This window comes from Acinetobacter marinus, assembly GCF_900096915.1.
GTDB classification, from domain to species: domain Bacteria; phylum Pseudomonadota; class Gammaproteobacteria; order Pseudomonadales; family Moraxellaceae; genus Acinetobacter; species Acinetobacter marinus.
Window position 1 is genome coordinate 57,672 of record NZ_FMYK01000002.1, and the last position, 230,686, is coordinate 288,357.

Genomic DNA, 230,686 nt, shown 5'->3' on the forward strand with positions numbered 1-230,686 from the left:
CCCAAAAACACGTGAAAATACCCGAGCCATTCCATCATGGCTATGGCTGGTGGTTTTGGTTTTAGCAGGGATTTGTGTTGCCATTTTCTTGTCATTGTGGAGTCCGTGGAAGCCCGTTGAGCGCAAAACGGTGACGCAAGGACCGATGTCCGTCAATGGACAGGAAACCAATAAAGACTACCGTTTTTACGATATGTTGCCACAGCAACAAGTCACGCCGATTCCTGATCAAGCCGTACCTGAACATCAAGTGGAACAGCCTGTGGTAGTGGTTGAAGCACCTGCACGACCAACGACGGAAACCTCAGAAGAAGTTGTGAGTGATCCTTTTGATGAAAATTATCCAACGGCGCAGATAAGCGTCAGTCCACGGTTTATTCTACAAGTGCGCAGCTATGAAGATCCTGACAGTGCCGATGCTCGGCGTGCGGAAATCGTACTCAATGGTTTATCCGCCGAAGTGATCATGACTAATGAAGGGGAGAAGGTCTGGTATCGTGTGATTTCTGGGCCGTATCATTCTAAAGAGTCTGCACATATCGCACAGCAAACTTTGCAACATGCAGGGATTGACTCCATCATTGTGCAGCAGTCAACGAAAGCAACGCACTAATTACAGTCGCTAATTAATGTCACAAAAAAAGTCACTGACTTCGAATAATTAATTTTTAATTGCTTTGATCATGCACTGATACTACAGCGTATTTCGGTGCATTTTTATGTCAGCGATCATACGGTTAAATTGTATTAGCAAAAAAAGAACCCTGCCGAAACAGGGTTTGCGAAAACGTGAAATTGTAAAAAATATATTATTATCAAATGACTAGATTTAACAATGGTCAATTAAAATGATTTGGTTAAGGTAAATACCGCACCAGCATCAACCCCACGTTTTGCAACATCGCTCATGTCATCGGTATCAATGTCTGTGCCGACTGCTGCCAATTCAGCAGTTAAACCATCAAACATCGGAATCGCATAGTTCACACCGACTTTCCAATCGAGATAGTCATCACTGCCTTTACCATCAAAATCGTAATCAGATGTAGTGGTATAACCTAGACCTGCAACACCGCCAAAGCCTGCACCAAATGGGATAGAGTAGGTTGCATTGAAGTACCATTGATCGCCTTTAGCTAAGTCACCTAAGTAATCATTCGCATAATTAATACTGGTCAATAAGCTGTCATCGGCAGTAATGAGAGAACCGAACGTCAATTTTGCATAAAATTCAGCCCAGTTGAGGTCAGAAGCACTTGGATAATTGTAGTATGAAACACCCACATCAAGGACTGGTTTTGATGCAAAAGAACTGAGTTCAGTTGAATAGCCTAAATATGGGTCAAGTTCTAAGTGTGGGTCAGCAGTACCAAAATTAACATTAGAACCCCACACACCCGCATACAGACCAGAAGTGTGCGCAAAGTTAAATCCTGCTTGCAAAGCGGCATCATTCTGATTTTGGGTAATACCACGGAAGCGATAATCAGATGTTAATGCAGCGCTACCAGAAAGCGTTACTGAACTTTCAGAAGCTAAAGTGACGCCACTTGCACAAGTGAGTAATGATGTAGCCAAAAGAGTAGAAAGTTTAAAATTCATGGTGGTTTCCCCGCAAAGAAAAGTGATTCATCCAAATCAAATTGATTTAAAATGACCTAATAAGTAATTAGCAAATAACGTGCCAATATGTGAAAATTTTTCATTGATATTGTTCGATAAAGTCAGCGTGTTTATTTCGATTATTAGAGTGTGCTTGAAGTTAAAATAGGAAACGCCTGCAATCACAGATCAGATTGCAGGCGTTGATGTGCTTTAGGAATATCGCATCTTAAAGCATGGCTAATTTAGAAGGTTTTGGTCAAGGTAAATACCGCACCAGTTTCCACACCACGCTTAGTTACATTGCTCATGTCATCAGTGTCGATGTCTGTACCGACAGCTGCTAATTCGGCAGTTAAACCATCAAACATCGGAATCGCATAGTTTACACCAACTTTCCAATCGAGATAATCATCACTGCCTTTGCTGTCAAATTCGTAGTCAGATGTCGTGGTATAACCGAGGCTGGCAACACCACCAAAGCCTGCGCCAAATGGAATCGAATAGGTTGCGTTGAAGTACCATTGATCACCTTCAGCACCATCACCTAGGAAGTCATTGGCATAGTTGATATTAGTCATCAAGCTATCATCAGCGGTAATCAGTGAGCCGAAGGTTAAGCGAGCATAAAATTCTGCCCAATTTAGCTCTGATGCACTTGGATAGTTGTAATACCACACACCCACATCAAGCACTGGCTTTGATGCAAAAGCACTGAGTTCAGTCGAATAGCCTAAGTATGGATCAAGCTCCAAATGTGGGTCATCTGTACCGAAGTTAACATTAGAACCCCACACGCCAGCATACACACCTGAAGTATGTGCAAAGTTAAACCCTGCTTGTAAAGCGGCATCGCTTTGCGTTTGTGTAAGACCACGATAGCGATAATCTGAAGTTAATGCAGCACTACCAGAAAGTGTCACTGCGCTTTCTGCTGCAAGTGCTATACCACTCGTGCAAGTGATCAATGAGGCAGCCAAAAGTGTAGAAAGTTTAAAGTTCATGTAGGTATTCCCCTGAGCAATATAATGAATTCAAATCGTACTGATTTGATTTATAAACTTGCATAGACTTAGCAAGCATTGTGCCAATTTGTTAACTTATTGTTTTGTCGCGTGTGAAAAGCGTAAAAAGTGCGATTGGTCACAGAAAATAAACTGAAAGAATGGGAGAAATTCCCAGAGTGTAAAAAAATGGTGCAAAATATCAATTTTGCACCATTTATAATCAAACTGTATCAAATTGTATAAATCAATGTTCAAGGATTTCCAGTTGCATCACTTCAACAAAAAAGCCAATCACGAGGATTGGCTCTGTTCTGCATAAAAAAATGGTTTCAGCGCAGTATTTGGATTGAAGAAAGGCTTATTTTTCCATATTGCTCAAAATTGATGTTCTTACATCATCTAGTGTCGCATTGATGGTGAGCATCACAGCATCGGCACATTGTTTGATCGCAGTGTCAGGATCTTTTAGACCATTACCAGTCACTGTGCAAACGATCACCGAACCTTCAGCGATTTTACCTGCTTTGATATCACGGATTGCACCGCCGATTGAAGCCGCCGATGCAGGCTCTACAAACACACCTTCATACATTGATAGCATGCGCTGTGCATCTAAGATTTCTGCATCAGTCAATTCATCAAACCAACCATTTGAGTCACGAGCTACAGCTTTGGCATGATTCCAACTTTGTGGATTACCAATACGGATCGCCGTTGCGACAGTTTCAGGTTGTTCCACTGGCGCACCACGTAAGAACGGCGCAGCACCTGCGGCTTGATAGCCAACCATGGTTGGACGACCTTCAGGTTTTGGTCCTGTGAATTGATCAGTTGCTGCATCATAGACCACTTGTTCAAATTGATCAGCAGACTGATTGGCAACCGCTTCGGTGTAGCCCATCCAATGCGCAGTGATGTTCCCTGCGTTACCGACAGGCAAGCAGTGATAATCAGGCGCACGACCAAGCTCATCCACGATTTCATAGGCAATGGTCTTTTGACCTTGCAGACGATATGGATTGATCGAGTTCACGATGGTGACAGGTGCTTGATCTGCAACTTCTTTCACCAAGCGCATGCCATCGTCAAAGTTGCCACGGATTTGCATGGTGATCGCACCGTACATCATTGACTGTGCCATTTTACCCATGGCAATTTTGCCTTCAGGAATCAACACATAGGCTTTGATTCCAGCACGTGCCGCATATGCAGCAGCAGCAGCAGAAGTATTACCAGTCGATGCACAGATAATCGCTTTTGAACCTTCTTCAACGGCTTTGGTCACCGCCATGGTCATGCCACGGTCTTTAAATGAACCTGTTGGATTCAGACCTTCGTATTTGACATAAATCTCGACATTCTTGCCAATCAAACGTGGGATATTCTCAAGTTTGATCAAAGGCGTGTTGCCTTCACCGAGGGAGATAGCACGAGTAGTAGCAGATACAGGCAAACGATCACGATAGCGATCAACGAGACCAGTATAACGATTGGCATTCGACATGATGGTGTTCCGATGAGTTGTTTTGAGTCATTGAGGCGGTTTTAAACGATCTCGCCTCGACTCGGTATGTAATAAACGAATAAATTAACTTTCTAAAGATTCTAAACGAATTCGAACGATTTCGCCATGAATCGCAGGCAGTGCTTGGATTTGCGCAAGCGCATCATCCATCACCGACTCTTTGATTGGGTCGGTCAAAATCACGATCGGAATCAAATCTTTTAAGCGGGTTTGTTGCATGATGGCATCAATGCTAATCCCTGCACGGCTTAAAATCGTGGTGATGTCAGCAAGTACGCCAGTTTCATCTTCGGCATTGACACGGATGTAATGTCCAGTAGTCATGTCCTCACGACTAAGAATCGGTAAATCGGTCAAATCTTCAAAGGCAAAATGTGGAATCGTGCCTGCGCCATCTTCGGTATAGCTAATGTCACGTACAATATCGATAATATCAGCCACCACCGCAGACGCTGTAGGCCCCGCACCCGCACCTGCACCATAATACAGCGTCGGTCCAACGGCATTAGATTGCACCAGAACTGCATTTTTCACGCCATTGACATTGGCAAGTAGTTGCTCTTCAGGAATTAAGGTTGGATGTACACGTAATTCAATGCCTGTTTCGGCACGACGTGCAATACCTAAATGCTTGATACGATAGCCGAATTCTTCTGCATATTTGACATCTTGTGCAGTGATTTTGCTGATGCCTTCGGTATAGACTTTGCTAAATTGCAGTGGCATACCAAATGCAATCGAAGCGAGCATCGCCAATTTGTGCGCAGCATCAATGCCTTCCACATCAAAGGTCGGGTCAGCTTCGGCATAACCTAATTCTTGTGCTTCTTTGAGGACATCCGCAAATGGACGACCTTTTTCACGCATTTCGGTCAGGATAAAGTTGCCTGTACCATTGATAATGCCTGCGAGCCAATCAATACGGTTGGCTGCCAAACCTTCACGGATCACTTTGATGATCGGAATACCGCCTGCAACCGCTGCTTCATAGGCGATTTGTACGTTGTTGTCATCTGCTGCTTTAAACAGCTCATTACCGTGTTCAGCAAGCAATGCTTTGTTGGCAGTGACGATATGCTTGCCGTGTTTGATCGCTTCTAACAGCACTTCTTTGGCAGGGTGAATACCGCCCATGACTTCGATCACCACATCGACATCATCTTGACGTGCGATATTGAGCAAATCTTCACTTTGCTTGATGCTTGTATCGAGATTTAAATCTGGGCGAGGACGACGTGTACCGACATGGGTGATTTGAATCTCTCGACCTGTACGGCGTTTAATTTCTGCGGCATTGATTTGTAATAATTCAAGAACGCCACCACCGACGGTACCCAAACCAAGTATAGCCAGACGAACTGGTTTCACGTCAAACTCCAATATTAGATGATAAAAATTATTTCGATCATAGCGAAAAAGCGACCTAGACTCTAGCGCTAGATCGCTCATCTTGCATTATTTTTTCGAGGTGGTTTCTTCTAAGCGTTGCAGCAGTGCATCAGGCTCAATATAACCCGCCAAATAGCGTCCATCTTCGCTGTAGATCGCAGGTGTACCGTTGACGCCGATCTTTGAACCAAGCTGATATTGTGCCATCACAGGGTTGGTACATTCAGCAGCGACCACAGGCAAGCCAGCGACCGCTGAACTAAATGCTGCTTTACGATCTTCACTACACCAAATGCTTTGCATGGTCGGGAAGAATTGCTCGCCACGAGGCCAAGCGATATAACGCACTTCGATACCTTTGCTGTTGATTTCGTCCATGTGCTCGTGCAGTTTGTGGCAGTACGGACAGCTAGAATCGGTAAAGACATAGACCACATGCTTGGTTTTGCCTTTGGCTGGATAGACGATTAGGTCTTCTTTTTTCAGTTTGGCAAATTCAGCTTTGTTATCACCTGCTTGCAAATCTTCACTGACATTATGAATTGCACTTTCACCAAGTCGAATCATGTCACCTTGAAAGATATATTTGCCATCGCTACTTGCTAATACCGCAGGGAAGCCGTCCAAAGTCACCCAAAACCAGTTTGGAATCTCGGTGGCTTTGACATTGATAATTTTGGCTTTTAAACCTGCTTTGTCAAAGTTGGCTTGCAGTGTTTTGATAAAGCGTTGCTGTGCATTACGCTCAGTCAGTGTCGATGCTTCACCAGATACAGGTGTGGTTGCGGTGATTTCATTGTTATTGCTTGAGTTCGCATCATTTTTTGAACATGCAGATACACCGAGTATGCTGCCCATCAATACTGCGCTCAGCGCAAATTTCAACAATTGCATAAATTGCCTATGTCTAAAGTCAATTTGGAATGACCGCATAATATAGCAAAAAGCAGGAACACTGCCTAGCAAATATACGATGTGCAAGTTAGAGTGGTTTCAATAGAGCACTAAAAGTAATTAAAGAAACAAACATAACTAGGTTTAAAGGAAGTACACAGTAATAATTTTTAAAAGCATAACATTTTAGACAAGGTCTTGCCGTGTATGCGCATAAGTCTGGATTAACCTTCGGTTCGACCTACTTTTCTTTCGGGAAAAGTAGGCAAAACCATTTGTCAGTCGCAAACTCGGTCATGTATTAAAATTTATCCAACGCTTTGAAAAACGTCATTTTGCTAATGTTGTCCTGACCTCGAGCAATGCGACTGACGTTCCCACGAATCAGATAATTTCTACTCATCTTATGTAAAACTCAGGTTGAATTAACCACGTGGATGATGTTGTTGATGCAGTTGTTGCATGCGCATTTGTGCCACGTGGGTATAAATCTGTGTGGTGGATAAATTGGCATGTCCAAGGAGCATCTGTACCACACGCAAATCTGCACCGTGATTGAGTAAATGTGTGGCGAAGGCATGACGCAACACGTGTGGTGAGATATCTTGCTGAATGTCGGCTTGTAAGGCATAGCGTTTGATTGCATACCAAAAGTTTTGCCGAGACATCACACCGCCATGCTGTGTAAGGAAAAGCGCATCAGTCGATTGTTTGTAGAGTTCTGGTCGTGCGCCGTGTAGATATTTTTTAATCCAATCAATGGCAATTTCGCCAAGTGGCACCAGTCGCTCTTTGTTGCCTTTGCCTTTGATACGGACAAAGCCCTGCTCTAGATTGAGCATTTGAGTTTGCAAGCCAATCAATTCACTGACACGGAGTCCGCAGGCATACAATACTTCTAACATGGCGCGATCACGAAGCCCGAGTGCGGTTGCTGTATCAGGTGCGTCAATCAGTCGTTCGACATCGATATTGGAGAGATTTTTCGGCAGAGGTCGACCTTGGCGGGGAGTTTTCTGCTGTGCTAAAGGGTCGTCTTGGCGGATGCCTGTTTCTCTTAAAAATTTAAAAAACTGGCGTAATGCTGACATGGCACGTGCAATCGAACGAGGGCTTTTGCCCTGCTCGGTAAGTTGCAGTAGCACGGTTTGGACATGGCTTTCTTGCCAGTCTGGAATCACCACGTCACTACATTTTGCACAAAGAATTAAGTCGGACAAATATGCATTACGAGTATGTACACTGCTACTGTGGCTAATCAAATAGTCACGAAAACCTTGCAAGTAACTGAATTCTTGAGGGATGCTGACAGGTGTCGGGGTGCGGACTTTTTTGGCATTCAACATAGGTAAATTTCAAAAGGAAAATATCAGCTGCAAACAAAAATCTGCATTAAGCAAAAAAATTGGGCTGAGACAACTCATTGAGATGAGATCTTGAGATAAGGCATAACGATGAAAAGACATGATGTGAAAAGACAGGTTAAGAGATCCTATCAGGAAGCGCAATATGTTTAAATCACCGCCACGATTACAGTCACTGCCACCACAATCATTACATTCACCGTAAGCGCATATTACGGGGGCGAATTCCCGAATAATTGCCTAAAAATTGAATAGCATCAAAGTGGTGCAAAAAGTTCGGCATGTCGATCAAATTAGAATGGAAAAAATTCTCATTTATATTTATAATGGCGCATTCAATTTAAATCTTCTTGAAAGGCTGCGACGGTGCGTTTATCTCAACTCAAATCCAATCAAATTGCCACCATTACTCAGGTGCATCATCATTTAGAGGCACCATCGAGCGACAGCAAAGATGCCATTGCCACACGTCTGTTGACGTTGGGCTTTGTCGCAGGTGAAAAAGTGGAAGTGTTGACCCGAGGGATTTTTGGCGGAGAGCCATTGTTGATCAAAATTGGCTTTACCCGATTTGCGCTACGCAATAATGAAGCAGAACGTATCGAAGTCGAATTGGTCTAAGGAACACCAGCATGAGCGAACAAACCATGAATGACATGCTACGTGTTGCCTTGGTCGGCAATCCAAACTGTGGCAAAACCTCACTGTTTAACCAACTGACAGGCACACGGCAAAAAGTCGCCAACTACGCAGGCGTCACCGTTGAGCGTAAAGAGGGGCATTTCAGCCTGCCTTCTGGGCGGGGCGTGCGGGTGCTTGATTTGCCAGGGGCTTATACGCTCGATTCCGCCAGTCCTGATGAAGCGATTACCCGAGATGTCTGTCAGGGCGTGCTGAAAAGTGAAGCCCATCAAGATGCGTTATTGTGTGTGATTGATGCGACTAATTTAAAATTACATTTTCATCTTTTACTTGAAATCGTGGCACTGAAACGTCCGATGCTGATCGTACTCAATATGATGGATGAAGCACGTCGCCGTGGCATGCAAGTCAATGCACAAGCCTTGTCAGATACGCTTGGTGTCACCGTGGTCGAGACTGTTGCGGTGCGTGCGGGTGGCGTGCAAAACCTGTTAAATTCTTTGGATAAGCAAGAATTTAAAGTCCCAAGCTACGAGGTACAATCGAGTATTCCTGTATCGATTAATGAGCTCATCGCAGTGACCGTGACCTCGGCAGTGCAAGAAGATAGCCGTACCACATTCTTAGACAAATTATTTTTACATCCTGTGCTTGGTTTGCTCAGTCTGGCGGTATTGATGTTTGTGGTGTTTCAAGCGGTATTTGCGTGGGCAGCACCATTTATGGATGCGATTGAAACTTTTTTTGGCTGGTTGGGTGAAGTCATTGGTGCAAATATTTCTCAGCCATTATTACAGAGTTTGGTGGTTGACGGCATCATCGGCGGTGCAGGTGGCGTGGTGGTGTTCTTGCCACAGATTTTGATTTTATTCTTCTTTATTTTGATCTTAGAAGAATCGGGCTATTTGCCACGTGCCGCATTTCTATTAGATAAATTGATGTTTAAAGCAGGGCTGAGTGGTCGTGCGTTTATTCCGTTGTTGTCGAGTTTTGCTTGTGCGATTCCTGGGATTATGGCGACACGAACCATTAGTGATCCACGAGATCGGTTTACCACGATTTTGGTGGCACCGCTGATGACCTGTTCAGCACGTTTGCCTGTTTATGCTTTGTTAATTGCTGCCTTTATTCCACAGCAGATGGTGGCAGGGATTTTTAACTTACAAGGTCTGGTGCTGTTTGCGCTGTATATGGCGGGTATCGTCAGTGCCTTGATCGTCAGTTATATCGTCAAATTATTCCGTCGTGATCGTTCTGAGCATGCGCTGATTATGGAACTGCCAAGCTATCGTATTCCAGATTGGAAAAATATCCTGATCGGTGTCTATGAGCGTGGCATGTTCTTCTTAAAGCGTGTCGGTGGCATTATCTTTGCGCTGTCGATATTGCTGTGGTTCTTATGTACATTTCCGCAACCGCCTGCCGATGCGACCATGCCTGCGATTGATTATAGTTTTGCGGGGATGCTTGGACATTGGATGCAACCGTTCTTTGCGCCGATTGGTTTTAATTGGCAGATTTGTATTGCCTTGATTCCTGCGATGGCGGCACGTGAGGTTGCAGTGGCGGCACTGGGCACAGTGTACGCATTGTCGGGCAGTGAAGATGCACAGGCGGAGAGTTTGGCACAGTTGATTAGTGCGGATGGCTCAGGTTGGTCGTTGGCAACGGGATTGGCGTTGCTAGCGTGGTTCGTCTATGCACCACATTGTCTAGCGACCTTAGCAACGGTACGTCGTGAAACAGGCTCATGGCGCAATGTGGCGGTCATGACGGTGTATTTATTCGGCTTGGCATATTTGATGTCGTTCTTTGTTTATCAAATCGCCGTGCGTGTTTTTAATTTTGGTTAATTGGAAGTGAAAACTTTCACAGTACGATTTACCTAAATCCTGTTTGGAAAAAGGCAAGGGAGAAAAATCATGATTGAGATGCTGATTATTACGCTACTGGTGTTATGGAGTGTGTTGGTCGTATTTAAAAAAGTTTTTCCAAGTACGGCAAAAAATACATTTTCTACATTGTCCAATATGTGTCAAAAACAAGGTTGGTCTACCTTGGCAAAATGGCTTGCACCCAAAGCGCCCGTTGGCTGTGGTGGCGGGTGTGGTTGTGATACCGAGAACGATCCAAGTGATGGGAAATCAGCCCAAAAAATTGAAATCCAAACGGTAAAATGGAAGTAGTTTTTGCAAATCAGTGAAAAAAGCACAGATTAGTTTTGCACATTTCCTAATCTTGTTTACAATCTAGGCAGTATACTTTTTTCACATATTGCGAATCTTTGCGCTGAATTTCACCGACGATATGAAAAATTTGACATGAAAAAACTGCCACTGATCTTGATCATGATGAGTTTGTTCATATTCCAAAGTGCTTGGAATGTGGCGGCAGCGTTTTGTCAGCATGAAAGTGTCGATTTGTCACAAGTTCATAAAACGCATTTTGGGCATCATCAAGTCTTAGAGAAATGTCTAAGTCATACAGATCAAAGCCATTCGCATGATGAAGTCAAGTCGAGCAATGATACGCAAAACAAGTTCAGTGAAAATCAGCTCAATGAAAATCAGCTGAACCTTTCCCAAGATCATCACGATCACTTGCCGTCGATGAATCATATTTTGATGCAAGATGCTCAGCCAGACATTGTGCAATCCACTACTTTTCACGTCGATCGTGAACCGCATTTTTTCTGGAATAATCTATATCAATCGCCTGATCTCGGGGCGATCACGCCACCACCGCTGTCTTCCCCGCTATAGGTGGGGTAGCCAAAACATTCCCACCACGATGTTTTTAACCAAGTTAAAAGCAGTTTCGTTTAAAAATAGTGGGAATCCCAGTGAAAAATTTAACTATTCAAAATCAGGCGTATGCGCCAAAATTCGATGCTTTGCGAGCCGATGCTTTCAAGGCATTGTGCTTAGCGATGGGTGTTGCTTTTACATCCAACACATTTGCAGACACATCAAGTGGAAAAATAGCGAGTCATACGGCAAATCAAACAGCGTATCAAGCCGTTCAAACGTCAATTTCCAATCAAAATGCACAGACTCATAGTCTGAGTCAGGCAATAGATCAAACACTACAATATCAGTTGCAAACAGGGTTATGGCAAACACAGCAACAGATTGGTCAAGCCAATCTTGCACAGAGCCAACTGTGGCAAAATCCAAGTTTAAGCATTGAACAAACGGGTTTTGCTAATGATCAAGAACGTGAACTGAGTATTGGTATTGCACAGCCTTTAGATATATTTGGCGTGCGTCAGGCAAGACGTGATCTTGCCAAACTGTCCAATGCGCAAATCGAACTGAATGAAAAGATCTATCGTGCCAAACTGGAATTGATCGTCAGTCATCTTTGGTCAGAAACGGTGATTGCCGAATTAGAACATCAGCTGATCGAGCAACAACTTGCAACGAGTCAGCACATCTTAGATGCCACACAAAAACGCTACCAAGCAGGTGCAATTGCACAAGTCGATGTCGATCGCATCAAAATGAATGTGCTGTCTGATGCACGTCTAGCGGTGCAAGTCACACAGCAGTTGCAGGCAGCCAAGCAGAATTTATCCACACTTTGGGGGGAGCGATCTTTAACTCAAAATACCATGAATGCTTCTGCATTAGCCGTGGAAAATATCTTCCCAAAATGGTCGAAAGATCAAGTCTTAGCACAGTCGAAAAACAATTGGCTGATGCAAAATCTGCAACTACAAAGCAAGCAAAGCTATGCCGAGCTTGCAATGCTCAAGTCAGCGGCTCGTCCTCAGCCGACTTTGCTATTGGGTATGACCCAAAACAAATCGCCTGAGCAAGAGAGCAATACTCGACTCAACGTCGGCGTGGAAATTCCGCTGAATATATTTAATCGTAATCAGTATAAGTCAGCGATGGTGCAGGCAAAACAATCTAGCCTTGCACAGCAACAGCGTTATCAGCTTGAGCAAGCCGAATTGAAATTACAGACTTTGCTTGATCAACTTGATGGGCTTTCTAAACAATTTCAGCAGGTCGATCAAGTACAAGTGCCTTTGGCAGAGCAAGTGCAACAGAAAGTCATGCTTGGATTTCGAGCAGGAAAATTCTCCGTGACTGATGTACAGCAAGCCACGCAACAACTGCAACAAACACGCTTGCAAAAGATCGAACTACTGCGTCAAGCATGGCAGCGCTATATTGAACTACAAAGTATCAGCCAAGGTTTTGCGCTAGAAGAAATCACACAAGCGGATGCGATGTACACGATGAATCAAACCTTTTGGCAAGCGATTCAAAATAATGAAGGCATTGGGGCGGGAGAATAACAATGGATATTCAAATGAAAAATTTAAACATGACAGCAAAAACATCGCAGTTTGGCAAAGCCTCTCAAGCGCTACTCATTGTATTGGTGATCGGCTTAACCGTGGCTGCGATTAGCGCATTCTTGTTATTTTCAAAACCTGACACCGCCTCAGAAGACAGTCACGGTCAAGGTGCAGAAGAGGCGCATGCGGAAGAAGGGCATTCTGAGGGTGAAAATTCAGAAGACAGCCATGCAGAAGATAGCCATTCAGACGAGAATCATGCTGAGGAATCAGCTACAGAAGCAGGACATACTGAAGGTGCAATTGAGCTCACGACCGAACAACTGAAACAGCAAGGCGTAAGCATTGCAAAAACAAGTCTAGGTATGGTGAGTCAAACCACAGCAGTGCCTGCAATGCTCGTTGCCAATACCGATCAGCAAGCACATGTTTCTTCGATGTTTTCAGGGCGTGTCGAGTCGGTATCTGCCAATCTTGGACAACGTGTGAGCAAAGGTCAGCGTTTAGCCACGATTGTGTCGCCTGATTTGGTTGGGCAACAGTCCAATGTACAACTGGCACAAAGCAATCTACAACTCGCTCAACAAGAGTACAACCGTGAAAAACAACTGTGGTCGCAAGGTGTATCTGCAAAGCAAGACTATCAACGTGCCGAAAATGCCTATCGTAAAGCGCAGATCGAGTTAAAAGTCGCACAAAGTCAAATACAGGCGTTGGGTGGTGCAAAAAGCTCGAATGGTCGCTATACCTTGACTGCACCAATGTCAGGGGTGATCTCGAATAAAGACATTATGGTTGGTGAGTATGTACAACTTGCAGATCAACTCTACGTGATTGATGAGCTGAGTCAGCTTTGGCTTGAGTTTGTTTTACCATCACAGCAGAATATTCAACTTGCGCCAAATCAGCAGATTGAATTTACTGCATTACAAAATGGTCAGACGTATCAAGCTCGGATTCAAACACTTGCCAGTCAAGCCGATCAAGCGACAGGTCGCTTACAAGTTCGTGCGGTGGTGTTGTCCAAAGATATGGCACTGCGTCCAAATCTGAAAGTCAGTGTGAATCTGCCGACGTCATCGAGCAAACAAGTGCTACGTGTACAGAAGCAAGCGGTGCAACAGATTGATGGTAAAAATGTGGTGTTTGTAGCGACACAGCATGGGGATAATGTGGAATTTTATCCACAAGAGATAGACTTAGGGAGCTTATCTACAGTACAGCAGTCAAGCGATCAACAATGGGTTGAAGTCCGTAAAGGATTAACAGCAAATCAAAGCTATGCCAGTCAAGGTAGCTTCTTGCTGAAATCTGAATTGGAAAAAGGAGAGGCGGCACATGGACACTAATCCTAATTCCGAAAATAAAACTGCCAATGACGATCATTTACCTGTAGACGGTTGGTTTGATCGGCTGATTCAATTTTCCATCAATAATGCCATTTGGGTAATGCTCTTTATCGTAGTGTGGATCGTGGTCGGGGTATGGAGTTATCAAAAACTCCCGATCGATGCTGTACCTGACATTACCAATACCCAAGTGCAGGTTAATAGCCAAGCCAATGGCTTTACGGCATTGGAGATGGAGCAACGGGTCACCTATCCGATCGAAACCGCAATGGCAGGTATGCCAAAGCTCGAATATACACGCTCAATCTCACGTTATGGCTTGTCGCAAGTCACCATTGTCTTTGAAGACGGTACGGATATTTATTGGGCAAGACAGCAGATCAACCAACGGCTACAAGAGGCGCAAGGCGATTTGCCTGAGCAAGTCGAAACCAAAATGTCACCGATCTCCACAGGATTGGGTGAGATTTATCAATGGGTACTGCTTGCAGAGCCGAATGCGAAAAAAGAGGATGGCACACCTTACACGGCGATGGATTTACGAGAGTTGCAAGATTGGGTGGTACGTCCACAGCTACAACGTGTTGAAGGTGTGGCGGAGATCAACAGCATCGGTGGTTTTAACAAGACCTACGTAGTGTCACCTGATTTTAATACCATGCAACAACTGCAAATCAGTCTTGCCGATTTGCAAACTGCGTTGTCAGACAATAATGAAAATCGTGGTGCAGGTTTTATTGAAGAAAATGGTCAGCAAATCACCGTGCGTGTACCGGGTGTATTGGGCTCGGTCGAGGATATTGCCAATGTGGTGGTGAGTGAGCGTTCGGGTGTGCCGATTCGAGTAGCTGATATTGCTTCGGTGTCGATCGGTCATGATCTGCGTACAGGTGCTGCAACCTACAACGGTGAAGAAACCGTGTTGGGTGTGGCAATGATGATGATGGGCGAAAATAGCCGTAGCGTCGCCATTGATCTCGATCAAAAAGTCAAGGAAATTCAGCAGTCTTTACCCAAAGGCGTGAAGATCGAAACGGTCTATAACCGTACCACACTGGTGGAAAAAGCCATTGCAACGGTGCAGAAAAACCTTGTCGAAGGGGCGATCTTAGTCATCGTCATTTTGCTTATTTTCCTTGGGAATTTCCGTGCAGCATTAATTACCGCCTGCGTGATTCCACTGTCGATGCTATTTACCTTAACAGGCATGGCAGAGCAAAAAGTCAGTGCCAACTTAATGAGTTTGGGGGCACTGGATTTCGGGATTATCGTCGATGGTGCGGTGGTGATCGTGGAAAACTGTATCCGACGACTTGCTGAACAGCAAAAGCATCTCGGCAGAATTCTGACACGGCAAGAGCGCTTTAAAGAAGTCTTCCTCGCTGCCAAGCAAGCTCGCCGTCCATTGATCTTTGGTCAAACCATTATCATGGTGGTGTATTTGCCGATCTTCGCCTTGACTGGTGTCGAAGCCAAACTGTTCCACCCAATGGCATTTACCGTAGTGCTTGCCTTATTGGGTGCGATGATTCTTTCCGTGACTTTTGTCCCTGCAGCGGTGGCGTTATTCGTCAAAGGTGAAGTGAAGGAAAAAGAAAGTCGTTGGATGGCGTGGTTGAAACAGCGTTATCTCGCTGTTTTGGATTGGGCGTATCAGTTTAAATATTTTGTCGTGGCAACGGTGAGCTGTGTACTGGTTTTTACCGCAGTGCTATTTAGCCAAATGGGTAGTGAGTTTGCACCGCAGTTGCAAGAGGGCGACTTTGCAGTACAACAATTGCGTGCGCCAAGTACAGGATTAGATCAGTCCTTGATCATGCAGGAAAATACTGAAAAGTTGCTCCTGAAAGAATTTCCTGAAATCAAAGCGGTGTTCTCTCGTACAGGGACGGCAGAAGTTGCCACCGATGTCATGCCACCGAATATTTCCGATGGTTTTATTATCCTTAAGCCAAAGTCTGAATGGGAAAATTCGAAACAAAGCCTCGATGATTTACGCAATCGCATGCAGGCTTTCCTTGCCACTTTGCCGGGAAATAATAGTGAATTTTCACAACCAATCGAGCTGCGTTTTAATGAGTTAATCTCAGGTGTGCGTAGTGATATCGGGGTCAAATTGTTTGGCGATGATATGGAAGTGCTTGGTGCAGAGGCAGAGAAAATCGCTGATAAAATCAAGCAAATCTCAGGTGCATCAGCGGTCAATGTTGAGCAAACATCGGGTTTACCACTACTCAATGTGGCAGTGAATCGTGATCTCGCAGGGCAATATGGACTGTCCAGTCGTGATATTCAAGACATCGTATCGGCAAGTATTGGCGGTGAAAATGTCGGGCAAATGCTGCAAGGCGATCGCCGTTTTGACCTCGTGGTGCGTCTTGATGATGCACAGCGTACTGTGGCGCAATTGGCGCAACTACCGATTGCATTGCCAAATGGTGGTTTGATCCAACTGCAAGATGTGGCAGAAGTTGAAAACATCATGGGTATCAATCAAGTCAGCCGTGAAAATGGTAAGCGTCGCATCGTGGTGACTGCCAATGTCGAAGGGCGTGATCTCGGTTCCTTCGTGGCGGAGATTCAAAGCACCTTATCCAAACAAGAACTTCCTGCGGGTTATTGGCTTGAATATGGCGGTCAATTTGAAAATCTCGCTTCGGCAAAAGCTCGCATGCAGATCGTGATTCCACTGGCATTGATCATGATCTTTGTCCTGCTCATGGCGGTATTCTCCAATGTCAAACAAAGTCTATTGGTCTTCATGGGTGTGCCTTTTGCCTTGACTGGTGGTGTGGTGGCGCTGTGGCTTCGTGATATTCCACTGTCCATGTCGGCAGGTGTTGGCTTTATCGCCTTGTCAGGTGTGGCGGTGCTCAACGGCTTGGTGATGCTGAGCTTTATGCGGGAGCTACGAGAGCAAGGCATGTCGATCGTTGAGGCGACGTGGCAAGGGGCAATCCTGCGCTTACGTCCTGTGTTGATGACGGCGTGTGTGGCATCGTTTGGTTTTATTCCGATGGCGATTGCCACAGGGACAGGTGCGGAAGTACAGCGACCATTGGCAACGGTGGTGATCGGTGGGATTATTTCTTCGACCTTGCTGACTTTGGTGGTGTTGCCTGTGTTCTATCGGTGGATGAATAGCAAGGTGGAACAGTCGGTGACCGCAAAAACCTAAACGGCTTCTCACACAATTTAAATAAAATAAACCTCACAGATTCAGATTGGGTCTGTGGGCATTAAAAAAGCCCAATATTTGGGCTTTAGATTGTTGGTCGCTAGTTGCGAACCTAGCTTGTGGTTCTTTGATGACACTTTTCGGATTTCATCTGCAAGACGTATCAAAGTGTTGCTTCGTCTTGCTGTCATTCAGCACTTCTAAACAAATGTGTTGTACTCAACTCGCTGACACTTACCAGTTTGAACTCACTGTGCTTACTATGCTTTCGCATAACCTCATGATGATCCGTATCGCCTACGGTATGACCAACCCAATCAGCATAACACAGCCGAAAGCGAATTTCATCGAATAAAGAGGCGCTGAGTTTTAATCCACCGTTTGCAATGTTTTAATAATTTGACAGTTGGCAATACTGCTTTCATTTTGGCAGGACTGTCGTAGGGTTTTGAGCTGTTTTTCAAAAGATTGTAAGGTTTTGATTTTGGCTTTCACCTCTATCAAGTGTTGATCAATGATGTCGTTTACTTGATGACAGTTTTGCTCGGGATGCTCCAAAAGCGCATGTAAAGTTTGGATTTCTTGAATGGAAATATCCAAAGCCCGACAATGCTTGATAAACATGACTTTTTCCAAAGTGCGCGCATCATAATAGCGGTAATTATTGTCGGCACGTAAGGTCGGCTGAATCAGATTTTTCTTTTCATAAAAGCGAATGCTATCCGTTGATAAGCCTGTTTTTTCCGCCAATTCTTTGATTTGTAACAGCATCACCAAATCTCCTAAACTTTTACATCACATGTCAGAACCTCTTGACCTTGGAGTTACTCTAAGCTTTTTAATAGAGATATTCAATGAATGGTGCGTATGACAATGGCATGTAATTGTTCTCCTGTACAACAGAAAACACTCAGTCCAAAGTTTAAAAAAGCGCTGTGGATTGCGCTGATCATCAACCTTGCCATGTTTTTGATTGAGGTGTTTGGCGGGATGTATGCCAATTCTTCAGCATTGTGGGCGGATGCGTTGGATTTCGCTGGTGATAGTATGAATTATGCGATTTCGCTGGCGGTGATCGGGATGAGTTTGTATTGGCGGGCGACTGTGGCACTGCTCAAGGGCTGGACGATGTTGCTATTCGGAATTTTTGTCCTCGTTAAAGCAGGCTACGCCTATAGTCAAGGCATTGTTCCTGAAGCGATTACCATGGGGACGATTGGCGTGGCTGCATTGGTTGCCAATGTGGTTGTGGCGCTGATTTTATACGCCTTTCGAGAGGGTGATTCGAATATGCAATCGGTGTGGCTATGTAGCCGTAATGATGCGATTGGAAATATCGCAGTGATCTTTGCAGCCTTTGGGGTATTTGGTACAGGCAGCATGTATCCCGATTTGATTGTTGCGCTGATCATGGCAGGGCTCGGCATTAGCTCAGGATATACCGTAATTACAAATGCCAGTGCAGAACGCCGTCAGTCAAAACTGCTCAACAGTTGCGAAAAGGCTTAATTCCAATAGTTATTTTGAAAAAAACGATTAAAATAATACTGTGATCAATCGGTGATGGGATGAACTTGTCACCTCTCGCCACTGCGTAGAGTCATCGATTAGATTAATTTAACCGAGTATTGAGCTGACACAAATAGCGCAAGCAGTGTAAATAATTGTAGGTAAAGCTGGCGGAAACAATTCTTTTTATTGTATTTTATGGCTAACGGTAAATACCCTTTTATCGCCATATGACTTTTGGGTCGTTCTGCATCAAAAGCACACCCTTTGGATGGAACCAGATTTTTTTATGAACATTCTTATCGTTGATGATCATCCGTTATTTCGACATGCTTTGATCCAAGCAGTACGATACAGCCTGCCACAAGCCGTCATCAGTGAAACCGCTTCGGTTGCCGAGCTTTACCAACGCTTAGAAACTGGCACTGAACCAGATTTGGTGTTACTCGATTTACATTTGCCAGGGGCATCAGGGTTTTCGGCATTGGTGCACGTGCGTTCGCAGTTTCCAACCATTCCGATTATCGTCGTATCGGCACATGAAGAAGCCAATATTATCCAGCGTTCGATTGCGCATGGGGCGATGGGCTATATTCCAAAATCTGCACCGCCAGCACATATCGGTGAAGCGATCAAAGCCGTTTTAGAAGGTGATCTTTGGTTGCCACCAAATTTATCACAACATGGTAATGATCCACGTGCTGCCAGTGAAACAGAGCTTGCAGACAAGATTCAATCACTGACCCCACAGCAGTTCCGTGTGTTGATGATGGTGGCAGAAGGGTTGCTGAATAAACAAATCGCTTATGAGCTGGATGTGTCTGAGGCGACCATTAAGGCGCATGTCACGGCGATCTTCCGCAAGCTCGGCGTACAAAACCGCACCCAAGCGGTATTGGCAATCAGCGCGCTGAATATCGAAGAACCACGCTTTTAATTCAATGACTTAACATCAAAGATTGAACGATTTATTTTCATTGCTGTACAAAAAACGCTGAGCAAATTACTCAGCGTTTTATTTTTAGTGTGGTGTTTGCAGATTCAGACGAAAAGAATCAAACCCAAACAATTTAAACCCAAACAAATTAAACGAGGTAGTCTTGTTTTGCACGTTGATCTGCGCAGTTCAGCGGGTTCATTGCACATTCAAGTTCTTCGATTTGCGCTTCGGTGACTAGCCCTTTTTCAATGAAGAATTGTGCCACTTGCTCGTCTTGCATACTCAGGAACACAGGGTCATAGACACCAAGCTGACTAAACAACAATGCAGTGTCTAAGCAGTTGAAGCGATCCAAATAGACGCTGTCTTCATAAATCAAGAATAAGTGTTCATTTTTAGATTCACTATCCACCCGTAGCGCCTTGGCAAGGGTATCAGGTTTGGTTTTGATCCATAGCAGGTCTGACAATTCATCGAATTGCACCAGATCGATGCTGAGTTGACCAGTTTTGACCAGACCGAGCCAGACTTTGAACACCAGTACCGCACCGCCACGAAGGAGCATGCTCCAGATTTGATGGCGGGTATCGTGGTCTAGATCGTCGGCTGCATGGCTTAAGATCTCAACAAAGCGTTGTTCTTGCTGTGCCAGTTGGTCGAATAATCCCAAACCTTGTGGATGAAAGGCTGCTGGGGCAAATACATCAAAGTTGAGGCGTTTAAACACCGTCAGCGCCAATGGAATTGCACTTTGATAGATGGTATCGAGTGCAGTGATTTGCGCAGGGGTGAGTTTTTGCTGTGCAGACAGGCTTTGCCAGTCGATATTTGGTAACAGTGCATTTTCAGCATATTGGCGTTGTAGGCTTTGCATCGCTTCTGGATGCGGATTGGAGTTGATGTGCATTATGTTGTTCCTTCTCTAGCGGGATAATCTTGTTGTAATGATTGTTGTATTTGCAAAAAGTCAATAATATTAGACTAAAGTATAGTTTGGTCATAAATTTTAAAATTAAGTGTTTTAAATCAATAAATTAATTTAATTGTAAGAAAGTGTACAATTGTTCACTTAAGTAAAGTAGCATTTTCGCCATATCTAAGCCGAAAAAATTGCGCAGAATGCCAAATTGTTGATCGCATCGACAAAAGTGCTGAACGAAAATGTCAACGCGCAGCACCTTGATGACGAAATTAGCCACGATGCAGTTTGATACTGGATAAGAATGCCCGAAGCGCTGCGGGTTTTAGTGGCTTTTTCAGTAACACAATGTTCATCGCTTTTAATGTTTCAGGCAGATCGGGATCACTGTCTGCGGTGATCAGTGCAGTTGGAATGTGCTGTTGTTGGTGGCGCTGAATAAAGTCCAAACCATATTGATCATCGTTGAGATGTTGGTCGACCAGCCAGACATGGATATCTTCCGATTCAATCAATTGCAGTGCTTGCGCTGGATCAAGTGCGGTGTAGACTTGGTAGCCCCATTTTTGCAATAGGTTTTGCATGCCTTGCAAAATGGTCGGGTCATTGTCTAGACAGAGGATATTTAAGGATTTTTGTGGTGCACTGAGTTGAGTTTGTGCGGTATTTTGCGTCACAGGTGTCGCCACCGTCGGCACTTCAAGAACAAAGCTCGAGCCTTTACCCACTTGCGATAAGACTTGAACGGAATAATGCAATTGGCTGGTCATGCGTTCGACAATTGCCAATCCCAAGCCCAGTCCTTGTTCGCCCCATGGTGAGTTGTGTCCGCCTCGTTCAAATTCTTTAAACAGATTTTGCTGTTGCGCCTCTGAAATGCCAGGCCCCGTATCCCAGACACCGATACGAATATAATCGGCTTGGCTGGCACTGCGTAGCACACCGACCACCACACGACCCGAAGCGGTATAGCGTAAGGCGTTGCTGACGAAGTTCTGCAAAATACGGCGAATCCACTGCGGATCGGTATCGATCCAAAAATGGGTATTGTGGATGTGTAGTTCGATCTGGCGTTGTTCTGCGATAGCGGTAAATTGAAGGCGTAAATCACTGAGCAAATCTTGTAAGTTATACGCACGGCGATTGGGTTTGATCGACCCGCCTTCGAGTTTGGCAATATCAAGCAGTGCCGAGAGCATGCTTTCTGCACCAAACAAGGCACGATCGAGTTGTTCTAAGGTTTTTTGATCATCCGTGTGAAAGGCGCTTTGCTCTAATGCGGCACTAAAAAGTCGTGCGGCATGCATCGGTTGTAATAAATCGTGACTGGCGGCGGCGAGGAAGCGGTTTTTCGATTTGATCGCCAGATCGGCTTGGGCGAGGGCAAGATGTTGTTCATCCAATGCATGTTCTAACTGCGAGGTGCGCTCACTGACCCGTGCTTCGAGTACCGCTTCATTTTCACGGAATGCGGTAATATCGGCATAGGTGGTGACAAAACCACCGCCTTCGATCGGATTGCCTCGCATTTGGATGACTCGACCATCTGCACGAATCCGTTCGAACTCATGCGCACTGCCTTGTTTCATCCAGTTAATGCGTTTATTGACATGATCCTCGACAGGACCTGGTCCACATTCGCCCCGTTCGGCATTGTATCGAATCAAATCTGCAACTGGACAGCCAACATAGACCAAATCTTTGGGATAATCAAAAAGGGTCAGATATTGGCTATTCCACGCCACCAAGCACATATTGGCATCAACCACGCTCACCCCTTGAGTCATGTGATCGATCATGGTCATGGTCAGATTTTGATTGAAACGTTGCCACTGTGATGCCTGATCGAGAATATTTGCCACTTGTCCAAGTGCCAAGCCATTATCGACCAATGCAGTGGTTAGCAGGGTACGAGCTGATGCAGTACCAATTGCACTGGCGAGAAACTGCTCGCTAAACCGCCACCACATGCCATTGGCGAGTTGTTGCGGATCGAGATAGACCATTTGCTGGCGGGCGAATTGCTCAAATGCTTGCTTGCTACTACGTTCGCCAGCGATGCGTGAACATAGTGCAATCAGATCGGCAATTCTCAGTCGTGAGACCTGATCGGTCGGTAAATATTTCAGACTCGGTGTGGATTCGATCGGGGTACTTTGTGTCGGCAAAGGCTTGGTATCGTAGAAGAAAAAACTTTCTGCTTGAATTTGCTCCGCCACACTTGGGCGAAAGCGCCGTGAAAATCGGTAATAGCACAAAATATTGGTGCCAAGTGACCAAATCACGCCGTGGGTGAGTGCAGACAGTGAGCTAAAACCAAACAGTGCTTCAGGGCGCAACCATGTCCATTGAAATGGACCATAATCGAGAATCTGTTGTCCCCACGGCAAATATTCTGCAGGCAGACTGCGTAAAATGGTGGGCAGGAGTAAAGTATATAACCAAACCGCAAAACCAACGATCAAGCCAATATAGACCCCTTGCTTACTGCCACTACGCCAATACAAACCGCCAATGAGTGCGGGTGCAAACTGCGCCACGGCACTAAAGGCAAGCAAACCAAACACAGACAATTGATTGATATCAGAGAAAAAATGATAAAAGAAAAAGCCGAGTAACATCACCACCAAGATCGAAATACGGCGCACCAATTTTAGCATTTGTGGCATGCGTGGATCATTGCGGGAGATTAGGTTAAACCGCCACAGCACAGGCATGATCAAGTCATTGCTGAGCATGATGGAGAGTGCGACAGAAGACACCAAAAGCATACCCGTTGACGCAGAAAATCCACCTAAAAATGCCAATAAAGTCAGCCAATCATTGCCATAGCTCATCGGCAACATCAATACTGCTGCATCGGCTACGGGGAGCACTTCTGAGGGCGCATGAATCGCCCAGCTTGCGAGCGGAATAATTGCCAATAAGGTTAAAACCAGATAAGCACCAAACCAACGCCGTGCACCATTAATATGGCGTTCGTCTTTCAGCTCGACCACCGCCACGTGAAACTGTCGGGGCAAGCAAATCATCGCCAAAGCAGCCAGTAAAGTTTGAATCCAGAAGGTGTCAGGCACGCCGACTTGTTGTACGAGATTCACCGTTTCACGCACATCAGCGCTGACTTGATGAAAATTGGCTTTAGATTCAAACAGGAAAAATAAAGCAACCACAAGTAGCGCAAACAATTTCACAAAAGATTCAAAGGCTACGGCAAGCATCAAACCGCCATGTTGCTCGGTGTTGGCGATGCGCCGTGTACCAAAGAGCATGGCGAGAATGGCAAGTAAACCCGTCAGCATCAGCACGCTATTGGTCACCGCAAACGGGCTATTGTGCTCGGCTAAAATAATGTTGGTGCTCAAGGCGATCGCACGCAGTTGCAATGCCAAATACGGCAAAATCGCCAGCACAGCGAGGAAGGTTACCAAGGTCGCCAGCGAGCCCATCTTACCGTAGCGGGCAGCAATAAAATCGGCAATCGACGATACGGTATGATACTGACGGACTCGCCCCAAACGTCGCCAGATGTCATAACCAAAAATCAGAAATAATAAAGGACCCAGATAAATCGGCAGATAAATAATGCCGTCTCGAGCCGCTGCCCCAGCTGCTCCATAAAATGTCCAAGAGGAACAATAGACGCCGAGTGTTAGACTAAAGAGAATCATTCTGCCACGGGCACTTAATCGGCTGGCATGACGCTCACCATAAAATGCACATGCAAATAAAATTGCAACATAAACTATTAATATACCTAGAATTAATCCTGCATTCATCCGCACTACGCCACATTGTCTTCCACGCTATGATACCTGATTATCCGTGCGTGAAGTGAAGCTAGTGCCTTGAATTCACGACCAAAGTCTAAGTGAACATGAGAAATCCAGTTGTTACCTTGAAAAACATCAAAAAATGGATGGCAATCGCCGTAAAGGAACAATGACCATTGATCGGTCATAAAATTTTGGAGAAGTGAGATATGGATGATGCTCATGTACAGGAAATTTTAAGGAACCCCAAGTTCCAAGAATTGGTGCAAAAACAGCGCAAGCTGAGTACGGCACTGACGATTTTAATGTTATTTATTTATTTCGGATTTATTTTGCTGGTTGCCTATAACCCAGAGTTTTTGCACAGCTCGTTTAGTGGTGTGATCACTTGGGGTATTCCGCTGGGTATCGGCGTGATCGTGGCGTCATTTGTACTGTGTTGGGTGTATTCGGTGGTCTGTAACAAAGCCTTTGACCGATTAAATACGGAAGCGATTCGTGAGGTGAATGAGATTCTCAGCTCACAACATGCCAGTCGTAATGCAGGTCAGCAAGGAGCAGATCAATGATGGATAAAAAAACCGCTTTAAAAATGTTGCTCACCACGGCATCAGCGTCACTGATCAGCCATATGGCTTGGGCGGCACCGACGATTGGCGAGGCAGAGAAACAGCCAACCAACTGGATCGCCATCATCATGTTTGTGATCTTCGTTGGTATGACCTTGTTTATCACCAAGTGGGCAGCAGGGCGTACTCAATCGACCAAAGATTTCTATACTGCGGGCGGGGGCATTACAGGCTTCCAAAATGGTTTGGCGATTGCGGGTGACTTTATGTCGGCGGCATCGTTCCTCGGGATTTCGGCGATGGTGTTTAGCTCAGGCTACGATGGCTTGCTCTATTCTCTTGGCTTTATGGTGGGCTGGCCGATCGTTCTGTTCTTGATTGCTGAGCGTCTGCGTAATTTGGGTAAATATAACTTCTCCGATGTCGCATCATTTCGCTTAGAAGAACGTCCAGTACGTGCGATGGCGGCGGTCAACTCATTAGTTGTTGTCGCATTCTACTTGATCGCGCAAATGGTCGGTGCAGGGCAGTTGATCAAACTCCTATTCGGTCTGGACTATAACATTGCAGTGATCATCGTTGGTTTGCTGATGATGGCATACGTGATGTTCGGCGGTATGTTGGCGACCACATGGGTACAAATTATTAAAGCGGTATTGTTGTTGTCAGGTGCTTCGTTCATGGCATTTATGGTGATGAAGCATGTCGGCTTTAGTTTTGCCGAAATGTTTAACCAAGCGATCAACGTCTTTGGTGAAGTGCATGATAAGACCACTGAAGAAGCCACCAAAATTATGGGACCTGGCGGTTTGGTCAAAGGACCAATCGATGCGATCTCGCTTGGTTTGGCATTGATGTTTGGTACAGCTGGTTTGCCACATATTTTGATGCGTTTCTTTACCGTGAAAGATGCCAAAGAAGCACGTAAATCAGTGGTTGTGGCGACAGGATTCATTGGTTACTTCTACCTACTGACCTTTATCATTGGTTTTGGTGCGATTCTTTTGGTTGCCAACAATCCAGCCTATATCGATGCAGCAAAAACTGCAGCGACTGGTAGCTTGCAATTGATCGGTGGTAGTAACATGGCTGCGGTACATCTTGGTCATGCAGTCGGTGGTAATATTTTCTTGGGCTTCATCTCTGCGGTGGCATTTGCGACCATCTTGGCGGTGGTTGCAGGGTTGACCTTGGCGGGTGCGTCGGCGGTATCGCATGACTTGTATGCCAATGTCATCAAACGTGGTACAGCGACCGAACAACAAGAGCTGAAAGTATCGAAAATGGCGACTTTGGGCTTGGCAATCTTTGCCATGATCCTTGGGATTATGTTTGAAAAACAAAACGTGGCGTTCATGGTCGGTCTTGCCTTTGCGGTCGCGGCGTCTGCCAACTTCCCAGTGTTATTGTTGTCTATGTACTGGCGTGGACTGACCACTCGTGGTGCGGTAATTGGTGGTTGGGCTGGCTTGATCAGTGCCTTGATTTTAATTTTCCTCACCAAAGCAGTTTGGGTCGATACCTTGAAACTCGGCGAGCAAGCACCACTGGATATGAGTAATCCTGCGCTGTTCTCGATGTTGATTTCATTCTTTGCATGCTGGTTGTTCTCAATTACAGACAAATCTGCTCGTGCACAGCAAGAACAACATCGTTACGATGCACAGTTCGTACGTTCGATGACAGGAATTGGCGCATCAGGTGCTTCAGATCACTAAGTCTGAGCAGTTGATCTTGCAATAATTTCAATATTAAAAAAGCCGATACACAGCGATCGGCTTTTTTGTGCTTAAAATAAGTCAAAATGGCTGAGCATCATTGGATAGACAATCATGTCAAAACTCGAACAAAACCTTAAAAAAATTGCCAAAGATCCCTTAGCGATACGTGCGCTTCATTTTGAAGGTTATGATGATGAGATTCCAAAGCAAGTCGCACAGTGCATCAACCTTGAAAAACTCGATATTGCTTATTCCGATATTTCCAAGATTCCTCAGTTTGTCAGTGAGTTAGCAAAACTGAAATCATTCAATTTTTGTGGTTGTCGTGATTTAGACTGGATCAGCAATCTCGTCGAATATCCCGCTTTAACAAGTTTGGGCGCACATTGTAAAAGCATCGCACACGTCGAACAGATCGCTGAATTAACGCAATTAGAACATTTGACGATTACAGGAAATGTTCATCAGTTTTCACAGAATTTTAGTCAACTCAAAAATTTGCAGTCCTTAGAACTGTTTGCCTTGCCGATCAAGACATTACCTAAAGTATTGGCTGAATTGCCCAATTTAAAGATTTTATCTGTGAATACGGGCGATGTGAGTCTTGATTTTGATCAAGTGGTCGATGTGCTTAGGGATTGTGAAAAGCTCAGTGCGCTGAAATTGGTGACGCCAAAACTCACCTTGAACCAGCGTATTGCTGAACTGAGCCAATTGGAAAAACTGGATTTATCAGGCAATGGCTTAGAACACATGCCTGACGCAGTGTATCAATTGCACAATCTGACCGAACTGGATTTGGGCATGAATCAATTGCGTAGCATTCCCAAAGGCATCGGGCAATTGTCCAAATTGCAAGTGCTTAAGCTGAATTCCAACTGGCGCTATAAAGTACAGTTAAACAATCTTATGAATGAATTACACCAATTAAAGCACCTGAAAACCTTGCATCTTTGGTCATGTCAGAGCTTGAAGCAGTTACCCGAAAATATTTGTGCATGCACTGCATTGCAAGCGCTTGATGTGGATAATAATTTACTCAAGGATGTGCCAGAGTCCCTCTATCACATGCATTGGCTGAAAAAACTACGGCTCAGTACCAATCCGATTGCGCCTGCAACACAACAACGGTTGCAAGATTGGGCGACCTTACATGAGATTCGACTCAGTATTGGATAGTGTCATTTTCGCCAACGTGGAAAAATTCAACATTTGATTCGCATTGTTTAAAATCGGTTAAAAAAGCCATTCGCTCTGTAACTGATTTCTTGTAAAATAAATGAATCTCATTTTTATTTACGGTGGCGTTGATGGGCAAATATACAGTATTGAGCCTACAGATTCTCTTTCTCATGCAACTTGGCATGCAAGCCCATGCTGCGGATACGATTACAGCACAGGATGAGGATGCGCAAGTCAATGTGCTACCAACGATCACCGTGACTGCGGAGGATGATAGCAAAGCCTATGCCGCAACAACAGCCTCAGCTGTGTTACGTTCGGATGCACCTTTGTTTGAAACTGCGCAATCGATTAGCGTCATTAGTGAAAAGCAACTGCAAGAAAAGCAAGCCAAAACACTGTCTGAAGCCTTGCAAGGTGTTGCTGGTGTCACCTCTGGACAATATGGTCGCCGTGGCTGGGATGATTTTATTATTCGTGGGCAAGTGTCCAGTGCGCAAACTTACATGGACGGTTTACGCATTCAATCTTCTGACAATGCCTTGCGCTCTGAAGACATTACGGGATTGCAATCCATTGAAGTAGTCAAAGGGCCAACTTCGACAGGCTTTGGTTTTGCATTGCCAGGTGGCTTGGTCAACTTAACCACCAAGCGTCCAGAAGCCGAGACTTTTGTTCGGGGCAGTGCCAGTTATGGGAGTTATTCACTGCTCGATGGTACCTTTGATATTAACTATGCGCCGAATGACAGTGAAAAAGGGGCGTTCCGTTTGGTCGGGCATGTTTCTGATCAAGATGATCCAACGGATTATGTCTATTACAAAAATTATTATGTCGCACCGTCTTATAATTTTGATTTAGGTGACAAAGATGAGTTGTCGGTGATTGCCAGTTATCAGCACCGAGAGTTTATTCGTCAGCAGGGCATTCCATATAGCAATGGCGACTATAAAAATTACTCGCATAAATTATTCTTTGGCGTCCCAAATCTCAGCAATACGGTGGATGTGTTGCGGTTTGGCTCAAACTACACCCATTATTTTGATAATGGCTGGAAATTTAAACAGAATTTTGCCGTCACTCAAACTGATGCAGATAATAACCCTGTGCTTGCAGGAACGGCGACTGATTTGCCGACAATTAACCGACGCTTAGAACGTCAGCTCAAAGATGATCTGAATTTTGCACTGGATCATAATTTGTCTAAACATTTTGATTGGGGAAAAACGCAGTACGATCTCATGGTCGGTTTAGACGCAATGCATGAGCGCAGTGATTATGAGCGTCGTCGTAGAAATCTTTCTGCATTTGATGCAGACAATCCAGTGTACACTTCGGAAGATAAAGCGACAGCAACCATTGCCCATCAAATTACCGACACGCAGTATATGGGTGTCTATCTGCGTAACAACTTTAAAATTGATGAGCATTGGATTTTAGGCTTATCAGGTCGTCACGATTGGACACAGGTCGAAGTGGAAGACATCTATAACGACAGTCAGAGCAAAAACTCGGACAATGCCTTTACGGGCAATACCTCATTGATGTATCAGATCAATGATATGTTTGCACCTTATGTCAGTTATGCGACTTCATTTTTTCCTGTCAGCGATTTAGGTGAAGATGGTTCATTACTCGATCCTGAAGAAGGCGAGCAATATGAAATCGGGTTGAAATTCCAAGGCTTGGATAAGCGCTTACAAGGCTATGTGGCGTATTATGATTTGACCCGTAAAAATGTTACTGAATCTGACTCAGTTGGTGATTATTCAGTACAGATCGGTGAGCAAAAAACCAAAGGCTTTGAGACCGAGCTGTCGGCTGCTTTAACGGATCAATGGAATGTCACAGTGACCTATAGTTATATCCCAACGGCTGAAATCACTGAAAGTGAAACCACCAGCGATATTGGTAATCGCATTAACCACGTTCCGAAAAATGCAGCATCACTATCAACCCAGTACTATTTTGGGGCGGATCAGTTGGGCTGGAATATTGGTGCAGGGGTGAGCTATCAAGGCGAGCGTTCGGCACAGCGTGGTACTTACTATGTGCCATTGGCGAGCTATACCTTGTATGATGTCAATGCGGGTTATGCTGCCAAGCATTGGGGCGCAAGATTCAGTATCAAGAACTTATTTGATAAAGAGTATTTGGTCGGTACCACACCGAATGCACAATTGGTCAACTGGGGTGATCCACGTACTTTCCGCTTTAGTGTTGACTTTAAGTACTGATCGAATCAAGCCCAACAAAAAAACCGGGCATCAGTGCTCGGTTTTTTTATTGATCCCGCCGAGTATGATGAAACCAACTTGGCAGGATATACGATGAATTAAATATCAGATAAATCGATACCAATGCGTGAAGCTACTTCTTCATAGGCTTCAACCACACCACCTAAACCCTGGCGGAAACGGTCTTTATCGAGTTTCTTCTTGGTGTCTTTGTCCCATAGACGGCAACCATCTGGAGAGAATTCATCACCAAGTATGATACGATCGTGGAATACACCAAATTCAAGTTTGAAATCCACCAAGATCATGTTGCCTTGATCAAAGATTTGCGACAAAACATCATTGACTTGATAGGTCAGCTCTTTCATTTTTGCCAATTGATCAGCAGTTGCCCAGCCTAGTGCAATTGCTTGAGATTCGTTGACCATTGGATCGCCCAACGCATCATCTTTGAAGAACAATTCAAAAGTTGGCGGAGTCAATTGTTTGCCTTCTTCTACGCCAAGACGACGGCAGAGTGAGCCTGCAGCGTAGTTACGAATCACGCATTCTACAGGGATCATGTCGAGTTTTTTGACCAAAACTTCTGTTGGGCTCAGCAATTCTTCAAAATGCGTTTCAATGCCGGCATCAGCCAATTTTTGCATGATGAATGCGTTGAAACGGTTGTTGACTTTGCCCTTGCGGTCAAGCTGTTCGATCTTTTCACCATTGAATGCAGAAGCATCATCACGGAACACCAAAATCAGGTGATCAGGATTGTCGGTTTCGTAGACTGATTTTGCTTTTCCAGTATAGAGCAAGGCTTGTTTAGACATGGGTTAACCTTTTGTGGTGAGGCGTCGTGTGAGCGTGTGCAGATTTAAGCGGGCCAGTTTTGATAGATCAAAGCTAAAATTTCGCTGGCAACATCACGATCTGCAAAATTATGATCGGTATTATATACGCCTACGGTGTTACTTGCACCCGATGGTGTTAAACGAATTTCATAATTTTTATCTTGATAGCGAATTTGCATCACATTGCTATTTTCACTGGCTGTAGCATTTAAGTTTGCAGCACTGCTGGCGGCATTGACATATTGCCAAACTTCACTTGAGCCACCATCGACTTTAAGTAGTGGAATGCCGTTACCATCTTGAACCAGTTGTGGGCGAGACGGTGCAGCGCCTGTGCTGGTTGATGCTGTAGCATTCACTGCTTCGGGACGTGGTAGGTCAAAACGGTTGCCCTTGGCATTTTTAAAATCTTGTGCTTGCTCAAGTGCACGTGGGTCGATCTGCGGTGCAGGATAGAGCGCATGCTGTGGACGCATTTGTAGATTTTCAGGCACTTTCAGCGGTGCGACTGTTTTTGATTCTTTATAGTCCAAAGAACTGTTGTCCATCGCAAATCGTGAACAACCAAACAAACTCATCGATACCAGTCCAAGGACCACAACAACACGTAACTGCATAATTTTGCGCTCTATTTCATTCAATACAATTTAGTTGGTTTCAATCACATGCGTCGCTTGCAATGTTTCACGAATTGGCGTGCGATATTGTTCAGCCAACGGTGTTAACGGCAAGCGAATGCCTGTGCCGATTTTACCCATTTCATGCAGTGCCCATTTTACAGGGATTGGATTGGATTCACAGAACAAAATGTCATGTAATTGTGAGACTTGTGTATTGAGGCGATGTGCTTCTGCTTTGTTGTCATCCAGCGCCGCTAGACACATTTGACTCATAGCATGCGGTGCGACATTGGCAGTCACAGAAATGTTGCCTCTTGCACCTGCAAGGATCAATTCCCAAGCTGTTTCATCGTCACCTGAGTAGACCACCATGTCGACAGGGTCTAAATGATGAATCAATTGAATGCCACGTGGAATATCGCCTGTCGCATCTTTGATACCAACAATGTTGGCAACTTTAGCGAGACGAATCACCGTATCATTGTCCATGTCGACGCCAGTACGCCCTGGGACATTATATAGAATCTGAGGTAAATCAACGGCTTCAGCGATGGCTTTGTAATGTTGGAATAAGCCTTCTTGGGTTGGTTTGTTATAATAAGGCGTCACCAATAGCGCAGCATCAGCACCAACCTCTTTGGCGGCTTGGGTGAGTTCGATCGCTTCACTGGTCGAGTTGGCACCCGTACCTGCAATGATCGGGATGCGTTTATCGGCAATACGCACGATCTCAGCGATGACTTTGATGTGTTCTTCCATGCTCAAAGTGGATGCTTCACCTGTAGTGCCCACAGCGACAATACTGTGCGTACCTTGCGCAATGTGCCATTCTACAAGCTGCTTTAAGCCATCCCAGTCCACGCTGCCATCTTCGAACATTGGGGTGACGATTGCGACGATTGAACCATGAATGGTGGTTGCTAGCTGAGTCATTTGAAAACACGATCCTATGCTGACACCCGAATGGATGGACAATCAGTTCATCGATTGATCGCCGTGATCGGATGCGTTGTTTTTAAAAAATAATAATGTGATCAATCTGGTTGAGTTGCGCTTCTGCCGTTGTTTCTCGACAGAGATAAGCACCATGATGAATCATATCGACCCTTGATTATGAACTATGCGTAGTTGAAGAACAATAGTGATTTGTACGACATCACCCAGCGTATAAAAAACTTAAAAAGCAATTGTTGCAAAATTGACATGCTGTATAAATAAAATTGGAATTTCATAAAAAATTAAAACGCAATAGACTACAACCATCGCAATGAGATCGAGATAAAAAATGTTGAATCCAAATGTTGTCGTTAAAAATATCGTCCAAAACCAAACTGTTGCAAATATTGTGAGTCTGCTGGCACGGGTGCTGATCGCTTATATCTTTATCGTAGCAGGCTGGGGGAAAATCACAGGCTACGAAGCAACAGCGGGCTATATGCAATCAATGGGTGTACCTGCAGCATTATTGCCATTGACCATTTTGGTGGAATTTGGCGGTGGTTTGGCGATTTTATTTGGCTTGCAAACACGCTTGGCAGCGTTCGGTCTTGGGGTATTTAGTGTGATCACTGCGCTAATCTTTCATGGCGGTGCAGATGATGCCATCAACTTTATGAAAAATCTCACCATGGCGGGTGGCTTATTCTTTGTGATGCTATATGGCGCTGGAAAAATTAGTGTGGATCGCTTTTTGGAAGGACATGGCGTCTGAAGCTGAAATTGACTTTTAAATTGAAGAAGCTGTCTCAAAATCCAATTTTCAACCCCACCTAACCTCCCCTTAAAAAGGGGAGGGATTCTAACCATTTGATTTTATAGAGTGGTCTTCCCCTGTTAAGGGGGATGAGGAGTATACTCCGCAAGGGGGTTTTATAGTTTTGAGACAGCCTCTTTTGTGGATAGCTACGGTGCTTTTCAATCTAATTTACATTGAAAGCATGTTAGGGCTTAGAGCATAAACAAAATTTGCATTTCACCGACCAAGAAACCAAGCACTGCACCAACAATAATCAGTGACCATTCATCCTCTTTAAATGCAGGGCGAAGCATGCCTTCAAACTCTTCTGGGGTCAGGCGTTGCATACGGGTAATCAAGGTATTACGAATATCCATCGCATCTTCGGCATAAGATTCAATGTGTTTCATGGTATCTGGCAAACGTGCCATGATGCGCTCAGCCACTTGTGTCTTGATGTTTTGATATTTCTCACCGCCGATGGCATAGACCACCAATGGACGCATGATGCCTGCTTGCTGGTCAATTTCTTGTTTGACATGACGATTGACCAAATCAATCACTCGATCAGAATGCGTACCCGTAAACAGTTCTTCAATGATATGGCGTGAGGTGAGTAACTGCTTAGAAATCAAGGCTGCATAGTCGGCAGCCACTTCATTTTGACGTTTTAAGAATAACCCTTGCCATGTATAGCCCAAGATTTTTTTCGGCTTCAGTGGGCGGAACATCATCTGTAAAGCCATCCAGTCACTAAAGAATCCGACAAAACCGCCAAACATTGGCAACATCCACGGATATTGCCCACGTGTCACAATCCAGCAAGTCATTTGCACCAAACCAATGGCAAAACCAAAAACAAAACCGACATTGGTAAAAAATTTAAATTCTTCTTTACCGACTTTCTTGAAGATTTCATTGAGTAGGCGCTTGTCCTTCATTAGGTTGCCGATCACCATATTTTTAATATCAAAATAACGGCTGACATCATGCTGTACTTCACTCATGATGTGTTCGACGATCTCTGGCGCTTTGGCTTTGACTCGATTGATCAGTTTGGTACGGGCAAACTCTGGCATGCCTTCCCAAAGTCCAGGTTGATATTCCTGTGCCACTTGGCGGGTAATGTCCTCAGCCGCTTCCATCAGCGCAGGTTCGATTTCTTTGGCGATGCGCTTCGGATCAAGCCGAGCAAAAATTTCCTCGGGTTTGATCAGGCGGGTGGTCATTAGGTCGACCGCCGTAGTTGCCATTTTTTTGGCTTTACGAGGAACTACACCTTGCCAGCCGAAAAACGGCTTGATACCTTTGAATTCAAGGGGTGAAAACATCATGTGAATGGCGACAAACTTGGTAATATAACCAATGATGCCACTGATAAACGGGATGGAGATATACAGCCAAAAATGCTGTTGAAAGTCTGCCCACATCGATTGAAACATTTGTTCTTTTCCTTATGACACACGGCTAAGCGACAGAGTAGCGCATGTGATCGAGTTGTGTTACGCATTATCATGAGCAGAGCTCGGCTCAACATCGTGCATGATAAAGTGTGACGATTTTAACAGCAAAGTATAGGAATTGAACAAGTGACTTCAAAATAAAGTGTAGACGCTGAAGTCGAAAACATGGCGTAAACATGGGCAGGTCAGCGATAAAAACGGTATTGTAGGTGAGTGTGTAGAAATATAAAGTATGAAAAATATAGGGTATGAAGAAAAATAATGATTAGCGTGTTGATGATTTTCGGGTTCATATTGATTTTTGCTGCACCGATTTACTGTGCTTTCTTTGATCAGCGGATCCAAACCATGATTCGCAATGCCGAAACGCAAAAAATCGTGCCGTATTTGGCGATGATCCCTGGTGCGATTTTACTCGGTGTGGCTTTTTATATGAATAAGCAAAAGCCATCTGTAAGCACAGAAGCCTGTGGCATGGTTGAGCGCTATTATCGTTATGGCAAGTATTCAAGATCAGAACGGGTTGTGATTCGTGTTGAACCGAGCATGAAGCAACGTCACTTAAACTTTAAATCGCATGTGCCGAGATGGCAGCAAGGTCAGCGAGTCTGCTTTGAATATTATGATCGTTATCAAAATCCACATCTTGGACAATCAATCATTTTGCGTGCGTTACATTGAAAAAGCGTCTTAGAAAATAAAATGTAGGCGCCAAAGTCGACATGCTTACATAGATCGGCTTGAATGCGTCAATCGGGCTGTAGTTAGATGTGTTATGGAAAATAAGTCGGTAGCAACGTCAATATTAATGTCAATTTCAGCGTCAATATCAACGTGAATATAAATAAGGAACGCCAAGATGGAGGATTTATTTGGCAATGCGCCCCAGTCTAAGCAAGACGGAACACCTGAGTCGATTATCATTCGATGTGATCACAACAAAATCACCATGAATGAAACGGAGCTCAACTTTCCGATTCATTTAAATACCTTAATCTCGATCTTGGGCGCACCTGATTTGCGCAAGCATGATCTGCTGTGGCGAGTGGTTTGGGATGATGCTGGCATCTATGCGGAATATGGCACTTGGGATAATATTTTATCGATGAACTGCCTAATTTCCCATGCCCATCAACGACAATACACGCCTGAAATGCTTTTTTCTGGTGAGATTTGGGTGAATGGTGAACAGATTAATCCGAATATATTTCAACAACAACAGCTTACTCGACATATGCTGGCGGTAGTGACTTATAAGGACGAAAATGAGCCGTACAGTATTGTGATCGGCAAGAATTTTGACTATGAAGAAGCCATTCCCAAAGATAAATATGTGATTCAGCCATTGCATGAGCCGCGCATTGAATTTCAAGATTTTGGTTTTAAAGTGTCGATTATTCAAGAGTTGATGTATGTACAAAAGCGCCTTGAACCGCAGTTTGATTTGTTTGAGTTTGTGAAATGGTACGACAAACGGAAAATTGACCTTGAAGAAGAAGGCTATGATCCGATTGCTGAAGTGACGCAATACTTTCGAGATTTACCGATACCGCAACGCTTAGCACAGTATGTCACTGAAGTTTATCAAGATGGTGGCAATGATATTTACTTGCAACTGATTCGCTTTGCTGAGGGGTATGAAAGCGATTGGGATATCCTCTCGGTCGAGGATGCGAGACAATTTCCCAATCTAAAAAAAGCGGTATTGTGCTATTACCAAGACCCTGTGATCGACCAATTGAATGAGATGGGCATTGACGCAAGAATGCTTTAATTAAGAGTGCTTTAATCAAGTACACTTTAATCAAGCATGCATCGAACGATAGGATAATGCTTCACTAATGTGCATGGTGCTGATCTGCTCGGATTGCGCCAGATCGGCAATGGTGCGTGCCACACGTAAAATACGGTGATAGCCACGTGCAGACAGTTGCAAGCGTTGCTGTGCCATGGCAAGAATATTCTGACTTTGTGTGTCGAGCTGGACGTGTTGGTCGATTTGCTGTGGCGTGAGTCCCGCATTCAAATAACCCTGACGCTGCAATTGTTGCTGATTCGCTGCAAATACCCGCTCGCGCACCGAAGCTGAGCTTTCTCCAGCCTGCTGTTGTTGCAACTCTTGTGCAGACAGTGGCGGGACTTCGATGTGCAAATCAATACGGTCAAGCAAAGGCCCTGAAATCCGATTTTTATAGCGTTTGATTGCTTCACTCGAACATTGACAACGATTGTCTTGATGGAAGGCATAACCACACGGACAGGGATTCATCGCCGCAATCAGTTGAAAATTGGCAGGATAGCAAATCTGCCGAGACGCCCGAGAGATCACCACCTCTTTGGACTCCAAAGGCTGACGCAAAACTTCTAAGACCTTGCGGTCAAACTCAGGCAACTCGTCCAAAAATAACACGCCCAAATGCGATAAAGTGATCTCGCCAGGTTTTGGATTGGAGCCCCCACCAACCAGCGCCACCGCCGAAGCGGTATGATGCGGTGCACGAAAAGGGCGCACCCCAAAAGGTTGATGCAAATTGGAAATGGAATAAATACTGGCAACTTCAAGACTTTCGCTGTCGGTCAGTGGTGGCAAAATACTCGGTAAGCGTGACGCCAGCAAAGTTTTACCCGTGCCAGGTGGTCCTGTAAATAGGAGTGAATGTCCACCCGCAGCTGCGATTTCCAGCGCTCGGCGTGCTTTGAGCTGACCTTTGACATCGGCAAGATCAGGCAAATGATCCAAAAATGTGTGATTTGGCTGATAATGGTGCGCAGGCTGTTGCACCGTCCCTGTCAAAATATCACAGACGGTTTTCAAGTGATTGGTGGCATAGACGGTGAGGTCTTGGATACAACAGGCATCATCGGCATTTTGTTCAGGCAGTAAAAGCTGTCGTTTCGCAGTTTTACAGGCGCGGGCAATGCTTAAAATCCCCGTAATTGGACGCAGTTGCCCATCTAAAGCAAGCTCACCGAGTAACTCAAACTGGGCAATACGATCATCAGCGATCTGTCCAGACGCCACCAATATCCCAACAGCAATCGCCAAGTCCAAGCGTGAGCCATCTTTGGGTAAATCGGCAGGCGCAAGGTTGATGGTGAGGCGTTTATTGGGAAATTGAAAACCGCTATTAATAATGGCAGAACGCACCCGATCTTTACTTTCACGTACCGCAGCTTCAGGCAAGCCAACAATAGTCAATGCGGGCAAACCTTGACTGGCGTGGACTTCGACCTCGATCAGCGGGGCATTTAAACCCAAAACGCTACGAGAATACACTTTGGCAAAACTCATATTATTGTTCCATTATTGTGCGTTTTTATAAAGTTGTTGTGTTTTTGATCAATATTGGCGCAATCGTTACTTTTTGATTTGACTTTGTAAGCCTTCAAGTTGCTGTTGTAGTGCATCCATGCGCTGATTGGCTTGTTGTAGTGCAATTTTTTGTCGATCAAGCTCTTGTTTAGAGACCAAATCCATTTTTTCCACCATTTCTGCCAAGACTGCACGAATATTGTGCTCAAGGTCAGCTTTTGGTGTGGCGATGTGTTCTTTTAAGGCGTCTACAAAGCTGTCTAGGGTTGGTGTCATCTGCGCTTGCTCAACATTGAATACTTAAAATTCAAGATACAATAAATGTAACTGAGATGATAGCTGTAAGATGGATAATTCAAAGAATACTGTTAAACTGTCGGCAGAACATGGCTTTAAAGTTGTGCAAAGTGAAGAAATATTCCCCCAATCGTTTCTTTCGTTTTGGCACGAAAATTGTTATGTAAAAACCACTATTGGTATGAGTAAACCCAAAGGAAGATAGCATGAAGCTCGTAACAGCAATCGTTAAACCGTTTAAGCTTGATGATGTCCGTGAATCACTTTCAGAAATCGGTGTGCAAGGTATCACTGTGACTGAAGTTAAAGGTTTCGGTCGTCAAAAAGGGCACACAGAATTGTACCGTGGTGCTGAATATGTGGTCGACTTTTTGCCGAAAGTCAAAATCGAAATTGCCATCAAAGACGATATGGTCGACAGTGTGATCGAAGCCATCACTCGTGTTGCCAGCACTGGCAAGATCGGTGATGGGAAAATCTTTGTCTCGAACTTAGAGCAAGTGATCCGTATCCGTACTGGAGAAACTGGTCCAGACGCCGTTTAAAAACAATATGGCATGACATTTGCTAACTGTTAACCATCTAGTTAGTCAAGTCAGCACAACTTAAATTGAAGGTTGGGGGATCTAATGAATAAATTGCTACTGGCGTTTGGTCTATCGACTGCGCTACTCGGAACATCTCCTGTATGGGCCGAATCAGAATCAGCAACTGCACCGACGGAAGATACGGCACTGGTCGTGGAAACCACGGAAGCGCCTGAGATGGCGGTGGTTGCTGAAACTGAAACACCAGCTACGCCTGCTGAAGCAGCAGCACCTGCGGAAGAAGAGCCAACGCTCGACTCAGGCGATACAGCATGGATTTTGATATCAACTGCATTGGTATTATTAATGACCATCCCTGGATTGGCATTATTCTACGGCGGTATGGTGCGTAAGAAAAATGTACTCAACACAATGGCATACAGCTTTACCGCTGCAAGTGTGGTGAGTATCGTCTGGGTTGTTGTCGGTTACTCGATTGCCTTTACCGATGGTAATAGCTTTATGGGTGGCTTTGATAAGATCATGCTCGCTGGCATCACCAAAGATGCACTCAGTGGCACGATTCCAGAGATTCTGTTTGTCATCTTCCAAATGACTTTTGCCATCATTACCGTAGCCATTATCAGTGGTTCGATCGCAGAGCGTATGAAGTTTAGCGCTTGGCTTGCGTTCATTACTATCTGGGTGATCGTGGTCTACGCACCAATCACACACTGGGTATGGGCATCTACAGGCTGGTTGTTTGGTAAAGGCGCTTTAGACTTCGCTGGTGGTACAGTAGTCCACATCAATTCAGGTGTTGCAGGTCTCGTTGCAGCGTACTTGCTTGGCAAACGTATGGGCTACGGCAAAGAAGCAATGGCACCACATAACCTCACCTTGACTGTACTTGGTGCGAGCTTGGTTTGGGTGGGCTGGTTCGGTTTCAATGGTGGTTCTGCTTTGGGCGCCAATGGTTCTGCAAGCTATGCCATCGTGGTAACTCAAGTTGCAGCAGCAGCAGCAGCCATCTCTTGGTTAGCGGTTGAGCGCATGGTGCGTGGCAAAGGTTCAGTCCTTGGTGCAGCATCTGGTGCGGTGGCTGGTCTAGTGGTGATTACACCTGCGGCAGGTTTTGTGACTGTTGGTGGTGCATTGATCATGGGTATCATCGGTGGTATCGTCTGCTTCTGGGGTATCAGCGGACTAAAACGTATGTTGAAAGCGGATGACTCGTTGGATGCATTTGGTCTACATGGTGTCGGTGGTATTGTTGGTGCAATCCTAACAGGCGTGTTTGCAAGTGAATTCATCATGGGTGATAGTGCGCCGACCAATATGATGAGCCAACTTTGGGTACAAGTCGAAGGTGTCTTGGCAACGATCGTATATAGCGCAGTATTAACCTTCATCATCTTAAAAGTGATTGATCTAGTGATTGGTCTACGTGCAGAAGGTGACGATGAGCGTATGGGTCTTGATCTTAGCCAACACGGCGAACGTATCGAATAATCTGATCATGACAATGTAAAAAGATTGATCTAAGGCTCCGCTTCGGCGGAGTTTTTTATGAGCAAGATTTTGTTGTTTTTAGTCCGATGACTTGAATGTTGCACGATCACACAGCATATAATAATTCAAGTTTAAGCCACGATGTACATTGAGTGAACCCAAACGCCAAAGCCCATATTGAAAATCTACTCAGTAACATGACCACTTTGCCAGGTATTTATAAAATGCTTGGTAAAGATGGTGAGCTATTGTACGTGGGTAAAGCCAAAAATCTTAAAAACCGCATTTCCAGTTATTTTGTCAAAACCATTGAGCATCCCAAAACACAGGCATTGGTATCACGGATTTATGATATTGAAACTTTGGTGGTGCGCTCAGAAACTGAAGCCTTATTACTCGAACAAAATCTGATTAAACAACATCGTCCGCCGTATAACATCATGCTCCGTGACGATAAATCCTATATCTATATTTTTGTTTCAGCGGATAAACCGTATCCACGCATTGCCAGTGGGCGAGGTAAGGGCAAGCATCAAGTGGGCAAATTTTTTGGGCCTTATCCAAGTGCTTATAATGCACGGGATATGCTACTGAGTTTGCAGAAGTTATTTAATGTGCGGCAATGTGAAAATTCTTATTTTTCACAGCGCAAACGTCCCTGTCTACAATATCAAATCAAACGCTGTTCTGCGCCATGTGTCGGGCTGATTTCCCCTGAGGATTATGCGCAAGATGTACAAAATTCGATTCGCTTTCTCAAGGGTGATACCAAAGAGTTGAATACTGAGCTCATTGAAAAAATGGAGCAAGCCGCTGAAAAGCTCGAATTTGAAAAAGCCGTGTTTTACCGAGATCGTTTGGGATTATTGCGTGAAGTGCAGTCACAGCAAGCGATCTATAAGCTCAAAGGTGAGGCGGATATTTTAGCAATCGCCTATCAGGCGGGTGTGGTCTGTGTGCAGATTATGCACGTGCGTAATGGGCGAATGCTTGGCGGAAAAAGCTATTTTCCTGATATTCAGGGTGAAAATCAATCTGAAATACTCAGTGAATTTATAACCAATTTCTATTTTCAGGTGGCGGATGAAATTCCTAGCGAGTTGATTGTCAATGTTCAATTGCCAGATCAAAAACTGTTAGAAGATGCGCTCAAACAGCATTTTGATAAGAAAATTCAGATCAAACATCAAGTCCGAGAAATCCGTGCCGAGTGGCAACAGCTCGCTGAGATGAATGTACAACATGCGATTAAAGGCAAACTCGCCAATCATTTGGAACTGAATGAGCGTTTTCATCAGCTTGAGCAAGTGCTGGATCGACCGATTGATCGCATTGAATGCTTTGATATTAGTCATACCATGGGCGAGTCGCCGATTGCCTCATGTGTGGTGTTTGATCAGGGCGGTGCTCGTAAGCGAGATTATCGACAGTTTGCCATTCAAGACATTACAGGCGGTGATGATTATGCGGCGATGCGTCAGGCACTCACCCGTCGCTATAAGAAAAATATGTTGCCTGATTTGCTATTGATTGATGGTGGTAAAGGGCAGTTGCATATGGCGATGGAGGTGATGCAAGAATTAGGTTTAGATGCTTTTATGGTGGGTGTCTCCAAAGGCGAAGGGCGCAAACCGGGTTTGGAAACCTTACACTTTACCGATGGTACAAAAATCCAATTGGCAGAAGATCACAAAGCCTTGCATTTGATTCAACAGGTGCGTGATGAAGCGCATCGTTTTGCCATTACTAAACATCGTGCCAAACGAGATAAAAAACGGGCAGGCTCGGTACTCGAAGTGATTCCTGGTTTGGGCGAGAAACGTCGTCGTGATGTGCTGACACATTTTGGGGGGATACAAGGCGTGCTTCGTGCCACAGAAAAAGAGCTGATGGCAGTCAATGGCATCGGTAGTGCGATGGCTCGGACGATTTATAAAGTATTGCATGAATGATTTTGCAACTTAGATGAACAATATTGAAGCGCTGAGTCAGCGCATTCCGTTGACCAAAATGTTCAAGATATCTAGACAAATTGATCATTCACAAATGCGATGGGAATTGTCATTATCTATGCACTTTGTTGTATTTCTTCTTGGTAATTTATGAATTTTGATCAAGTATTACAGCTGATTTCCCAGACCGATACCTTTGATATGCCGACAGGCTGGGGACAGGGACGCACTGTCTTTGGTGGTTTTGTAGCAGCCTTATTGATGGCAAGAGCGCAAGTAGTACTAGGCGATGCTGAGCGTAAGCCACTCAGTGCCAGTTTTACCTTTGTCGGACCAGTACAATATCAAGTATCAAAAATTACCGTGGAAACTTTGCGTGTTGGCGGTTCGGTGACCACCTTAGAAGCCCGACTTTGGCAGAATGATCAAGTGCAAACTATCATGCTGGCGAGCTTTGGTAAAGCACGCCAGTCTGCGGTGAGTATTGATCGGTTACCCGCATCTCCTCATTTTCCTGAGCGCAGTACTTTGGCGAAAATGCCTTATGTCAAAGGGATGATTCCAGAATGTTTTCAGCATTATGATCTCTACTGGGCAGAGGGTAGTATGCCATTTCAAGCAGGCGAGTCGGCGGACTTTGGTGGTTGGTTCCGTTTTAAACCTGAAGTGAGTCAGATGGCAATGCAAGCACCGCATTTGATTGCTTTGGCAGATATATGGCCACCAGGTGTGACGGCGGTATGTGATACGCCATCACCAGCCAATTCATTGACGTGGCATCTGACTTTTATTGCTGATGACAAGCTAGAAAGCAATGTTTTAAAGAGCAATGCTTGGCTACAATATCGGGAACATACTGAATTTGCGCAGCATGGCTATGCCACAGAGCAAGCGCAAATTTGGGATGAAGCAGGAAATTTATTGTTGCTGAGTCGGCAAACGGTGACGGTATTCGCTTAACCTCATCTAAAATCAGTTGAAATCGGTTGGTTCAGCAAAAGCGAAGCACATTGCTCGACAGTGTTTGTGATTTGGTATAGAGTGCGTACTGCATTGTATCGATTTACATGCATTCATTTTTCTTGGGGAAGGCGTCGCAGGCGGTGTATATGACAGGTCGTATCCTGAATATTCCAAATATTTTAACTATTGCTCGAATCGTCCTTATTCCTGTTTTTTTGTTAATTGCCTATTGGCCCCCTGCGGTCGGTGTCAATGGTCATGAGGGCACATTGTTTCGGCATGGTTTATTGACAGGCATCTTTGTGCTGGCGGCGGTTACCGACTGGTTCGATGGCTATCTCGCTCGGGCGCTCAATCAAAGCTCGGCATTTGGTCGCTTTCTCGACCCTGTGGCAGATAAGCTGATGGTGGCGGCAGCCTTGATCGTATTGGTACAGTGGCAACCGACCATTATCATGGCATTTGCAGCGATCGTGATCATTTCTCGTGAAATCACTGTTTCGGCATTGCGAGAGTGGATGGCGGAGCTTGGCGCACGCACCAATGTGGCAGTGTCTACAGTCGGAAAATATAAAACCGCATTTCAGATGATCGCCATCACCGTATTTTTGCTCAACTGGCAACCGATTGAATGGATTGCTTATATCTTGTTGTATACTGCTGTGATTCTGACTTTGTGGTCGATGTTTATTTATCTTAAAGCGGCTTGGCCATATTTAAAACAGCCTTAAACCAGACGAAAAACTAAACTCAAAGCGCAACTCAAATTCCAACTTGAATTTCTGCTCATATTTTAATTCGAATCTTAAGGTGCTTCGGCATTTTGTCGCAGAAATGCTACAGCACCGCTACAAAATTAAGCTAAAATCATTGCACAATAAGTAAATTCGCCGAAAGAGGTTTGAATGTTTCCGATTTTTTATCTCAGTAAAACCGCATTAAATTATCATTACGATCAAAAAGATATTGTGATCCCGTGTCAGGCAATCGACAAATATAAAAAGAATCTGCAAGAAATTAAACAGCGCAAGGCATGGAAAAACACGGGTGCAGGTGCGCAGTTTATGGGGGCATTTCCACAGCAAGAAGACAATGAGGCGATGATTTTTGCCACTGATGTGCTGATTGCATCTGCAGAGCGCATCATTTATAGCGCTTGTCTGCAAGATGGTACGGCGATTTATGCCAAATCATTAACAGACTTTAACGAGCCCGAAGCACTGATTTTGCGCAAAAATGACTATCTCACCTTTGATATGGACATCGATCGGGTCAATCAACGACTGGTGCTGTCGGGTGCGGACTTGAGTGGTTATGTGCAACACCTGAGCATTTTGGCGATTGATGATAATCGCATTCAATACATTACCGAAGGCGAGTGCGTGGATGCGCATCCGTGTTTTGATCCGCAAAATTCTGATCTGATTTATTATGATTCGTGTGGTTTTGGTGCGGATGATCGGGGTTCGATGCGTCTAGGACCGAAAGAAATTTGCCGTCTAAACCTGAAAACTGGCGATCTGGAAACCATCCTTGCTTCGCCTGAGTTTGACTATTTCAAGCCACAAATTGATGCACAGGGTAATCTGTACGTGCTTCGTCGACCTTATCAATATCGCAAAGCCAGTACGTGGACGTTAAAAGATATTGCCTTGATTCCCGTGAAAATTTTTAAAGCAATTTTCAGTTGGTTGGACTTTTTTACCCAGCGTTATACAGGTGAATCTTTAAAAACCTCATCAGGTGCAAACCCTGCTAAGGCACAACAAAAATCTGAAGAAGATATTTTTATCGAAGGTAATTTGATCAAAGCACAGCAGACCACTGCTCAAAATGCGAAATCAGGTGAAAAATTCCCTGGGTTGATTCCAAATAATTGGCAACTGCTTAAAATCTCTGCGGATGGCACGCAAACGGTATTGAAAAAAAGCGTGATGAGTTATGTCATCAAAGATGATCACATTATTTATTCGAATGGTCGTTTTGTGGTGCAGATGAATCCTGATCAAAGCGAAGTTAAGCTAGTTGAAGGGCATTTGATTGATAAGATTGTGTGCTAATTATTTGAGCCTTAGTCACTTGAATTGGCATGAAGTTTTATCATTTATGGCGTAATGCCATGTGGTTCACGATACCAACTTTCTAATAATAATCCAGCCGCCAAACTGTCCGCCTGAACCCGTTTGGCTTGACCTTGCGCATGTAGATTTGCCAAATCTTGCCGTGCATCTCGTGTGGTGAGGCGTTCATCGACCATCCATGTGTCGATGTTGGTTTGATGGCGTAGACGACGAGCAAATTTTCGAGCTCGACGAGATAAATCTGATTCTGAATCATCCATATTGAGCGGTAAGCCAACCAAGAAGATATCAGGTTGCCATTGTTTGATGATGTGGAGTAGCTCATCCCAGTTTGGAATGCCGTCTTTCATCGGGAACAGTGCCAGTGGATTGCTGTTTTGAATCAGGCTTTGCCCCACAGCGATGCCCATTTTCTGCGTACCAAAGTCAAATGCCATAATGGTTTGTGCAGTTGCATTCATATCTAATATATCTGAATCAGGCATGACCAATCTCATCGGCGAGCCAACTTGGATTGACGCCAATTTTCTCGTAAGCCGCATTCCAACGCAGGTCATACGGCAGATTAAAAATCAAATCCATATCCGCAGGGCAGACCAACCAATCACCTCGAGCGATTTCCGCTTCAAGCTGTTGTTTGCCCCAACTGGCGTAGCCAAGCGCAACTTGATATTGATCCACGCCTTCATTATGCGCAATCGCATCGAGAATATCTTTACTGGTGGTGATGCAGACATTTTCTCCCACGGCAATGGAAGAATGCCATGTCGGCTGACCTGTATGCAGTACAAAACCAGCCTCTGGACGCACTGGACCACCGTGCAGTACCGCATGTGGATTGACATGATCGGCATCAATATCGAGGTCGTTGAGTAGTTCACGAATCGGTACCGAAGACGGGCGATTGAGGATAATGCCCTGTGCGCCGTCGGCATCATGACGTGCCAGATAAATCACACTGTGTGCAAAAAAATCATCTGCCAAATGTGGCGGTGCGACTAAACAGCGATGTTTTAGGTAATGTTTGGAATGTTGTTTTGGCACCCATCTAATCTCCTATTTCATGAAGTTAAAATAATTATCGAAATGAACAGTCTATCGTTCCAACATACTTGACGTGGCTTAGAAAACCAATGCTTTTTGGTTATCTAAGCCCGAAATCATGAAAAAAATTAGCATAATGAATAAAAAATAAACGACTACGACAATGTGAGACTACTTCGAGGAAAATTTAAGTTCTCGCAATTGTTTGGCATGTTGCAGTGTGGTGTCGTTGATCTCTACACCACCTGACATGCGTGCCAACTCATGAATGCGCTCAGCTTCATCTAAAACGAAAATGGTACTGCTAGCAGGGTCGGTTTGTTGCTTTTTCACCAGTAGATGCTGATCGGATTGCCCTGCGACTTGTGCTTGATGGGTAATACAGAGAATTTGTACGTGATCAGCAAGATTTGCCAACAGTCGTCCGACGATCTCCGCTGTCCCGCCACTAATCCCGACATCGATCTCATCAAATACCAAGACTTCGGCATCGGCTTTGCTGGCATTCATGACTTGCATCACTAAGGCGATACGAGACAGCTCACCACCCGATGCAACACGTGCTAGCGGTTGCGGTGGAATGCCTTTGTTGGCACTAAACAATAATTGAATCGCACTCAGACCTTCTGCATTTGGTGTGTCAAAGGGCTGAAAATCGAATTGGAACTGTGCTTCAGGCAGTGCCAAAGGCTTCACTTGCGCACTCAACTTTTCGGCAACATCACTGGCAACCGCTAAGCGTGCATGATTAAGTTGCTCTGCGTCATTTAAAAAACTGTGCTCAAGCTCGGCGACCTGTTCAGCCAATTTTTCAGGATTATCGAGGAAATTCAGTTGTTCGAGTTCAGCTTGCCAAATCGCTTGCTGTGCGATCAGTTCATCAGGTTGAATGCGATATTTACGTGCAAGGCGATGGAATTGTTCCAGTTGTTGATTCAGCGTTTCCATGCGTTCAGGATCGAAACTCTGCCGATCAACGAATTGACGTAGCGTTGCACTGGCATCTTCCAGCTCACTTTGGGCATTGACGATGCTGTTGTAGACCTGTTCAAGCTGTGGGCTGCGAGATTGTTGTGCTTCAGCACGGCGTAACACATTGCCCAGCTCTTGCAGTAAATTCTGTTCAGACTCATCCAAGGCAAACATGATCGAGGCACAGTCTTGCATCATGGTTTCATGATGACTTAAGCGATCATATTCTTGTTCAATGTCTTGATAGTTAATCTCGAGTAATGGCTCGACATCTTCAAGCTGTTGTTCGAGCAGTGCGATCTGTGTGGCACGGGTATGCTGTGCATCGAGTGCAGATTGATATTGTTTGGCGGCTTTTTGCCATGCCTGATGTGCCTGTTTGACTTGCGTCGCCTGTGCTTGCAATCCGCTATAACGATCCAGCCAGCGCTTTGGATACGGTGGATCGAGCAGTTGTTGCTGACTGTGTTGGCTGTAGAGAAGCACCAACAGACGACCTAAAGTTTTCAACTCTGTCAGGCTAGTTGGGCGACCATTAATCCATGCTTTGCTACGACCTGTCGCAAAAATCACTCGACGAATGACGATCTCGCCTGATTCATCATTTTCGATTTCAAGGTCTTCGAGCTCATGCTCTTTGAGCCAAGCCTGCTCAGGGCTGTTATTTTGATAGCTAAAAGTGGCAATGACTTCGGCTTTTTCTTTGCCATAACGCACTTGCGTGGCATCACTACGCTCACCCAAACACGCCGAAAGCGCATCCAGTAATAATGATTTGCCTGCGCCCGTCTCACCTGTTAAGACATTAAAACCTTGATCAATCTCAAGTTCCAGATGATCGGCGAGGGCAAAATCAATGAGCGTGATGTGGCTAAGCATAGGCGAATCATTTTCTAACGGTGGATGATTATTGTGATGGAGCAAACTGTTGCATAAAATGAGTTGCATCGGATCAGTTGTAATTGATCATGAGATGCAAGACAACGACTTTAATACTACTGTATTTTGCGGGCAAAGATACACTGAATTGTAGGGGAAAATGGAGAAATCTGTCTAAGTTAGTCGTGTGTTTGGGAATTGAATAAATAAAAAATGCTGATATATTGAGCAACATAAATTCAATAAAACTGAAAATAAAACACGTTTCAGTCAATAATTCGAGGAAAAACGATGCAACAAATGCAACCACAACACCAAGCAACAATGGACAAACCACTTAGTAGTGCAGGGCGATTTAGTCGACTTTCTTATCTGGCATGGACATTTTTAAGCGGGATCGTATTGAATGCGGTATTGGTTGCGATCGTGGTATTTTTCTATATTGCCTATGGTGTGAGCAGTGGTGGTAACTTTGAGACTGAGCCTTCTGCAGGGATGATGATAGGCTTTGGTATTGCATATATCATTATTTTAATTGCTTATTTGGTCTATACTTTTATTTTTGCGATCAGACGTTTGCACGATTGTGACCAGACGGGGTGGTTGTCGCTACTGTTGCTTGTGCCGTTGGTCAGCTTATTTTTTCTGTTATATATCTGCATCGCCAAAGGCACGGATGGGACAAACCGTTATGGTGTGCCTCGTCCGACCAAAGAGTGGGAGCGAGTAATGGGGATTATTTATTTGGTGCTGATTCCGTTGATGATGATTGTTGCTATTGGTGTACTATCGGCAATTGCCATTCCTGCTTATCAGGACTATATCGAACGCGCCAATCAATCCCAGCAACAACTGCTTGAAGAAGGGCGAAGTTATTATTAATTTCTTCATCTGACAGCATACCAACGAGTGTGCTACATACAATCTGCACATTAAAAAAGCATCATTAGATGCTTTTTTAATGGTTCGAATATGATCAGATTGCATGTATTTGTAGAATGCGTGGCGACGGTGAAATAGATCTTACAGCCATGTAATTCGCCCTGAATTATTTCCGAGATAAATCCACCGCAGCGGTAAACAAAATATCCGTCGATGAGTTGAGTGCGGTTTCAGTCGAGTCTTGTAAGACGCTGATCACCATCCCAATTGCCACCACTTGCATGGCAGTTTCTGATGAAATGCCAAATAGACCACATGCCACAGGAATCAATAGCAGTGAGCCACCCGCGACACCTGACGCACCACACGCCGTCACCACAGACACGACAGACAGCACGATCATCGTGGTCATATCGACCTGAATATCAAGTGTATTGACTGCCGCTAAGGTGAGGATGGTAATGGTCACCGCAGCGCCCGCCATATTGATGGTTGCGCCAAGCGGGATAGAGACGTTGGCTGTGGTTTCAGACACGCCAAGACGCTTTGCCAAATCCAAATTCACAGGAATATTCGCCGCCGAACTGCGAGTGAAAAATGCGGTAATGCCACTTTCTTCCAAGCATTTAAATACCAATGGATACGGATTCTTTTTCATCACGATCGCCACCAAAATCGGATTGATCACCAGTGCCACAAAAGCCATGGTCGCCACCAAAACGATGATGAGATGCGCATAATGCTCCAAAGTATCCAATCCCGCTTGGGCAAAAGTCGCTACCACCAAACCAAAAATCCCGAGCGGTGCAAAGCTAATCACGATGCGGATAATGTGATTGACCCCATCGGCAATGTCTGTGAGCACCTGACGGGTCGTGTCCGAGGCATGACGCAGTGCCATACCCAAGCCGACCGCCCATGCAAGAATACCGATGAAATTCGCCTCATGCAGTGCCGTCACAGGATTGCTAATAAAGTTGAGTAATAAGGTCTTAAGGACTTCGGCGATACTGCTTGGTGGTTGCAGCTGTGTTTCAGGATCGATGGTGAGGATGAGTGTACTTGGGAAAAGATTGCTGGCGATGACCGCAGTCGTCGCTGCGAGCAACATGCCGACCACATACATCAGCAAAATCGGCTTGAGATTGCTGGCGCCTTGACCGACTTTAAAGTTGGCAATCGATGCAAGGACTAAAATAAACACTAAAATCGGCGCAACCGACTTCAACGCCTTGATAAACAAATCACCCAAAATGCTGACATAGCCCGCAGCCTCAGGAATGAAATATGCGACTAATCCGCCTAAGACGATTGCAATGATAATACGTGACACTAGACTTAAGCGAGCTAGGGCTGAGAACATAACCGAGCCTTGAAAATACGTTGGTGAAATGAAAATAAAAAGCCAAGCCGAGCATTTTATAACAAAATGTGAATTATCTGCTAGTTTTAACCTGTCCGTGTGACTAAGATTCTGTAATTCAAAATATTATTTCTTTTGAAAATCGCTAGACCCGCTCTATTTGCGCTGATAAGTTGATATAAAGCAGAAATCAATTTGACAAGAAGTACACTAAGTCACTCAGAATGCTCACAATCATGCACAGGATCTTCGCTATGATGAAACGGTTTATATTTTTAGCGTTGTTATTCTCCTTGACTCAATCAATTGCTGTGGTAGAACTCGATATGGAAAATCAAAATCTGGCATTGTCTGAACTTGCCGAAATGTTTTATGACGATCAGGATGAACCGATTTATCAACAAGATTTTTTACAAGCCACACAGCTTGATTTCTCATTACACAGTTTGAAGCATGTGGATGATTATTTGCATACAGTACGCCCTGATTTTGCCAATTTAGATCAAGCGCAACAGTTTGGCATAGTGCTTCGAGCAGGGGCTTATGTCGGGGAAGTCATTCGCAGAAATGATCAAAAAACACAATGGTACTGGGTGGACTATGATACGGCGGTGGCGCTCAACCCTGAATTGTTTGCGAATTTCCCAAGATCCGTTGAATTGGCAGCAGTGCTCACCGATGGCAATCAGTTTACCTTTCCTTTGAATAAGGTCGTGAAATATATGCAAAATGGTGCAGAAGATAGCGTGGCTTTTTTTGCTGAAGCGACTGTGGCACAGCCTGCACAATAGTTATTTTCTTATTTCTTATATAGATACGGGCTTAGATGCTCTAATCTCATTCAAAAGCGCTTCAAAAGGCGCTATCGATTCACTTCAAGACGCATTTTAACGCCATTCAAAAAAATCACTCAAAAGCCATTCAAAATGTCATAGATCGAGTCATACACACGGTTTTGTGAATCGGCTCGGCATGACCTGCATTCTCGAGTCGAATTGTAGTATCATGATTCGATATCTCCGCTGATTCACTCATCAGCACTCATTGCAAGTTTCGCCAGAGTAAATGGTTCTGATAGTGTTTACTCAAGCATCATATTTTGGAAGTACTCATGCCTGATTATCGTTCGAAAACATCAACACATGGTCGTAATATGGCTGGTGCACGTGGCTTATGGCGTGCAACAGGAATGAAAGATGAAGACTTTGGCAAGCCGATTATTGCCGTGGTCAACTCATTTACTCAATTCGTTCCGGGTCACGTCCATCTCAAAGATTTAGGTCAGTTGGTGGCACGTGAGATCGAAGCGGCAGGCGGTGTAGCAAAAGAGTTTAATACTATTGCAGTCGATGACGGGATTGCGATGGGGCATGACGGCATGTTGTATTCACTGCCATCTCGTGATTTGATTGCGGATTCGGTGGAATATATGGCGAATGCGCATTGTGCCGATGCGCTGGTATGTATTTCCAACTGTGACAAGATCACCCCAGGAATGCTCATGGCGTCGATGCGTCTAAACATTCCCGTGGTATTTGTGTCGGGCGGTCCGATGGAAGCAGGTAAGGTCAAATTCCGTGGTGATGAAAAAGCCATTGACCTTGTGGATGCAATGGTGGTCGCAGCCGACGACAGCTATAGCGATGAAGAAGTCGAAGCATTTGAGCGTTCTGCGTGTCCAACTTGTGGTTCGTGTTCGGGAATGTTTACTGCCAACTCGATGAACTGTTTGACTGAAGCGCTGGGATTGTCACTTCCGGGTAATGGTTCGATCGTGGCAACCCATGCCAATCGTAAAAAATTATTCTTACGTGCAGGTCAGTTGATCGTTGAGCTCTGCCGTCGTCATTATGAACAAGATGATTACAGCATCTTACCTCGTTCGATTGCCACCAAAGCCGCTTTTGAAAATGCCATGACATTGGACATTGCTATGGGCGGTTCGACCAATACCGTATTGCACTTGCTCGCCGCAGCACATGAGGCGGAAGTGGACTTTACGATGGATGACATTGATGTGTTATCTCGCAAAGTCCCTGTACTGTCTAAAGTTGCCCCAGCGAAGTCAGACGTGCATATGGAAGACGTCCACCGTGCAGGCGGGATTATGTCGATTCTTGGCGAGCTTGATCGTGCAGGACTGCTTGATACATCGGTCAGCACCGTGCATGAAAAAACCATGAAAGATGCGCTGGATAAGTGGGATATTATCCGTCATGAAGACCCTGAAATTTATGAATTTTATCGTTCATCACCAGGGGGGATTCCAACGCAAGTAGCGTTCTCACAAGATCGTTATTATGCAACCTTGGACGGCGACCGTGAAAAAGGCGTAATTCGTAATGCAGAGCATGCCTTCTCTAAAGACGGTGGTTTGGCTGTACTGTACGGCAATATCGCACTGGATGGTTGTATCGTGAAAACCGCAGGTGTAGATGAGTCGATTTTGAAATTCAACGGGACTGCTCGTGTTTTTGAAAGTCAGGACTCAGCGGTTGATGCCATTCTTGGTGGGAAAATCGTTGCAGGTGATGTGGTCGTGATTCGCTACGAAGGTCCTCGTGGTGGACCGGGTATGCAAGAGATGTTGTACCCAACCAGTTATTTAAAGTCGAAAGGCTTGGGTAAAGACTGTGCACTGATCACTGATGGTCGTTTCTCGGGTGGTTCGTCAGGCTTATCGATTGGTCACGTTTCCCCAGAAGCCGCTGAAGGTGGTGCGATTGGTTTGGTGGAAGATGGTGATCAGATTCAGATCGATATTCCAAACCGTACCATTCACCTTGATATTGATGATGCCACAATGGCGCACCGTCGTCATATCCAAGAGGAAAAAGGTTGGCATCCAGTCGAAGAGCGCAAACGTAAAGTGTCTAAAGCATTGAAGATTTATGCGCAACATTCGACCAGTGCCGCAAAAGGTGCAGTTCGAGTGCTGTAATCAGCCCTACAAAACAAAATGCACATTGCTTCGGTGATGTGCATTTTTTACGTTTAAAATGCCGTGTGACGCTATTTTTTACTGTGAATGCATGTGATTTACGTGACTTCTTGCGCTGACACTGGCAAAATTTACGCCATATTCGATGTTCTAAACAATTTATACAAATTTTGGCTTGGGATACGTCCTAAAACAGTGAATAATTGCGGATTATCTTTTTGATTGTTTTTTAAAAACAATTATCCATGCCATAAAACCAATCGTTGTGTTCCATGTCCCATATTTCTGTGTTGTTAAATGAAACTGTTGACGCTCTATTAGGCGAAAAACAGTCTGGAATTTTTGTTGATGCGACCTTTGGTCGTGGGGGACATACACGTCTGTTGTTAAGTCGACTGGATGCGAACGCCAAAGTCTATGCCTTTGATAAAGACCCGCAAGCGTTGGCAGAAGCGCAGAAACTTGCCAACGAAGATGCCCGTTTTCAAATTATCCATGCCAGTTTTGCCGATCTAAAAGATGCTTTGGCTGAGCTGGGTGTAGATGCGGTGGACGGGATTATGGCTGATCTCGGTGTATCTTCACCACAGCTTGATCAGGCGGAACGTGGTTTTAGCTTTATGCACAGTGGACCACTCGATATGCGTATGGACAATTCGCAAGGTTTAACTGCCGCCGAGTGGCTCCTTGAAGTCGATGAAACCGAGCTTGCTAATATTATTTTTAAATATGGTGAGGAGCGTTATAGCCGACGCATTGCCAAAGCGATTAAAAATGCAGGGCAGATCGACACCACAGCGCAACTGGCTGAAATCGTCAAAGTCGCCCATCCAAAATGGGAAAAGCATAAGCACGCTGCGACCCGCACATTCCAAGCGATTCGGATTTTTATCAATCGTGAGCTGGATGATGTCGAGCAGTTTTTACCACAAGCCGTTGAATTATTAAAAGCAAATGGACGATTGGCGGTGATCAGTTTCCATTCTTTAGAAGATCGTTTAATCAAACAATTTATTCAAAAAGAATCAACTTTGCCTGAACAGGATTGGGGGGCGGTGCTGTCGCAAACAGCGCAAAAAGATACCCGCCGTTTAAAGAAAATTGCACGTATCTCACCAAGCCAAGCTGAAATTAAAGACAATCCCCGTTCACGCAGTGCATGGTTACGTGTCGCTGCACGTTTGGAGCAGGATTAATCATGGCAAAGTATAATTCATCGAAAGCCAAAGCTACTGAAACAAAAGCCACGGAAACCAAAACGGCTGAAGCCAATTCTGCTAAAACCAAAACCCCAGCAACTAAAACTTCAGACACAAAATCTCAGCCTGAATCATCGACCGCCCGAAAATTGCGCCAAAGTGGTTTAGCCAATGCCAGTTTTCTGCAAGAAAAGTCCACCGTGCAGAATATTGCAATCATTTTTGTGTTATTGGTGGCAGTGATGGGCAGTGCTTTTATGGTGGTGCATCAGGTGTTTAAATACCGCTATGATTATCGAGGCTATACCAAGCTGATGCAGGAAAAGGATAATCTCAATGCAGAGTGGGGGCGTTTGCTGATCGAGCAACAAACCTTTGGGGCGACAGCGCAAATCGGTAGTCGGGCAGTGACGCAATTACGCATGTTCTCGCCACCTGCTTCGCAAACCGTAGTCATTGCCAGCAATGATCTGGAGCGAGATAAGATTGCACTTGGTGCCGAAACAGGTGCTACTACACAACAGCAAGTGGTACAACAGCAAGTAGCACAGTAAATTGGGTGGGCGTTAAACGAGGCTCAATAAATACAAGCTGTTGTATTTCTTGGCGAATAGATCAAACATCACGGTAAGTAACAATCGTAGATATTGGGAAAGTAACAGACCATGGCGGTAAATTCACAAAAAGGCAGAACCAAACGTAAGGCGGTGGTTGCAAAACCCACGCTTGCTCAGGATATGTGGCGCTTTCGTCTGCTGTGGTTGGCTGTTTTTGTCGCTTTTGTGCTGTTGATTTGCCGTGCGTTCTGGGTGCAGATCATCGAAAGTAAGTTCTTGCAAGAACGTGCCGATGCCAAGATTTTATATACCGAAAAAGTCCAAGCCATGCGTGGCGTGATCAGCGATCGAAATGGCGTACCATTGGCAATTAGTACGCCAGTGATGACCTTGGTGATTGATCCAATGGATTATTATCAAGCGCAAGAATTGAATCAGAAAAATATTGCCGAAGGTAAAAAGCCGACCCACAAGAATTTTGACTTAGATGCGCTTGCCAAAGCGGCTGGTGTGGATGCCAGTAAGCTGAAAAGTGATGTCAAACGCCGTGAACGTACTCGTTATGTGGTGATCAAACGTCAAGTGCCACCTGCTAAAGCCCAAGCGATTTTGGATCAGAATTTCCAAGGCGTCTACACCGAGAAAACTTATAAACGCTACTATCCTCAGCCACAGCCCAATGCGCAAATTATTGGCGTGACCAATAGTAATGGTATGGGAATGGAAGGCTTGGAGATGCAACTGAATAAACGTCTTGCAGGGGTAGATGGTGAACAGCGTATTTTGCGGGATCGTCGTGGTAATCGCCTGAAAGTAGAAGAAGTCCTGACCCAAGGGCAAGCTGGCGAAAATATTCAGCTCAGTATCGACTCACGACTCCAGTACATCATGTATCGTGAGCTCACTGCTGCGGGTGTGGCGAACAATGCCCGCTCGGCAACGGCGATTGCAGTCGATGTGAAAACGGGTGAAATCTTGGCGATGAGCAGTTGGCCGTCGTATAACCCGAATAATCCAAAAAGTTTTGATAACAAAGATGCCATGCGTAACCGTGGAGCGATTGACTCTTTTGAACCAGGTTCGACCATGAAGCCGATGACCATCATGATGGCATTAGAAAGTGGTAAATATAAGCCTGAAACCGTGGTCAATACCTCACCGGGTTCAATGCGTGTTGGTAACCATACCATCCGAGATACCCATAACTATGGCGCACTGAATCTGGGTGGGATTATTATCAAATCGTCGAACGTCGGTGTATCTAAGATTGCCTTGTCTTTGCCGTATGAAATGTTACCGCTGTTTTATAAGCATGTTGGTTTTGGTTCACGTTCGGCTGTTGGCTTTCCGGGGGAAAGTGCGGGTTTAATCCTGCCAAGAAGCAAGTGGAATGTCTCTGAAGTCGCCACCATGTCCTATGGTTATGGCTTGAATGCCACGGTACTCCAGCTTGCTCAGGCGTATGCCATGATCGCTAATCATGGTCAAAAGGTACCCTTAACTTTATTCAAAGTCAAAGACACGCCAAAGGCAGAGCAAGTCGTCAAACCAGAAATTGCCGATACGGTATTGCATATGCTCGAAGCTGTGACTCAGCCGGGTGGTACGGCACGTCAAGCAGTGATTCCGGGCTATCGTGTGGGTGGTAAAACAGGGACGGCACATAAACTGCGTGCCGATCGTAAAGGCTATTCGCAAAGTGAATATCGTGCGCTATTTGCAGGGGTTGCGCCGATCAGTAATCCACGCATTGCCATGATCGTGGTGGTGGAGAATCCGCAAGGTAAATATTATGGTGGTTTGGTGGCAGCACCTGTGTTTGCCAAGATCATGCAAGAATCTTTGCGCTTGCTCAATGTCCCGCTCGATCGACCACTTGAAACTGCGGAAGCGTCCTAAGGAGCGGCAATTTATGAGCACATTACAATACATTTGGACAGGTGAAATCGCTTCTATTACAGCGAATGCGAGTTTGCCAAAATGGGCGAATGACACTTTTTCAGGTTTCCAATTAGACAGTCGTCAAGTGCAATCAGGTGATATTTTTATTGCCTTACAAGGCATCAATAATGACCTTGAAAAAACCCAGCACTATATCAATAGCGCACTAGAAAAAGGTGCAATCGGTGTACTGACCGAAGTTCAAATTCCTGCACATGAAAACGTGCTGTATCTGCCTCAATTACGTCAAATTCTCGGATTATTACAACAATACTTTTTACAGGCAAAAGCACCGCTTGATTTAGCACAAGTCGTTGCAGTTACAGGCACTAATGGTAAAACCACCGTTTCACGATTGATTGCAGAGTTATTGACGATGCTTGGTCAAGCCACCGCCGTGATGGGTACGACGGGTAATGGCATTTTACCGAACCTGCAAGCCTCGACGCATACCACGCTAGATGCGTTGCATCTACAGCAGTCTTTTTATGATTATAGCTTGCAAGGTGCTCGTTATTTGGCATTAGAGGCGAGCTCACACGGTTTAGAACAAGGGCGTTTGGCGGGTATGCCGATAGCCGTCGCTACCTTTACCAATTTGAGTCGTGACCATTTGGATTATCACAAAACTTTAGAAAATTATGCCGAAGCGAAAGCGATGCTGTTTGATTTTCCAAGTTTAAAGCATGCGGTGATTCATCAAGATGATGATTTTGCATCATTGATGGTCGAACACGCCAAAAATAATCCTGTTCAGCCTAAGATTGCCACCTATAGTATGCGTCATGATGATGCGGATTATCATCTCAGCAATGTGCAGTTTAGTTTAGATGGTGCGAGCTTCACTTTGCAGTGTGCAAGTGGCGAGTATCAGGTCAATAGCCCACTACTTGGACGTTTTAATGTGGAAAATGTCTTAGCAGCGATCATCTGTGTGGAAAAACTCGGCTATGCTTTGGCAGATATTATGCCGTTGGTGGCAAACTTAAAAGGCGCACCAGGTCGCATGCAAGTCATTGCCGATCAAGGGCGATTATTTATCGTCGATTATGCGCATACACCAGATGCTTTGGCACAAGTGCTACAAAGCCTCAAGGCGCATGTTGAGCATCAGCTTTGGGCGGTGTATGGCTGTGGCGGTGATCGTGATCGGGGCAAACGTCCAGAGATGACCCAAGCCGCGATAGATTGTGCTGATCAAGTGTTAATGACGACGGATAACCCACGTACAGAAGATCCATTACAAATTTTTGCTGATATGAAAGCCAACTTGTCTGAGCAAATGGTTAACGCTGAAAATTTCCATGAAATCCATGATCGCCGTGAAGCGATTAAGTTTGCAGTACGTCAAGCCAAACAAGGTGATATTGTGGTGATCGCAGGCAAAGGGCATGAAAATTATCAAGAAATTGATGGGGTGCGTCATTGGTTTGATGATGTGGTCGAAGTGGAATCGGCAATTCAGGCACAGCCTCATCAGCCACAAAGCTATCCCGCAGAATAATTATTGATCAAGAATTAAGGAATATCGCAGCACATGCACACCTCAACCACCAGCACCACTCGGCTTGATCCGTGGACTATTCAAGAATTACAACAGGCGACACAAGGCGTTTGGCATCAAGGCATTCAGCCAGCAGATAATATTCAGCGTATTGTCACCGATTCACGAGATGCGAAAGTTGGCGATGCCTTTTTAGCGCTGAAAGGTGAGCGTTTTGATGCACATGATTTCGTCGAAAAAGTGGCAATGCAAAACGCAAGCTGTGTGATTGTCGAACGTGCTATCGAAGTTGTGAATATTCCGCAGTTGATTGTTGCCGATACCCGTTTGGCTTTGGGACATTTGGGTGCATATCGCCGTCAGCAATGTCAGGATTTAAAAGTCGTGGCATTGACAGGCAGTAGCGGGAAAACCACTACCAAAGAAATGCTCGGCAGTATTTTCTCACGGCTCGGTGAAACTTTAGTCACCCGTGGCAATCTGAATAATGATCTCGGTGTGCCAATCATGTTGTTAGAGCTTCGTGCGGATCATCGCTATGCGGTGATGGAGCTTGGTGCCAGTCATATTGGTGAGATTGATTATACCAGTGGTTTAGTACAGCCAGATGCGGCAGGGATTTTGAATATTGGGACGGCGCATTTGGGTGAATTCGGCGGGCGTGATGCGATTTGCACAGCCAAATCAGAGATTTATGCCCATATCAAAAATAAGGGTACGGCGATTATTCCTGCCCAAGATGATTATGCAATGCAGATTCAAAATACTGTGAATGATGTGGTGAGTGATCGTGCACAGATTCGCTTTGGTCAAGGTGGCGATGTCTATGCCACGGAGATTGAGATTTTAGCGCAATCTTCGCGATTCACCTTAAATACGCCAAAGGGCAGTGTACAGATCGACTTGCCGTTCGCAGGGGCGCATAATGTGCAGAATGCCGAAGCAGCGACCAGCTTTGCGTTGGCGATGGGCGTGTCTTTAGAAGATATTGCGATTGGTTTACAACAGGCAACAGGTGCAAAAGGGCGACTCAACTTTATTGAAAAAGATCAGTTCTTATTGATTGATGACACCTATAATGCCAATCCAACCTCGATGCGTGCAGCAGCCCAAGTTTTGCTCCAGCAAAAAGGTGTCAAAGTCATGGTGATGGGTGATATTGGCGAGCTCGGTGAAGATGCAGAAATGGAGCATCAGAAGCTCGGACAAGATTTGGCACAGCTACAACTTGACTATCTCATCGCAGTGGGCGAGTATGCGCCAGCTTTTGCCAAAGGTGCAAATGTGTCACATTGCGATGCTTTTGCCACGCAAGATGAAGCGCAAGTACGCCTTGAACAAATTATTCAACAACATCAACCACAGCCAGTGAGTTTGCTTTTCAAAGGGTCACGTTATACCCATATGGAGCATTTATTGGGCGCATTGGTGGAGACATTATAAATGCTGTTATGGCTTTTTGAACTCTTGGCGAATTATCACGATTCTTTCCAAGTATTCCGTTATTTGACTTTACGTGCGCTACTGAGTGTTTTAACGGCATTGGGGATCGGTCTATTGCTTGGGCCCGTCATGATCCGTAAGTTGCGTGCATTGAAATACGGGCAGGCGGTGAGTAGCTTTGCCCCTGAAAACCATGCAGCAAAAATGGGCACGCCAACCATGGGCGGTGTGTTGATTTTGATGTCTATCGGCATTAGCACGCTACTTTGGGCGGATTTAAGCAATCCCTATGTGTGGATTGTGCTTGGGGTGATGGTGATCTTCGGTGCGGTCGGCTGGGCGGATGACTGGATTAAAATCCGTTATAAAGACAATGCTGGCTTACCTGCACGCAAGAAATTCTTTTGGACTTCTGTCGGCTCGTTGGGTGCAGGCATTGGCTTGTATTGTATTGCGCAGATGCAATCTGATCCTGTGATTACTTCGAATATGCTGGATTTGCTGGTGCCGTTCTTTAAAAATCTCAGCATTCCATTTTCTGTGATTCCATTTGGTATCGCCTTTATTATCTTTACCTATTTGGTGATCAATGGTGCATCCAATGCGGTAAATTTGACCGATGGTTTAGATGGCTTGGCGATCATGCCGATCGTGCTTGTTGCGGCTGGTTTAGGCGTATTTGCGTATTTGGCGGGTGATATACGCTTTGCCAATTATTTGCATATTCCTTATGTCAAATATACCTCCGAGCTGGTGGTCATCTGTGCGGCGATGATTGGCGCAGGACTGGCATTCTTGTGGTACAACGCTCATCCTGCACAAGTGTTTATGGGCGATGTTGGAGCGCTATCGCTTGGTGCGATGTTGGGTACGATTGCGGTGATGGTACGTCAAGAGATCGTTTTTGCGATCATGGGCGGTGTATTTGTTATGGAAGCGATTTCAGTGTTCTTGCAAATTGGTTCACTGCGGATGCGCAATAAACGGGTTTTTCTGATGGCGCCATTGCATCACCATTATGAAAAACAAGGCTGGAAAGAAACTCAAGTGGTGATTCGCTTTTGGATTATTACCATCATATTAGTTGTCTTGGGTTTGATGACGTTAAAATTACGTTAAACAATTTCTATTTAAATGAGCCAGCTACGCTGGCTTTTTTATTTAGATCAACCGTTATTGTGGAAAGTGAAATATGTCTGAGCTGTTGATGTGTCCAATCTGCCGAGAAGCGTTGCATCTCGATGGAAAAACGTGGCAATGCGTAAATCGGCATAGTTATGACCAAGCCAAGCAAGGCTATGTCAATCTGCATGTGGTACAGCACAAACACAGCAAAAATCCTGGCGATACGCCTGAGGCAGTGGCGGCACGCCGACGCTTTTTGAGTTCAGGTACATATCAACCGCTACAGCAAGCAGTCAGTGAATTATTACACTCCATTTCAGCAAAAACGCTGTTAGACATCGGTTGTGGCGAAGGCTATTACACTCAAGCGATGGGAGGCGTTGTGCCTCAAGTGGTGGCGGTTGATATTGCCAAAAGTGCAGTACAGACCGCTGCCAAACAAGCACAACAAAGTAATGAAAATAACAAAGCGCAAAATATCACTTGGGTAGTGGGAACAGGTGCAGTGCTTCCTGTACTTGATCAATCGATGGATGTCTGTAGCAGTCTGTTTAGTCCATTACCGAAAGCGGAAATGCTTCGGGTATTAAAGAAAAATGGTTATCTCATCATTGCCACACCTGCACCACAGCACTTATTTGCGATGCGTGACGCCTTGTTTGATGAAGTGAACGCACATGAGCCTGATAAATTCGTGACACAAATGTCACCTGAATTCTCACTGATTTCTAAGCAGATCATCACGACTGATCTCAACTTAGATCAACAGCAATTAACAGACCTCATCGCCATGACACCTTATGCGTGGAAAGCCAAGGCGGAGAAACGACAAGCCCTAGAAGCACAGCAAACATTCCAGCTCAGTGCGTCATTTTGTTTATTTTTACTACAAAAGTGCGTAGATTAAACGCTCAGGTTTTTATCGATATTCTTGGGAAAGTGCGGTAGTCATGCTTAAATTTTTGCAAAGTTTTAAAAGTTTACCGTCAGCTTGGCTACTCGCTGTGCAATTGCTGATGTTGTTTACCGCACCCTTAACCCACCAAATTTTCAATCACAATGCGTTTGCGTGGTTTTTAGGCACTTTGGCATTGCTCATGGTGGCGCAGATTATTCGAGTCACGGCGATGTATACCGTGGTCGGCATGCTCTGCGTGATTCCTGCATTGCTGTTGTCGCTAGTCGTGATGCTCGGTGCGGATTCCCCAAGTATCTTGATTACAGCGCATTTGTTTGAAGCGGCGGCTTATCTTTGTGCGGCTTATGGTCTGACTCGCTATATGTTCGATGATCGCTATCTGACTCGGGATGAGCTGTTTGCGGCGGCAAGTGTGTTTACGCTGTTGGTGTGGGCGTTTGCCTTTATGTACAGTGCCTGTCAGCTTTGGGATATGAATAGTTTTAATCTGGAAAATGGTCAAGCACGCTCTTGGGTGGACTTGATGTTTATTAGTTTTAGCGTACAAACGGGCACAGGTCTCAGCGACATCGTGCCACAAAGTGATCTGGCACGGGTGCTGGTATCGTTGCAGATGTTTGGCGCAGTGATGTATTTGGCGTTGATCGTTTCTCGATTGATTGCCTTACAATATATTCGTCATGTGCCTAAAAAATAAAAAACTTTATTTCGCATCCTGTTGCTGTGACAGGATCAATTCAATTTCTTCTTGTGCCGCCGCTTGAAGTTTGGTTTTGAGCTGTTGCAAAGTTTGCTCGATATAAAATTCCGCTTCAAGTTCTAAGCGAGTGCGTAAGTCTTGATGTTCAGTTATTTCTGGTACAGGCGCATGTTGTTCAGCCACTGCTGATGTCACGGCATGATTTTCACTGCGGTTAAATTGCTTAATCTTTTGCGTATCAAATTTTCGTTGATTGTCAAAGTTTGAGGTATGACTTTGTTGCTGAAGCTCTTGGGCAAGTTGTTGTAAATAGGCATCTTGATGCTGTGCTTGGCGTTGCTCTTGAGCTTCGAGTTCTGCCACTTGTTTGGCTTCGAGCGCACGCTTTTCGGCGAGCGCTTGTTCAAGTTCGGCTTGGCGCTGACGTTTGCGCTGTTCGGCAAGCCTTGCTTGTTCGGCTAAAATTTGTTGTTTGAGATCAGCATAGGCACGTTCGATAATTTTTTTATTTTTTTGCTGTAAAACAGCATCTTGATACTGCCATTTGGTGATATGCTCATTTGAGTTGAGTAGATCGCAGATGTGATTGAGCTCATCAGAAAATGTTTGGCGAACGGCTTCAGGTGTGGCGAGCCAACGTTGTGTAAAGTTTTCACCGACATTCAGTGCCACGATCGACTCCTCGATGTTTGATCATTTAAAAATAAAAAAGCGCTTAAATCTTATGTACCGCAGGCTCAACATCACTCGCCCGATAGGCTTTAAATACTTGGCGGGACAAGATTTTTTCATCTTCATTATGCCCGACTATTTCGATTAAATGTAGTGTGCCGTGCTTGATTTCTGTTAAATCCAAAGCCTGCCCTGTGAGATTGATGCAGACTTCACTGTGTCTAGGCGGTGGATCACAACTGATCAGAATCGGTGTGTTTGACCGCTGATGTGCTACATCGCTTGTACTTTTTGCATTATCAATTAGAAGATGTGGCACAAAACTGCTTGGCGCAAAAGTCCAAAGCTGATCGTCTAACTGCTGTGCTTGCGCAACATCACGACAATAAATCCAAATCGGATGCTTGGTATAAATTTGCTGACACAAACGACAGACCACCTCGGTCTGCGTTTGCGACGATTTTTCAACCAAGTAAAAACTAATTTTCATGCAATTCTTACAGTCTTAATTACTGACACGGTTGACAAGGAATTGCATCAATAGTGGGACAGGACGACCTGTTGCGCCTTTTTGTGCACCTGAAAGCCACGCTGTACCTGCAATGTCTAAGTGCGCCCAACGATAGTCACGGGTAAAGCGTTGCAAGAAGCACGCCGCAGTGATCGCACCACCATAAGGCCCGCCGATATTACCCATATCTGCAAAAGGCGAATCTAACAATTCTTGATAATCATCCATCACTGGTAAGCGCCATACACGGTCAAAGGACTGCTCACCCGCATCAATCAAGTCTTGAGAAAGCGCATTATCAGGACTAAATAGACCTGAAAGCACTTTACCCAATGCTACTACGCATGCGCCTGTAAGTGTTGCAATATCAATCACCAGTTCAGGCTCATAACGTGCGATATAGGTCAAAGTATCACACAGCACTAGGCGACCTTCGGCATCGGTATTCAGCACTTCGACGGTTTGACCGCTCATGGTGGTGACGATATCGCCTGGGCGAGTGGCATGACCTGATGGCATATTTTCCGCGCAAGCCAGTGCACCCACCACATGAATCGGTAATTTACTTTCACACAAAGCACGCATCACGCCGAGTACCGTTGCTGCACCGCACATATCGAATTTCATTTCATCCATGGTTGCCGCAGGTTTCAGTGAAATGCCGCCTGTATCAAAAGTCACACCTTTTCCGACCAGCACCACAGGTTTTTGTGCTTGTTGAGAATTGTATTCAAGTAAAACAACACGTCCTGAACGCTCCGAACCTTTACTCACGGCGAGAAAAGCATTCATGCCAAGATCAGCCATTTGCTGTTCATTCAGTACCTTCACGTTGAGCAAGTCTGGAAATTCACCTGCCAATTTTAACGCTTCATCTGCGAGATATTCTGGGAAGCAGACATTGCCAGGAGTGTTGCCAAGATGACGGGTGAAATGCTGACCTTTTTGAATGGCTTGCAGTAGCGTCAATTGTGCGCTATCGAGTGAAGTTTTTTCAGCAAAGAAGTTGATATTTTTTAAGGTGATTTCTGATTTTTTGGTTTTGAATTGATCATAGGCATAGTTGGCTTGGGTCAAAGCCAATGCAAATTGATAATGCAATGCTTCAGGCAAATTGCTCAGATCAATGGTGATGGTTTCAGCCAGTTTTTGTGTGGCTTTGACGATACTTTGTGCGAGCTTTTGCAGTTTAGAACCGTTTAATTGCGCAATATCACCCAGCCCAAGTACAAAGAGTTGTGGAAAAACATCACTTTGTGCATAAACAGGCTGTAGTTGGTTGAATTTGCCTTCAAATTGGCTGAGTGCTAACCACTGTTCAAGATTGCCGATTTCACTTGCTTTAAGTTGCGATGCAATATTTTCACCATCGCCTGCTTCTTGGATGAGACGAATAACAGGTTGTGCTGTGATTTCAGCGGCTTGTAGGTCGGTTATTAAATTCAGTTTCATAAAGTAATCATTATCCTAAGCAGTCATTGGCTTTGATGCATGTTGTGTAAGTGGTGCAACAATATCACCATAATATACCCCTTTATTGCAGGTCTGCAAAATAGCACTCGAGCAGACATTCAGGTAAACTAGCACAATTTATTTCATAATAAAGTTTTGGGAATTTGCCTTTGATTATTACCCGATATTTGGTCAAGCAAGTGGTGACAACGTCATCTGTGGTTGTGGCATTGCTGACTTTAGTGATGCTCGGTGGTCGCTTGATCAAGTACTTTGGTGTCGCTGCGCAAGGGCGGATGGATGCAGGGATTTTATTTAGCATCATCGGCTATCGTTTGCCTGAATTTTTGACTTTAATTTTACCCTTGGGTTTTTTTGTCGGTTTAATGTTGGTCTTTGGGCGCTTGTATGTCGACCATGAAATGGCAGTACTCAATGGTAGTGGTGTTAGCCGTGGACAGCTTGGGCGAAAATTATTGCCTTTAGCCATTGTGGTCATGGCAATCCACACTGCATTAATGCTGTGGATTGCGCCGTGGGGAAATCGTTCATTTGATCATCTGACCACCACGCAAGCGGTGCGCAGTGGCTTTGATATGGTGCGCCCAAAAGAGTTTATTTCGAGTGGTGTGTATACCATCTATGCGGGCGATTTGACTGAAGATCGGCGTAGTCTCAAAGACATTTTCTTCTATCAAAAAGCTGAAAAAGCGGGACAGCCTGATGTGATTATTCTCGCTAAAGAAGCACGTCGTGTCGCCGCAGAAAATGAAAAAGCCAGTATTGTTGATCTGTATCAAGGACGTCGTTATAGCTTTGTCCCAGGACAGCCAAAATATCTGCAAGCCGAATTCGAAAGCTATCGCTTGCGCCTTGAACCTGAAGATGATGGTGAGGTGTCAGCACAGCGTATCGAGTCGATGACCATGTCGCAAATTTGGAGCAAACGTCAGCAAAGTGATGTGATCATGAGCGAGTTGGGTTGGCGAATCTTTGCGCCATTCGTGATTTTATTGGCGTTGCTACTTGCAGTGCCTTTGTCTGAGGTCAGTCCACGACAAGGGCGTTATTATCGCTTATTTCCTGCGATTATGATTTTTGCCAGTTTGATTGTCGCCATGATGGCGATCAAAACCCGCATGACTAAGGGTGAGCTGGGGATTTGGGCGTATCCTGCGATTTTAATCATCTATACTGTGGTCGGTTTAATCTTTGCCAAGAAACACAAGCTCGCACCAAAAATTAAAAAGCATTTAAATCAAGGAGCAAGCTAATATGTTGTCACGTCGTATTCTTGCTCGGCATGTCATCAAGGCAACAGGTGTTGCCATGATTGGTGCAACGGCGATTTTATTGTTATTACAGATGCTCTTTGGCTATCTTGCAGAGCTTGGCGAACTCAACGAACACTATAATGCTTGGCAGGCGTTGCTGTATATTTTGTGGGATGCGCCGAGTAAACTGCTGGAACTATTGCCGATTGGTGCATTGATCGGTGCAGTGGTCGGCTTGGGCACGATGGCATCAAATAGTGAGCTGGTGGTAATGCGTGCCTCAGGTGTGAGTCTGTGGCGGATCGTCGGCTGGGTGATTCGTCCTGCATTATTATTGATCGTATTGTCTTTTGCGCTGAGTGAATGGGTGATCCCTTATACCCATGAGCAAGCCAAAGCGGTGCAAAAAGAAAACTATAGCGCGTCCTTGGGGGAGGTGCGTGGCTATTGGACACGAGAAGGACAGCGTTTTGTGCATATTGATTATGCCAATGCGGGTGGACATTTGCGTGATGTGCAAGTGATTGACTTCGATGATAATTATCGAATCGTTTCCACCATTAATGCTGACGAAGGGCAGTTTAAACAGAATCAAAACTGGACGCTTTCAGGCATTGAGCAAGTCGATATTTTTCCGATGGGTGAAGCACAGCAAACTACCCGTGCCGCAGAAAATTTGCCATTGGCGTTACAGCCGAAATATGTGCATATGGTCACGGTCAATCCTGAGGATTTGGCACCAAGCCAGTTGATTAGTTTTATGAGCTATATGCAAGAATATAGCCAAGTGCCGAAGAAATATGAGCTGGCTTTTTGGAAAAAACTAGCATCGCCTTTGGCATTGATTGCTTTGGTGGTGATTGCGTGCTCATTTATTTTTGGACCATTACGACAGCAATCGATGGGTTTTCGTCTGGTGATTTCGCTATTTGTTGGTTTGGGCTTTTATTATTTGCAGGATTTTTTGGGCTATGCCAGCCTGATCTATAGTCCATCGGCGGCGTGGTTTGTGCTTGTGCCAATTTTCTTAATTTTAGGCGCAGGTGCGGTGCTATTACATCGCATGCGTTAAATATTTGGTTTAGTATCGTTGAAGTTTAATCTAGATAATGTTATTTATATTTAATTATGAATTTAAATAATTAATTATTTTGGATTAAGCGCTGAGTCATGACTGTATTTTTAATTGTAATCAATGTGTTATTTATTGCCATTCTGGCATGTTTAATTAAACCAAGTTTTGCTGCGAAATATAACAATGGCAATCCGCCATCTCGCTGGATCTTTTTTATTCTTTTATTGATTGTCGTTGCTATTCGGAATGCTGTAGTGGGTCTTTAGTCTTTAAATATCAGTGATATGCTGACATTTAAAATGTGTGAAGTGCTGTGCAAGCTGTTTTAGCCGTGGTTAAGCTAAAGGTGAGATCAGGGTGATGCATAGATTTACCCCGTAATTTTGAGTAAAATTATCTCACTTTTGAATTAGAACCTGAGATGAAGCAATGACGGATGTAGCAACGCATAAAATTCCCCACGTATTGGTGATTATGGATGGCATTGGTCATCGTGAAGCGGTCGAAGATAATGCATTTTTGGCGGCGAAAACACCACACTTGACGGCAATGAAACAAAATCATCCGCATAGTCTCGTTTCTGGTTCTGGTGAAGATGTGGGCTTGCCTGATGGTCAGATGGGGAACTCCGAAGTCGGTCATATGAATCTTGGCGCAGGGCGTGTGCTCTATCAAGACTTTACCCGCATCACCAAAGATATTCGCACAGGGGATTTCTTTGAACATGAAGTGCTTGTTGATGCAGTGGAAAAAGCCAAAGCGACAGGCGGTGCTGTGCATATCATGGGCTTGCTCTCGCAAGGTGGCGTGCACTCGCATGAAGATCAAATCGAAGCCATGTGTGAGTTGGCACTCAAGCGTGGTGCAACCGTTTATCTACATGCTTTCCTTGATGGACGTGACACTCCACCCAAAAGTGCTGAGCCAAGTTTAAAACGCTTCGATGCTCTATTTGCGCAGTATCCAAATCAAGGGCGTATAGCTACCATGATCGGGCGCTATTTTGCCATGGATCGTGACAATCGTTGGGATCGAGTTGAGCAGGCTTATCGGCTGTTGACCGAAGGCGAAGCGATTCGTGTGGTAGATAGTGCGGTTGATGGCTTAAACCAAGCCTACGCTGCTGAAGAAACCGATGAGTTTGTCAAAGCAACCCGTGTTGGCGATCTCGCAACCATCAACGATGGTGATAGCATTGTCTTTATGAACTTCCGTGCTGACCGTGCCCGTGAACTGACCCGTGCTTTTGTGGAAAAAGGCTTTGCAGGTTTTGAACGCAAGACCGTGCCAAACTTAGCCAAATTCGTGATGCTGACTCGTTATCAAGCCACCATTGATGCACCTGTTGCCTACATGCCTGAAGAATTGAAAAATTCAATTGGTGAATATTTGTCAAACCTTGGCAAAACCCAACTGCGTATCGCTGAAACTGAAAAATATGCGCATGTGACCTTTTTCTTTAGCGGTGGTCGTGAAGACGAATATGAAGGCGAAACACGTATTCTCGTTCCATCGCCGAACGTCGCAACTTATGATCTACAGCCTGAAATGAGTGCTTATGAGGTCACGGATAAACTGGTTGATGCGATTAATTCTGGTACATACGATCTGTTGATTGTGAATTACGCCAATGGTGATATGGTTGGACATACGGGTGTATTCGATGCGGCGGTGAAGGCGGTTGAAGCGGTGGATACCAGCTTGGGTCGTGTTTATGATGCAGTGATGGCGAATAAAGGGCATATGATTGTCACTGCCGATCATGGTAATGTTGAGCAAATGCAGGATTATGACAGCGGACAAGTGCATACCCAACACACCACAGAGCATGTGCCATTTATCTATGTTGGACCGACTTCGGCGACCATCGCTGACAATGGTGTTTTGGCGGATGTTGCGCCGACCTTGTTACACTTGATGAATATTCCAGTACCCGCAGAAATGCAAGGACGTAATCTGATTACGACACGCTGACTAAGACACGCTGATTTCGACGCACAGATTCTCAACTGATTTGCCGATTCATTGGAAAAGGAAGCCATGATGTCAAAGACCTCGCCATTGATCTTCACTTCACTGATCACGACTTTGGGCATGTTGCCCATGACGTCTGTTTGGGCAAATCCGAATGCTGTATCACCTCCAATTGAGCAATCACAGACGGTGTTGGCACAAGCGAATGCGACTTCAACGGATAGCGTGGATGATTTTAATCCTCCAAACGATGCGGATACTGTGCCAAGTGATGCCAATATGGAGGATCAGCTCAGTCTTGATGATGAAGAGCTGGCAAATTCGCCTGATGATGCCAATGTCGAAGATATCCCGATAGATCAGATTCGGCAATTTGTTGAAACTTTCCAGCTGGTCAAAAAGAACTACGTGGATAATGTTTCCAATGATCAGCTCTTTGAGCAAGCCAGTCATGGTTTACTCGAGGGGCTCGATCCATATTCACGCTATCTGACCGATGAACAATACCAACAACTGATGCAGTTTACCGAAGGGCAAATTGCCAAAATTCCATTTCAACTGAGCTACGTTCCCGAACAACATCAATGGCAAATCGCAGGGATTGCCAATGGTTCGGATGCCTATGAACTGGGTTTGCGTAATGGCGAAGTGGTTGAAAAAATTAACAATAATGCCGTGCAATATCTTGATCAACGTACTGTCGATAACCTGTTGACAGGATCACTTGGTAGTGTCGTCAAGCTGAAGATCAAACGGGGCAATCGTTCGGTGATTGCCGATGTGGTGCGAGATCAAGCGTTAAATTATGATGTCGAACCTTATTTGACCGATGAGCGCATTTTGATTTTAAAAATCAAAGCCTTTCAGCAAGATACTGTGCCACAAGTACAGCGTTTACTAAGTACCTATCAGCAACGTGCGCCAATTCGAGGGGTGATCATCGATATTCGTGACAATCCAGGTGGTTTGCTCTCATCTGCAGTGGAGCTTGCGGATTTATTTTTGGAAAAGGGTTTAATTGTCAGCACCAAAGGGCGTATCGAAGCAGCACAGCAATTCCAAGCCTTAGCCAGTCAAGATCCGATCACTTACCCTGTGGCGATCCTGCAAAATCGGTTTTCAGCCTCTGCATCAGAGGTATTTTCTGCGGCTCTGAAAGAAAATCAGCGTGCGACAGTGTTTGGTGAAACCAGCTATGGCAAAGGCGCAGTACAAAAACTCTTTCCACTACAACAAGGTGCGGTGCAATTGACCGTTTCGCACTATTTCACGCCAAATGGTGAAATGATCGAAGGCAAAGGTATCGAAGCAGATCGTAAACTGAATATGAGCGATCAACAGACTGATCGGCAAATCCAAGAACAAGCCAGCAATCAGTTTGGGCGTATGATTCCATAACCGACATGCCCGTCGCTGAAAATCATAAACTAATTATCACTCACTTAGCGCTCTGATAATTACTGACTTCAATCAAATTCAGATCAGGGTCTCGAAAGTAGATTGAGCTGATTTTTCCTGTTGCGCCTGTGCGTTCAACGATACCTTCGAGGATATCGATATTTTTTTGTCTGAGCTCGTGTAGGACTTCATTTAAATCCGTTTCGGCGATAAAGCACAAATCTGCTGAGCCACACGTCGCTACGTGTGCTTTGGGCTCAAACTCCTTGCCTTTTTCGTGTAGGTTGATTTTTTGTTGACCAAAACGAAGCGCTTTTCGATTGTGTGCAAATTCAACCACTTCAAAGCCTAAGACTGTGCTGTAAAACTGAATGGTTCGCTCAATATCAGCAACAGTCAAAACCAGATGATCAATACGGTCAATTTTCATCATGACATACCTAACAATTCAATGGTGTAACGCCTTATTCTTCTTCGTCACTATCCAGTTCAAATTTTTTCAAACGGTAGCGTAATGATCGGAAGGTCATACCGAGTTTTTTTGCCGCCAAAGTGCGATTCCAATGCGTCGCATCAAGCGCTTGAATTAATAAACGTTTTTCAATCTCAGCTAAGTAATCTTCTAATCCCTCTTGCGGTAAACCCGCTTTGCCTAGTTTGGGTAGCTCAGGTTGCTTACTTGCGTTGGCGTGTTGGTTATTCGAAGTTGTTGATGCTTGCCCTAAATTTTGCTGTGTAATGCTTGGTTCGGCAATACTTGGTGCACCATTGCTGGCGTGTTGGCGTAGACCTTGGATATGCTCACTGCGAATGGTTTCGCTATCGCATAAAGTCACGGCACGCTCCATGACATTGCGTAACTCACGCACGTTGCCTTCATAATAACCCGTCAACAGATGCGATTTGGCGGTACTCGAGAGTTGCATTGGTTCGAGTTGCCAGTCTTGGCAAATTTGCTTTAAGAAATGTTCTGCGAGCAAAAGAATATCATCGCCACGATCTCGTAGCGGGGGAATCATCACTTCGATGACATGGATACGGAAAAATAAATCTTGACGGAATACGCCCGCCTGCACCATTTCTGCCAAGTTTTTGTGGGTGGCGCTCAAGATGCGAATATCGACGCTAATCTCTTGATCACTGCCCACAGGACGGATTTTTTTCTCTTGAATGGCACGCAGTAATTTGACTTGCATGGCGAGTGGCAGATCAGCGATTTCATCTAAAAACAAGGTGCCGTTATGCGCTGCTTGGAATAGACCAACCTTGTCTTGGTGTGCGCCTGTAAAGCTACCTTTTTTATGTCCAAAAAATTCACTTTCCATCAGCTCTTGTGGAATCGCACCGCAGTTTACAGGAATAAATGGACCTTCATTGCGATTGCTGAGTTGATGAATCAGCCGTGCCACCACTTCTTTCCCTGTGCCCGATTCACCCGAAATATAAACAGGTGCTTGTGAGCGAGAGAGCTTACGCAAAGTGCGTTTCAGCTCTTGCATGACCTCAGACTGCCCGAGCAACAACTGATCTTCAATTTGTAGATCTAAGGAAGAAATCGGATTGATATTACTTTCTAGCGCATGGGCAAGCAGTGCTTTGAGCTGGCTTTGTTGAATTGGTTTGCTGACAAAATCAAAAGCGCCTGCTTTCAATGCAGAAATAGCAATATCGATGCTACCGTAAGCACTGATTACGGCAACAGGTAAGCCCGTATAATTTTGCTGAATATGTTCAACCAGCTCGATGCCATTACCATCAGGTAAATTGAGATCAGTCAGGCACAGATTGAAGGATTGCCGAGTCAGTGCCAGCTTGGCTTGACGGACATTTTCAACACACACGCAATCGACCGCTAAGCGCTTCAAGGTCAGTTGCATTAAAGTGCGAATGTCTTCTTCATCATCGACGACCAAGGCAATCGGTTGTGCCATCGTAAATTTCCCCTAAAAATAAAAAAATTATTAATCTTCCATACGAGCACATTCTATACGAAAACATGCGCCTTGTGTCTGTGGCACATAATTCAAATGGGCATGATTGGCTTCACAAAAAGTTTTGGAAAGATAGAGTCCAAGCCCTGTGCCGTTGACCGACGTGCTATGAAAAGGCTCAAATAAATTTTGTAATTGGGCATTATTCACCCCCGCACCTTGGTCGATAATATCAATAAATGTGGCATCACCAACATGATAGGCTTTGATGTCAATACGGCTATTCGGCACATGCTGATGACCGTGACGCACCGCATTGCGAATCAAGTTAATCAATACTAAACGTAGTTGATGCGGATCGAAATGCAGTTGCGTTTTGTCTTCAATGGTCAGGCGCAGATGTTTTTGCACATCCATCAGGTCTTCACGAATAAACGAACGCAACCACGGATACAGCTCAATCTGCTCAGGCACTGTTTGATTTTGCCTTGACATATTCAGGGTATCTTCAATGGTGCGATTGATCCGTTTGCATTGCTTATCAATCATCGCTGTGAGGGATTTCAAATCCTCATCCAAGTCCTCTTCGAGTAACTCATTGGCTTGACTAATGGCAGAGAGCGGATTGCGAATTTCATGTGCGATACTGGCAGAAAGCTGCCCGAGCGATGCCAATTTTAAGCGTTGCACCTGTTGGTTGATCTTATCCATGCTTTCGATGGTAAATAAGGTGAGTTGTTGGGTCTGCTGATGTGTAACGATCGGACGATAATGAATATTGAGTAACTCACCATTTTCGGTCTTATAGGTAAAACTGCCTTTGAATGCACGAGATTTTTGTGCACGTAATTCATCAAAAAGCTCTTGATCGATATGCTTTAAATCTTTGGTGCGTAACAACATTTCGGTAGACAGTTGGAGCAATCGTTCCGCAGACAGGTTAATACTGATAATGATGCCTTGTTGATCGAGCACCATAAAGCCTGTGTCGAGCTGTTCGATGATGTTTTGATTAATTTGTTGCAGTTGGAAGATCGCAGAGCGTTGCGTTGTCGCCACGGACTCGGCAAAATTCAAACGGCTAATCCCAATCCGTGCAATGCCATAAGTACCAATAAAGACCAAAGTAATCAGACTTGAAGTACCGATGAAGGCGACATTATCTGGACCAAAAATACTATAAAAAAACTGCTGATACACCACCGCAATCACACTGAGCAGGGTAATGATCATGGCGAGATTGGCAGGCAATAACATCACCGCAGCCAGCACCAACATCATAAATAACAAGACAATGGCGATATTCGGTCCCGTACTGAGATATAAAATGCAACTGAGATGAATAAAATCAATGATTAAATAAATAAACAACTGGCGCTGTAAATGGATTGGCTTATAGCGAAAGGTCAGAAAATTCACCGCACAAATCAGCACATAAGTGATACTGAGTGCAAGATACGCCTGCGGATGGCGCCCGCCAATGAGCAAGTCATTTAAGCTGACTAATAAAATCGCCAGCAACCCTAAAGCGAGAAATAAACGATAACCCGTGTAAGGTGCACCAAGTCGCTTTAATGTTTCATCTTGATGTGAATTTTGTGTTGTGCTCATTGTTGGGAGATATGGTTGTTATTAAGGCTTTATTAAACCATAACGCATCGCCAAATGGGTGAGTTTTACGTCGCTGTCGACATTTAATTTTTCAAAGATACGATAGCGATAAGTGTTCACCGTTTTGACACTGACAAACAACTTATCTGCAATCTCTTGGGCGCTGACGCAGTTGACCACCATCATCGCCACTTGCATCTCTCGTTCAGACAATGCATCAAAAGGGGACTGCTGATGGTCTGAGAGATAAGAACTCGCCAACTGCTCGGCAATATCAGCACTAAAATATTTACCGCCTTGGGTGACTTTCTTGATGGCTCGCACCATCTCCGTCATCGGTGCGCCTTTGGTGATATAGCCTTTTGCGCCCGCTTTGAGCAACATCGATGGATAAGGCTCTTCAGATAAGCCACTGACAGCAAGCACATGGGTGTTGGGCACGGACTGTAACAAGCGACGTGTGGTTTCCACCCCGCCAATGCCAGGCATGTTGACATCTAACAGTACCACTTCGGGTTGGAGCTGTTTGCAGAGGAGAATCGCTTCTTCGCCAGATTCGGCTTGTCCGACCACATCGATCTCGGGATGATCTTCGAGCATACGACAAATACCTGTACGAACCAGCTCATGATCATCAACAACTAATACAGAGATCACATTTTTCTCCCTAAAACTTAACTTTTTTGTTACATAACGCAAAATTCACTTGCAATTACATCGTAATTTTAGCAATCCTATAACAGAACCCAACGAATTTGCTATCTGATGTTTGAACAATGATACATGATCAAGCATTAGGCAAGTCATTTTTTAGCGCAGGAAGCGAAGTTTTATAAAGGTTGTGTGTATGCGTAGAACTCACTCTAAAACTCGACAAGCGATGACTCGACTGACGCTGGCACTCGCCACGATGGTCTCATGTCATTATAGTTTTGCTGAAATTTATATGCAGCAAAACCCATCTAGCAATGCCAATATTGCTTGGTCTGACTCGCAGGCCAGTCAATTTTTAAGTAATGATGAACCCGCAGCGCAAGTAACGACGCAGGTGACACGCTCGCAACCACAAGTGAGAAAATCATCAACGATCGTGCTCAACAATAGCACGCTGGCAAACAAATATCCAACGTCAACAAGCAATTACAGCAACGCATCGTATAGTAGCTACAGCTCGTCGCAACCGAGTGTCAATGCCAAAGCGGCGTTGGTGATGGATGCACAAACGGGTGAAGTGCTGTACGGTAAGAATGCCAATACGGCACGTTCGATTGCCTCGATCACCAAGCTGATGACAGCAGTGGTGATCTCTGATGCACGTTTGGACATGTCTGAGAAAATCACACTACAACCGATCGACTTTGCGGGTGCAGCAGGTAAAAACTCAAGCTCAACGCTTCGTGCAGGCGATACGCTGAATCGTGCGGAGGCTTTACTTTTTGCCTTGATGAAATCTGAAAATCCAGCGGCTGCGGCGCTTGGACGCACCTATCCAGGTGGCAAGAGTGCTTTTGTGGCGGCGATGAATGCCAAAGCCCGTGAGCTTGGCATGCATTCTTCACATTTTTCTGAAGCGACGGGTCTTGATCCATCAAACCAAGCCTCTGCACGTGATCTTGGTATTTTGGTCAGTGCGGCGTCACAATATGGCTTGATTCGCCAGTTCTCAACCACGCCACATTATGACTTCAATCTTGGCTATCGTGTATTGAAATCGAACAACACCAACGCTTTGGTGCGTAACGGTACTTGGAATATTAATATTTCAAAAACTGGCTTTATCAATGAAGCGGGGCGCTGTGTAGTAATGCATACGACTGTCAACCAACGTCCAGCGATTGTGGTCTTGCTTGGTGCATCGAGTAGCTCGGCACGAACCAATGACGCCAATAAATTGTTGACTTGGGTCAGCCATTTACCAAAACGTATCTAACGATTACTGAGTTTGTAAGTTTTTAAAATCCCAAGTTGATGCTTGGGATTTTTAATTTGCATTGATTTAATTTTCTAAAGTAGTTATATCAGTTTCCGTCATTGGAAAAATGATATTTTCAGGGAAGTCTGGGAAAAATTCTTGAAAGTCCTCAGGACTGATCGCTTCATGATATTCAAAAAAATACCATCGATCACTGTCGGTTTTTCGAACCCAAATATCAGTTAAGTTTTTAAGTGTTGTTGTGACCTCATCAGATGTAAACGATATATCTAGAGTAATTAAGCATAATTCTTGGTCGTTTAGGATGAAATTGGCAAATGGCTGATGTACAGCATAGGTAGTCTCCATTTTATCATCGAAAGCACTTTTAAGATCTGCAGTGGCTTGATCAGATGGAATCCATGCGTCTAGATAATATGTCTGCTTGGGATGATTTTTTTGAAATAGCCGTGTGTAATCGTATTGGTTTAAGTGGTTTTGTAAGTCTTCAAATTGTTGATGATCAAAAATATCTTTTTTAACTGCATATATATTTTTGATTTTTGCCATGTCTTTGCTACAGCGCAATTGTTCATCGGCATGACTGAGCTGTATCGCCATCACCCATACCATTACGCAACAAAGACGTTTGATTCCTTGTTTCATATTAGCCATAAAAATGCTCTTTAAGATGCACGCTATATTCAGTGAGATATTGCTGCAATCGGGTTAAATCATTATTTGACTCAATAGCCTGCTGATTCAGGTGTTCGATTTTATGTTGGAGCAATGTCAAAATCTGCTGTTGTTCTTGTTCAGGCACTTGAGCTTTTTCACGTTGTTGCTTCTTGACCTCTAAATAATCCTCTGCCCAATGACGCAAAGGATCATTTTGCTTTATTTGCGCAAATAAGTTGGTAATCAACAGCTCAGGCATGATCTGCTGTGTGGCAAGCTCGGCGGACATCAGTCCACGAATCGAGTAAAACACTTTTTTATAGGTAAAATTATCGGCGCTTTGCATGACGTGCATACCACCTTTTGCCAAAGACAGATAGTGATGATAAAGCGCTTTGTAATCAATGCGTTCAAGCAAACCCGTTTGAAAGATCTGCCATTCTGGAAAGACATTGAAATAGACAATATGCGCTCGTACCCACTCCAGCACTGTGGGATTACTTTTTGCCAGTAGACCAAACATTTTGTTTAGGTCATAAGACACAAAATCAAAGTCACCATCCATGATTTCGATCAAGTCACGATGTTTGCGGTAGTCATAATATTGTGCTTTGGATGGTAGGTGAAAGCCTCGCACATCATAGTCGCTATCAGGACTTGCCATGCCCCACAGACGGCTACCACTTTCGATATAAAACAGTGGAATATCATCACGTTGTTGAAACAGGTTTTGAATTTCGAGTTCGATATTCATCGATGGATTTTGCTCCTAATATTTCTACGGATTTAACAGCTGTTTATTTTTCCGCTATTTATTTTGTTCGAGTAGCACTTGTTTGCTGACTTGCCATTGTCCTTTTTGATACTGCACGGTGTATTTAAATTTATTGGCGGGGAAATTGTTGCCTGAATCCTTACCCCCATATTTATCGTCGGCATAGTTCCACGAGATGATTTCAAAGGTGTCAGCAGAAAGTTGTTTCATCGACTCGAGGAAGCGGAAATTAATATCAGCCGACAGTGCAGAGCCAAAAGCACGGTCATTGATGACCATAAACGGTTTGTAGGATGACTGCTTTTCGACTGTAGAGACATGATATGACCACGTGCCACTGCCACCATCACAGCCCATGTCACCCCCCCAGAGCACAAAGTAGGTTACACTGCCTCGCTGTTGATCTCGCTCAACCTGATAAACATCGTCGATGTCGGTCAAGTGTTGTGGGTAATTATTCTTATCTAAAGTGGTGGTACATGCGCTAACTTCAACATGCTTTTTGATGAGTTGTAGGACTTGTGCTTTTTCAGCATTTTGACTTTTGGTGGCTTGACTTTTGGCAGCAGCAGGTTGGAGGAATACGAGATTTGCCAAGATGAGTGCTTGGCAGGTCATCAGTGTGCGTAAAGTTGTTTTCATGTGTTGTCCTTTTTTCAAAATTCTTTTGCTCTACTTTAGCATAGTCTGTTGTTGAATCAGTAAGCGTTATCAATCATCGACAATTCTTCATCAGTATCGCTAGTCGGCATAGCAACAAGGCACTTGCTTCCATTGTCCATTTGGCATTTTTTGATACAGAATCCCTTGTCCAAAATTGAGCTGTTGCTTTTGTGGATAGCGTGTTGGTCGTCCGTCGAGGTGATCCCATTGCGTCGATTTAACGAATTGTTGCTGTGTGGGATCGTAGCGGAAAAACAGCATCACATCATCCTCAACCCGCTCGCCTACATCTAAAATCAAATCAAAATAGCCGTCATAATCCAGATCGGCATAATTCACTGCATAATCATTTGCTTTAAAGCCAGTCAATGTTTGTTTTACTGCATCATGATTGCGCTTATCGATGACCTCAATCTTGGTAATCCATGCACGATGCCATTCAGGGTCTTCCACACCATAAAACTTAAAATTCAGCAGGGGACGATGATCAATGGGAATCGCTGGCTTGAAAGTCACTTTGCGTGTTGTATTTTCATAGTGATTGATCATGGTGGCGAGAAAACGATTTTGAGTAATATCCAAAGTGCCTTGGAGTTGATATTCAGGTGTCGCCTCATAGCTCAGCTCGGGATTAAAAGATTTTAGTTTAATTTCTAGCCCTTTTTGAAAACCCTCAAAAGACACACCACCACGCTTGGTCAGGTAAAACAACGTGCCATTGGGATTCCATTTGCCTGTATAGAGGTTTAAAAAATATAAACCATCCGTTGAAATCCAATCCCGTTCAGTGGTCAACTTTACTTCGGTTAAGGCTTTGACGGGTTGTTGATCTATGCTTGACGGTGCGTGATGCGCTGAGTCGGGTGGATTGGCATCTGACTGATTAGGATTGCTTTGATTTTCAAAGTCTGGTTTTTTATCTATTGGCATTGATTCATCAACACTTGTCACTGACGGTGTGGCAGCAGTATTTTCTATCAGGGCAGTTGATGGTTCTGTGGTTGATGATTGTGTTGACGGTTCAGCATGAATCAGGCGTTGGAGTTGTGTCTGAAGCTGGCTATGTAGCGGAGAAACGGCGGGTTGAGTGAATAAAAAGAACAACGCAGTACAGCCTATCGTAAAGATCAGGATGAATGTACTGATGATGACTTTTTTGCTCATGATGAAACTGCGCTTAGCTACAGATGTATTGATTAAACCTGAATGTGGTGATCATGTTCAATAAGATTTGTTTCAAACAGTGTGAAATAGAATATGATCTAAGGAAAGCGAAATGATGAACAACCAATAACGCCAGCTCACTGTGAATAATTCGCCGTGAATCACTCAGCGATGGAAAGCCCGATAATGGAAATCTAAACATGAAAAACAGAACCATGAAAATCAGAGCAATGCAAAGCAAATATAAAGTGCAGTGGATCATCTGGCTGATCCTTGTGGTCGTCGTGCTGATCGGAACAGTGTTGTTTAAAATCTCTGTGGTGGTCAACACAGTCCATCTCAAACTTAGCCCACAGCAAACGGCTGAGGTGCAGATTTTTCGGCTTTTTCCTGCGTCGCTGTATATGCAGTTGGCTTTCCAGCGGATACCAAGGGAACGCCCTGAATTGGGGAAATTTAGTACCCGAGCTGATTCGGATGCGCAAAGTGCACAATTATTCTTTGATCAGCCAGGAGCGCCTGTGAAGCTCCTTGTGCAGTCGCCAGAACAGCAGATGGTCTTTGAGGCGACACCTGTCAGTAGTCGTTCGCAAGATACCTTGCGACGTGATCTGTTGCCATATGTCGATGATGGCGATCCACATGCAATGACTTGGCGTAACCGTCAAAATTTTGCCTTGCCGTCTGGGCGAACCACACTCAAAGTGACGGTGATCGATGTTGGTGAGAAAATTCAAGGTGAAGACATTGTGCTTGAGATTGAGCCACCGCTGAGCATTAAATGGGTTCAGGAAAATTATGGTGTGCTGTGGTGGTTTATGTTTTGGCAGTTTTATGCGGGCATACTTTTGCTGTATGGTGCGGTGCTGTATTATTTTTCTAAGCCATTTGTTAAATCAACGGCGGAGTGAGTTTGATTGTAATAATTAGACCAAACGAAATGTTTGGCTTTTTTATGAATGAATTTTAAACAGTTTTGATCTCGGGATTTGACGCAAACATGAGCCACCCTTTTTTCATCCACTTTTCGACATGATCTTTGCCCAGTATTCGTAGTAAATTGTTTAGTAAAGCAAACTTTGCAGGTTTATTGAAAAAGTACACAATGATGCGCACATTGCGATCTATGTCATTATTTAAGCTGAACAGGTCAATTATGTAATCTTTATCAGAAACATCTAGGGAGTGCCCCCAAATGTAGAAAGTAAGATTTAGAGATCGTGTTTCTTGAGTTTGTCTTAATCTTATTCTTTCTCCTCTAGACCGAATTTCTGTAGCATAACCACTGCTAATGCTTTCTTTTAAAATGTTAATGTTGCGATCAGTTTCATTAATCCAGTTTCTATAATTATCTAAGAATAAATAGTCGGTATCTTTAAAAAGTTTTTGATGGTATTTGGTGAATCCATAAGCTTTCAAGCTTCTCAAACATTCATGTTCTAAATCAGAAATGCCTAAGACAATATTTTGGTTTTCCCCACAACTACCGTGTAAATATTCAGTTTCTGTAGAGTTGTGGATTCTTTGATACGTATTCGTATAATTAAAAGAATAAATTTTATCTGGATAAACCCACTGTTCATTGCTTATTTGTAGTTGAGTTTGAGGTTGTAGTTGATTGACTACAAGCAATAAATATTGGTCAAAAATATCAATAAACTCATCAAGCTGATTGTTCAAGTACCCTAAGAAGCATGTTGGATTAAATCCGAATTCTATTTTTGCTCCGTGACAGAAAATCGGATTAATATTATTTCTTTTTACAAGCTTTGAAGATCCATCTAAATGGATTGAGCGTCTAGAGTATTCTTCTAGTGCAAAGAAGTTAAAGAAACCGAGAGTTTTTAACTCCTTTTTTAGCAAATTTCCGTTTCTATCAAGGTTAAAGTATTCATGATACTTCGATGAATTTTCTAACTTCTCAATTTCAACTATGCAGTTGGCTAGTGAATTCAGTACTTCTTCAATTTTTTGCTCAAAATCAATCCATGTATTAATTTCCTCTACATGATTTTTAAAATATTGATACCAGTTATTGAGTTTTAAACGATATTGAAGTTTCACAACGTCTTGAGATGATAAGATGATTTGATCAGTAAGATAGAATTCTTTAGTTTTTGAAATAAAGTTAGCATCACGAGTTTTGGAATATAAGCTATCAAAGTCCATCTCATATTGTGAATTATCATGATCTTTTCTTTTTTCAAAAGTTTTATCAAGAAGAGTCATCCACTCATTTACACTGTGATCTGATAAATCGGGTGCTTTTTTTCCTGTATCAAAATCATCTATAGCTTTCATCACATCCATAAAGTGATCATATTTGGTCGGTAAGTAATGTGATAGATCGAAGCCGTTACCAACGATTAAGATATTCATTGTTATAAAATTCTCATAAAAAAGCGCATCACCAGATACGCTTTTAGCAATTTTTGGTATGGAGTTCAATCTTTGTAGATCGAAGTGTTTAGATTACAAATCAAACAATTTCCCTGGATTCATCACATTGTTTGGATCAAAGACTTGTTTTAAGGCTTTCATATAGCCGATTTCAGTGTCTGAGCGAGTGTAGTCGAGATATGGCTTTTTGGTCATGCCGACACCATGCTCCGCCGAGATTGAACCGTTATATTTCTTCACCGTTTCAAAGACATATTTATTTACCACCTGACATTTTGCAAAGAATTCATCTTTAGACAAATCCGCAGGCTTTAAGATGTTTAAGTGTAAATTGCCATCACCAATATGCCCAAACCAACAAATCTCAAAATCAGGATAATTCTCCGTCACGATTTGGTCGATCTCAGCAATAAATGCTGGCACGTGCGTAATCAACACGGAAATGTCATTTTTATATGGGGTAAATGGCGCAATCGACTCAGAAATGTCTTCACGTAGTCGCCATAAATTCTGCACTTGCTCAAGATTTTGACTCATCACACCATCAAGTACCCAACCTTGTTCCATGCAGTGCTCGAACAATTCCATCGCCTTATCCATGATCGGCTCAAACGGCGCTTCAAACTCAAGCAACACGTAAAACGGACAAGTGCTTTCAAATGGACGTTGTACATGACCATTGTCGAGGACTTTTTGCATCGCCAACTCACCGAAGAACTCGAATGCAGTTAGGTCAATTTTACTTTGGAATGCATGTAATACAGGCATCACCGCATCAAAATCTGGCACACCAAGCACCAACACTTGTAAGTCTTGCGGTTGACGTTCCAGTTTGATTTCTGCTTCGGTGACGATACCAAGCGTACCTTCACCACCGATAAATAAATGTTGTAACGCATAGCCTGTGGCATTTTTGATCATGCCTTTATTGAGATGCAGTATATCGCCCTTACCCGTGACCACAGTCAAACCGAGTACCCAGTTGCGAGTCATGCCATATTTGATGACTTTGATCCCGCCTGCATTGGTGCCGATATTGCCACCGATCTGACTTGAACCTGCCGAGGCAAAATCCACTGGATAATACATGCCTTGCGACTCGGCGTATTCTTGCAGTTGTTCAGTGATCATGCCTGCTTGGATGTGTACCATGCGATCGGCAGGGTAGAAGTTCAGCACCTTATTCATGCGATCAAGACTAATCACCATTTCGCCGTTTGATGCCACTGCACCCGCAGACAAGCCTGTACGCCCGCCAGATGGGGTGATGGCGATGTTGAATTGATTGGCGGTTTTGACCAATTCTGCCACTTCTTCTGTTGTTGCAGGGAAAACTACGACTGACGGGTTCGGATCAAAATGTTTGGTATGATCTTTGCCCCACGTCACCAGCGTGTCGCTATCGGTCTTAACACGTTGTTCACCAACGATATTTTGAATGGTGGTGAGAAAATCAGAAGGTAAATTGACAGAAGCATTCATAGTGCTAAACCCAAATATCGAGATGAAAAGACATGATAAAAAGCCAGTGGATATATGTTATCATACTGCGATTCTTTTTTTGGCCTTTGTAGCGGAGCCGTGATGAGCCAACTTTCACTTCCAAAAGATAAAATTCGTTTTCTATTGTTAGAAGGTGTGCATCAAAATGCCATCGATACTTTGAATGCAGCTGGGTACACCAATATTGATTACCGCAAAACTGCGCTAGAAGGTGATGAGCTCAAAGCAGCGATTCAAGATGCGCATTTCGTGGGCATTCGTTCCCGTACACAGTTGACTGAAGAAGTGTTTGAGTCGGCGAACAAGCTGATCGCTGTCGGTTGTTTCTGTATCGGTACCAATCAAGTTGACCTGAAAGCGGCAATGAGTCGTGGTATTCCAGTGTTTAACGCACCGTATTCAAATACTCGTTCTGTTGCAGAATTGGTCTTGGCGCAAACCATTCTTTTACTACGTCGTGTGCCTGAAAAGAACATGGTTTGTCATCGTGGTGGTTGGGACAAGTCTGCTGTAGGTTCATTTGAGACTCGTGGTAAGACTTTGGGTATCGTCGGCTATGGTTCGATCGGTTCACAGCTTTCTGTACTCGCAGAAAGTCTGGGTATGCACGTGATTTATTATGATGTGGTGACCAAACTACCACTTGGTAATGCACGTCAAGTCGGTTCGATGGGTGAACTCCTAGCCAATGCTGATGTTGTGTCGCTTCACGTGCCTGATGTGCCATCAACTCGCTTCTTCTTCACCAAAGAGCAATTTGCGCAGATGAAAGAAGGCGCCATCTTTATGAATGCGGCACGTGGTACTTGCGTAGTCATCGAAGATTTGGCAGATGCCTTGAAATCAGGTCATTTGGCAGGTGCGGCAGTGGATGTATTCCCGAAAGAGCCAAAAGCCAATGGTGAAGAATTCCAATCTCCACTACGTGGTCTAGACAATGTGATCTTGACGCCACACGTCGGTGGTTCAACCATGGAAGCGCAGGCGAACATCGGTCTTGAAGTGGGTGAGAAATTCGTTGCGTACTCTGATAAAGGTATGACCTTGTCTGCGGTGAACTTCCCTGAAATCGCTTTACCATTGACCGAAGGTCAGCATCGTCTATTGCACATTCACAAGAATGTCCCAGGTGTCTTGTCTAAAATCAACACACTGTTTGCTGAGCAAGGCATTAACATCTCAGGTCAATCACTGATGACTAAAGGGGATGTCGGTTACTTGGTGATGGATGTGGACGCATCTGCATCACAAGAAGCACTCGATACCTTGCACAATGTAGAAGGTACGATTCGAGTACGTGTTTTATTCTAAGTAAAGTTCAAGCATTTATCCTACAAAATCTAAACCATCCTTCGGGGTGGTTTTTTTGTGGGCTGAGCGTGGGAGGAAAAAGTTAATTCAACAATTGCAGTTGTTTAAGTTTTTTCCAGTCTGAGAGTGTCACTTGATCTTTGGCTATCCACAGATGAATCGGCTTTTCTTCATCATATATAAATTGAAATAATAATACTGCGCCAAAGGATTGAATGGATTGTAATTCAGCTTGGTGTTGTGTCGTAGTTTGCGCTGACTTTGATGTGCGTGTTGTACTTTGCTGCAGTGTCCATGTGTCTTGATCAAGGTGCGCCATCGCTGTGTAAGGTGTACGATTTCTGAAAGCATAGCTCAGCAACAGAGCCAAGCTCGACAACGAAAACGCCCAAAGACTAGGCATCATCTGTAGCGCAAGTATCGATAAGATCAGCCAAAGTAGCAGTGGTATCAGTAGTTTATAGACACTGGCTTGGAATGATACATAGAGATTTGATGCGTCCATCCTTAGACATCCTTCTTAACACGTCTTGATGTTACACAGGTTTGGTGGACATATCCCAACACGCTTACCTTAAGTGCTTCACATCAAAATGATTGCGCAAAAAATGCTGTTTAACTGTTGTGTACTAAGCCTTTCATTTTTGCAATCAAATCAAGCAACGCTTTATTCTCAGGCTCAGACACTGCCATAAACCAATCGAGTAGGTCAGGATCTTCTTGTTCGACCAATTCCTCAAAAAGCGCCTGTTCATCGGCAGCGACATTGAGGTATTGCGTTTTGACATAGGGGTCAAAATAAATATCTAACTCTTTTAAACCACGGCGGGCGCGGTAGATAACTTTACGCTGTTCTAAAGTAGGTTCGACTGACATAACACATCCTAATCGTGATGGATCAACGGTGATCATTTGCCTTGAAATTGTAAACCATTTTTGTCGATTCGGCGGATTTCGCTGTGAGAAAAACTCGGCTTTGATAAATGATTATTCAAAAAAATCAAAACAAAAAGATCATGTTGGCAAAATCTGCCACCACTTTAGCGGATTTGAGCATTGTGCGCATTGTTTGCAAGGGACGGATGTTTTTAACTGATCAGCAATGCAGTGTGTGGAAGTTTTCATGTTGCACAAAATGTTGGATTAAAAATTGAAAAGTACAAGGAGTTATTATGTCTGAAGCTGCGATTCGTCCAATTGCCAATATGCTACCCCGCAAGTTATTTCACGCAGATCACGATGCCTTTCGTGACACGGTCAGACGCTTTTATGCCAAAGAAGTGGTGCCCAATATCGAAAAATACGAAAACCAACAGCATGTTGATCGTGACCTGTGGAATAAGGCAGGCGAGCTCGGTTTGCTCTGTGCGACCATGCCTGAGCAGTACGGTGGCTCTGGGGTTGATCGCTTGTACAGTATGATTTTGATCGAAGAACAAGCCTATGCGATGGACTCCAGTACAGGTTTCTCACTGCACTCTGATATCGTTGCCAATTACATTAACAACTTTGGTAATGAAGAACAAAAAAGCCACTGGCTACCGAAAATGGCGACAGGAGAGATCGTTACGGCGATTGCCATGACCGAACCTGGCACGGGATCAGACTTACAAGCGGTACGCACCACAGCCGAACTCGATGGCGATGATTACATTATTAATGGTTCTAAAATCTTTATTACCAATGGTTATCTCTGTGACATGGCAATCGTGGTCTGCAAAACAGGTACAGAGGAAAAAGGTTCATCGAATTTATCCTTGATCATAGTGGAGGCGGATCGTGCAGGTTTTAGCAAAGGCAAACCCTTGAAAAAAGTGGGGATGAAAGGACAGGATACGTGCGAACTCTTTTTTGATAATGTCCGAGTGCCAAAGGAAAATTTGCTCGGTATGCAAGGCATGGGCTTTATGATGTTGATGAAAGAGCTGGCATGGGAGCGCATGTTGGTGGCGATAGGCTGTCAGGCAGGTGCAGAGGCAGCTTTGGCGCATACCATTCAATACACCAAGGAACGTAAGGCATTTGGCAAAGCAGTGGCGAGTTTTCAAAATACACGTTTTAAACTGGCGGAAATGCGTACCGAAATCGACTTTTGCCGTGCCTATTTAGATCGTTGTATGGAGCTACAGCTCGAAGAAAAATTAGGCATCGATGCTGCGGCAGCCGCAAAATATAAAATTTCCGAAATGTTTTCCAAAGTCGTGGATGAATGCGTGCAACTGCATGGTGGCTACGGCTATATGCTGGAGTATCCAATCGCTCGTGCCTATATCGACAACCGTGCCAATCGGATTTATGCAGGCACCAATGAGATCATGAAAGAGTTGATTTCTCGAACCTTATAAGCGCTGTAGCTCTACTCAGGTAAAAATGACTATAGATTTTTAGCTCAAAAAGTTTAAACTATGCGCATTCATATTTTCTATCCGAAGATGAATGACCGAAACGGATCCATTGTTTCAGTCGAAGCGTCCTGTATGATTGTGTTGTATCCCGTCATGATTTTACAGGGCACGCTGATGTTTAATAATAATTTCTCAAAGAATCAAAACGATCAATTAGGGTCTGTTGACATTTCAGCCATGCATTGCGTTATCAGCTAAAACAACAGAAACGAGGCATGAAATGAAGGGAATGGTCACTCCCTTGCCAAGTTTCATAACGAAGTTTATGGCAGTTTTAGCGATAACCTTTCAGGACAAGGATGCTTTTTGACGCTACGTCGTTAGGAATGAGTCCTTTAGAATGACTAAACTTCCTCACTCCTGCCTAGTATCGCCTAAAAAGCATCCGTAGTCGCAAGCATCTGTGAAATGTCAACAGACCCTAAAATCACTATTTCGAAAATTCACGCAAAGCCTTTGGCACTTGATACTGTTTCCCATCATATTTTAAGGTAAAACTTTTAGAGTCTTCTTTGGTCGGTAAGTCTTTACACTGTCCTTGTACGGCATGGGTCGCATAGTATTTGCTGGTCATATTGACTCGAATATTGGCATAGCCTTTGGTTTTTTGATTGAGCATGTGCAGTACCGCATTTTGTTCCTCCCATTGGTTTTTGCAGTGCATGTCGTTCTCACCACGATATAACTCAACGGGCAATTCGCTGAGTATTTTTTGTTTCTTTTCAAAATCATATAAATTTAAATGCACTGGCGCATAGGGGAAAACTTGCGAGCCGTTTCGATATTCGATGCGTAGTCCAAGGGCACGTTGTTTGGGATTGAGCCGATAGGCTGCGGTATCCAGCTGTATGCCTGTCAAGGCGACGGCATCGGAGACATAAGATGCTGGATCGTGATAGCTGGCGACGACGTTTTGCTTTTGGTCGTTAATTTTATAAAGGTGCATTAGATAGTGACCATCTGGCGCATCGATGCTTTGATCTTGTACAAACTGCGCCACAGCCAACACGGAAAAGCCAGCTTCCGCAGGCAGTGCACGGCACGCATAATGTCCATATTCTGCATATTTTCCTGTTTGTGTGAGTAGTTTGTGTAGCGTCGTTTCATTATCGCAAACGCTGGCATAGGCAAAAACAGGGCTGATCATCAAGGTGATGATCGCAAGGCATTGATAGGAATTTCTTTTCATTGGAATAAGCATAAGCACGTTCTCGTTGTATTAAAAAATATGCTACTGTATTTTCAGTTTATATGAAGCATAGATGATTAAAAAGCCCATGACGACAAAACAAATACTCTATGTCGAAGATGATGCCGCCATTGTCATGCCATTAAAATATGCGCTAGAGCGTGAAGGCTGGCAGGTGACTTGGGTCAGTCAAGGGCAGTTGGCATTGGCGGAAACGCAATCTCGCACTTTTGATTTTATTATTCTCGATGTGGGTTTACCTGATATAGATGGCTTCGAAGTGTGTAAACAACTGCGTCAATATTGCCATACACCTTTGCTATTTCTGACTGCTCGTGATGATGAGATTGATCGGATCGTTGGACTAGAGATCGGTGCAGACGATTATTGTCATAAACCGTTTAGTGCGAGGGAAATTATTTCTCGGATTAAGTCTGTTTGGCGGCGTATGCAACTGTCACAAAATGCTGTATCAGCAACTTCGCCCGAAAATGCTTCCTTAGAGATTGTTCAAGAACTAGAAGCCGTTTGGCAATGTTTGCCTGAGCGCTTACAAATTTTATATTTTGGTGAAGCCTTGCAACTAACCCGTTATGAATATGGGCTGTTGAAATTTTTGATTGATCATCCTACGCAAGTGTTTAGTCGCCAGCAACTGATGGATCACGTTTGGGAACATCCTGACCATAGTCTGGATCGGACGGTGGATACCCATATCAAAAGTCTACGTGCCAAGCTGAAAAAAGTCCGTAGCGAACTAGAACCGATTCAAACCCATCGAGGTTTTGGTTATAGCCTAGAATTAAAATAATGCATTCGATTGATGCTTTAAACTGATTGAGAACAAGTCGTATAGCGAATCCAAGCGCATTCCCGCATAATATCGGCTCCCTGCTGAGCTGTTGATGATTTTCTGATGATGTCTTTTTTATCTGCGCATACGATCTCCTTATTTTTATTGGCTTTTATTGGTCTTGGTGTGCTTAGCCATAACTCCTCGATCACTATTGCTTCGGCAGTTTTACTGATCGTGTTGCATACGCCGTTGGTGCAGTATGCACCGATGATGGAAAAGTATGGTTTGCATCTTGGCATTATCATTCTCACCATTGCGGTGTTGTCGCCGTTGGTCAGTGGCAAGATTCAAGCCGAAGACATGATGCAAGTCTTTACCCACTGGAAAACCATGGTTGCGGTGATCGTCGGTGTGTTGGTCGCTTGGCTTGGCGGGCGAGGGGTGACTTTGATGGTCGATCAGCCGACGGTGGTGACAGGGCTTTTGGTCGGGACGATTATTGGTGTGACTTTCTTTCGTGGTGTGCCTGTTGGGCCATTGATTGCGGCGGGAATTGTTTCAGTGCTATTGTGGACGAAATAATAATTCAGCGTTGCCTGTGATTTGACAAGACATTGGAGTAAAACATGAAAACCATTGGACTGATTGGCGGGATGAGCTGGGAGTCAACACAGCTCTATTATCAATTTATCAACCGCAAAGTGAAGCAACAGCTTGGTGGATTAAACTCTGCCAAAGTGATGATTAACAGTGTCAATTTTGCCGAAATTGCTGAATATCAACAGCAAAACCGTTGGCAAGATGCAGGCGAAGCATTGGCTGAAAATGCAAGACAACTGCAATGTGCCGATGCGGATATGGTGCTGATTTGTGCCAATACCATGCACAAAGTCTATGATCAAGTGCAGTCTGCGGTAGACATTCCTGTGCTACATATGGCGGACTGTGTTGCAAAAGCCATTTTACAAAAAAATCTCAATACCGTGGCTTTGCTCGGCACCAAATATACCATGCAACTGCCGTTTTATCGGGAGCGATTGGCGATGCACGGTATTCAAGCGATGACACCTGATGAGGCAACCCAAGATCAATTGCACCAGATCATTTATCAAGAGCTATGCCTCGGGATTGTGAATGCAGAATCTGCAAAAAAATTCCAAAGTATGATTGAAGATTTAACCTCACAAGGTGCACAAGGGATCATTTTGGGTTGTACCGAATTGGTCTTATTCATTGAGCAATTGGCGTTAAGCACAGCGATTTTTGATTCAGCGCAGATTCATGCGGAAGCAGCGGTGGATTTGGCGTTAGGAAATGCAAATTTCAGTGATTTTTCGTTTCCCAAAACGCCGACCACAACGACTTAGCACGAGAAAAATAGCATGTCGATCTTTGTGCGCATTTGGTTTTTCTTTAGTCTGATTTTGATCGTGGTGCTGTGGTTTATGCTCTACACCATCAATCAGCAGATCAAACCCAACGTGCGCCAAGTGGTTGAAGATACGCTTGCGGAAAATGCCAATATCGTGGCGCAACTGGTCGCCGAAGATGTGCATTCGGGCTATGTCAACACGCCTGAGTTTAATGTGAAAATTCAACATGCCTTATCTCGTGATTTACATGCGCAGATTTGGCAACACAGCAAAAATCAAATTCATCAGCAGATTTATATTACCGATGCGCAAGGCATTGTGCTGTACGACTCGACAGGTGCGGGCACGGGACAGGATTATTCGCAGTGGAATGATGTCTATCTGACGCTACGAGGACGTTACGGAGCACGCTCGACCCGTACCAATGTCGATGATGAACAAGGTAGCACCATGTATATTGCGGCACCGATTATTTATGACAGTCAGCTCATCGGTGTGGTGAGTCTAGGCAAGCCCAATTTTTCAGTACAGCCCTATATCAGCCGTGCGCAAAAGCATTTTTTAGAAAAAGCCATTTGGGTGGCGATCATTAGTCTGCTGTTTGCCAGTATCGTGGCATGGTGGCTGAGACGCAGTATTGATCGAGTGCGTCGTTATGCGCAGGCACTTGCGCCTGTCAATGAAGCACCGCATTTTTATTCCGCCAAAGAGCTGAATCAGGTGACGCAAGCCGTGACCGAAATGCGTGAGAAACTCGAAGATCGGGCTTATGTCGAGCATTATGTCAATACGCTAACTCATGAGCTGAAAAGTCCACTGACAGCGATTCAAGCCAGTGCTGAGATTTTACAAGACCCATTACCACTCGATGATCAGCAACATTTCGCCAAGAATATCGAAGCGCAAAGTAAACGCCTGCGGGATCTGATTGATCGCATGTTACTCCTTACTCGTTTGGAAAAATCGGCGAAGAAATTTGAACGAGAACGGCTGAATCTTTCTGTACTCATCGAAAGTTTAATTGAGGCACAGCGTAGTCGAATCCAGCAGAAAAATATTCAACTGATACAAAATATTCAGCCGAATTGTGAACTTCACAGCGATGCATTTTGGTTGAAACAAGCGGTCAATAATGTCTTGGATAATGCCCTAGATTTCACGCCAAATGCAGGCCTAGTGATCGTGCAACTTACTGAACAAGATCATCATTTCCAGATTGATCTGTTTAATCAAGGCGCATTGATTCCTGACTTTGCCATGACGCATATTTTTGAGCATTATTATTCTTTGCCTCGCCCTGATACCCAGCAACGCAGTTCAGGCATTGGCTTAACCATTGTTCAGCAAGTGTTGGATGGCTTGGGCGGAATGATTCAGATTAAAAATGTCGAATCCTTACAACAATATGCTGACTTGCCTTTTGCTAAGAATATGCTTTTAGCCACTACTGAAAATGATGCGCACATTGAAAATTTGCAAGGCGTTTTGGTGAAGATTCAACTGAAAAAATCGCACTTTTAAGGCATCTCTCGTATTTTTTGCGCTAATGTCGCAAGCGCTTCGCTCGGCATTTCTTGTGCATCATGTGAAGAAATATAACCTTGATATTGTTCAAAATAATGATCAATATTCGAGTTAATTTGTTGCCATTGATTGGCTCGTTCAGCCGTGCCGTGCATCGGAAACAATTTGGCATGCACATGATCTACGCCAAACCCCTCAAATACCAAAGCCGTTCTGCCCACATCATCAAAAAATTGATCTAAACGCTTAGCAACGGATTTGGAAAATTGCATCAATTTTGCAATCAATTGATCATATAAATCAAAGATATAACTTGGATAATGCTGTTTGGGAATCACCACAGTCACACCCAAAGTATTCGGGTAGATTGATAAAAATGCCATGAAATCTTCATTTTCAGCAATCACGTGGCTGTTGATTTGTTGATGGGCGATTTTACAAAATAAGCAGTTTTCCAAACTATTTACCTCAGCAATTTAAAGGTAAAATGAAAATTATAAATGAGATTTATTATCATATAAGCCGTGTAAATAAATCAATTAAAAGTCTTTGAATGAATGCACTAAATTCTCAATAGTGGATTTTCAAATGAGTCCATTCAATATCTTGCGACAAGGCTTGTGTCGAAAACTTCACCAAAATTTCACTTGTTCCACATCAAGCGCTCCCATAAAACACATTTCACATCAAGACAATAAATAAGTCGAATAAGTACAGTGGGATGTGTCATGAAACAACGTCAACTTTTTTTAAAACTTTTTATTTTGGGTGCTTTGCTCGGTTTATTTGCGCTTGGGCTGAGCTTTGTCAATTATATTGTCTATGAACGGGAGGGTTATCAAAATCAAGTGGTGCGGGAGATTGAGCGCAATCAAATCGACTCACAGCGCTTGGTCAGCCCATTTATTACCGTGCCGTATACGCAGATGGTGGCATGTGATTATCGAGAGAATCCAGCGCTGAAAGATAAGCTCTGTGCTGAGTCAGGTGAACAATTATTTTTCCCTGAGCAGATCGACTGGGATGCTAAGTTTGATGTCAGCGATGAGAAGTATCGGCGCACGATTTATGCTGCCACCAGTTATATGGCGACTTTAAAAAGTCAGGGGAAATTTCGTCATGTGAACGAGCAGGTGGTCACGGCAAATCAGCGCACTTTGGATTGGCAGTCGGCTCGATTTGTGTTGCCGATTAAAGATTTACGTGGGGTGCATCAAAAGCCGATTCTGACCATTGCTGGGGAAAAGCGCCAACTTGATTTTTCCGAATATCAGCAAACAGGTTCTGGCGGTGGCATTTCTTATCTGAGCGTGGCTTTACCGAATTTTAGTCTGAATGATTTTGATTTTACGTTGGATATGAGTCTAGAGGGTTTGCAGGTGTTTAGCCTTGTGCCCACCACCGAAAAAACCACATTTAATGCCACAGGGAATTGGGCAGATGCCAAATATTTCGGTGATAGTTTGCCAACGCAAAATAGCTCATTTGATCAGCAATTTAGTGCAAAATGGCAGAGCATTACGCTGGGCTATCAAAACCGCCAAGACTATATGCGCTGTTGGAATGCGATGAATTGCAGTAACAATGACTACTATGAAGACAAGACGGGCGAAATATTGTCTAAAGCATCAGGTTTTGCGGTGGAATTTATCGAGCCAGTGAATGTCTATAGTCAGACCGACCGTGCGATTAAATACGGTTGGATGATTACTTTAATCACCTTTGCCAGCTTCTTCTTGTTCGAAAGTCTGAAAGGTTTAGCGATTCACCCGATCCAATATCTGTTGGTCGGGATTGCACAGTCAGTATTTTTCCTGCTGTTACTTTCCTTTAGTGAGCAATATAGCTTTCTCAGTGCCTATTACATCGCCGCCATTGCCTGTATTGGCTTGATCGGTTGGTATCTGCGCTTTGTGATGGGTAAATGGCTTCATGCGATTTTGTTTAGTGTGCTGTTGGGCAGTCTGTATGTGGTGATGTATGTGCTCTTACAATCTGCGGAAAAAACCTTCTTTATGGGTTCGATCTTCGCCTTTGTACTGGTGGCTGCGGTGATGTTTATTACCCGAAATGTCGATTGGTATCAGATGAGCTTAAAAAATCCGAAGTCGAACGGTTAAGCGAAAGTTACTCAACCTAAATCATTAAACCAAAATCACTAATCGGAAAATTACTAAGCCGAAATTAAAAAGTGTGTGCTGTATGAGCAATTTGACATCCAGCACAGCTCAAAATTGAATCAAAGGACATCACCATGAATCATATCGTCAATCATTTCATGCAAAGCACTTCACACAGCATTAGTTTGCACAACAACACTACACAGCACACCATTTCAGATCAGATCAGATCAGATCACGCCACTTCCACAGCGTCAATGGTCACCGCTGGCATTACAGCAACAGCAGCTCATGCAAGTATTAGCGTATGGCACAAGCAAAGCATTTTGTTTAAATACCTTGCGTACCAAACAGATCGACTTTTTAAACTTAGGTGGTGTGGTGTACTGCGCCAGCTTGCAGTTAATTTTGCAGTTTCAAGCACGGCAATTGGTCGGATTTCAGATTTTAAAATTCGATGTAAATTCAAAACCTTCGGCGTAGATTTAAGGCAAATGATGGATTAATTCATCACTCGCCATATCGCCACCAAAGCCGCCAAAATATAGAAAATGATACCAATAAAAATCGGCGTAATCATGGCAAGGCTGAGTAGAAAAATAAAAATACTGCCAAAAATCCAATTACGTCGTTGTTGTTGCGCTACTTGTAGGCGGAGCGTTTGCAACTCACGGATTTGGCGATCATGCCACACCGCTTGATTTTTAAGCCCATTCACACTGTCGATCAACATACTCGGCAAATCCTGCGCACCAAGCAACAAATCGGGAATTTGCTGTCCAAGTTCTTTGAGATTCTTGGCAGGATTCATCTGTTGTTTGACCCATTCGGTCAGAATCGGTTTTGCCAACTTCCAAATGTCAAGCTGTGGATAGAGATCAGTACCCAAACCTTCGACATGTACCAAAGTTTTTAATAACAACATCAATTGCGGTGGAATTTCCAAACGGAAACGTCGTGCGATATCCATGATTTGCAACAGAATCCCCGCAAAATCAAGCTGATCCATCGGCTTGGATACCATCGGACCGACCGTGCGTCGCATCTCACGAGCTAAGCCATCTTGGTCGGTATCAGGCGGAATCCAACCAGCCTGATGCACGATCTGAATCAACTGCATAAAGTCGCTATTCATCACCGCAAGCAGCATCCGAGCAACGGTCATTTGATCGGCTTTGGACAGCTCACCCATGATGGCGCAGTCGAGTGCAATATAGCGTGGGCTCTGCGGATTTAAGGTTTCGACAAAGACATTGCCAGGGTGCATATCGGCATGGAAAAAGTTATCCCGAAACACTTGGGTGAAAAAGATGGTTAAGCCTTTTTCCGCCAAATCTGCACGATCCATACCGAGCCGATCAAAAGTTGCCGTGTCGGAAATTGGTACACCTGTGATGCGTTCAGCGACCATCACATCGGTGCTATCCATATACACTTCAGGCACATACATCATGCTCGAGCCTGTGAAGTAATGACGCATACGGCGAGTATTGTCCGCTTCAATGCTCAGATCAAGCTCATTCAAAATCACTGCACGATATTCTTGAATAATCTCACTGATGTGTAAAGCACGAGCGGCTTCAAGGCGTTGCTCAAGCCAGCCACCGAGCCACGTCAAAATCTCAAAATCACGTAAAATCTGCTTGCGAATCTCAGGGCGAGTGACTTTGACCACCACTTCACGTCCATCATGCAATGCTGCGGTATGCACTTGCGCAATCGATGCGGCAGCGAGTGGTTGCTCGTCGAAGCGTTGGAATAAGGTATTTAGATCGGCTTTAAAGGCATCGCTAATGCGAGCTTTGGCAACATCTACCGCAAAGGGTTTGACCTGATCTTGCAACAAGGTCAGTTGCGATAAAATCTCAGGCGCAATCAAGTCACGACGCGTCGAGAGCAATTGTCCCATCTTGATCGCAAGAGGTCCCATATCCTCTAAGGCTTGTTTTAATTTCAGCGGATTGCGCTTTTCACGAGAAGACCACGCCGCAGGATTGGCACGAATCAACTTGAGAATCGGGCGAGCTTTCGCAGGTAACTCATCGGCAGGAATCAGCGTATCCAAACGATAATGCGCTGCGATGCGCCAAAGTTCTAAAAGTCGAGTCAGATGTGGCACCATACCAAGCAAATCCTAATTGTATTGAACAGAAACATCGAAAAATCGGCTTTTCGTGCGTCCCTTATTGAGGTTGAATATTTGTGGAATCATCAATATCTTTTTGAAGATTCGTATTTTCTAAATCAGTTGAAAACCCTGCATTCAGTTCAGCCATTTTGGCTTCTAAGCGGTCTAATGATTGATTGAGCTGACGAGTTTCTCGCTGTAAATCATCCATCTGCCAACGTGGCGCAAATACGCCTGAATCTTCTCGAATACTGTCAGTAAACATAAACTCAGCGCTTTTCAATGTCTTGGCGAGATGCTTCGGCACATTCTGCACTTTACCAAGTTCATGCGCAGCCGTTGCACCGATCCACGGACTGAGGCGTGAAGCTAGATCAATATCAAGTTGCGCAATGATTTCTTTTAAAGCAAAGAGCAAATGATAATCGCCCTGCAACGGAATCGTACCGAGTTGGTCGCTATCGGTGCTAATCAATTTGATCAATTCCACCACATTTTTGACATGCAAGGTGGCTGTGGCTTCGGTAACTTTTTCCGCATGATCAAAAGGACGTTGCTCAAATATGCTCGGTTTAGAAAGATGGTTTTCTGCCTGTCCAAGTGCAGTCGGTTCAAGACGGATTTTACCTTGATCGAAAAATGTATCGACGCTGAGCTGTGGCTGATCGATCACCACACGTAAACATTGCCCATGCAATGCATCGAGCTTGAGTCGGGTAATGGCATCGCTATTGATGATGCCATTGATGAGTTTTTCACATGCACCGAGCGCAAGGATTGACCACATGTCTTTATGTTTTCCCTTTCAAATAGAACGGCTTGTTGATTTATATAGTCGAAGAAATTAATTTTTGATACAAGGCAACCGAGCGAAGGTGTACAGATAGTACTTCAAGCGAGGTTAACGCTGTAGCAGGATTTAAGTTCTCTGACTATAGTTTAAAGCCACGATGTACTGCCACTATACCACCAGTCAGATTGTGATAATCACACTGAGCAAAGCCTGCATTTTGCATCATTTGTTTTAAGGTGTGTTGATCGGGGTGCATACGAATTGATTCTGCCAGATAACGATAGCTTTCCGAATCATTCGCCACCAATTTCCCCATCACAGGCAAAGCGGTGAATGAATACAGATCATAGAGTTTTGATAATGGCTCAAAGATCGGTTTTGAAAATTCTAAAATCAATAAACGACCGCCTGGCTTGAGTACACGATACATCGCAGCCAGTGCCGCATCTTTATCGGTCACATTACGTAGACCAAAGCTGATGGTGACCAAATCAAAACTATTATCTGCAAACGGCTCTAAAGTTTCAGCATTGGCAAGCACGAAATCGACATTGGTACAGCCCGCATCGAGCAAACGATCACGACCGACATTGAGCATCGACTCATTAATATCTGAAAGCACCACATGACCAGTTTCACCGACTTCACGGCTAAATACTTTTGCCAAGTCACCTGTACCGCCTGCAATATCAAGCACCTGCTGACCACGGCGTACACCTGACATTTGAATGGCAAAACGCTTCCACAGACGATGGATGCCAAAAGACATCAAGTCATTCATCAAGTCATATTTACTGGCAACGGAGTGAAAAACTTCTGCGACTTTTTGTTCTTTTTCAGTGCTATCTACTGTTTTGTAGCCAAAGTGTGTGGTTGCACCGACATTGCCTGTGTTGGCACCACGTGGCAGATTATATTTTGGAATTGCTGATGAAGTGTCCGTCGATGTGCCCGCCGTTGCATTCGTGCCGTTAGACAATTGTTCGAGGCTTTGTTGTTGTCCTTGAGGCGTACCTTGTGGCAATGATTCGGTGAGAAATGGGCTGGTTTTTTGCTGATTATTTTTATCTTGGCTATCGCTGTTATGATTGTCGCTAGACATATCGCACTCCTCAGGCGTTTTTAATACGAACATATATAGATGCCGAAAAGATAACATACTCAACTTAAATCTGGTGTGTTAATGTGTGAATAATAATTGATAATTCTAAAGAAAGAGAGATGAAAGTATGGCGATTGACCGAATGGATTGGCATGCAGAAACTGTTGAAGAATTTGGCTTGCCTTATGAGCATGCTGGAACGCACATTGGGATTTTTTTGGCTTGGATTATTCATCATGATTTACATGGCGAGCTACATCGAGAAGAAAGTGCAAGCGCTATTGTAAAAGTACAACAACGTCAAATTACTGGGCGAATGTTTTTGAGTATGGAGTGCGATGAAAAATTTTGGGATGAAGATTTAAATGAAGGTGGGTTAGCCTTTACCCAGTTTTATTATGCAGGGGAAGATTATCTGTATTACAAAGTCTATGAGGATGTGTTGGCGAAAGCATTGCCAAGTATCTATCATGTTGAAGATACTTGGGAAAATTATGACTTAATTGCACCACATTTGACAGAAGCATTCCGACGCTGGAAAGAAACGAGCGTTTAAATAGCTCGATATGTGCTTTTAAAGCTGAAATGGAGTTGGATGCCCTGTATGAACTGCATCGATAATTTGTTTTTCTTTGGCGGTAAATGTGGCGATGAAATCTTGCGCAGAATGAAGCGGTGCCATCGCCTTAAAACCATCATCAATAAAATCATAAATGGTGTTGGCATCATGCCGATAAGCCACGCCTTTAGATAACTTAAATGCTGCTTTGACGATCGCCGAGCGCACATATTTATCCAGTTTTTCACCTAATGTTTCAAGCAGTTGCATCTGATGCAGTCGAGGTTCGGCTTGATCAACGGCAAGGTAAGCGCGGCGCATCATGTCATCATTTAGCGGTGTGTCGCTTGGATAATTGTCCAATACATATTTGGCGACTTGTTCATCGAGCTGAATCGCCAATACTGCAAGTTCCACCCCAGCATCACCTGTTTGCAGGGCAGACTTTGGCAGAATTTTTTCAACTTTGTGTGCATTACGAATAAAACGACCGATCTGATGGGCAAGTTCATTAAAATCATCTGCGCCATATAGGCGATTGAGAAAATAATGCGCCATCGGTTGATGTGCTGGAATGGCAAAAAAATCGGCATGGGTCTGTTGCATGCGGGCTTTTTGCCATGCTTGGACGTGTTGTAATTTGTTGGCAAGCCTTGCATCTTGGTGGCTTTGCAAATTCTCGTAATCATCGAGTTGTTGTTGTAAAAAGTCAAACTTAGACATGATTTCCCCAAAAAAATTAAATCAAATGAATGCACGGATGCAAATTACTGCGGTGGTGTTTGCGCATTCCGACAGATTTGTTGTGATGTCGGGTCATAATATACATTGAGATCGCTCGGCTGTGCATTGACCATATAATCTAAAAAACAATATTCTTGCTGTGCATAATGATGAAAAAATTGCTTGGCATGTGGATTGCTACGCATGACCTGAAAGCCATGATCTAAATACTGATACATCGGTGCAAAACCACGTTGTTTGAGTTTGGATTTGGCGAGTTTGAGTGAAGTGCGAAGCAGTAAAGACTGTGCATGACGTGCCAATTGTTGGCTGACACTTTGAAAGAGTTTGAGTTGGCGCAGTCGGTCGGGGCGTTGATTACATGCCAAGGCAATATGCAACAGATTTGCATCATTTAGCGGTTGTTCTTTTTGGATCAGCTGAATGGCAAGCTGTTGGTCGAGTTTGATGGTGAGCAGTGCCAATTGCATCGATTGCACCAGTGCATTGAGGATTTCATTGGGGAGCCAACGATCAAGTTTCACTTTTTGCGCAAGCATGAGCTCGAGTTGATCAGCAAGCTCGGTTAGTGCATCAAAGTTATACAATTCACTGTGAAAGAAGTCAGCCAGTTCGGTATAAGTGTTGCTTTGAAATAGGTTGCCATGTACTTGTTGCATGCGCTGTTTTTGCCATGTTGCAACTTGCCAAGTGAGCGTTTTTACCTCAGCAGAATGATGAATTCGAAGTTGCTTATATTGCTCAAGATAACGTGCAAGTTGTTCAGTTTTTAACATATTTTTTACATGACAGACAGCTGAAAAGAGTATAAAAGAAAGTATCGAGATGTGAATAGTACAATTGTAGCGCAAACCGCGCATCTGTTTTGTTGATGTGTTTTGCATGCTCAATTTTGGGAGAAAAGAGTCACGATGTCAAAATCAGAAAAAATAAATGCTGAACAAGCCAGCCAAGATGACCTTGCTAAAAATTCAGCACAGCTTGTGCCGTGTCTAAGCGCCGAGCAATTGGAAAAATTGCCGATACGTGATGAAGACGAACTCTCCGCAGATTTAATCGAAGCGCAATTTCAGCTTCGAGAAGGGCGAGGCAGTATCAAAGGCAAAAGTGTCTTGATTCTGATCAGCGGTATTGAGCTGGCAGGTAAAGGCGAAGCGGTGCAACAGCTCCGTGAATGGGTTGATCCACGTTATCTGTTGGTCAAAGCCGAAGTCCCGCATCCACTGACCAAGTCACAACCCTTTTGGCAGCCGTATGCTGGCTTTATCCCTGCCGAAGGGCAGATGAAGCTATTATTTGGTAATTGGTATAGTGATTTGTTGGCGACTGCAATGCATGTGTCTGAGCCGATTACTACCGAACAATTCAAAGACTATGTACAAAACATGCGTGAGTTTGAGCTCGATCTACAAGCCAACCACGTGCATGTGGTGAAGGTTTGGTTTGATCTGTCGTGGAAAGCGCTACAAAAGCGTTTGGATAAACTTGATCCAAGCGTACAAAAATGGCAACAACTGCACGGCTTAGATTGGCGCAGTCAAAAGCAATACGATACCTTGCAAAAGTTGCGTGCACATTTCACCGAGGATTGGATTTGTATTGATGGTGACGATGAGGAACGGCGTGATCAACAATTTGCTCAAGTGGTACTCTCCGCATTAAAACAGCCTTTGTCAGAAATTACACCCGATGCCATCACAGGACGTTGGAAAAAATCAACGATTCCCGACGATTTGACTCAATTTGATGATGACGAATTAGACAAAGATGACTATAAAAAGCAGCTAAAAAAACTCAGTAAGAAAGTTGCCAAAGCCATGCGCCAAGATGAGCGCAATGTGGTGATCGTGTTTGAAGGGATGGATGCCGCAGGCAAAGGCGGTGCGATCAAGCGCATCATCAAAAAACTCGATCCACGTGAATATGATATTTACACCATCGCAGCACCTGAAAAATACGAATTACGTCGTCCGTATCTGTGGCGCTTTTGGACGAAACTACCTAAAAACGGTGACATTACCATCTTTGATCGCTCATGGTATGGACGGGTCTTGGTTGAGCGACTCGAAGGCTTTGCTAAGCCCTTTGAATGGAAGCGTGCCTATGCGGAAATCAATCGTTTTGAACAGGACTTGATGGACAACCAAACCGTGTTGATTAAGTTTTGGCTGGCGATCGACAAAGACGAGCAGGAAAAACGCTTCAAAGCCCGTGAAGTAACGCCACACAAGCGCTTTAAAATCACCGATGAGGATTGGCGCAATCGGGAAAAATGGGATGACTATTTGCAAGCGGCAGCGGATATGTTTGAACACACTTCAACCGACTGCGCCCCGTGGCATATCGTGGCGACTAATGATAAAAATAGCGCTCGGATTGCAGTGCTTGAACATATCCTAGAGCGCTTAAAAGCTGCGAATTAGAGTTTCAAAATAGAGCGCCTCTCCTTCGAGGAGAGGCTGGGTGAGGCGCAATGGAAAACTCCTCTCCTTGTAGGAGAGGTGGGGTGAGGTCTTTTCGTCTGTAGTTTTACTGCGTACCAACAACTTTACTTTGGCTTTCTTTTTGCAACTTTTTCGCCGTTTGGTAGCAATCTTCGATATGCGTTTCAGCGATCTTTTTCATGATCATGTAGCCGAGCGTTCCTGCGACCAATGACCCACCAAGTGGAATAAACTTGGTCACTTGTTTGGTTACAAATTTTCCAAGTAGACCATTGATCGATTGCTTCACCGCTGTGCGTGCTACCACAAAGCTCGATAGCTCAAAGCCACGTTTGCGCAGTTCTTTCCAATTCACTGTTTTGGTTTTCGGGTCGTAGACACTGATTTGCTCAGGCGCCAGTCCAAATTTGGCATTGATTTCAGGCAACAGTGTGGTTAATACGCCCAAATCCACCACCAAGTCAAACAAAGGAATCGGCACCATCGCCGCACCTGCCGAAATATAAGCACGCTTATTAATCAGCTCTAAACTGTCTTGACGTGCTTTTTCGAGGTCAAGATTTGGGTCAATCGTATTTGGTGTGTTTTTGATTTTCACGAAGTCTTTCCTTGTGGCGTAGATTTAAAATGTAAGCGTTGAATTTTGCTGAAAATTACTTTGCCATGAAATTGCAAAAATGTGTAGTGCTTCTCTATTTTCAATATGTATCTGAAAGGATTATGAGAAAAAACGCTTCAACTTTATGGCGACAATACATGTCGTTTATTTGATGAATTTCAACCTGAAATGATGGTCAGTTGCCACAAATTTGGTTAGGATAAATACCATTCATTTTTCCAATAATTTTATAAATTTTAGAGCTAAATATGGGCATTGATATTCTGCAAAGTCAGCGACCTGAAGTGTTACTCCATGCTTTGATGCAGGATGCGTTTCAGCCGAAAAATTCTGCCCAAAGTCTTTTGCAAAGCACGCAAATCGTGGTGCCAAATCACGGCATTGGACAATGGCTCCAACAACAACTTGCCGAGCAACAAGGCATCAGCGCTAATATTGAGTTTAGTCAATTGCGTACTTTGCAATGGCAACTCTATCAAGCGGTACTTGGGCAAGAGCCGATTTTAAAAGCCCCGCAAATGCTCAATATGAAATGGCGGATTTATCTATTTCTCAATACATATTTTTCAAAAGACATTGCAGAGAAATCGATTACAGAAAACCATGCTTTATATGGATTATTTCAACGAGTTAGACAACATAGTGATGCCATCGAAAATGCTTTGCAACGCAGTTTAAAACAACAAAATCTACTGTATTGGATTGCCGATCAGACCTCACGTTTATTTGCCAATTACATCGTCTATCGTGGGCAGTGTGTACAGAACTGTGAACAGCTTTACGGCTTGAGTAAATCGGGTGCAGTGCAATGCCGTTGTCGACAAAATTGGCTACATCGTTGGGGTAATGATCAAGAAATCCTAGTACAGAAATGGCTACGCAATCCTGAAAAAGTTGCACAAAAAGACTCGGTAAAATCCCAACCCGAAGCAGTGAATTATCAAATCCAGCAAGCCCAGCAATTGGAGCAGTGGCAACGCTTTATTTGGCATGAGGAATTTGCGGCAGATTTCCAGCAGATCGAAAGCATTGATCAGGCATTTTGGCAGACCTTAACGGGTGAATTTGCCGAGCAAGCGATTCGCCGTTTACCACCACAGATTTATATTTTTACGCTATTGGAATTGCCACCGTCACAACTGAATTTTTTAAGACGATTGGCGCAGTATACGCAAATTAAAATTTATCATTATGCGCCGTCGCAAGAGTATTGGGCGGACAGCGTCGATCCGTACTGGAAAGCCAAGTATGAGCTGAAATATCCCGATGCTGCGGTGTATTATGAATCTCGTCATCCGCTACTGACGAGGCTCGGCAAGCAAGCCCGTGATATTGGCGCATTGCTGAGTCAGCTTGCAGGTGGTGAAGAGGGCGATTGGCAAGATCACTTTGTCGAGATTGAACCACAGCATTTACTCTCGAAAATTCAATCAGATATTTTGCATTTAAGTGAGCCTGTAGCGGACAGCTATGCTTTAGCGGATGATGATCGTTCGATTCAGATTCACGTCTGCCATTCGACCATGCGTCAGCTTGAAGTGCTGAAAGATCAACTCACACAATGGCTCAGTGCCGATACAGCGCAGAAGCGTCAGCCGAGTGATATTGTGGTACTTGTACCGAATCTATCTGAAATCGAAACGCAAATTCGCACGGTGTTTCATTCAACACATCATGCGAATTTATCAGTCAATTCAGCAATTAAAAATGATATTTTAACTGCTGCACCAATGCTTCCTGTGAAGATCGCAGGTGTACCGATTCAAGATGCCTTGCAATTGTGGCAATCGATTACTTTGCGCTTTAAGTTGTTGCATCAGCGGTTTAGCCTAGAATATTTTGCCGATTGGCTGAGTTTGCCTGCGACTTTACAACGCTTCGCCCTGACCTTTGAACAAGTACAACGCATGTTGGAACTGCTTGAATCGGCAGGATTTAAACGTGGTTTTGATCAGGCGCATCTTGCACAAAGTCTTGCGCCACATGATCAAGATTTTCGCTTTAGTTTCCGTTATGCGCTAGATCGACTGGCATTGGCGATTGCCATGCCTGAACATGCGCTGTTCGATGAGATTTTAAGTTTGGAATCCGTGCAAACCGCTGATTTCGAATTGATCGGTAAGTTGATTGAAATTCATCATGATTTAGATAGTCATCGTGATTGGCTCACACCGCAAGCGATTGATCAGCAACAGACTTTGGCGGAGTCAGTCGCATTATTAGATACTGATATTAGCGACTTTGAAGTCTGCACAGGTTGGCGCTATGTGCAAGATGCTTTGCATCAGTTTAAACGCATTATTGAGGTGACGGATTCGCAAGCGGTGCGGTTGCCTCTGTCTTTTGTGCTCGATGAAATTGAATCGACGCTATCGCACAAAGTTTCGCAAACTGAGCCAACTGGATATATTACTTTTGCGCAGATTGGACAGCTCCGTCCACTACCGTATCAACTCGTCGTTTGTCTGAATATGGATACAGGCACATTCCCGAATCGTGATGCACATATTCCTTTTGATTTAATGGAGCTTTTACAAGCTGAGCTTGGCGATCGTTCACGACTTGAGGATGATCAAGGTGCATTTTTAGATGCTTTGTTGCAGGCGCAAGATCAATTTTGGCTGTTTTATAATGGCTTCGATGTGCAAGATGCCGAGGTGCGTGATCCGTCCAGTATTGTACAAGAATTGGTACAACATCTTGACTTGATCGTGGCAAAATCATCAGATCAGCATCGTGAGCAAAAACCATGTATCGAAGAATCAGGCTTAGTGATTCCACGTCATTTATCTTCGATCTATAACGTGCATCCATTACAACCTTTTGATCCAAAAGGTTTTACCGATGTCAAAGTTCAGCGTTATCGTTCGCAGTGGTGGCAAGTGGCACAGCAGATACAACAGCCGTCGGATATGCAATTCTTTTGGTTAGATCAGTCACCTATAGAAACAAGTACAGCCCTGCAAATCATGGATGTCTCGCAGTGGATCAAAGACTTATCGCATCCCGCACAGCATTTCTTACGTCATGCAGGCATTGCCAATGTGGGTAGTGTTGATGCCTTTGAAAGTTTTGAGCCATTACAATTGGGCGGCTTGCAAAAATATTCGGTGAGAGATTATTTACAGCAATGCTTTTTAGAAAATAACACACTAGAAAGTGATGCCGTTTTAGCGACAGAATCCACCGATTTACTGTTATTACAAGACAAAATGCCGATTGGCAAAATGCAAAATGCCACGTGGCAACAGGCGCAGAGTGAACTCGATCAAGTGCTGGAGCGGCTCAGTGATTTTGGTGGGAAAGTCACACTGTTAACCACTAAAACCATGCCTTTGGGCGAACAGCTACAATTGAATATTCAAATCCCAAGTGACGAATCTGCCACGAATTGGGTTAGCCTCACTGCGTCAAGTTGTCATGGTGCGCGTGCGCTGTCGATTTGGTTGCAATATCTTTTATGGCGAGCTTATGCCGATCAAATTGAATCGTTAACTCGGATTGCGTTGTTTAAAAATATGACATTAATTTTCTCAGAACTAAGTCAAGAAAATGCGCAAAAATATCTACAAGATTGGCTTGAGGTCTGGACTCTGCAACAAAATCAAGCCTTTGCCTTGCCACCTGCGATCTTTGCCCAAGTCGGTGATAAGCAGTTGCAGTTTGAAATTGATGATCAAGGTGAGGAATATGTCGCCAACTTTAAAGAGATCGAAAAGCGTTGGTTAGGGCAACACTATTACCACGCAGATTTTGAAAATGCCTATAGTGATCAAGGCTCATCGTTGTCGCCTGATTGGGCATTGGTGATTGCACCTGATGAGGCGGCAAAACTGCTCAATCAACATAGCGAGAAGTATGCGGTGCGTTTATATCAACCGATGTTCAAGCATCTGCAAAAGCCGATCAAGGCCTAGGAGCGATCAAGCATGACTTCAAATATGAAAGCCACTGTGCACTATCAAGATCAACCGCTGAAGCAATTAACACTCAGTGGTTTGCATCTAATCGAAGCCTCGGCGGGGACAGGCAAAACGTGGACACTGTCTAGTTTGATGGTGCGTATCTTGGTGGAGAAATATTTGCCACGCCAAGTGATCGCTACCACCTTTACTCGTGCGGCGGCGGCGGAGTTAAAATCTCGGATTCGTAAACGCCTGCAAGAAATTTACCGCCTTGCCAAAGTCTGGCAATCATTTCACAGTGAGGAACAAATCTCACAGACGGAAATGTCGCTTAGTGACCCTTTGGCACAGATTATTTTCCAGCAGTTTCAACGTGAAAGTTCAAGCAAAAATAATCAGCAAGATGATGAAAATTCAACACATAATTTTGTCTATTTAGTTAATCGTTTAAAACTGGTGATTGATAGCTTAGATGAGTTATTTGTTGGTACGATTGATAGTTTTATTCAAAAGACATTGCGTGAATTTGCCTTTGATAGTGGTGAAGTACAAATACGGCAAATCGCTGAAAATGAAAAACAATATCCATATCAACTGGTGCATGACGAGCTACGTGCATGGCTACAACATCAGCCACAAGAATTGGTTGATGTATTATTGATGAGCCGTCACCTCGGCTCGGTAGATCATTATCTCAGCACCATTCAGAACACCTTGAATTTTAACCAAGCTAAGTTGCAAGAGGTGCAAGCACCGAAGATTGATTTGGCAGGTTTTCAGCCCTATGTCGCTGAGGTGATTGACCAGTGTAATGATGAGAATATGGCAGCGTTACGACCATATTTTGATTTAAAAGGTGACTATTATGCCTTTGTCAGTAAACAGTCTTTTCGTAATGATAAATTTAATTCTATATTCAAAGATGCATTACCTAAAGCCATTCAGCAACTCGATAAAAATCATCCATTAAGCTATTTTCAAGCCTCGGCACAAAGTGCTTTTCAACAGATTTATCAAATCTTTTTAGATTCCAAAGGACAAGTCCGAGAAACGATTTTTTCAAAAAAATGTCCTGAAGATGTCTTACAAAAATTTTATCAAAGTCCATTGATTCAAGCCTTATTTAGGTTGTGTGAACAGAGCCAAAAAATTCATCACGACCTCGCACAACTCGATTTATATCTGCATTATTACCTCACCGTGCAAGTCAAACAAAAACTGCCACATTTACTTTATCAGTCAGGTGAAACCACCTTTAGCCAACAGACTCGTAGCCTGAGCGATGCGCTGACAGGCGAACGTGGCAAAGTCTTGGCAGAGGCGATTCAACAACGCTATCCGATCATTTTGGTAGATGAATTTCAAGACACCAACCAAGAACAAGACAATATGTTGCAAGCAGTGTGGCGTGATGCGACACGTTATACGCAAGGCTGTTTTATTGCGGTCGGCGATCCGAAACAGGCGATTTATGGCTTCCGTGGTGGTGACGTTCTGACCTATCTCAACGCCTTTAATGATATTGCTTCGAAGCAGGGCAGTTTTTATCGCTTACAGCACAATTTTCGTTCTACACCTCGCTTGGTTGAAGCGGTCGATGCGCTATTTCAACGGCAAATGCAGTTTGGCGAAGAAATTGATTATTATCCTGCACAGGCAGGCAAAGATGGCGCAAGCTATTTGGTAGAACATGGCGAACAAGATCTAACGCCGTTACGCTTTGTCGAGTTGGAAAAAGATGCCAATGAAGCCTATTTAATTGCGCATAAAATCCGTGAATTATTGATTTATGCGCAAGAAGACAAACTTTTTCTACAAGATAATGATGAAAAAATAAAGATTGAAGCCAGTGATATTGCCGTGCTTGCCAATAGCCATCATCAACTCAGCGAAGTCCAAAAACAGTTAGAAAAGCTCGGCATTGATGTCAATCGCACCGCACAGCGCAGTGTCTTTGAAAGCACTGCTGCGCAAGATGTTGCGGCGATACTGCTGGCGATTGAGCGCCCTGAACGAGATGCGGTACTGAAACGTGCGTTATCGACGCCGTTGATCGGTTTAAAGGCATCGGATTTTCAGCGATTTTCCAATGAAGCTGATGCCTTGAGTCTACACATGCAACAGTTCCGTCAAGCAAGACAATTGTGGCTTAGCAAGGGCTTTTTGCTGGCATGGCAATATTTGGCGACGCAGTATCAATTTTGGCAAAACCTTGCGCAGAATATGGGCTTAGATGCCGAGCGAAGTATCGTCAATACACGACATATCGTTGAGCTCATCAGTCAGCAATCGGGGCAACAGTCGCATGGTTTACAGCATGTGTTGCATTGGTATCAACTGCAACTCGGCTCGCCTGCACAGCGGGAATGGGAGCTTGAGCGTAAGCTGAGTAGTGAATCGGGTGTGCATCTGATGACCATTCACAAGTCCAAAGGTTTGGAGTTTAAAATTGTTTTCTTAATGAAAGCCAGTCAAACCATTGATTTATCCAAACAAAAATTAGCATTTTATCAATCGGATAAAGATGGTATAGGCGCTGAAAAAGACAGCAAAGCGCAAGAGCGGATTATTGCCATTTCCCAAGCAGCGATAGCGGATAATGACGAAGCACAGCGGGCTAATACTGATAAATTCTGTGCGGAAAATCATCGGCTGTGGTATGTGGCGATTACCCGTGCCAGCTATCGGCTCTATGCTTATTTTCCTGTAGAAAGTCGTCCGAAAAAATATAAAGGTGGGATCAAGTTTTGGCTCGATGCGCAAGCAGATGCGTTTGAACACGAGAGCTTAAAAGCGGAAGATTTTCAGATTCCACAAGCAGTGATTGATCAGCGCTATCAGCCGAGCAAACATCAAGTGCAGAATCTAAACGCCATTGATTATCCAACACGGCGCTTTTATCCGAAGACTCGCACCAGTTTTAGTGCGATTGCCGTGCATCAGCAGGGCGGTCATGGACAATTGCTTGATCAAATCGCAGATAACACTTTGCAAACAACGCCTGCCGAAGATGAAATTGTGCTAGACAGTTCCGTCATTTTTGCGGAAGAAATTTCGACGATTGCACCGACGCAAGCAGGTGATTTGACCCAACTCGATTGGATTCGTAGGCATTTTCCCAAAGGCACTAATGCAGGAAATTGCTTACATGAATTGTTTGAAGTGATTGATTTTCAACATGATCAGTATTGGACGAAACAGCTACAATCCAAGATGAATCAATACGGCTTATGGTCTACGCTGTGCGATGCTTATGTGAAAGATTTCCCTGAGCGCAATGCCGAAGAAATGAACGCATGGCTAAAAAAAGCACTACACCTGTGGATAACGCAAGTGTTGTCCACACCGTTGCATGATGGTCTAACACTGGCTCAATTACAGCGTAGCGATCGTAGCCATGAGTTTCCATTTTATCTGGCATTGGCAGATCGGCGTTTTGATACGCAGCGCATTCATCAGCTTTTTGCAAAATACGATTTAGATTTGCCCGAATTCGATCATGCCGATACTGCACGGTATCTGAATGGTTCAATCGATTTGGTTTATTTCGATGGTGTCAAATACCACATTGCTGATTTTAAAAGTAATTTTCTAGGCGAATATCTGCAAGATTATGATCATGCGCAGATCAGCGAGAGTATGCGTCATTCGAGTTATTGGCTGCAAGCATCGCTTTATCTCGTTGCATTGCATCGCTATTTATCAACGCATCTAGCTGATTATCAGCCTGACACTCATCTCGGCTCGGCGAATTACTTATATCTTCGAGGGATGCAAACCACAGAATTATCAAGTCAACCACAAAAAAGCTACGGTGTACTGCATTGGCAAGCAGATTTGGATTTAATTTTTGAATTAGATCAATTGTTTGGGTCAAAATTTTCAGACAGCAAGATTGTGGATAAGTCTGTGCAAAATAGTGTGTAAAACCGTGTGTTTAGTCTGCGGAAACTAGATGAGTTTTATCTAAATGAACGTGAGTTGAAGTGTTATCCACAAAATGGTGGATAAATATGTTGAAAAACTTGTAGATAACTCTGTAGATAAATGTGTGAATAACTTGGTGGATAACTGTGCGGATAAATGCACTGTGATAGAAGGTAACGCAATGATAAATCAACAGTTCATGGGGCAATCACAGCCATCTGAGGCGCCAACATGGGCGACCTTATGGAGTGGTTATTTGTCTCAATTCCACCCCATAAATAGTAATTTTAAACAAGAAAATCAATCGCTTGTACAAGGCTATTTGCTTGAGTTAAGCACAGCACTAGAACGTGGCGATAGTTGTATTGCACTTAAGGAAAAGCCTCAACAGATTGACGAGTTTCTATTAGATGTTGGTGAATATCAAGCGCAAGATGTATCTACTTTTAGGCAACTAAAGCCGATGTTTTGGGATCAAGGGCGGTTGTACTTACAGCGCTATTGGCGTTATGAACATGATTTGGCGCAACGCATTGCTAGGTTATTAGTGCAACATGTTGAGCAAGTGGATTTAGCGCCTTATCTCAGTCTATTTGAAGATCCGTATCAACAGCAGGCGCTTGCTCAGGGTGTCAATTCTGCATTCAGCTTAATCACGGGTGGACCAGGCACAGGCAAAACCTTTGTATTGACCCATATCGTTGCGGTGTTGAAAAAATTCTATCCTGACATGCGTATCGCCATGGTTGCGCCGACAGGAAAAGCGGCACAGCGTATGCAAGAAGCACTACAAAAAGCCTTTCAAAATCCGAAATTGCTAGATGCAGGCTTGTATCACCCTGATTTTGCCCATCAACAGACACAGACTATTCACCGCTTACTCGGCATTGGCGAACGTGGCGTGCCACGCTTTGACGCGTCACGACCGCTGGGCCATGATGTGATCGTGGTCGATGAAGCCTCCATGCTGGATTTGCACTTGGCGAAGCTATTGTTTGATGCGATCCAAGCACCGACTCGAGTGATTTTGTTGGGTGATGCCAATCAGCTTACATCTGTCGACGTGGGTTATGTGCTGGCAGACTTTCAGCAAGTACCTGCATTGCAACAGCGTCATGTGCAATTGAAGCACAGCCGTCGTTTTGTCGATGATGCCAAAATTGGACAATTTGCCAAATTGATCTATGCCACGGATCGACCAAGTTATGCATATTTTTTAGAAAAAGCTCAACCGCAGATGCTTCAAATCGGCGATGAGATTCCAAAATTAGCGCAAGTGAATGTCGATTGGTTGGGCTTTTATTCATTACAACAATCTGAACATGCGTCCTTGGATACTTCCACCTTGATTGCGATTTATCGACAGCTGGCACTCGGTTATCAGGCATATTTTTCGATTTTAAAAGATTATCTTGCAGGCAAAGTGAACCATCAACAGGTTGCTCAAGTTTTTGATCAGTATCGGATTTTGGTTGCAATGCGTCACGGTGCGCTTGGTTTAGCGCAGATTAACCTTGCCATGACCCAACATCTCAAATATGCCTTAAATCTGGTACAAGACAGCGAATGGTTTGTAGGTCGTGCGGTGATGGTGAGCAGTAATGATTATCAGCTTGGTGTGTCGAATGGTGATATTGGCATTTGCTTGCCACATCCTGATAAGCGTGAACAGCTTGAAGTCTATTTCCCGAGTCTGGACAAATGGCTTGCCGTGGCGAGATTGCCACAAAGTATTCAAACGGCTTTTGCGCTGACCATTCATAAATCGCAAGGCTCAGAATTTGATCATGTGGCAGTGGTGTTGGATCAGTCTGCACAGCGACTGATGGGCAAAGAGTTACTTTATACAGCGATTACTCGGGCGAAGAAAATGGTGAGCCTATTCAGTTCCGTCACCATGTTTGAGCATAGTCTAGCCGTGCGGACACAGCGTCAGAGCGGGCTTAGCGCACAAATTATTCGGGCAATCGAAAGTAACGGATTGTAAAACTTGCAAGGAAAAAGCAACGATGAGAACAATAATGTTGCGAACGTGTAAGTAAATGCTTACAACAATCAGGGTGATTCGCCACTGGTCGGATTCGCAGACTTTTGCGATGATGAACTCACTGCTTAGTTATGGATGATTAAGCGTACCGCAACCAAATAGTACAAACGGTCGAGAGACTTTGCGGGCTTACAGTGACGTAAGTGAACTCTATCTCAGCAGAGATTGCAGTACCTTGAGCCTTATAGTTTTGGGAGAGACTATAAGGCTTTTATTTTGCCTAAAATTTATACATTGTGCAATTTTTTACGACTAAAGTCATGAAGCCATAAATTTTTCATCAACCGATTTTGGCGTAAAGTGCCAAGTGCTTATACTGTTTCTATGACATAAAATGTACATTCTTGACAAATTAAAATCTCATTAAAATTTGTAAGTAAATGATTTAAAACAATTTTATTAATTATTGTAAGCAATTTCTTACAACCAATGTCGAATATCTCGTATTTTCCAAAATCATCTTTTTTGTCACAATGCTTTTAACAAGTTGATTAAGGTGTGGTTAATAAAACAACTATCATATTGTCGATTTGTTGAGATGAATTCAGCGTGTATCAGCGTACATACAACAAGAACACAGGGGTGTGTTGCAGAACAACAAAAAACAGGTCTTGGGAAAAGATCAAAAAACAAAAATAAAGAGAACGTGTTGTAGTGTAGTAGCCTAAGCAAATGCGCCGATTTCAGTCTGGAATCGGCGTATTTGTTTTGATTCGGTGAAAATCTTGAGAAAAATCCGACAATGGGTTTTGCAAAGCATTAAAATCTCTATTAGAATATCGCACTTGCTGTAGTGATGCACGGCATGGGTGTTTTGACAGGGATTGAATAGACTGCGGTCGAATGATTGCTCGATCAAAATACTTGAAATATCGCTCAATAGAACTTTTAAGCATCTCGGAGATACATGATGGCTTTAACTAACCAAGATCGCGCTGAAATCATCGCAAAATTTGCACGTGCTGAAAATGACACTGGTTCGCCAGAAGTGCAAGTTGCCTTGTTAACTGCGCAAATCAACGATTTACAAGGTCACTTTAAATCACACAAACACGACCATCACAGTCGTCGTGGTTTGATTCGTAAAGTAAACCAACGTCGTAAATTGCTTGACTACCTCAACGGTAAAGATCATGCACGTTATGTTGCATTGATCGGTGAGTTAGGTCTTCGTCGTTAAGCTGTTGCTTAGCAAGATGAATACTGAGAAGGGGCGATAAGCCTCTTCTTTTGTTTTTGTCAAAATAATTTGGATTAGATTTGCAAATTGTACATTTGTGATTTAAAACATGATTTCGGTTGAAATTTTAAACTGAGATACCAAGTAAATCGGTGGTACTGGTCGAAAACAGCTTCTAAGTTTTGCCATGGCATGTCATTCAACATTTAAATTTTATTTTGATCATATTGCTGACTGTGTTGTTGCAAGCGATTGAATCAAAATAATTAAGTAATGAAGCAATGCCAAACCTTAGGGGCTTTCTATCAGCATGAAGCCATTATTAGGGAATATCGAAAAAGTTGCCAAGATAGGTGGTTTTTCGAAGTCCCCATTAAACAATTAGGAAAAAATAAAACATGTCTATGTTTAATCTTGTTCGTAAAGAATTCCAATATGGTCAACACACGGTTGTTTTAGAAACTGGTCGTGTTGCACGTCAAGCGAACTCTGTGCTTGTCACTATGGGTGGCGTAAGTGTACTTGTTGCAGTGGTTGCACAGCCAACAGCGAAAGCAGGTCAAGACTTCTTTCCACTCACTGTAAACTACCAAGAAAAGCAATATGCTGCAGGTCGTATCCCAGGTGGTTATGGTAAGCGTGAAGGTCGTGCGTCTGAAGCAGAAACTTTGATTTCTCGTTTGATCGACCGTCCAATCCGCCCATTGTTCCCAGAAGGTTACTTCAACGAAGTGCAAGTCACCGCTTCTGTGGTGTCTTCTGACAAGACGATGGATGCTGATATTGCAGCGATGCTTGGTACATCTGCGGCACTTGCGATTGCAGGTACACCGTTCCGTGGTCCAATCGGTGCGGCACGTGTTGGTTTGATCAATGGCGAATATATTCTTAACCCAAGCCATGCGCAAATGGCTGAATCTGCACTTGACCTTGTGGTTGCAGGTACAGAAACTGCGGTATTGATGGTTGAGTCTGAAGCAAAAGAACTTTCAGAAGATCAAATGCTTGGTGCAGTATTGTTCGGTCATGATGAGCAACAAATTGCTATTAAAGCCATTCAAGAATTTGCAAAAGCTGCTGGTGCAACAGAGTCTACTTGGACTGCACCTGAGAAAAATGAAGACCTTCGTGCAAAACTCAAAGATGCTTTCGAAGCAAAAATCTCTGAAGCCTACACCATTGCAGTGAAACAAGATCGCTATGCAGCACTTGATGCACTTCAAGCGGAAGCCGTTGCGCAGTTCGTGCCTGCAGAAGATGAAACTGGTATTGCTGATGATTTGAATGAACTCTTTGAAGACCTTAAATACCGTACCGTACGTGACAATATCTTGTCAGGTAAAGCACGTATCGACGGTCGTGATACCAAGACAGTTCGTCAGCTCGACGTACAAGTTGGCGTATTGGGTCGTACTCACGGTTCTGCATTGTTTACACGTGGTGAAACACAGGCGCTTGTGACTGCGACTCTAGGTAATACGCGTGATGCCTTGATGGTTGATACGCTTGCAGGAACGAAGACTGACAACTTCATGTTGCATTACAACTTCCCTGCATATTCTGTCGGTGAAACTGGTCGTGAAACTGGTCCAAAACGCCGTGAAATCGGTCATGGTCGCCTAGCGCGTCGTGGTGTACAAGCAGTCCTTCCTGCGGCAGATCGCTTCCCATATGTACTTCGTATCGTGTCTGATATTACAGAGTCTAATGGTTCATCTTCAATGGCATCTGTATGTGGTGCATCGCTTGCATTGATGGATGCCGGTGTACCTTTGAAAGCGCCAGTTGCAGGTATTGCAATGGGTCTAGTTAAAGAGGGTGAGCGTTTCGCAGTCCTTTCTGACATCTTGGGTGATGAAGATCATCTTGGCGACATGGACTTTAAAGTTGCAGGTTCTGCCAATGGTATTACTGCACTGCAAATGGACATCAAGATCGAAGGCATCACTGAAGAAATCATGGAAGTGGCATTGAACCAAGCCTATGCTGGTCGTATCCACATTTTGAATGAAATGAACAAAGTGATTTCACGTGCTCGCCCTGAAATCAACATGTTCGCACCGACATTCCAAGTGATCAACATTAACCCTGATAAGATTCGTGACGTGATCGGTAAAGGTGGTGCAACCATCCGTTCAATCACTGAAGAAACTGGCGCAGCGATCGACATCGAAGACAACGGTACAGTACGTGTATTTGGTGAGTCGAAAGCGTCTGCAAGTGCAGCGGTTGCGAAGATCCAAGCACTTACTGCTGAGATTGAACCAGGTACGATCTACACTGGTAAAGTGATTCGTATTGTAGAATTTGGTGCGTTCGTCAATATCATGCCAGGTACTGACGGCTTGCTTCACATCTCACAAATCTCGAATGAGCGTGTAGCGAATGTGTCTGACGTCCTCAGCGAAGGTCAAATCTTGCAAGTACAAGTACAAGACGTCGACAACCGTGGTCGTATCAAATTGACTATGAAAGACATCCCACAAAAGCAAGCTACACCAACTGAAGCGTAATTGCTCAGTATTCAATTATTTTAAATTGAGCAAATTTGCTTAACAGAAAGTCCTCACTGCGGTGAGGATTTTTTTATAAGGAACATTAATGTGAAGTTGAGTTAGTCTATTTATGCTAATTAAATGCACTAACTTTGATATTTCTTCTGTTTGAACCCATTTTTAAAATTAGAGAATCCATGCAAACCTATTATTTTTATCATCATGCCACGGAACACAGCGTGATTTTGGCAGCGCAAAGTTGCGCTGAGCATGAGCTTTTATTTAAATGGGGGGACTGTCTACGCAGTGAAGTCATTCATCAAAAAAAAACAATGGCGACAACAAGTACATGCGCAGACCGATATTTGTATTAATGAGTTTCACCTACAAAATATTCTCAATATCGAGCATCCCTGTGTCTTTGATCTAGTCAGCGATTGATATTCATTTTAATGCGATTGCCAATCAGACCAACGAGAACATGCGCATCCTCGCCATTATTACTGCAGTGTTTGAACCGTTGACCTTGCTGACAAGTATATATGGCATGAACTTTGAAGTTTTGCCTGGGTCAAAGTCGCCACAAGGCTTTTGGGTGATGATGGCAGTCATGATCGTGACCACAGTGGCATTGTTGTATTACTTCTATCGTCAGCATTTGGTGGGTCGTGGGGAAAAGAGTGTGATTGATCTTTTGGCAGATCAACATCATCAGCGTTCGATCAATCTGACATGGCTTTTGGACTACGAGCCAATCAAACAAACCATCAAAGAAGTGGAAAAAGTGGTGAAAAGATAAGCGGGAGTTTAAGTGTAATTTTCGGCGGGGAATCAAGCCAATATGTCAGTTTGGTCAATTGATTTTATAAATTAAACACAAAAAATGATCACTAAAATCGATTTATATTAAAAATTAATAAGCATATGAATTAAAAATATAAGAAGCAAAAACAATTAATTATATAAAAAACATCGCCTTTATTACTCTATATCCAAGTGTTTTGATCAGAATACTTGGCATAAAAAATGAGTGTGTCAAATTGTAAGCACTGTGTTTATAATGTCAAAAGCATAGTTTTTTTATGGGTTTCTTGTGAAAGATATGCAACTAAAGAACAACCAAAAATTGGTGCGAGAGATCGGCATCATTTTGGTCGTAAAAGTCTTTTTTCTGATGCTGATTAAGTCAATTTGGTTTGATGCACCGACCATTCCTAAGGGTATAGATAGCCAAGTTGCAACGCATATCGCAGGGTCATCCCCTGCACAACAGGAGTCATCTCGATGATCTCAGAAACAGTAGTTGATTTATCGCGGTTTCAGTTTGCCATGACCGCCATGTATCATTTTTTATTTGTGCCATTAACACTGGGGTTGGCATTTATTTTGGCCATTATGGAGACGACATATGTCGTTTCGGGCAAAGAAATTTATAAGGACATGACCAAATTCTGGGGAAAACTATTTGGGATTAACTTTGCACTGGGTGTGACTACGGGTCTGACCATGGAATTCCAGTTTGGTACCAACTGGGCATATTACTCACATTATGTCGGTGATATTTTTGGTGCACCCTTAGCGATTGAAGGTTTGATGGCATTTTTCTTGGAATCGACCTTCATTGGTTTGTTCTTTTTTGGCTGGGATCGTTTGACCAAGTTTCAACATTTGGCAGTGACTTGGCTGGTGGCAATCGGCTCAAATATGTCTGCACTGTGGATTTTGATTGCCAATGGTTGGATGCAAAATCCAGTCGGCGCGGCGTTTAACTTCGAAACCATGCGCATGGAGTTGGTTGATTTTGGTGCTTTAATTTTTAATCCAGTAGCACAAGTAAAATTTGTACATACCGTATCTGCGGGTTATGTTACTGGCGCAATCTTCGTCTTGGCAATTTCAAGTTATTACATGCTGAAAAAGCGCGATTTACCGTTTGCCCGTCGTTCATTTGCGATTGCGGCGATTTTTGGCTTGGCATCAACCTTGTCGGTGATTTTACTTGGTGATGAGTCAGGTTATGAGCTGGGTGATGTGCAAAAAACCAAATTGGCAGCTATCGAGGCAGAGTGGGATACTCATCCTGCGCCGGCAAGTTTTACTTTGTTTGGTATTCCTAATCAGGAGGAAATGCGCACCGATTATGCGGTAAAAATTCCCTATGCGCTCGGCTTGATTGCAACCCGTTCGACTACAGAGCAAGTGATTGGGATTAAGGACTTGATGGCACAACACGAGGTACGTATTCGTAATGGTATGACTGCATATGCAGAGCTTGAGCAACTGCGTGCAGGCGATCGTTCACCTGATTTGATGGCGTCATTTGCGCAAAATCAAAAAGACCTCGGTTATGGATTATTGCTGAAAAAATATGCGCCGAATGTGACGGATGCGACTGAAACACATATTCAATCTGCTGTGAAAGATACGATTCCTCATGTCCCAAGCTTATTTTGGTCTTTTCGTGCAATGGTGGCGTCTGGCTTCTTGATGTTATTGCTATTTGCTGTGTCTACTTGGGCAGTATTTCGTCGTGATGCGGATCAAAAAAAATGGTTATTAAAATTTGCACTTTTGGCATTACCGTTACCGTGGATTGCTGCGCAGACAGGTTGGTTTGTCGCCGAGCATGGACGGCAACCATGGTCAATTGGTGAAATTTTACCAACGCACCTTTCTGCATCAAGTGTAAGCACTGGAGATGTGTGGGGTTCTATCTTGGCACTAGCGGCTTTTTATACGGTATTATTGATCATTGAAATGTATTTAATGATTAAATTTGCAAAGTGGGGACCAAGTTCCTTACACACAGGTCGTTATCATTTTGAAAAGCTTGAGGCGCAAAATAAATCTCAGGAGTCACAATCATGATTGAATATGAGTTGTTAAAAGTGATTTGGTGGGTCTTAGTTGGCGTGTTGCTCATTGGGTTCGCACTTACCGACGGCTTTGATATGGGTTCTATGGCGATAATGCCATTTGTCGCCAAAAATGACCAAGAACGTCGTGCTGCGATCAATACAATTGCGCCGCATTGGGATGGTAACCAAGTCTGGTTTATCACTGCAGGCGGTGCATTATTTGCAGCATGGCCAATGGTCTATGCTGTAGCATTCTCAGGGCTGTATTGGGCGTTATTATTGGTTTTATTTGCGTTGTTTTTACGACCTGTGGGTTTTGACTATCGTTCTAAACTTGAAAACACCAAATGGCGTAATGCTTGGGATTGGGCATTGTGTATTGGTGGTGCAGTACCTGCATTGGTTTTTGGTGTAGCGTTTGGCAACTTGTTTTTAGGCTTACCATTTGAGATGGATAGTACTTTGCGTTCACAATATACAGGCAGTTTTTTTGCATTACTCAACCCGTTTGCCTTACTCGCGGGTGTGGTGAGCTTAAGTATGCTGTGCGCACATGGCAGTACGTGGTTGATGATGCGTACCGATGGCGCATTACATCAGCGTTCACAAAAATCAGCCTTGCTCAGTGGTGTAGTGTATTTGTTTGCATTTATTTTGGCAGGCGCTTGGTTGTATCTTGGTGGAATCGAAGGCTACAGCTATGCACAGCCAGTTGATGTGAATAGTGCGTTGAATCCATTAGCGAAAGAAGTAGTAACCAATGCCAACCATGGTTGGTTAAATAATTATACGGCTTATCCAGTCACGATGTTGGCACCGATTGTCGGTATATTTGGTGGTTTGCTGTTGATCATTGCGGCAAAAGCCAATAAGGCAGCGCTGAGTTTTATCGGCTCAAGTTTGGCAATTGTCGGTACAATTTTGACGGCTGGCTTTGCTTTATTCCCATTTCTATTGCCATCGAGTTTGAACCCAGCATCAAGCCTCACGATGTGGGATGCGGTGTCTAGCCATATGACTTTAGGTGTGATGTTTGTGGCGGCGTGTATTTTTGTACCGATTATTTTGTGCTACACCTTGTGGTCATACTACAAAATGTGGGGCAAAATTACTAATCAACATATCGAAGCAAACTCACATAGTTTGTATTAAACGGTCATCACGGAGCATAAAATTATGTGGTATTTTGCATGGATTTTAGGTGTGTTAATGGCGTGCTTTGCAGGTGTGCTAGCAGCGCTGTATATGGAAAATAATCAAGATCTTGACGAAGAGTAATAGATATGGGTGAAGTGGCTTCTGAGCAAAAAAAAACAGGACAAAGGTTGCTCACCATTATTTCTTTTCTGTTGGCCATGCCATTGGCTGCAATGTTGTTACTTCATCCTGCATTAATGCTTGACGATCAAGGGCACTATAGTCATAGTGCCATTATGTTAATCATGGTCGGTATATCAGGTGGCTTTATCTACGGTGTGGGATTTATTCCAAGATTTTGGTTATGGAAATGGTTGTTTCACCCTATAGTATCTTTTCCTTTGATGCTATGGGGTTATTATACTTGGTTATTTACTTGATCACTGATTAAGTATCACGGAAATTTCTGTATCGGCGAACCACCTAACGCTTGCATCAATGTCACATATGCTGTGTATTGATTGTAACGAGTTTGCGCCAAAGACACTTGTGCACTACGCACGGATTCTTGTGCATCGAGTACATTTTTCAATGCAACAGCACCGTGACGATAGCGTACTTCATTCAGGCGGGCACTTTTTTGTGCCAGTTCTAAATTTTTCTGTTGATCGGCGACTTGTTCATTGATTTCGATTCGACCAGAGAGTGCATTTTCGACATCGGCAAAGGCTTGATACAAGGTTTGACGATAGCTAATAATTGCCGATTCATAATCTAATTCACTGATCGCAATATCTTTTTTCATATCGTTATATTGCAAGAAAGGCAAACTCAAACTGGCACCAAGCGCAAGCACAGGATTTTGCAACAATTCTGTCAATGAGGTACTGGTTGCACCGAGCGAACTGGTCAAACTAATCGAAGGGTAGTAACTGGCTTTGGTCGCATCTTTGGTGGCAAGGGTTTTACGCAGGCGTAGCTCAGCCGCTTGTAAATCTGGACGACGAGAAATCAATGCCGCAGGTAATCCCGCTTCGATATTTGGCAAAGTGCTATGCGGTAACGCATTGGGAATATTGACGTTGAGCTGTTGTACAGGCTGATGTAATAGCACGGCAAGCGCAGTTCTCGCTTCGACAATTTGCTGGCGCAATTCACTGACCGTGGCTTTTTGACTTTGCACCGATTGCTCGGCTTCGGTCATCTCGATGCCAGAAACAGCACCTGCACGGTATTGTGCTTTGACCAAATCAAACAGTTTGTTGCTGGTGGCAAGGCTTTGCTCGGCTGCGGTCATGCGCTCATTGAGATATGCCAATTGCCAGTACAGATTACACGTGGTGCCAATCAGCGTTTGGGCTGTGGCTTGTAAATCTTGCTCGGTGGCAAGTGCTTCCCAGCGCTGTGCTTCGGTTTGATTAGCGAGTTTGCCGAATAGATCGACCTCGTAGCTGACGTTACCACTTAAGGACAGTCCATCGGCGCTGTCATTGCCAGAATTTAAATCATAATTGTGCCCAGTCGAGACATTGGAGCCGACACGCAAGCCTTGCTGATTAGCAGTGAGATCTGCCTGTAAGCGAGCTTGTTTCACAGCAATACCTGCCACTGCCAAATCGCCATTTTTGGCAATCACTTGATCCACCAGACTGTTGAGCTGTGCATCATTAAACAGTGTCCACCACTGATCTGACCATTGATTTGCATTAAGCCCATTGCCACGTTGATATTGAAAATCACTCGGCACGCTAACACTCGGTGCGTGATAAGGCGTTTTGATGCTTGCTGCACAGCCTGCAAATAAGATTGGCACCATCATAAGTGCGCTGAGTTTCGGCAGTGCATTGATCGGTAAAGTCTTTAACATAAATTTAACCTTATTTTATTCACGTGCAAGCGCATTAACAGGATCGAGTTGTGCGGCATTTTTCGCTGGGAGATAGCCGAAAACAATACCAATCATACTTGAGCAAACAAAGGCGGCAACCATCGATGTGGTGGAGTACGCCATGCCAAACGAATCGCCAGCAAATTTGTTGATGATCTGTCCAAGTCCGAGTGCCATCAATACTCCAAGTACGCCACCTAAGATACAGACCAAGATCGCTTCGATTAAGAACTGTTGCAGAATATCACTTTGCCGTGCGCCAACCGCCATGCGCACACCAATTTCTTGGGTACGTTCAGTGACCGACACCAGCATAATATTCATCACCCCGATCCCGCCGACGATCAACGAAATCACCGCAATCGAGGAGACCAATAAGGTCATAGTTTGCGTGGTCTGTTCAATGGTTTCACGGATACTGTCTGAGTTTTGGGTAAAGACATCCTCTGCGCCGTGACGTTGTACGATCAATTTCAGGATGGCATTTTCCGCAGCCGAGCTTGAGTATTCATCTTTGATCCGCACGATAATACTGCGCACATTGGACTGCCCCATAAATCGACTCATCACCGTCGAATACGGCAAATAGACATTGAGACTGTCGGTGTTACCAAAGCTACTTTTTTCTTTATCAAGGACACCAATCACACGACTTGGCACACTGCCAAGCAAGATCACTTGTCCGATCGGATCAGTGCCATCACTAAAGAAAGTGTCTTTGGTATTTTGATCAATCACCACATCTTGGCGCAGTTGGGTGGTGTCTTTTTGGTCAAAGGCTTGACCGCTGGCAAAGGTTAAGCCTTTGACATTAAAGTAGCTCGCACCGACGCCATTGACCGTAGCAGAAGCCTCAGTGTCCTTAAAGCGTGATGTGACCGAAGTATTAACACTTGGGCTGACCGATTCCACATAAGGCTGTTCGGATAAGGCGACCGCATCACTCGGCACAAGGGTTTTATTGGACGCCGTTCGGGAGTTATCACCAAAGCCTCGTCCTTGATAGACGGTAATGGTGTTGGTACCCAGACTGCTAATATTTTCAAGAATTTTCTGTTGCGAGCCATTACCGAGTGCGACCACGGATACCACCGAGGCAATACCAATAATAATCCCGAGCATGGTCAAAAATGTACGCATGCGGTGTGCATTCATCGAGATCAGCGCCATGCGAAAGGCTTCGCTGAGGCGATCTAAAAATGCACGCAGCGTAGAGGATTTCTTCTTCGGTTCACGCACCAAGGTTTGTTTTTCAGCAAGAGGCTGTTCATTTTCTTGATATTCAGGCACATTGGGCTGATCAGAAATAATATTACCATCACTGATTTCGATGATGCGGGTGGCATTTTTGGCGACATTAATATCATGCGTCACCAAAATCACCGTATGACCTTTGGCATTCAGCTCACGTAAAATGCGCATCACTTCAAAGCCACTATTTTTATCGAGCGCACCTGTGGGCTCATCGGCGAGAATGACATCGCCACCATTCATCAAGGCACGGGCAATAGAAACACGTTGCTGTTGACCGCCAGACAGTTGACTTGGACGATGATCAAGGCGCTCGCCGAGTCCAAGATCAGAGAGAATCTGTGATGAACGCTGATGACGCTCGCTCGGGTTCACACCTGCATAGACCGCAGGCACTTCGACATTGCCTGTAGCGGATAAGTCGCCAAGCAAATGATAACGCTGGAAAATAAAACCAAAATATTCACGGCGGAGCTGTGCCAGTTGGTCGGGTTCAAGTTTACCTGTTTCTTGACCATTGACCTTGTAGCTGCCTGAGGTCGGTTTATCCAAGCAGCCTAGAATATTCATCAAGGTCGATTTACCCGAACCTGATTGTCCGATAATGGCGACCAATTCACCCGCATAGATTTTCAGGTTAATGCTTTTTAAAATCTGTACAGTGGTATCGCCAGCAGGGAATTCACGAATCAGATTGTTGACTTCAAGCAACGGTTGATTGTGCTGATCCATATTACATTCTCATCGGTGGACGATTATTGCTACGCTTCGCAGAGTCATTTGAAGAATCTGAGCTGTCAGAAATCACCACTTCATCGCCTTCTTTTAAGCCTTTGAGCACTTGTGCGGTGACACGGTTATTGAGACCAATGAGTACAGGGGTTGGCTTGGCAGAACCATCGGCTTGTAATACACGCACCATGCCACGACTGGCTTTGCCTTGCTCAATGAGGGCTTGTTCAGCGGCAGTTAACTGTAAAGGTGTAGGTCGATTTGATGCTTTGCCATTGTTTGGGCGAGCGTCTTTTTGATTTGAAGCAGATTGTTTATCAGTTGAAGCAGATTTTTTGCTTCCAGTCGGTGCGCTTTCGATCGCTGATGCTGGGATGGTGAGTACATTTTTCGCCTGATCAATGATGATCGAGACTTGTGCTGTCATGTCGATACGCAATTTGCCATCTTCATTCGGCACATCAAACAGCGCATTATAATAAATCGCTTCACTGGAATCAGAGCTAGAGCTACTGCTGTCATCATCGCTGATCGATTCAGGTGCAGGTTCGATCTGACGCAGTGTGGCATAGTATTTTTTGTCGCTATCACCGAGTGTGGTGAAATATACCGATTGTCCTTTTTCCACTTTCATCACGTCCGCTTCAGAGATTTCGGCATTGACGGTCATGTTGTCGAGTTTCGCCAGTTTCACAATCGTCGGTGCACTTTGATTGGCATTCACGGTTTGACCTTCTTCGGTCACGATCGCCACTACCGTACCATCCATCGGTGCAACAATACGGGTATAACCCAGTTCTTCTTGAGCAGTTGCCAAGGTCAAGCGAGACTGTTCGATTTCTGCATTGAGTGCCACGATTTCAGCTTGCGCTGTTTGATAGTCTGCCAGTGCAGATTCAAGCTCGGCACGAGATGTCGCATCTTGGGCGAACATGGCTTTTTGGCGGTTGTATTCAGCTTGGACTTTGCCGAGTGAGGCTTGTTTGACTGCCAATTGTGCTTGCTTATTTTTGATGTCGGCTTGCGCAGTTTTGAGGTCGTTTTCTTGGGTTACCGAGTTGATTTGCGCAATCAATTGTCCTTGTTTGACCTCATCACCGAGCTCAACATACATCTTTTTCAATTGACCAGATGCCTGCGCACCGACGCTGACGATCTTGGTGGCTTCAAGCAAACCTGTGGCAATCACGCTATTTTCGATGTCGCCACGTTCGACTTGTGCGGTGATGTAACTCGGTTGCTCATCTTTGGGCTTTAAAAACCACCACGCCGCAAGGGCGATTAAAATGACGGCAACAATACTCAGAATTATTTTTAAGCGTTTGGATTTTGCAGGCATGAGAACTAAATCTAAATGAGAATATTTGCGTTAGTATATGATCGAATTACGGATAAAACATGAATATTTATATTAATTCAACACAATGACGGCAAGCAAGATGATTGAAAAATGTTAATTTGTGCTAAAAAATAAACAATATTTTTAATTCAAAACACCAATTTTCATACTGTGTGATATGAGTCACGATCATGATGATGGGGTGAATATCGCCTGTCCACTGAGCGCACAGACCAGTTGTAATAATAAATCATGCGGATGTTCATCGCCTAAGCCTTTGATGGCTTGATCGGTACGAAGCAGTAGATTTGACCATGATAACAGTTGCTGTGGGCTAAAGCGTCGTAGCGCACTTTGATACAGTGACAGTTTATTTTTCCAAATGCCGAGTTGCAGTGCATTTTGCGGTTGTTCAAACAGTTGCAGGATCAAGCGCATTTCTTTTTGTAATACCCAAAAGATCAAGGGCAGTGCTTCGCCTGATTCAATCAGAAAATTCAGAATCTTCACCGCTTGCGCCAAGTCACCTTTTAAACACGCATCACCCAGATCAAAGGTGCTAAAGCGAGATTGATCTTGTACGCTTTGCTCAAGCTCGGCAATGTCGATTTGTGCAACTTCGGGGAAGCTATCCGCCAGTCCAAGCAAGGTGTTGCGTGCGGACAGTAAATTATTTTCATGGTGGAAAATTAGCCATTGCCATGCCTGCGCAGTGAGTTGAAGACCGATCTTTTCGGCTTCAATCTGTAAGATGCGTTGTTGTTGCTGTGCGCCATAAGCACTCAGTGCAACCACAGCCGCATTGGCTTCAACCGCTTGGAAAAATGCCGATTTTAAACTTTGACTTTCTTGTTTGGGGAAAACCATCAACAAAAAATTATCTTGCGGATTTTGCAGATAACTTTTCAGTAATTTTAGACTTGGTGCATCAGGCTTGATGTTGCCATGCACTTCGATGGCGAGCTGGGTGGAAAATAAGGATAGGCTGTTGAGTGCGCTAAAGATTTGCTTCCAATCTTGTACGGATTGTAGTTCAAAGCGTTGCCGTTCAATGCCTTGCGATTGCCAATGCGCTCGAAATGCTGACAACAGATTTTGCTCAAGCAGAGGTTCGCCGCCATGCACAAGCCATGCACCTTTTGCATCTGCAACACGGTTTAAGGCTTGTTGGTAGTCGAGCTTCATAAATATCGTAGCGTTATAAAAATCGTAGCGTTTTATTCAGGCGCTTGATCAAGATTTGGCGCAGGCAAGCGATTGGTGTGGAGCTGACGAATGATCTGCTGGGCAATATCTTGTTGCATGACTTTGATAAAGAATTGTTCTTCTTGGCGATCGGTGTTGACGGTCGCTGTATCATATTGATAGTTGCGCTGAGTCATCACGGCACGTGGTGCGGTGAGTGGATCGCCTTGCATATTCTCGACTTGGAATGTTGCAGTCATATAGACTTGGACTTCGGTCAGTTTGCCCCGAAGCTGGCGACGACGTAGATCGTATTCGGTAATATGTAGCTTGGTTTTGGCTTGTGGCTGATCAATCTGTGCGCCAAGTGTACTGAGATAAGATTGTAATGGTTTTTTCAAATCCTGCGCATCTTCTGGTAGATCCAGTGCGATCGACTGATATTGCTCAGGTAGCGCTTTTAACTCAGTACCACGCATATGAAAGCCACAGCCGACAAAACCCGCACTTAATCCTAAAGTCAGTACAATGGTTGCAAAACGATGGGGGAAACGCATGAGTGTTCCTTATAAAAACGTAAACAAATTTCGATATTATAGTCTAACTTGTTTGGTCTACTGAGTAGTGACTTACCTAGCATTGAAGTTTACTCTATCTAGGTATAATGTAAATGATCATTCCACCCATTAAGCTCATAATATTAACTTTTTTATAAAAATAGAGATTGTTAGAAATATGTCTAAAACAGTGAAAATAGGTTTTAGTATATTAGTTATTTTACCTTTTCTTTTGATTTTAATTGACGCTTATTGGGCTGCTTGGGCTAGTTTTGTTTTTTTAATGCTTATTGTAACTGCACTCGTCTTGCCAGTGATTATTACAAAAATGTTTAGAGTTAAAAAAGAACATGTTACATATTTTGGAATGGCTTTTCTTGTAATTGCTGGTGGTTTTGGTGCGTTACTATCTTTGCCAGTAGAGTTGCTCAAGATCAGTCGTATAAAACAGAAGTTTTGTGGTGAGGTTGTGTCATATCAACATGATTATCATCATAGTAAAAGAGGGTTGAGTACATACACCACAACTTTTGTGTTAAAAGACAATGAGCAACAAAAGACTTTTCGAGTTCCAGAAAAAGATAAAGAAATTATCGAAAAATCTAAAATATGTATCGTTTATACTGAAGATTACAAGTGGAGTACTTATCCGATTATTGTATCAAAAGAGGTTCACCATTAATTTTTTAGGTATTATGTTTTTTGATTAAGTTCTAGCTTTAACTTTAACCAAAAAATATTGGCTCAATCCCTTATAAAACGAGATAAATAACCAATACTCTTTGGTATATCAATAAACTCTAAACCACAAGGTTGACCAATTTATTTGGCACCACAATTTCTTTCTTGGTTGGACCTGTCAAGAATTGTTGCACCTCAGGCAATGCCTTAGCTTGCGCAAGTAGATCATCTTTGGCAATGTCCACAGCCACTTCTAACTTACCACGTAGTTTACCATTGACTTGTACCACAATGGTTTGCGTATTACGAGTCAGTGCTGATGCGTCAACCTCAGGAAACAAAGTCGCTGTTAAATCAATTCCAAACTGCGCCAATAATGTTTGACTCAAATGCGGTGCGAAAGGTGCAAGCATGGTGAGTAAGCTGACGATCGCTTCACGTGCTATAGCGACATCGTTGTCATCTTTGGCTTCAAACTTGGTGATGCTATTGAGCAATTCCATCTGTGCGGCAATGGCAGTATTAAAGGCATGGCGGCGTTCAATATCATCACCGACTTTGGCAATGGTTTCATGCACTTTACGGCGTAGGTCTTGCGCCTCTTTGGATAGATTTGCACCATCAATGTCTTGAGATGTATTACCTTTTTCCAAGAATGTTGTGGTCAAACGCCACACACGTTTTAAGAAACGGTTTGCGCCTTCAACCCCCGCATCTGACCATTCTAAAGATTGATCAGGCGGTGCAGCAAACATCATAAACACACGTGCAGTGTCGGCGCCATATTGATCAATAATCGACTGTGGATCGACACCATTGTTCTTAGATTTGGACATTTTTTCTTGTCCACCGATCACTACAGCTTGACCGTCGCCTTTATATGTTGCAGCGGTGATGCGACTTTTCTCATCACGTTCAAGCTCGACATCGGCAGGGTTAAACCATGTTTTCTTGCCACTGGCATCTTCACGGTAAAAGGTGTCCGCCAAGACCATACCTTGTGTTAATAGGTTGCTAAATGGTTCGTTGCCTTGTACTACGCCTTCGTCGCGCATCAGTTTGTGGAAGAAACGTGCATATAAAAGATGCAAAATCGCATGTTCCACACCACCGATATATTGATTGACTGGCAACCACGATGCAGCTGCTTCAGGCTTAATCATGCCATCGGTATAGTCAGGTGAAGCGTAACGTGCGTAATACCACGAAGACTCGACAAAAGTATCTAAGGTGTCAGTTTCACGTTTGGCATCTGCGCCACAGCTTGGGCAAGTGGTTTGATAAAACTCAGGCATTTTCGCCAATGGATTACCCGAGCCGTCAGGCACGACATCAGTTGGTAAGACCACTGGCAGTTGATCCTCAGGTACAGGCACTTGACCGCACGACGCACAGTTGATCATTGGAATTGGACAACCCCAATAACGTTGACGTGACACGCCCCAATCTCGTAGACGGAATTGCACTTTTTTCAAGGCTTGACCTTGTGGTTCGAGCTTAGCAATCAAGGCATCAAAGGCTGCTTGGAAAGTGAAGCCATCAAATTCACCTGAATTAATCAATGTGCCATTTTTTGAGCCGTACCATTCTTGCCATTGTGTTGCATCAAAGTCTGCATCATCTGCGCCTTTAGCATCAATCACTTGTTTAATTGGTAAGCCAAATTTATTGGCAAATTCAAAATCACGTTCATCGTGTGCAGGCACAGCCATCACTGCACCTGAGCCATAACTCATTAATACATAGTTGGCAATCCAGACTTCGACGTGCTCACCAGTCACAGGATGCGTCACAAACAAGCCTGTTGCCATGCCTTTTTTCTCGACGGTGGCAAGATCGGCTTCGGCAACCGAACCATGGCGACATTCTTCAATAAATGCCACCAATTCAGGTTTTAATTCTGAGGCTTTTTTCGCCAAAGGATGATCGGCAGCAACCGCAACATAGGTCACACCCATTAAGGTGTCAGGGCGAGTGGTATACACCGACAAGCCATCGGCATAAATCGACGGATCGGCAGATGGGAAAGTGATCTCCATCCCTTCTGAGCGACCAATCCAGTTGCGCTGCATGGTCAAGACTTGTTGAGGCCAACCGTCTTGTAATTGGTCTAAATCGTCCAAAAGCTCTTGCGCATAGTCAGTGATGCGGAAGTAATACATTGGAATATCACGCTTTTCGACCAATGCACCCGAACGCCAACCACGACCATCAATCACCTGTTCGTTCGCCAATACCGTTTGATCGACAGGATCCCAGTTCACGGTAGAGAGCTTGCGGTAAATCACGCCTTTTTTATAGAGTTGAACAAAGAGCCATTGTTCCCAGCGATAATATTCCGGCGTACAGGTGGCAATCTCACGATCCCAATCCACCGATAAGCCAAGACTTTTGAGCTGATTGCGCATGTAATCAATGTTTTCAAAAGTCCATTTCGCTGGCGCAACTTGATGGGCGATCGCTGCATTTTCCGCAGGTAAACCAAACGCATCCCAACCCATTGGTTGTAGCACGGTTTCACCTTTTAAACGATAAAAACGGCTGATCACATCGCCAATGGTGTAATTGCGCACATGACCCATATGCAGTTTGCCACTTGGATAAGGGAACATCGACAGAATATAGCGATGCTTGCCCTCAACTTGGTCGGCAACCTTAAACACTTGGCGTGTTGCCCAGTCATTTTGGATCTGTGGTTCAATGGCACTGGCTTGGTATTCAGCGGGAATCGTCGTTGCAGATGAATGCGTCGTGGTCATAGCTCTAAATAAACTCAAAAACGGTAAGCTAGCTTAGCTACAAAAAAGTAAGGGAAATAATGTGGCACAGCATAGCGCAAATTGAAAAAAAAAGCGCATATTTCGTGTAGAAGATATGCGCATCAATCCACTCGGCTGATGTAGATTGTGACTGGAATTTTAGAGATTCGGTTTAAAGTCGACTGGTGCCTGAGCCTAGAGGGATGACGTCATCGGTTGGGTCGCTAGTGACTTTGGGTAGTGGAATACGCTCAAGATTGTTGTTGTTCGAGGTATTGCTGGTTGGTGCGGTGTTTGTTGGTGCGCTATTGTTTGGTGTTGCATTATTTGCAGGTGTGGCACTCGTGGCGTTGTTACTGTCTGTCGCTGTGTTTTGTGTTTCACGATTGGCATTATTATTGGCAACAGCAGAGCTGGAAAGATCATTGTAGGTGCTGATTTTACCGAGTTTTTTGGCATTTTTCGGCGGTGGTGTGGTGGTGTAATGTGTTGAGCCTTTGGCATCGACCCATTTATAGAATTTTTCTGCATGGCTGAACTGCGTAGCGCCTAAAACAAACAACACGGAGAGCACACTACTGGCAAACTGCCATTTGACAGTGCGAGCGTTGGCGGTGCGAGAAGAGGTAACACGATTAGGCAATATTGACATTATTTTTTGGCTCCGAGCATTACTTTTGATATGCATTCGATTGGTGGTGCTATTTTAAACATTTTATGCTGGGATGTGCACAAATTTTACCAAATCACGCTATAGATGAAGAAATATCATGAAAACCAAGAATGTGAAATGTCGCACAATTGTGCCTTTAAAAAATCATCAGCGTAAAACCGCACAATAGATGTGAAAAAGCGTGAATAAAATGTACAGAAAACTTGACTTTCAAGGCAATAGCATCAAAAATGCTCGCTTTAGTTTATGTATATCGATTCGATCACCCTTCGAGTCCATATCATAGCCGTGATAAGCCTTGAAACTCTAGACGAGCAGGGCATTTAACTTGATCTTCTTCCACCCGAAGCGATCCTGTCATTGTTGGAAAAGTAGTCCACGCAATGTGTATTTTTACATCACGGTGAAGCTAAACCGCTTCTGGCGACAAGATTTTGTCGCCCGAATTATTTTATGAATGATTGTTTTATCAATTTGATGCAGTGAGCCAGTCCATTGAAAACTTGGATCAGATCCAAAGTAAATCAATGTTGGCGACTGCCTCCAGAAAGTCTAGGGTGAATACGTTGGAACTTTTATCAGGTGGTGAGATGCTCGTTCGCGCTTTGGCGGACGAAGGTGTTGAACACGTTTTTGGTTATCCGGGCGGCGCAGTACTGCATATTTACGATGCGCTTTTTCAGCAGGACAAGATTGAGCACTATCTCGTGCGTCATGAGCAAGCAGCAGGGCATATGGCCGATGCATATTCTCGTGTCACAGGGAAAACAGGCGTCGTCCTCGTTACAAGTGGTCCTGGTGCAACAAATACGGTCACACCGATTGCGACTGCCTATATGGATTCGATTCCAATGGTGATTTTATCTGGTCAGGTGGCAAGCCACTTGATCGGTGAAGACGCATTCCAAGAAACAGATATGGTCGGTATCTCTCGTCCGATCGTCAAGCACAGTTTCCAAGTGCGTCATGCCAGTGAAATTCCTGCCATTATTAAAAAAGCATTTTATATCGCTGCTTCTGGTCGTCCAGGTCCAGTCGTAGTTGATATTCCAAAAGATGCGACCAATCCTGCTGAGAAATTCGCATACGAATATCCTGAAAAAGTGAAGATGCGTTCGTATCAACCACCAACACGTGGTCACTCAGGTCAGATTCGTAAGGCGATTGATGAATTACTCACTGCAAAACGTCCTGTAATTTATACAGGTGGTGGTGTGGTACAAGGTAATGCATCAGAACTGCTCACCGAAATTGCACACATTTTAAATTTCCCAGTGACCAATACCTTGATGGGTCTGGGTGGTTTTCCTGGTGACGATCCGCAATTTGTTGGGATGCTGGGTATGCATGGTTGCTACGAAGCAAACATGGCGATGCACAATGCCGATGTGATTTTTGCCATTGGCGCGCGTTTCGATGACCGTGTCACCAATAATCCTGCAAAATTCTGTCCGAATGCACGTGTCATTCATATTGATGTTGACCCTGCAACGATTTCAAAAACCATTACTGCGCAGATTCCAATCGTTGGTGCAGTTGAGCCAGTCCTTCAAGAAATGTTGGCACAAATGAAACAGCTCAATGTGTCCAAGCCCAATCCTGACGCGCTTGCAGAATGGTGGAAGCAGATTGATGGCTGGCGTGGCGTACACGGCTTGCGTTATCAAGCAGCGACTGACAATGGCATGAAACCACAACAAGTGGTTGAAGCGATGTACAAAGTGACTCATGGTGATGCGATCATTACCTCGGATGTCGGTCAGCACCAAATGTTTGCTGCCTTGTATTACAAATACAAGCATCCACGTCAATGGATCAACTCAGGTGGTCTAGGTACGATGGGCGTCGGTCTGCCGTATGCGATGGCTGCAAAGCTCGCCTTCCCAGAGAAGCAAGTGGTTTGCGTGACAGGTGAAGCATCGATTCAGATGTGTATCCAAGAGCTGTCGACCTGTAAGCAATATGGTTTGAATGTCAAAATTTTATGCTTGAATAACCGTGCGCTAGGTATGGTGAAACAATGGCAAGACATGAACTATGAAGGTCGTCATTCAAGCTCTTATGTCGATTCATTACCAGATTTTCCAAAGTTGATGGAAGCCTACGGTCATGTTGGTATTCAAATCGACCATGCGGATGAGCTTGAAGCGAAGCTCGAAGAAGCGATGGCGATCAATGATCGATGCGTATTTATCAATGTCATGGTTGATCGTTCAGAACACGTTTATCCAATGTTGGTTGCGGGTCAGTCGATGCGTGATATGTGGTTGTCAAAAGGGGAGCGTACCTAATGCGACATATTATTTCTGTACTCATTGAAAATGAAGCAGGTGCGCTATCACGTCTAGTCGGGTTGTTCAGCCAACGTGGTTATAACATCGAAACCTTGAATGTTGCACCGACTGATGATGAGACCATGTCTCGTCTGACTTTGACGACGTATGGTGATGAGCACAAGATTGAGCAAATCACCAAGCAATTGAATAAATTGGTTGAAGTGGTGAAAGTGGTCGATCTCTCTGATGGTGCACATATCGAACGTGAATTGATGTTGATCAAAGTGCGTGCGCTTGGTGCATCTCGTGCCGAGATCAAACGCACAGCGGATATCTTCCGTGCGCAAATCGTTGATGTGACACCGAATACCTATGTCATTCAAATCGCAGGTGCGACCGATAAGCTCGATGGCTTTATCGACGCATTGTCTGAAAACACGATTTTAGAAGTGGTGCGTTCAGGCGTTTCTGGTATTGCCCGTGGTGAAAAAGTTTTAAGTATTTAACGAATCTAAAATCCCCCTAAATCCCCCTTTGTGAAGGGGGGGACTTCCCTAGAATTCTAGCAAGGTGAGAGAATTTGGAAGAAGTCCCCCTCTTTGAAAAAGAGGGGTTAGGGGAGATTTAAAAAGCATTTTAGCGGAGAACACAAATGCAAATTTTTTATGATAAAGACTGTGATTTATCAATTATCCAATCGAAGAAAGTTGCTATCGTTGGTTATGGTTCACAAGGTCATGCACACGCATTGAACTTGAAAGACTCAGGTGTTGACGTCACTGTTGGTCTACGTGCAGGTTCTGCATCGTGGAAAAAAGCTGAAAATTCAGGTCTAAAAGTTGCTGAAGTGCCTGAAGCTGTTGCACAAGCTGACTTGGTCATGATTTTGACGCCAGATGAGTTCCAATCTCAACTGTATCGTGATGTGATCGAGCCAAACATCAAAGAAGGCGCAACTTTAGCATTTGCGCATGGTTTTTCTGTCCTTTATAACCAAGTTGTACCACGTGCTGACCTTGACGTAATCATGGTTGCACCAAAAGCACCAGGTCATACCGTGCGTTCTGAATACCAACGTGGTTCAGGTGTACCTGATTTGATTGCGATTCACCAAGATGCGTCTGGTAATGCACGTAATGTGGCATTGTCTTATGCTTCAGGTGTTGGCGGTGGTCGTACTGGTATCATCGAAACGTCTTTCCGTGAAGAAACTGAAACTGACCTATTCGGTGAGCAAGCGGTGCTTTGTGGTGGTGCTGTAGAGCTTGTGAAAATGGGCTTTGAAACTTTGGTTGAAGCGGGTTATGCACCTGAAATGGCTTATTTCGAATGCTTGCACGAGTTGAAATTGATCGTTGACTTGATGTTCGAAGGCGGTATCGCAGACATGAACTATTCAGTATCAAACAACGCTGAATACGGCGAATACGTGACAGGTGTTGAAGTGATCAACGAGCAATCACGTGAAGCAATGCGTAATGCGCTTAAACGTATCCAATCTGGTGAATATGCGAAGATGTTCATCCAAGAAGGCGCATTGAACTACCCATCGATGACTGCTCGTCGTCGTCAAAATGCGGCACACGGTATTGAAGTGACTGGTGGTAAGTTGCGTGCAATGATGCCTTGGATCCAAGCGAACAAAATCGTAGACAAAGAAAAGAACTAAGGGTGCGTTACGTGCCTTAAAAAATGGGAAAGCAGTGCTTTCCCATTTTTTTTTCTTGCGCAGGGGGAAAAGCAGTGTCTTTCCATTTCCCTGCTCAGGATTCAAGCGAACAAGATCGTTGATAAGGAGAAGAATTAAATTCTCGAATCAACTGATTTGTATACGAACACCCACTCGATTCGAGTGGGTGTTTTATGTTTGAGGTTGTGTGTTTTGCGCATCGGTTAAGATCTAGTTTTTCATATGACTGAACGGAGAGAGAGGGAATAATTTTTATAAAGCAATTGATAGGGTCTCGTTAGATTACTATGAACGAGTGGAGGGGAGTTTTATTTGCTGAAATAATAGACAACAACTGCTTAAAAAGTGTTTATTATCTCAATAAATTTGCTATATTAATATTTGTTAACGTTATGTAAATTTTTTGTAAACTTTAACATGGTTTTAATTTAAAGTGCTTGGCAAAAGGTAAATCACTCAGGTTGATTTTAACTCGGTGATGGTTTTATACAGAATTGTAGGGATTACATGCATATTGAGTATGATGCGTTCTTTGTAATGCTATCGATTATCGTTGCCATCGCAGTAAGTTTCTTTGCCTTTAGTGTGGAAAATCTGTCTTATTATAAAAAAAATAAGCAGTATGCCCTGCCGATTATCTTTATCAGTGGTCTGCTTTTTGGTTTGGCGATTTGGGTGATGCATTTCGTTGGGATGTTAGCCTGTCATTTGCCACATGGTTACCAGATTGATCCTTTATTTACGATGATTTCCTATGTCATTGCTGCGGTCATTTCTATCTTTGCCGTATGGCTGAAAACACGGTCAACTTTGCCAGCGTCTCGGCTGTTGTTGGGCTCGGTATTTATGGGGCTTGGGATCAGTGCCATGCATTATACGGGTATGGAGGGGCTGATTTTTGCGGATTATGAGCTACTTTATGATCCAATGATGGTCTTCCTTTCGGTATTTGTGGCGATCTGTGGTACAGGGCTGGCGTATTATCTGAGTTGTAATTTTAAAAAACTTCAAGATGATCGGATTTCGCCACGGCTGTGTGTGGCAACAGTGATGGGCTGTGCAATCGCTGCCATGCATTATACGGGCATGGCAAGTGTCTATTTTGTACCAGCGGAACAAATGTCCGCTTTTGCGATACATCAATCCAACCACCCGTATTTTTTGGTGGCGATGTTGCTACTATTTATTTTGATCACGATTGTGGGGATTGGTTTTGCGATATTTGAACAGCAGATCAAAGCCAAGGGTGCAGATATTGCACGCTTAAACTTTGAATTGTCGAGTGTGAATCGTGTCGATCAGCTGACCAAATTGCCTAATCGCTCTTATTTAGAAGAATATATGCACCATGTTTTGCCCATGTCTTCAAGTCAGCATGTGGAATTATCTGAATACGAGCATGCCTTTGCTTTGTTTTATATTGATTTGGATCGTTTTCGCTTAATCAATGATTTTTATGGTTATGCTTTTGGTGATGAGTTACTGAAAAGGGTGGCGGAGCGGATTCAACAAACCATGCGTCAAAATGCCAGTTTGATTCGCTTTGAAAGTGATGAATTGGTGATGATTGTTCCAAATGTCGATGCCGATGAGGCGGGTTTGTTGGCACGGCAGATCAACTCCAGAATGAAGCAACCTTTACAAATTGATGAGCAATTGGTGAATGTCTCAACCAGTATTGGTGTGGCACTGTTTCCTGAGCATGCGCAAAACAATAAAGATTTGATTTTGCATGCCAATTTGGCAATGCTGCAAGCCAAGGCGCAAGGTCGAAATACCTACTGTGTCTTTGATCGAAGTATGCAAGCCAATCTGATTCGTGATGAATATAAGCTCCTTAACGATCTATCAACGGCGATTGCATATAATGAGTTGTACTTGCAATATCAGCCGAAATTTTTACCGAATGGTCAGATTCACAGCCTTGAGGCTTTACTACGCTGGCGCCATCCACAGCTGGGCTTGGTTGAACCGATGACCTTTATCCCACTGGCGGAAAAAAGTGGCTTGATCGTGGGCTTGGGCTACTGGGTGTTAAAACAAGTTTGCCGTCAACTCAAGCAGTGGCGTGAAGAAGGACGCCCTGTATATCCGATTGCAGTGAATTTTTCGGCGACGCAATTTGAGCAAGCAGATTTGTTTGATGTATTACAAGGTTTAATTGATAACTATCAGATTCAAGCGGCGGATTTGATTATCGAAGCAACAGAATCCACCACGATGCATAATCTTGAGCTGTGCATTCAATGCTTTGAGCGCTTGCGTGAACTGGGCATACAGGTGGCGATTGACGATTTTGGTACAGGTTATTCGAGTTTTGCGCATCTCAAGGATTTGCCGATCGATGAGCTGAAAATCGACAAAGTGTTTATTCAAAATCTGCATGCGCATAGCAAAGAAGAAACCATTTTATCCAGTATTATTGATTTGGCGCGCAATCTAGGCTTATCTGTGACAGCTGAAGGTGTGGAAACCAGAGAACAGGCACAAGTCTTGGCTCGACTGGGCTGTCATCAGTTACAGGGTTTTTATTTTGCCAAGCCGATGAGCATTTTTGAATTAGAACAAACACAGTTTCAACAACAAGCGATCTAATCGCATTTAAGCCATCGCATGATTTAGTAGATCGTTTAATCATTTTAATGTGGTTATTTTTGAAAAGTGACATCACTTAGATGAAATTTTTTAGACTAACAATTCAGATTAGAGCAACAAAGCCCCAACAATGTAGGGCAGTGTCTGAATCATGGCTAAAATGTCGACAGACTAGTCATTATCCACGTTTAAAGGACGGACATCCATGCTGTGATATGGAATCAGTTTGGTTTTATATTTCCATTTATAACCCAGCCAAATCGCCAAGAATAACGGAATACTGATATAGGTTGAGAGTAGACCGAGCCAATCGATTTGACCGCCGAGGAGCGCTTGATAGTTCTGACCGAGAATAATCAAGCTACACAGAATGAACGCAAACCACGGTGCAAAAGGGAAGAATTTGGCACGATATGCCAGATCATTGAGTTGATGACCTTGCTTGAGATAGCCTTTACGAAAGCGATAATGTGAAATCGCAATGCCGAGCCAGACGATAAATCCGCACATGCCTGAAGTATTCAGTAGCCAGTTAAATACCGCTTCTTCGCCAATAAATGTGGTGAGAAAGCACAGCGCAGCCACAGCAGTGGTCGCATAGAGTGCTTTCATCGGTACGCCACGGCGATCAAGTTTGGCAAAGACTTTCGGCGCACGACCTTGTCTTGCCATGTCATAGAGCATACGTGTTGAAGAATACATGCCTGAGTTACCCGCTGAGAGAATCGCAGATAAAATGACCGCATTCATGACACTGGCTGCAAAGGCAAAACCTGCTTTTTCATAAAGTAAGGTGAACGGCGATAGCGCGACATTTTCAGTCTTTGCGGCGTGCAGTAGCATTGGATCGTTATACGCTACCAATGTGCCAATGATGAAAATACACAAGATATAGAACAACAAAATCCGCCAGAAAATCTGTTTAATTGCTAATGGAATGGTTTTATGCGGTTCTTTGGATTCGCCTGCTGCTACACCGACCATTTCTGTACCTTGGAAAGAGAATCCAGCAATCATGGCAATCCCGATCATGGCTTGTAGCCCGCCGACAAAAGGTGCATCACCAGTGACCCAATTCTGCGTGATACTTTGGGTCGGATCGAGCATGATTTTGCCAATGGTAAATAAACCGATCGCAATAAAGACCACGATGGCGACCACTTTGATCATGGAAAACCAAAATTCACTTTCACCAAAGCCCTTGACCGTGAGCGCATTGATGCCAAAAATCACCGCTAAAAATAGCGCACTCCAGTAAAAACCTTCGATCTCGGGAAACCAAAACTTCATGATGAATTGTACGGCGACCAATTCAAAAGCCACGGTGATTGCCCAGTTGTACCAATAGTTCCAACCGAGGGCAAAGCCGAAGCCTTCATCGACATAGCGACTGCCATAGGTGAAGAACGCCCCTGAGCTTGGATAATGTGTTGCAAGCTCTCCCAGACTGGTCATCAAGAAGTAGATCATCACGCCAATGAGCGCATAGGCGAGCAATGCGCCCCCTGGACCTGCGGTAGCGATGGTTGCACCAGAAGCGAGAAATAGCCCTGTACCGATCGAACCACCGATGGCGATCATATTCAGGTGGCGAGCACTGAGCTTACGCTTTAAGTGTGGCTCGCCTTGTGGGGCATTGTCTATGGCAGAGTTATTTTGCATAGGTTATCCATGTTGCATGCAGGTGTTGATCAGCCATGCAAAGTTTAGCGGTTGGCATATAAAATCTTAAATCCTTTCGAGTCATCTTTTAGCACACAGTGTCCAAATTCAGTCTCAATTAAGGCAGGATAATTTAAAAAACGATTGGCAACGATCCACAATTCCCCTTGAGGATAGAGGCGTTGCTTGGCAAATTGACAGAGATTTTCACTGGCTTGGTAATGGGTCTTGATGCCTTGATGAAAAGGTGGATTGCTCACCACGATGTCAAATTGATCTGAAATGTCTTGAATGTCGGTAATTGCCAGTGTGGTCAGTTGCTCGCTCAGTTGATTTTCGGCAAATGTAAGTTCTGTCGAGCGAAGTGCAAACGCATCAATATCGACCGCAGTGATTTTTCGATTTGTATCTTGCTTTGCTAAAACGGCAGAAATCACCCCAGCGCCACAACCAAAATCCAAAGTTGTACCCGATTTAACTTCACTCAGATAAGGCAAAAGCTGTGCCGTACCGACATCGAGATGATCTTGGCTAAATACCCCAGGTAGGGCGCAGATTTTCAAGGTTTTTCCATTGACTTCAATCGGATAGTGTTTAATCCACGTGTCGAGATGAGTTGCTTTTTCACTTGGTAATTTATCAATCACCAGTTGCCATAGCTGACAATGTCGTGCACTATCGAGCTTAATCGTCTTGCCGAAGCCTTGCAGTTGTTTGGCACTGCGTTCGATGCCAGCTTTTTTTTCACCGACTAAATAAATGGATTTGCCTATGCCGAGTAAGCGAATGCATTGCGCCAAAATATAGTCGAGCAAGGTCTTGGCTTTGGGCACAAAAATGATGATTTGGTCATATTCATCGGTCTTTGGTTGAATGCCAAACGTGCTGTCGAGATGACTTTTATAATAATGACGGTCTGCAAAATTCCACGTCCATACCGAGACTCGATCAACGCCAGACTGTACAAGTGATTGAAAAAGTTGGTCTTGTGGTGGATTGACCAATAATACGTGACCTTGCCAATATTCATGGCGGAGAATCACTTCACTTTTTGCATCCATGGACTGTACTCATGTGCTGATGTAGGCAGGGGTTAATCGTGAAAAAGAGTTGATTGCAAGTTAAGCAATATTTAAAAAGGCGACTATTTTAATCAACCTTTGCAATAAGGCAAATAAAAAATGATAAAGTGCGTTGATTTTAGCCCGATGCGCCAGTGCAAAAATACTCGACAAACCGCTAAAATCGAGGCAAATTGACGGATAAAATTGTCATCCAAGCGCAATAATAATTTGACAAAAGTCCGCTGATTTTATTTTTGATATGACATGTAAACTAAAAAGCATTTGATTTATAAGTAAAAATTTTTTAAAAATCATCTCATCGTTGTCGTCAAACTGTCACTACTCAATGTTAGCCTTTTACTGTATAATTTGTCCTCAAATTTTCTAGTAGCATTTTTTCATGTCAGATATTAAAAATCTTCGCAATATTGCCATTATTGCGCACGTCGACCACGGTAAAACCACATTGGTTGATAAATTACTTCAACAATCAGGTGCGCTCGGTGACCGTGCAGGCGAGATTGAGCGTGTCATGGATTCCAATGCGCTAGAGAGCGAGCGTGGGATTACCATTCTTGCAAAAAATACAGCGATCACATGGTTGGATCAACGTACGGATACCACTTATCGTATCAACATCGTCGACACCCCAGGACACGCCGATTTCGGTGGTGAAGTGGAACGTGTGATGTCGATGGTAGACTGCGTACTTCTTCTTGTTGACTCACAAGAAGGTCCAATGCCACAAACTCGTTTTGTAACGCAAAAAGCCTTTGCACGTGGTTTGAAGCCTATCGTGATCATCAACAAAGTCGATAAGCCAAGTGCACGTCCAGACTGGGTCATTGACCAAGTATTTGATTTGTTTGATAACTTGGGTGCAACTGATGAGCAGTTAGACTTCCCAATCGTCTATGCATCAGGTCTTCGTGGTGTGGCAGGTCCTGCGCCTGAAGAGCTTGCAGAAGACATGACCCCGCTATTCCAAACCATCGTTGATATCGTTGAACCGCCTGCGGTTGACGTGGATGGTCCATTCCAAATGCAGATTTCATCACTTGACTATAACAGCTTCGTGGGTGTCATCGGTGTTGGTCGTATCCAACGTGGTTCTGTGAAGTTAAACACGCCAGTAACAGTGATCGATAAAGAAGGCAAAACCCGTAACGGTCGTATCTTAAAGATCATGGGTTATCACGGTCTTGAGCGTGTTGATGTTGAATCTGCCTCTGCGGGTGACATCGTGTGTATCACAGGTATTGATGCGCTGAACATTTCCGATACGATTTGTGATCCAAAAAATGTGGAAGCATTGCCACCGCTTTCTGTCGATGAGCCGACCGTATCGATGACTTTCCAAGTCAACAATTCACCGTTTGCTGGTAAAGAAGGGAAATTTGTCACTTCACGTAATATCCGTGAGCGTCTTGACCGTGAATTGATCCACAACGTGGCACTTCGTGTAGAAGATACCGACAGTCCAGACCGTTTCAAAGTATCTGGTCGTGGTGAGCTTCACCTGTCTGTATTGATTGAAAACATGCGCCGTGAAGGCTTTGAAATGGGCGTATCTCGTCCACAAGTAATCATCAAAGAAATCGATGGTGAAAAACAAGAGCCGTATGAAAACGTGACCTTTGATGTGGAAGAACAGCATCAAGGCGCAGTGATGGAACAAATGGGTCACCGTAAAGGCGAGATGACCAATATGGAAGTTGACGGCAAAGGTCGTATCCGTATTGAAGCAACAGTCCCTTCACGTGGCTTGATCGGTTTCCGTTCAGAGTTCTTGACCATGACTTCTGGGACAGGGATCATGACATCGAGCTTCTCGCATTACGGTCCTGTGAAACAAGGTTCTGTGGCGAAGCGTCAAAACGGTGTGTTGATTTCTATGGTTCAAGGCACTTGCTTGGGTTATGCATTGTTCAGCTTGCAAGATCGTGGTCGTTTGTTTGCTAAACCACAGCTTGAAGTGTATGAAGGCATGATTATCGGGATTAACTCTCGTTCTGATGATATGACGGTCAACCCAACCAAAGCGAAACAGCTCACCAACGTGCGTGCGTCTGGTACCGATGATGCGTTAACTTTGGTTCCTGCGATTGAATATACGCTAGAACAAGCACTTGAATTCATTGAAGATGATGAATTGGTTGAAGTAACACCGAAATCAATCCGTATCCGTAAGCGTTATTTGACTGAAAACGAACGTAAACGTAATCGTGATAAATAATTGATGTTTTAAGTCATGATGTTTTAAGTCTTTTGCTCTGCGGAGCGATAAAAACCGATTTCGAAAGAAGTCGGTTTTTTTATGCTATATTTTTATCCACAATCAAAAGAATAGAGCAACAGCATGAAGCAATCGAATCAACCTTATAGTAAAGCTGGACTATGGACGATTCGTGTGGTGCAGGTGATTTTGGCGGTGACCGTACTATTTGCCTTGCTGATGATTTGGGGGCTAACTCGCAGTGATTTAGAACCGAGTAGCTATCAGATTGATCAACATGGTCAAGATATTGGGACTCGTTCTGCATTTAAAATTTATAAAGATAAGTTGCTTGTTGCGGTGCCAAGTGGTGGCTATTACCCCTTAGCTCAGGCAGATATTTCGACGATCCGACTGCTCAGTGATGACTATAATGCACGGCACATCGCAGTCGATAAAAATCATCTGTATTGTGGCAATCACATAATTGCTGAGCTCAATCCTGCAAAGAGTCAAGTGATTGGTCAGGGCTATCTGACCGATGGCAAGCACAGTTATTATTGTGCGCCAATGACTGAACCCAATTCAAATCTGAGTGCAGTGCAAGAAGTTTGGCAAGAGATTTTATACACCTTAGGGTTGGGCGATAAGCCGCTGGGATATTGGCATCCGATCGTCAAACTGAATCATACCAATGTCCCGTATAAGATCACGCTAGATGGCATCGCCAGTAATGGTTCGAGCACCTACTATGAAGGGCAACTCATGCCACAGGTGAACGCAGATGCGCTGTACTATATCGCAGAGCGAGCCAATGGGCGTTCCTTGCCTCGAGTGAGTGAGCACTATTCCAGTGATGGTGAACATGTTTATTTTGATCAGCGCTTGCTTGATTTAACATCAAATCCTGATTTGCTTTCGATACGCTTTGGCACGCGCGATCATTATTTATTTGATCCAAAAACGCAAAATTTTTATCTCGAAGATCAGGCTTTTCCTGCGAAAAATGTACCGTACAAAATGTTAAATCCAAGCGATGATCACGCATACCATGCGTTATTTCTCTCACCCGAAGGCATTTATTTTTATCATAAGCGCAATCAAAAGATTGAACGTGCAGGGGACAATCCATTTCATGCCAAACTGATCCAACTTGCGCCAGATGTGTATAGCGATGGCAAAGATACCTATTTTTTAAGTCTAGCAAGGAAGACCGTGCGTAGTCGGCGTGGGCAACGCCTGTGTTGGTTTGCTACTAATCTCAATCGGCTTGAAAATACCCCGCCAGCATCATGGCAGAAGCTCACAGATGTGAAATATGACATTTGGCAAAAGGGCACGCTGTGGCGCAATCAAGATCGAATCTACTATTTTGATGAGCTTGGACAAGGACAGCTATTCAAAAGTGCAGTCTACCAAGTGATGGATGCAACGAGCGTGCAACAATTACAAGGAAGCGTGCGAGACGATGATATTCGCCGTATGATCTATGATGAGAAATTAATTATTCCAAAAACAACAGATCCGATTCAAGCCAAAGAAAAAGTACGATTCTGCTTTTCTTTGAGTGATTAACTGAGAATCATAGATAGTTTTTTTGAGAAATGATTGCAGTGTTCTAAATACAAGACAATGTATGTTGATTTTGTAATATTAATAAAAATTAATTAATATATAATTATAGTTAGAAATAATTAATATTGGTGAATCCTATGCAAGCCTATCTCCATCGCAGTGAAGATCGTGGTCACGTCCAAGCAGGTTGGTTGGACACTCGACATAGCTTTTCTTTTGGTAGTTGGCACGACCCGAAATATATGGGTGTCAGCGCACTGCGCGTCATTAATGATGACCATATCGCAGGCAATCAAGGCTTTGGCACGCATCCGCATGACAATATGGAAATCTTGACCTGTGTACTTTCAGGTGCGATTTCGCATAAAGACAGCATGGGCAATGAGGGCGACATCAAAGCAGGCGAATGGCAACTGATGAGTGCGGGTACTGGTGTGCGTCACAGTGAAATGAATCGTTTTGATGAGCCTGTACATTTGCTACAGATTTGGGTGATTCCGAATGTACAAGATGCTGAGCCGACCTATCAGCAAGTGGCGTGCGATCCGAATGACGCACCAAACCAATGGCATCTAATCGCAGGGACAACTGATCAAGCGCTGATGCACATCCGTCAAAATGCTGAAATTCGCAGTGCTGTATTAAACGCAGGGCAAAGCCTCAATGTGGATGTGGTAAAACGAGTGAACTATGTGCATCTGATCAAAGGTGAAGTGAATATCGGGGAGCACACTGTGAGAGCAGGCGATGCCTTAGTCTTTGAGGAGAATGCGGTGATTCAAGCGAGTGAAGACAGTCAAATGATTTGGTTTAATTTGCCTTGAGTTTTAAATCATGCATCTTTTAAAAGAATGAAAAGCGAGCCGAGGCTCGCTTTTTAGTGTGCATACTTTAGAAAGGTTTACTCCTCTCTCGCCTTAGCATTCGACTTTTTGGATTTCTTGGTCGATTTCTTTGCTTTGGCTTTTTTCTTCGACTTCGCTTTTGCGACATCTGCATCTGATTTTTTTGCCTTTTTCTTTTTCGGCTTTTTATCAGTCGGTTGCTCGAAGATTTGCTCTAAATCTTTTTCTGCCTTGTCGGTTGTTTCCAGATTTGGCAAGACTTCGGACACTGGTTTCTTACGGCGTGTAGTATTTGGTCTAGCGCTTGTCGGATTGCTACCATTTGCATTGCCAGATGCCTTTGCACGTGTCGGACGCTTACTATTTTGATTTGCATTTGGTGTCTGATGATTTGCACTATTTGCATCAGCACGATTGCTTCGTGGCGCACGACTACGCACTGCACGACCTTCACTGGTCAGTTGTTTGACCAAATCAAAATCAATTTTGCGTTCTTCCAAATTCACTTGAGCGACTTTGATTTTAATGGTGTCACCCAATGCAAAAGTGCGTCCATGATGCTGACCGACCAAGCGTTGTAATGGCGCATCATAAACAAAATAATCATCGCCTAACTGACTGATATGGATCATGCCATCGACATACAAGTCTTTGAGCGTGATAAATAAACCAAAATCCGTCACGGTGGTGATGACGCCATCGAATTCCTCACCGATATGCTGCTGCATATAATGACATTTTAACCAACTGGTCACATCACGAGAGGCTTCATCGGCACGGCGTTCGGTCTGCGAATAATGCTCACCAGCGGCATCGAGTGATGCACCTTGTAGCGGATACGGTTTGTTTGCGAGTTTGGCTTTAATCGCCCGATGTAGCAGTAAATCAGGATAACGACGAATCGGTGAAGTAAAGTGCGTGTATGCCTCATATGCCAAGCCGTAATGTCCTGCATTTTTCGGGCTGTAATAGGCTTGCATCATCGAACGCAAAAGCACCGAATGGATACTGGTGGCATCGACACGATCTTTGGTCGCTTCGATGACACGTTGATAATCGGCTTGCGTCGGCTGTTCTGGGAAAGTTAAACCGAGCAATTTGACAAAATCACGGACTTTCTGAATGCGTGAAAACTCAGGTGGCTCATGCACACGATACAGTACAGGCACATCTTGTTTTAAAGCAAAATCTGCGGCGGCAACATTGGCAAGGAGCATACATTCTTCGATCAAGCGATGTGCATCATTACGGCTACGAGGCAGAATCTGCTGAATCGCACCTTTATCATCAAAGGTCATATAGGTTTCAACAGTTTCAAACTCCATTGCATGACGCTCTTGGCGTAGATTCAGTAAAGTTTGATAGAGTTGGAACAGCGTATTGACTGATTTATGAATCATCTTATCATCAGGAATGGCTTTGGTATTGCCTGATAAATAGTCAGCGACTTGAGTGTAAGTTAGGCGTGCCTTAGAGTGCATCACTGATGGATAGAGCTCATAACCTGTGACACGACCAGCACGAGAAAGCGTGAGGTCGCAGACCATACACAGACGATCAACGTGTGGATTCAGTGAGCATAAACCATTGGAGAGGGCTTCAGGCAACATCGGCAAGACATAATGCGGGAAATACACCGACGTACCACGTTGCTGTGCTTCTTCATCGAGCGGTTGATCAACTTTGACGTAATGGCTGACATCGGCAATCGCCACCACGACACGATAGCCGCCGCCTGCACGCTTTTCTGCAAAAACGGCATCATCGAAATCTCGGGCATCTTCACCGTCAATCGTCACTAATGGCAAATCTCGTAGATCAATGCGTCCTTTGCGATCTTTTGCCGAAGGCTCTTTGTAGCTTTCAGCTTCTTTGACCACTTCATCAGGGAATTCATAGGGCAAGCCATATTCCAAAATCGTTGCAGGAATAATGATTTGCGTATCGGCGTGATCCGCCATCGACTTGATCACATGCCCTGTGGCGAATTCTTCACGCGTTGGATAATCATCAATGGCAATACGCACTGCATCACCGATTTTCAAATTGGCATGCTCAACCAGTTCTTTTTCTAAGGTAATTGGTTGATGTGTATTTGGCGTATTCGGTTGAATAAAAAATTCACCCTCATGCTCGCACAATTCGCCAATAATTTGTTGCACTTGATGTTTGATGACTTCGGTAATAAAACCCTGTTGCTTACCACGGCGGTCAATACTGGTCGGGCGGACACGAATACGATCACCATGAAACACAAGGCGAAGTTCACGCTCTGTAAGCACCAAATCATGATGATCTTTGATCACCGCAAAGCCTTGACCACGATGGTTGATTTCCACTGTGGCATCAAACTCTTGATCATCATTGCATAGCTGATATGTTTGACCGATACGCAATAATTGCCCATCACGTACCATTGCGCCCAGACGACGACGTAAGGCTTCGAGATTATCATCACTATTTAAAGCAAATTTTTCCGCAATATCATCATAGCTCAAGCCTTGTTCAGACTGTTCGATATGCGAGGAGATCAAGGTACGGCTTGGAATCGGATTGTCGTAGCGCTGTGATTCGAGTAAGGCTTCGGGATCGTTCCATTTTTTTGTCATGTTTTACTCCCAAGAATTTCAAAAAAATATATAGATTGCCCAAGAGTTTAGCATATTGCCTCCAGCGCTTTGTGGGTATTTTCTTGCAGGAATTCATCACTTTTGGCTTTATTGCCAAGCACAATGCAAAGCCGATCGCCATGAGCGATGATTAATTGCGCAAAAAGCATCGCATCTGCCACTGAAACTCAAAAAAAAGCATCGCAACACTTGAAGCGCACGCATTTAATTTGTATTATGGCGACCTCGTTACGGTGAGATGTCCGAGTGGCCGAAGGTGCTTCCCTGCTAAGGAAGTGTGGGTTTTATAGCTCACCGAGGGTTCGAATCCCTCTCTCACCGCCAACGAGATAATCTTTTTTTAAGATGTTTGATGCGCTCATAGCTCAGCTGGATAGAGCACTTGGCTACGAACTAAGGGGTCGGGAGTTCGAATCTCTCTGAGCGCACCACTTTAATTTTGCAATTAAAGTCAAACAGTTTAAATATTGATTGATGTGCGCTCATAGCTCAGCTGGATAGAGCACTTGGCTACGAACTAAGGGGTCGGGAGTTCGAATCTCTCTGAGCGCACCATTCATTTTGATGTTCAGATTTTTAAATTAAGATTTTAAAGTGAAAACTGATTAAAGATGAAACTGATTAAACCGCAGTCGTAAGATGAGCGGTTTTTTTGTGCCTAGTCTGTGCGGGATTGTGTGTAAAGCGAACAATAGATCAAATTGATTGAATTAAAGCTATGCAAAGCTCAAAAAATCCGTATAATGCACACACTTGATGCGCTCATAGCTCAGCTGGATAGAGCACTTGGCTACGAACTAAGGGGTCGGGAGTTCGAATCTCTCTGAGCGCACCAGATCATTTTGATATTAAGTTTTTAAAGTTAAAACTGATCAAAAATGAAATGATTAAACCGCAATCGTTAGATATGCGGTTTTTTTGTGCCTGATTTTTATTATAAACCGAGTTTAGCATCTGCCTTGGCGCTTACCACACTTGCCATTGATGCTGATGGCAATACATCGTGATAGGGTAGACTGCGCATTGCTCGCAGTAAAAATGGCGCATCTTTATGGATTTTTCCTGCGGCGATGACTTTCCAGACTGAACCTGAACCAAAGTCTTTGACCGACATACGTGATTTCATTAATTTCACATCGCCACCGACGGCATACATATCGACATGATTTTCTAGTGAGTTTTCTGGTGAGTTTGCTAGTGAATTCTCTGATGAATTTTTCGCCAAATCTACAAAGCGAATACGTGCACTGAAAGGGATATTAATCACACCCAAACCGACACGAATATCATAGATCGCATCTTGCGATTTCAATTGATCCTGATTTTGAATCAATTTGACGCTTTTCACTTGATTACTAAACAGCGTTTTAAAGATATTTGGTGAAAGTAGTTGTTTGGATTGGTCGCTTTTCGCCGAGAAATATTGATAGCTGGTGCTAAAGCGTAGATTTTCATCGCCATGTTTATAAGGGACAGCGGTACTACGGTGTACAAAGGTGATCGGTTGTTTGCTCTTTTTACTGAGTTGAATCAGATGCTGATATTCAGCCAAGGTGGTGAGTTTTTCAGGCACTTTGCCCGCACCGAGTTTGACGGCTTTGGCTTTGCCATTAAATTTTTCATTCAATGCTTCTAGCGCAAAAGTGTTGGCGCTATAGGGAATGCCTGTTTTGATTTCAGGCATGGCTTTGAGCAAGGTGCTGATGAGAAAGCCTTTGCTGACATTGAGATCATTCCAATGAGTGAGTGTGATTAAGGTTTTATTCTTTCCCAGTGCAAACCATTCAAACTTGCCCATACCATGTGGAAATGGGGAGTCGATCACGAGTGAGCTCATGCTGTTTTTAGTGAGGTGATGTTGTAATGTGATGTCTTCATCAAAGTTCAATACTTTGATCGGTGTGGGAATACTGACCTGATATTTGACTTGGCTGATCTGTTCTTGTGCTGATGTGTCAGATGTATTTGTTTCAAGCACTTCTGCTTTTTTCAGGGTAGGAAATAATCCAGCATATCCAGCGTAATTTTTTAAGGTATTGTAGACTTGCTCGGGTGTGGCATTGAGCACGAGGGCAGCGGAGCTATACTGCGCATTCTTGTAGCTTCGAGTACCAGATAGATCGCTATATTGAATGGCTTTGGGCACATGGCTATAGAGTAAAATGTCGTCATTTGCCAACTCGGCAACTTGTTTAGCGCTGTGATTAAATGGTGCAAGTGCGCTGGGTGTGGGATCTTGCCAAGTGACTAATTTGGCAAAACTCGAATTGGGCATGCCGATCAGCAGTCCTGTGAGGACGAATGAGATACACGCCGTGGTGGTGTGATTGTGCATATGAACTCCATGTTCGATTTTTTTGTTTTATGGCAGATGGCGTCGAAAAGACGTTCGACAATTGATCTGCATTCATTGGTTTTAGACAGCTATTTAAGCATAATGTCTTCGCAATAGAATGCATAAAATGTAACCAAGCACATGCGCATTGATGAAAAATACCGTGCTGGACAAATGTAAATGAAACGTGAATTTTGTATTGTCGACACTTCCTTGCTAAAGTGAGGTAGATTTTTTTTGAATGACCTTTCAGCATGACAGAGCAAGCAAGTTTTAGTTGTCGTTATTACCTGACTTTGGATGAGTCCAAAGAAGGTTTTGCCTTGGCGACTTTTGGTAAAAAGAAATTCACCCGCTATCTCACGCCATTACTGAGCGTAGGTATTATTATTTGGGGAATTTATCTGGGTTGGCAAGGCATTGGTCAGGTTTATATTATTTTGGGTGTGGCGTTTTTGCTGTTGCAACTGTTGATGCGCTTTGTGATTTTGCCCAAATTGTTTGCACGCCAATATCAGCGCTACAACTATGGTCAAATTGAACAAGGCATTGATCTGTATCAAGATCATGCCGTGTTGATCGCTGCGGATCGCCAGCAACGCTTTGCTTATAAAGATGTGCAGCGATTGATCGTTGGTAAAGTCAGCTATGTGATCGAGCTTAAAGATAAAACCGTGATTATCCTGTCCAAATCTGCGATTGAGGCGACAGGGCAACAAGCACTCTTTGAATCGGCGCTACGTCAGCATTAAAATTTTCTCAGCATTAAGATTGCGACAATAGACAGTAGTTTTTGCTGATTCATGTGACTGATCACATTGTATTTTAAATCTGCCATCGAAACCATTTACCCCACCAAGAGATTAATCTGATGAATACTCAAGCACTTGCACAGCGCCCGTCAAAAATGGTTTGTGTTGGACGCAGTTATGCAGACCACGCCAAAGAGCTTGGTAATGCAGTTCCTGAACGTCCTGTTCTGTTTATCAAGCCGCCGAGTAGCTTAGGCAGTTTGCAAGCGGGGATTGCGTGGAACAGTGATTTGGGTGAGTGCCATTTTGAATGTGAATTGTGTTTAAGAATTGCCAAACCATTGTCTCAAGTAACTGATCCTGAAGAAATTCTGGCATCGATTGCAGGGGTGACTTTGGGTTTGGATTTGACCATGCGTGAGCTACAAACTGAACTCAAAAATAAAGGACAACCGTGGGAGCGCGCCAAGGCATTTAATGGTTCGTGTATTTTGGCGGATTGGGTGGATTATGATCCTGCGATTGATTTGGATCAGCTGACTTTTACCTTTGCCCAAAATGGCGAAATTAAACAACGTGGCAATACCCAAGATTTGATTTTCACTGTTGTTGAGCTGTTAATTGATATTAATCAAGCCTTTGCGCTGGAAGCAGGCGATGTGATCATGACGGGTACGCCAGCAGGTGTCGGTGCATTACATCGCAATGATCAGCTGGAAATGATGCTCAACTATGGCGATCAAGTCTATCAATGGCAGACGTTTTGTCGATAAATTATTGAAATAAAAAACCATGCAAAATACGTTATTTTGCATGGTTTTTTTTAGTGGGATCGTTCCTTAAGTGGAGTGCTCAGCATTCAAGTCTTCAGGACTTATATTCTCATTAGTCATTGGCTGATCAGTTATTTTTCCGTCAAAAATCCTGGACAGCGGAATCGCTAATTTCTCTGCCAAATACGCATCCGACTCAGCCAAAGTAGAGCCAACCACTTGCATCACATGATCATCGGGTGTGCTGTCATTCAGTTCACTGCGATGTGGCAGTGCATACGGTAGGTTTTTCACAAACTGCCATAAGTTAACTTGTTCTAGGTTGCGGATGAGGACAAATTCATTGTTATCTGTGCGGGTAATGAGATTTTGTTTTTCCAATAATTCAATGAAATACGGCCATGTGCCGATCTCACCACGCCCAAGCACATCCATTGCCTCTCGATCCGAGACCGTGCCACCCGTTTTTTGTTTGTTGTAAAACAGCTCCAAAACATCTAAAAGCATCAAAATCGGATGGCGTTTTGTGGTTTTATCTGAGTGGAAAGCGGTGATGGCATAGCTGATTTGTACACCGAGCAAAATCACGATCCATGAGGTATAAATCCATAAGAGGAAAATTGGCAAGGCAGCAAAAGCACCGTAAACCAGTTGATAACTGGTAAAGTTGCTCATGATAAAGCCAAATAGATTTTTCAGCAGTTCAAACACCACCGCACTAAACACCCCTGCGATCACAGCAGACTTGATCGGCACGCTACGATTCGGAATCGTCCAATACAGCAGACTAAAGCCCAGACAAGTCAAACTAAATGAAATCAGCAATAAAACATAGCCAAAATCAAACTGATAGCCTGCAACTTTATTGCTGAGTAGATTCATAGATGCCACTGTTGAAGACAATACAAATGCCGTGCCCAAAATAATCGGTCCCAGTGAAATGATCGTCCAGTAGCGCATAAAGCCAACAATCCCACCACGAGCTTGGCGTACCCGCCAAATACGATTAAATGCCAGCTCAATGCTCGATAGCATCAACACGGTGGTGACAAAGAGAAATAAAACGCCGATGATGGTGAGGTTGCTTGAATTTTCAGTAAAGGCGCTGAGTGCTTTATCAAAAGCGATTGAGGTTTTTGGAAGGAAATTGCTATAGATCCAGGTTTGCATCTGCTGGCGTGCAGGTTCCAATGCCTTGATCGAAGACACGATCACCAAGAACACAGTCAGCATTGGCACGATGGCAAACAAAGTGGTATAGGTCAACGAGCCTGCACTTTCTCGACAACGGTCAGCTTCAAAGCGATGTAGTACAAAGAGGACAAACTGCACCCATTTCTGTTCCAAAATGCCCGAAGCCTTGAGTTTATCTAGCATGCAGTCTGTTCCTCATGTATCCCATCAATTGATTTAACGCACGCTGATCATCAAGAATGTGTGCTGAATTCGGCTTAATTATTACATTGAATTGAAAAACTGCAAAATTAACATCGTATTACATTGATTACAGCGACAAAAAGAAAAAATGCGTATTATGATGTTTTACCATAATTTCTCAGAGCGTTTGGGTGGATATGCAACCTTATATTTTGGTGCTGTATTATAGCAAGTATGGTAGTACTCGAGAGATGGCACACTTGATTGCACAAGGTGTTGAAGCGCAAGGTGTACAAGTGAAAATTCGTACCGTACCCGAGATTTCTCCTGTGGTGACCACGGCAGAGCCGAGCATTCCCGCACAAGATGATATCTATTGTTCCTTACAAGATTTACAGGATTGTGCTGGTTTGGCGCTGGGCAGTCCAACGCGGTTTGGCAATATGGCGAGCCAGATGAAGTACTTCTGGGATCAGACCACCAGTCTGTGGCTAAGTGGTGCCTTGCACGATAAGCCTGCATGTGTGTTTACCGCTACTGGGTCGATGCATGGTGGGCAAGAGAGCACGTTGCTCAGTATGTATTTGCCACTGCTTCATCATGGCATGCTGCTACTTGGGCTTAAAAATAGTGAAGCTGCGCTGTCGAATACCAAATCTGGCGGGACGCCTTATGGGGTAACTCATGTGAGCGGTTCACGACATGATCAAGCGATTTCAGAAGATGAAAAGAAATTGGCGATTGCGCAAGGACAGCGTTTGGCGAGTGTGGTGCAAAAGCTGAGTGCGTAAAAAGTCTGTGTTTAACACAGTATGCTGATTTTGGGGCGCTGAGAAATTCAGCGCTTAACGGATACAGTTGCGTCCATCGGCTTTGGCTTGGTATAGGCGTTGGTCTGCCAGTTCAAATACACCATCAATATCCTCGGACTGTGATGGCCAATGGGCGATGCCGATCGACACAGTGACTTTACCCATGACATCAAGTTCTTCTTGTGCACGCTTTTTGAGAATGCGCTGTGCTACTTTTTGTGCAAGTCGATAAGGCGCATTCGGAAGTAACACGATAAATTCCTCCCCACCGATGCGACAACAGAGGTCTTGATCACGGCACTGGGTTTGAATTTGTTCAGCAACCAATTGCAAGATACGATCGCCTTCTGCATGCCCATGTTCATCATTAATTTTTTTAAAATGATCAATATCAATGGCTAAGATCGAAAACGGCGTACGGTTGTTTTGAAAGCGTTGCACAAAGGTCTGCATACCACGGCGATTATAAAACCCTGTTAATGGGTCGGTTTTGACGATGGTATTCAGCTCTTCTACGGTTTGTTGAAAATGCTCTGCGCTAGCGAGTAGTGCGCGTTTGAACTGCGCCACCTCAAAATACCATGGCTGAATTTGTGCGATATTATGCTTTGCTTCGGCTTGGTTGAGCTGACTCGCAGAGTCGGCAAGTTCCGACAAGGGCTGGGCGATCAAATAAGAAAAACGCCAAATAATAAAGAAAATCAGTAAATAAAAAAATAACATGCCGAGAATGACTTTCGTCAGCAGATTGGAGGCTTGATCAAGCAGTTGTTTGGTCGGTTGCTGTGACACTACCGTCCAGTTAGGTGATTTAATCCGTGCAAAGCCTGCAATATTGTCTACACCTTGGCTATTGATGAGGCGTAGATGACCTGCTTTTTTAGTCAGCATTGTCTCTAGTCCAGTATTGCCTTGGGCGGAGTCGCCGATGCGATTCGGATCAGGGTGGAAAATAATGCGCCCAGTTTCATCCAGTACATAGATATAGTTATTTTGAAAACCATACTGGCTGGTGAGCAATTGATTGATAAAGTTCGGTTGCTTTAAATAAATATTACCACCGATAAAGCCAATATAAGTACCATTTTGGTCAAATACAGGCTCTGAAATAAAGATCACAAAATTATTCAGATTCGAGGTATACGGCGGGGTGATCAACGAATCACGCTTTTGTATTGAAAGCTGTGTGCCAAGCGTAGTGAGTTTTTGTCCTTTTTTTAGGGGCAGTGAGATCGGCGCAAAACTTTGTAAATAACCTTGCGCATCACTATAGCCAACACTATCAAAGTATGGCGATTGCTTGAGTATGCGGGTTAATTCTTGCTGAATCTTAACATCATCGTGATCCGCTTGACCGAGCACCATCGCACTATATTTGAGTTCGAGCTGGATATTGTAGAAATGCAGTTCTGTGCTATTGGCGATTTTATGTGCATATTCTTCATGTACTGCCAGCGCACTGCCAATTAACTGATTGCGCTGAATGAAGTAATTGACGATTAATGAAATCACAAATAATGTGGCGATGCTAAAAATCACTAAAGAAAGAATTAACTTCTTTAGATTCAATTTGGTGATGCGCGACATGTACTGCGAGAACATAAGCGTTAAGGGGTAAAAAATCGGGTAACTTTTGCATCATACGCAATTTCAAATGAAATGCCTAAACAATTTAAAAAGAGATTTGACCGTTTATCGAATTACAAACCGTTTACATTCAAAAATGTGACACTTATCGTAAAATGGTAAAAAGCTGTCAGGTTTTGACCAAAATGGCTTGCTTCTTTTCAGTATGCTGTTAAATTGTTAAAATGCGTAAACGGCTTGATGCTTTTTTTCATGAATCAACTTGTAGATCTTCACAGCATGATCGCTGATGAATAAAAGGTATTGCTATGCAAAGTGTTGCATCCATTTCGACTTTGAGCTCGACTCCCGAACCTGTCAATATTCAGGATGAGTTGGTTGAGATTGTGCGCACGCATATTGATGCAACAGTGAATTTACTGTGTCAGATGAGTCGCTATCCACATGCGATTTATTACTATCACTATAAAAATATGTCGATGGCACGCTCAACTTCATCCAAAATCCCTGAAAATGTCATTCAATCGATCTGCGAGCAAGTCAGACACTGTGCCAAGGGTGAACAGCTTGACAGTGAAAGTGCAACGTTTGAAGCAGTACAGCGTTCTTTTGAAGTGTCACATGACTTTGTTCCAGCCTCGCTATATGTGGTAGGCAATGCTTTAATCTCAACGCAATCGACCTTAACGATTATACTCTGCGCTGAACAGACCCAGTTGATTCCACTCTCTAGCAAAAATCTGATGCTGGACTATATCCATCAACGTGATTCATCCTTGCAAATGATCATTGATAGTAAAACCGCCTACCAACAGTTGGCTGATTTACAGGATATTAATGCCAGTCGAAGCAAATATTTTTCGATTATTGCCCATGATTTGCGAGCGCCTTTTCATGGCATTTTGGGCTGTGCAGATATTTTGTTGCATGAACGGGATACCTTGGATCAAGATGCCGAGTCACGCTTGATTGAATATATCCACGATACTTCACAGTCTACCTATGGACTGCTGGAAAACTTATTAAATTGGTCGATGGCAGAAGGTGGTCGTTTCCATTTTAAACCAGAGCCGTTTAATGTCAGCGATGTGGTGCAGTCAGTATTTGGTTTGCTCAGCTCGCTCGCCTTTAAAAAAAATATCAAACTGAAATGTGATGTATCGGGACAATTGTATGCCTTTGCTGATGTGCGCATGATGACCTCAGTCATTCAAAATTTGACCTCAAATGCATTAAAGTTCACCGAATCAGATGCAGGAAAGCATATTTTTATTCGTGCCCAGCAACAGTCTGATTGGATTGAAATCTCGATAGAAGATCAAGGTGTCGGCATGACGGCGACGCAAAGTAAAAATTTATTTGCGCAAGATACCATTCCAAGTACTCAAGGCACGTCAGGTGAAAAGGGCACAGGGCTGGGTTTGGTGCTGTGTAAGCGTTTCGTAGAAAATAATGGTGGCACCATCACGGTCGAATCTGCGGAAAATCAAGGCACACGATTTATTGTGCGTATTCCTGTCGCTGTTGCGTCCTAAATCCTGATTTGAGGCGCAGGGCGCTTTTGAAAAAGCGCTTTGTGGTGCTTCGACCAAGTTCGCATTGCATGTGCGACCAATATCGGTGATGATCAGCTTTGATGCTTTAACAAAGTCAGTGAATAGGTCATGAGTAACATCGATCAACAACAACTAGAACGCACACAATTCAGTAGTCTTTACGCTAGCCAAGTGATGCAAAATTTAGATGGCATTTGGCAACAAGATTATCATGTTGACCAATTTTTACAGCCACTATCACGTGCGCAAATCACCACATTTCTTGAAACCAATTTAAATTTTGATGCGGATGAAGCGACGTGGATGCGTCAAATCCGTCAAATTCGTGCACGTCTGATGTTGCGCTGGATTTGGCAAGATTGTAATGATTTGACCGATGTGCGCACCTTGACTCGTGAACTTTCTGATTTTGCCGATCTAGCCGTAATTGTCGCAAAAGACTTCGCTCGTCCTGCGCTGATCGCCAAGCATGGTGAACCGATCGGTGAGGATAATGCTGAAATACAGGATTTAATCGTGATCGCCATGGGCAAGCATGGTGCGCAAGAGTTGAATCTCTCCAGTGATATTGATCTGATTTTTGCCTTTGATGAAAATGGTGAAACCAATGGGCGAAAATGTGTGGATGTACAGCAGTTTTGCATCGCTTGGGGACAGAAGATTATTCAACTGCTCGAACAAGTCACCGCTGATGGTTTTGTGTTTCGAGTGGATATGCGTTTGCGTCCGTGGGGTGATGGCAGTGCGCTTGCGCTCAGCCATGCCGCACTGGAAAAATATCTGATTCAACATGGGCGTGAGTGGGAGCGTTATGCGTGGATCAAAGCACGTGCGATCACGGGTGGTGAAAAAGCGGAAAGCCTGATGTTGATGGCTCGACCTTTCGTGTTTCGTCGTTATGTCGATTACAGTGCATTCGCTGCCTTGCGTGAGATGAAAGCCATGATCGAAAAAGAGGTCATGCGGCGCAATATCGAAGAAGATGTCAAACTCGGTGCAGGCGGGATTCGAGAGATTGAGTTTATCGTGCAAGTCTTCCAGTTGATCTATGGCGGTTCACGCTTTGAGTTACAAGACCGACAGTGTTTGGTGGCACTGAAACATTTATTAGATGATAATTTTATTGATCAACAGGCGTTCGATGAACTCAAAGATGCATATCTGTTTCTACGTCGTGTCGAGCATGGCATTCAAGCGCTTGAAGATAAGCAAACCCAAAGTCTGCCACAAGATGAGCAACTCCGAGCACGGTTAATGTTTGCCTTAAATTTTACAGATTGGGACAGCTTCCAAGCTGTGCTGAAGCAGAAGCGCAGTCGTGTCAGCTACTATTTCGATGCGCTGATTCAAGAGCGTATTAATGCGATAGATACGCCTACCGTTTCAGGGGAATTACAAGAGTTACAACCTTATCTTGACGAAAGCTCGTATCAGCGCATCGAAGCATTTTGGCAAAGTAATGCCGTACAACGTCTGCCAAGTACCGCATTGAAACGCTTAAAAGATTTTTGGCCGTATCTGGTGCAAGCGGTGATTGATGCCGAGCACACGCAGACCGCATTGATGCGCCTGTTGCCGTTGATTGAATCGATTCTACGGCGTAGTGTCTATATTGTGATGTTGATGGAAAATCGGGGTGCATTACAACGTCTAGTCAAAATGGCGAGTGTCAGCCCGTGGATCTGTGAAGAACTGAGTCGTTATCCAGTGTTGCTCGATGAATTTCTGTCGATGGATTTTGAGCTACCACAGCGCCAAGATTTGGAAAATGCCTTACGCCAGCAACTATTACGCATTGAACTTGATCAAGTGGAAGACTTGATGCGGGTGTTACGATTATTTAAAAAATCCAATGTGCTTTCAGTGGCAGCCAGTGATGTGTTGGCAGAAAGTCCATTAATGCGAGTATCCGATGTGCTCACGGAGATTGCAGAAGTGACTGTCAATGCGGCATTGCAACTGGCTTATCAGATGGTGGCGAAGCGTCATGGCTATCCACTAGATGTCAATGATCAGCGCTGTGGTTTAGATCACCTTGGTTTTTCGGTGATTGGCTACGGCAAGCTTGGCGGGATTGAGCTGGGTTATGGTTCGGATTTGGACTTGGTGTTTGTACATCATTATCAAGAGCAAACGGAAACTGATGGCACGAAACCCATTTCAGGGCTTGAGTTCGCCATGCGAGTGGCGCAGAAATTCCTGTCTTTAATGACCACGCAAACGCTCGATGGTCGAGTTTATGAAGTGGATAGTCGCTTGCGTCCAAATGGTGATGCGGGATTATTAGTGACTAGCCTGAAAGCCTTTGAGCATTATCAAAAGCACAGTGCATGGCTTTGGGAACATCAAGCCTTGGTGCGTGCTCGAACTATTGCAGGTGATGATGATTTAAATCAACGGATCGAAGCAATCCGTAAAGAAGTCCTCACCACACCACGTGAAGAGTCACATGTTCGTGAAGAAGTGATCAAAATGCGCCAGAAGATGAAAGATCATCTCGGCTCAAGTAAAGATCAGCAAAAAGATGGCATTTTTCACTTAAAACAGGATGCGGGTGGTATCGTTGACATTGAATTTATGGCACAGTATGCAGTGCTCGCGTGGAGTGGGTCGAATCCAGATCTCGCCCACTACTCAGATAATGTGCGCATTCTACAAGATGCCGCCAAAGCAGGGTGTATTTCCAGTGTCGATGCCGAAACATTGACACAAGCCTATCTTCGTCAACGAATGATGAGCCACCGTCTTGCGCTTGCAAACCAATCTTTGCAAGTCGATGCGACAGCGTGGCGTGATATCCGAATCGGCGTTTGCAAGTTATGGCAAAGATTAATTGATCCGAATACCGTTGTGGATTTGGACGCTATGTAATTTGACATCGCATTTCGATGACAGAACATCAAAAGCGATGTCGTAAAGATGAATGATATTTGGAGTGTGCGCCATGAATTTGGCTGATCGTGATGGTTTTATTTGGCAAGATGGACAATTGGTTGATTGGCGTGAGGCAAAAACCCACGTCTTAACCCATACGTTGCACTACAGCATGGGTGTGTTTGAGGGTGTCCGTGCCTATGAAACGCCAAATGGCACAGCGATTTTTCGTTTAAAAGAACACACCAAGCGTTTGCTGAATTCGGCAAAAATTTATCAAATGAAAGTGCCATATGATCAAGCGACTTTAGAGCAAGCGCAGATCGATGTGGTACGTGAAAATAAACTCAGCTCATGCTATTTGCGTCCAATCATTTTTATTGGATCAGAAAAACTTGGTATCGCTGCTACAGATAATACCATTCATGCCGTGGTTGCTGCGTGGAGCTGGGGTGCATATCTCGGTGAAGAGGCGATGGCAAAAGGTATTCGTGTCAAAACCTCATCGTTTACCCACCATCATCCAAACGTGACCATGTGTAAAGCCAAAGCCTCAGGTAACTACACCCTGTCGATTCTTGCGCATCAGGAAGTGGCACATTCTGGTTATGATGAAGCGATGTTGCTTGATCCGCAGGGCTATGTGTGTCAGGGTTCTGGTGAGAATGTTTTCTTGATCAAAGATGGTGTGTTACATACGCCTGACATCGCTGGTGGTGCGTTGGATGGGATTACCCGTCAGACCATTATCACCATTGCCAAAGATTTGGGCTATGACGTGGTTGAGCGTCGTATTACCCGTGATGAATTCTATATTGCCGATGAAGCGTTCTTTACAGGGACTGCCGCAGAAGTGACGCCAATCCGTGAATATGATGATCGTCAAATCGGTGAAGGCGTACGTGGCCCAATCACCACAGAAATCCAAAAGACTTATTTTGACGCCGTCCAAGGTCGCAGTGAAAAATATGCACATTGGCTAACTTATGTAAAATAAGCACCACGCATCAAAATATAAAAATCAGATAAAAAAATCAGGCAAAACGCCTGATTTTTTTATGAATATTCAAAGACAATTAAACTTGATAATAGTCTCGATACCAATCCACAAATGCTTTAACACCATCATCCACCGTCGTTGCAGGGCGATAATCGATATACGCTGCTAAGGCATTACTATCGGCAAAGGTGTCAGGCACATCACCTGGTTGCATCGGGAGCAGGTCGAGCTGTGCAGTTTTTCCAGTAGCCTTTTCGATGGCACGGATATATTCGATAAGCTGTACAGGATTGTTGTTGCCAATGTTAAAGATGCGAAATGGTGCATGACTTTTGGCTGGGCTCGGTTGTTCAGGTGACCATGATTCATCTGGCGTGGCAATCTTGTCACTGACTCGAATCACTCCTTCAACAATATCATCGACAAAGGTGAAGTCACGGGTGTGATTGCCGTGATTAAACACAGGAATAGCTTTATCTTCAAGGATATTCTTGGTGAATTTGAACAGCGCCATATCTGGGCGTCCCCACGGACCATACACTGTAAAGAAGCGCAGTCCTGTGGTTGGTAGCTGGAACAAATGACTATAGCTATGCGCCATCAGCTCATTACTGCGTTTAGTCACCGCATACAGCTGAAGTGGATGGTCGACCGCATGTTCTTCACTAAACGGCATGACGGTATTTGCACCATAGATACTGCTTGAGCTGGCATAGGTCAGATGCGGTGTTTGCGCATGACGACAGGCTTCTAAAATATTAGTAAATGCCAGTACATTACTTTCGATATAGCTATAGGGATTTTCTAAAGAGTAACGTACGCCAGCTTGTGCAGCGAGATGGATAACACGATCAAAAGTGTGGATTTTAAAGCAATGCTCCACAGCACTGCGATCAGCAAGATTGGCTTGGATAAATTCAAAGCTACCTGTCGCTTGCGATGCGACTTTTTCTAATTGTTCAATCCGTGAAAACTTTAAACTGGGATCATAATAATCATTCATATTATCGAAGCCCACCACATCATCGCCACGTTCAATCAACTGTTTTGCCACAGCAAAACCGATAAAGCCCGCTGCGCCTGTTACTAGAATCTTCAAGTGAAATTACTCCGATGCATGTTTTGCATACCGATATGATGCGATCGCAAATTATTTGACCCAATGTCTACACTTCCCAACATAATCTATTTGTGAAGTGCGATACAATGAATTGCGTAAAAAAGTGATCTAGTTTAGAGGAATTGCACTCAGAATGATATATTGTCGCTATGAGTGGAAATTAAATATCGAGAACAATGATGCCAAATGAAAACTTACCCGATAATGATGCTCAAAATAGCGATACTCAGAATATCGATACACGGAATGCCGATGTAGCAACGGCGCAACATCCGTCCACTGCGTATACCAGTGAGGACAATATTATCCTCTGCATGAAGTGGGGCACCAAGTATGGCGCAGAATACGTCAATCGCCTGTATAACATGGTCAAACGCCATACCACACTCCCGTTCAAAATGGTCTGTCTGACCGATCGTACAGAGGGAATTGATCCGAATGTACAGTGCTTTCCGATTCCACCGCTAGATTTACCTGAAGGCAGTCCCGAGCGAGGCTGGAATAAGCTATCCACTTTTGAGCCTGACTTGTACGGATTAAAAGGTAATGCGCTATTTTTAGATTTGGACGTAGTCATTGTCGATAATATTGATGCGTTTTTCCAAGAGAAGGGCGAGTTTTTAATTATTCATGATTGGAAGCGTCCTTGGCGAGTCACGGGGAATAGTTCGGTATATCGCTTTAAGCTCGGTGCTTTTCCTGGAATTTTGCCGTATTTCCGTGAGCATTTCGATGAGATTCGAGAGAAGTTTCGCAACGAACAAGCCTATCTGTCATGGTTCGTGCACAAAGAAGGCAAGCTGAGTTATTGGAATGATGCATGGTGTAAAAGCTATAAATATCACTGTTTGCGCAAGATTCCTTTTGCTTATTTTCAGCCACCCGTCAAACCTGAAGGGGTGAAAATTATTATTTTCCACGGTGAGATTAATCCACCCGATGCGATTAATGGCGGTGGCGGTAAATGGTATCGCTATGTGTTGCCGTCAGATTGGATCAAAGAAGCCTGGCAATAAATTTTATATATAAAATATCAAGCCAATTGAACAGTTAAGAGTGATGAAGATTAAAAAATGATTGAACAGATGGACTTAGTGATCGCATGGGTGGATGGCAATGATCCTGCGCTCAAGGCGAAACGAGAGCAATATCAAGGCAAAGCCAAAAGCCAAGCCTCGGATGCGGTGAGCGAGACCCGTTTTGCCAGTAATCATGAGATTTATTTCAATATTGCTTCGATATTAAAGTATGTGCCATTTAGTGGGCATATTTATATTGTGGCGGATAGTCAGTCGCCTGCTTGGTTGAATGAGTTTCATCAGCAAGGTTTGTGTGCAGCCGATAAAATCAAAGTGATTGATCACCGAGAATTATTTCGTGGTTATGAGCAACATTTGCCGACTTTTAATACCCGTTCGATCGAGTCGATGCTGTGGAATATCGACGGCTTATCCGATTATTTTATTTATTTAAATGATGATTTTTTCTTTAACGCCGATGCCAAAATCAGCGACTTTGTCAGTGACTGCGAGGTAGAACCTAAGGCGAAGCGCAAGTGGATCAAATCTGCACAGTCGAAAAATAAGCAAACGAAACCCAATTATGCCGATGTACAGCAAATCGTCACTTACGGACATTGGGCAAATAGTTTTCCGATCAAAGCCAAGTTGAAATATCGTCAATTCTTAAAACAACAAATTGGCAAACCGATTCAGCCAAAACATATGATTGCGCAGATGATGGGTGCGGATATTTTAGGTTTTAAGCAGTTTTTTGAAATTCATCATTATCCACATAGCGTCGATCGTCGTATTTTGGCAGACTATTTTATGGCGCATCCTGAGCTATTGGAGAAACAGATTCGCTATAAATTCCGTCATGTGGCACAGCTCAATCCGATTTCTTTGATGAATCATTTGAAAATCCAACAACGACAAGCCGATCTGCGGGCAGATTTGCCGATTGCTTATTTAAAAAATGAGCAAGGTGTTGAAACCTTCTTGACGCAACTGGCGGATAGCACAATTCAATACGGTTGTATGCAAAGTTTGGATCAGCTCGATACGTTGCAACAACAGCAAATTTACACTGCATTTATGCATAAGCTCGGTGATTATTTGCCGAATTCGTTAAAAGCACAAATTTCCGCCCAAGCCTAATTGGTGAGGTGAGCAATATTGATGAAAGTCCTGACTTATTTAATTAATTTAGACGGTAGTGATGCGAGGTTGGCACGTGCCACGGCGCAGTTAAACCAAAGTAACACCACGTTCCAGCGGTTTTCGGCGTATGATGGTCGAGGCAAAGCACTGTCTGAATTTTCAGATTACGATGCGTCACAGACACAGCAACTCCTCGGACGGACATTACTGAATTCTGAGTTGGGCTGTTATCTTAGTCATTATGGTTGTGTTGAGCAGTTCCTCGCTAGTGATGCAGATTATCTGGTCGTGCTTGAAGATGATATGAAAATTGCTGCGGATTTTCAGCAACGTATCGATGAGATTTTGACCTATTTGCATCAACATCCTGAGATCGATTGGTACTTGATCAATATTGCTGCCAAGAAGAAAAAGCTGGCAAAAGACATTACTCAGTTTGGCGAGCATGCTTTGTGGCATGCCTATTATTTCCCGATTCGTGGTTTGGGCTTGATCTGGTCACGACAAGGTGCTGAGGCATTCTTGAAAGCGGGTAAACCGATGCACATGCCTGTTGATATTTTCTTTCAAACGTGGCTCAGTAAAAATGGCAAAGGCTTAGGCGTATGGCCAGCGTTGGTGCGGCCTGCGGGCTTGGACAGTGATATTCTCGGCACCGTGGCATCACAAGGCATTTCTCGAAAAGAGAAAGAAAATCGTCAATCCACTTACGGTATCAAGAAGCAAAAACGCATGTGGCGAGATAAGTGGAATGCGGTGAAGCATAAATATTTGGATTAAAACGCAGGCAGTTTATGCGAATGAACTAAGCATGGCGAGATCAAATATGATGAGATCAAGCATGACTGGATGGTTGCTGAAGTGAAAATTTTTAAAAAATTATTTTATCGCATGCAGTTTTATTGGCTGTATTGGACCAAGCAACAAGGGCAGTGCGATGCGGTGAATAATTTTGCTGGGCAACTGATTATCCAACCTAGTACTCGCATAGCAGATTCAGAAGGTGTCGTATTTCCAAAAATTATCTGGCTATATTGGCAAGGTGACATGCCTGCATTGGTACGGCACTGTATTGATCAGATCAAGACCTTACATTCAGATTATGCGGTGCATGTGCTTGATCCGCAGAGCGTTAATGAATTTATCCAATTTGATCTACACTCCCCCGTGTTGCAAAAGGCGACTGCACAACAACGTGCGGATCTGATTCGTTTTGATCTACTCTATCATCATGGTGGGATTTGGCTGGATGCCAGTATCATGCTCTATGAAAAACTCGATTGGATTGTGCAGTTGATGCATAACACGCAAACACAGAGTTTCGCCTATTACCGTAAGAAAAATACCACCTTGCCAGAATTTCCTGTGGTAGAAAATTGGTTGCTGGCAACGCTTCCTCAGCAAGCATTCTTTAAACGCTGGTTTGATGAACTGTTCGTAGCGATAGAGGGTGGTGTTGCGCAGTATATTCAAGCGATTCGAGCGAACTACCCCAATTATGATGATTACTTTCAACGGATTGGGCGCTTGGAATATTTGGTCGCTTATGTGGCGTGTCAGAAAGTCATGCGAGATGACATGCCGAGTATGGTGCTGTTAAATTGTGATCAAAATGCATTTTACTATCAAGTTAAAAATCAATGGGTTAAAGAGCGAACATTAATTGATTTCGCCATCCATAAGGCGCCAAATGAATTGCCAAAACTCATCAAATTGGCAGGAAAAGAACGTCATATTCTTGATCAGCATTATGTGAAGCAGCAATATTTTTCAGGTACCTTGCTGGATTTTTAATACCTTTTCGGTTTAGTTATTAGAGTCGGATGACGCATTGATTTTTGAATCAGACCAAATGTGATTCGGGTCGACTTTGGTGAAAGATTCCACGGCGCTCTGCTCGGATAGGTTGTAGACTTTAATATTTTTCATCTTCAAAAAATGAGAAGCAGTATGAAATGCAGGGAAAATATCACTTAGATATTGATCTAGCATTGTTGGCTGTTTTGTTTGCGTATCCTCATAAAATCGAGGCTGATTAAAATTACTCATATCCAAACCAGCTAAATATATTTCATCATAAGAGAGTGCATAGGTAATCTGCAAAGCTACATATGCGACAGTAAAATAATCAAATACAGCATTTTCAATATGTTGAGAAAATCCTTTACCGTCGTGTAGGTAAAAATATTCTTGCTCAGTGTTTACAGTTATGCGAGAACCCAAAAATCGCTCAATCTTTCCTTCTGTAATTGTTTCAATAACTTTAACTTGACACTTGATTTGATCAGGTCGAATTTTTCTAAGAATAATATCTAAGCATCGTGGTGTAGTGAATAATACACAATCACTTCGCAATACTTTGGAAACTAAATCAAAACGATTATTGGTGAAATTGTGATCAATAATGACATAATATTTAAACTTAATATTGGGTAATGAAATAGAGCCATTCGTACCAATATAATCAACACCATCTTTTGAAAATATATCACTTGGATATTCTTTAATGGATGGACCTGTCATAACCAGCATTGCTTTTTTTAGTTCGCTTAATGGAATGCTGGAATTATCTGCTATAAGTTGATTTTTAAAGTAAACTTGATCAATTCCACCTTGTGTGTTTCGAGTGACTTGATAATACGGCCAATATCTACGATTATGCTTAAAAGCCTTTGGATGAGAATATTTGTAAATGACTTTATAAAAATTTCGTAAAATCAAATTTGAGAAAAATAACTGAATATTCTGAAAAGCCATAAACATCATCGTAGTTGAATAACTGTGGAAAAATACACGAGGTAATCTAAATTAGCCATCCAATTTAAAAGTAGATTTTTTAAATTTTGCTTTGAATTTGTGTATTTGTGATTTTAACCAGCTTGATTGAGCGCTAGGGCGAGTCACTTTGTTGCCTTGATAGTTGATTTGTGTGGCTTTTGAAAAATCACCATAAGGTTCAATCATATAGTTTTCAGGCTGATAACCTGAATCTATTGCCTCTTGATAATATGTATCAAAAAGTTCACTTAGATCAGCTCTTGGATGTGGCATGATTTTACCATCAAACCAGTGTTTCTGATTGGTTTTAGCTAATCGAGGAAGCGCATATTTATGACTAAACTGAGTGCCCATATCTGAATAATGCAAAATTTTAATTTCAGATATTGGTAAATCTTCACCATCAATATTGTTATAACTATGTTGATACGGTTCGACGAGTTCAGGCTTTTCTTTTAATAGACGCATTAAATTTTTGTGCCCGTCAGGATTGTCTTGAATTTCTTTCAATGGTGGTAGATATGACTTGGCTTTTTCACAATCCCATACACAGGTGCATAGGCGTGCAGCACTTTTGCCACCTTTCGCAATCACCATCGCATCATTTTGCATTGGATGTGACCATAATTCAGCAATGTCACACAGTACAATGACATCAGCATCCATATAGATTGCACGACCTTCGAAATGACAAAGTTCTGGAATCGCCCAACGAAAGCCCGAGAACGGTGTAGCCCATTTTTCAGTGCGCCATCCTTCCTGCGTGGTTTCATCAGAATACCAAGGACTTTGGCGATCATGGCTGAGTTGCATCCAAGTGATTTCAATAGGATGTTTGGTATTTTTACGAACGCTATAGTCAAGCACCATCATTTGTTCAAGATCGCAATTATTGGGATCACAACCGACAAAAATCTTGATGATTTCTTCACTCATTTGTAGTATTCCTAACACGTCATTTCTTCTATGATATAGGATAATGGCTGGGCTAAACAGATTTTGTTAGTATTGTGTCTGTTAAAATCACAAATCTTTTGGTTTTTTGATTTATTTTAATAAAGCGAGAACGGTTTTCGATGTCGATTAAAAATTTCATCATTAGTTTATCTACTGCGCAAGAACGTCGTGAACATGTGACGAAAGAGTTTGAAAGACAACAGGTAGAGTTTGAGTTTTTTAACGCAATAACCCCTTCAACGATGGATTTTACTTGTGCTGAGTTGAGGATAGGCAAATATCAATCTACTTTGCATCCAAATGAAATTTCCTGTTTACTCAGTCATATGATGGTTTGGAAAAAAGCTGTCGATGAACATCTTGATTATGTAGCTATTTTTGAAGATGATATTTATTTAGGTGAGTCTGCAAATGAATTTCTAGGCAGCACAGCATGGATTCCAAAAGAACATTCTTTAGTTAAGTTGGAAATGTTTTATAAAAAAATTGGAATAGCGATAAATAATAAAAATATCTCTGCACCAAATCATCGTAAGTTATTACTCTTAAATGAACCTCATATGGGCTGTGCGGGCTATTTGATTTCTAGAGAAGTAGCACAAGAGTTGCTAGCTTTTACAATAAATAGCCAAGTATTAATACCTGTTGACCATATTGTTTTTCGAGAATACCCAAAAATAAATGAGTTAAAAATATATCAGCTTTCTCCTGCACTATGTGTGCAAGACATGATCTTAACCTCTGGAAAAACACGTTTTCCTAGTGCGCTTGAAGACGTTCGCAATGTGAGGAAAGGAAAAAATACACAGAAAGAAAAATTGCCACTAAGTGCTAAAATTCAAAAAGAGTGTTTGCGTATTTGGTTCAAAGTAAAAAAAATAGCAATCAATTTTTCTAAACTAAAACATGGAACTAAAATGTTTAAAATAAAATTTAGATAAATTTTTCATTTGATTTAAATATCCTATATTTGGGTGGGTAGATGTGGATTGTTGCTATATTTTTGCATTAGGTAATAGAATTTTTTGATATGGCTCCAGATTAAGTATGTTTTTAATCCAATTTTTAAAACTATATTTATCTCGAATTGAGTCGTCGATGTGGTGATAGGGAAGACGTAAAAATTCTCCTAACATCGAAAGATCTTCTCCGTCCCATATAAGAATGTTATTCGGATGATAAAAGTCATAGTCTTTGACTGTACTATTGTTGGTAATTAATTTTTTCTGATAATAAAGTGCTTCAAACGTCCGAAAAGAAAGACCATGATGAATGGGATTAACGACATCGACTAAAATGTCTGACTGGTTGATTCGATCAATATTTTCATCAAATTTAATACTATCAGTAATTAATTTAATCGTTTTACATTGATAGGTATTTGAGGTGATTTTATTTTTTTTGAAATAGAGAATATTAAAGTCAAGTAGAATGCCTTGCTTAAGAAGCGCTTGAGCGCATTTTTCTAAAGTAGCCGTTCGGTCATCAAAATGTATACCTACAAAATATGCTACCACACCCTCATGTGCAATAGGTTGCGGTAGGTACATGTCAAAATAAAAATTGGTTGTGCCCTGTAAATGATATTTTTGATAATCGTCATTGGATAAATCTAAAGGGTCGAAGACGTAAAATTGATCAAATTGGTTTATGGATTGTACTGTTTTGGGTAGGCGATTTAGTCCATTCCACTGATAACCAATAAGCTTATCTGAAGTGGCGGATTTCATCATTTTGAGCTGCTGTAAGCTAAATAAGTCTGGACGAATGACTAGGGTGAAGTCGACCGACCTGTTTGCCATTGTTCTTTTTATTGTGTCATCGATGATTTTTTCTTTAATTTTATTTTTCGCCTTTACCTTATATGTTGGGTCAAGAAATAAATACTTATGAAAAAAATGATAAATTTTATGTAAATAATTCAACTTAATGTTGATTTGATATTCAGGTGAACAGTCGATGAATGAAACATCAATATCATGGTGTTGCAAGTTCTCTTGTATTGGTTGCGCAAAGTTGCTATGGCTTGGCATTGCAAGAATGATTTTTAATTTCCGCATGATTGACCTGAAAGGAGATAAGCCAGAATGTATAAGAAAAGGCTACTTTTGAACAGTAAGATGCTTTTTCATGCACATAATGAGGGGTGGTAGGGAGTAAGGAGTAAAATTTACTTAAAAGGTTGCCTAAAAATTCTGCTGAAAACGCCATAACACAACACTTCTGCGCAAAAGGATAACAGCTTGATCAAACGCATTCATGAAGCAAAATGTTATCATAGCTCAGCTCGATTTTGCGAATAGGTGTCTTGGGTTGTGAAAATATTAATTACAGGTGGTGCAGGATTTATTGGTTCAGCGGTGATTCGTCATATCATTGAGCATACCGATGACTCAGTGCTGAATGTGGATAAGCTGACCTATGCAGGTAACTTAGCCTCATTGGCATCAATTGAACATAATCCACGTTACCAGTTTTCGCAGACAGATATTTGTGACCGAGCGGCTTTAGATCGCCTATTTTCCGAGTTTCAACCTGATGCAGTCATGCATCTGGCAGCAGAGTCCCACGTTGATCGTTCTATCTCGGGTTCTGCCGCTTTTATTGAAACCAATATTATTGGCACCTATCAGTTGCTTGAGGCAAGCCGCTACTATTGGAACAGTTTAGAAAGCCAGCAGAAGCAAGCATTTCGCTTCCATCATATCTCAACGGATGAGGTTTATGGTGATTTGGAAGATACGGATGCATTATTTACCGAATCGACGCCTTATGCCCCGAGCTCGCCGTATTCTGCGAGTAAAGCCAGTTCTGATCATTTGGTGCGAGCATGGTATCGTACCTATGGCTTGCCTGTGGTGATGAGTAATTGTTCTAATAATTATGGCCCGTATCATTTTCCAGAAAAACTGATTCCGTTGATTATTTTAAAGGCTTTGGCAGGAGAAAAACTGCCCGTCTATGGTAATGGACAGCAAATTCGAGATTGGCTCTTTGTGGAAGATCATGCAAGAGCATTATATACCGTGTTGACTCAGGCAAAAGTGGGTGAAAGCTATAACATTGGCGGACATAATGAACAAAAGAATATCGATGTGGTGAATGCAATCTGTGCGTTATTAGAGGAACTTGCGCCGCACAAACCAGCAGGTGTGGCGCATTATGCGGATTTAATTTCCTATGTCACCGATCGTCCTGGTCATGATCTACGCTATGCGATTGATGCCAGCAAGATCCAACGTGACCTTGGTTGGGTGCCTGTGGAGAGTTTTGAATCTGGACTGCGTAAGACCGTGCAGTGGTATTTAAATCATCAAGATTGGGTGAAGCAGGTTCAAAGTGGGGAATACCAACACTGGATCAAGCAACATTATCAGTCAGCATCTGTTTAAAGATGAATCAGGAAGTATAAATCATAAAAGATGAACCAGAAAATATGAAAATCCTGTTGCTCGGAAAAAATGGACAAGTTGGTTGGGAGTTGCAACGCGCCTTGCAACCATTAGGTCAAGTGATTGCGTTGGATCGTGCACTAAGCCAAGATGGACTTTGCGGGGATGTGTGTGACTTCGATATGATGCAACAACTCATCACGACATTGCGCCCTGCTGTTGTCGTAAATGCCACGGCGTATACCGCAGTGGATTTGGCAGAATCAGACCAAAAGCAAGCAGATGCGGTTAATCATTTGGCTGTCGCCAATCTCGCCAAGCTCTGTAGTGCTCAAGATATTCTATTGATTCATTATTCCACCGATTATGTGTTTAGTGGAGAAGGTCATCGTCCTTGGAGTGAGGATGATATCAGCCAGCCGATCAATTACTATGGCGTGAGTAAGCGTAACGGGGAGGAGGCTTTAGACGCAAGTTCGGTAAACTTTATGAATTTTAGAACAAGTTGGGTCTATGCCACTCAGGGTAATAATTTCATTAAAACGATGCTCAAACTCGCCCAAACCAAGCAAGAATTAAATATTATTCAAGATCAAGTTGGTGCGCCGACAGGTGCCGCACTGATTGCGGATGTGACGGCTCAGGTCTTGGGCTATTATTTTTTACAACCTTGTGAAGATAGACATGTTCTGCATGGACATTACCATCTTGTTGCACAAGGTGAAACCACGTGGTTTGATTATGCGCAATATATTTTTGCACAAGCACAGCACCATGGTAAGCACTTGATGATAGAGGCGGTGCATCCGATCCTATCTAAAGATTATCCAACAGCAGCAAAAAGACCACTGAACTCAAGATTAAATACTCAAAAATTACAAAGCACGTTTAATATCCAGTTACCACATTGGCAGCACGGTGTGGATCAAGTCATTCAAGAGATTCTATAACATGCATCAGCAAGTGAAACGTAAAGGAATTATTCTGGCAGGCGGTTCAGGCACACGGTTGTACCCAATCACTATGGGGACATCAAAGCAGCTGCTTCCGATTTATGACAAGCCAATGATCTATTACCCGTTATCGGTATTGATGCTGGCGGGAATCCGTGAAATATTGATTATTTCTACACCTGAAGATTTACCTCATTTTGAAAAATTATTGGGCTCAGGGGCGCAACTCGGTATCCAGCTTTCTTATCAAGTCCAACCTTCTCCTGATGGCTTAGCACAAGCATTTATCCTTGGTGAGGAGTTTATTGGTCAAGATAATGTCTGCCTCATTCTAGGAGATAATATTTTTTACGGTCAGCATTTTAGTGAGCAACTCAAGCGTGCTGCGCAACAAACTTCAGGGGCGACAGTATTTGGCTATTATGTGAATGATCCTGAACGATTTGGCGTGGTGGAGTTTGATGCTGAAGGAAAAGCATTAAGCATTGCAGAAAAACCAACTCAGCCAAAATCCAATTATGCAGTTACTGGACTTTATTTCTATGACAATAACGTGGTCGACATTGCAAAGCATATTCAACCATCACCACGTGGCGAGCTAGAAATTACCGATGTGAATAATATTTATCTACAAGAGCAAGCACTCAGTGTGGAGATGTTGGGGCGAGGTTTTGCATGGTTAGATACAGGCACGCATGACTCCCTGATCGAGGCAAGTCATTTTGTACAGACGCTGGAAAAACGCCAAGGTTTAAAAGTGGCGTGTCTTGAGGAAATTGCTTTTAATCATGCATGGATAGATGAAAAGCAGTTAAAAGCGCAAGGTGATTTTTTTAACAAGACAGGTTACGGTCAATACTTATTGAAAATTTATCAGGAATATCTTGATAAAACTGCGAAGTAATCAGCGTCCTTATCTCTTTATTTAAATTTTTAATTGTGGGGTGAATACATGAAAATCATCGAAACAAAAATCGAAGGCTTATTCATCTTAGAGCCACAACGCTTTGCTGATGATCGTGGTTGGTTTATGGAAAGTTTTAACCAACAAAATTTTGAACATGCATTACATGAGCGTGGTTTAAATATTCCAAAATTTGTTCAGGATAATCATTCATGTTCGAAGAAAGGTGTATTGCGTGGCTTACATTATCAGCTTGATCCATGTGCACAAGGCAAATTAGTCCGAGTTGTTCAGGGACGTGCTTGGGATGTGGCGGTCGATCTTCGTCAAGATTCTGCAACATATGGGCAATGGGTTGGCGTAGAGTTGAGTGCAACGAATCATCGACAGTTTTGGATTCCTGAAGGCTTTGCACATGGTTTTTTAGCACTTGAAGATGATACTCATTTTTTATATAAAACAACAAATTACTATTCAAAAGCGCACGAGAGAAGTCTATTGTGGTGTGATGAAACCTTAAATATTGATTGGTTGTCTCACGGTGTAGATGTAGATGACTTGATTATTAGCGATAAAGATCGAATGGCTCCATCGTGGGCATGAGTTGAATCATGTGAAGTTGTTATCGTGGGCTACTTATTTTTATAAAAATTAGGTAAATGCGGTGCTTTGCGAAAGCGTTTATATCCCCACATATATTCTTCAGGAAAACGGTTAATCATTGTTTCAATGGCTTGATTCAAAGCGGTCGTCGCAAGATGAATATCTTGATCATAAAGTGCTGGATCATCCAAATCATCGCAATATACTTCGAATCCTTCGCCATTTGCTTGTCGAAAACAACTTAGCCCAACCAATTTACAGCCTGTTTTTTGAGCCATTTTGCTGGCAAGCGTGCTGGTTAAACAATCGATCCCGAAAAAAGGCACGACAACACCACCAGAACGATCGGGGACGTGATCGGGCAAAATCACACTGAAACCACCTTGTTTTAAGGTTTTAAAAAGCGCTTTCACGCCAGTAGCATCGGTTGGAACGAGCTGTGCATTGAGACTTTTTCGAGAGTCGAGTACAAACTGATCTAAAGCTGGATTTTTACTTGGTTTATACATGATAGTTGGCGTACCGTACTGATGTACCCATGCATTCATCATTTCCCAAGTACCAAGATGCGGGGTGATGATGAGTGCCCCTTTGGGGTCTGCTAATGCCGAAGTGAGCACGTCCAGATGATGCACTTTTTTGATTTGTGCAACACTCCATTCGGGTGGCATTGCCCAGCATTTTGCTGACTCAGCATAAGATAAACATTGTTTGTGTACACTGCGTTTGCTCATCGCTTCGACTTGCTGTTCATCGAGCTCGGGGTATGCTAAGCCGAGATTGATTTTGGTTTTCCAGTACATGCCTTGATCTTTGTTTAGGCAAATAAACCATGCCACCACATTGGCAAGGCTACGGATCAAAGCCAGTGGCAGAAAACGAAGTAAGGATAAGCTCGACATAAATGGAGATAATGTATTTAATCAGGAAGTGCGCTAGACAGTTTACAATGAGTTGAAGTGATTGGTGTACTAATTATTTTTCTTGGGGTTGATCGTGTTAATTCGATCACAAAAATCGCCAATAATCACACATTTGAGAATGGAATTTTCAATGGTGTTGCATTGGCAATTGATTCATTATGCCTGCTCGATATACACTAGCAGGGTTTAAAAATAAGTGATGATTTTGCGATTGGATTATTCAGTCGAGTTGCTCATTGCAATTGTTCGTTTAAATTTCTAGGTACTGGAGTTTTACATGAGTTCAGCACAGTTTGACCATGTGTCTGTGATTAAAAAGTCAAATGTCTATTTCGATGGTAAATGCGTGAGCCATGTCGTTCAGTTTGAAGATGGGACGAGAAAGACGCTTGGTGTCATTATGCCAACCGATCAGCCACTCACTTTTGAAACGCACGTCGCTGAACGTATGGAAATTATTTCTGGGGAATGTCGTGTCTTGATCGCAGATAGCGAAGAAAGCGAATTGTTCCGTGCGGGTCAATCATTTTATGTTGGCGCCAATAGCATGTTTAAAATCGAAACCAGCGTCGTGGTCGATTATGTTTGCCACTTTGAGGGCTAACAGGCGCTGTGATCAGATCGATCTCAAATGCTCAATCCTGTAAGTCACTTACAGGATTTTTATTTTTTTAAAATATATCTTTTAACAATTTTTCATAGCGTATAGGTGAGCACGATGGCGAAGGCAGAACATTATTATGGCGTACATGCTGTAGAGAGCTTGCTGGAGCTTGAACCTGAGCGTGTGTTGACATTATTTACACTCAAAGGTCGTGATGATCAGCGCTTAAAGAAAATTCTGGAATTGGCTGAACCGTTTGGCATTAGCGTGCAAAAAGCCAGTCGAGATACTTTGGAAAAATTAGCGGGTTTACCTTTTCATCAAGGTGTGGTGGCAGCGGTGCGACCTCAGCCGACATTAAATGAAGATGACTTAGAAAAATTGTTAACACAGCAAAAAGATGTGTTGATTTTGGCATTAGACCAAATCACCGACCCACATAATCTCGGCGCCTGTATTCGTACTGCGGCTGCGATGGGTGTGGATGCGGTAGTTGTACCGCGTGATCGTTCGGCGAGTCTGACCCCGACCGCACGAAAAGTCGCTGCTGGTGGTGCGGAGAAAGTAAAATTTATTCAAGTCACAAATCTTGGTAAAACTTTAGCAGCGACAAAGCTCCACGATGTAAAAGTGGTCGGCACCTTACTCGACGAAAGCGCAATGCCCATCCAATCTTGTGATTTAACAGGTCGATTGGTGATTGTGATGGGTGCGGAAGATACGGGGATTCGTCCGATCAACCAAGCGCAGTGCGATGAAAAAGTCTATATCCCAATGTCTGGTGATCTACAAAGTTTGAATGTCAGTGTGGCGGCGGGTATGGCGCTGTATGAAGCCTGTCGTCAACGAATCAGTCAGGCTTAAGCTGTATTTATTCAGCTGTATTCGTTCAGACTGCATCTGGCTATTATCTTGAAATTTTTAAGCGATATTTTGGTTGAGTGATATTTCACTGCACTGTATCGCATCTCCTGTGAAAATCCGCAAAAGGACACCATGATGAATCGTGTGCAATTGCAGGGCTATCTCTTTGTCCTGATTACCATGTGTATTTGGGGTGGTTTTACCATCTTGTCGCGGTTGAGTGCGAAGTGGGGTATCGTGGCGTGGGATTTGACTGCATTACGCTTTGCTTTTGCCTTTATGATTTTGCTACCGATTCTACTTTATCAACGCAACTATCAATTTTTATTTCAAAAACAAGCGATTGTGCTGGCACTATTTGGTGGGATTGGCTATTGCCTGACCGTATATAGTGGTTTTTATTTTGCACCTGCGGCGCATGCGGCGATCTTTTTAAATGGCTTTATTCCTGTATGTACCGCTGTGGCGGCATATATTATGTATAAACAGCCATTTGATCGGAATATCTGGATCAGTGTCATCATCATGTCCTTGTCGCTGATGCTGATGACCTATCTGCTGTCATTAAATAGCCATCAACCTTTTGGTTTGGGTGATCTGTTATTTGTGCTTGGTGCAGTGTGCTGGGGGATTTTTACTGTATTGTTACGTGAGTCGAGCCTGACGGCTTGGCAAGCCATGAGTAGTGTGGCGATTTGGTCGGCAATCATGTATTTACCCGTATATGTATTATTTATGCCGAAACATTTAGCACAAGTCGAACCTGAGCATTTACTGATTCAAACACTTTTTCATGGCATCTTGGTGGTGATTGTAGCAACGCTGAGCTATGTTGAGGCGATTAAGCGTCTCGGTGCATTCCAAGCAGGTAGTATTGTGACCTTAGCACCGTTTATCGCTGCAGTCTTGGCGATTCCTTTGCTGAATGAACCCGTGTCTCCAGCGATTATTTGTGGGTTGATTGGTATTGGTTTCGGTGCTTTACAGCCGTGGCGTTGGTTGGCTTATCGCAGACATAAACCAGTGATTTGAATCAATTATCGAGTAATTGACTTTGTCTGAGATAGGTTTGATGCAAAGGTTGTAATTGTTGGTATAACTGCGCAAGGTCAGCGGAGTTATCAACAATATCATCAGCGAGTTGTTGCTTATCCTTTCGGGACATTTGTGTGGCAATAATCCGTTCAATCTGCGCACGGCTTTGACCATCTCGTTGGCTGGCTCGATCAAGCTGAAGGGCGATAGGCACATCGATCAATAACGAGCGTTGACACATTAGATGTTGTTTCGTTTCAAATAATAATGGCGAAACTAAAATCACATAGGGGCTTTGTGCTTGCGTAAGTTGCTGAATGATCGATTGACGAATCGCAGGATGGGTAATGGCTTCAAGCTGCTTGCGTGCTTCAGGGTACTGAAAAATATATTCTCGAAGGGCAGTACGGTTTAGCGCACCTGATGGTTCTAAAACCCATTTGCCAAATTGTCGCTGAATCTCAACCAATGTCGGCTGTCCAATCTCAACCACTTCACGCGCCACGACATCTGCATCCACCACAACAATATTTTGCTGTTCAAACCACGCACTGGCTGCAGATTTACCGCTACCAATGCCACCCGTTAAACCAACAATATAAGTCATTTTAATCTGCTCTTGAAGCCATGAGAAAATAATTAGCCACCTAAGTAGACGGTCATGATCTGCTCACCATAAAGAAAAGCAATCCAACCCGCAATCGCCAGATAAGGACCAAAAGCAAAGGGTTTATTTTCTTTAGTCATCTTTAGCAGAATAATACCGATGATTGCGCCAACCACAGAGGAGAGTAGGATAATCAAAGGCAGTTGCAGTGGTCCAAGCCAAGCGCCAAGCGCAGCTAAGAGCTTGAAATCCCCATGTCCCATACCTTCTTTACCAGTAACTAATTTGAAAATGATATACACTGACCAGAGCGATAAAAAACCCAATAAACAACCCCAAATTGCCTGTGTTGGTGTGGCAAAAAGGCTGTAACTGTTCACTGCCAAGCCAAGACCAATCAACGGATAAGTCAGTCGATCAGGGAGCAGTTGCGTATCAAAATCGATACCCGTTAAAGCAATCAAAATCCACGTAAAAATTAATCCAAAAAAGGTTTCTATGCTGACACCAAATTTAAAGGCGATGAGTATAGAGCACAGCATGGTGGCGATTTCGACAAAAGGATAGCGAAAAGAAATCGGTGTTTTACATTGACTGCATTTGCCACGCAATAACAGTAACCAGCTCACCACTGGAATATTTTCATACCAGCGAATACGGTGCTGGCAGTTGGGGCAAGTCGATGCAGGATGGCTTAATGTCAACTTTTCCTGATCGATCAGCGCTTGTTCAGGATGTAAAAACAGTTGGCATTCTTGTCGCCATTCTTGTTGCATCATTCTCGGCAGACGCAGAATAACGACATTTAAAAAACTACCAACACATAGCCCTAAAATGGCAATACAGATATAAAACAAAATCAAATTGTTTTGAAAGATGTCGACGATTTGCATTAAACCACAGAACCCATTTGGAAGATTGGGAGGTACATCGCAATCACCAGACCGCCAACCAAGACACCAAGAATCGCCATAATTAAAGGCTCCATCATACTGGTTAAGCCATCAACAGCGTTGTCTACTTCATTTTCAAAGTGCGTAGCGACTTTATCGAGCATTGCATCTAATGCACCAGATTCTTCACCAATGGCAACCATTTGCACAGCCATACTTGGGAAAAGCTGGGTTTGACGCATAGAAAATTGTAGCTGTTGTCCTGTCGCAACATCATCTCGGATACCGAGTACCGCTTTTTCATATACCACGTTGTTGGTTGCACCAGCGGTAGATTCCAGTGCATCGATCAATGGCACACCAGCGGCGAAGGTAGTGGCGAGGGTGCGACTGTAACGGGCAATAATTGATTTATAGACCAAATCGCCAAAAATCGGAAGTTTTAAAGAAAGTTTATCAAGGAAGTCACTAAATTTTTTACTGCGTTGTTTGGCTTCAAGAAAACCAAAAACAACTGCACCAATACCCAAAATTAAGAAGAACCAATATTTCTGCATCCATTCCGACATATGAACCACCATTTGGGTAAATGCAGGCAGATCAGCGCCAAATGAACTGAACAAGTCTTCAAAAACAGGGACGACTTTGACCATCAAAATAATGGTGACGATAATCGCCACCACGATGACAGTGGCAGGATATTTCATGGCTTTTTTAATTTTCTGCTTGAGTAATTCGCTTTTCTCTTTATAGATTGCAACGCGATCCAGCATGGTTTCCAGCGCACCCGACTGCTCACCTGACTCAACCAATGAGCAAAATAAATTATCGAAATATTTTGGATATTTACGCAGTGCCCCAGCAAAGGTATTGCCGCCTTCGACTTCACCTTTTATACCGAGCACCACTTCTCGCATGGCTGGATTTTCTAAGCCTTCAGCAACGATTTCAAAAGACTGTACTAATGGCACACCCGCTTTCATCATCGTAGCAAGTTGGCGTGTAAAAATCGTAATATCGAGCGTGGTAACTTTTTTCTTAAATAATTTATTTAAGAATTCTATTTCACGCTTTTGGGCAATTTTTCGAACGGTAATGCCTTGTTTTCTCAAGGTGACTTTTGCCAGTGCCATATTTTTGGCGGGCAAATCCCCTTTGATTTTTAACCCCTTGCGATCCACCCCTTCATAGCTAAAGGTCGGCATCAATTGTGCTTTTTTTACTGCCATGACGATTCCTTATTTCATATTTCTCAAAAATTATTCACTGGTCACACGATTCACTTCTTGTAAAGTGGTTATCCCCTGCATGACTTTTAACAGCCCCGAACGTCTTAAATTATTAAAGCCTGCTTTGGCGGAGGCGGCTGCAATCTCTAAGGCATTGCCGTCTTCCATAATAATTTTGGCGATTTCAGCATTGACCTTCATCACCTCATAGATACCGACACGCCCTTTATAGCCTTCACGGCACTCTGGACAGCCCACTGCTTCAAACAATTGAAATTCTGGATGGGCAAGATCGTCTTCGCTAAAGCCCATTTCAAGTAAGCTGTGCTGCGGGATATCGGCAGGTTTTTTACATTGACTGCATAAGCGCCGTGCCAAGCGCTGGGCAATTACCAAATTCACTGAAGTGGCAATATTAAAAGAGGGTACACCCATATTGCGGAGACGTGTCAGAGTTTCTGGTGCACTGTTGGTGTGTAGCGTCGACATGACCATGTGACCTGTTTGTGCCGCTTTAATCGCAATTTCAGCTGTCTCTAGGTCACGAATCTCACCAACCATGATGATGTCTGGGTCTTGACGCAAAAAGGATTTGAGTGCAGCAGAGAAGGACAGTCCCACTTTATTGTTGACGTTAACTTGGTTGATCCCTTGTAGGTTAATCTCCACAGGGTCTTCTGCCGTTGAAATATTGGAATCTTCGGTATTTAAAATATTTAAACCCGTGTAGAGCGATACTGTTTTACCTGAACCTGTTGGTCCTGTAATCAACAGCATACCCTGCGGTTTTTCCAAGGCTTCCATAAACAAGGCTTTTTGATCAGCCTCATAACCTAATGCGTCAATGCCGAGCATAGCACTGGATGGATCGAGGATACGCAGTACAATTTTTTCGCCGAATAAGGTCGGTAAAGAGTTGACACGAAAGTCGATGGCTTTGGTCTTAGAGAGCTTGAGTTTAATACGACCATCTTGTGGGACACGTTTTTCAGAAATGTCCATTTGAGACATGACTTTTAAGCGAGAGGCGAGTCGATTGGATAGCTGTAATGGCGGACGGATGATTTCACGTAATACCCCATCAACACGATAGCGCACCCGATACATTTTTTCATAGGGTTCAAAATGCAAGTCTGACGCACCCATGCGAATCGCATCCACCAAGAGCTTGTTAATATATTTAACAATTGGTGCTTCTTCTTGTGCCTCGCCTTCATCGGGTTCATCTAAAGAGGTATTCTCATCAGCAACTTCGAGTTCAAAGTCTTCATCACCAAAGTCAAAATTGTCTTCTTCTTGATAATACAGCGCTATGAATTTGCTGAGTTTATTTTGCTCAACGATGACACTTTGCAGATTCATTTTACTGTTAAAACGAATCGCTTCCATCGCATCTAAGCGTGTTGGATCACTGGTGGCAACGACTAACGTACCGCCACGTTGCATGAGCGGAATCACTTGATGTTGGATCACCAGCTTTTCGCCGACAGCCTCTTTGGGTAAAACGGCAGGATCGTAAGCATCGAGATCAAAAATGGGCTCAGCAAACTCAGTGGAAATTGCCGATGCGATTTTAAGCCCTTGCACATTAAACTCTTCAACCAAAACCGAGGTTAACGATTGTTTATTGCGCCGAGCTTGATCTTGCGCCTTTTGCATAGACTCTGCGCTGATCACCCCATCAGCGACTAATCGTTTGGCATACCCTGAAAAGGTGTTTTGACTCGTTGCTAGCATAATATCAATTCAACTCATCCATATGTTCATTATGTTTTGCGGATTTTTCTAGTTAACAATATAACACAAATTCACAACCATCCAACTAAAATCAAAAATTATGATAGCGATTTCAAGTGCTTTAAGTGACTTTGTGATGCTCAAGTCAGGCGTTGCTTATCAACAGCGATAAAAAAGTATAAAATATGCCGATTTTTAAAATATAGAGCAAATCTTTATGAGCCAACCTGTGCGACAGCAATGGGTGATTGGGAACTGGAAGCTGAATCCAAGTTTTATCGATGCCAAAAAATTATTTACCAGCATACAAGCGCAACTTGCTGATCGTACCGATGCGTGTCAGGTGGCGATTGCACCACCTGCGCCTTATTTGGGACTACTGGTCGAACAGGCAGAACAGCTTGCGATTGCTGCACAAGACGTATCTTTTGTGTCTGGGTTTGGTGCATTTACGGGCGAGGTGAGTGCGCATTTGCTTCAAAATATGGCAGTCAATCTGGTGATTATTGGGCATTCCGAGCGTCGTGAACTCTTCGGTGATGATGTCAAAATGCTTCAGTCTAAAATCTTGCAGGCTCGAGCGGCGAATTTAAAAATTATTTACTGTGTTGGTGAAAGCCTTGCTCAGCGTGAGTCTGGGCAAGCAGAATCAGTGGTGATGCAGCAGCTTGATGATTTAAAACAGGTATTGTCGGCTGAAGATTGGGCGCACATCATTATTGCGTATGAACCGATTTGGGCGATCGGCACTGGTAAGACCGCATCACCTGAAGATGCACAGCACATGCATGCGACGATTCGTCAATATTTAACACAACATACCGACTGTGCTGAGCAGTTAAGTTTGCTCTATGGTGGTAGTGTTAAAGCTGAAAATGCGGTACAGTTAGCGGCCTGCAAAGACATCGATGGTGCATTGGTAGGCGGTGCGTCACTTGATGCAACCAGTTTTATGGCAATTATCAATGCGTTTTCGCAGTCCAACGATTAATCATTATTAGGTGAGATCATGTATAGCTTCGTACTCGTCGTGCATATTTTATTGGCGATATTAATGATTGCGTTGATTTTGGTGCAGCACGGCAAAGGTGCTGATGCGGGTGCGTCATTCGGTGGTGGCGGTGCTGCAACAGTATTTGGTGCATCTGGTTCGGGTAATTTTATGACCCGTTTGACGGCGATTTTAACTGCGCTGTTTTTTGTTACCAGTTTGACTTTGGCAGTGTATGCGAAAAAACAAACCCAATCGGTGAATGTTTTACCTGGCGCTGAGCAAGTCCAACAAAATACTGCACCTGTAGTGCCTGCACAGTCGACCACACCTGCCAATACGACATCGACTGAAACTTCGACAAACGCACCAACAAATTCACAATAAATAAAAAATAGGCTTTTCTTTTTTGAAAGAACGGTCTATTATGCACGCCTGTTGCGGTGGTGGTGGAATTGGTAGACACGCTACCTTGAGGTGGTAGTGCTTTCGGGCGTGGGGGTTCAAGTCCCCCCTTCCGCACCAATATTTTTTTGATCTTGAGTGAAATGCTTGAATTCAAATAAATATTGACCAGATGAGAAAAGAGCTTAAATCGAAAGATTTAGGCTTTTTTTGTGTCTGAAATTTGCAGAAGTGGCGTCAACTCGCTGAGAAAGTAGAGCGTTATTCTGTGATGGATTAAAGCCAGTAATTGGCAATGGCATAAATAAAAAAAAGATTGGCACGATCACCAATCTTCATCTATTGCGAAATATCAATTAGCTGGCTAATAGTTGTTTGGCGGCAGCACGATGTTTGGCGCTGAGTTCATCGAGATCGAGATTTTGTATTTCACGATGCTTCACCACCCAGTTGCCTTTCACCATAACGTGTTCCGCATGATCGGCACCACAAAGCAAGAGTGCAGCAACGGGATCATGACTCCCAGAGAATTTAATTTCATCGAGCGTGTAGCATGCCAAATCTGCTTGGAAGTTTGGTGCAATTTGCCCAAGGTGGTCTTGGCGCCCTAAAAGTTTGGCAGAACCTTGTGTTGCCCAGCCGAGTGCAAGCTCAGGGGTAATGGTTTCAGCACCATATTTGAGACGTTGTAGATACAGCGCTTGACGGGCTTCAAGCAGCAGGTTGGAGGCATCGCCAGATGCTGAGCCATCCACGCCAAGTCCAATCGTCGCACCAGCGTTCAGCAGATCAATAGTCGGGCAAATCCCTGAGGCAAGACGCATATTAGAATGTGGGCAGTGACAAATGCCGACTTGTGCTTTGCCGAGGCGTTGGATTTCTTTAGCATTAAAATGAATGCCGTGTGCAAGCCATGTGCGACTATTGAGCCAATTGACGCTTTCCAGATAATCGACCGTGCGCATGCCAAATTTTTCTAAACAATAGTTTTCTTCATCAATGGTTTCGGCGAGATGGGTGTGCATTCTGACATCCATTTGCTCGGCGATTTTGGCAGTTTCGATCATCACTTCTTGGGTCACTGAGAACGGCGAGCACGGTGCAAGCGCAATGTTGATCATGGCATCTTCACCACGTTGATGGTATTGCTGGATCAGGCGTTTTGAATCATCGAGGATGATTTGCATGTCTTGAATGGTGCTTTGTGGTGGTAGCCCGCCATCTTCTTCACCTAAACTCATTGAGCCACGTGTGAGCATGACACGTAGTCCAATCTCACTAGCAGCTTGGATTTGAATATCGATGGCGCTATTCAGTTGTTTTGGAAATAAGTAGTGATGATCAGCCGCCATGGTGCAACCTGAGAGCAGTAGTTCGGCTAGGGCAACCTGCGTGGCGAGATGCAATTGGTCTTCATCAAGATTTGCCCAGACAGGGTATAGGGTGGTCAGCCAAGAAAATAAGGGTTTATTGACCACGGGTGTCCATGCACGAGTTAAGGTCTGGAAAAAATGATGATGGCAGTTGATTAAGCCTGGAGTAATCACCAAATTGCTGGCGTCAAAAGTCTGATCAATCGGCTGGCTTGGGCTGTGTCCTTTGGCGATCAATTCGATGATTTTACCATTTTCGATGACGATGCCATTGGATGCATCTAAATCATTGGCGGTAAATATGGCTAAAGGGTTTTTGATCCATAATTTTGACATGGTGCACTCAACTAAATAAATGAAATTTGAATAAAGCAAATACCATATTTGGACAAAGCAAATCTTATACCAAGTGAAGAATTAAGCTGGAGTGCGACAGTAGAAAATGATTTGGCATGCAAGTTGCTAATTTAATTTGCGTGGGTACAACGGTAAACAGCACGATTTCAATCGAGGTGTTGGAAACTACTCTCAACAAAGATTCATCTCATTGCATTTCATCACATTTGAATCGCCTCTGAGTTGAATTGATTTTGAAGATAGTTTCATGAGGAAATGCAATGCCTTTACCCCTTTTAGATTTAGCCAAAACCCGTTCATTACAACTCGATCAGCTCCCCGCAGATCTACAGGGTTTAGCGCCACATCAACAACAAGATCTAGCGCAGACCGTGGCGCTACTGCGTGAAGCGGCAACAACATCGGGTTTCTTTTATATCCAAAACCACGGTATTGCCCCAAAAATATTGGCACGGCAGTTCGAGATTGCTCAAACATTTTTTGAATTACCACGCCATCTCAAAATGCACTATAGCCATCAATACAAAGCGGGCTTTCGGGGCTATGAAGCCTTTAAAGGACAGCAATTGGATGTCGAGTCAGAGCCTGATTTAAAAGAGGGATTTTACTGTGGGCGAAATTATGCGCCTGATCATCCCTATGTGATTGCAGGCTATCAAGGTTATTCTGAAAATCGATGGCCGAATGCGGTCGTTGCTGATTTTGAGCGAGATAGCTTGCGTTATATCGAAGCCATGGTGCAGCTTTCACAGCATTTGATGCAACTGTTGGCGTTGTCATTGAAGCTACCCGCCAATTATTTCGATCAAAGCTGTATTGATCCGATGCTGACCTTGCGCATGATTCGTTATCCGAGTCACCCTGAGGGTGCAACTGAAAAAACCTTTGGTGCGGGAGCGCATACCGACTGGGGTGCATTGACCATTTTGGCACAAGATGATTTAGGTGGTTTAGAGGTTTGTATGCCAGATGGCACATGGTTGGACGCAACGCCAATCAAAGGCACCTTTGTGGTCAATCTTGGTGACATGATTCCACGCTGGACCAATGGCTTATATCACTCCAATCCACATCGGGTACGCAATAGATATTCTCAAGGCAAGCCACGCTATTCCATTCCATTTTTTTATGAACCTGATTATTTGGCAGAGATTTCGGCTGTACCTGGAACAGTGGCGGACGGTGAGCAAGCGAAATATCGTCCTTGCACAGCGGGCGAGCATCTACAGGAAATGTATCAGCGCTCCTATGGATTTTTAAAAAAATCAGGGCAAACCGCGCAAAACTAAGGCGCAAATGAATCGGCATGAAATTGCATGTGGGTTATTATTTTTAATGAGGGTGAGGTGTTGACAATGAAAAAGATGTTATACAAGACGTTGTGCAGTGGCGTGGTTGCCAGTTTGGCATTAACCGCGTGCTCTAAACCTGAAGCAGATGCCAGTGCATCGAGCAAAACAGATGCGAGCGCAAGTACAGAGAAGACTTTAAAGCCATTTCATTTCTTGACCAATTGGTATGCAGAAGCTGAACATGGTGGCTATTATCAAGCCAAAGCCAAAGACTTTTATAAAGATGCGGGACTCGATGTCACCATTCAAATGGGTGGACCACAGGTCAATAACTATCAATTATTGGGGGCGAAAAAAGCGGATTGTGCCATTGGGGCGGATATTGCGACCCTAAATGCCATTAGTCAGGGTGTTGGCGTAACCACAGTAGCAACAGCATTTCAAAAAGAATTGATTGTATTAATTGCACATGATGATGTGAGCAAAATCGAACAGCTCAAAGATAAAACCTTACTGATTGATTCGGTGTCGATGTCGAGCTGGTATCCGTGGTTTAAGGCGAAGTATGGCTTGGACGATGCGACAGTGAAGCCATATACCTTTAATATTCAGCCATTTATGGTCAATAAAGATTATGTGCAACAAGGCTATTTTTCATCTGAGCCGTATGCACTTGAGCAAGCGGGCGCTAAGTTTAAAGTCTTTTTCCTCAGTGACTATGATTATCCATCCTATGGCAATGCGGTGGTGTGTCGTACCGATGTGATTCAAGAGCGCCCTGAGGAAGTCAAAGCCTTTTTGGCAGCGACGATGAAAGGCTGGAAGTCTTATCTTGAAGACTCTAAGGCGGGTGATGCCTTGATCTTTAAGGATAATCCACAAATGACTCAAGGTCAGATTGATTATGCGATTGATAAAATCAAGCAACATCAATTTGTCACAGGTGGTGATGCCGCAACCATGGGGATCGGTATTATCACGCCAGAACGCATGAAAGTAATCCATCAAATGTCAGTCGATTTGGGCTTGATCGATGCGGCTAAAGCGCCACTGGAAAAATTCTATGATGATCGCTTTATCAAGGAAATCAAGGAAATGCCTTAAAACATCACGGTGAAATCCGATTGTGCAATCAGAAATGTTAATGCGTGGGTGTAAGGGGATGGTGATTTGCTGGTGTTTTAAGCAAATAGCATCAAATTTTGCGAATTGTGAGAAAATAATGCAAAGTCCCCTTGCAAACTGATTTTAAAGTGGTAGACTTGCCGCACTGTTTTTAGTGGTCTAAATGATTTGAGATAATTTTTTAGAATAAACTAAAAACGATTGGTTGATGCGGGATGGAGCAGTCTGGTAGCTCGTCGGGCTCATAACCCGAAGGTCGTTGGTTCAAATCCAGCTCCCGCTACCAAAACCAGAATACAAATGATCTCAATACGCCACTGATCATGGTGGAGATGGTTTGTAGAACAAAGGCTTTACATTGACTTTTGTTCAAATCGCACTATAATTTGTGCACATTGATGCGGGATGGAGCAGTCTGGTAGCTCGTCGGGCTCATAACCCGAAGGTCGTTGGTTCAAATCCAGCTCCCGCTACCAAGTTTCTGAAGAGAGGCTCACAATGAAAGGTGGGCCTTTTTGCACAGTAGATTTTGAAAAATTGAATGTTGAAAAATGAATTTTAAAACATTTGACTTTGAAACATTGTGTATTTAAAAAGGGGGCGAAATGCGCCCTTTTTTGTTGGCTAAAGTGATTGATCTTGGTTGTCTGTGAGGATTGTGGCGTCTGCCATCAATCGGTCAAATTTGTATGCTTCACTATTAGCGCCTATTAGCCTTAGATTTCTATGACGAGATTCGATGAAATTATCCAATAAAACGCAAGCACTATTTGACATGATTGCACCTGCGGTCGCAGCCTGCGATGTCGAGTTGTGGGGTTTGGAATTCTTACCACAGGGCAAGCGTTCATTATTAAGAATTTATATTGATAAGCCTGTAGACCCAAATGCACCAAGCACTGAGGTGCAAAGCGTGGATGAAAATGGCGAGCCTGATCAAGGTCGTGGTATCGGCGTGCAAGATTGTGTCAACGTGACCCATCAGGTGGGTGCACTGCTCGATGTGCATGATCCGATTTCAGGTGAATATAGTCTTGAAGTCTCGTCACCAGGTTGGGATCGTCCATTTTTTAGTTTGGCGCAGATGCAAGATTATATCGGTCAGCAGGTGGCGCTACGTTTGATCACTGCGGTGGACAATCGTCGTAAGTTTCAAGCCAAATTGGTTGCTGTAGATGTCGAAGCAGAAACCATTCAGGTGGAAGTGGAACAGGCACAGGTGTTAGACATTGATAGTCATAACATTGATAAAGCCAATTTGGTTTTTCAGGATTAATGGATTTTTTTGAAATTAGAAAAGGTGACTTATGAGCCGTGAGATTCTTACCGTAGTAGAAACGGTTAGTAATGAAAAAGGTGTTGGTCGTGAAGCGATTTTCCAAGCATTAGAACAAGCGCTTGTGGCTGCCACCAAAAAGAAATTCTATGAACATACGACTGCATCTGAAGCACGCTTGCGTGTAGAGATTGACCGTAAAACGGGTGAATATCGTACCTTCCGTCAATGGGAAGTGGTGGCGGATGAAGATCATGAAATGCCTGCTTGCCAAGATGCGATCTCTGATGTCGATCCTGCGGAGTGGTCAATCGGTGATATTCGTGAGCTCGAAGTCGAGTCGATTGAATTCGGTCGTATCGCAGCGCAGATCGCTAAACAAGTGATCGTGCAAAAGATTCGTGAAGCAGAGCGTGCTTTGGTTGCCGATGCCTATGAAGATAAGCTCGGCGACTTGATCTATGGTGAAGTGAAAAAACAAACCAAAGACGGTTTTATCATCGATTTGGGTGATGGCGCAGAAGCGTATTTGGCAAAAGAAGAGTCGATTCCAAAAGAGATGCTTCGTCCAAAACAGCGCATCAATGCGATCTTGTTTAATGTCAATCGTGAAGGTCGTGGTGCGCAGTTGCAACTGTCACGTGCCCGTCCTGAGATGTTGATTGCTTTGATGAGCAAAGAAGTCCCTGAGATTGCAGAAGAAATTATCGAGATCAAAGCAGCAGCTCGTCAACCGGGTGTGCGTGCCAAGATTTCTGTAAAAACCAATGATCATCGTATTGATCCAGTCGGTGCATGTATTGGTATGCGTGGTACACGTATCCAAGCGGTACAACAAGAGCTCAATGGTGAGCGTATCGATGTGGTGGTGTGGTCTGACGATCCTGCACAGTATATTGCCAGTGCGCTTGAACCTGCAGATGTGTCGGGGATTGTGCTGGATGAAGATACCTTTAGTGCAGACATTATTTTTGCCACCAATGAACAGCTTGCACGTGCGATCGGTTCACAAGGTCAAAATGTGCGTCTTGCGTCTGAATTGACAGGTTATAAGCTGAATATGATGCTTGAAGATGAGTATCGTGCCCGTCAAAGCTCTGAAAATCAGCAATATCTGGATATGTTTGTTGAGCGTTTGGATATTGATGCAGACTTGGCAGAAGCATTGGTGGAAATGGGCTTTACCTCACTGGAAGAAGTGGCGTATGTGCCTGCGGAAACCTTTGAAGAAATCGGTTTGGATGAAGAAACTGTAGGTGTGTTACAAGAGCGTGCCAAAGAAGCGACATTAACCGATGTGCTTCGTGAGCAACAAAATATGCAACATGCCACTGAAGAATTGTTAGCAATGGAGGGGATGACCCCAGAAGTTGCCCAAGCACTTGCCCAAAAAGGCATTTGCACTGTAGATGATCTGGCAGATCAAGCGATCGACGATATTATCGATATCGACGGTCTTGATACAGACAAAGCTGGTCAGCTGATCATGAAAGCCCGTGAATCGTGGTTTAACTAAAGAGGAGGTCATATATGACGGACAAGACGATACAAGAGTTAGCGAAAAGCGTAGATAGTCCAGTTGAAAAGCTCCTTGAACAAGTTCGAGCTGCTGGTTTACCACAACGCAATGCTAATGATGTGATTAGCTCTGATGAGCAAGAGAAATTGGCACAATTTAATAACGCATCGGGTGCAAAGTTGGGCGCAGGTAAAATTACTTTAAAACGTAAAACCACAGGTACGGCAAATCTTGCGGACTCCTCTGGTCGAACCAAAAAGATCAATGTTGAAGTGCGCAAAAAGCAAACTTTTGTGAAGCCTGATCCAGCAAAACTGGCAGCAGAAGCGGAGGCGAAAGCCAAAGAAGAAGCTGAACAGCAAGCTAAAGCACAGGCGAAGGCACAAGCGCAAGCGCATGAAAAAGCGCAAAGCAAAAAGCAAGCAGAGGCTGCGGAAAACAAAGCCCAAGCGACCCTTGAAGCAATGCGTGCAACGCACAATAAAGAAGCCAAGCAAGACAAGCCGACCGCTGCGGTTGTGGTGAAAAAACGCAATAGCAATGCCAAAGTTGAAGTGAAAAAAGTTGAAACTGCGGCGCAGAAAAAAGCTCGTGAGGAGCAATCTGCACAGCTGAAAGCAACTGAAGAAGCGGCTCGTCGTAAAGCGGCTGAAGAAGCACAGCAACGTACCCTTGAGCAAATGCGCAAGATGGCGAGCAAGTACGAAGGCAGTAGCACACCAACCATTAAAGTGGTAGATGATGCACCTTTGGCGGCGGGTCTAGTGGGTCAAGCCTACGAAGATTCGTTTGAAAAAGAAGATCGTGAAATCAAGCGTGGCGGTGGTAACACTGGACGTGCGCAGAAAAAAGGCGGTCGTCACAATCAGGAAGAGCAAAACTTTAACCGCTCAAGCCATAAACGTGGTTTAAAAACCAGTCAAGGCAACAAGCATGGTTTTGAAAAGCCTGTGAAAAAGCAAGTTTATGATGTGGAAATCGGTTCAACCATCGTAGTTGGTGATCTTGCACAGAAAATGGCGATCAAAGTCCGTGAAGTCATCAAAACCTTGATGAAAATGGGCGAATTGGTCACGCAAAACCAAGCCATTGACCAAGATACAGCGGTACTTGTGGTTGAAGAAATGGGTCACAATCCTGTACTTGTTTCTGATACAGCAGCCGAAGATAACTTGCTTGAACAAGCTGAGCAAAAACGTGGTGAGTTGTCGACTCGTCCACCAGTGGTGACCATCATGGGTCACGTCGATCATGGTAAAACCTCATTACTTGATCGTATTCGTCGCTCGAAAGTGGCGTCTGGTGAAGCGGGCGGTATTACTCAGCACATTGGTGCATACCATGTAGAAACTGATAAAGGCATTATCACTTTCTTAGATACTCCGGGACACGCAGCGTTTACCTCAATGCGTTCACGTGGTGCCAAAGCGACCGATATCGTGATTTTGGTGGTTGCGGCAGATGATGGTGTGATGCCACAAACTGCAGAAGCGATTGACCATGCTCGTGCTGCAGGTACACCAATTATCGTGGCGATCAACAAGATGGATAAAGAATCAGCTGATCCTGATCGTGTCTTGAATGAATTGACTGCCAAAGAAATCGTGCCTGAGCAATGGGGTGGTGATGTCCCTGTAGCGAAAGTGTCTGCACATACCGGTGATGGCATTGACGAGTTACTTGATTTGATCTTGATTCAATCAGAATTGATGGAACTTCAAGCGTCAAGTGAAGGTGCTGCGCAAGGTGTGGTGATTGAAGCACGTGTTGACAAAGGTCGTGGTGCTGTCACCTCAATCTTGGTACAAAACGGGACATTGAATATCGGTGACTTGGTTCTTGCAGGTTCATCTTATGGACGTGTACGTGCCATGACTGATGAAAATGGTAACCGTATCAAGTCGGCAGGACCTTCGATCCCAGTGGAGATTTTGGGTCTACCAGAAGCGCCAATGGCAGGTGATGAAGTGCTTGTCGTCAATGATGAGAAGAAAGCACGTGAAGTGGCTGATGCACGTTCTGACCGTGAACGTCAAAAACGTATCGACCGTCAAAGCGCAATGCGTCTTGAAAACCTCATGGCGTCTATGGGCAAACAAGATGTGCCAACTGTCAATGTGGTGATGCGTGCCGATGTACGTGGTTCGCTTGAAGCATTGAGTGTGGCGTTGACTGAGTTGTCTACTGATGAAGTACAAGTACGCATTATCAGTTCAGGTGTTGGTGCAATTACCGAATCTGACGTGATCTTGGCAGAATCTTCAGAAGCAGTATTACTGGGCTTTAATGTGCGTGCCGATACTGCAGCGCGTCAACGTTCTGATCAAGATGGTGTGGATATTCGTTACTACAGCATCATTTATGAATTGATTGACGATGTCAAAGATGCCATGAGTGGTAAGCTCGCACCTGAACATCGTGAAACGATTCTTGGTGTGGCGCAAGTGCGTGAAGTGTTCCGCTCAAGTAAGTTCGGTGCGGCTGCAGGCTGTATGGTGATGGAAGGTGTGATTCACCGTAACAAACCGATTCGTGTATTACGTGACGATGTGGTGGTGTTCCAAGGTGAATTGGAATCATTGCGTCGCTACAAAGACGTGGTTGAAGAAGTGCGTGCGGGGATGGAATGTGGTCTAGCGGTTAAAGGCTATAAAGACATTCAAGAACTGGACAAAATCGAAGTCTACGACGTACAAACCATTAAACGGAGTCTGTAATGTCAGGTCAACGCTTAAAGCGGATGGCGGATACGGTTCAGCGAGAACTCTCTGAACTGATTCGTTTGGAACTCAAAGATCCGCGTTTAGGTGGTTTAGTCACGATCTCTGCAGTCAAGGTCAGTCCTGATCTTGGCTACGCAGATGTCTATGTGACGGTGATGGGGCGTGAGCTCGAAGATGACCAATCTGAAGATGCACACAAAGACAGCCTAGATGTATTAAACAAAGCATCAGGCTTCTTGCGTCAAGAGTTGAGTCGTCGCATTAAGACACGCATCACACCACGCCTGCGTTTTCATTATGACAAGACCAATGCCTATGGTAACTATATGTTTGGTTTGATTGAAAAAGCAGTGCAAGACTTACCACCAAAAAATGATCAAAGTGATGATGAATAATCATCAATAGCGATCGAAACAACCAGACCATGCGTCTGGTTTTTTTGTGTCAAATCATTGTCGATAATAGCTATTGTTTAATTCTAAGTTTGCGTGGTGCTGGGATAGGTTAACTCTTTGCATTAGCTACGAAATCGCAGTGATGGTAATTTTGCTGAGCGCATCATCTTTATCAAGACTATAAGAAACAGGCTGATGCAGTGCATCTTGTAATTGGTAATGGTTGAGGTGTTGGTAAAACTGCTCTAAGGCTTGATCCAGTACCGACTTTAATCCACAGCTAAAACGTAGCGAGCATGCAGGCTCTAGGCAATTCACCGCTTTTTGGTCGTGCTCTAAGATGCGCACAATATCTCCCAGCGGTAGTGTATAAGCCTCGGGTGCAAGCCGAATCCCGCCACCTTTGCCCCGTGTGCTGATAATCCAACCTTGTTTGACCATAAAATGGCTGACTTTGACCAAATGATTTTCAGAAATTTTTAGGGCGCTGGCTGCCTGTGCAATGGTCATCAGCCCATTGCTTGACGCATCTTTACTCGGCTGTAGTAAAAACATCAGGAGGCGAAGACCATAGTCACTAAATTTATTGAGCTGCATATCAAGTCAAGTCAAAAAACGGGAATAAAAAAGGCGGATTAGTATAACACCATCCCGCCCTTTGCAAAGTTTCAAATACGAAGCAGTCAAGTGCAATGCCTTGCCATTACATTTGACGTCTACTGATGACTTAGCTGAGTTTTACCCCGCCAGTCCCAAAGGCTTCACTATGAATATTTTCAACAGGAATGCCACGAGCGATCAGCGCTTTTTGTTGTTCAGCCATAAACGGCATAGGTCCACAGAGGTAGTAATCTGCATCTTGTGGGAGTAGCGCATTGTCCATGCTGGCAAGATCGAGGCGACCTGCGACATCGTAGTCTTGACCAAGCACATCACTCGGTTGTGGAAATTCATAGGCTGTAAATGTGCTTAAACGTGGGAATTTGGCTTGATGCGCCTGAATGTGTTTCTTCATCGCATGTACTAAACCGCTACGACACGCATGGATAAATGTCACAGGCTGTGGCATGTCTTGAGTAATCAGTTGGTTCAACATTGCAACCATTGGTGTGAGACCGACACCGCCACTGATAAATACATTGCGTTTGTTTGGATCGATCAAGAAGAAGTTACCTGTTGGTGCAGACACTTCGATCTCAGCGCCTTCAGGCAAACTGTGCAATGTGCTAGACACCCATCCACCCGCTAGCTCACCTTTTTCGTCTTCACGCTTGACTGAGATACGCAAATAATCTGATTGTGGACTATTTGACAATGTGTATTGGCGAGGTTGTTTTAGACCTAAATCTTCGACAAAGACACGCACAGAAATATATTGTCCAGCTTCATATTTTGGTAAGTCACCGCCATCGACTGGTGCAAGATAGAATGAAGTAATTTCTTCACTTTCCACATCTTTTTTGGCGATTTTAAATTGACGCCAGCCGAGCCAACTGCCTTTGGTTTGTTGGTGCTGTTCATAGAGTGCTTTTTCAGCATTGATAAACACATCAGCAAGCTGACCATAGGCAACGCCCCACGCTTCGATGAGTGGATCATCCATTGAGATTTTGAGCACTTCACTGATCGAATGTAGCAAGTTTTCACCGACGATATTGTAGTCTGGCGCTTGGATGTTGAGGCTGACATGTTTGTGTGCAATCAGCTCAATCACTGGGGCAAGTACAGATGGATCATCAATATTCTCCGCATATGCAAGTACCGCACCTGCAAGTGCTTGTGCTTGTGCGCCACTGCGCTGATGTCCCATGTTAAAGGTTTCTTTTAAGTCTGGGTTGTTGGTGAGCATGCGATTGTAAAAATAGGAGGTGAGGGCGACACCGCTTTCACGTAGAACAGGGACTGTGGCTTTGACGAGGTCTTTTTGGCTTTCAGTAATCATGATCGTTGGCTCTTGTTTGGGTTGGTGGATTAAAAGATATATTTAAAATACACCTTTAAAGATATATTTACAATACATCTTTAAGGTAAAAAGAAAACTAACGGTTATCTGATTGAAAAGAAAGAAATTATATTTTCAGCCGATGTTCCGATAGGCACTTGATTGTTAGAAGAAATGCCTTAATCCGAGTGTGATTAATGTATGCGCATGAGCCATACACTATCAAAGAAATATTTTTTGTGGTACTCATCTGCCAAATAGTGATATTGGTAATAGCGTAAACCTAGGGAGAGTATAAAGCTGAATACAAACAAAAATATAAACCATGAAACATGAGGTGTTCTCTTAATAAAATAGCGGTATAGCACTAAAAAAGACATGGCGGATAAACTAAAATACCAAAAAAAAGCCCCATAACCCCATGCTACTATTCGTCCATTTGATGTGTAGTTAACGGGAAATACATCGAAAAAACTTAAAATCATTGACATGATGAGTAAGATTGCTAAAACGACTGAAAATTTGGAGGAGTAATTTGGTGTGATGAAAAACCGAGCCACAAAGTAAAAGAAAATATAATTACCGCAGACAGCTAGTATCCCATAATTTCCAGAGTACAAACCAAAAGGTAAATATAATGTACCCATGATTAATGTGCCAAGCCCACCAAATCCCTCACCACTTCCGATCATGATGCTTAGCTTAAAAGCAGGTAAGTATAGGCAAATGTGATAACACAACATTAAAAAAGGAATGACAAGTTTTAGATTTTTATCTGATACTGATGTGCCTGTCATATGTTCATTTATCATATTCATCTTATTTTTATTTGGTTAATGGTGGTGTAATTCTCATCATTACATAAAAAGTATAATCATCAAAGAGGAACTAAATTATTCCGAATACTTGAGAAAAGCACGAAAACATTATATGTAGTGCTTTTGAAAAATTAGCCAATCCAAGATTTCGGTATTGGCTGATTCATTGATGAATTGTTGTGTCGTGTTATTTGACACGATTCCAAATTTGCGTACCAGCTAATGCGGGTGTGCCAATATAACCACGCAATTTGAGTTGTTGACCATTGGGAGAAGTTTCAACATTGAGGCGATAAGTACGGCTTGATGCAGGATCAATCACCGAGCCCTCGGTATATTTGTTATCGGTACTTTTCTTGAGGTTTCGAATTAAGGTCATGCCTTGCAGGTTTTTACCTTTCAGCTCACCCGAGCAGGTTGTGCAGACAGGAATATTTTTCGGTTCAGACACTTGTGCCACTTTGCCTGCATAGTTACCATTTTTGTCTTTGTAAAATTGAATAATATTTAAAGGCTTGCCTGTTTTCTCATTCATGGCTTGCCATTTTGTGCCATCTAATTCGATAGACCATGCAGTTGTTGCACTCAACACACTGATGCTCATTAAAGCGACACTGAATAAAAGACCTTGTTTCATCACGGACTCACTGGATTGAAATATTGGACTTTTATGCTATGTGATCCAGTGGAAAATTCTTCATCGAAGTACGACAATGTTCCATCAAATAACGACACTTGTTTTAATGTTTGCACATGCGATAAATGATTGAAAAATAGATAAATATACATTACGAATAACGATGCCGAAAAGTGTTTGGCGTTTCGCCTGTCCATTTTTTAAAGGCTCTGGAAAACGAATTGACTTCTTGAAAACCGAGCAGATAAGACACTTCACTTGGGCTGATCGAAGATTGTGAAAGATAATGCTCGGCAAGGGAGAGCCGAGTGTCATCCAAAATACTTTGAAAATTGGTTTGTTCATCCTCAAGCAGACGTTGTAAGGTGCGTTTGCTCAGCGCCAATCTGTCCGCAATGTCCTCAATACGACTAAATCCCGCAGGCAAGCTCTCCAATAAAATGGCTTTGACTTTGTCCTGCGTGGGTATGGTGTCATCTAGGTTGGCTAGACTTTGCCGTAAATTTGGCTCGAAGAACGACCACATGGTCGGGTTGGCAGTTAAGAATGGTTTTTCACTATCTGCGAGTGAAAAGTGAATGGAAATCGTATTGCCTTGTTGTGGACGTACCCCAAAAAAGTCGTGATAACGATCTAAGTCATTTGGTAATTCGGGCAGGGTGACCCTGAGTGGTGTGACCTGACTGCGGGTGCAGAGTCGTGCCAGTTGCGTGAAAAAGATCAGCTCAGTCAGCATCATGCTATTTGGCACGGTTTCGCCCACTTGATAAAACTCAACCTCTAAACGAAACGCCTTCGTATCCTTGATTGGATGTAGGTGAATCGGTCCAATCAACTTTTTAAATAAGGCAAAGCGTTCTAGGGCGATCTGTAGATTTGGACTACATACGCAGGCAAAGATCGCAGGATCAAATAGTTCCACGGTAAGCATTTGTCCGATTTTCAGCGGTAAATGCTCAACACCTGCGCTATCTTCGAGCGCATTCCAAAACTGAAAATACTGCGCTGGTGTCAGTTCCATTTTGCCACGGTTAAAGGCATCTAGTGGCAGTGACGCCTGTCGCAACACATCTTCTGGTCGGACGCCCAAATCAATCAGAAATAGTTTCCAATTCGGCTGGAGCACAAATTTTGTGGCGTATTTCATGGCGAATCACCTCGAAGATGTATTGCAATAGTAGTTTATGTAGATATGAAGTTGATTATTTGACGACAGACATCACCATCATATCGAAAATGCGATCACCGAACCATTTACGCACAAAGATCATCATTTTGGCATATTTACCACCGACATAGCGGGTCTTTGGCTGACGATCATTGACGGCTTTGAGCAACATGTCGACCACCACTTGCACCTCGGAGAGCTCGCCTTTGCGCACAGATTCATTGGTGGCATTGGCAACGGATTGCGCCATATTTGCATACGCAGTTTGACCTGAACGCTCTAGCATTGGTTGTACCATGACGCCTGCAAATTCGGTATTGATCGCACCAGGCTCGATCACCACAACATCAATATTAAAGGCTTTGAGTTCAAGACGAAGACAGTCTGACCAACCTTCTACTGCATGTTTACTGGCATGATACCAACTGCCAAGCGGCGTGTAGATTTTGCCACCCATCGACGAAATATTGATGATGCGTCCTTTATTTTTACTTCGCATCGTGGGCAAAATTTGCTGTGTTAGTTCTGCCATGCCAAATAGATTCACTTCAAATTGATAACGTGCATCGTCAATCGAGGTGTCCTCCATCGCACCGTATAGACCAAAGCCAGCGCAATTAATCAGAATATCGACGCCTTGCGTTTCTCGGTTGATCTGCTTTACCACTTGATGAATATCTTCAGACTTGCTGATGTCCATTTTCAAGGTGCGTGCACCGAGATTTTTGAGCTCATTCATTGCCTCTAGGCGACGTGCAACCGCATAGACGATGGCGCCTTGTTGTAATAAGGCTTGGGTGAATGCTTTACCCATACCTGATGAGCCACCTGTGATTAATACAACCTGATCTTTGCTTTGTAACTTGCTCATTTGCCTTTCCTCAATGAAATATCAACTGGATTCGATACGGTCATTGTAGAAATAGCGCCAAATTTTCTGACATCCGATCATGCCAACTGATATGCAGATGACGACAACTTTTCATCATTTAAAATCAGAAGAAATACATCGAGCCATAAAAAACGCCGTCAATGTACATCGACGGCGTTCAGAATATTTCAGTTAAACAGTGCGTTAACGCTTCCCAAAAATCGACCCGAGAATACCACGCATGATCTTTTGTCCAGTGCGTCCACCTAAGCTACGTGCAGCACTCTTTGCAAACGTACCGACGGTATCTTGAATCAACTTTTCACGTTGTCTTGCGGCACGCTCAGCTTCTTTTTGCTGTTCTTTCGCTAAACGCTCTTGTTCACGGGCTTGCTGTTTCTCCAGCGCAGCTTGTTCTTTGGCTTGTTGCTTTGCCAATGCTTCTTCTGCTTTAGCCTCTTCGGCAGCCTTTTCCTCAGCGATCTTTTGTTGTTCGAGTTGCGCCACTTTTTGATTTAAAAGTTCATAAGCACTTTCACGATCGACCATTTGTTCATAGACACCTGCAACGATGCTACTCGTCATAAAGGCTTTGCGCTCTTCGGCGGTGATTGGGCTAAACGCTGAGTACGGAGGCATCACCCAACCACGCTCGACGATTTGTGGTGTACCTTGCGCATCAAGACAGCTGATCAAGGCTTCCCCGACGCCAAGCTGTGTGATGGCATCTGCCACTTCAAATTCAGGATTGGCACGGAATGTATCGGCGGCAGTTTTCACTGCTTTTTGATCTTTCGGCGTGAATGCACGCAGTGCATGCTGTACACGATTACCGAGTTGACCCAACACACTTTCAGGAATATCTAGTGGACTTTGCGTCACGAAATAAATCCCAACGCCTTTGGAGCGAATCAAGCGCACCACTTGTTCGATTTTTTCTTGTAGTGCAGGGCTGGCATTGTCAAACAGTAAATGTGCTTCATCGAAGAAGAACACCAATTTCGGCTTGTCCATATCGCCAACTTCGGGCAATTGCTCGAACAATTCTGACAACATCCACAGCAAGAATGTCGCATAGAGCTTTGGTGTATTCATTAGCTTATCGGCAGCGAGCAAGTTGATATAACCTAAGCCATGGCTATCTGTTTGGATAAAATCCATGATATTCAAACTTGGTTCGCCAAAGAAGTCTTCACCACCTTGATCGCCAAGTGCTAACAAATTCCGTTGAATTGCACCAAGACTGGCAGGGGATAGGTTGCCGTATTCTGCTTTGAGCTCAGACGCATTTTCACTGACATAGGTCAGCATGGATTTTAAATCTTTAAAATCTATCAGCAACATGCCTTGATCATCGGCAACACGGAACACCGCAGAGAGTACGCCTTCTTGGGTGTCATTCAGGTTGAGCATTTGCGACAGTAAAATCGGACCAATTTCAGAAATGGTGGTGCGAATAGGGTGTCCTTGTTCGCCAAATAAATCCCAAAACGTGGTCGGATAGCCTGCAAAAGGCACACTGTCTATACCAAGTAGCTTTAGACGTTCTTCGAATTTTGCACTGGTTGTCCCTGCTTTGGTGATGCTCGATACATCCCCTTTGGCATCGGCAAGAAACACAGGGACGCCGATCCGAGAGAAATTTTCAGCCAAGACTTTTAAGGTTACAGTTTTCCCTGTACCCGTTGCGCCTGCGATCAAGCCGTGACGGTTGGCGAATTTGGAAAGAAGGTCAATATTTTGCGTGGTGTCTGTTGTTTTTTTTGCGATGGTTAAGGCTTGGCTCATTGATGCTGCTCATAAAAAGGCGAATTGAGCAAAACATAACATATTCAAAAAGTTTGAAAAAGGCATTTCAATGTAGCCATTTTGATAAAGCCAAGCCGTGAATTGGTTCTCGCTTAAATAAGTGTAATAGTTCTGTCTTAACGTGCTCGCTTCTGCAGTGAGGATTTAAAACTTTGCACCAAATACTCGTTATTCAGCCAATATTGCAGTTGCGGATCGTTGCTGTCTTTGATGTGGTTAAAGGTGTGCCACAACGAGCTTAATGTCGCCTCAGGTGCGGGGCGTTCGATTAATGTACATTCATCATCGAGTTTGAAATGTCCATTTTGCACAATACGGTAATACCAACCGATACAGCCTTCATCCAAAAGAAATTTGGCGATGCCACGATTATTCAGCTGCGCATCAATTTTCCAACATGGTTTGCGTGGACGAGTGACTTGCATTTTTACTGTGCCGACTTGATAAATATCGCCGACACAGACATTGGATTCATTCATACTGGTTTGGTCAGCTTCACCGATAATCAGATTTTCACCAAGCATGCCCTCGTAAATCGTCACATTAGGGAACTTGGCTTTGATCAGAGGGTAAACTGAAGCAGGCATCTGATGAATCGCTTGAAATTGCCCACCATGAAAGAATGGATCGGCTTGTTCATCTCCGACAATACCTAGCGTATTCACCTCAGCTTCGGTAATGGTGAACTTATTGATGGCACTGGCTTGCTCACGGGCGAAAGGCATCGCTTCACCGATTTGAATACGAGTGACTTTGCCACAATTTAGTGGTAAATCAGTATATTTGAAGTCGCTCATAGTTTGCTCCTATGACGAGAACGCATCAAGTGCTTGTGCAATATCTTTGATCAAATCATCTGCATGCTCAAGCCCGATACAGAATCGTACCAGCCAACCGTCTTGAAGGTGTGGCGTTGGCAATTTGCGAATCGCTTTGAGATCATAATACATCACTAAGCTGGTCGGTCCGCCCCAACTAAATCCGAGGTGGAATAACCGTAATGTATTGCAAAATTGCTGAATCTGTTCAACTTGGTATTCCGCTCTAAATATCACGCTGACAATCCCTGCACCCAGCCCATCCTGACAAATGGCTTTCCAATATTGATGTCCTGCATGACTTGCAATACTTGGGTGTAGCACTTGGGAGAATTCAGCACGAGATTGTAAAAATGGAATTAGTTTCAGCGTATTTTGATGATGTTGTTGATAGCGCAACGCCATGTGGCTGACACTTCGGCTGATTTGGGCGCAATCATCACCTGATACAGCAATGCCTTGTAAGGCGTGCATACGAAGCAATTCAAGATGCAATTTTTTATCGATGGTACAAATACTTCCCATCAGAATATCACCGCCACCGCTTGGATATTTGGTTAAGGCGTGCACGCTCATATCGACCGCAAGTTTTTCATTGTCTCTGCTTTTATTTGCATCATAAATGTCAAAAGGCGAGAAAGCTAAACCTGCGCCCCATGTATTATCCAGTGCCGTCATTACACCCTGTGCTTTGGCCTTTTTGATCAGTGTGGCTAAGTCAGGAAATTCTAAAGTAATTGAACCTGCAACCTCGATCCATAGCAATTTCGACTGTGATGAAAATTGAATGCTATCCAGATCGGTTGGGCTATAGATTTTTAACACTACGCCATATTTCTGCTGTAAGGAAACGAGATGATCGTGGTTTGGACTATAAATATTGTCAGGAATCCACACTTCATCGCCAGTATTTAAAAGTGCGCTATTGACCAGATTGATCGCAGACAATCCACTTGGTGCAAGCAAGCAGTATTTTGCACCTTCAATGTGCGCAATTTGATCGGCAAGATTGTAGGTCGTCGGCGTGCCGTGCGTACCATAACTATAGTCATAATCGTCTGACCAGTGACGATTATTCAGTGCGTTGGTATCTTTGAAAATAATGGTCGAAGCACGATAGATCGGTGTTTGCACCGTGTGAATATATTGTGGTGCTTGGCGAATCGGTTGGCTCAGTGCAGTTTGCAAGTGGACTGTTGAAGGTAATGCGTTCGATTCAGTGAATTTTGTATGCTTAGACATTGTTAATAAATGATAATGAAATGTGAATAAATATCATTTTTTCATATTTTGTCGAGGGCTTGGCTTTAATTTTGCAATTCATTTGTAAATCGTCAAAACAATGGAATAACGACATGACAGCGCAACTGCGAGTGCATTATTTTCAGCATATAGCTGGTGAGGGGTTTGGGAGCTGTGAAAGCTATTTAAAAAGTAAGAACGCTAAGATCAGTGCCACAGAATTTTTTGCCCTACCGAAAGAATACAAGCTAGATATTGAAGCCTTGCCAAATATCGACGATGTTGATTTGCTGATCATCATGGGCGGGAAGATGAGTGTTAATGATGAGGCGACCTATCCGTGGTTAGTCATCGAGAAACGCTGGTTACGCCGCTATATTGCCAGTGGTAAGCCAGTAATTGGCTTGTGTCTCGGCGGGCAGTTGATTGCCAGTGCCTTAGGCGCAAAAGTTAGTGCAAATCCCCAGCGTGAAATCGGCTGGACGGCGATACAGGCAGTCAATCCGTATCCGATCGATTGTTTTGTGATGCCTGAGCAATGTGAAATTATGCAATGGCATGGCGAAACCTTTGCCTTGCCACAAGGTGCGATACGTTTGGCGGAAAATGCTGTATGTAGCAACCAAGCCTTTCAGATTGGCAAGAATGTTATTGGCTTTCAGTTTCATCCTGAAATTACCGCAAGTGCATTAAAAGTCTTTTTGGAAGATGATGACGAAGTGGGGTTGTTTACTCAGCAGATACCTCATGCAAAAGAAGAGCTTAAAAAAGCCATACTGCCTAATGCGGCTCGCTATTTCAAAGCAGGTAATCAACTACTCAACCAAGCCATTGATTATGTACTGTCACAGCGCTTTGGCGGGGCGACACTAGATGCGAGCGCATAATCTGTAGCAAATAAAACGAAAAGAAAATCCGAAATGGCAAGAATGTGATCGGGAGAGGTAGACTAAAAAATATTCGTTCGCTTGCCTTGCTTTAGTGGAGGTGTGTCGTTATAATAGGCGACCTTCAAATTTTGAAGATGAATTGAGATGGTTAAGTCGTTGAATTTAATTCGATGGCTTGAATGATATGCTCAATTAATCGTGACAGTCGTGGCATCGATCACGACCTTAGTGATTTTCACTGCCCTTGACACTTGCCTGATGTTTTTTACAAAGGTGAGCTGCGTCATGGGTGATTCTTTATATTTTAAGCTTGGAGTTTACTGGTATGTCTAACCAGAGAATCCGTATCCGTCTTAAGTCTTTTGATCATCGTCTGATTGATCAATCTTCTCAAGAGATCGTGGAGACTGCTAAGCGTACGGGCGCACAAGTTTGTGGTCCGATTCCGATGCCTACTCGCATCGAACGCTTTAACGTTTTGACTTCACCTCACGTGAACAAAGATGCGCGTGATCAGTACGAAATTCGCACCTACAAACGTTTGATCGATATTGTTCAACCTACAGATAAAACTGTTGATGCATTGATGAAATTGGATCTTGCGGCTGGTGTTGACGTTCAGATCGCATTGGGATAAGGCTTTCGGATGATTAAGTCGATTTATAAAAAGATTTAATCAGCTGTATTTTAAGAGGTTTACACACATGGCTATTGGTCTAGTCGGTCGCAAGTGCGGTATGACCCGCATTTTCACTGAAGCCGGCGTCTCTGTGCCAGTCACAGTGATCGAAGTCGATCCAAACCGTATTACACAAATCAAAACACTTGAAACTGATGGTTATCAGGCAATTCAAGTGACTACTGGTGAGCGTCGCGAATCTCGCGTAACGAGCGCACAGAAAGGTCACTTTGCAAAAGCTGGCGTAGCTGCTGGTCGTCTTGTGAAAGAATTTCGTGTAACTGAAGCGGAACTTGAAGGTCGTGAAGTTGGTGGAACGATCGGTGTTGATTTGTTTGAAGTCGGTCAAGTTGTTGACGTAACAGGTCAGTCGAAAGGTAAAGGTTTTCAAGGTGGTGTGAAGCGTTGGAATTTCCGTACGCAAGATGCTACACATGGTAACTCTGTATCTCACCGTGTTTTGGGTTCTACAGGTCAAAACCAAACACCTGGTCGCGTGTTCAAAGGCAAAAAAATGGCTGGTCACTTAGGTGATGAACGCGTAACTGTGCAAGGTCTTGAAGTGGTATCTATCGACGCAGAACGTTCAGTTCTTGTTGTTAAAGGTGCTATTCCTGGTTCAACTGGCGGTGACGTTATCGTACGTCCTACCATCAAGGCTTGAGGGGAAATAAAGTGAATTTAAAAACTGTTTCCGGCTCTGCGGTTGAATTGTCTGAAGTTGCTTTCGGTCGTGAGTTTAACGAAGCGCTTGTACACCAAGTAGTAACAGCTTACTTAGCTGGTGGTCGTCAAGGTTCTCGTGCACAGAAATCACGTGCAGACGTATCTGGCGGTGGTAAAAAGCCATTCCGTCAGAAAGGTACTGGTCGTGCTCGTGCTGGTTCTATTCGTAGCCCAATCTGGGTAGGTGGTGGTAAAACTTTTGCTGCTCGTCCACAAGATTGGTCTCAAAAAGTGAACCGTAAAATGTATCGTGGTGCGATGCAATGTATTTTGGCTGAACTTGTTCGCCAAGATCGTTTGGTGTTGGTTGAAGATATTCAAGTATCTGCACCAAAAACCAAAGAGCTTATTTCTAAGTTGAATGACTTGAATGCAAGCCGTGCATTAATCGTAACTGATGCTGTTGATGAGAATCTTTACCTAGCTGCTCGCAACATTCCACACGTTGATGTGGTTGACGCAACTGCAATCGATCCAGTAAGTTTGATCGCATTTGATAAAGTTGTTATGTCTGTTGCTGCTGCGAAGAAAATTGAGGTAGAACTCGGATGAACAACGAACGTATCTATCAAGTCCTCCGTGGACCTGTATTCTCAGAAAAAGCACAAGTTTTAGGCGATACTGCTGGTGTTCAAGTGTTCAAAGTTGATATTAATGCAACTAAACTTGAAATCAAAAAAGCGGTTGAACAACTCTTTGGTGTGCAAGTTGTGAAAGTAAATACAACCATCACTAAAGGCAAAACTAAACGCTTTGGTCGTACATTAGGACGTCGTTCTGATGTGAAAAAAGCATACGTCACCCTGAAAGCTGGCCAAGATGTAGAAATGGCTGACTTGGGCGATACCGCTGCTGATACAAGCAGTGCAGCGGAATAAGGACGAGAATTATGCCAATTCAAAAATGTAAGCCAACGTCTCCAGGGCGTCGCTTTGTGGAAAAAGTGGTGCATAACCATCTTCACAAAGGAAAGCCGTTTGCAGCGTTGACTGAAGCTAAAAAACGTACTGGTGGTCGTAATAACAACGGTCATATCACGACTCGTCACGTTGGTGGTGGTCATAAGCAACAGTACCGTATTGTAGACTTCAAACGTAATAAAGATAGCATTCCGGCGGTTGTTGAGCGTATTGAATACGATCCTAACCGTACTGCACACATCGCATTGTTAAAATATGCTGATGGTGAGCGTCGCTATATCATTGCGCCGAAAGGTTTGCGTGCTGGTGATAAGGTTCAATCTGGTAACGATGCACCAATTCGTCCAGGGAACTGTTTGCCACTTCGCAATATGCCTATCGGCTCTACGATTCACAACATCGAGCTTAAAATCGGCAAAGGTGCGCAGTTGATGCGTTCTGCTGGTACTTCAGCACAGTTGTTGGGTCGTGATGGCATTTATGCAATTATTCGTCTGCGTTCAGGCGAGATGCGTAAAGTGCATGTTGAATGTCGTGCCGTTCTTGGTGAAGTTTCTAACCAAGAAAACAACCTTCGTTCATTGGGTAAAGCTGGTGCAGCGCGCTGGCGTGGTGTTCGTCCGACCGTTCGTGGTATGGCGATGAACCCGATTGATCACCCGCATGGTGGTGGTGAAGGGCGTAACAAAGGTATTCAACCTGTAAGCCCATGGGGTCAAAAAGCGAAAGGGTACAAGACTCGTACCAATAAGCGTACGACTAAGATGATTATTCGCGATCGTCGCGTCAAGTAAGGAATCTAACTAATGCCTCGTTCATTAAAAAAAGGTCCATTCGTCGACGCACACTTGTTTGCTAAGGTTGAAGCGGCAGTTGCTGCCAACAACCGCAAGCCGATCAAGACATGGTCACGTCGTTCGATGATCCTCCCAGATTTTGTTGGTCTAACAATCTCTGTTCATAATGGTCGTAACCACGTTCCAGTAATTATTACTGAGCATATGGTTGGACATAAACTTGGTGAATTCGCGCCAACCCGTACCTATCGTGGTCACGGTGTTGACAAGAAATCTAAACGTTAATAGGTGTCATGATGGAAGTAACTGCAAAATTACGCGGTGCCGCTATCTCGGCACAAAAAGCACGTTTGGTTGCTGATCTTATCCGTGGTAAGTCAGTTGCGCGCGCACTCGATATTTTGAGCTTCAGCAACAAAAAAGCTGCTGTGTTGGTCAAAAAAGCACTCGAATCTGCGATCGCCAATGCTGAACACAACAACAGCTTAGATGTTGATGATCTGAAAGTAACAACGATCTTCGTTGACGAAGGTATGAGCCTAAAACGCATCATGCCACGTGCAAAAGGTCGTGCGGATCGTATCACTAAGCGTACCTGTCACATCACTGTTAAGGTAGGAGTTTGATATGGGTCAGAAGGTTCATCCAATCGGTATCCGCCTAGGTGTTGTGAAGCGTCATAACGCCAACTGGTATGCGAGCCCAAAACAATACGCTGAATACTTGCTAAAAGATCTTCAAGTTCGTGAGTTTTTGAACAAAAAACTTAAAGGCGCGATGATCAGCAATATTCTTATCGAACGCCCTACAGGCGCAGCTAAAGTAACCATTAGCACTGCACGTCCTGGTATCGTGATCGGTAAAAAAGGCGAAGACATTGAAAAATTACAACGCGAATTAACATCTATTATGGGTGTTCCTGCGCAAGTAAGCATTAATGAAATTGATCGCCCTGACTTAGACGCACGTTTAGTTGCTGAAGCAATTGCTTCACAACTCGAAAAACGCGTAATGTTCCGTCGTGCTATGAAGCGTGCGGTTCAAAACACTATGCGTGCTGGTGCGAAAGGTATCAAGGTTGAAGTTTCTGGTCGTTTAGGTGGTGCAGAGATTGCACGTACTGAGTGGTATCGTGAAGGTCGTGTACCTCTACATACGCTTCGTGCGGACATCGACTACGCTACTTTCCGTGCAGAAACAACTTACGGTACGATCGGTGTTAAAGTTTGGATTTTCCGTGGTGAAATCTTGGGCGGCATGAAACAAGTCATGAACCCAGCACCAAGCGAGGAACGTCCAGCTAAACGTGGTCGTGGTCGTGGTGAAGGTCAAGAGCGTCGTGGTCGTCGTTCAGACCGTGCTGCAGACAAGGGAGAATAATCCATGTTGCAACCTAAACGTACCAAATTCCGTAAAGTGCACAAAGGCCGTAACACTGGTCTAGCGCATCGTGGTAGTACAGTATCATTCGGTACGATCGCATTGAAAGCGACTGAACGTGGTCAAATGACTGCGCGTCAGATCGAAGCAGCGCGTCGTACGATTAGCCGTCGTGTAAAACGTGGTGGTAAGATTTACATCCGTGTATTCCCTGACAAACCAATTACTGAAAAACCATTAGAAGTTCGTATGGGTAAAGGTAAAGGTTCTGTTGAATACTGGGTTTGCCAAATCAAGCCAGGTAAGATCCTGTACGAAATGGAAGGTGTGAACGATGAGTTGGCACGCGAAGCATTCACGCTTGCAGCTGCTAAGCTCCCGTTTAAAACCACTATCGTAACTCGGACGGTAATGTAATGAATACTAAAGATCTACGTGAAAAATCGGTAGAAGAATTGAAAGCCTTGCTTGATGAGCAACAGCTTAACCAATTCCGTCTTCGCATGGCGAAAGCGACTGGTCAATTGGGCAAAACGCACGAAGTGCAAATTGCTCGTAAGGCGATCGCACGCATCAAGACACTCCTTACCGAAAAACAGGGGAACGGACAATGAGTGAGAATACAGTTCGCACTTTAACGGGTAAAGTCGTTAGTGACAAAATGGATAAGTCGATTGTTGTACTTATCGAACGTCGCGTTCAACACCCGTTGTATGGCAAATCAATCCGCCGTTCAACTAAGTTACATGCTCATGATGAGAACAATACCGCTAAGTTAGGCGATCTTGTAACCATCAAAGAAAGCCGCCCAATTTCTAAAACTAAGTCTTGGACTTTAGTTGAAGTAGTTGAAGCAGCTGCTGAGTAATTCAACGTTCTTGTTGCATCATTGGCAAATTTCGAGTAGGATTAGCGCCTTTCGAATGAGCCAGTGATGCTCGGTTTTGGAGTAGGGCAATGATTCAAACCGAAAGTATGCTCGACGTAGCAGATAACAGTGGTGCACGCCGCGTACAATGTATTAAAGTACTCGGTGGTTCGCATCGTCGTTACGCTTCTGTTGGCGATATTATTAAAGTAACTGTAAAAGAAGCAATTCCACGTGGCCGTGTTAAAAAAGGCGACGTCATGAATGCTGTTGTTGTTCGTACCAAATTTGGTATTCGTCGTCCAGACGGTTCTGTGATCCGTTTTGATGACAATGCTGCGGTGATTTTGAACAATAACAAAGCACCGATTGCAACTCGTATTTTCGGACCAGTGACTCGTGAACTTCGTACTGAACAGTTCATGAAAATCATTTCATTGGCTCCAGAAGTTCTATAAGAGGCAATCATGGCTAAAATTAAAAAAGGCGATCAAGTGATCGTGATCGCTGGTAAAGAAAAAGGCAAACAGGGTACTGTGCTGTCTATTTCAGAAGATCGTGTTAAGGTTGAAGGCCTTAACTTGGTGAAGAAGCATCAAAAGCCAAACCGTGTAACTGGCGCTGAAGGCGGCATCGTTACTCAAGAGGCTTCGCTTCATATCTCTAATGTGGCAATCTTAAATGCTACAACCCAAAAGGCTGACCGTATTGGTTACCAAGTTGATGCAGAAGGCACGAAAACTCGTGTTTACAAGTCAAATGGTGAAGCAGTGGCGGCAGCGAAGTAATAGGTTGATAGGGCAATGGCCAGACTTAAAACTCGTTATAACGACGAACTTAAAGCCAAACTTAAAGAAGAGTTAGGCATTAAGAATGTGATGGAGATTCCTCGCATCACAAAAATCACTCTAAACATGGGTGTTGGTGCAGCTGCAACTGATAAGAAATTATTAGATGGCGCTGTGGCAGACATGACGTTAATTGCTGGTCAAAAGCCAGTGGTAACGCTTGCACGTAAATCAATCGCTGGTTTTAAAATTCGTGATGGTTGGCCAATCGGGTGTAAAGTTACATTACGTGGCGACCAAATGTATGAATTCTTAGATCGCTTGATCTCTATTGCAATCCCACGTATCCGTGACTTCCGTGGTTTCTCAGCGAAATCATTTGATGGTCGTGGTAACTATTCAATGGGTTTGAAAGAGCAAATCGTTTTCCCTGAAATCGATTTCGATAAGATTGATCGTATTCGTGGTATGGATATTACCGTTACTACGACTGCTCGCACCGATGACGAAGGCCGTGCGCTTATGCGTGCATTCGGCTTCCCGTTCAAATAAGAGGTCGATATGGCTAAGAAAGGTATGATTAATCGCGAATTAAAACGTGAGAAAACAGTCGCTAAATACGCTGCAAAACGTGCTGAATTAAAAGCAATTATTGCAAACGTCAATGCGTCTGAAGAAGAGCGTTTTGAAGCGATGATGAAATTTCAAGCATTACCACGTAATGCATCTCCAGTGCGTCTGCGTAACCGTTGTGGTTTGACTGGTCGTCCACATGGTTATTTCCGCAAGTTCGGTCTAAGCCGTAACAAATTGCGTGATACCGTGATGCAGGGTGATGTCCCAGGCGTGGTTAAGGCAAGCTGGTAAGGAGCGACTATAAATGAGTATGCAAGATACCGTTGCCGACATGCTAACACGTGTTCGTAACGCACAAATGGCAAATAAAGCAACTGTTGCTATGCCAAGCTCTAAATTGAAGGTTTCAATTGCAAACGTTCTAGAGCAAGAAGGTTATATCTCTGGCGTTGAAGTATCTTCCGAGGGTGCTAAGACGACTTTGACCATTACCTTGAAATATTTTGAAGGCAAACCAGTTATCGAAAGCATTAAGCGTGTAAGCCGTCCAGGTCTACGCCAATATCGCAATAAAGATAGCTTACCAAGCGTGAAGCAAGGTTTAGGTGTTGCAATTGTTTCTACAAGCAAAGGTGTCATGACTGACCGTGCGGCTCGTGCTGCAGGTGTTGGTGGTGAAGTCCTTGCTTTTGTATCTTAATAGGTGATTCCTCATGTCTCGTGTGGCTAAAGCCCCAGTAACTGTACCAAATGGTGTAACAGTTACTCAGAACGGCCGGCAGGTCGAAGTGAAAGGCAGCAAAGGTACGTTGTCTTTCAACCTGCATGCGCTGGTCGAGCTAAAACAGGAAGAAGGTAAACTTCAAATTGCTCCTAAGCAAGAGTCGAAAGACGCTTGGATGCAAGCTGGTACTGCTCGCGCTGTATTAAATAACCTCGTGAAGGGTGTAAGTGACGGTTTTGAACGTAAACTGCAACTAATCGGTGTTGGTTATAAAGCTGCGGTGAAAGGTAATGTTGTTAACCTGAACCTTGGTTTTTCTCATCCAATCGATTACAACTTGCCTGAAGGTGTGACTGCTGAAACACCTACAGCGACTGAAGTGGTACTGAAGTCTGCTGATAAGCAATTATTAGGTCAAGTTGCTTCTGAAATCCGTGGCTATCGTCCACCAGAGCCTTATAAAGGTAAAGGTGTTCGTTATTCTGACGAAGTTGTACTTCGTAAAGAAGCTAAGAAGAAATAAGGCGCGAGGTTCTTATGAACGAAAAGAAACAATCCCGCTTGCGTCGTGCAAAAAGCACACGCTTGCACATTCGTGCATTGGGTGCGACTCGTTTGTGTGTAAACCGCACACCGCGTCACATCTATGCGCAAGTGATTTCTGCAGATGGTGGCAAAGTATTAGCGCAGGCTTCTACTTTGGATGCATCTTTGCGTAGTGGTACTACGGGTAACGTTGATGCGGCAACTAAAGTTGGTGCATTGATCGCTGAACGTGCTAAAGCTGCTGGCGTAACAAAAGTTGCATTTGACCGTTCTGGTTTTAAATTTCATGGTCGTATCAAAGCCTTGGCTGATGCTGCTCGTGAAAACGGCTTGGAGTTCTAATCATGGCTAAAGTTGAACAAAACGACGGTCTTGTTGAAAAGCTGGTTGCCGTTGATCGTGTAGCCAAAGTGGTTAAAGGTGGTCGTATCTTCTCTTTCACAGCATTGACTGTGGTTGGTGATGGTAATGGTCGTGTAGGTTTTGGTCGTGGTAAAGCACGTGAAGTTCCAGCTGCTATTCAAAAAGCACTAGAAGCTGCACGTCGCAACATGATTACTGTTGATCTGAAAGGAACAACTTTACAACACCCTGTGAATGCACGTCATGGTGCAAGCCGTGTGTACATGCAACCTGCATCTGAAGGTACTGGCGTAATTGCTGGTGGCGCAATGCGTGCTGTTCTTGAAGCAGCTGGTGTACATAACGTACTTGCGAAATGTTATGGCTCTACAAATGCTGCTAACGTAGTCAACGCAACTTTCAACGGTTTGCGTGATATGACTTCTCCTGAGAAAGTCGCTGCGAAACGTGGTAAATCAGTAGAAGAAATTCAAGGGTAATAATCATGAAAACGATTAAAGTTACCCAGACTAAATCATCTTCGCATCGTTTGAAAAATCACAAACTTTGCCTACAAGGTTTAGGTCTGCGTCGCATTGGTCATACTGTAGAAGTAGTTGATACTCCTTCTAACCGTGGCATGATCAATAAAGTTTACTATATGGTCAGTGTAGAGGAATAAGCCATGACTCTGCGTTTGAATGAACTCGCACCTGCAGAAGGTGCAAAGCGCGAAAATCTTCGCCTTGGTCGCGGTATCGGTTCTGGTGTCGGTAAGACTGGTGGTCGTGGTGTGAAAGGTCAAAAATCACGTAAAAGTGGTGGCGTTCGCCCAGGTTTCGAAGGTGGTCAAACTGCGCTGTATCGTCGTTTACCAAAATTTGGTTTTACTAGCCAAATCGCATTGAAAACTGCTGAAGTACGTTTGTCTGAGCTTGCAAAAGTTGAAGGTGATATCGTTTCACTTGAGACATTGAAAGCTGCGAACGTAGTACGTAAAGATATGTTGCGTGCTCGTATTGTACTTTCTGGTGATGTTGCTCGTGCATTCACTATTCAAGGTGTTGCATTGACTAAAGGTGCGAAAGCTGCTGTTGAAGCGGCTGGCGGTAAAGTCGAGGAGTAATCGTCGGTGTCTATGTCTCCTAGTTCTTCAGGTCACGTGCATTTGCAAAAAGGGCAACCTTTTTATGTCAAGTATCGTGAGATTATTAACCGACTCATGTTCCTTGTGGGGGCATTGTTGGTGTTTCGACTAGGAGCGCATATCCCTGTACCTGGTATTAATAATGCTGCGCTAGAGAATTTGTTTAATGCAAACCAAGGCACAATCCTTGGGATGTTTAACATGTTCTCTGGTGGTGCATTAGAGCGTATGTCGATTCTTGCGCTTGGAATCATGCCGTATATTTCGGCATCGATCATTGTGCAGCTCATGTCTTCTGTAGTGCCTTCATTAGAAGCACTGAAAAAAGAAGGTGAGCAAGGTAAACGTAAAATCCAGCAATATACGCGTCAAGGCACATTATTACTTGCACTGGTTCAATCAGTCGGTATGTGTGCTGGTTTGATTAGTCAAGGGATTACCTTATCTACTGGCTTGGCATTCTATGTTCCTGCTGTGACTTCTTTGGTTGCAGGCACCATGTTTTTGATGTGGTTGGGTGAACAGATTACTGAGCGTGGTGTGGGTAACGGGATCTCGATGATTATCTTTGCGGGTATTGTTGCAGGTTTACCAACATTGGTGATGCAGACGTTCACTTCGGTTGAAAGTGGACAGAGCAGTATGATTGCGATTTTAGTATTTGCGGTGTTGTCCTTATTTGTATTGGCAGCCATTGTATTTATCGAAAAAGCGCAACGTCGTGTGCCAGTGAACTATGCACAAAAGCAACAAGGTCGTCGTATCTTTACTGCACAGCAAACCCATTTGCCATTAAAAATTAATATGGCAGGTGTGATTCCAGCGATCTTTGCTAGCTCACTACTCTTGTTCCCTGCAAGTTTAGGGCAATGGGTGGGTGGTAATGATCCTGATGCGGGTATTATTAAAAGTACATTGCAAGATTTGGCTTTAGTTTTATCACCTGGACAACCGCTGTATTTGATTTTGTTCGGTGTTTTAATCATCTTCTTCTGTTATTTTTATACCGCTTTGGTATTTAGTCCAAAAGAAGTTGCTGAGAATCTAAAGCGTAGTGGCGCATATGTGCCGGGGATTCGCCCAGGCGAACAGACATCACGATATTTGGATCATATTCTCAATCGTTTGACCTTTATTGGTGCGATTTATATGACGGTCATCTGTCTGATGCCGATGGTGTTACAAAGCTCGTTTGGTGTGCCATTCTATTTAGGTGGAACATCCTTGCTGATTGTTGTGGTTGTTGTGATGGACTTCATGGCGCAGCTACAAGCACATTTAACTTCGCATCAATATGATAATCAAACATTGATGAGAAAATCGACCGCTAAGTCGTAAGACAAAGCATTAGAGGTTTATCATGAAAGTTCAAGCTTCAGTGAAAAAAATTTGTGGTAACTGTAAAGTTATCCGTCGTAATGGGGTAATTCGCGTAATTTGTAGCGCAGAACCTCGTCATAAACAACGTCAAGGTTAATCTTAATCTTAGACCTGTTGATTTATTAGGTAATTTGGGTTAATATCCGCCCCTCAAGATTTTTGTGGGGCGGCTCATTATCTCGAGCGCCTTGTTGGAGAAAAGTCAATGGCTCGTATTGCCGGTGTAAACATTCCGGATAACAAGCATGCTGTTATCTCTCTCACGTACATTTTTGGTGTTGGTCGCCATACTGCTAAGAATATCTTAGCTGCTGTTGGTATTGCACCGACAACGAAAATTCGTGAATTAGATGACGCACAGCTAGATGCGATTCGCTCGGAAATTGCTAAGGTTCCTACCGAAGGTGATTTACGTCGTGAAATTTCCATGAACATTAAACGTTTAATGGATTTAGGTTGCTACCGCGGCCTTCGTCATCGTCGCAGCTTGCCTGTCCGTGGTCAACGCACCAAAACTAACGCACGTACCCGTAAAGGTCCGCGCAAACCGATTAAAAAGTAAGATTTTTGGAAGCTAAAAGATGGCTAAAGATACTCGCACACGCAAGAAGGTCTCTCGTACCGTCTCTGAAGGTGTTGCACACATTCACGCGTCTTTTAATAACACCATTGTAACCATTACCGATCGTCAAGGTAATGCATTGGCTTGGGCCACCTCAGGTGGACAAGGCTTCCGTGGATCACGTAAATCAACTCCGTTTGCTGCTCAGGTAGCGGCTGAAGTTGCTGGTAAAGCAGCTTTGGACTACGGTTTGAAAAACTTGGACGTCCTTGTAAAAGGTCCTGGTCCAGGTCGTGAATCTGCGGTTCGTGCATTAGGTGCAGTGGGTTATAAGATTAACAGCATTACCGATGTGACCCCAATTCCTCACAACGGTTGCCGTCCACCTAAAAAACGTCGCGTGTAAGGAGAAACATTCATGGCTCGTTATATTGGTCCTAAATGCAAACTCTCTCGCCGCGAAGGGACAGACCTGCAACTTAAATCTGGCGTTAAACCTTTTGACGTCAAAACGAAAAAACATGCTAAAGCGCCTGGTCAACATGGCGGGGCTCGTGGCAGTAAGCAATCTGAGTATTCACTACAATTACGTGAAAAACAAAAAGTACGTCGTATGTACGGTGTTTTAGAGCGTCAATTTAGTAATTACTATAAAGAAGCTGCTCGTGTAAAAGGTGCAACAGGTGAAAACTTGTTACAACTCCTTGAAAGCCGTTTAGATAACGTTGTTTATCGTATGGGCTTTGGTTCTACTCGTGCAGAAGCTCGTCAGTTAGTTTCTCACCGTAGCATTACTTTGAATGGTCGCCGTGTAAATATTGCATCAATTCAAGTGAAAGCAGGTGATGTGATTGCTGTGCATGAAGGCGCTAAACAACAATTGCGTATTAAAAATGCAATTGAATTAGCGACTCAACGTGGTATTCCAGAGTGGGTTGATGTAGATCACTCTAAATTGGAAGGTACGTTTAAATCTGCACCAGATCGCGCTGATCTATCTGCTGAAATTAATGAAAGCTTGATTGTAGAATTGTATTCTAAATAATCCTTGAGGTGGCAATATGACGCGTACTGCAAACGAGTTCCTTACTCCGCAAGCGATCAAAGTCGATGCGGTTACAGGAACCTCGGCAAAAGTAATTCTTGAGCCTTTAGAGCGTGGTTTCGGTCACACTCTTGGTAATGCTTTGCGTCGCATTCTATTGTCTTCTCTACCTGGCGCTGCTGTGGTAGAGGTGGAAATAGAAGGTGTCGAGCATGAGTACAGTACCTTAGAAGGCTTGCAGCAGGATATCGTCGAGCTCTTGCTGAATCTAAAAGGGTTGTCAATTAAACTGTTCGATCAGAACGAAGCATATTTAACATTAGACAAACAAGGCGCTGGAGAAGTGACTGCAGCTGATCTTCGTTTGCCACATAATGTTGAAATTGCAAATCCTGAACATGTGTTGGGTACTTTGAGTGCTAACGGTCATTTAAAAATGCGCCTAAAAGTTGCTCAAGGTCGTGGTTATGAGCCATCTGATGCGCGTTTCCCTGAAGGTGAAACTCGTCCAGTAGGTCGTTTACAACTTGATGCAAGCTATAGCCCAATCACTCGTGTGTCATACACAGTCGAAAGTGCTCGTGTAGAACAACGTACTGACTTGGATAAGCTGGTTATTGATCTTGAAACCAATGGTACTGTTGATCCTGAAGAAGCGATTCGTAAGGCAGCGACCATTTTGCAACAACAAATCGCAATTTTTGTTGATTTGCAAAAAGATCAAGCACCTGTTGCACAAGAACCACGTGAAGAGGTCGATCCGATCTTACTTCGTCCAGTGGATGATTTGGAGCTTACTGTTCGTTCGGCGAACTGTTTGAAAGCAGAAAATATTTACTACATTGGTGATCTTGTTCAACGTACTGAAGTTGAGTTGCTGAAAACTCCTAACTTAGGTAAGAAATCGTTGACTGAGATTAAAGATGTGTTGGCTTCTAAAGGCTTACAACTCGGCATGCGCTTAGAAAACTGGCCACCAGCTAGTTTGCGTATGGACGATCGTTTTGCCTATCGTAGCCGTTAATTGAGTAGGACTATTCACCATGCGTCATCGTAATAGTGGTGTTAAATTAGGCCGTACCAGCAGCCATCGCAAAGCGTTGTTCCAAAATTTAACGAATGCTCTTGTAGAGCACGAGTTGATTAAAACAACTTTGCCGAAAGCGAAAGAACTTCGCCGTGTTGCTGAGCCTTTGATCACCTTAGCGAAAAACGATACTGTAGCAAACCGCCGTTTGGCATTTGCTCGTACTCGTTCAGCTGCAACTGTTGGTAAATTATTTACCGTTCTTGGCCCTCGTTACAAAGAACGTAACGGCGGTTATCTACGTGTGCTTAAAGCAGGCTTCCGTGCAGGTGATGCTGCGCCAATGGCTTATGTTGAGCTTGTAGATCGTGAGATCAAATCTGCTGAATAATTCTATTATTCGCAATAAAAAAGGTCAGCTTAAGCTGACCTTTTTTTCTTTTCGTATTTAAAAATAAAAATCTTTATAAGTAAAATAATCAGTTGATAGTATCACATTAGCACGTCCATCTTTATAAAAACCATTTAATTATAAGTGTTTACACTTGATGCCAAACCAATGCATTTTTTATAGAAAGATCGATTGATCCCCATCAATTTATCAGATTGGCATAAAATATCCTTAAAAATTTCCCAAATTGACATTGCGCATTGTCAAGTTTGTGCTAGAGTAAGATCAAAGCAAAACTCGGAACAGAATAATGGCTCAGCATATTAATACATTGATCATCGGTGCAGGGATTTCAGGCATTGGTACAGCGGTACATCTCCAAAACGACGCACCACAGCGTGACTTCCTTATTTTTGAGCGTCGTGACCGTATAGGCGGAACATGGAGTTTATTCCAATATCCAGGAATTCGTTCTGATTCGGATATGTCTACCTTTGGCTATGTGTTTAAGCCGTGGACGAAAGCTAGTGTTCTGGCTGATGGTGCGTCGATCTGTGGTTATTTGCAAGAAACCATTGATGAAAATAGATTAAATCAAAAAATTAAATTCAATCATGCGATCGAGTCTGCCAATTGGAACTCGAGTCGCCAGCTTTGGGAATTGACGGTAGACAATAATGGTAAAACAGAACAATGGACTGCAAACTTTGTGGTGAGTTGTACTGGCTACTATAATTATGCACATGGTTTCCAGCCTGATTTTCCGCAAGCTGATCGCTTCAAAGGGCAATTTATTCATCCACAGCATTGGCCTGAAAATCTAGATTATGTCGGCAAAAAAGTCTTAATCATTGGTAGTGGAGCAACGGCGATTACCTTGGTGCCTGCGATGGCAAAACAAGGGGCGATTGTGACTATGTTACAGCGTTCACCGACTTATATTGCTTCTGTGCCCGCGATCGATATGGTTTACAATACCATGCGCAAATTTTTATCGGAAGAACGGGCATATCAACTGACCCGTAAACGCAACATTGCGGTGCAGCGGGGCATATATGCACTGGCGAAGTCACAGCCGAAGCTGTTGAAAAAATTATTATTAACTGCGGTGAAACGGCAGCTTAAGGGTAAGGTGGATATGCGCCACTTTACCCCAAATTATAACCCATGGGATCAGCGCTTGTGTGTGGTGCCTGACGGTGATCTTTTTCAAGTATTACGAGAAGGGCAGGCGTTCATTGAAACTGATCATATTGATCATTTTGAGGAAAATGGGGTCGTGCTCAAGTCAGGGAAGAAGATCGAAGTGGATATTGTGGTTTCTGCGACAGGGCTTGAAATTCAGTTGCTCGGCGGGATCAAGGCTACGCTTGATGGTCAGACCATCGATACACGGCAAGAGATGTTGTACAAAGGTACAATGCTCAGCGATATTCCCAACTTTGCGCTGATGATTGGTTATACCAATGCATCGTGGACGTTAAAAGTCGATGTGGTTGCTGAGTATCTTGCACGGTTATTAACGCACATGGATCAACATCAGTATGCAACAGTGGTTGCGCAAGGTGACGCATCTGCCAAAGCGACGGAAAGTCTGATGGGCAGTAGTCTGAATTCGGGCTATATCAAACGTGCCGATCAGATTATGCCTAGACAAGGTACTAAAGCACCGTGGAAAAGTGAGCATAGCTATTATGCCGATCGTGATGCGTTGCAAAAGGCACGTTTTGATGATGGTGTACTTCAATTTGCCAAGAAGAAGTTATCCATTGCAACAGATGAGTGTCAATTGGCGAGTTGAGCAACGCATTATTTCATCAACCAATTTGCAAAAGTTAAAGCAAAAAATGCCTAGCAGACAGCTAGGCATTTTTATTGAACACAGTATATTGAGACTTTGGAAAACTATCTTTCAACTTAAATTTTGGCGTGTTTACCATATTTATCGATCATGACCGAACTGGCTTCATTTAAGCCTTGAACATGGACTGCTATGCCGTGATTTTTAAATTTCTGTACCACACTGTCGAGCATTGCCACGGAAGTCACATCCCAGATATGGGCATGACTGAGATCAATCACCACTTGCGTCACTTTTTCATCGAAATTGAAGAAATGATAAAACCGCTCCGATGAACTAAAGAAAATCTGCCCACGTACATCATAATGGCGCACACCTTGGTGCAAGTGACTTTCGACCTGTACATCATTTTCCAGCTTATTCGCTAAGAATAGTGCAGAAAGAATGACGCCAAGCAACACACCAAGTGCAAGATTATGGGTTGCCACCACGACAGCAACGGTCGCAAGCATGACGATATTGCTGGATTTTGGATTTTTATGAAAACTGCGAATCGAATCCCAGTTGAAGGTGCTGATCGACACCATGATCATCACAGCGACAAGTGCTGCCATCGGAATTACACGCAACCAATCACTGATAAAAATCACCAAAATCAATAACCACAAACCTGCGACCAATGTTGATAGTCGAGTTCTTGCACCAGAGGTGACATTAATCATCGATTGTCCGATCATGGCACAACCCGCCATTCCGCCCATAAATCCCGTGACAATATTGGCGATGCCTTGTCCTTTACACTCACGGTGTTTGTCGCTGTCGCTATCGGTCATTTCATCGACAATGGTGGCAGTCATCATCGACTCAAGTAAGCCAACTGCTGCAAGTGCAATCGCATAAGGCAAGATGATTTGTAATGTTTCGAGATTCAACGGAATATCAGGCATGAAAAAATGCGGTAATGTCGTCGGCAAAGTACCCAAGTCACCTACTGTACCAATATTCACGCCAAATAGCAGACAAATCGCTGTCACTACAATAATGCAGACTAAGGGCGAGGGAATCAGCTGTCCGATTTTGGGAATCAGGGGGAACAGGTAAATAATCGCCAAACCCAAAGCCACTAACGGGTACACCGCCCACGGCACATCAATCAGTTGCGGGAGTTGCGCCATAAAGATCAAAATCGCCAAGGCGTTGACGAATCCAATGACCACTGACTTTGACACAAAGCGCATCAGCTTGGCGAGCTTGAGCTGTCCTGCAATGATCTGCAAGATCCCCGTCAAAATGGTTGCGGCAAATAAATATTGCAGTCCATGTTCTTTGACCAAGGTCACCATAAGCAGTGCCATCGCTGCCGTAGCCGCTGAAATCATCGCAGGGCGACCACCCATAAACGCAATCACTACCGCCATAGAAAATGACGCATAGAGTCCAACTTGTGGATCAACCCCAGCAATGATGGAAAATGCAATTGCTTCGGGAATCAGGGCAAGACCGACCACAATCCCAGCCAAAACATCGCCACGAATATTGGAAAACCAGTGCTTTTGAATTGTTGAGAGCATAAAAATAGCAATAAAATCAAAAATAAATATAGAAATGCAACACACCAGATCGATGTTGCAATGCGTGATAGATGTTAGTTTAACATGAACAGTGCTATCTGAAAGAATTGTTGTTTGATAGTAGGACTTGGGCAAAGCGGTTCATTTTATTGATAAATTGACCAACAAAAAAAGAGCACATAGCGTGCTCTTTTCGATACAGACCGAATTCAGTCCAAATTTATTTAATCACACCACATGCAATGCGTGCACCACCACCACCGAGCGCTTCAGGCTTGTCAGAATAATTATCTCCACCTGCGTGAATCATCAACGCACGTCCTTGGATTGCATCAAGGCTCAGACGAGGTGCTTGCACTGCTGAGGTTGCTGTGCCATCGGCATTGACTGTAATCGCAGGTAAATCACCTAAGTGACCATCACCTTGAGGATAGCCATGCTTGCCTGTGTTTTGCGGATCATAATGACTACCTGCTTTGAGTGCAGCACCTGCTTTGCCATCTTTCATATCAGGTTCACACGATGGATTTTCGTGAATATGGAAGCCGTGCTGTCCAGCAGGTAAGCCTTTCAGATCAGGCTTGACCACAAGTCCTTGATCCGCTTTGATAAAGGTGACTGTCCCGATACTGTCACCAACGCCTTCACTGTTGACGGCATAGACTTTGATTTTTTGCATTTCATCAGTTTTGGTCATGGTGGTACAGCCTGTCATCACCATCGCTGAGAGTAAGCCACCTGCGAGCAGTTTCATTTTCATTGTGTTGATCATCTTGACGCTCCATCTGTTCTGCAAAATTAAAAATTTAAAAAAGAGTGGCTCTAGCCTAATACGAATCATTCTCTCTTGTTGTAACAGTATGAAAGTAAAGCAACATAATGTAAATTTTGCGGATAGTGATAGATTGCACGAGCAAAACGCATCGACAAAAAAGCCCGATCGAAATCGAGCTTAAATCAATACAATGTGTTTTGAATGATTGAGACAAGGTGCAGGATTTAATCCGCTTTTAAATCCTCGGTAATCAGTTGGTCTGGATTGGGGTGTTGGTCTTCCGCCTTTTGAATATTTTCTTGTAGCCACTCTTTCCAAATTGCAAGGAGCACCGCCAAGATCACAGGACCGATAAATACCCCGACTAAGCCAAAACTTGCCAGACCACCAAGTACACCAAACATGATCAGTAAGAAAGGAATTTTGGTTGCACCAGAGATCACCAGTGGGCGAATCACATTGTCGGCACTGCTCACGATCGCCACGCCCCAGATTAGCACGCCAATCGCTTCGACAGTATGCCCCTGCGAGAATAGCCACAGTGCGACACTGCCATATGCCATCGGCGGACCAAATGGGATTAAGGCAAAAATAAAAGTCACTAAAGTCAGTACCATCGGGTTGGGTACACCAGCGACGATATAACTTGCTCCAGCGAGTAAGGACTGTGCAATTGCGGTCAAACCAACGCCGTATACCACAGCACGAGTGGTTTCAGAAATGGTTTGAAAATAATGGTGAATACGAGGACCAATCACCATTTCAAACGCACGGCGCACTTGCTCCAAAATCACATTGCCATCACGATAAAAGAAAAATAATGACAGCACGGCAAAGACCAGCTTCACCACATTACGGCTAATCTCGGTGAGTACAAAACGCCCATAGCCAAGATGACCTTGTATCCATAAGCCAATGTTTTGGGTAATGGCATGCGGATTGCTATTGAGTTCAAAAGTAATGCGCTGAATCTCTGGACCGACCAATGGTAGCGTTTGGATAAAGTCAGGAACTTGGATTTTGCCTGAATAGAGCTGATGTTGTAGCTCAAAATACAGTTGCCGACCTTCGTGCTGTAGTACAAAAACACCAATGATTAAGGGCACACCGACCACCAATACCAAGAGACTGGTCATGATGATGGCGCTGATATTCTTACGTCCACCGACCCAGCTCAAGATTTTTTGATGCAAAGGCCATGTGATATAGGCGATGATCGATGCCCAGACTACAGGAACAATAAAATATTTAAGGATTTCAAAACTTAATAAGATTAGACAGAAAAATAGTCCGAATAATAATAAGCGTTGCAAAATAGGCGCATTTTTTTGCACGAGAGGCGATCCATTACGACGAAGCATGCTGAGTCTATGTTAGCTTAAAATCAGGCGAACTAGAACCAATCTTCCTTTTTATCCGCACTATTTTGACCAAGCAAACGACGGATTAGCGGTTCCCATTGTTGTTGAATCAGCATAAATTGTTTTTGAGTACGATCAAACACGCCCAGCCCATCCATCGCCAGCTGACCATAAGCGGTGCGCTCACTGATCCATGCCACAGGTTGCTGGTCGACTTTGTCGAAGAATTTTTGGATTTGTGCCTTGCTATTGGCACCCGTTTTGATGCGGTTGGCAAGCAACATAATATCGACTTTGCCTTTGCGGATGCGTTTGATGTCGTCGATATTTTTTAAGAAGCGCTTGGTGCTGTCGATGTCAAAAAATGAGGCTTGTAATGGCACGATCATGGCGTCACTTTCAGCAATCAAATGTTCGGCGTGTTCTCCTGAGAGTGCACCAGGTGCATCGATAATCAACCAGTCGACTTTGGCGGGCGCATCACCAATCGAGCTTTCGTTGCGCCAGTCTACTGCTTGAATATTGGCGGCATCTTTACTGCGCATTTTTAGCCATTTTAATGATGATTTTTGCGTATCAGCATCGGCAAGGGCGACTTTGTAGCCTCGGTTGGCGAGGGCAGAAGCGAGCGTGATTGCGGTTAAGGTTTTGCCACAGCCACCTTTTTGATTGGCAATTAAAATTGTTTTCATTTCTCACACGCTCCTATAGTAATCGACTACAAACACCTTACCCTAGCATAGCACTAAATTGTGACAGGAGAATGACATGAGGTGATTTTGCTGACTTTAATTGCATGAATTTATTTGAGTTCTGTATTTGAGTTCTGTATTTGAATTCTGGACAAGAAATTGTTTAAATCTCCGCAGCAATTGGAAAATCCATCTGCTGTAATCATCGTAAATATTGAGTAGTAAATTATGTCTGTTCCTGTGGCACTGATTTTGGGTTTTGTAGTGGGTGTGCTGATCAGCTTGTTGTGGTTTTATTTGACCAAAATACAGCAATTACATGCCAGCTATCAATATGAAATCAGTGAAATACGGCGAGAACATGATCAAGCACTCGCACTCGCACGCAAACGCAGCGTCAATACCAGTCGAGCCGTGCTCAAAGGTAAAATGGCTGAGCAATTTGCCCCACATTTGCCAGAGTTTGATTATCTGCCAAGTGACGCCAAATTTTTGGGTGATCCTGTGGATTATGTGGTGTTTTCAGGTTATAGCGACTTTCGAGAAGGGTTGTGTGATGCCGAAGAGATTGAAGTGGTATTGATTGATATCAAGTCGGGTACAGCCAGATTGACCAAAGGGCAACAAGCGATTGCACAAGCGATTGACGATGGGCGAGTACGCTTTGAAACTATTCATATTGCCATGCCGACTGATGACGATGAAGAAAACGAGTTTGAGTAAAGTTGCTTTAGCAAAATCGGCATTCTACAGCATACTTATGCAACCAAATCCTTACTAAAAACTACCCAAAATCAGCAGGAACTATTGCAAAATAATATTTCTTGAGCAATGTCTTGGTGGGTTTTGTAGCAGTGAGGTGGCGTGTGATGAAAAAATTCTCGATGGTTTTATGTTTAACTTGTGCCTCTGCGAGCATGACCCATGCCAGTCATCATAATACTGCGGATTTGATTCAAACGCTCATTGATCAGCAAGCGACAAATCATGCTGTACGCAATCCAGTGCCACAAAACCCAAATAATGTGGCGCTGGGCTTGCCGCCGATCGCAGGGCAATCGGTGTCGGTGTTAAAGCCATTCAAAGGTGATTTTCGGATTTTGGGCTATAAGACTTATCAAGATGATGAGCAAGCCAAATTTTCTCCTGTGGATTTTGCAGTGAGTTGGGGCATGTTTGCCAACCCAAAAATTGCCTCGCAAATCCATGTCACGCAGTATGATCGCTTTTTAAAATGGGCGATTCCGTCACTGCCCGTGCCTGCCAAAGAAGCCATGCAAATGGTCTCCAATATTCATATCATTCCTGCTAATCCTGAGATTGCACAGCAGATCAAACAGGTGAAACGTGGCGATTTAGTGCGGATGAAAGGCAATCTGGTTGAAATCAAAGCGGATGATTTGGTCTGGCGTTCATCACTGCGACCTGATGATGTCGGCGAGGGCGCATGTGAAGTCTTTCAAGTTGAATCGATTCAATGGATTGAGCAAAATCAGGGCGCATCAAATCGGTCTTAAAAACCAGTTTTAAAAGCATGCTTGATGCGTTGTTACGTTTAATATAAAACCTCTAGTAAAAATACAAAGCGCCATGATGAATGTGGCGCTTTATTTTTTTGTGATTCGCTGTGAACTGTCCACAGACCTTAAGTTTTTTGATAATGATAAGCATGGGTCACATAGGGAAAAGCAATCTCATCGGTTGGATCGAGTCCGAGCTGATTTTTGATTAACTTTTCTAAGGATTGGCGCATGATGGCTTTGTCTGCAACGGAGGATGCAGCAATAAAGCTGGTAGACAGTATACGCTGAATCACCACTTGCTCCACTGTGCCGACATGCTCAAAGGCGAAAGTCTGCTGATCCACCAATGCAAATTGTTCATGATGATTGTCAAGCACCTGTTGCCAATGACCTGTGTGATAACGTGGCGTATCGCCTTCAAGCGGGGCAAGCAGATCTGCAATGGCTTTGACCCACAGTACAGTGGTATCTCGTTGATTCCAAATGAGTCCCAAAATACCATGCGGTTTCAAGACCTGATAGATTTCATCGAGTGAAGCGCTATCGGCAAACCAATGAAAGGATTGTGCACAAAACAAGGCATCAAAATATTCACTGGGAAAACTCAGGTTTTGACTGTCGGTCTGTTTCGTCGCCACTGCTGGAAAGCGGTGCTGTAATTGCTGGAGCATCTCACTAATTGGTTCAATCGCCGTGATTTTTTGGCTCACTTGCTGTAAAAAAGGAATCAGCTTGCCTGTGCCCGAGCCAAGATCAGCCAGTTGGCTCTGTGCATTCAGTGCAAGATCATGTTGCATCCATTCGACAATGGCTTGAGGGTAATCTGGACGAGCATGTTGATAGACATCTGCACTTTGGCTAAAACCATGTTGTGCAGCAGGGTGGATTACAGTATTCATAAATCACACTTTTCCTTGATCAAAGAACTGGTCTTTGAGGCTTTTTCATACGATGTTAAAAGCTGCATACGAGCTTAAACGCTTTTGATCTGCCATCAAGGTTTGCTGTGTAATTTTTGATAGATGTCATGGCGGTTTTTAGTGATTGATTGAAAATTATGCCAAATTGTGGATAAGTTAGAGTTTATACACAGCACTGATTTTCTGTGGTGATTTTCTGTGTGAGTTGTTCATGTCAATTTTTCTATATGATTTTTAATCCATTGGATTAGTTTGCGTTTTATTTGTCATTCGGATCGATAAAATTCTTAAAAAAACCAAGCGGACAAAGTGTCCGCTTGGTGATGTTTCAGGTGTATGAAAAGTTGTTTGGTTTAGACTGACTAGCTTAGATCATAACGATCGGCATTCATCACTTTGACCCAAGCCTTGACAAAGTCTTTGACAAACTTCTCTTTGTTGTCGTCCTGCGCATAGACTTCAGCGTATGAACGTAAGATCGAGTTTGAGCCAAATACCAAGTCCACTCGAGTCGCAGTCCATTTCACTTGTTCAGTTTCACGATCGATGATCTCGTAGCTATTGCGTCCAGTTGGTTTCCATTTGAAACGCATATCGGTCAGATTGACGAAGAAATCATTGCTGAGCACGCCAACATTGTCGGTCAATACACCATGTTTGCTGTCACCAAAATTGGTGCCGAGTACACGCATACCGCCGACCAATACCGTCATTTCATGTGCGGTCAAACCCATAAGCTGTGCACGATCAAGCAATAATTCTTCAGGCGTGTTTTCATAATGTTGTTTCTGCCAGTTGCGGAAACCATCATGAATCGGCTCAAGTACATCAAAAGATTCTGCATCAGTCTGTTCATCGGTGGCATCACCACGACCCGCTGCGAATGGTACAGTGATCTCGACACCTGCTGCACGAGCTGCTTGTTCAACCGCTGCCGTACCGCCAAGTACGATCAAATCAGCAATGCTGACTTTCTTCGTCAAGCCCGATTGAATAGATTCTAAAGTACTCAGCACTTTTTGCAGACGTTCAGGTTCATTGCCTACCCAATCTTTTTGCGGTGCAAGGCGAATACGTGCGCCGTTGGCACCACCACGGAAATCCGAACCACGATAGGTGCGTGCGTTATCCCAAGCCGTGTTAATTAACTCGACTGCACTTAATCCGCTATTTAACAATTGCTGTTTTAAGTCGGCAATTTCTGCATCAGACAAAGTGTAATCTACAGTTGGAATTGGATCTTGCCAAAGCAAATCTTCACTCGGAAAATCATTGCCAAGATAACGACTTTTGGGTCCAAGGTCACGATGCGTCAATTTGTACCAAGCGCGGGCAAAGACTTGAGAGAAATAGTCAAAATCATTGTAGAAGCGCTCAGAGATTTCACGGTAAATCGGATCGGCTTTCATCGCCATATCGGCATCGGTCATGATCGGATTGCGACGTACCGATGGATCATGCGCATCCAGTGGTTTTTTCTCTTCAGGGAGATTCACAGGTTCATATTGCCAAGCACCCGCAGGACTTTTGGTGAGTTCCCATTCATAATTGAGCAATAAATCAAAATAGCCATTGTCCCATTTGGTCGGTTCAGTCGTCCAAGCACCTTCAATGCCACTAACCATGGTATTGCCTCGGTTACCTGTGCCTTCAGGGTTATGCCAGCCTAGACCTTGAAACTCAACGTCCGCTGCCTCTGTATCTGCACCGAGCAAGTCTGCTTTACCATTACCGTGACATTTCCCGATGGTGTGACCACCTGCCGCCAGTGCCACAGTTTCTTCATCGTTCATTGCCATGCGACCAAAAGTCACTCGAATATCTTGTGCAGATTTCAGTGGGTCAGGCTGACCATCGACCCCTTCAGGGTTGACATAAATCAAGCCCATTTGCACCGCAGACAATGGATTTTCTAGGCTTTCACGGTCGTCATCATTTTCATAGCGGTTTTTAGTGGCAGCGAGCCATTCACGTTCAGAGCCCCAATTGACATCTTTTTCAGGATGCCAAATTTCACGGCGACCACCTGCGAAGCCATAAGTTTTCAGCCCAACCGCTTCATAGGCAACCGTGCCTGCAAGTACGATCAAATCGCCCCAAGAGATTTTATTGCCATATTTCTTTTTGAGTGGCCAAAGTAGACGGCGACCTTTATCGGTATTGACGTTATCAGGCCAAGAGTTCAGCGGTGCAAAGCGTTGATTACCTGTATTACTGCCACCACGACCATCGCCTTTACGATAGGTGCCTGATAAATGCCATGCGGTACGCACAAACATGCCTGCATAGTTGCCCCAGTCCGCAGGCCACCATGCTTGGCTTGAGGTCATGAGATCGTGTAAATCTTGTTTCAAGGCATTCAGATTGAGCTTGTTAAACTCGGTTGGATAATCAAAATCTTCATCAAATGGATTGGTCTTGCGGTCATGTTGATGCAAAATGTCGAGATTGAGCGCATTTGGCCACCAATCCGTTGGAGTTTGTTTATTTTCGGTATTTGCGCCGTGCATGACAGGGCACTGTCCAGTGGGTGCGTTCATGGGGATCTCCTATAGCTTGCGAATATCCGTTTGACTGGCTATTGCTTGCTGAATAATGAAGTGGAAAATCAGTGTTTAAAATAAAGATTTAAACAACCTGAATTTTTTTAAAATCGTGTATTCAAAACATTGCAACATCTTTAAAAAGATTGTGTCATCAATGATTTAAACTGTATTCAGCAAGATATACTTTTAATAAAGCTAACATACCTTGCTGATGTGAAGTGTTACGTTTGTTAGTCGAAATCTGTGTTTTGAAATTAGTCATGGGACGAAATCCTTTTACATATAGTGATGTCGATCAGATGTTGTCTTAACGATTGGAATTTATTATAAGAATGGCACTTAATATTTGTAAAACAGATTAAAACTTTTATTATGATTAAAAAACTCGATAACATTTAGTCACTATTTGAAATGAGCCGAAGTGATACACATGAGTTGCTTTCGATGTTGGCTATAGATTTATGACTTTAGGAACGCATTACAGGCAATGCCAATGTCAGTTTCTAAATGAGTCCATTCACTAAAATCAGGCTCAACCAACAGCGTCTGCATGACAAAACCATAAATCACACGATGTAAATTGATCGCAGTGCGCCCAAGGTTTGCTATCGCAAATGGTTGAAGTAAGTCCTGCCAAAGCTGACACATCAGCGCATAATGTTTTTGATAAACTTCGCTCGTTGATAATTGTCGTTCTAATAAAAAAATGGTCGCCCAAATCTGCTGTGCGTTTTGAATCTTTTTCAGTTGAATGTGAATCAATTGCTTCACATAGTCAGTAATTAAAATATCAGGTTGAGTCGTGCGTAGATGTGCGCCATGCTCAAGTAATTCCTGCGCCAGTACTTTGATCTGTTGATGAATGATCAGGGCAAACACATCTTCTTTTTGACTGAAGTATTCATAAAAAGTACCTAAACCCACGCCTGCAATCTCAGTCATTTCTCGAACGGTGATCTCTCCATGATGTTTCTCCGCCAAAAGCTGAACAGCACTATCAAGCAGGGCTTGCTGAGTAAACTTCGCCCTTGATTGGCGAGGCTTTCGGCGGACATTGATCGGGGATTGTGACATGCAAAAAATCCGAACGGCTCAAAGATTGGAATGATTTATACTGGATTGGAAATGTAAAAAATACAAGTAATCAGGAAACAGATGATGCAATCGCAACACATCGTAGACATGGACACGACGTCAACACATACCATCAGCAATCAATTTGATGAATTGCAAGATTATAACTTGTTTGAAACGGATACGATTCTCAAAGAAATTCTGCATCATTATCACAGTGAGTTGCAGGCGGAACATGCTGCATTTGGCGAAACGGTTGGGCGTGCGTCATTTTTCCAAGCGGCAGATCTCGCCAATCGTCATACCCCAGAATTAAACCGCTTTGATGCACGTGGGCGACGCATTGATCAGGTCGAGTTTCATCCTGCGTGGCATCAGGTCATGCAGACCAATCGCCAGTTTAATGTGCATGCTTATCCTTTTATAACTCAGCCGTTTATTCACTCCGATGATGATCACAAAAATTCGGCATGGGTGGATTGGGCGACCAAGTTTTACCTGACAGGACAGGTCGAAGCAGGCAACCTCTGTCCACATGCCATGACTTTAGGTTGTATTCCACTGCTACAACGTGAGCCAAAACTTTGGGCGGAAATTGGTGAGAAATTATTGTCCTCAGAATACGATGCCCGAGATATTCCAATCGCCGAGAAAAAGTCGATTTGGATTGGTATGGGCATGACTGAAAAGCAAGGTGGCTCTGATGTGCGTGCCAATCAGACCTTTGCCAAGCCAATTGAAAAAGCAGGTCGTGGCGAAGCCTATTTGCTCACAGGGCATAAATGGTTTTTCTCCGTGCCGATGTCGGATGCTCATCTGGTGGTGGCGCAGACCGAGCATGAAGGTATAGGCTGCTTTTTTGTGCCACGTCGCTTGTCCGATGGCAGTTTGAATCAAG

The 230,686-nt window shown here is 43.8% G+C and carries 206 protein-coding genes, 7 tRNA genes and 4 pseudogenes (2 of these 217 only partly in view); 135 read left to right on the forward strand and 82 right to left on the reverse strand.

Features of this window, described 5'->3' with window-relative positions:
• Positions 1-613, forward strand: the 3' portion of a protein-coding gene (locus BLQ60_RS03685) for an SPOR domain-containing protein (protein ID WP_092616262.1). It extends 35 nt beyond the left edge of the window; only the last 613 of its 648 coding nucleotides appear in the window; its start codon lies off the left edge, out of view; its stop codon occupies positions 611-613.
• Between the two features lie 230 nt (positions 614-843).
• Here the strand turns inward: BLQ60_RS03685 and BLQ60_RS03690 are convergent, their stop codons facing one another.
• The 6 genes from BLQ60_RS03690 to xerD all read right to left on the reverse strand — a co-directional run bounded on the left by BLQ60_RS03690 (position 844) and on the right by xerD (position 7,763).
• Entirely contained in the window at positions 844-1,602 is a 759-nt protein-coding gene (locus tag BLQ60_RS03690; protein WP_092616265.1) for a TorF family putative porin, read from the reverse strand.
• Between the two features lie 245 nt (positions 1,603-1,847).
• Positions 1,848-2,606 (reverse strand): TorF family putative porin, encoded by a 759-nt coding sequence (locus BLQ60_RS03695; protein WP_092616267.1) that lies wholly within the window; start codon positions 2,604-2,606, stop codon positions 1,848-1,850.
• Positions 2,607-2,967: 361 nt separating this feature from the next.
• Complete coding sequence (gene thrC, locus BLQ60_RS03700; RefSeq protein WP_092616270.1) at positions 2,968-4,113, reverse strand: threonine synthase; 1,146 nt, start codon at positions 4,111-4,113, stop codon at positions 2,968-2,970.
• 84 nt (positions 4,114-4,197) lie between these two features.
• The gene (locus BLQ60_RS03705; protein ID WP_092616273.1) at positions 4,198-5,502 is read right to left on the reverse strand and encodes a homoserine dehydrogenase; all 1,305 of its coding nucleotides are present in this window, start codon (positions 5,500-5,502) and stop codon (positions 4,198-4,200) included.
• An 87-nt stretch (positions 5,503-5,589) separates the two neighbouring features.
• Entirely contained in the window at positions 5,590-6,417 is an 828-nt protein-coding gene (locus BLQ60_RS03710; RefSeq protein WP_092616276.1) for a DsbC family protein, read from the reverse strand.
• 425 nt (positions 6,418-6,842) lie between these two features.
• Entirely contained in the window at positions 6,843-7,763 is a 921-nt protein-coding gene (gene xerD / locus BLQ60_RS03715) for a site-specific tyrosine recombinase XerD (protein ID WP_092616279.1), read from the reverse strand.
• A 384-nt stretch (positions 7,764-8,147) separates the two neighbouring features.
• Between xerD and BLQ60_RS03720 the strand changes: the two genes are divergently transcribed.
• The 7 genes from BLQ60_RS03720 to BLQ60_RS03750 all read left to right on the forward strand — a co-directional run bounded on the left by BLQ60_RS03720 (position 8,148) and on the right by BLQ60_RS03750 (position 17,262).
• Positions 8,148-8,402: a FeoA family protein gene (locus BLQ60_RS03720; protein WP_092616282.1), complete on the forward strand. Its 255-nt coding sequence runs from the start codon at positions 8,148-8,150 to the stop codon at positions 8,400-8,402.
• 26 nt (positions 8,403-8,428) lie between these two features.
• The gene (gene feoB, locus BLQ60_RS03725; protein WP_092617357.1) at positions 8,429-10,276 is read left to right on the forward strand and encodes a ferrous iron transporter B; all 1,848 of its coding nucleotides are present in this window, start codon (positions 8,429-8,431) and stop codon (positions 10,274-10,276) included.
• A gap of 69 nt (positions 10,277-10,345) precedes the next feature.
• The gene (locus BLQ60_RS03730) at positions 10,346-10,609 is read left to right on the forward strand and encodes a DUF6587 family protein (RefSeq protein WP_092616285.1); all 264 of its coding nucleotides are present in this window, start codon (positions 10,346-10,348) and stop codon (positions 10,607-10,609) included.
• Positions 10,610-10,744: 135 nt separating this feature from the next.
• Positions 10,745-11,185 carry a cation efflux protein, CzcI-like gene (locus BLQ60_RS03735; protein ID WP_092616288.1) on the forward strand — a complete coding sequence of 147 codons (441 nt, stop codon included), beginning with the start codon at positions 10,745-10,747 and terminating at the stop codon, positions 11,183-11,185.
• 80 nt (positions 11,186-11,265) lie between these two features.
• Positions 11,266-12,732 (forward strand): TolC family protein, encoded by a 1,467-nt coding sequence (locus BLQ60_RS03740; RefSeq protein ID WP_213030459.1) that lies wholly within the window; start codon positions 11,266-11,268, stop codon positions 12,730-12,732.
• Between the two features lie 14 nt (positions 12,733-12,746).
• Positions 12,747-14,084 carry an efflux RND transporter periplasmic adaptor subunit gene (locus BLQ60_RS03745; protein WP_092617363.1) on the forward strand — a complete coding sequence of 446 codons (1,338 nt, stop codon included), beginning with the start codon at positions 12,747-12,749 and terminating at the stop codon, positions 14,082-14,084.
• A complete protein-coding gene (locus tag BLQ60_RS03750; RefSeq protein WP_092616291.1) occupies positions 14,074-17,262 on the forward strand; it encodes an efflux RND transporter permease subunit in 3,189 nt (1,062 codons plus the stop codon). The genes BLQ60_RS03745 and BLQ60_RS03750 overlap by 11 nt, the downstream gene beginning before the upstream one ends.
• A 369-nt stretch (positions 17,263-17,631) precedes the next feature.
• Here the strand turns inward: BLQ60_RS03750 and BLQ60_RS03755 are convergent, their stop codons facing one another.
• Positions 17,632-18,036 carry a MerR family transcriptional regulator gene (locus tag BLQ60_RS03755; protein ID WP_171259044.1) on the reverse strand — a complete coding sequence of 135 codons (405 nt, stop codon included), beginning with the start codon at positions 18,034-18,036 and terminating at the stop codon, positions 17,632-17,634.
• 99 nt (positions 18,037-18,135) lie between these two features.
• Between BLQ60_RS03755 and BLQ60_RS03760 the strand changes: the two genes are divergently transcribed.
• Both BLQ60_RS03760 and BLQ60_RS03765 read left to right on the forward strand, forming a co-directional pair.
• Entirely contained in the window at positions 18,136-18,771 is a 636-nt protein-coding gene (locus BLQ60_RS03760; RefSeq protein WP_092617366.1) for a cation efflux transmembrane domain-containing protein, read from the forward strand.
• A gap of 289 nt (positions 18,772-19,060) precedes the next feature.
• Entirely contained in the window at positions 19,061-19,708 is a 648-nt protein-coding gene (locus BLQ60_RS03765) for a response regulator transcription factor (RefSeq protein ID WP_092616297.1), read from the forward strand.
• Between the two features lie 148 nt (positions 19,709-19,856).
• Here BLQ60_RS03765 and BLQ60_RS03770 read toward each other — a convergent pair whose 3' ends face one another.
• Both BLQ60_RS03770 and BLQ60_RS03775 read right to left on the reverse strand, forming a co-directional pair.
• Complete coding sequence (locus BLQ60_RS03770) at positions 19,857-20,618, reverse strand: hypothetical protein (protein WP_092616300.1); 762 nt, start codon at positions 20,616-20,618, stop codon at positions 19,857-19,859.
• 284 nt (positions 20,619-20,902) lie between these two features.
• On the reverse strand, positions 20,903-24,409 hold the full coding sequence (locus BLQ60_RS03775; RefSeq protein WP_092616303.1) for a PAS domain-containing hybrid sensor histidine kinase/response regulator: 3,507 nt from the start codon (positions 24,407-24,409) through the stop codon (positions 20,903-20,905).
• Between the two features lie 203 nt (positions 24,410-24,612).
• On the opposite strand from BLQ60_RS03775, the gene BLQ60_RS03785 reads away from it, so the two are divergent.
• The 4 genes from BLQ60_RS03785 (at position 24,613) to BLQ60_RS03800 (ending at position 30,112) form a co-directional block, all read left to right on the forward strand.
• Positions 24,613-24,972, forward strand: a complete 360-nt coding sequence (locus BLQ60_RS03785) for a DUF485 domain-containing protein (protein ID WP_092616309.1) — start codon at positions 24,613-24,615, stop codon at positions 24,970-24,972.
• Complete coding sequence (locus BLQ60_RS03790) at positions 24,972-26,690, forward strand: cation acetate symporter (RefSeq protein ID WP_378235229.1); 1,719 nt, start codon at positions 24,972-24,974, stop codon at positions 26,688-26,690. Before BLQ60_RS03785 ends, BLQ60_RS03790 begins: the two co-directional genes overlap by 1 nt.
• A gap of 114 nt (positions 26,691-26,804) precedes the next feature.
• Positions 26,805-27,872, forward strand: a complete 1,068-nt coding sequence (locus BLQ60_RS03795; RefSeq protein WP_092616311.1) for a leucine-rich repeat domain-containing protein — start codon at positions 26,805-26,807, stop codon at positions 27,870-27,872.
• 185 nt (positions 27,873-28,057) lie between these two features.
• On the forward strand, positions 28,058-30,112 hold the full coding sequence (locus tag BLQ60_RS03800) for a TonB-dependent siderophore receptor (protein ID WP_244515967.1): 2,055 nt from the start codon (positions 28,058-28,060) through the stop codon (positions 30,110-30,112).
• A 98-nt stretch (positions 30,113-30,210) separates the two neighbouring features.
• Here the strand turns inward: BLQ60_RS03800 and purC are convergent, their stop codons facing one another.
• The 3 genes from purC to dapA are packed head-to-tail and all read right to left on the reverse strand — an operon-like array spanning position 30,211 to position 32,504.
• Positions 30,211-30,930: a phosphoribosylaminoimidazolesuccinocarboxamide synthase gene (purC, locus tag BLQ60_RS03805; protein WP_092616314.1), complete on the reverse strand. Its 720-nt coding sequence runs from the start codon at positions 30,928-30,930 to the stop codon at positions 30,211-30,213.
• Positions 30,931-30,974: 44 nt separating this feature from the next.
• Entirely contained in the window at positions 30,975-31,571 is a 597-nt protein-coding gene (locus BLQ60_RS03810; RefSeq protein WP_244515968.1) for a lipoprotein-34 precursor (NlpB), read from the reverse strand.
• A gap of 27 nt (positions 31,572-31,598) precedes the next feature.
• Entirely contained in the window at positions 31,599-32,504 is a 906-nt protein-coding gene (dapA, locus tag BLQ60_RS03815) for a 4-hydroxy-tetrahydrodipicolinate synthase (RefSeq protein ID WP_092616319.1), read from the reverse strand.
• 352 nt (positions 32,505-32,856) lie between these two features.
• On the opposite strand from dapA, the gene BLQ60_RS03820 reads away from it, so the two are divergent.
• Positions 32,857-33,282: a DoxX family protein gene (locus BLQ60_RS03820; RefSeq protein WP_092616322.1), complete on the forward strand. Its 426-nt coding sequence runs from the start codon at positions 32,857-32,859 to the stop codon at positions 33,280-33,282.
• Positions 33,283-33,518: 236 nt separating this feature from the next.
• On the opposite strand, the gene BLQ60_RS03825 is transcribed toward BLQ60_RS03820, so the two are convergent.
• Positions 33,519-34,736, reverse strand: a complete 1,218-nt coding sequence (locus BLQ60_RS03825; RefSeq protein ID WP_171259058.1) for a DUF445 domain-containing protein — start codon at positions 34,734-34,736, stop codon at positions 33,519-33,521.
• Positions 34,737-35,117: 381 nt separating this feature from the next.
• On the opposite strand from BLQ60_RS03825, the gene BLQ60_RS03830 reads away from it, so the two are divergent.
• Entirely contained in the window at positions 35,118-35,450 is a 333-nt protein-coding gene (locus BLQ60_RS03830) for a hypothetical protein (protein WP_143005175.1), read from the forward strand.
• A gap of 178 nt (positions 35,451-35,628) precedes the next feature.
• Positions 35,629-36,543, forward strand: coding sequence for a DUF6892 domain-containing protein (locus BLQ60_RS03835; RefSeq protein WP_092616331.1), 915 nt, complete (start codon positions 35,629-35,631; stop codon positions 36,541-36,543).
• A gap of 30 nt (positions 36,544-36,573) precedes the next feature.
• On the opposite strand, the gene BLQ60_RS03840 is transcribed toward BLQ60_RS03835, so the two are convergent.
• Together BLQ60_RS03840 and BLQ60_RS03845 are read right to left on the reverse strand one after the other, a co-directional pair.
• Positions 36,574-38,061 carry a YifB family Mg chelatase-like AAA ATPase gene (locus BLQ60_RS03840; RefSeq protein WP_092616334.1) on the reverse strand — a complete coding sequence of 496 codons (1,488 nt, stop codon included), beginning with the start codon at positions 38,059-38,061 and terminating at the stop codon, positions 36,574-36,576.
• 66 nt (positions 38,062-38,127) lie between these two features.
• Positions 38,128-38,358 carry an accessory factor UbiK family protein gene (locus tag BLQ60_RS03845; protein ID WP_092616337.1) on the reverse strand — a complete coding sequence of 77 codons (231 nt, stop codon included), beginning with the start codon at positions 38,356-38,358 and terminating at the stop codon, positions 38,128-38,130.
• Positions 38,359-38,585: 227 nt separating this feature from the next.
• On the opposite strand from BLQ60_RS03845, the gene glnK reads away from it, so the two are divergent.
• From glnK to BLQ60_RS03875, 6 genes are all read left to right on the forward strand, one after another.
• A complete protein-coding gene (gene glnK / locus BLQ60_RS03850; RefSeq protein WP_092616340.1) occupies positions 38,586-38,924 on the forward strand; it encodes a P-II family nitrogen regulator in 339 nt (112 codons plus the stop codon).
• Positions 38,925-39,008: 84 nt separating this feature from the next.
• A complete protein-coding gene (locus BLQ60_RS03855; protein WP_092616343.1) occupies positions 39,009-40,418 on the forward strand; it encodes an ammonium transporter in 1,410 nt (469 codons plus the stop codon).
• Between the two features lie 152 nt (positions 40,419-40,570).
• Complete coding sequence (gene uvrC, locus BLQ60_RS03860; protein ID WP_092616346.1) at positions 40,571-42,370, forward strand: excinuclease ABC subunit UvrC; 1,800 nt, start codon at positions 40,571-40,573, stop codon at positions 42,368-42,370.
• A 150-nt stretch (positions 42,371-42,520) separates the two neighbouring features.
• The gene (locus BLQ60_RS03865; protein ID WP_092616349.1) at positions 42,521-43,330 is read left to right on the forward strand and encodes an acyl-CoA thioesterase; all 810 of its coding nucleotides are present in this window, start codon (positions 42,521-42,523) and stop codon (positions 43,328-43,330) included.
• Between the two features lie 149 nt (positions 43,331-43,479).
• On the forward strand, positions 43,480-44,064 hold the full coding sequence (gene pgsA, locus BLQ60_RS03870; protein ID WP_092616352.1) for a CDP-diacylglycerol--glycerol-3-phosphate 3-phosphatidyltransferase: 585 nt from the start codon (positions 43,480-43,482) through the stop codon (positions 44,062-44,064).
• 174 nt (positions 44,065-44,238) lie between these two features.
• Entirely contained in the window at positions 44,239-45,393 is a 1,155-nt protein-coding gene (locus BLQ60_RS03875; protein ID WP_092616354.1) for a hypothetical protein, read from the forward strand.
• Between the two features lie 44 nt (positions 45,394-45,437).
• Here the strand turns inward: BLQ60_RS03875 and ruvX are convergent, their stop codons facing one another.
• From ruvX to recN, 3 genes are all read right to left on the reverse strand, one after another.
• The gene (ruvX, locus tag BLQ60_RS03880; RefSeq protein ID WP_378235224.1) at positions 45,438-45,899 is read right to left on the reverse strand and encodes a Holliday junction resolvase RuvX; all 462 of its coding nucleotides are present in this window, start codon (positions 45,897-45,899) and stop codon (positions 45,438-45,440) included.
• Complete coding sequence (locus BLQ60_RS03885) at positions 45,892-46,458, reverse strand: YqgE/AlgH family protein (RefSeq protein WP_092616357.1); 567 nt, start codon at positions 46,456-46,458, stop codon at positions 45,892-45,894. The genes ruvX and BLQ60_RS03885 overlap by 8 nt, the downstream gene beginning before the upstream one ends.
• Before the next feature lie 171 nt (positions 46,459-46,629).
• The gene (gene recN, locus BLQ60_RS03890) at positions 46,630-48,309 is read right to left on the reverse strand and encodes a DNA repair protein RecN (protein WP_092616360.1); all 1,680 of its coding nucleotides are present in this window, start codon (positions 48,307-48,309) and stop codon (positions 46,630-46,632) included.
• A 291-nt stretch (positions 48,310-48,600) separates the two neighbouring features.
• Here recN and BLQ60_RS03895 point away from each other — a divergent pair, with 291 nt between their 5' ends.
• Positions 48,601-49,191 (forward strand): DUF805 domain-containing protein, encoded by a 591-nt coding sequence (locus BLQ60_RS03895; RefSeq protein WP_244515958.1) that lies wholly within the window; start codon positions 48,601-48,603, stop codon positions 49,189-49,191.
• A 166-nt stretch (positions 49,192-49,357) separates the two neighbouring features.
• Here BLQ60_RS03895 and sstT read toward each other — a convergent pair whose 3' ends face one another.
• A complete protein-coding gene (gene sstT / locus BLQ60_RS03900) occupies positions 49,358-50,554 on the reverse strand; it encodes a serine/threonine transporter SstT (RefSeq protein WP_092616363.1) in 1,197 nt (398 codons plus the stop codon).
• 254 nt (positions 50,555-50,808) lie between these two features.
• On the opposite strand from sstT, the gene BLQ60_RS03905 reads away from it, so the two are divergent.
• The 10 genes and pseudogenes from BLQ60_RS03905 to BLQ60_RS03950 all read left to right on the forward strand — a co-directional run bounded on the left by BLQ60_RS03905 (position 50,809) and on the right by BLQ60_RS03950 (position 62,880).
• Positions 50,809-51,345, forward strand: a complete 537-nt coding sequence (locus BLQ60_RS03905; RefSeq protein WP_092616366.1) for a hypothetical protein — start codon at positions 50,809-50,811, stop codon at positions 51,343-51,345.
• 320 nt (positions 51,346-51,665) lie between these two features.
• Entirely contained in the window at positions 51,666-53,495 is a 1,830-nt protein-coding gene (gene ilvD / locus BLQ60_RS03910) for a dihydroxy-acid dehydratase (protein WP_092616369.1), read from the forward strand.
• 272 nt (positions 53,496-53,767) lie between these two features.
• Complete coding sequence (gene rsmH / locus BLQ60_RS03915; RefSeq protein ID WP_092616371.1) at positions 53,768-54,691, forward strand: 16S rRNA (cytosine(1402)-N(4))-methyltransferase RsmH; 924 nt, start codon at positions 53,768-53,770, stop codon at positions 54,689-54,691.
• Positions 54,692-54,876: 185 nt separating this feature from the next.
• Positions 54,877-55,155, forward strand: a pseudogene (gene ftsL / locus BLQ60_RS14120) (cell division protein FtsL); the annotation flags it as partial.
• 204 nt (positions 55,156-55,359) lie between these two features.
• The gene (locus tag BLQ60_RS03925; protein ID WP_092616376.1) at positions 55,360-57,150 is read left to right on the forward strand and encodes a peptidoglycan D,D-transpeptidase FtsI family protein; all 1,791 of its coding nucleotides are present in this window, start codon (positions 55,360-55,362) and stop codon (positions 57,148-57,150) included.
• Between the two features lie 13 nt (positions 57,151-57,163).
• Entirely contained in the window at positions 57,164-58,696 is a 1,533-nt protein-coding gene (locus BLQ60_RS03930; protein ID WP_092616379.1) for a UDP-N-acetylmuramoyl-L-alanyl-D-glutamate--2,6-diaminopimelate ligase, read from the forward strand.
• 33 nt (positions 58,697-58,729) lie between these two features.
• On the forward strand, positions 58,730-60,139 hold the full coding sequence (locus tag BLQ60_RS03935) for a UDP-N-acetylmuramoyl-tripeptide--D-alanyl-D-alanine ligase (RefSeq protein WP_092616382.1): 1,410 nt from the start codon (positions 58,730-58,732) through the stop codon (positions 60,137-60,139).
• Positions 60,140-61,258 (forward strand): phospho-N-acetylmuramoyl-pentapeptide-transferase, encoded by a 1,119-nt coding sequence (mraY, locus tag BLQ60_RS03940; protein WP_092616384.1) that lies wholly within the window; start codon positions 60,140-60,142, stop codon positions 61,256-61,258.
• Positions 61,259-61,331: 73 nt separating this feature from the next.
• Positions 61,332-62,171 carry a putative RNA methyltransferase gene (locus BLQ60_RS03945; protein WP_092616387.1) on the forward strand — a complete coding sequence of 280 codons (840 nt, stop codon included), beginning with the start codon at positions 61,332-61,334 and terminating at the stop codon, positions 62,169-62,171.
• 43 nt (positions 62,172-62,214) lie between these two features.
• Positions 62,215-62,880, forward strand: a complete 666-nt coding sequence (locus tag BLQ60_RS03950; protein WP_092616390.1) for an ion channel — start codon at positions 62,215-62,217, stop codon at positions 62,878-62,880.
• A gap of 6 nt (positions 62,881-62,886) precedes the next feature.
• Here BLQ60_RS03950 and BLQ60_RS03955 read toward each other — a convergent pair whose 3' ends face one another.
• From BLQ60_RS03955 to BLQ60_RS03965, 3 genes are read right to left on the reverse strand one after another with little or no spacing between them, the layout of a single operon-like run.
• Positions 62,887-63,555 (reverse strand): hypothetical protein, encoded by a 669-nt coding sequence (locus tag BLQ60_RS03955; protein ID WP_092616393.1) that lies wholly within the window; start codon positions 63,553-63,555, stop codon positions 62,887-62,889.
• A gap of 43 nt (positions 63,556-63,598) precedes the next feature.
• Entirely contained in the window at positions 63,599-64,045 is a 447-nt protein-coding gene (locus tag BLQ60_RS03960) for a DNA polymerase III subunit chi (protein WP_092616396.1), read from the reverse strand.
• A gap of 15 nt (positions 64,046-64,060) precedes the next feature.
• Complete coding sequence (locus BLQ60_RS03965; protein WP_378235230.1) at positions 64,061-65,479, reverse strand: leucyl aminopeptidase; 1,419 nt, start codon at positions 65,477-65,479, stop codon at positions 64,061-64,063.
• A 263-nt stretch (positions 65,480-65,742) separates the two neighbouring features.
• Between BLQ60_RS03965 and lptF the strand changes: the two genes are divergently transcribed.
• The 4 genes from lptF to BLQ60_RS03985 all read left to right on the forward strand — a co-directional run bounded on the left by lptF (position 65,743) and on the right by BLQ60_RS03985 (position 71,239).
• Positions 65,743-66,792: an LPS export ABC transporter permease LptF gene (gene lptF / locus BLQ60_RS03970; RefSeq protein ID WP_483069163.1), complete on the forward strand. Its 1,050-nt coding sequence runs from the start codon at positions 65,743-65,745 to the stop codon at positions 66,790-66,792.
• Between the two features lies 1 nt (position 66,793).
• A complete protein-coding gene (lptG, locus tag BLQ60_RS03975) occupies positions 66,794-67,864 on the forward strand; it encodes an LPS export ABC transporter permease LptG (protein WP_092616405.1) in 1,071 nt (356 codons plus the stop codon).
• Positions 67,865-68,296: 432 nt separating this feature from the next.
• A complete protein-coding gene (gene gpmI, locus BLQ60_RS03980) occupies positions 68,297-69,841 on the forward strand; it encodes a 2,3-bisphosphoglycerate-independent phosphoglycerate mutase (protein WP_092616407.1) in 1,545 nt (514 codons plus the stop codon).
• 69 nt (positions 69,842-69,910) lie between these two features.
• Positions 69,911-71,239 (forward strand): S41 family peptidase, encoded by a 1,329-nt coding sequence (locus tag BLQ60_RS03985; protein WP_171259045.1) that lies wholly within the window; start codon positions 69,911-69,913, stop codon positions 71,237-71,239.
• Positions 71,240-71,279: 40 nt separating this feature from the next.
• Here the strand turns inward: BLQ60_RS03985 and BLQ60_RS03990 are convergent, their stop codons facing one another.
• The 4 genes from BLQ60_RS03990 to gacA are packed head-to-tail and all read right to left on the reverse strand — an operon-like array spanning position 71,280 to position 75,438.
• Complete coding sequence (locus tag BLQ60_RS03990; RefSeq protein ID WP_092616412.1) at positions 71,280-71,669, reverse strand: VOC family protein; 390 nt, start codon at positions 71,667-71,669, stop codon at positions 71,280-71,282.
• Between the two features lie 34 nt (positions 71,670-71,703).
• Positions 71,704-73,170, reverse strand: coding sequence for a sigma-54-dependent transcriptional regulator (locus BLQ60_RS03995; RefSeq protein ID WP_092616415.1), 1,467 nt, complete (start codon positions 73,168-73,170; stop codon positions 71,704-71,706).
• A 30-nt stretch (positions 73,171-73,200) separates the two neighbouring features.
• Positions 73,201-74,781 (reverse strand): sensor histidine kinase, encoded by a 1,581-nt coding sequence (locus BLQ60_RS04000; RefSeq protein ID WP_092616418.1) that lies wholly within the window; start codon positions 74,779-74,781, stop codon positions 73,201-73,203.
• A 21-nt stretch (positions 74,782-74,802) separates the two neighbouring features.
• Entirely contained in the window at positions 74,803-75,438 is a 636-nt protein-coding gene (gene gacA, locus BLQ60_RS04005; protein ID WP_092616421.1) for a response regulator transcription factor GacA, read from the reverse strand.
• Positions 75,439-75,661: 223 nt separating this feature from the next.
• On the opposite strand from gacA, the gene BLQ60_RS04010 reads away from it, so the two are divergent.
• Positions 75,662-76,711, forward strand: a complete 1,050-nt coding sequence (locus tag BLQ60_RS04010) for a D-alanyl-D-alanine carboxypeptidase family protein (RefSeq protein WP_092616424.1) — start codon at positions 75,662-75,664, stop codon at positions 76,709-76,711.
• Between the two features lie 66 nt (positions 76,712-76,777).
• On the opposite strand, the gene BLQ60_RS04015 is transcribed toward BLQ60_RS04010, so the two are convergent.
• From BLQ60_RS04015 to BLQ60_RS04030, 4 genes are all read right to left on the reverse strand, one after another.
• Positions 76,778-77,368: a hypothetical protein gene (locus tag BLQ60_RS04015; RefSeq protein ID WP_143005177.1), complete on the reverse strand. Its 591-nt coding sequence runs from the start codon at positions 77,366-77,368 to the stop codon at positions 76,778-76,780.
• Complete coding sequence (locus tag BLQ60_RS04020) at positions 77,361-78,125, reverse strand: nucleotidyltransferase domain-containing protein (protein WP_092616430.1); 765 nt, start codon at positions 78,123-78,125, stop codon at positions 77,361-77,363. Before BLQ60_RS04020 ends, BLQ60_RS04015 begins: the two co-directional genes overlap by 8 nt.
• A gap of 54 nt (positions 78,126-78,179) precedes the next feature.
• A complete protein-coding gene (locus BLQ60_RS04025; RefSeq protein WP_244515959.1) occupies positions 78,180-78,788 on the reverse strand; it encodes a hypothetical protein in 609 nt (202 codons plus the stop codon).
• A 99-nt stretch (positions 78,789-78,887) separates the two neighbouring features.
• Positions 78,888-79,973, reverse strand: a complete 1,086-nt coding sequence (locus BLQ60_RS04030) for a hypothetical protein (RefSeq protein ID WP_143005178.1) — start codon at positions 79,971-79,973, stop codon at positions 78,888-78,890.
• A gap of 200 nt (positions 79,974-80,173) precedes the next feature.
• Between BLQ60_RS04030 and BLQ60_RS04035 the strand changes: the two genes are divergently transcribed.
• Entirely contained in the window at positions 80,174-80,884 is a 711-nt protein-coding gene (locus BLQ60_RS04035; RefSeq protein ID WP_092616436.1) for a hypothetical protein, read from the forward strand.
• A gap of 55 nt (positions 80,885-80,939) precedes the next feature.
• Here BLQ60_RS04035 and BLQ60_RS04040 read toward each other — a convergent pair whose 3' ends face one another.
• A complete protein-coding gene (locus tag BLQ60_RS04040) occupies positions 80,940-82,352 on the reverse strand; it encodes an AbiH family protein (protein ID WP_092616439.1) in 1,413 nt (470 codons plus the stop codon).
• Between the two features lie 93 nt (positions 82,353-82,445).
• The gene (locus BLQ60_RS04045) at positions 82,446-83,855 is read right to left on the reverse strand and encodes an FAD-binding oxidoreductase (protein WP_092616442.1); all 1,410 of its coding nucleotides are present in this window, start codon (positions 83,853-83,855) and stop codon (positions 82,446-82,448) included.
• A 102-nt stretch (positions 83,856-83,957) separates the two neighbouring features.
• Here BLQ60_RS04045 and serA point away from each other — a divergent pair, with 102 nt between their 5' ends.
• Entirely contained in the window at positions 83,958-85,187 is a 1,230-nt protein-coding gene (gene serA / locus BLQ60_RS04050) for a phosphoglycerate dehydrogenase (RefSeq protein WP_092616445.1), read from the forward strand.
• An 82-nt stretch (positions 85,188-85,269) separates the two neighbouring features.
• Here serA and BLQ60_RS04055 read toward each other — a convergent pair whose 3' ends face one another.
• Positions 85,270-85,692, reverse strand: a complete 423-nt coding sequence (locus BLQ60_RS04055; RefSeq protein WP_092616448.1) for a hypothetical protein — start codon at positions 85,690-85,692, stop codon at positions 85,270-85,272.
• A 110-nt stretch (positions 85,693-85,802) separates the two neighbouring features.
• On the reverse strand, positions 85,803-86,063 hold the full coding sequence (locus BLQ60_RS04060) for an FAD assembly factor SdhE (RefSeq protein WP_092616451.1): 261 nt from the start codon (positions 86,061-86,063) through the stop codon (positions 85,803-85,805).
• Positions 86,064-86,359: 296 nt separating this feature from the next.
• Here BLQ60_RS04060 and BLQ60_RS04065 point away from each other — a divergent pair, with 296 nt between their 5' ends.
• Positions 86,360-87,532 (forward strand): acyl-CoA dehydrogenase family protein, encoded by a 1,173-nt coding sequence (locus BLQ60_RS04065; protein WP_092616455.1) that lies wholly within the window; start codon positions 86,360-86,362, stop codon positions 87,530-87,532.
• A gap of 490 nt (positions 87,533-88,022) precedes the next feature.
• On the opposite strand, the gene BLQ60_RS04070 is transcribed toward BLQ60_RS04065, so the two are convergent.
• Positions 88,023-88,781, reverse strand: a complete 759-nt coding sequence (locus BLQ60_RS04070) for a PA3715 family protein (protein ID WP_092616458.1) — start codon at positions 88,779-88,781, stop codon at positions 88,023-88,025.
• A gap of 88 nt (positions 88,782-88,869) precedes the next feature.
• Between BLQ60_RS04070 and creB the strand changes: the two genes are divergently transcribed.
• The 4 genes from creB (at position 88,870) to creC (ending at position 92,471) form a co-directional block, all read left to right on the forward strand.
• Entirely contained in the window at positions 88,870-89,592 is a 723-nt protein-coding gene (gene creB / locus BLQ60_RS04075) for a two-component system response regulator CreB (protein WP_092617381.1), read from the forward strand.
• A 108-nt stretch (positions 89,593-89,700) separates the two neighbouring features.
• Positions 89,701-90,159, forward strand: a complete 459-nt coding sequence (locus BLQ60_RS04080) for a DUF441 domain-containing protein (RefSeq protein ID WP_092617383.1) — start codon at positions 89,701-89,703, stop codon at positions 90,157-90,159.
• A 44-nt stretch (positions 90,160-90,203) separates the two neighbouring features.
• On the forward strand, positions 90,204-90,944 hold the full coding sequence (locus tag BLQ60_RS04085) for an aspartate/glutamate racemase family protein (RefSeq protein WP_092616461.1): 741 nt from the start codon (positions 90,204-90,206) through the stop codon (positions 90,942-90,944).
• 15 nt (positions 90,945-90,959) lie between these two features.
• Positions 90,960-92,471 (forward strand): two-component system sensor histidine kinase CreC, encoded by a 1,512-nt coding sequence (creC, locus tag BLQ60_RS04090; RefSeq protein WP_092616464.1) that lies wholly within the window; start codon positions 90,960-90,962, stop codon positions 92,469-92,471.
• On the opposite strand, the gene BLQ60_RS04095 is transcribed toward creC, so the two are convergent.
• Complete coding sequence (locus BLQ60_RS04095; RefSeq protein ID WP_092616467.1) at positions 92,468-92,932, reverse strand: HIT family protein; 465 nt, start codon at positions 92,930-92,932, stop codon at positions 92,468-92,470. The genes creC and BLQ60_RS04095 overlap by 4 nt on opposite strands.
• 270 nt (positions 92,933-93,202) lie before the next feature.
• Here BLQ60_RS04095 and creD point away from each other — a divergent pair, with 270 nt between their 5' ends.
• Positions 93,203-94,594 (forward strand): cell envelope integrity protein CreD, encoded by a 1,392-nt coding sequence (gene creD, locus BLQ60_RS04100; RefSeq protein ID WP_092616470.1) that lies wholly within the window; start codon positions 93,203-93,205, stop codon positions 94,592-94,594.
• Between the two features lie 291 nt (positions 94,595-94,885).
• Positions 94,886-95,077 (forward strand): hypothetical protein, encoded by a 192-nt coding sequence (locus BLQ60_RS04105; RefSeq protein WP_092616473.1) that lies wholly within the window; start codon positions 94,886-94,888, stop codon positions 95,075-95,077.
• Positions 95,078-95,096: 19 nt separating this feature from the next.
• Here BLQ60_RS04105 and BLQ60_RS04110 read toward each other — a convergent pair whose 3' ends face one another.
• The 3 genes from BLQ60_RS04110 to ubiE all read right to left on the reverse strand — a co-directional run bounded on the left by BLQ60_RS04110 (position 95,097) and on the right by ubiE (position 98,617).
• Positions 95,097-96,716: an ABC1 kinase family protein gene (locus BLQ60_RS04110; RefSeq protein WP_092616476.1), complete on the reverse strand. Its 1,620-nt coding sequence runs from the start codon at positions 96,714-96,716 to the stop codon at positions 95,097-95,099.
• A gap of 61 nt (positions 96,717-96,777) precedes the next feature.
• On the reverse strand, positions 96,778-97,509 hold the full coding sequence (locus BLQ60_RS04115; protein WP_092616478.1) for a ubiquinone biosynthesis accessory factor UbiJ: 732 nt from the start codon (positions 97,507-97,509) through the stop codon (positions 96,778-96,780).
• Between the two features lie 145 nt (positions 97,510-97,654).
• A complete protein-coding gene (gene ubiE / locus BLQ60_RS04120; RefSeq protein ID WP_092616481.1) occupies positions 97,655-98,617 on the reverse strand; it encodes a bifunctional demethylmenaquinone methyltransferase/2-methoxy-6-polyprenyl-1,4-benzoquinol methylase UbiE in 963 nt (320 codons plus the stop codon).
• Between the two features lie 127 nt (positions 98,618-98,744).
• On the opposite strand from ubiE, the gene BLQ60_RS04125 reads away from it, so the two are divergent.
• Positions 98,745-99,173, forward strand: coding sequence for a DUF7832 domain-containing protein (locus tag BLQ60_RS04125; protein ID WP_092616483.1), 429 nt, complete (start codon positions 98,745-98,747; stop codon positions 99,171-99,173).
• Positions 99,174-99,191: 18 nt separating this feature from the next.
• Here the strand turns inward: BLQ60_RS04125 and BLQ60_RS04130 are convergent, their stop codons facing one another.
• Together BLQ60_RS04130 and BLQ60_RS04135 are read right to left on the reverse strand one after the other, a co-directional pair.
• Entirely contained in the window at positions 99,192-99,899 is a 708-nt protein-coding gene (locus tag BLQ60_RS04130) for a DUF8198 family protein (protein ID WP_092616485.1), read from the reverse strand.
• 44 nt (positions 99,900-99,943) lie between these two features.
• On the reverse strand, positions 99,944-100,696 hold the full coding sequence (locus BLQ60_RS04135; protein WP_092616488.1) for a DUF8198 family protein: 753 nt from the start codon (positions 100,694-100,696) through the stop codon (positions 99,944-99,946).
• A 135-nt stretch (positions 100,697-100,831) separates the two neighbouring features.
• On the opposite strand from BLQ60_RS04135, the gene pap reads away from it, so the two are divergent.
• Complete coding sequence (pap, locus tag BLQ60_RS04140) at positions 100,832-102,343, forward strand: polyphosphate:AMP phosphotransferase (protein ID WP_092616491.1); 1,512 nt, start codon at positions 100,832-100,834, stop codon at positions 102,341-102,343.
• 106 nt (positions 102,344-102,449) lie between these two features.
• Here pap and BLQ60_RS04145 read toward each other — a convergent pair whose 3' ends face one another.
• On the reverse strand, positions 102,450-102,962 hold the full coding sequence (locus BLQ60_RS04145) for a hypothetical protein (protein ID WP_092616495.1): 513 nt from the start codon (positions 102,960-102,962) through the stop codon (positions 102,450-102,452).
• A 269-nt stretch (positions 102,963-103,231) separates the two neighbouring features.
• Between BLQ60_RS04145 and BLQ60_RS04150 the strand changes: the two genes are divergently transcribed.
• The 11 genes and pseudogenes from BLQ60_RS04150 to BLQ60_RS04200 all read left to right on the forward strand — a co-directional run bounded on the left by BLQ60_RS04150 (position 103,232) and on the right by BLQ60_RS04200 (position 120,972).
• Positions 103,232-106,900 (forward strand): exodeoxyribonuclease V subunit gamma, encoded by a 3,669-nt coding sequence (locus tag BLQ60_RS04150; RefSeq protein WP_092616498.1) that lies wholly within the window; start codon positions 103,232-103,234, stop codon positions 106,898-106,900.
• Positions 106,901-106,912: 12 nt separating this feature from the next.
• The gene (locus tag BLQ60_RS04155) at positions 106,913-110,815 is read left to right on the forward strand and encodes a UvrD-helicase domain-containing protein (RefSeq protein WP_092616501.1); all 3,903 of its coding nucleotides are present in this window, start codon (positions 106,913-106,915) and stop codon (positions 110,813-110,815) included.
• A 181-nt stretch (positions 110,816-110,996) separates the two neighbouring features.
• Complete coding sequence (gene recD / locus BLQ60_RS04160) at positions 110,997-112,802, forward strand: exodeoxyribonuclease V subunit alpha (protein WP_213030460.1); 1,806 nt, start codon at positions 110,997-110,999, stop codon at positions 112,800-112,802.
• A 970-nt stretch (positions 112,803-113,772) separates the two neighbouring features.
• Positions 113,773-114,042: a 30S ribosomal protein S15 gene (rpsO, locus tag BLQ60_RS04165; RefSeq protein WP_092616504.1), complete on the forward strand. Its 270-nt coding sequence runs from the start codon at positions 113,773-113,775 to the stop codon at positions 114,040-114,042.
• Between the two features lie 404 nt (positions 114,043-114,446).
• Positions 114,447-116,555: a polyribonucleotide nucleotidyltransferase gene (pnp, locus tag BLQ60_RS04170; protein WP_171259059.1), complete on the forward strand. Its 2,109-nt coding sequence runs from the start codon at positions 114,447-114,449 to the stop codon at positions 116,553-116,555.
• Positions 116,556-116,967: 412 nt separating this feature from the next.
• Positions 116,968-117,336: pseudogene (locus tag BLQ60_RS04175) on the forward strand (CorA family divalent cation transporter); the annotation flags it as partial.
• Between the two features lie 303 nt (positions 117,337-117,639).
• Positions 117,640-117,825 (forward strand): cytochrome oxidase putative small subunit CydP, encoded by a 186-nt coding sequence (gene cydP, locus BLQ60_RS04180; protein WP_092616512.1) that lies wholly within the window; start codon positions 117,640-117,642, stop codon positions 117,823-117,825.
• Complete coding sequence (locus tag BLQ60_RS04185; RefSeq protein WP_092616515.1) at positions 117,822-119,405, forward strand: cytochrome ubiquinol oxidase subunit I; 1,584 nt, start codon at positions 117,822-117,824, stop codon at positions 119,403-119,405. Before cydP ends, BLQ60_RS04185 begins: the two co-directional genes overlap by 4 nt.
• A complete protein-coding gene (gene cydB, locus BLQ60_RS04190) occupies positions 119,402-120,547 on the forward strand; it encodes a cytochrome d ubiquinol oxidase subunit II (RefSeq protein ID WP_092616518.1) in 1,146 nt (381 codons plus the stop codon). Before BLQ60_RS04185 ends, cydB begins: the two co-directional genes overlap by 4 nt.
• A 24-nt stretch (positions 120,548-120,571) precedes the next feature.
• The gene (cydX, locus tag BLQ60_RS04195) at positions 120,572-120,673 is read left to right on the forward strand and encodes a cytochrome bd-I oxidase subunit CydX (RefSeq protein WP_092616521.1); all 102 of its coding nucleotides are present in this window, start codon (positions 120,572-120,574) and stop codon (positions 120,671-120,673) included.
• Between the two features lie 5 nt (positions 120,674-120,678).
• Positions 120,679-120,972: a cyd operon YbgE family protein gene (locus BLQ60_RS04200; RefSeq protein WP_092616524.1), complete on the forward strand. Its 294-nt coding sequence runs from the start codon at positions 120,679-120,681 to the stop codon at positions 120,970-120,972.
• 14 nt (positions 120,973-120,986) lie between these two features.
• On the opposite strand, the gene BLQ60_RS04205 is transcribed toward BLQ60_RS04200, so the two are convergent.
• From BLQ60_RS04205 to BLQ60_RS04225, 5 genes are all read right to left on the reverse strand, one after another.
• Positions 120,987-122,399, reverse strand: coding sequence for an efflux transporter outer membrane subunit (locus BLQ60_RS04205; protein WP_092616527.1), 1,413 nt, complete (start codon positions 122,397-122,399; stop codon positions 120,987-120,989).
• Between the two features lie 15 nt (positions 122,400-122,414).
• Entirely contained in the window at positions 122,415-124,403 is a 1,989-nt protein-coding gene (locus BLQ60_RS04210; RefSeq protein WP_092616529.1) for a MacB family efflux pump subunit, read from the reverse strand.
• A gap of 1 nt (position 124,404) precedes the next feature.
• Entirely contained in the window at positions 124,405-125,742 is a 1,338-nt protein-coding gene (locus BLQ60_RS04215; protein ID WP_092616531.1) for a MacA family efflux pump subunit, read from the reverse strand.
• A gap of 189 nt (positions 125,743-125,931) precedes the next feature.
• Positions 125,932-126,927, reverse strand: coding sequence for a DNA polymerase III subunit delta (holA, locus tag BLQ60_RS04220; protein ID WP_092616534.1), 996 nt, complete (start codon positions 126,925-126,927; stop codon positions 125,932-125,934).
• 32 nt (positions 126,928-126,959) lie between these two features.
• Entirely contained in the window at positions 126,960-127,484 is a 525-nt protein-coding gene (locus BLQ60_RS04225) for an LPS-assembly lipoprotein LptE (protein ID WP_092616537.1), read from the reverse strand.
• A 178-nt stretch (positions 127,485-127,662) separates the two neighbouring features.
• Between BLQ60_RS04225 and BLQ60_RS04230 the strand changes: the two genes are divergently transcribed.
• A complete protein-coding gene (locus BLQ60_RS04230; RefSeq protein WP_092616540.1) occupies positions 127,663-128,166 on the forward strand; it encodes a hypothetical protein in 504 nt (167 codons plus the stop codon).
• Positions 128,167-128,284: 118 nt separating this feature from the next.
• Here the strand turns inward: BLQ60_RS04230 and leuS are convergent, their stop codons facing one another.
• Both leuS and BLQ60_RS04240 read right to left on the reverse strand, forming a co-directional pair.
• On the reverse strand, positions 128,285-130,924 hold the full coding sequence (leuS, locus tag BLQ60_RS04235; protein ID WP_092616543.1) for a leucine--tRNA ligase: 2,640 nt from the start codon (positions 130,922-130,924) through the stop codon (positions 128,285-128,287).
• 172 nt (positions 130,925-131,096) lie between these two features.
• Positions 131,097-131,576 carry a DUF4124 domain-containing protein gene (locus BLQ60_RS04240; protein ID WP_092616546.1) on the reverse strand — a complete coding sequence of 160 codons (480 nt, stop codon included), beginning with the start codon at positions 131,574-131,576 and terminating at the stop codon, positions 131,097-131,099.
• 587 nt (positions 131,577-132,163) lie between these two features.
• Between BLQ60_RS04240 and BLQ60_RS04245 the strand changes: the two genes are divergently transcribed.
• The 4 genes from BLQ60_RS04245 (at position 132,164) to BLQ60_RS04260 (ending at position 138,158) form a co-directional block, all read left to right on the forward strand.
• The gene (locus BLQ60_RS04245; protein ID WP_092617385.1) at positions 132,164-133,888 is read left to right on the forward strand and encodes an acetolactate synthase 3 large subunit; all 1,725 of its coding nucleotides are present in this window, start codon (positions 132,164-132,166) and stop codon (positions 133,886-133,888) included.
• Positions 133,888-134,379 (forward strand): acetolactate synthase small subunit, encoded by a 492-nt coding sequence (gene ilvN, locus BLQ60_RS04250; protein ID WP_092616549.1) that lies wholly within the window; start codon positions 133,888-133,890, stop codon positions 134,377-134,379. Before BLQ60_RS04245 ends, ilvN begins: the two co-directional genes overlap by 1 nt.
• A 146-nt stretch (positions 134,380-134,525) precedes the next feature.
• A complete protein-coding gene (gene ilvC / locus BLQ60_RS04255; RefSeq protein WP_092616551.1) occupies positions 134,526-135,542 on the forward strand; it encodes a ketol-acid reductoisomerase in 1,017 nt (338 codons plus the stop codon).
• Positions 135,543-136,070: 528 nt separating this feature from the next.
• The gene (locus BLQ60_RS04260) at positions 136,071-138,158 is read left to right on the forward strand and encodes a bifunctional diguanylate cyclase/phosphodiesterase (protein WP_092616553.1); all 2,088 of its coding nucleotides are present in this window, start codon (positions 136,071-136,073) and stop codon (positions 138,156-138,158) included.
• A 171-nt stretch (positions 138,159-138,329) separates the two neighbouring features.
• Here the strand turns inward: BLQ60_RS04260 and BLQ60_RS04265 are convergent, their stop codons facing one another.
• Both BLQ60_RS04265 and BLQ60_RS04270 read right to left on the reverse strand, forming a co-directional pair.
• Entirely contained in the window at positions 138,330-139,820 is a 1,491-nt protein-coding gene (locus BLQ60_RS04265; protein WP_092616556.1) for an amino acid permease, read from the reverse strand.
• A 44-nt stretch (positions 139,821-139,864) separates the two neighbouring features.
• Positions 139,865-140,881, reverse strand: a complete 1,017-nt coding sequence (locus BLQ60_RS04270) for a methyltransferase (protein ID WP_092616558.1) — start codon at positions 140,879-140,881, stop codon at positions 139,865-139,867.
• A 403-nt stretch (positions 140,882-141,284) separates the two neighbouring features.
• Here BLQ60_RS04270 and typA point away from each other — a divergent pair, with 403 nt between their 5' ends.
• The 3 genes from typA (at position 141,285) to BLQ60_RS04285 (ending at position 145,498) form a co-directional block, all read left to right on the forward strand.
• The gene (typA, locus tag BLQ60_RS04275) at positions 141,285-143,120 is read left to right on the forward strand and encodes a translational GTPase TypA (protein ID WP_092616561.1); all 1,836 of its coding nucleotides are present in this window, start codon (positions 141,285-141,287) and stop codon (positions 143,118-143,120) included.
• A 123-nt stretch (positions 143,121-143,243) separates the two neighbouring features.
• Complete coding sequence (locus BLQ60_RS04280; protein ID WP_092616564.1) at positions 143,244-144,674, forward strand: DKNYY domain-containing protein; 1,431 nt, start codon at positions 143,244-143,246, stop codon at positions 144,672-144,674.
• A gap of 137 nt (positions 144,675-144,811) precedes the next feature.
• Complete coding sequence (locus BLQ60_RS04285) at positions 144,812-145,498, forward strand: pirin family protein (RefSeq protein ID WP_092616567.1); 687 nt, start codon at positions 144,812-144,814, stop codon at positions 145,496-145,498.
• Positions 145,499-145,575: 77 nt separating this feature from the next.
• Here the strand turns inward: BLQ60_RS04285 and rnr are convergent, their stop codons facing one another.
• Positions 145,576-148,128, reverse strand: a complete 2,553-nt coding sequence (rnr, locus tag BLQ60_RS04290; protein WP_092616570.1) for a ribonuclease R — start codon at positions 148,126-148,128, stop codon at positions 145,576-145,578.
• 47 nt (positions 148,129-148,175) lie between these two features.
• Entirely contained in the window at positions 148,176-148,310 is a 135-nt protein-coding gene (locus BLQ60_RS14185) for a hypothetical protein (RefSeq protein ID WP_280137873.1), read from the reverse strand.
• Between the two features lie 71 nt (positions 148,311-148,381).
• On the opposite strand from BLQ60_RS14185, the gene BLQ60_RS04295 reads away from it, so the two are divergent.
• The 4 genes from BLQ60_RS04295 to BLQ60_RS04310 all read left to right on the forward strand — a co-directional run bounded on the left by BLQ60_RS04295 (position 148,382) and on the right by BLQ60_RS04310 (position 148,984).
• Positions 148,382-148,473 (forward strand) — tRNA-Ser (locus tag BLQ60_RS04295).
• A 30-nt stretch (positions 148,474-148,503) separates the two neighbouring features.
• Positions 148,504-148,580 (forward strand) — tRNA-Arg (locus BLQ60_RS04300).
• 47 nt (positions 148,581-148,627) lie between these two features.
• A tRNA-Arg gene (locus BLQ60_RS04305) sits at positions 148,628-148,704 on the forward strand.
• Between the two features lie 203 nt (positions 148,705-148,907).
• A tRNA-Arg gene (locus tag BLQ60_RS04310) sits at positions 148,908-148,984 on the forward strand.
• A 99-nt stretch (positions 148,985-149,083) separates the two neighbouring features.
• On the opposite strand, the gene BLQ60_RS04315 is transcribed toward BLQ60_RS04310, so the two are convergent.
• Positions 149,084-150,484: an SRPBCC family protein gene (locus tag BLQ60_RS04315; protein WP_092616573.1), complete on the reverse strand. Its 1,401-nt coding sequence runs from the start codon at positions 150,482-150,484 to the stop codon at positions 149,084-149,086.
• A 254-nt stretch (positions 150,485-150,738) separates the two neighbouring features.
• Here BLQ60_RS04315 and BLQ60_RS04320 point away from each other — a divergent pair, with 254 nt between their 5' ends.
• Together BLQ60_RS04320 and BLQ60_RS04325 are read left to right on the forward strand one after the other, a co-directional pair.
• The gene (locus tag BLQ60_RS04320) at positions 150,739-151,236 is read left to right on the forward strand and encodes a YcxB family protein (RefSeq protein WP_092616576.1); all 498 of its coding nucleotides are present in this window, start codon (positions 150,739-150,741) and stop codon (positions 151,234-151,236) included.
• A gap of 119 nt (positions 151,237-151,355) precedes the next feature.
• The gene (locus BLQ60_RS04325; RefSeq protein WP_092616579.1) at positions 151,356-152,009 is read left to right on the forward strand and encodes a fumarylacetoacetate hydrolase family protein; all 654 of its coding nucleotides are present in this window, start codon (positions 151,356-151,358) and stop codon (positions 152,007-152,009) included.
• Positions 152,010-152,144: 135 nt separating this feature from the next.
• Here BLQ60_RS04325 and BLQ60_RS04330 read toward each other — a convergent pair.
• Positions 152,145-153,386, reverse strand: a pseudogene (locus BLQ60_RS04330) (YihY family inner membrane protein); the annotation flags it as partial.
• A 197-nt stretch (positions 153,387-153,583) separates the two neighbouring features.
• On the opposite strand from BLQ60_RS04330, the gene wrbA reads away from it, so the two are divergent.
• Positions 153,584-154,177, forward strand: coding sequence for an NAD(P)H:quinone oxidoreductase (gene wrbA, locus BLQ60_RS04335; protein WP_092616585.1), 594 nt, complete (start codon positions 153,584-153,586; stop codon positions 154,175-154,177).
• Between the two features lie 54 nt (positions 154,178-154,231).
• On the opposite strand, the gene BLQ60_RS04340 is transcribed toward wrbA, so the two are convergent.
• Positions 154,232-155,785, reverse strand: a complete 1,554-nt coding sequence (locus BLQ60_RS04340; protein WP_244515960.1) for a sensor domain-containing diguanylate cyclase — start codon at positions 155,783-155,785, stop codon at positions 154,232-154,234.
• 308 nt (positions 155,786-156,093) lie between these two features.
• Between BLQ60_RS04340 and BLQ60_RS04345 the strand changes: the two genes are divergently transcribed.
• The 3 genes from BLQ60_RS04345 (at position 156,094) to BLQ60_RS04355 (ending at position 161,212) form a co-directional block, all read left to right on the forward strand.
• Positions 156,094-157,320 (forward strand): sensor histidine kinase, encoded by a 1,227-nt coding sequence (locus BLQ60_RS04345; RefSeq protein WP_092616591.1) that lies wholly within the window; start codon positions 156,094-156,096, stop codon positions 157,318-157,320.
• A 138-nt stretch (positions 157,321-157,458) separates the two neighbouring features.
• Positions 157,459-160,212 carry a bifunctional [glutamate--ammonia ligase]-adenylyl-L-tyrosine phosphorylase/[glutamate--ammonia-ligase] adenylyltransferase gene (gene glnE / locus BLQ60_RS04350; protein ID WP_092617387.1) on the forward strand — a complete coding sequence of 918 codons (2,754 nt, stop codon included), beginning with the start codon at positions 157,459-157,461 and terminating at the stop codon, positions 160,210-160,212.
• A 73-nt stretch (positions 160,213-160,285) separates the two neighbouring features.
• The gene (locus BLQ60_RS04355) at positions 160,286-161,212 is read left to right on the forward strand and encodes a branched-chain amino acid transaminase (protein ID WP_092616594.1); all 927 of its coding nucleotides are present in this window, start codon (positions 160,286-160,288) and stop codon (positions 161,210-161,212) included.
• Between the two features lie 79 nt (positions 161,213-161,291).
• Here BLQ60_RS04355 and BLQ60_RS04360 read toward each other — a convergent pair whose 3' ends face one another.
• Positions 161,292-162,314 (reverse strand): NAD-dependent epimerase, encoded by a 1,023-nt coding sequence (locus tag BLQ60_RS04360; RefSeq protein ID WP_092616597.1) that lies wholly within the window; start codon positions 162,312-162,314, stop codon positions 161,292-161,294.
• Between the two features lie 335 nt (positions 162,315-162,649).
• Here BLQ60_RS04360 and BLQ60_RS04365 point away from each other — a divergent pair, with 335 nt between their 5' ends.
• The 4 genes from BLQ60_RS04365 to BLQ60_RS04380 all read left to right on the forward strand — a co-directional run bounded on the left by BLQ60_RS04365 (position 162,650) and on the right by BLQ60_RS04380 (position 166,291).
• Positions 162,650-163,351 (forward strand): glycosyltransferase, encoded by a 702-nt coding sequence (locus BLQ60_RS04365; RefSeq protein WP_092617389.1) that lies wholly within the window; start codon positions 162,650-162,652, stop codon positions 163,349-163,351.
• A 57-nt stretch (positions 163,352-163,408) separates the two neighbouring features.
• Positions 163,409-164,494 (forward strand): Stealth CR1 domain-containing protein, encoded by a 1,086-nt coding sequence (locus BLQ60_RS04370; protein ID WP_092616600.1) that lies wholly within the window; start codon positions 163,409-163,411, stop codon positions 164,492-164,494.
• A 21-nt stretch (positions 164,495-164,515) separates the two neighbouring features.
• The gene (locus BLQ60_RS04375) at positions 164,516-165,277 is read left to right on the forward strand and encodes a glycosyltransferase family 25 protein (RefSeq protein WP_092616603.1); all 762 of its coding nucleotides are present in this window, start codon (positions 164,516-164,518) and stop codon (positions 165,275-165,277) included.
• Positions 165,278-165,358: 81 nt separating this feature from the next.
• Positions 165,359-166,291, forward strand: coding sequence for a glycosyltransferase family 32 protein (locus tag BLQ60_RS04380; protein WP_092617391.1), 933 nt, complete (start codon positions 165,359-165,361; stop codon positions 166,289-166,291).
• 12 nt (positions 166,292-166,303) lie between these two features.
• On the opposite strand, the gene BLQ60_RS04385 is transcribed toward BLQ60_RS04380, so the two are convergent.
• Positions 166,304-167,254: a lipopolysaccharide biosynthesis protein gene (locus tag BLQ60_RS04385; protein WP_378235225.1), complete on the reverse strand. Its 951-nt coding sequence runs from the start codon at positions 167,252-167,254 to the stop codon at positions 166,304-166,306.
• A 51-nt stretch (positions 167,255-167,305) separates the two neighbouring features.
• A complete protein-coding gene (locus tag BLQ60_RS04390; RefSeq protein ID WP_092616606.1) occupies positions 167,306-168,211 on the reverse strand; it encodes a glycosyl transferase in 906 nt (301 codons plus the stop codon).
• Positions 168,212-168,351: 140 nt separating this feature from the next.
• Here BLQ60_RS04390 and BLQ60_RS04395 point away from each other — a divergent pair, with 140 nt between their 5' ends.
• Complete coding sequence (locus BLQ60_RS04395; RefSeq protein ID WP_244515961.1) at positions 168,352-169,173, forward strand: glycosyltransferase family 25 protein; 822 nt, start codon at positions 168,352-168,354, stop codon at positions 169,171-169,173.
• Positions 169,174-169,227: 54 nt separating this feature from the next.
• Here the strand turns inward: BLQ60_RS04395 and BLQ60_RS04400 are convergent, their stop codons facing one another.
• Positions 169,228-170,292, reverse strand: a complete 1,065-nt coding sequence (locus BLQ60_RS04400) for a WaaS/CpsH family glycosyltransferase (RefSeq protein WP_092616609.1) — start codon at positions 170,290-170,292, stop codon at positions 169,228-169,230.
• Between the two features lie 255 nt (positions 170,293-170,547).
• Here BLQ60_RS04400 and rfbB point away from each other — a divergent pair, with 255 nt between their 5' ends.
• From rfbB to rfbC, 4 genes are read left to right on the forward strand one after another with little or no spacing between them, the layout of a single operon-like run.
• Positions 170,548-171,624 carry a dTDP-glucose 4,6-dehydratase gene (gene rfbB / locus BLQ60_RS04405; protein ID WP_092617397.1) on the forward strand — a complete coding sequence of 359 codons (1,077 nt, stop codon included), beginning with the start codon at positions 170,548-170,550 and terminating at the stop codon, positions 171,622-171,624.
• Between the two features lie 44 nt (positions 171,625-171,668).
• Positions 171,669-172,574 (forward strand): dTDP-4-dehydrorhamnose reductase, encoded by a 906-nt coding sequence (rfbD, locus tag BLQ60_RS04410; RefSeq protein WP_092616612.1) that lies wholly within the window; start codon positions 171,669-171,671, stop codon positions 172,572-172,574.
• Between the two features lies 1 nt (position 172,575).
• Positions 172,576-173,481, forward strand: coding sequence for a glucose-1-phosphate thymidylyltransferase RfbA (gene rfbA, locus BLQ60_RS04415; RefSeq protein WP_092616615.1), 906 nt, complete (start codon positions 172,576-172,578; stop codon positions 173,479-173,481).
• A 48-nt stretch (positions 173,482-173,529) separates the two neighbouring features.
• Positions 173,530-174,084 carry a dTDP-4-dehydrorhamnose 3,5-epimerase gene (rfbC, locus tag BLQ60_RS04420; protein ID WP_092616618.1) on the forward strand — a complete coding sequence of 185 codons (555 nt, stop codon included), beginning with the start codon at positions 173,530-173,532 and terminating at the stop codon, positions 174,082-174,084.
• Positions 174,085-174,113: 29 nt separating this feature from the next.
• Here the strand turns inward: rfbC and BLQ60_RS04425 are convergent, their stop codons facing one another.
• Positions 174,114-174,986 carry a lysophospholipid acyltransferase family protein gene (locus BLQ60_RS04425; RefSeq protein ID WP_092616622.1) on the reverse strand — a complete coding sequence of 291 codons (873 nt, stop codon included), beginning with the start codon at positions 174,984-174,986 and terminating at the stop codon, positions 174,114-174,116.
• A gap of 298 nt (positions 174,987-175,284) precedes the next feature.
• Between BLQ60_RS04425 and ppnP the strand changes: the two genes are divergently transcribed.
• The 3 genes from ppnP to BLQ60_RS04440 all read left to right on the forward strand — a co-directional run bounded on the left by ppnP (position 175,285) and on the right by BLQ60_RS04440 (position 177,507).
• A complete protein-coding gene (gene ppnP / locus BLQ60_RS04430; protein WP_092616625.1) occupies positions 175,285-175,611 on the forward strand; it encodes a pyrimidine/purine nucleoside phosphorylase in 327 nt (108 codons plus the stop codon).
• Between the two features lie 114 nt (positions 175,612-175,725).
• On the forward strand, positions 175,726-176,475 hold the full coding sequence (gene rlmB, locus BLQ60_RS04435) for a 23S rRNA (guanosine(2251)-2'-O)-methyltransferase RlmB (protein WP_092616628.1): 750 nt from the start codon (positions 175,726-175,728) through the stop codon (positions 176,473-176,475).
• Positions 176,476-176,610: 135 nt separating this feature from the next.
• Entirely contained in the window at positions 176,611-177,507 is an 897-nt protein-coding gene (locus BLQ60_RS04440; protein ID WP_092616631.1) for a DMT family transporter, read from the forward strand.
• 1 nt (position 177,508) lies between these two features.
• Here BLQ60_RS04440 and coaE read toward each other — a convergent pair whose 3' ends face one another.
• The 4 genes from coaE to pilB are packed head-to-tail and all read right to left on the reverse strand — an operon-like array spanning position 177,509 to position 181,976.
• Positions 177,509-178,117 carry a dephospho-CoA kinase gene (coaE, locus tag BLQ60_RS04445; RefSeq protein WP_092616634.1) on the reverse strand — a complete coding sequence of 203 codons (609 nt, stop codon included), beginning with the start codon at positions 178,115-178,117 and terminating at the stop codon, positions 177,509-177,511.
• 32 nt (positions 178,118-178,149) lie between these two features.
• Positions 178,150-179,010 carry a prepilin peptidase gene (locus BLQ60_RS04450; RefSeq protein WP_092616637.1) on the reverse strand — a complete coding sequence of 287 codons (861 nt, stop codon included), beginning with the start codon at positions 179,008-179,010 and terminating at the stop codon, positions 178,150-178,152.
• Entirely contained in the window at positions 179,010-180,239 is a 1,230-nt protein-coding gene (locus BLQ60_RS04455) for a type II secretion system F family protein (RefSeq protein WP_092616640.1), read from the reverse strand. The genes BLQ60_RS04450 and BLQ60_RS04455 overlap by 1 nt, the downstream gene beginning before the upstream one ends.
• Before the next feature lie 30 nt (positions 180,240-180,269).
• The gene (pilB, locus tag BLQ60_RS04460; protein WP_092616643.1) at positions 180,270-181,976 is read right to left on the reverse strand and encodes a type IV-A pilus assembly ATPase PilB; all 1,707 of its coding nucleotides are present in this window, start codon (positions 181,974-181,976) and stop codon (positions 180,270-180,272) included.
• 217 nt (positions 181,977-182,193) lie between these two features.
• Here pilB and tpiA point away from each other — a divergent pair, with 217 nt between their 5' ends.
• The 3 genes from tpiA (at position 182,194) to BLQ60_RS04475 (ending at position 183,492) form a co-directional block, all read left to right on the forward strand.
• Positions 182,194-182,967, forward strand: a complete 774-nt coding sequence (tpiA, locus tag BLQ60_RS04465; protein ID WP_092616646.1) for a triose-phosphate isomerase — start codon at positions 182,194-182,196, stop codon at positions 182,965-182,967.
• 18 nt (positions 182,968-182,985) lie between these two features.
• Complete coding sequence (gene secG, locus BLQ60_RS04470) at positions 182,986-183,354, forward strand: preprotein translocase subunit SecG (RefSeq protein ID WP_092616649.1); 369 nt, start codon at positions 182,986-182,988, stop codon at positions 183,352-183,354.
• A gap of 53 nt (positions 183,355-183,407) precedes the next feature.
• A tRNA-Leu gene (locus BLQ60_RS04475) sits at positions 183,408-183,492 on the forward strand.
• A 236-nt stretch (positions 183,493-183,728) separates the two neighbouring features.
• On the opposite strand, the gene BLQ60_RS04480 is transcribed toward BLQ60_RS04475, so the two are convergent.
• Positions 183,729-185,081: an 8-oxoguanine deaminase gene (locus BLQ60_RS04480; protein WP_092616652.1), complete on the reverse strand. Its 1,353-nt coding sequence runs from the start codon at positions 185,079-185,081 to the stop codon at positions 183,729-183,731.
• Positions 185,082-185,362: 281 nt separating this feature from the next.
• On the opposite strand from BLQ60_RS04480, the gene BLQ60_RS04485 reads away from it, so the two are divergent.
• From BLQ60_RS04485 to BLQ60_RS04520, 8 genes are all read left to right on the forward strand, one after another.
• Positions 185,363-186,391 (forward strand): isopenicillin N synthase family dioxygenase, encoded by a 1,029-nt coding sequence (locus tag BLQ60_RS04485; protein WP_092616655.1) that lies wholly within the window; start codon positions 185,363-185,365, stop codon positions 186,389-186,391.
• A 66-nt stretch (positions 186,392-186,457) separates the two neighbouring features.
• On the forward strand, positions 186,458-187,498 hold the full coding sequence (locus BLQ60_RS04490; RefSeq protein ID WP_171259047.1) for an ABC transporter substrate-binding protein: 1,041 nt from the start codon (positions 186,458-186,460) through the stop codon (positions 187,496-187,498).
• A 230-nt stretch (positions 187,499-187,728) separates the two neighbouring features.
• Positions 187,729-187,805 (forward strand) — tRNA-Met (locus tag BLQ60_RS04495).
• A gap of 113 nt (positions 187,806-187,918) precedes the next feature.
• A tRNA-Met gene (locus BLQ60_RS04500) sits at positions 187,919-187,995 on the forward strand.
• A 263-nt stretch (positions 187,996-188,258) separates the two neighbouring features.
• Entirely contained in the window at positions 188,259-188,795 is a 537-nt protein-coding gene (gene rimP / locus BLQ60_RS04505; RefSeq protein ID WP_092616661.1) for a ribosome maturation factor RimP, read from the forward strand.
• Between the two features lie 31 nt (positions 188,796-188,826).
• Positions 188,827-190,311, forward strand: coding sequence for a transcription termination factor NusA (gene nusA / locus BLQ60_RS04510; protein ID WP_092616664.1), 1,485 nt, complete (start codon positions 188,827-188,829; stop codon positions 190,309-190,311).
• 14 nt (positions 190,312-190,325) lie between these two features.
• Positions 190,326-193,031 carry a translation initiation factor IF-2 gene (gene infB, locus BLQ60_RS04515; protein ID WP_092616667.1) on the forward strand — a complete coding sequence of 902 codons (2,706 nt, stop codon included), beginning with the start codon at positions 190,326-190,328 and terminating at the stop codon, positions 193,029-193,031.
• Positions 193,031-193,432: a ribosome-binding factor A gene (locus tag BLQ60_RS04520; RefSeq protein ID WP_092616670.1), complete on the forward strand. Its 402-nt coding sequence runs from the start codon at positions 193,031-193,033 to the stop codon at positions 193,430-193,432. Before infB ends, BLQ60_RS04520 begins: the two co-directional genes overlap by 1 nt.
• A 126-nt stretch (positions 193,433-193,558) precedes the next feature.
• Here BLQ60_RS04520 and BLQ60_RS04525 read toward each other — a convergent pair whose 3' ends face one another.
• From BLQ60_RS04525 to BLQ60_RS04565, 9 genes are all read right to left on the reverse strand, one after another.
• On the reverse strand, positions 193,559-194,029 hold the full coding sequence (locus BLQ60_RS04525) for an RrF2 family transcriptional regulator (RefSeq protein ID WP_092616673.1): 471 nt from the start codon (positions 194,027-194,029) through the stop codon (positions 193,559-193,561).
• A 130-nt stretch (positions 194,030-194,159) separates the two neighbouring features.
• Positions 194,160-195,371 (reverse strand): NO-inducible flavohemoprotein, encoded by a 1,212-nt coding sequence (gene hmpA, locus BLQ60_RS04530; RefSeq protein ID WP_092617399.1) that lies wholly within the window; start codon positions 195,369-195,371, stop codon positions 194,160-194,162.
• Between the two features lie 197 nt (positions 195,372-195,568).
• The gene (locus BLQ60_RS04535; RefSeq protein ID WP_143005179.1) at positions 195,569-196,171 is read right to left on the reverse strand and encodes a hypothetical protein; all 603 of its coding nucleotides are present in this window, start codon (positions 196,169-196,171) and stop codon (positions 195,569-195,571) included.
• Positions 196,172-196,379: 208 nt separating this feature from the next.
• A complete protein-coding gene (locus BLQ60_RS04540) occupies positions 196,380-196,829 on the reverse strand; it encodes a DUF2147 domain-containing protein (RefSeq protein WP_092616679.1) in 450 nt (149 codons plus the stop codon).
• Positions 196,830-196,980: 151 nt separating this feature from the next.
• Positions 196,981-197,976, reverse strand: coding sequence for a helix-turn-helix transcriptional regulator (locus BLQ60_RS04545; RefSeq protein WP_092616682.1), 996 nt, complete (start codon positions 197,974-197,976; stop codon positions 196,981-196,983).
• Positions 197,977-198,031: 55 nt separating this feature from the next.
• Positions 198,032-198,868 (reverse strand): oxidoreductase, encoded by an 837-nt coding sequence (locus BLQ60_RS04550; RefSeq protein WP_092616686.1) that lies wholly within the window; start codon positions 198,866-198,868, stop codon positions 198,032-198,034.
• Positions 198,869-199,072: 204 nt separating this feature from the next.
• Positions 199,073-200,656: a helicase HerA-like domain-containing protein gene (locus BLQ60_RS04555; protein ID WP_092616689.1), complete on the reverse strand. Its 1,584-nt coding sequence runs from the start codon at positions 200,654-200,656 to the stop codon at positions 199,073-199,075.
• Positions 200,657-200,793: 137 nt separating this feature from the next.
• The gene (locus BLQ60_RS04560) at positions 200,794-201,474 is read right to left on the reverse strand and encodes an MOSC domain-containing protein (protein ID WP_092616692.1); all 681 of its coding nucleotides are present in this window, start codon (positions 201,472-201,474) and stop codon (positions 200,794-200,796) included.
• Between the two features lie 9 nt (positions 201,475-201,483).
• Positions 201,484-202,737 carry a PLP-dependent transferase gene (locus BLQ60_RS04565; protein ID WP_092616695.1) on the reverse strand — a complete coding sequence of 418 codons (1,254 nt, stop codon included), beginning with the start codon at positions 202,735-202,737 and terminating at the stop codon, positions 201,484-201,486.
• 113 nt (positions 202,738-202,850) lie between these two features.
• Here BLQ60_RS04565 and BLQ60_RS04570 point away from each other — a divergent pair, with 113 nt between their 5' ends.
• The 30 genes from BLQ60_RS04570 to BLQ60_RS04715 all read left to right on the forward strand — a co-directional run bounded on the left by BLQ60_RS04570 (position 202,851) and on the right by BLQ60_RS04715 (position 219,326).
• Complete coding sequence (locus tag BLQ60_RS04570) at positions 202,851-203,624, forward strand: type 1 glutamine amidotransferase (protein WP_092616698.1); 774 nt, start codon at positions 202,851-202,853, stop codon at positions 203,622-203,624.
• A gap of 328 nt (positions 203,625-203,952) precedes the next feature.
• Entirely contained in the window at positions 203,953-204,264 is a 312-nt protein-coding gene (rpsJ, locus tag BLQ60_RS04575) for a 30S ribosomal protein S10 (protein ID WP_004725677.1), read from the forward strand.
• Between the two features lie 67 nt (positions 204,265-204,331).
• Positions 204,332-204,970: a 50S ribosomal protein L3 gene (rplC, locus tag BLQ60_RS04580; protein ID WP_092616701.1), complete on the forward strand. Its 639-nt coding sequence runs from the start codon at positions 204,332-204,334 to the stop codon at positions 204,968-204,970.
• Between the two features lie 11 nt (positions 204,971-204,981).
• On the forward strand, positions 204,982-205,584 hold the full coding sequence (gene rplD / locus BLQ60_RS04585; protein WP_092616704.1) for a 50S ribosomal protein L4: 603 nt from the start codon (positions 204,982-204,984) through the stop codon (positions 205,582-205,584).
• Positions 205,581-205,910 carry a 50S ribosomal protein L23 gene (gene rplW, locus BLQ60_RS04590; RefSeq protein WP_092616707.1) on the forward strand — a complete coding sequence of 110 codons (330 nt, stop codon included), beginning with the start codon at positions 205,581-205,583 and terminating at the stop codon, positions 205,908-205,910. Before rplD ends, rplW begins: the two co-directional genes overlap by 4 nt.
• 11 nt (positions 205,911-205,921) lie before the next feature.
• Positions 205,922-206,746, forward strand: coding sequence for a 50S ribosomal protein L2 (gene rplB, locus BLQ60_RS04595; RefSeq protein WP_092616710.1), 825 nt, complete (start codon positions 205,922-205,924; stop codon positions 206,744-206,746).
• A 12-nt stretch (positions 206,747-206,758) separates the two neighbouring features.
• Positions 206,759-207,034, forward strand: a complete 276-nt coding sequence (gene rpsS, locus BLQ60_RS04600; protein WP_004985338.1) for a 30S ribosomal protein S19 — start codon at positions 206,759-206,761, stop codon at positions 207,032-207,034.
• An 11-nt stretch (positions 207,035-207,045) separates the two neighbouring features.
• Entirely contained in the window at positions 207,046-207,375 is a 330-nt protein-coding gene (gene rplV, locus BLQ60_RS04605; protein WP_092616713.1) for a 50S ribosomal protein L22, read from the forward strand.
• Position 207,376: 1 nt separating this feature from the next.
• The gene (gene rpsC / locus BLQ60_RS04610; RefSeq protein ID WP_092616716.1) at positions 207,377-208,129 is read left to right on the forward strand and encodes a 30S ribosomal protein S3; all 753 of its coding nucleotides are present in this window, start codon (positions 207,377-207,379) and stop codon (positions 208,127-208,129) included.
• A 3-nt stretch (positions 208,130-208,132) separates the two neighbouring features.
• Positions 208,133-208,546 (forward strand): 50S ribosomal protein L16, encoded by a 414-nt coding sequence (gene rplP / locus BLQ60_RS04615; RefSeq protein ID WP_092616719.1) that lies wholly within the window; start codon positions 208,133-208,135, stop codon positions 208,544-208,546.
• Positions 208,546-208,743: a 50S ribosomal protein L29 gene (rpmC, locus tag BLQ60_RS04620; protein ID WP_092616722.1), complete on the forward strand. Its 198-nt coding sequence runs from the start codon at positions 208,546-208,548 to the stop codon at positions 208,741-208,743. The genes rplP and rpmC overlap by 1 nt, the downstream gene beginning before the upstream one ends.
• Positions 208,740-208,997, forward strand: coding sequence for a 30S ribosomal protein S17 (gene rpsQ / locus BLQ60_RS04625; protein ID WP_092616725.1), 258 nt, complete (start codon positions 208,740-208,742; stop codon positions 208,995-208,997). Before rpmC ends, rpsQ begins: the two co-directional genes overlap by 4 nt.
• 89 nt (positions 208,998-209,086) lie before the next feature.
• A complete protein-coding gene (gene rplN / locus BLQ60_RS04630; protein ID WP_004725701.1) occupies positions 209,087-209,455 on the forward strand; it encodes a 50S ribosomal protein L14 in 369 nt (122 codons plus the stop codon).
• A gap of 9 nt (positions 209,456-209,464) precedes the next feature.
• Positions 209,465-209,785, forward strand: coding sequence for a 50S ribosomal protein L24 (rplX, locus tag BLQ60_RS04635; protein WP_092616728.1), 321 nt, complete (start codon positions 209,465-209,467; stop codon positions 209,783-209,785).
• A 15-nt stretch (positions 209,786-209,800) separates the two neighbouring features.
• The gene (gene rplE, locus BLQ60_RS04640) at positions 209,801-210,337 is read left to right on the forward strand and encodes a 50S ribosomal protein L5 (protein ID WP_092616731.1); all 537 of its coding nucleotides are present in this window, start codon (positions 209,801-209,803) and stop codon (positions 210,335-210,337) included.
• A gap of 9 nt (positions 210,338-210,346) precedes the next feature.
• The gene (gene rpsN, locus BLQ60_RS04645; protein ID WP_092616734.1) at positions 210,347-210,652 is read left to right on the forward strand and encodes a 30S ribosomal protein S14; all 306 of its coding nucleotides are present in this window, start codon (positions 210,347-210,349) and stop codon (positions 210,650-210,652) included.
• A gap of 13 nt (positions 210,653-210,665) precedes the next feature.
• Entirely contained in the window at positions 210,666-211,061 is a 396-nt protein-coding gene (gene rpsH / locus BLQ60_RS04650; protein ID WP_092616737.1) for a 30S ribosomal protein S8, read from the forward strand.
• A 13-nt stretch (positions 211,062-211,074) separates the two neighbouring features.
• Positions 211,075-211,608, forward strand: coding sequence for a 50S ribosomal protein L6 (rplF, locus tag BLQ60_RS04655; protein WP_092616740.1), 534 nt, complete (start codon positions 211,075-211,077; stop codon positions 211,606-211,608).
• Positions 211,609-211,622: 14 nt separating this feature from the next.
• Positions 211,623-211,973: a 50S ribosomal protein L18 gene (rplR, locus tag BLQ60_RS04660; RefSeq protein WP_092616743.1), complete on the forward strand. Its 351-nt coding sequence runs from the start codon at positions 211,623-211,625 to the stop codon at positions 211,971-211,973.
• Positions 211,974-211,975: 2 nt separating this feature from the next.
• A complete protein-coding gene (rpsE, locus tag BLQ60_RS04665; RefSeq protein ID WP_092616746.1) occupies positions 211,976-212,473 on the forward strand; it encodes a 30S ribosomal protein S5 in 498 nt (165 codons plus the stop codon).
• Between the two features lie 5 nt (positions 212,474-212,478).
• Positions 212,479-212,655 (forward strand): 50S ribosomal protein L30, encoded by a 177-nt coding sequence (rpmD, locus tag BLQ60_RS04670; protein WP_004825182.1) that lies wholly within the window; start codon positions 212,479-212,481, stop codon positions 212,653-212,655.
• Positions 212,656-212,658: 3 nt separating this feature from the next.
• Complete coding sequence (rplO, locus tag BLQ60_RS04675; RefSeq protein WP_092616749.1) at positions 212,659-213,099, forward strand: 50S ribosomal protein L15; 441 nt, start codon at positions 212,659-212,661, stop codon at positions 213,097-213,099.
• Positions 213,100-213,111: 12 nt separating this feature from the next.
• Entirely contained in the window at positions 213,112-214,458 is a 1,347-nt protein-coding gene (gene secY, locus BLQ60_RS04680; protein WP_092616752.1) for a preprotein translocase subunit SecY, read from the forward strand.
• A gap of 22 nt (positions 214,459-214,480) precedes the next feature.
• A complete protein-coding gene (rpmJ, locus tag BLQ60_RS04685) occupies positions 214,481-214,597 on the forward strand; it encodes a 50S ribosomal protein L36 (RefSeq protein WP_039619814.1) in 117 nt (38 codons plus the stop codon).
• Between the two features lie 108 nt (positions 214,598-214,705).
• On the forward strand, positions 214,706-215,062 hold the full coding sequence (gene rpsM, locus BLQ60_RS04690) for a 30S ribosomal protein S13 (RefSeq protein ID WP_092616755.1): 357 nt from the start codon (positions 214,706-214,708) through the stop codon (positions 215,060-215,062).
• Between the two features lie 19 nt (positions 215,063-215,081).
• Positions 215,082-215,468, forward strand: coding sequence for a 30S ribosomal protein S11 (gene rpsK, locus BLQ60_RS04695; RefSeq protein WP_004641037.1), 387 nt, complete (start codon positions 215,082-215,084; stop codon positions 215,466-215,468).
• 12 nt (positions 215,469-215,480) lie between these two features.
• Positions 215,481-216,107 carry a 30S ribosomal protein S4 gene (gene rpsD / locus BLQ60_RS04700; protein WP_092616758.1) on the forward strand — a complete coding sequence of 209 codons (627 nt, stop codon included), beginning with the start codon at positions 215,481-215,483 and terminating at the stop codon, positions 216,105-216,107.
• A 16-nt stretch (positions 216,108-216,123) separates the two neighbouring features.
• On the forward strand, positions 216,124-217,131 hold the full coding sequence (locus BLQ60_RS04705; protein WP_092616760.1) for a DNA-directed RNA polymerase subunit alpha: 1,008 nt from the start codon (positions 216,124-216,126) through the stop codon (positions 217,129-217,131).
• Positions 217,132-217,150: 19 nt separating this feature from the next.
• A complete protein-coding gene (rplQ, locus tag BLQ60_RS04710; RefSeq protein ID WP_092616763.1) occupies positions 217,151-217,525 on the forward strand; it encodes a 50S ribosomal protein L17 in 375 nt (124 codons plus the stop codon).
• Positions 217,526-217,835: 310 nt separating this feature from the next.
• Positions 217,836-219,326, forward strand: a complete 1,491-nt coding sequence (locus tag BLQ60_RS04715) for a flavin-containing monooxygenase (protein WP_092616766.1) — start codon at positions 217,836-217,838, stop codon at positions 219,324-219,326.
• Positions 219,327-219,442: 116 nt separating this feature from the next.
• On the opposite strand, the gene BLQ60_RS04720 is transcribed toward BLQ60_RS04715, so the two are convergent.
• The 4 genes from BLQ60_RS04720 to BLQ60_RS04735 all read right to left on the reverse strand — a co-directional run bounded on the left by BLQ60_RS04720 (position 219,443) and on the right by BLQ60_RS04735 (position 223,725).
• Complete coding sequence (locus tag BLQ60_RS04720; RefSeq protein WP_092616769.1) at positions 219,443-220,897, reverse strand: SulP family inorganic anion transporter; 1,455 nt, start codon at positions 220,895-220,897, stop codon at positions 219,443-219,445.
• Between the two features lie 220 nt (positions 220,898-221,117).
• Positions 221,118-221,651: a superoxide dismutase family protein gene (sodC, locus tag BLQ60_RS04725; protein ID WP_092617403.1), complete on the reverse strand. Its 534-nt coding sequence runs from the start codon at positions 221,649-221,651 to the stop codon at positions 221,118-221,120.
• A 245-nt stretch (positions 221,652-221,896) separates the two neighbouring features.
• Positions 221,897-223,006, reverse strand: coding sequence for an AI-2E family transporter (locus BLQ60_RS04730; protein WP_171259048.1), 1,110 nt, complete (start codon positions 223,004-223,006; stop codon positions 221,897-221,899).
• 59 nt (positions 223,007-223,065) lie between these two features.
• A complete protein-coding gene (locus BLQ60_RS04735; protein ID WP_092616775.1) occupies positions 223,066-223,725 on the reverse strand; it encodes a ParA family protein in 660 nt (219 codons plus the stop codon).
• A gap of 228 nt (positions 223,726-223,953) precedes the next feature.
• Between BLQ60_RS04735 and BLQ60_RS04740 the strand changes: the two genes are divergently transcribed.
• Both BLQ60_RS04740 and BLQ60_RS04745 read left to right on the forward strand, forming a co-directional pair.
• Entirely contained in the window at positions 223,954-224,448 is a 495-nt protein-coding gene (locus BLQ60_RS04740; RefSeq protein WP_092616778.1) for a Holliday junction resolvase-like protein, read from the forward strand.
• Between the two features lie 299 nt (positions 224,449-224,747).
• Positions 224,748-225,242 (forward strand): annotated as a pseudogene (locus BLQ60_RS04745) (hypothetical protein); the annotation flags it as partial.
• 128 nt (positions 225,243-225,370) lie between these two features.
• Here the strand turns inward: BLQ60_RS04745 and BLQ60_RS04750 are convergent.
• The 3 genes from BLQ60_RS04750 to BLQ60_RS04760 all read right to left on the reverse strand — a co-directional run bounded on the left by BLQ60_RS04750 (position 225,371) and on the right by BLQ60_RS04760 (position 229,788).
• A complete protein-coding gene (locus BLQ60_RS04750; protein WP_092616783.1) occupies positions 225,371-226,147 on the reverse strand; it encodes a class I SAM-dependent methyltransferase in 777 nt (258 codons plus the stop codon).
• Positions 226,148-226,530: 383 nt separating this feature from the next.
• Positions 226,531-228,678: a catalase/peroxidase HPI gene (gene katG, locus BLQ60_RS04755; protein WP_244515971.1), complete on the reverse strand. Its 2,148-nt coding sequence runs from the start codon at positions 228,676-228,678 to the stop codon at positions 226,531-226,533.
• 495 nt (positions 228,679-229,173) lie between these two features.
• Complete coding sequence (locus BLQ60_RS04760) at positions 229,174-229,788, reverse strand: TetR/AcrR family transcriptional regulator (protein ID WP_092616789.1); 615 nt, start codon at positions 229,786-229,788, stop codon at positions 229,174-229,176.
• A gap of 108 nt (positions 229,789-229,896) precedes the next feature.
• On the opposite strand from BLQ60_RS04760, the gene BLQ60_RS04765 reads away from it, so the two are divergent.
• Positions 229,897-230,686, forward strand: partial view of an acyl-CoA dehydrogenase family protein gene (locus BLQ60_RS04765; RefSeq protein ID WP_092617406.1) — the beginning only. 908 nt of this gene lie beyond the right edge of the window; 790 of the gene's 1,698 nt are visible here — the first part of the coding sequence; it begins with the start codon at positions 229,897-229,899; its stop codon lies beyond the right edge, outside the window.

Coding starts and splice junctions, on each gene's coding strand:
- BLQ60_RS03690 (WP_092616265.1), bottom strand. CDS start 1,602: ATGAATTTTAAACTTTCTACTCTTTTGGCTACATCATTACTCACTTGT.
- BLQ60_RS03695 (WP_092616267.1), bottom strand. CDS start 2,606: ATGAACTTTAAACTTTCTACACTTTTGGCTGCCTCATTGATCACTTGC.
- thrC (WP_092616270.1), bottom strand. CDS start 4,113: ATGTCGAATGCCAATCGTTATACTGGTCTCGTTGATCGCTATCGTGAT.
- BLQ60_RS03710 (WP_092616276.1), bottom strand. CDS start 6,417: ATGCAATTGTTGAAATTTGCGCTGAGCGCAGTATTGATGGGCAGCATA.
- xerD (WP_092616279.1), bottom strand. CDS start 7,763: ATGTTGAATGCCAAAAAAGTCCGCACCCCGACACCTGTCAGCATCCCT.
- feoB (WP_092617357.1), top strand. CDS start 8,429: ATGAATGACATGCTACGTGTTGCCTTGGTCGGCAATCCAAACTGTGGC.
- BLQ60_RS03730 (WP_092616285.1), top strand. CDS start 10,346: ATGATTGAGATGCTGATTATTACGCTACTGGTGTTATGGAGTGTGTTG.
- BLQ60_RS03735 (WP_092616288.1), top strand. CDS start 10,745: ATGAAAAAACTGCCACTGATCTTGATCATGATGAGTTTGTTCATATTC.
- BLQ60_RS03745 (WP_092617363.1), top strand. CDS start 12,747: ATGAAAAATTTAAACATGACAGCAAAAACATCGCAGTTTGGCAAAGCC.
- BLQ60_RS03750 (WP_092616291.1), top strand. CDS start 14,074: ATGGACACTAATCCTAATTCCGAAAATAAAACTGCCAATGACGATCAT.
- BLQ60_RS03760 (WP_092617366.1), top strand. CDS start 18,136: ATGGCATGTAATTGTTCTCCTGTACAACAGAAAACACTCAGTCCAAAG.
- BLQ60_RS03765 (WP_092616297.1), top strand. CDS start 19,061: ATGAACATTCTTATCGTTGATGATCATCCGTTATTTCGACATGCTTTG.
- BLQ60_RS03770 (WP_092616300.1), bottom strand. CDS start 20,618: ATGCACATCAACTCCAATCCGCATCCAGAAGCGATGCAAAGCCTACAA.
- BLQ60_RS03775 (WP_092616303.1), bottom strand. CDS start 24,409: ATGAATGCAGGATTAATTCTAGGTATATTAATAGTTTATGTTGCAATT.
- BLQ60_RS03785 (WP_092616309.1), top strand. CDS start 24,613: ATGGATGATGCTCATGTACAGGAAATTTTAAGGAACCCCAAGTTCCAA.
- BLQ60_RS03790 (WP_378235229.1), top strand. CDS start 24,972: ATGGATAAAAAAACCGCTTTAAAAATGTTGCTCACCACGGCATCAGCG.
- BLQ60_RS03795 (WP_092616311.1), top strand. CDS start 26,805: ATGTCAAAACTCGAACAAAACCTTAAAAAAATTGCCAAAGATCCCTTA.
- BLQ60_RS03800 (WP_244515967.1), top strand. CDS start 28,058: ATGCAAGCCCATGCTGCGGATACGATTACAGCACAGGATGAGGATGCG.
- purC (WP_092616314.1), bottom strand. CDS start 30,930: ATGTCTAAACAAGCCTTGCTCTATACTGGAAAAGCAAAATCAGTCTAC.
- dapA (WP_092616319.1), bottom strand. CDS start 32,504: ATGACTCAGCTAGCAACCACCATTCATGGTTCAATCGTCGCAATCGTC.
- BLQ60_RS03820 (WP_092616322.1), top strand. CDS start 32,857: ATGTTGAATCCAAATGTTGTCGTTAAAAATATCGTCCAAAACCAAACT.
- BLQ60_RS03825 (WP_171259058.1), bottom strand. CDS start 34,736: ATGTGGGCAGACTTTCAACAGCATTTTTGGCTGTATATCTCCATCCCG.
- BLQ60_RS03830 (WP_143005175.1), top strand. CDS start 35,118: ATGATTCGCAATGCCGAAACGCAAAAAATCGTGCCGTATTTGGCGATG.
- BLQ60_RS03835 (WP_092616331.1), top strand. CDS start 35,629: ATGGAGGATTTATTTGGCAATGCGCCCCAGTCTAAGCAAGACGGAACA.
- BLQ60_RS03840 (WP_092616334.1), bottom strand. CDS start 38,061: ATGAGTTTTGCCAAAGTGTATTCTCGTAGCGTTTTGGGTTTAAATGCC.
- BLQ60_RS03845 (WP_092616337.1), bottom strand. CDS start 38,358: ATGACACCAACCCTAGACAGCTTTGTAGACGCCTTAAAAGAACACATC.
- glnK (WP_092616340.1), top strand. CDS start 38,586: ATGAAGCTCGTAACAGCAATCGTTAAACCGTTTAAGCTTGATGATGTC.
- BLQ60_RS03855 (WP_092616343.1), top strand. CDS start 39,009: ATGAATAAATTGCTACTGGCGTTTGGTCTATCGACTGCGCTACTCGGA.
- BLQ60_RS03865 (WP_092616349.1), top strand. CDS start 42,521: ATGAATTTTGATCAAGTATTACAGCTGATTTCCCAGACCGATACCTTT.
- pgsA (WP_092616352.1), top strand. CDS start 43,480: ATGACAGGTCGTATCCTGAATATTCCAAATATTTTAACTATTGCTCGA.
- BLQ60_RS03875 (WP_092616354.1), top strand. CDS start 44,239: ATGTTTCCGATTTTTTATCTCAGTAAAACCGCATTAAATTATCATTAC.
- ruvX (WP_378235224.1), bottom strand. CDS start 45,899: ATGCCTGATTCAGATATATTAGATATGAATGCAACTGCACAAACCATT.
- recN (WP_092616360.1), bottom strand. CDS start 48,309: ATGCTTAGCCACATCACGCTCATTGATTTTGCCCTCGCCGATCATCTG.
- BLQ60_RS03895 (WP_244515958.1), top strand. CDS start 48,601: ATGCAACAAATGCAACCACAACACCAAGCAACAATGGACAAACCACTT.
- sstT (WP_092616363.1), bottom strand. CDS start 50,554: ATGTTCTCAGCCCTAGCTCGCTTAAGTCTAGTGTCACGTATTATCATT.
- BLQ60_RS03905 (WP_092616366.1), top strand. CDS start 50,809: ATGATGAAACGGTTTATATTTTTAGCGTTGTTATTCTCCTTGACTCAA.
- ilvD (WP_092616369.1), top strand. CDS start 51,666: ATGCCTGATTATCGTTCGAAAACATCAACACATGGTCGTAATATGGCT.
- rsmH (WP_092616371.1), top strand. CDS start 53,768: ATGTCCCATATTTCTGTGTTGTTAAATGAAACTGTTGACGCTCTATTA.
- BLQ60_RS03925 (WP_092616376.1), top strand. CDS start 55,360: ATGGCGGTAAATTCACAAAAAGGCAGAACCAAACGTAAGGCGGTGGTT.
- BLQ60_RS03930 (WP_092616379.1), top strand. CDS start 57,164: ATGAGCACATTACAATACATTTGGACAGGTGAAATCGCTTCTATTACA.
- BLQ60_RS03935 (WP_092616382.1), top strand. CDS start 58,730: ATGCACACCTCAACCACCAGCACCACTCGGCTTGATCCGTGGACTATT.
- mraY (WP_092616384.1), top strand. CDS start 60,140: ATGCTGTTATGGCTTTTTGAACTCTTGGCGAATTATCACGATTCTTTC.
- BLQ60_RS03945 (WP_092616387.1), top strand. CDS start 61,332: ATGTCTGAGCTGTTGATGTGTCCAATCTGCCGAGAAGCGTTGCATCTC.
- BLQ60_RS03950 (WP_092616390.1), top strand. CDS start 62,215: ATGCTTAAATTTTTGCAAAGTTTTAAAAGTTTACCGTCAGCTTGGCTA.
- BLQ60_RS03960 (WP_092616396.1), bottom strand. CDS start 64,045: ATGAAAATTAGTTTTTACTTGGTTGAAAAATCGTCGCAAACGCAGACC.
- lptG (WP_092616405.1), top strand. CDS start 66,794: ATGTTGTCACGTCGTATTCTTGCTCGGCATGTCATCAAGGCAACAGGT.
- gpmI (WP_092616407.1), top strand. CDS start 68,297: ATGACGGATGTAGCAACGCATAAAATTCCCCACGTATTGGTGATTATG.
- BLQ60_RS03985 (WP_171259045.1), top strand. CDS start 69,911: ATGTCAAAGACCTCGCCATTGATCTTCACTTCACTGATCACGACTTTG.
- BLQ60_RS03990 (WP_092616412.1), bottom strand. CDS start 71,669: ATGAAAATTGACCGTATTGATCATCTGGTTTTGACTGTTGCTGATATT.
- BLQ60_RS03995 (WP_092616415.1), bottom strand. CDS start 73,170: ATGGCACAACCGATTGCCTTGGTCGTCGATGATGAAGAAGACATTCGC.
- BLQ60_RS04000 (WP_092616418.1), bottom strand. CDS start 74,781: ATGAGCACAACACAAAATTCACATCAAGATGAAACATTAAAGCGACTT.
- BLQ60_RS04010 (WP_092616424.1), top strand. CDS start 75,662: ATGACTCGACTGACGCTGGCACTCGCCACGATGGTCTCATGTCATTAT.
- BLQ60_RS04015 (WP_143005177.1), bottom strand. CDS start 77,368: ATGGCTAATATGAAACAAGGAATCAAACGTCTTTGTTGCGTAATGGTA.
- BLQ60_RS04020 (WP_092616430.1), bottom strand. CDS start 78,125: ATGAATATCGAACTCGAAATTCAAAACCTGTTTCAACAACGTGATGAT.
- BLQ60_RS04025 (WP_244515959.1), bottom strand. CDS start 78,788: ATGAAAACAACTTTACGCACACTGATGACCTGCCAAGCACTCATCTTG.
- BLQ60_RS04030 (WP_143005178.1), bottom strand. CDS start 79,973: ATGAGCAAAAAAGTCATCATCAGTACATTCATCCTGATCTTTACGATA.
- BLQ60_RS04035 (WP_092616436.1), top strand. CDS start 80,174: ATGAAAAACAGAACCATGAAAATCAGAGCAATGCAAAGCAAATATAAA.
- BLQ60_RS04040 (WP_092616439.1), bottom strand. CDS start 82,352: ATGAATATCTTAATCGTTGGTAACGGCTTCGATCTATCACATTACTTA.
- BLQ60_RS04045 (WP_092616442.1), bottom strand. CDS start 83,855: ATGAATGCTTCTGTCAATTTACCTTCTGATTTTCTCACCACCATTCAA.
- serA (WP_092616445.1), top strand. CDS start 83,958: ATGAGCCAACTTTCACTTCCAAAAGATAAAATTCGTTTTCTATTGTTA.
- BLQ60_RS04055 (WP_092616448.1), bottom strand. CDS start 85,692: ATGGACGCATCAAATCTCTATGTATCATTCCAAGCCAGTGTCTATAAA.
- BLQ60_RS04060 (WP_092616451.1), bottom strand. CDS start 86,063: ATGTCAGTCGAACCTACTTTAGAACAGCGTAAAGTTATCTACCGCGCC.
- BLQ60_RS04065 (WP_092616455.1), top strand. CDS start 86,360: ATGTCTGAAGCTGCGATTCGTCCAATTGCCAATATGCTACCCCGCAAG.
- BLQ60_RS04070 (WP_092616458.1), bottom strand. CDS start 88,781: ATGAAAAGAAATTCCTATCAATGCCTTGCGATCATCACCTTGATGATC.
- creB (WP_092617381.1), top strand. CDS start 88,870: ATGACGACAAAACAAATACTCTATGTCGAAGATGATGCCGCCATTGTC.
- BLQ60_RS04080 (WP_092617383.1), top strand. CDS start 89,701: ATGTCTTTTTTATCTGCGCATACGATCTCCTTATTTTTATTGGCTTTT.
- BLQ60_RS04085 (WP_092616461.1), top strand. CDS start 90,204: ATGAAAACCATTGGACTGATTGGCGGGATGAGCTGGGAGTCAACACAG.
- creC (WP_092616464.1), top strand. CDS start 90,960: ATGTCGATCTTTGTGCGCATTTGGTTTTTCTTTAGTCTGATTTTGATC.
- creD (WP_092616470.1), top strand. CDS start 93,203: ATGAAACAACGTCAACTTTTTTTAAAACTTTTTATTTTGGGTGCTTTG.
- BLQ60_RS04105 (WP_092616473.1), top strand. CDS start 94,886: ATGCAAGTATTAGCGTATGGCACAAGCAAAGCATTTTGTTTAAATACC.
- BLQ60_RS04110 (WP_092616476.1), bottom strand. CDS start 96,716: ATGGTGCCACATCTGACTCGACTTTTAGAACTTTGGCGCATCGCAGCG.
- BLQ60_RS04115 (WP_092616478.1), bottom strand. CDS start 97,509: ATGTGGTCAATCCTTGCGCTCGGTGCATGTGAAAAACTCATCAATGGC.
- ubiE (WP_092616481.1), bottom strand. CDS start 98,617: ATGTCTAGCGACAATCATAACAGCGATAGCCAAGATAAAAATAATCAG.
- BLQ60_RS04125 (WP_092616483.1), top strand. CDS start 98,745: ATGGCGATTGACCGAATGGATTGGCATGCAGAAACTGTTGAAGAATTT.
- BLQ60_RS04130 (WP_092616485.1), bottom strand. CDS start 99,899: ATGTCTAAGTTTGACTTTTTACAACAACAACTCGATGATTACGAGAAT.
- BLQ60_RS04135 (WP_092616488.1), bottom strand. CDS start 100,696: ATGTTAAAAACTGAACAACTTGCACGTTATCTTGAGCAATATAAGCAA.
- pap (WP_092616491.1), top strand. CDS start 100,832: ATGTCAAAATCAGAAAAAATAAATGCTGAACAAGCCAGCCAAGATGAC.
- BLQ60_RS04150 (WP_092616498.1), top strand. CDS start 103,232: ATGGGCATTGATATTCTGCAAAGTCAGCGACCTGAAGTGTTACTCCAT.
- BLQ60_RS04155 (WP_092616501.1), top strand. CDS start 106,913: ATGACTTCAAATATGAAAGCCACTGTGCACTATCAAGATCAACCGCTG.
- recD (WP_213030460.1), top strand. CDS start 110,997: ATGATAAATCAACAGTTCATGGGGCAATCACAGCCATCTGAGGCGCCA.
- rpsO (WP_092616504.1), top strand. CDS start 113,773: ATGGCTTTAACTAACCAAGATCGCGCTGAAATCATCGCAAAATTTGCA.
- pnp (WP_171259059.1), top strand. CDS start 114,447: ATGTTTAATCTTGTTCGTAAAGAATTCCAATATGGTCAACACACGGTT.
- cydP (WP_092616512.1), top strand. CDS start 117,640: ATGCAACTAAAGAACAACCAAAAATTGGTGCGAGAGATCGGCATCATT.
- BLQ60_RS04185 (WP_092616515.1), top strand. CDS start 117,822: ATGATCTCAGAAACAGTAGTTGATTTATCGCGGTTTCAGTTTGCCATG.
- cydB (WP_092616518.1), top strand. CDS start 119,402: ATGATTGAATATGAGTTGTTAAAAGTGATTTGGTGGGTCTTAGTTGGC.
- cydX (WP_092616521.1), top strand. CDS start 120,572: ATGTGGTATTTTGCATGGATTTTAGGTGTGTTAATGGCGTGCTTTGCA.
- BLQ60_RS04200 (WP_092616524.1), top strand. CDS start 120,679: ATGGGTGAAGTGGCTTCTGAGCAAAAAAAAACAGGACAAAGGTTGCTC.
- BLQ60_RS04205 (WP_092616527.1), bottom strand. CDS start 122,399: ATGTTAAAGACTTTACCGATCAATGCACTGCCGAAACTCAGCGCACTT.
- BLQ60_RS04210 (WP_092616529.1), bottom strand. CDS start 124,403: ATGGATCAGCACAATCAACCGTTGCTTGAAGTCAACAATCTGATTCGT.
- BLQ60_RS04215 (WP_092616531.1), bottom strand. CDS start 125,742: ATGCCTGCAAAATCCAAACGCTTAAAAATAATTCTGAGTATTGTTGCC.
- holA (WP_092616534.1), bottom strand. CDS start 126,927: ATGAAGCTCGACTACCAACAAGCCTTAAACCGTGTTGCAGATGCAAAA.
- BLQ60_RS04225 (WP_092616537.1), bottom strand. CDS start 127,484: ATGCGTTTCCCCCATCGTTTTGCAACCATTGTACTGACTTTAGGATTA.
- BLQ60_RS04230 (WP_092616540.1), top strand. CDS start 127,663: ATGTCTAAAACAGTGAAAATAGGTTTTAGTATATTAGTTATTTTACCT.
- leuS (WP_092616543.1), bottom strand. CDS start 130,924: ATGACCACGACGCATTCATCTGCAACGACGATTCCCGCTGAATACCAA.
- BLQ60_RS04240 (WP_092616546.1), bottom strand. CDS start 131,576: ATGTCAATATTGCCTAATCGTGTTACCTCTTCTCGCACCGCCAACGCT.
- ilvN (WP_092616549.1), top strand. CDS start 133,888: ATGCGACATATTATTTCTGTACTCATTGAAAATGAAGCAGGTGCGCTA.
- ilvC (WP_092616551.1), top strand. CDS start 134,526: ATGCAAATTTTTTATGATAAAGACTGTGATTTATCAATTATCCAATCG.
- BLQ60_RS04260 (WP_092616553.1), top strand. CDS start 136,071: ATGCATATTGAGTATGATGCGTTCTTTGTAATGCTATCGATTATCGTT.
- BLQ60_RS04265 (WP_092616556.1), bottom strand. CDS start 139,820: ATGCAAAATAACTCTGCCATAGACAATGCCCCACAAGGCGAGCCACAC.
- BLQ60_RS04270 (WP_092616558.1), bottom strand. CDS start 140,881: ATGGATGCAAAAAGTGAAGTGATTCTCCGCCATGAATATTGGCAAGGT.
- typA (WP_092616561.1), top strand. CDS start 141,285: ATGTCAGATATTAAAAATCTTCGCAATATTGCCATTATTGCGCACGTC.
- BLQ60_RS04280 (WP_092616564.1), top strand. CDS start 143,244: ATGAAGCAATCGAATCAACCTTATAGTAAAGCTGGACTATGGACGATT.
- BLQ60_RS04285 (WP_092616567.1), top strand. CDS start 144,812: ATGCAAGCCTATCTCCATCGCAGTGAAGATCGTGGTCACGTCCAAGCA.
- rnr (WP_092616570.1), bottom strand. CDS start 148,128: ATGACAAAAAAATGGAACGATCCCGAAGCCTTACTCGAATCACAGCGC.
- BLQ60_RS04315 (WP_092616573.1), bottom strand. CDS start 150,484: ATGCACAATCACACCACCACGGCGTGTATCTCATTCGTCCTCACAGGA.
- BLQ60_RS04320 (WP_092616576.1), top strand. CDS start 150,739: ATGACAGAGCAAGCAAGTTTTAGTTGTCGTTATTACCTGACTTTGGAT.
- BLQ60_RS04325 (WP_092616579.1), top strand. CDS start 151,356: ATGAATACTCAAGCACTTGCACAGCGCCCGTCAAAAATGGTTTGTGTT.
- wrbA (WP_092616585.1), top strand. CDS start 153,584: ATGCAACCTTATATTTTGGTGCTGTATTATAGCAAGTATGGTAGTACT.
- BLQ60_RS04340 (WP_244515960.1), bottom strand. CDS start 155,785: ATGTCGCGCATCACCAAATTGAATCTAAAGAAGTTAATTCTTTCTTTA.
- BLQ60_RS04345 (WP_092616591.1), top strand. CDS start 156,094: ATGCAAAGTGTTGCATCCATTTCGACTTTGAGCTCGACTCCCGAACCT.
- BLQ60_RS04355 (WP_092616594.1), top strand. CDS start 160,286: ATGAATTTGGCTGATCGTGATGGTTTTATTTGGCAAGATGGACAATTG.
- BLQ60_RS04365 (WP_092617389.1), top strand. CDS start 162,650: ATGAAGTGGGGCACCAAGTATGGCGCAGAATACGTCAATCGCCTGTAT.
- BLQ60_RS04370 (WP_092616600.1), top strand. CDS start 163,409: ATGATTGAACAGATGGACTTAGTGATCGCATGGGTGGATGGCAATGAT.
- BLQ60_RS04375 (WP_092616603.1), top strand. CDS start 164,516: ATGAAAGTCCTGACTTATTTAATTAATTTAGACGGTAGTGATGCGAGG.
- BLQ60_RS04385 (WP_378235225.1), bottom strand. CDS start 167,254: ATGGCTTTTCAGAATATTCAGTTATTTTTCTCAAATTTGATTTTACGA.
- BLQ60_RS04390 (WP_092616606.1), bottom strand. CDS start 168,211: ATGAGTGAAGAAATCATCAAGATTTTTGTCGGTTGTGATCCCAATAAT.
- BLQ60_RS04395 (WP_244515961.1), top strand. CDS start 168,352: ATGTCGATTAAAAATTTCATCATTAGTTTATCTACTGCGCAAGAACGT.
- BLQ60_RS04400 (WP_092616609.1), bottom strand. CDS start 170,292: ATGCGGAAATTAAAAATCATTCTTGCAATGCCAAGCCATAGCAACTTT.
- rfbD (WP_092616612.1), top strand. CDS start 171,669: ATGAAAATCCTGTTGCTCGGAAAAAATGGACAAGTTGGTTGGGAGTTG.
- rfbA (WP_092616615.1), top strand. CDS start 172,576: ATGCATCAGCAAGTGAAACGTAAAGGAATTATTCTGGCAGGCGGTTCA.
- rfbC (WP_092616618.1), top strand. CDS start 173,530: ATGAAAATCATCGAAACAAAAATCGAAGGCTTATTCATCTTAGAGCCA.
- BLQ60_RS04425 (WP_092616622.1), bottom strand. CDS start 174,986: ATGTCGAGCTTATCCTTACTTCGTTTTCTGCCACTGGCTTTGATCCGT.
- ppnP (WP_092616625.1), top strand. CDS start 175,285: ATGAGTTCAGCACAGTTTGACCATGTGTCTGTGATTAAAAAGTCAAAT.
- rlmB (WP_092616628.1), top strand. CDS start 175,726: ATGGCGAAGGCAGAACATTATTATGGCGTACATGCTGTAGAGAGCTTG.
- BLQ60_RS04440 (WP_092616631.1), top strand. CDS start 176,611: ATGAATCGTGTGCAATTGCAGGGCTATCTCTTTGTCCTGATTACCATG.
- coaE (WP_092616634.1), bottom strand. CDS start 178,117: ATGACTTATATTGTTGGTTTAACGGGTGGCATTGGTAGCGGTAAATCT.
- BLQ60_RS04450 (WP_092616637.1), bottom strand. CDS start 179,010: ATGCAAATCGTCGACATCTTTCAAAACAATTTGATTTTGTTTTATATC.
- BLQ60_RS04455 (WP_092616640.1), bottom strand. CDS start 180,239: ATGGCAGTAAAAAAAGCACAATTGATGCCGACCTTTAGCTATGAAGGG.
- pilB (WP_092616643.1), bottom strand. CDS start 181,976: ATGCTAGCAACGAGTCAAAACACCTTTTCAGGGTATGCCAAACGATTA.
- tpiA (WP_092616646.1), top strand. CDS start 182,194: ATGAGCCAACCTGTGCGACAGCAATGGGTGATTGGGAACTGGAAGCTG.
- secG (WP_092616649.1), top strand. CDS start 182,986: ATGTATAGCTTCGTACTCGTCGTGCATATTTTATTGGCGATATTAATG.
- BLQ60_RS04480 (WP_092616652.1), bottom strand. CDS start 185,081: ATGTCAAAATTATGGATCAAAAACCCTTTAGCCATATTTACCGCCAAT.
- BLQ60_RS04485 (WP_092616655.1), top strand. CDS start 185,363: ATGCCTTTACCCCTTTTAGATTTAGCCAAAACCCGTTCATTACAACTC.
- BLQ60_RS04490 (WP_171259047.1), top strand. CDS start 186,458: ATGAAAAAGATGTTATACAAGACGTTGTGCAGTGGCGTGGTTGCCAGT.
- rimP (WP_092616661.1), top strand. CDS start 188,259: ATGAAATTATCCAATAAAACGCAAGCACTATTTGACATGATTGCACCT.
- nusA (WP_092616664.1), top strand. CDS start 188,827: ATGAGCCGTGAGATTCTTACCGTAGTAGAAACGGTTAGTAATGAAAAA.
- infB (WP_092616667.1), top strand. CDS start 190,326: ATGACGGACAAGACGATACAAGAGTTAGCGAAAAGCGTAGATAGTCCA.
- BLQ60_RS04520 (WP_092616670.1), top strand. CDS start 193,031: ATGTCAGGTCAACGCTTAAAGCGGATGGCGGATACGGTTCAGCGAGAA.
- BLQ60_RS04525 (WP_092616673.1), bottom strand. CDS start 194,029: ATGCAGCTCAATAAATTTAGTGACTATGGTCTTCGCCTCCTGATGTTT.
- BLQ60_RS04535 (WP_143005179.1), bottom strand. CDS start 196,171: ATGACAGGCACATCAGTATCAGATAAAAATCTAAAACTTGTCATTCCT.
- BLQ60_RS04540 (WP_092616679.1), bottom strand. CDS start 196,829: ATGAAACAAGGTCTTTTATTCAGTGTCGCTTTAATGAGCATCAGTGTG.
- BLQ60_RS04545 (WP_092616682.1), bottom strand. CDS start 197,976: ATGAAATACGCCACAAAATTTGTGCTCCAGCCGAATTGGAAACTATTT.
- BLQ60_RS04550 (WP_092616686.1), bottom strand. CDS start 198,868: ATGAGCAAGTTACAAAGCAAAGATCAGGTTGTATTAATCACAGGTGGC.
- BLQ60_RS04555 (WP_092616689.1), bottom strand. CDS start 200,656: ATGAGCCAAGCCTTAACCATCGCAAAAAAAACAACAGACACCACGCAA.
- BLQ60_RS04560 (WP_092616692.1), bottom strand. CDS start 201,474: ATGAGCGACTTCAAATATACTGATTTACCACTAAATTGTGGCAAAGTC.
- BLQ60_RS04565 (WP_092616695.1), bottom strand. CDS start 202,737: ATGTCTAAGCATACAAAATTCACTGAATCGAACGCATTACCTTCAACA.
- BLQ60_RS04570 (WP_092616698.1), top strand. CDS start 202,851: ATGACAGCGCAACTGCGAGTGCATTATTTTCAGCATATAGCTGGTGAG.
- rpsJ (WP_004725677.1), top strand. CDS start 203,953: ATGTCTAACCAGAGAATCCGTATCCGTCTTAAGTCTTTTGATCATCGT.
- rplC (WP_092616701.1), top strand. CDS start 204,332: ATGGCTATTGGTCTAGTCGGTCGCAAGTGCGGTATGACCCGCATTTTC.
- rplW (WP_092616707.1), top strand. CDS start 205,581: ATGAACAACGAACGTATCTATCAAGTCCTCCGTGGACCTGTATTCTCA.
- rplB (WP_092616710.1), top strand. CDS start 205,922: ATGCCAATTCAAAAATGTAAGCCAACGTCTCCAGGGCGTCGCTTTGTG.
- rpsS (WP_004985338.1), top strand. CDS start 206,759: ATGCCTCGTTCATTAAAAAAAGGTCCATTCGTCGACGCACACTTGTTT.
- rplV (WP_092616713.1), top strand. CDS start 207,046: ATGGAAGTAACTGCAAAATTACGCGGTGCCGCTATCTCGGCACAAAAA.
- rpsC (WP_092616716.1), top strand. CDS start 207,377: ATGGGTCAGAAGGTTCATCCAATCGGTATCCGCCTAGGTGTTGTGAAG.
- rplP (WP_092616719.1), top strand. CDS start 208,133: ATGTTGCAACCTAAACGTACCAAATTCCGTAAAGTGCACAAAGGCCGT.
- rpmC (WP_092616722.1), top strand. CDS start 208,546: ATGAATACTAAAGATCTACGTGAAAAATCGGTAGAAGAATTGAAAGCC.
- rpsQ (WP_092616725.1), top strand. CDS start 208,740: ATGAGTGAGAATACAGTTCGCACTTTAACGGGTAAAGTCGTTAGTGAC.
- rplN (WP_004725701.1), top strand. CDS start 209,087: ATGATTCAAACCGAAAGTATGCTCGACGTAGCAGATAACAGTGGTGCA.
- rplX (WP_092616728.1), top strand. CDS start 209,465: ATGGCTAAAATTAAAAAAGGCGATCAAGTGATCGTGATCGCTGGTAAA.
- rplE (WP_092616731.1), top strand. CDS start 209,801: ATGGCCAGACTTAAAACTCGTTATAACGACGAACTTAAAGCCAAACTT.
- rpsN (WP_092616734.1), top strand. CDS start 210,347: ATGGCTAAGAAAGGTATGATTAATCGCGAATTAAAACGTGAGAAAACA.
- rpsH (WP_092616737.1), top strand. CDS start 210,666: ATGAGTATGCAAGATACCGTTGCCGACATGCTAACACGTGTTCGTAAC.
- rplF (WP_092616740.1), top strand. CDS start 211,075: ATGTCTCGTGTGGCTAAAGCCCCAGTAACTGTACCAAATGGTGTAACA.
- rplR (WP_092616743.1), top strand. CDS start 211,623: ATGAACGAAAAGAAACAATCCCGCTTGCGTCGTGCAAAAAGCACACGC.
- rpsE (WP_092616746.1), top strand. CDS start 211,976: ATGGCTAAAGTTGAACAAAACGACGGTCTTGTTGAAAAGCTGGTTGCC.
- rpmD (WP_004825182.1), top strand. CDS start 212,479: ATGAAAACGATTAAAGTTACCCAGACTAAATCATCTTCGCATCGTTTG.
- rplO (WP_092616749.1), top strand. CDS start 212,659: ATGACTCTGCGTTTGAATGAACTCGCACCTGCAGAAGGTGCAAAGCGC.
- secY (WP_092616752.1), top strand. CDS start 213,112: ATGTCTCCTAGTTCTTCAGGTCACGTGCATTTGCAAAAAGGGCAACCT.
- rpmJ (WP_039619814.1), top strand. CDS start 214,481: ATGAAAGTTCAAGCTTCAGTGAAAAAAATTTGTGGTAACTGTAAAGTT.
- rpsM (WP_092616755.1), top strand. CDS start 214,706: ATGGCTCGTATTGCCGGTGTAAACATTCCGGATAACAAGCATGCTGTT.
- rpsK (WP_004641037.1), top strand. CDS start 215,082: ATGGCTAAAGATACTCGCACACGCAAGAAGGTCTCTCGTACCGTCTCT.
- rpsD (WP_092616758.1), top strand. CDS start 215,481: ATGGCTCGTTATATTGGTCCTAAATGCAAACTCTCTCGCCGCGAAGGG.
- BLQ60_RS04705 (WP_092616760.1), top strand. CDS start 216,124: ATGACGCGTACTGCAAACGAGTTCCTTACTCCGCAAGCGATCAAAGTC.
- rplQ (WP_092616763.1), top strand. CDS start 217,151: ATGCGTCATCGTAATAGTGGTGTTAAATTAGGCCGTACCAGCAGCCAT.
- BLQ60_RS04715 (WP_092616766.1), top strand. CDS start 217,836: ATGGCTCAGCATATTAATACATTGATCATCGGTGCAGGGATTTCAGGC.
- BLQ60_RS04720 (WP_092616769.1), bottom strand. CDS start 220,897: ATGCTCTCAACAATTCAAAAGCACTGGTTTTCCAATATTCGTGGCGAT.
- sodC (WP_092617403.1), bottom strand. CDS start 221,651: ATGAAACTGCTCGCAGGTGGCTTACTCTCAGCGATGGTGATGACAGGC.
- BLQ60_RS04735 (WP_092616775.1), bottom strand. CDS start 223,725: ATGAAAACAATTTTAATTGCCAATCAAAAAGGTGGCTGTGGCAAAACC.
- BLQ60_RS04740 (WP_092616778.1), top strand. CDS start 223,954: ATGTCTGTTCCTGTGGCACTGATTTTGGGTTTTGTAGTGGGTGTGCTG.
- BLQ60_RS04750 (WP_092616783.1), bottom strand. CDS start 226,147: ATGAATACTGTAATCCACCCTGCTGCACAACATGGTTTTAGCCAAAGT.
- katG (WP_244515971.1), bottom strand. CDS start 228,678: ATGCACGGCGCAAATACCGAAAATAAACAAACTCCAACGGATTGGTGG.
- BLQ60_RS04760 (WP_092616789.1), bottom strand. CDS start 229,788: ATGTCACAATCCCCGATCAATGTCCGCCGAAAGCCTCGCCAATCAAGG.